General features: G+C 47.3%; 169 protein-coding genes and 2 riboswitches (1 of these 171 running past the window's edge). Of the genes, 66 read left to right on the forward strand and 103 right to left on the reverse strand.

The genetic code is table 11. The features are described from left to right. On the forward strand, positions 1-435 hold the end of the coding sequence (locus tag BLW49_RS18980; protein ID WP_090726207.1) for an acyltransferase. It extends 765 nt beyond the left edge of the window; 435 of the gene's 1,200 nt are visible here — the last part of the coding sequence; its start codon lies beyond the left edge, outside the window; it ends in the stop codon at positions 433-435. 113 nt (positions 436-548) lie between these two features. Here BLW49_RS18980 and BLW49_RS18985 read toward each other — a convergent pair whose 3' ends face one another. From BLW49_RS18985 to BLW49_RS18995, 3 genes are all read right to left on the reverse strand, one after another. Then, a complete protein-coding gene (locus BLW49_RS18985) occupies positions 549-1,241 on the reverse strand; it encodes a hypothetical protein (protein WP_090726208.1) in 693 nt (230 codons plus the stop codon). 104 nt (positions 1,242-1,345) lie between these two features. After that, complete coding sequence (locus BLW49_RS18990) at positions 1,346-3,235, reverse strand: sensor histidine kinase (protein ID WP_090726210.1); 1,890 nt, start codon at positions 3,233-3,235, stop codon at positions 1,346-1,348. Between the two features lie 25 nt (positions 3,236-3,260). Then, positions 3,261-3,614 carry a hypothetical protein gene (locus tag BLW49_RS18995; protein WP_256209828.1) on the reverse strand — a complete coding sequence of 118 codons (354 nt, stop codon included), beginning with the start codon at positions 3,612-3,614 and terminating at the stop codon, positions 3,261-3,263. A 163-nt stretch (positions 3,615-3,777) separates the two neighbouring features. Here BLW49_RS18995 and BLW49_RS28875 point away from each other — a divergent pair, with 163 nt between their 5' ends. The 5 genes from BLW49_RS28875 to BLW49_RS19015 all read left to right on the forward strand — a co-directional run bounded on the left by BLW49_RS28875 (position 3,778) and on the right by BLW49_RS19015 (position 6,896). Continuing rightward, the gene (locus BLW49_RS28875; RefSeq protein ID WP_177178795.1) at positions 3,778-3,939 is read left to right on the forward strand and encodes a hypothetical protein; all 162 of its coding nucleotides are present in this window, start codon (positions 3,778-3,780) and stop codon (positions 3,937-3,939) included. Between the two features lie 80 nt (positions 3,940-4,019). Beyond that, positions 4,020-4,430, forward strand: coding sequence for a hypothetical protein (locus tag BLW49_RS19000; protein WP_076312092.1), 411 nt, complete (start codon positions 4,020-4,022; stop codon positions 4,428-4,430). Between the two features lie 184 nt (positions 4,431-4,614). Continuing rightward, a complete protein-coding gene (locus tag BLW49_RS19005; RefSeq protein WP_076312093.1) occupies positions 4,615-5,271 on the forward strand; it encodes a peptidylprolyl isomerase in 657 nt (218 codons plus the stop codon). A gap of 389 nt (positions 5,272-5,660) precedes the next feature. Next, positions 5,661-5,936, forward strand: coding sequence for a YqkE family protein (locus BLW49_RS19010; protein WP_076312094.1), 276 nt, complete (start codon positions 5,661-5,663; stop codon positions 5,934-5,936). Between the two features lie 168 nt (positions 5,937-6,104). Next, a complete protein-coding gene (locus BLW49_RS19015) occupies positions 6,105-6,896 on the forward strand; it encodes an SDR family oxidoreductase (RefSeq protein ID WP_090726212.1) in 792 nt (263 codons plus the stop codon). Between the two features lie 109 nt (positions 6,897-7,005). Here the strand turns inward: BLW49_RS19015 and BLW49_RS19020 are convergent, their stop codons facing one another. Beyond that, a complete protein-coding gene (locus tag BLW49_RS19020) occupies positions 7,006-7,608 on the reverse strand; it encodes a YwaF family protein (protein WP_371264593.1) in 603 nt (200 codons plus the stop codon). A 3-nt stretch (positions 7,609-7,611) separates the two neighbouring features. Beyond that, complete coding sequence (locus BLW49_RS29275) at positions 7,612-7,776, reverse strand: hypothetical protein (RefSeq protein ID WP_256209829.1); 165 nt, start codon at positions 7,774-7,776, stop codon at positions 7,612-7,614. Positions 7,777-7,971: 195 nt separating this feature from the next. Here BLW49_RS29275 and BLW49_RS19025 point away from each other — a divergent pair, with 195 nt between their 5' ends. From BLW49_RS19025 to BLW49_RS28555, 5 genes are all read left to right on the forward strand, one after another. Then, entirely contained in the window at positions 7,972-8,418 is a 447-nt protein-coding gene (locus BLW49_RS19025) for a MarR family winged helix-turn-helix transcriptional regulator (protein WP_076312109.1), read from the forward strand. A gap of 62 nt (positions 8,419-8,480) precedes the next feature. Next, positions 8,481-9,467, forward strand: coding sequence for a ring-cleaving dioxygenase (locus BLW49_RS19030; RefSeq protein WP_076312110.1), 987 nt, complete (start codon positions 8,481-8,483; stop codon positions 9,465-9,467). Between the two features lie 278 nt (positions 9,468-9,745). Continuing rightward, positions 9,746-11,173: an aspartate ammonia-lyase gene (locus BLW49_RS19035; RefSeq protein ID WP_371264594.1), complete on the forward strand. Its 1,428-nt coding sequence runs from the start codon at positions 9,746-9,748 to the stop codon at positions 11,171-11,173. 118 nt (positions 11,174-11,291) lie between these two features. Then, positions 11,292-12,215: a proline dehydrogenase family protein gene (locus tag BLW49_RS19040; protein WP_371264587.1), complete on the forward strand. Its 924-nt coding sequence runs from the start codon at positions 11,292-11,294 to the stop codon at positions 12,213-12,215. 114 nt (positions 12,216-12,329) lie between these two features. After that, entirely contained in the window at positions 12,330-12,617 is a 288-nt protein-coding gene (locus BLW49_RS28555; RefSeq protein ID WP_143042137.1) for a hypothetical protein, read from the forward strand. 175 nt (positions 12,618-12,792) lie between these two features. Here BLW49_RS28555 and BLW49_RS19045 read toward each other — a convergent pair whose 3' ends face one another. Next, the gene (locus BLW49_RS19045) at positions 12,793-13,299 is read right to left on the reverse strand and encodes a hypothetical protein (protein ID WP_090726213.1); all 507 of its coding nucleotides are present in this window, start codon (positions 13,297-13,299) and stop codon (positions 12,793-12,795) included. Between the two features lie 335 nt (positions 13,300-13,634). Here BLW49_RS19045 and BLW49_RS19050 point away from each other — a divergent pair, with 335 nt between their 5' ends. Then, positions 13,635-14,759: an AbrB family transcriptional regulator gene (locus tag BLW49_RS19050; protein ID WP_090726214.1), complete on the forward strand. Its 1,125-nt coding sequence runs from the start codon at positions 13,635-13,637 to the stop codon at positions 14,757-14,759. Here BLW49_RS19050 and BLW49_RS19055 read toward each other — a convergent pair. Genes BLW49_RS19055 through BLW49_RS19065 form a run of 3 tightly spaced genes read right to left on the reverse strand, consistent with a single transcriptional unit; the run spans position 14,736 to position 17,368 of the window. After that, complete coding sequence (locus BLW49_RS19055; RefSeq protein WP_090726217.1) at positions 14,736-15,764, reverse strand: 5-oxoprolinase subunit C family protein; 1,029 nt, start codon at positions 15,762-15,764, stop codon at positions 14,736-14,738. The two genes, BLW49_RS19050 and BLW49_RS19055, sit on opposite strands and share 24 nt — an antisense overlap. Next, positions 15,761-16,576: a 5-oxoprolinase subunit PxpB gene (gene pxpB / locus BLW49_RS19060; RefSeq protein WP_076312115.1), complete on the reverse strand. Its 816-nt coding sequence runs from the start codon at positions 16,574-16,576 to the stop codon at positions 15,761-15,763. Before pxpB ends, BLW49_RS19055 begins: the two co-directional genes overlap by 4 nt. Beyond that, on the reverse strand, positions 16,577-17,368 hold the full coding sequence (locus BLW49_RS19065; protein WP_305728145.1) for a LamB/YcsF family protein: 792 nt from the start codon (positions 17,366-17,368) through the stop codon (positions 16,577-16,579). A gap of 174 nt (positions 17,369-17,542) precedes the next feature. Here BLW49_RS19065 and BLW49_RS19070 point away from each other — a divergent pair, with 174 nt between their 5' ends. Continuing rightward, positions 17,543-18,772 carry an aminopeptidase gene (locus tag BLW49_RS19070; RefSeq protein ID WP_090726219.1) on the forward strand — a complete coding sequence of 410 codons (1,230 nt, stop codon included), beginning with the start codon at positions 17,543-17,545 and terminating at the stop codon, positions 18,770-18,772. 220 nt (positions 18,773-18,992) lie between these two features. Here BLW49_RS19070 and BLW49_RS19075 read toward each other — a convergent pair whose 3' ends face one another. Further along, on the reverse strand, positions 18,993-19,997 hold the full coding sequence (locus BLW49_RS19075; RefSeq protein ID WP_090726220.1) for a DUF1835 domain-containing protein: 1,005 nt from the start codon (positions 19,995-19,997) through the stop codon (positions 18,993-18,995). A 47-nt stretch (positions 19,998-20,044) separates the two neighbouring features. Next, positions 20,045-21,664, reverse strand: coding sequence for a PucR family transcriptional regulator (locus tag BLW49_RS19080; RefSeq protein ID WP_256209833.1), 1,620 nt, complete (start codon positions 21,662-21,664; stop codon positions 20,045-20,047). A gap of 258 nt (positions 21,665-21,922) precedes the next feature. Here BLW49_RS19080 and ald point away from each other — a divergent pair, with 258 nt between their 5' ends. Next, complete coding sequence (gene ald, locus BLW49_RS19085) at positions 21,923-23,050, forward strand: alanine dehydrogenase (protein ID WP_090726222.1); 1,128 nt, start codon at positions 21,923-21,925, stop codon at positions 23,048-23,050. Positions 23,051-23,170: 120 nt separating this feature from the next. Here ald and BLW49_RS19090 read toward each other — a convergent pair whose 3' ends face one another. After that, positions 23,171-24,379, reverse strand: a complete 1,209-nt coding sequence (locus BLW49_RS19090; protein ID WP_090726224.1) for an MFS transporter — start codon at positions 24,377-24,379, stop codon at positions 23,171-23,173. Between the two features lie 182 nt (positions 24,380-24,561). Here BLW49_RS19090 and BLW49_RS19095 point away from each other — a divergent pair, with 182 nt between their 5' ends. After that, on the forward strand, positions 24,562-25,452 hold the full coding sequence (locus BLW49_RS19095; protein ID WP_076312120.1) for a helix-turn-helix domain-containing protein: 891 nt from the start codon (positions 24,562-24,564) through the stop codon (positions 25,450-25,452). A gap of 58 nt (positions 25,453-25,510) precedes the next feature. On the opposite strand, the gene BLW49_RS19100 is transcribed toward BLW49_RS19095, so the two are convergent. Then, complete coding sequence (locus BLW49_RS19100; protein WP_090726226.1) at positions 25,511-26,737, reverse strand: AGE family epimerase/isomerase; 1,227 nt, start codon at positions 26,735-26,737, stop codon at positions 25,511-25,513. Between the two features lie 218 nt (positions 26,738-26,955). Beyond that, positions 26,956-27,879: a PD-(D/E)XK nuclease family protein gene (locus BLW49_RS19105; RefSeq protein WP_256209834.1), complete on the reverse strand. Its 924-nt coding sequence runs from the start codon at positions 27,877-27,879 to the stop codon at positions 26,956-26,958. A gap of 184 nt (positions 27,880-28,063) precedes the next feature. Between BLW49_RS19105 and BLW49_RS19110 the strand changes: the two genes are divergently transcribed. Then, positions 28,064-28,771 carry a serine/threonine-protein kinase gene (locus BLW49_RS19110; protein ID WP_076312122.1) on the forward strand — a complete coding sequence of 236 codons (708 nt, stop codon included), beginning with the start codon at positions 28,064-28,066 and terminating at the stop codon, positions 28,769-28,771. 170 nt (positions 28,772-28,941) lie between these two features. Here BLW49_RS19110 and BLW49_RS19115 read toward each other — a convergent pair whose 3' ends face one another. Continuing rightward, on the reverse strand, positions 28,942-29,394 hold the full coding sequence (locus BLW49_RS19115) for an SRPBCC family protein (RefSeq protein WP_090726228.1): 453 nt from the start codon (positions 29,392-29,394) through the stop codon (positions 28,942-28,944). A 173-nt stretch (positions 29,395-29,567) separates the two neighbouring features. On the opposite strand from BLW49_RS19115, the gene BLW49_RS19120 reads away from it, so the two are divergent. Next, positions 29,568-30,383, forward strand: coding sequence for a helix-turn-helix domain-containing protein (locus BLW49_RS19120; protein WP_076312123.1), 816 nt, complete (start codon positions 29,568-29,570; stop codon positions 30,381-30,383). 148 nt (positions 30,384-30,531) lie between these two features. On the opposite strand, the gene BLW49_RS19125 is transcribed toward BLW49_RS19120, so the two are convergent. The 3 genes from BLW49_RS19125 to BLW49_RS19135 all read right to left on the reverse strand — a co-directional run bounded on the left by BLW49_RS19125 (position 30,532) and on the right by BLW49_RS19135 (position 34,949). Further along, positions 30,532-32,253, reverse strand: a complete 1,722-nt coding sequence (locus BLW49_RS19125; RefSeq protein WP_076312124.1) for a cellulase family glycosylhydrolase — start codon at positions 32,251-32,253, stop codon at positions 30,532-30,534. Between the two features lie 244 nt (positions 32,254-32,497). After that, a complete protein-coding gene (locus BLW49_RS19130) occupies positions 32,498-33,796 on the reverse strand; it encodes an NCS2 family permease (RefSeq protein WP_090726231.1) in 1,299 nt (432 codons plus the stop codon). Positions 33,797-34,067: 271 nt separating this feature from the next. Then, positions 34,068-34,949 (reverse strand): AraC family transcriptional regulator, encoded by an 882-nt coding sequence (locus BLW49_RS19135; protein ID WP_076312126.1) that lies wholly within the window; start codon positions 34,947-34,949, stop codon positions 34,068-34,070. Positions 34,950-35,175: 226 nt separating this feature from the next. On the opposite strand from BLW49_RS19135, the gene BLW49_RS19140 reads away from it, so the two are divergent. The 3 genes from BLW49_RS19140 to BLW49_RS19150 are packed head-to-tail and all read left to right on the forward strand — an operon-like array spanning position 35,176 to position 38,023. Beyond that, positions 35,176-36,234 carry a Gfo/Idh/MocA family protein gene (locus BLW49_RS19140; protein ID WP_090726403.1) on the forward strand — a complete coding sequence of 353 codons (1,059 nt, stop codon included), beginning with the start codon at positions 35,176-35,178 and terminating at the stop codon, positions 36,232-36,234. Continuing rightward, positions 36,231-37,088 (forward strand): sugar phosphate isomerase/epimerase family protein, encoded by an 858-nt coding sequence (locus BLW49_RS19145; protein ID WP_090726234.1) that lies wholly within the window; start codon positions 36,231-36,233, stop codon positions 37,086-37,088. The genes BLW49_RS19140 and BLW49_RS19145 overlap by 4 nt, the downstream gene beginning before the upstream one ends. Positions 37,089-37,141: 53 nt before the next feature. Beyond that, positions 37,142-38,023 (forward strand): sugar phosphate isomerase/epimerase family protein, encoded by an 882-nt coding sequence (locus tag BLW49_RS19150; protein WP_076312128.1) that lies wholly within the window; start codon positions 37,142-37,144, stop codon positions 38,021-38,023. Positions 38,024-38,288: 265 nt separating this feature from the next. On the opposite strand, the gene BLW49_RS19155 is transcribed toward BLW49_RS19150, so the two are convergent. Both BLW49_RS19155 and BLW49_RS19160 read right to left on the reverse strand, forming a co-directional pair. After that, a complete protein-coding gene (locus tag BLW49_RS19155; RefSeq protein ID WP_076312129.1) occupies positions 38,289-39,308 on the reverse strand; it encodes an SDR family oxidoreductase in 1,020 nt (339 codons plus the stop codon). Positions 39,309-39,485: 177 nt separating this feature from the next. After that, the gene (locus tag BLW49_RS19160) at positions 39,486-40,001 is read right to left on the reverse strand and encodes a mismatch-specific DNA-glycosylase (protein ID WP_090726236.1); all 516 of its coding nucleotides are present in this window, start codon (positions 39,999-40,001) and stop codon (positions 39,486-39,488) included. 282 nt (positions 40,002-40,283) lie between these two features. On the opposite strand from BLW49_RS19160, the gene BLW49_RS29520 reads away from it, so the two are divergent. From BLW49_RS29520 to BLW49_RS19190, 8 genes are all read left to right on the forward strand, one after another. Next, positions 40,284-40,748 (forward strand): nucleotidyltransferase domain-containing protein, encoded by a 465-nt coding sequence (locus BLW49_RS29520; RefSeq protein WP_371264588.1) that lies wholly within the window; start codon positions 40,284-40,286, stop codon positions 40,746-40,748. 41 nt (positions 40,749-40,789) lie between these two features. Then, a complete protein-coding gene (locus BLW49_RS29525; RefSeq protein WP_305954034.1) occupies positions 40,790-41,110 on the forward strand; it encodes a hypothetical protein in 321 nt (106 codons plus the stop codon). 132 nt (positions 41,111-41,242) lie between these two features. Then, a complete protein-coding gene (locus tag BLW49_RS19170; protein WP_076312131.1) occupies positions 41,243-42,166 on the forward strand; it encodes an AEC family transporter in 924 nt (307 codons plus the stop codon). 478 nt (positions 42,167-42,644) lie between these two features. Then, positions 42,645-42,806, forward strand: a complete 162-nt coding sequence (locus BLW49_RS28880; protein ID WP_177178796.1) for a hypothetical protein — start codon at positions 42,645-42,647, stop codon at positions 42,804-42,806. An 11-nt stretch (positions 42,807-42,817) separates the two neighbouring features. After that, the gene (locus tag BLW49_RS19175) at positions 42,818-43,501 is read left to right on the forward strand and encodes an ATP-binding cassette domain-containing protein (protein WP_090726239.1); all 684 of its coding nucleotides are present in this window, start codon (positions 42,818-42,820) and stop codon (positions 43,499-43,501) included. Further along, complete coding sequence (locus BLW49_RS19180) at positions 43,485-44,480, forward strand: hypothetical protein (protein WP_090726241.1); 996 nt, start codon at positions 43,485-43,487, stop codon at positions 44,478-44,480. Before BLW49_RS19175 ends, BLW49_RS19180 begins: the two co-directional genes overlap by 17 nt. A gap of 1 nt (position 44,481) precedes the next feature. Further along, positions 44,482-44,853, forward strand: coding sequence for a DUF2178 domain-containing protein (locus tag BLW49_RS19185; RefSeq protein ID WP_076312134.1), 372 nt, complete (start codon positions 44,482-44,484; stop codon positions 44,851-44,853). A 13-nt stretch (positions 44,854-44,866) separates the two neighbouring features. Beyond that, positions 44,867-45,070 (forward strand): helix-turn-helix transcriptional regulator, encoded by a 204-nt coding sequence (locus BLW49_RS19190; RefSeq protein ID WP_076312135.1) that lies wholly within the window; start codon positions 44,867-44,869, stop codon positions 45,068-45,070. 146 nt (positions 45,071-45,216) lie between these two features. Here BLW49_RS19190 and BLW49_RS28560 read toward each other — a convergent pair whose 3' ends face one another. Then, positions 45,217-45,450 carry a DinB family protein gene (locus BLW49_RS28560; RefSeq protein ID WP_143042139.1) on the reverse strand — a complete coding sequence of 78 codons (234 nt, stop codon included), beginning with the start codon at positions 45,448-45,450 and terminating at the stop codon, positions 45,217-45,219. Positions 45,451-45,483: 33 nt separating this feature from the next. Here BLW49_RS28560 and BLW49_RS19195 point away from each other — a divergent pair, with 33 nt between their 5' ends. After that, positions 45,484-46,272 carry a hypothetical protein gene (locus tag BLW49_RS19195; RefSeq protein ID WP_090726244.1) on the forward strand — a complete coding sequence of 263 codons (789 nt, stop codon included), beginning with the start codon at positions 45,484-45,486 and terminating at the stop codon, positions 46,270-46,272. Positions 46,273-46,350: 78 nt separating this feature from the next. Here the strand turns inward: BLW49_RS19195 and BLW49_RS19200 are convergent, their stop codons facing one another. Continuing rightward, on the reverse strand, positions 46,351-47,784 hold the full coding sequence (locus tag BLW49_RS19200) for a PstS family phosphate ABC transporter substrate-binding protein (RefSeq protein ID WP_090726246.1): 1,434 nt from the start codon (positions 47,782-47,784) through the stop codon (positions 46,351-46,353). Between the two features lie 337 nt (positions 47,785-48,121). Between BLW49_RS19200 and BLW49_RS19205 the strand changes: the two genes are divergently transcribed. From BLW49_RS19205 to BLW49_RS19215, 3 genes are read left to right on the forward strand one after another with little or no spacing between them, the layout of a single operon-like run. After that, positions 48,122-49,369 carry an ABC transporter substrate-binding protein gene (locus BLW49_RS19205; protein ID WP_076312138.1) on the forward strand — a complete coding sequence of 416 codons (1,248 nt, stop codon included), beginning with the start codon at positions 48,122-48,124 and terminating at the stop codon, positions 49,367-49,369. Positions 49,370-49,371: 2 nt separating this feature from the next. Then, the gene (locus tag BLW49_RS19210) at positions 49,372-50,241 is read left to right on the forward strand and encodes a carbohydrate ABC transporter permease (RefSeq protein ID WP_076312139.1); all 870 of its coding nucleotides are present in this window, start codon (positions 49,372-49,374) and stop codon (positions 50,239-50,241) included. Between the two features lie 25 nt (positions 50,242-50,266). Then, positions 50,267-51,091 carry a carbohydrate ABC transporter permease gene (locus BLW49_RS19215; protein ID WP_305954035.1) on the forward strand — a complete coding sequence of 275 codons (825 nt, stop codon included), beginning with the start codon at positions 50,267-50,269 and terminating at the stop codon, positions 51,089-51,091. Positions 51,092-51,120: 29 nt separating this feature from the next. Here the strand turns inward: BLW49_RS19215 and BLW49_RS19220 are convergent, their stop codons facing one another. After that, positions 51,121-51,993 carry an AraC family transcriptional regulator gene (locus BLW49_RS19220; RefSeq protein WP_076312141.1) on the reverse strand — a complete coding sequence of 291 codons (873 nt, stop codon included), beginning with the start codon at positions 51,991-51,993 and terminating at the stop codon, positions 51,121-51,123. Between the two features lie 184 nt (positions 51,994-52,177). On the opposite strand from BLW49_RS19220, the gene BLW49_RS19225 reads away from it, so the two are divergent. Both BLW49_RS19225 and BLW49_RS19230 read left to right on the forward strand, forming a co-directional pair. Continuing rightward, entirely contained in the window at positions 52,178-53,317 is a 1,140-nt protein-coding gene (locus tag BLW49_RS19225; protein ID WP_076312142.1) for an LLM class flavin-dependent oxidoreductase, read from the forward strand. A gap of 234 nt (positions 53,318-53,551) precedes the next feature. After that, complete coding sequence (locus BLW49_RS19230; protein ID WP_076312143.1) at positions 53,552-55,579, forward strand: S9 family peptidase; 2,028 nt, start codon at positions 53,552-53,554, stop codon at positions 55,577-55,579. Between the two features lie 133 nt (positions 55,580-55,712). Here the strand turns inward: BLW49_RS19230 and BLW49_RS19235 are convergent, their stop codons facing one another. From BLW49_RS19235 to BLW49_RS19250, 4 genes are all read right to left on the reverse strand, one after another. Continuing rightward, the gene (locus tag BLW49_RS19235; RefSeq protein ID WP_076312144.1) at positions 55,713-56,579 is read right to left on the reverse strand and encodes a kinetochore Spc7 family protein; all 867 of its coding nucleotides are present in this window, start codon (positions 56,577-56,579) and stop codon (positions 55,713-55,715) included. A 191-nt stretch (positions 56,580-56,770) separates the two neighbouring features. Next, positions 56,771-58,801, reverse strand: coding sequence for a DUF6449 domain-containing protein (locus BLW49_RS19240; protein WP_076312145.1), 2,031 nt, complete (start codon positions 58,799-58,801; stop codon positions 56,771-56,773). Continuing rightward, positions 58,776-59,678 (reverse strand): ABC transporter ATP-binding protein, encoded by a 903-nt coding sequence (locus BLW49_RS19245; protein ID WP_076312146.1) that lies wholly within the window; start codon positions 59,676-59,678, stop codon positions 58,776-58,778. The genes BLW49_RS19240 and BLW49_RS19245 overlap by 26 nt, the downstream gene beginning before the upstream one ends. Then, positions 59,671-60,072: a GntR family transcriptional regulator gene (locus BLW49_RS19250; RefSeq protein WP_076312147.1), complete on the reverse strand. Its 402-nt coding sequence runs from the start codon at positions 60,070-60,072 to the stop codon at positions 59,671-59,673. The genes BLW49_RS19245 and BLW49_RS19250 overlap by 8 nt, the downstream gene beginning before the upstream one ends. A gap of 212 nt (positions 60,073-60,284) precedes the next feature. On the opposite strand from BLW49_RS19250, the gene BLW49_RS19255 reads away from it, so the two are divergent. Together BLW49_RS19255 and BLW49_RS19260 are read left to right on the forward strand one after the other, a co-directional pair. Further along, positions 60,285-60,932, forward strand: coding sequence for a futalosine hydrolase (locus tag BLW49_RS19255; RefSeq protein ID WP_090726249.1), 648 nt, complete (start codon positions 60,285-60,287; stop codon positions 60,930-60,932). A gap of 1 nt (position 60,933) precedes the next feature. Further along, the gene (locus BLW49_RS19260) at positions 60,934-61,767 is read left to right on the forward strand and encodes a 1,4-dihydroxy-6-naphtoate synthase (protein WP_090726252.1); all 834 of its coding nucleotides are present in this window, start codon (positions 60,934-60,936) and stop codon (positions 61,765-61,767) included. Positions 61,768-61,921: 154 nt separating this feature from the next. On the opposite strand, the gene BLW49_RS19265 is transcribed toward BLW49_RS19260, so the two are convergent. Together BLW49_RS19265 and BLW49_RS19270 are read right to left on the reverse strand one after the other, a co-directional pair. Beyond that, on the reverse strand, positions 61,922-63,502 hold the full coding sequence (locus BLW49_RS19265; protein ID WP_256209836.1) for a sensor histidine kinase: 1,581 nt from the start codon (positions 63,500-63,502) through the stop codon (positions 61,922-61,924). A gap of 132 nt (positions 63,503-63,634) precedes the next feature. After that, on the reverse strand, positions 63,635-63,871 hold the full coding sequence (locus tag BLW49_RS19270) for a MerR family transcriptional regulator (protein WP_076312616.1): 237 nt from the start codon (positions 63,869-63,871) through the stop codon (positions 63,635-63,637). Positions 63,872-64,185: 314 nt separating this feature from the next. On the opposite strand from BLW49_RS19270, the gene BLW49_RS19275 reads away from it, so the two are divergent. The 4 genes from BLW49_RS19275 to BLW49_RS19290 all read left to right on the forward strand — a co-directional run bounded on the left by BLW49_RS19275 (position 64,186) and on the right by BLW49_RS19290 (position 68,169). Then, the gene (locus BLW49_RS19275; protein WP_090726254.1) at positions 64,186-65,784 is read left to right on the forward strand and encodes a flavin monoamine oxidase family protein; all 1,599 of its coding nucleotides are present in this window, start codon (positions 64,186-64,188) and stop codon (positions 65,782-65,784) included. An 80-nt stretch (positions 65,785-65,864) separates the two neighbouring features. Further along, positions 65,865-66,446 carry a RidA family protein gene (locus tag BLW49_RS19280; RefSeq protein WP_305954036.1) on the forward strand — a complete coding sequence of 194 codons (582 nt, stop codon included), beginning with the start codon at positions 65,865-65,867 and terminating at the stop codon, positions 66,444-66,446. A 27-nt stretch (positions 66,447-66,473) separates the two neighbouring features. Next, positions 66,474-66,662, forward strand: a complete 189-nt coding sequence (locus tag BLW49_RS19285) for a twin-arginine translocase TatA/TatE family subunit (protein ID WP_047913450.1) — start codon at positions 66,474-66,476, stop codon at positions 66,660-66,662. Positions 66,663-66,822: 160 nt separating this feature from the next. Then, positions 66,823-68,169 carry an LLM class flavin-dependent oxidoreductase gene (locus BLW49_RS19290; protein WP_256209837.1) on the forward strand — a complete coding sequence of 449 codons (1,347 nt, stop codon included), beginning with the start codon at positions 66,823-66,825 and terminating at the stop codon, positions 68,167-68,169. A 152-nt stretch (positions 68,170-68,321) separates the two neighbouring features. Here the strand turns inward: BLW49_RS19290 and BLW49_RS19295 are convergent, their stop codons facing one another. The 4 genes from BLW49_RS19295 to BLW49_RS19310 all read right to left on the reverse strand — a co-directional run bounded on the left by BLW49_RS19295 (position 68,322) and on the right by BLW49_RS19310 (position 73,483). Continuing rightward, the gene (locus tag BLW49_RS19295; protein ID WP_081872695.1) at positions 68,322-69,071 is read right to left on the reverse strand and encodes an amino acid ABC transporter ATP-binding protein; all 750 of its coding nucleotides are present in this window, start codon (positions 69,069-69,071) and stop codon (positions 68,322-68,324) included. A 19-nt stretch (positions 69,072-69,090) separates the two neighbouring features. After that, positions 69,091-69,750: an amino acid ABC transporter permease gene (locus BLW49_RS19300; RefSeq protein ID WP_047913447.1), complete on the reverse strand. Its 660-nt coding sequence runs from the start codon at positions 69,748-69,750 to the stop codon at positions 69,091-69,093. Positions 69,751-69,866: 116 nt separating this feature from the next. Continuing rightward, the gene (locus tag BLW49_RS19305; RefSeq protein WP_090726409.1) at positions 69,867-70,610 is read right to left on the reverse strand and encodes an amino acid ABC transporter substrate-binding protein; all 744 of its coding nucleotides are present in this window, start codon (positions 70,608-70,610) and stop codon (positions 69,867-69,869) included. Between the two features lie 305 nt (positions 70,611-70,915). Next, positions 70,916-73,483, reverse strand: coding sequence for a rhamnogalacturonan lyase (locus tag BLW49_RS19310; RefSeq protein WP_090726256.1), 2,568 nt, complete (start codon positions 73,481-73,483; stop codon positions 70,916-70,918). A 206-nt stretch (positions 73,484-73,689) separates the two neighbouring features. Here BLW49_RS19310 and lpxC point away from each other — a divergent pair, with 206 nt between their 5' ends. From lpxC to lpxA, 3 genes are read left to right on the forward strand one after another with little or no spacing between them, the layout of a single operon-like run. Then, positions 73,690-74,523, forward strand: a complete 834-nt coding sequence (gene lpxC / locus BLW49_RS19315) for a UDP-3-O-acyl-N-acetylglucosamine deacetylase (RefSeq protein WP_090726258.1) — start codon at positions 73,690-73,692, stop codon at positions 74,521-74,523. Positions 74,524-74,539: 16 nt separating this feature from the next. After that, a complete protein-coding gene (gene lpxD / locus BLW49_RS19320) occupies positions 74,540-75,571 on the forward strand; it encodes a UDP-3-O-(3-hydroxymyristoyl)glucosamine N-acyltransferase (protein ID WP_090726262.1) in 1,032 nt (343 codons plus the stop codon). 3 nt (positions 75,572-75,574) lie between these two features. Then, on the forward strand, positions 75,575-76,378 hold the full coding sequence (gene lpxA, locus BLW49_RS19325; protein ID WP_076312157.1) for an acyl-ACP--UDP-N-acetylglucosamine O-acyltransferase: 804 nt from the start codon (positions 75,575-75,577) through the stop codon (positions 76,376-76,378). 72 nt (positions 76,379-76,450) lie between these two features. On the opposite strand, the gene BLW49_RS19330 is transcribed toward lpxA, so the two are convergent. The 8 genes from BLW49_RS19330 to BLW49_RS19365 all read right to left on the reverse strand — a co-directional run bounded on the left by BLW49_RS19330 (position 76,451) and on the right by BLW49_RS19365 (position 85,659). Next, complete coding sequence (locus tag BLW49_RS19330; protein ID WP_090726265.1) at positions 76,451-78,832, reverse strand: glycoside hydrolase family 95 protein; 2,382 nt, start codon at positions 78,830-78,832, stop codon at positions 76,451-76,453. A 423-nt stretch (positions 78,833-79,255) separates the two neighbouring features. Further along, positions 79,256-80,236 carry an ABC transporter ATP-binding protein gene (locus BLW49_RS19335; RefSeq protein WP_090726267.1) on the reverse strand — a complete coding sequence of 327 codons (981 nt, stop codon included), beginning with the start codon at positions 80,234-80,236 and terminating at the stop codon, positions 79,256-79,258. 17 nt (positions 80,237-80,253) lie between these two features. Continuing rightward, positions 80,254-81,063: an ABC transporter permease gene (locus BLW49_RS19340; RefSeq protein ID WP_177178797.1), complete on the reverse strand. Its 810-nt coding sequence runs from the start codon at positions 81,061-81,063 to the stop codon at positions 80,254-80,256. Further along, positions 81,060-81,836, reverse strand: a complete 777-nt coding sequence (locus tag BLW49_RS19345; protein WP_076312160.1) for an ABC transporter permease — start codon at positions 81,834-81,836, stop codon at positions 81,060-81,062. The genes BLW49_RS19340 and BLW49_RS19345 overlap by 4 nt, the downstream gene beginning before the upstream one ends. Before the next feature lie 263 nt (positions 81,837-82,099). After that, positions 82,100-82,984, reverse strand: coding sequence for an ABC transporter permease subunit (locus BLW49_RS19350; protein ID WP_076312161.1), 885 nt, complete (start codon positions 82,982-82,984; stop codon positions 82,100-82,102). Beyond that, positions 82,981-83,952, reverse strand: a complete 972-nt coding sequence (locus tag BLW49_RS19355; RefSeq protein ID WP_076312162.1) for an ABC transporter ATP-binding protein — start codon at positions 83,950-83,952, stop codon at positions 82,981-82,983. The genes BLW49_RS19350 and BLW49_RS19355 overlap by 4 nt, the downstream gene beginning before the upstream one ends. Next, on the reverse strand, positions 83,949-85,097 hold the full coding sequence (locus BLW49_RS19360; protein WP_090726269.1) for a hypothetical protein: 1,149 nt from the start codon (positions 85,095-85,097) through the stop codon (positions 83,949-83,951). The genes BLW49_RS19355 and BLW49_RS19360 overlap by 4 nt, the downstream gene beginning before the upstream one ends. Before the next feature lie 40 nt (positions 85,098-85,137). Then, the gene (locus BLW49_RS19365; protein WP_090726272.1) at positions 85,138-85,659 is read right to left on the reverse strand and encodes a sigma-70 family RNA polymerase sigma factor; all 522 of its coding nucleotides are present in this window, start codon (positions 85,657-85,659) and stop codon (positions 85,138-85,140) included. Between the two features lie 259 nt (positions 85,660-85,918). Further along, positions 85,919-85,998, forward strand: a riboswitch (ZMP/ZTP riboswitch). A gap of 52 nt (positions 85,999-86,050) precedes the next feature. On the opposite strand from BLW49_RS19365, the gene BLW49_RS19370 reads away from it, so the two are divergent. Continuing rightward, positions 86,051-86,908, forward strand: coding sequence for a bifunctional 5,10-methylenetetrahydrofolate dehydrogenase/5,10-methenyltetrahydrofolate cyclohydrolase (locus tag BLW49_RS19370; protein WP_090726274.1), 858 nt, complete (start codon positions 86,051-86,053; stop codon positions 86,906-86,908). 176 nt (positions 86,909-87,084) lie between these two features. Here the strand turns inward: BLW49_RS19370 and BLW49_RS19375 are convergent, their stop codons facing one another. The 12 genes from BLW49_RS19375 to BLW49_RS19430 form a co-directional block, all read right to left on the reverse strand. Then, positions 87,085-89,163, reverse strand: coding sequence for an alpha-glucuronidase family glycosyl hydrolase (locus BLW49_RS19375; RefSeq protein WP_090726277.1), 2,079 nt, complete (start codon positions 89,161-89,163; stop codon positions 87,085-87,087). A gap of 58 nt (positions 89,164-89,221) precedes the next feature. Next, positions 89,222-89,896, reverse strand: coding sequence for a GntR family transcriptional regulator (locus tag BLW49_RS19380; protein ID WP_090726280.1), 675 nt, complete (start codon positions 89,894-89,896; stop codon positions 89,222-89,224). 42 nt (positions 89,897-89,938) lie between these two features. After that, positions 89,939-90,748 (reverse strand): Nif3-like dinuclear metal center hexameric protein, encoded by an 810-nt coding sequence (locus tag BLW49_RS19385; protein WP_371264590.1) that lies wholly within the window; start codon positions 90,746-90,748, stop codon positions 89,939-89,941. Positions 90,749-90,864: 116 nt separating this feature from the next. Further along, on the reverse strand, positions 90,865-92,484 hold the full coding sequence (locus BLW49_RS19390) for an ABC transporter substrate-binding protein (RefSeq protein ID WP_076312168.1): 1,620 nt from the start codon (positions 92,482-92,484) through the stop codon (positions 90,865-90,867). Positions 92,485-92,559: 75 nt separating this feature from the next. After that, positions 92,560-93,432 (reverse strand): carbohydrate ABC transporter permease, encoded by an 873-nt coding sequence (locus BLW49_RS19395; protein WP_047913429.1) that lies wholly within the window; start codon positions 93,430-93,432, stop codon positions 92,560-92,562. Between the two features lie 12 nt (positions 93,433-93,444). Next, positions 93,445-94,407, reverse strand: coding sequence for an ABC transporter permease (locus BLW49_RS19400; RefSeq protein ID WP_076312169.1), 963 nt, complete (start codon positions 94,405-94,407; stop codon positions 93,445-93,447). A gap of 470 nt (positions 94,408-94,877) precedes the next feature. After that, positions 94,878-95,570 (reverse strand): DNA alkylation repair protein, encoded by a 693-nt coding sequence (locus BLW49_RS19405; RefSeq protein ID WP_076312620.1) that lies wholly within the window; start codon positions 95,568-95,570, stop codon positions 94,878-94,880. 68 nt (positions 95,571-95,638) lie between these two features. Beyond that, positions 95,639-97,483 (reverse strand): ABC transporter ATP-binding protein, encoded by a 1,845-nt coding sequence (locus BLW49_RS19410; protein WP_076312170.1) that lies wholly within the window; start codon positions 97,481-97,483, stop codon positions 95,639-95,641. Next, positions 97,476-99,239 carry an ABC transporter ATP-binding protein gene (locus BLW49_RS19415; RefSeq protein WP_090726284.1) on the reverse strand — a complete coding sequence of 588 codons (1,764 nt, stop codon included), beginning with the start codon at positions 99,237-99,239 and terminating at the stop codon, positions 97,476-97,478. Before BLW49_RS19415 ends, BLW49_RS19410 begins: the two co-directional genes overlap by 8 nt. Positions 99,240-99,400: 161 nt before the next feature. Continuing rightward, on the reverse strand, positions 99,401-100,282 hold the full coding sequence (locus tag BLW49_RS19420) for an AraC family transcriptional regulator (protein WP_090726411.1): 882 nt from the start codon (positions 100,280-100,282) through the stop codon (positions 99,401-99,403). Positions 100,283-100,507: 225 nt separating this feature from the next. Continuing rightward, a complete protein-coding gene (locus BLW49_RS19425) occupies positions 100,508-102,058 on the reverse strand; it encodes an acetate--CoA ligase (RefSeq protein WP_256209844.1) in 1,551 nt (516 codons plus the stop codon). A 375-nt stretch (positions 102,059-102,433) separates the two neighbouring features. Continuing rightward, positions 102,434-102,904 (reverse strand): GNAT family N-acetyltransferase, encoded by a 471-nt coding sequence (locus BLW49_RS19430; RefSeq protein ID WP_076312175.1) that lies wholly within the window; start codon positions 102,902-102,904, stop codon positions 102,434-102,436. A 219-nt stretch (positions 102,905-103,123) separates the two neighbouring features. On the opposite strand from BLW49_RS19430, the gene BLW49_RS28885 reads away from it, so the two are divergent. Next, complete coding sequence (locus tag BLW49_RS28885; RefSeq protein ID WP_177178798.1) at positions 103,124-103,285, forward strand: hypothetical protein; 162 nt, start codon at positions 103,124-103,126, stop codon at positions 103,283-103,285. A gap of 18 nt (positions 103,286-103,303) precedes the next feature. On the opposite strand, the gene BLW49_RS19435 is transcribed toward BLW49_RS28885, so the two are convergent. The 3 genes from BLW49_RS19435 to BLW49_RS28890 form a co-directional block, all read right to left on the reverse strand. After that, complete coding sequence (locus BLW49_RS19435) at positions 103,304-103,633, reverse strand: hypothetical protein (protein WP_090726289.1); 330 nt, start codon at positions 103,631-103,633, stop codon at positions 103,304-103,306. Positions 103,634-103,725: 92 nt separating this feature from the next. Further along, on the reverse strand, positions 103,726-103,911 hold the full coding sequence (locus tag BLW49_RS19440) for a hypothetical protein (protein WP_090726291.1): 186 nt from the start codon (positions 103,909-103,911) through the stop codon (positions 103,726-103,728). A gap of 126 nt (positions 103,912-104,037) precedes the next feature. Continuing rightward, positions 104,038-104,175 carry a hypothetical protein gene (locus BLW49_RS28890; RefSeq protein WP_177178782.1) on the reverse strand — a complete coding sequence of 46 codons (138 nt, stop codon included), beginning with the start codon at positions 104,173-104,175 and terminating at the stop codon, positions 104,038-104,040. Positions 104,176-104,368: 193 nt separating this feature from the next. Between BLW49_RS28890 and BLW49_RS19445 the strand changes: the two genes are divergently transcribed. From BLW49_RS19445 to BLW49_RS19490, 10 genes are all read left to right on the forward strand, one after another. Continuing rightward, entirely contained in the window at positions 104,369-104,686 is a 318-nt protein-coding gene (locus tag BLW49_RS19445) for an antibiotic biosynthesis monooxygenase family protein (protein ID WP_076312178.1), read from the forward strand. Positions 104,687-105,014: 328 nt separating this feature from the next. Next, entirely contained in the window at positions 105,015-107,144 is a 2,130-nt protein-coding gene (locus BLW49_RS19450) for a BglG family transcription antiterminator (RefSeq protein ID WP_090726293.1), read from the forward strand. After that, positions 107,141-109,123: a PTS mannitol transporter subunit IICBA gene (locus BLW49_RS19455; protein ID WP_090726294.1), complete on the forward strand. Its 1,983-nt coding sequence runs from the start codon at positions 107,141-107,143 to the stop codon at positions 109,121-109,123. The genes BLW49_RS19450 and BLW49_RS19455 overlap by 4 nt, the downstream gene beginning before the upstream one ends. Positions 109,124-109,173: 50 nt before the next feature. Next, positions 109,174-110,319, forward strand: coding sequence for a mannitol-1-phosphate 5-dehydrogenase (locus tag BLW49_RS19460; protein WP_090726295.1), 1,146 nt, complete (start codon positions 109,174-109,176; stop codon positions 110,317-110,319). Between the two features lie 162 nt (positions 110,320-110,481). Beyond that, the gene (locus tag BLW49_RS19465) at positions 110,482-111,288 is read left to right on the forward strand and encodes a polysaccharide deacetylase family protein (protein ID WP_076312182.1); all 807 of its coding nucleotides are present in this window, start codon (positions 110,482-110,484) and stop codon (positions 111,286-111,288) included. 284 nt (positions 111,289-111,572) lie between these two features. Beyond that, positions 111,573-113,639, forward strand: a complete 2,067-nt coding sequence (locus BLW49_RS19470) for an MMPL family transporter (protein ID WP_371264595.1) — start codon at positions 111,573-111,575, stop codon at positions 113,637-113,639. 26 nt (positions 113,640-113,665) lie between these two features. Continuing rightward, entirely contained in the window at positions 113,666-114,337 is a 672-nt protein-coding gene (locus BLW49_RS19475) for a response regulator transcription factor (protein WP_047913416.1), read from the forward strand. Continuing rightward, complete coding sequence (locus BLW49_RS19480; protein ID WP_090726299.1) at positions 114,334-115,719, forward strand: sensor histidine kinase; 1,386 nt, start codon at positions 114,334-114,336, stop codon at positions 115,717-115,719. Before BLW49_RS19475 ends, BLW49_RS19480 begins: the two co-directional genes overlap by 4 nt. Positions 115,720-115,726: 7 nt before the next feature. Next, positions 115,727-116,116: a hypothetical protein gene (locus tag BLW49_RS19485; RefSeq protein WP_076312186.1), complete on the forward strand. Its 390-nt coding sequence runs from the start codon at positions 115,727-115,729 to the stop codon at positions 116,114-116,116. A gap of 408 nt (positions 116,117-116,524) precedes the next feature. After that, positions 116,525-116,722 carry a hypothetical protein gene (locus BLW49_RS19490; RefSeq protein WP_047913413.1) on the forward strand — a complete coding sequence of 66 codons (198 nt, stop codon included), beginning with the start codon at positions 116,525-116,527 and terminating at the stop codon, positions 116,720-116,722. Positions 116,723-116,867: 145 nt separating this feature from the next. Here the strand turns inward: BLW49_RS19490 and BLW49_RS19495 are convergent, their stop codons facing one another. From BLW49_RS19495 to BLW49_RS19530, 8 genes are all read right to left on the reverse strand, one after another. After that, positions 116,868-117,080 carry a hypothetical protein gene (locus BLW49_RS19495; protein ID WP_090726301.1) on the reverse strand — a complete coding sequence of 71 codons (213 nt, stop codon included), beginning with the start codon at positions 117,078-117,080 and terminating at the stop codon, positions 116,868-116,870. 72 nt (positions 117,081-117,152) lie between these two features. Next, on the reverse strand, positions 117,153-117,524 hold the full coding sequence (locus BLW49_RS19500; protein ID WP_090726414.1) for a nucleoside triphosphate pyrophosphohydrolase: 372 nt from the start codon (positions 117,522-117,524) through the stop codon (positions 117,153-117,155). Between the two features lie 313 nt (positions 117,525-117,837). Then, positions 117,838-118,869 carry a glycoside hydrolase family 18 protein gene (locus BLW49_RS19505; protein WP_076312188.1) on the reverse strand — a complete coding sequence of 344 codons (1,032 nt, stop codon included), beginning with the start codon at positions 118,867-118,869 and terminating at the stop codon, positions 117,838-117,840. 6 nt (positions 118,870-118,875) lie between these two features. Continuing rightward, positions 118,876-121,527 carry a transglutaminase domain-containing protein gene (locus BLW49_RS19510; RefSeq protein WP_076312189.1) on the reverse strand — a complete coding sequence of 884 codons (2,652 nt, stop codon included), beginning with the start codon at positions 121,525-121,527 and terminating at the stop codon, positions 118,876-118,878. Then, the gene (locus tag BLW49_RS19515; protein WP_090726303.1) at positions 121,524-122,561 is read right to left on the reverse strand and encodes a carbohydrate-binding family 9-like protein; all 1,038 of its coding nucleotides are present in this window, start codon (positions 122,559-122,561) and stop codon (positions 121,524-121,526) included. Before BLW49_RS19515 ends, BLW49_RS19510 begins: the two co-directional genes overlap by 4 nt. Beyond that, positions 122,558-123,895 (reverse strand): glycoside hydrolase family 125 protein, encoded by a 1,338-nt coding sequence (locus BLW49_RS19520; protein ID WP_076312191.1) that lies wholly within the window; start codon positions 123,893-123,895, stop codon positions 122,558-122,560. Before BLW49_RS19520 ends, BLW49_RS19515 begins: the two co-directional genes overlap by 4 nt. Positions 123,896-123,968: 73 nt before the next feature. Beyond that, positions 123,969-125,255, reverse strand: a complete 1,287-nt coding sequence (locus BLW49_RS19525) for an alpha-L-fucosidase (protein ID WP_090726305.1) — start codon at positions 125,253-125,255, stop codon at positions 123,969-123,971. A 21-nt stretch (positions 125,256-125,276) separates the two neighbouring features. Then, positions 125,277-126,665: an alpha-L-fucosidase gene (locus tag BLW49_RS19530; protein ID WP_090726309.1), complete on the reverse strand. Its 1,389-nt coding sequence runs from the start codon at positions 126,663-126,665 to the stop codon at positions 125,277-125,279. 112 nt (positions 126,666-126,777) lie between these two features. On the opposite strand from BLW49_RS19530, the gene BLW49_RS19535 reads away from it, so the two are divergent. Next, complete coding sequence (locus BLW49_RS19535) at positions 126,778-129,060, forward strand: helix-turn-helix domain-containing protein (RefSeq protein WP_256209845.1); 2,283 nt, start codon at positions 126,778-126,780, stop codon at positions 129,058-129,060. A 94-nt stretch (positions 129,061-129,154) separates the two neighbouring features. Here the strand turns inward: BLW49_RS19535 and BLW49_RS19540 are convergent, their stop codons facing one another. The 26 genes from BLW49_RS19540 to BLW49_RS19665 all read right to left on the reverse strand — a co-directional run bounded on the left by BLW49_RS19540 (position 129,155) and on the right by BLW49_RS19665 (position 163,691). Further along, positions 129,155-130,777, reverse strand: coding sequence for an extracellular solute-binding protein (locus BLW49_RS19540; RefSeq protein ID WP_076312195.1), 1,623 nt, complete (start codon positions 130,775-130,777; stop codon positions 129,155-129,157). A 39-nt stretch (positions 130,778-130,816) separates the two neighbouring features. Continuing rightward, a complete protein-coding gene (locus BLW49_RS19545; RefSeq protein ID WP_076312196.1) occupies positions 130,817-131,725 on the reverse strand; it encodes a carbohydrate ABC transporter permease in 909 nt (302 codons plus the stop codon). A 16-nt stretch (positions 131,726-131,741) separates the two neighbouring features. After that, on the reverse strand, positions 131,742-132,665 hold the full coding sequence (locus tag BLW49_RS19550) for an ABC transporter permease (RefSeq protein WP_090726417.1): 924 nt from the start codon (positions 132,663-132,665) through the stop codon (positions 131,742-131,744). A 470-nt stretch (positions 132,666-133,135) separates the two neighbouring features. After that, on the reverse strand, positions 133,136-136,348 hold the full coding sequence (locus BLW49_RS19555) for an alpha-mannosidase (protein ID WP_090726314.1): 3,213 nt from the start codon (positions 136,346-136,348) through the stop codon (positions 133,136-133,138). Between the two features lie 5 nt (positions 136,349-136,353). Further along, the gene (locus BLW49_RS19560) at positions 136,354-138,651 is read right to left on the reverse strand and encodes a glycoside hydrolase family 3 N-terminal domain-containing protein (RefSeq protein ID WP_177178799.1); all 2,298 of its coding nucleotides are present in this window, start codon (positions 138,649-138,651) and stop codon (positions 136,354-136,356) included. Between the two features lie 311 nt (positions 138,652-138,962). Then, positions 138,963-139,781 carry a carbohydrate ABC transporter permease gene (locus tag BLW49_RS19565; RefSeq protein ID WP_047913487.1) on the reverse strand — a complete coding sequence of 273 codons (819 nt, stop codon included), beginning with the start codon at positions 139,779-139,781 and terminating at the stop codon, positions 138,963-138,965. A gap of 108 nt (positions 139,782-139,889) precedes the next feature. Next, complete coding sequence (locus tag BLW49_RS19570; protein ID WP_076312198.1) at positions 139,890-140,768, reverse strand: carbohydrate ABC transporter permease; 879 nt, start codon at positions 140,766-140,768, stop codon at positions 139,890-139,892. A gap of 1 nt (position 140,769) precedes the next feature. Next, positions 140,770-141,873: an ABC transporter ATP-binding protein gene (locus BLW49_RS19575; RefSeq protein WP_076312199.1), complete on the reverse strand. Its 1,104-nt coding sequence runs from the start codon at positions 141,871-141,873 to the stop codon at positions 140,770-140,772. A gap of 18 nt (positions 141,874-141,891) precedes the next feature. Then, complete coding sequence (locus BLW49_RS19580; protein ID WP_076312200.1) at positions 141,892-143,220, reverse strand: ABC transporter substrate-binding protein; 1,329 nt, start codon at positions 143,218-143,220, stop codon at positions 141,892-141,894. Positions 143,221-143,440: 220 nt separating this feature from the next. Continuing rightward, positions 143,441-144,109 carry a glycerol-3-phosphate responsive antiterminator gene (locus BLW49_RS19585; RefSeq protein WP_090726317.1) on the reverse strand — a complete coding sequence of 223 codons (669 nt, stop codon included), beginning with the start codon at positions 144,107-144,109 and terminating at the stop codon, positions 143,441-143,443. Beyond that, positions 144,102-144,983: a metallophosphoesterase family protein gene (locus BLW49_RS19590; protein WP_076312201.1), complete on the reverse strand. Its 882-nt coding sequence runs from the start codon at positions 144,981-144,983 to the stop codon at positions 144,102-144,104. Before BLW49_RS19590 ends, BLW49_RS19585 begins: the two co-directional genes overlap by 8 nt. A 162-nt stretch (positions 144,984-145,145) precedes the next feature. Beyond that, entirely contained in the window at positions 145,146-145,580 is a 435-nt protein-coding gene (locus tag BLW49_RS19595; protein WP_076312202.1) for a helix-turn-helix domain-containing protein, read from the reverse strand. A 497-nt stretch (positions 145,581-146,077) separates the two neighbouring features. Further along, the gene (locus BLW49_RS19600; protein WP_076312203.1) at positions 146,078-147,583 is read right to left on the reverse strand and encodes an alpha-glucosidase/alpha-galactosidase; all 1,506 of its coding nucleotides are present in this window, start codon (positions 147,581-147,583) and stop codon (positions 146,078-146,080) included. 167 nt (positions 147,584-147,750) lie between these two features. Further along, positions 147,751-148,638 carry an AraC family transcriptional regulator gene (locus tag BLW49_RS19605; protein ID WP_076312204.1) on the reverse strand — a complete coding sequence of 296 codons (888 nt, stop codon included), beginning with the start codon at positions 148,636-148,638 and terminating at the stop codon, positions 147,751-147,753. A 12-nt stretch (positions 148,639-148,650) separates the two neighbouring features. After that, entirely contained in the window at positions 148,651-150,558 is a 1,908-nt protein-coding gene (locus BLW49_RS19610) for a PAS domain S-box protein (RefSeq protein ID WP_090726319.1), read from the reverse strand. A 203-nt stretch (positions 150,559-150,761) separates the two neighbouring features. Continuing rightward, entirely contained in the window at positions 150,762-153,041 is a 2,280-nt protein-coding gene (locus BLW49_RS19615) for a choice-of-anchor I family protein (protein WP_090726322.1), read from the reverse strand. Between the two features lie 196 nt (positions 153,042-153,237). After that, positions 153,238-154,095 (reverse strand): MetQ/NlpA family ABC transporter substrate-binding protein, encoded by an 858-nt coding sequence (locus BLW49_RS19620; RefSeq protein WP_256209846.1) that lies wholly within the window; start codon positions 154,093-154,095, stop codon positions 153,238-153,240. 31 nt (positions 154,096-154,126) lie between these two features. Beyond that, entirely contained in the window at positions 154,127-154,756 is a 630-nt protein-coding gene (locus tag BLW49_RS19625) for a methionine ABC transporter permease (protein ID WP_076312627.1), read from the reverse strand. A gap of 74 nt (positions 154,757-154,830) precedes the next feature. Next, a complete protein-coding gene (locus tag BLW49_RS19630; RefSeq protein ID WP_076312207.1) occupies positions 154,831-155,580 on the reverse strand; it encodes a methionine ABC transporter ATP-binding protein in 750 nt (249 codons plus the stop codon). 175 nt (positions 155,581-155,755) lie between these two features. Beyond that, positions 155,756-156,445: a pectate lyase gene (locus BLW49_RS19635; protein WP_371264591.1), complete on the reverse strand. Its 690-nt coding sequence runs from the start codon at positions 156,443-156,445 to the stop codon at positions 155,756-155,758. Between the two features lie 252 nt (positions 156,446-156,697). Continuing rightward, entirely contained in the window at positions 156,698-157,297 is a 600-nt protein-coding gene (locus BLW49_RS19640; RefSeq protein WP_076312208.1) for a response regulator transcription factor, read from the reverse strand. A gap of 17 nt (positions 157,298-157,314) precedes the next feature. Further along, positions 157,315-158,436, reverse strand: coding sequence for a sensor histidine kinase (locus tag BLW49_RS19645; protein ID WP_076312629.1), 1,122 nt, complete (start codon positions 158,434-158,436; stop codon positions 157,315-157,317). Positions 158,437-158,566: 130 nt separating this feature from the next. Then, positions 158,567-159,616 carry a Delta(5) desaturase DesA gene (locus BLW49_RS19650; RefSeq protein WP_076312209.1) on the reverse strand — a complete coding sequence of 350 codons (1,050 nt, stop codon included), beginning with the start codon at positions 159,614-159,616 and terminating at the stop codon, positions 158,567-158,569. 176 nt (positions 159,617-159,792) lie between these two features. Further along, entirely contained in the window at positions 159,793-162,501 is a 2,709-nt protein-coding gene (locus BLW49_RS19655; protein ID WP_177178800.1) for an energy-coupling factor transporter ATPase, read from the reverse strand. Beyond that, the gene (locus BLW49_RS19660) at positions 162,501-163,079 is read right to left on the reverse strand and encodes an ECF transporter S component (protein ID WP_090726326.1); all 579 of its coding nucleotides are present in this window, start codon (positions 163,077-163,079) and stop codon (positions 162,501-162,503) included. Before BLW49_RS19660 ends, BLW49_RS19655 begins: the two co-directional genes overlap by 1 nt. 3 nt (positions 163,080-163,082) lie before the next feature. After that, positions 163,083-163,691 (reverse strand): YkoF family thiamine/hydroxymethylpyrimidine-binding protein, encoded by a 609-nt coding sequence (locus tag BLW49_RS19665; protein WP_090726328.1) that lies wholly within the window; start codon positions 163,689-163,691, stop codon positions 163,083-163,085. Between the two features lie 154 nt (positions 163,692-163,845). Then, positions 163,846-163,968: riboswitch (TPP riboswitch) on the reverse strand. Between the two features lie 121 nt (positions 163,969-164,089). Here BLW49_RS19665 and BLW49_RS19670 point away from each other — a divergent pair. Then, a complete protein-coding gene (locus BLW49_RS19670; RefSeq protein WP_090726330.1) occupies positions 164,090-164,740 on the forward strand; it encodes a LysE family translocator in 651 nt (216 codons plus the stop codon). Between the two features lie 97 nt (positions 164,741-164,837). Then, positions 164,838-165,074, forward strand: coding sequence for a DUF896 domain-containing protein (locus tag BLW49_RS19675; protein ID WP_076312214.1), 237 nt, complete (start codon positions 164,838-164,840; stop codon positions 165,072-165,074). A gap of 84 nt (positions 165,075-165,158) precedes the next feature. On the opposite strand, the gene BLW49_RS19680 is transcribed toward BLW49_RS19675, so the two are convergent. After that, positions 165,159-168,455, reverse strand: a complete 3,297-nt coding sequence (locus BLW49_RS19680; RefSeq protein WP_090726332.1) for a DEAD/DEAH box helicase — start codon at positions 168,453-168,455, stop codon at positions 165,159-165,161. Positions 168,456-168,703: 248 nt separating this feature from the next. Then, positions 168,704-169,291, reverse strand: a complete 588-nt coding sequence (locus tag BLW49_RS19685) for a TetR/AcrR family transcriptional regulator (RefSeq protein ID WP_143042140.1) — start codon at positions 169,289-169,291, stop codon at positions 168,704-168,706. A 151-nt stretch (positions 169,292-169,442) separates the two neighbouring features. Here BLW49_RS19685 and BLW49_RS19690 point away from each other — a divergent pair, with 151 nt between their 5' ends. Beyond that, positions 169,443-170,645, forward strand: a complete 1,203-nt coding sequence (locus BLW49_RS19690) for an MFS transporter (RefSeq protein ID WP_256209848.1) — start codon at positions 169,443-169,445, stop codon at positions 170,643-170,645. A gap of 180 nt (positions 170,646-170,825) precedes the next feature. Beyond that, positions 170,826-171,602, forward strand: coding sequence for a DUF817 domain-containing protein (locus BLW49_RS19695; protein WP_076312218.1), 777 nt, complete (start codon positions 170,826-170,828; stop codon positions 171,600-171,602). 15 nt (positions 171,603-171,617) lie between these two features. Here the strand turns inward: BLW49_RS19695 and BLW49_RS19700 are convergent, their stop codons facing one another. Continuing rightward, on the reverse strand, positions 171,618-172,238 hold the full coding sequence (locus BLW49_RS19700) for a histidine phosphatase family protein (protein WP_090726336.1): 621 nt from the start codon (positions 172,236-172,238) through the stop codon (positions 171,618-171,620). Between the two features lie 133 nt (positions 172,239-172,371). After that, positions 172,372-172,746: a DUF2750 domain-containing protein gene (locus tag BLW49_RS19705; protein WP_090726338.1), complete on the reverse strand. Its 375-nt coding sequence runs from the start codon at positions 172,744-172,746 to the stop codon at positions 172,372-172,374. A 79-nt stretch (positions 172,747-172,825) separates the two neighbouring features. Between BLW49_RS19705 and BLW49_RS19710 the strand changes: the two genes are divergently transcribed. Further along, on the forward strand, positions 172,826-173,032 hold the full coding sequence (locus tag BLW49_RS19710) for a hypothetical protein (RefSeq protein WP_090726339.1): 207 nt from the start codon (positions 172,826-172,828) through the stop codon (positions 173,030-173,032). A 221-nt stretch (positions 173,033-173,253) separates the two neighbouring features. On the opposite strand, the gene BLW49_RS19715 is transcribed toward BLW49_RS19710, so the two are convergent. Further along, entirely contained in the window at positions 173,254-173,766 is a 513-nt protein-coding gene (locus tag BLW49_RS19715; protein ID WP_090726341.1) for a P-loop nucleotide/nucleoside kinase family protein, read from the reverse strand. A 301-nt stretch (positions 173,767-174,067) separates the two neighbouring features. On the opposite strand from BLW49_RS19715, the gene BLW49_RS19720 reads away from it, so the two are divergent. The 4 genes from BLW49_RS19720 to BLW49_RS19735 are packed head-to-tail and all read left to right on the forward strand — an operon-like array spanning position 174,068 to position 176,823. After that, positions 174,068-174,397: a PadR family transcriptional regulator gene (locus tag BLW49_RS19720; protein WP_090726342.1), complete on the forward strand. Its 330-nt coding sequence runs from the start codon at positions 174,068-174,070 to the stop codon at positions 174,395-174,397. 13 nt (positions 174,398-174,410) lie between these two features. Continuing rightward, complete coding sequence (locus tag BLW49_RS19725) at positions 174,411-175,274, forward strand: pentapeptide repeat-containing protein (protein ID WP_090726344.1); 864 nt, start codon at positions 174,411-174,413, stop codon at positions 175,272-175,274. 18 nt (positions 175,275-175,292) lie between these two features. Continuing rightward, positions 175,293-176,054 (forward strand): ABC transporter ATP-binding protein, encoded by a 762-nt coding sequence (locus tag BLW49_RS19730; protein WP_076312226.1) that lies wholly within the window; start codon positions 175,293-175,295, stop codon positions 176,052-176,054. A 1-nt stretch (position 176,055) separates the two neighbouring features. After that, the gene (locus tag BLW49_RS19735) at positions 176,056-176,823 is read left to right on the forward strand and encodes an ABC transporter permease (protein WP_076312227.1); all 768 of its coding nucleotides are present in this window, start codon (positions 176,056-176,058) and stop codon (positions 176,821-176,823) included. A gap of 103 nt (positions 176,824-176,926) precedes the next feature. Here the strand turns inward: BLW49_RS19735 and BLW49_RS19740 are convergent, their stop codons facing one another. The 8 genes from BLW49_RS19740 to BLW49_RS19775 form a co-directional block, all read right to left on the reverse strand. Continuing rightward, a complete protein-coding gene (locus tag BLW49_RS19740) occupies positions 176,927-177,547 on the reverse strand; it encodes a hypothetical protein (RefSeq protein WP_090726346.1) in 621 nt (206 codons plus the stop codon). A gap of 55 nt (positions 177,548-177,602) precedes the next feature. Then, positions 177,603-178,061 (reverse strand): hypothetical protein, encoded by a 459-nt coding sequence (locus BLW49_RS19745; protein ID WP_090726348.1) that lies wholly within the window; start codon positions 178,059-178,061, stop codon positions 177,603-177,605. Between the two features lie 408 nt (positions 178,062-178,469). Continuing rightward, positions 178,470-178,985, reverse strand: a complete 516-nt coding sequence (locus BLW49_RS19750; protein WP_076312231.1) for a GrpB family protein — start codon at positions 178,983-178,985, stop codon at positions 178,470-178,472. Between the two features lie 32 nt (positions 178,986-179,017). Continuing rightward, positions 179,018-179,950, reverse strand: coding sequence for a HEAT repeat domain-containing protein (locus BLW49_RS19755; protein WP_090726350.1), 933 nt, complete (start codon positions 179,948-179,950; stop codon positions 179,018-179,020). Positions 179,951-180,010: 60 nt separating this feature from the next. Beyond that, positions 180,011-180,607 carry a hypothetical protein gene (locus BLW49_RS19760; protein ID WP_177178801.1) on the reverse strand — a complete coding sequence of 199 codons (597 nt, stop codon included), beginning with the start codon at positions 180,605-180,607 and terminating at the stop codon, positions 180,011-180,013. Between the two features lie 193 nt (positions 180,608-180,800). Beyond that, on the reverse strand, positions 180,801-182,222 hold the full coding sequence (gene araA / locus BLW49_RS19765; protein ID WP_090726354.1) for an L-arabinose isomerase: 1,422 nt from the start codon (positions 182,220-182,222) through the stop codon (positions 180,801-180,803). A 57-nt stretch (positions 182,223-182,279) separates the two neighbouring features. Next, positions 182,280-182,975 carry an L-ribulose-5-phosphate 4-epimerase gene (locus tag BLW49_RS19770; RefSeq protein WP_047913373.1) on the reverse strand — a complete coding sequence of 232 codons (696 nt, stop codon included), beginning with the start codon at positions 182,973-182,975 and terminating at the stop codon, positions 182,280-182,282. 16 nt (positions 182,976-182,991) lie between these two features. Then, on the reverse strand, positions 182,992-184,596 hold the full coding sequence (locus BLW49_RS19775; RefSeq protein ID WP_090726356.1) for a xylulokinase: 1,605 nt from the start codon (positions 184,594-184,596) through the stop codon (positions 182,992-182,994). Positions 184,597-184,965: 369 nt separating this feature from the next. On the opposite strand from BLW49_RS19775, the gene BLW49_RS19780 reads away from it, so the two are divergent. After that, positions 184,966-186,048 (forward strand): GntR family transcriptional regulator, encoded by a 1,083-nt coding sequence (locus BLW49_RS19780; RefSeq protein ID WP_090726360.1) that lies wholly within the window; start codon positions 184,966-184,968, stop codon positions 186,046-186,048. The last annotated feature ends 92 nt before the right edge of the window (positions 186,049-186,140 follow it).

Below are 186,140 nucleotides of genomic sequence, written 5' to 3' on the forward strand. Positions count from 1 at the left end.
CTCGCATATGATGTGCTTCGCGGCTCTTCTGATGTGATGAACCTGAACATATCTACCTATTTGAAGCCTCAGACCTTTGCTTTGATTCTGACACAGATGTTCCTGCTATATGGATTCATGCTCGTCGTCTCGCCGCAGAGCCGTTTCCGTAAGCTGTTTACATGGGTAGGAAGATATTCATACGGCGGTTATCTCGTCCATGCTATGGTCATCTACGGCATCGCATTCTTCACTAGACCGATGGAACTGTCTGGATATCATTTGCCGGTAACGATCATCACATTCCTGCTTACCGTCATCATATCGCTGCTCATCAGCTTTGGCTTGTCCAAGCTGCCTGGATCAAGATATCTGGTAGGTCTTGCGCGCAAACCCAAGAACAAGACTGCGAGAAATAAGGACAAGACGGTTCCAGCAGAAGGTGCTGTGCTCTGACGTAAGAGATTGCACCATTTTCAGTTTATTCTCCCCTGTAATTAAATATCCCCTTCAAGCTTCGTCTGTCGATGTATGACGGTCCTGCTTGGAGGGGATTTTTTATTTAGATTTTAGCTATGATCATGCTTAAGGGCTTCTTTTCCCGGTGCCCTTTCGATCTTGATCTTTCGATGGATAAACTTCTCCAGATCAGGTGTTAACTCTTCCTTCAATTTATCCACCAGCTGCTTCTCGGATACGCCTTTTGATTTGGCAATCTCAGCCAGCGACTTCCCTTGTCGAAGCTCTTGATTGAGCTGATCCGGGGTGAGACCGAGAAACTTGGCAATTTCCTCGCGATTTAAGCGATGTCCTTTGCCATGATGTGCATGCCGCCCGCGAAGCTCACTGAGGGGCGTGTTGATCACTTTGGCAAGCCGGGCATGAATATTCGATTTCATAGAGGTGCCTTGTTCTTTTGTGAGACAGCCTTCTTTGACCGCGGCATCCACCCGCTTATCGATGGCAGGAATGAGCTTCTTCTCAAGCTGCTTATCTGTTATTCCCTTCGACTGGGCAATGCTTGCAATGGTCTTGCCTTGTTCCATTTGGGATGCCAGTTCCTTCAGATCCATATTCAGAATCTTGGCTGTCTCATCCATGAAATAGAGGTGATGTCCTTGCCCGCAATTTGCATCTACCTCAAACTCCGTAAATACCGGATCCGGGGTTTTCGTTTCCTGAGCTCCGGCCTGTCCTGCGAACCCCGTCATGATCGAAATCAGAAGAGCGGCAGAAGCGATGCGCGAAATATATTTGTTCATGTGTCTGTCCACCTTTCTAGCTGCAATAAATTGTCTGCACTTCGTTAGTGTGGACGAATACACCCTTTTTTATCCATTACACATGAACTACACGAGCTGCAAGCTCAAGTACCGGAAGGAAAACGAATAACAGCCTCCGTTCCAATCCCTTTCTCGCTGCTATATTCTATACTTCCATCCATTGCTTCAATGATTCGGAATGTCACCATCATGCCAAGCCCGGTACCCTTCGTTTTATTGGAGAAATAAGGTTCACCGAGTCTCATGAGCTCCTGCTCATCCATGCCTATTCCGGTATCCTGTACATGAATAAAAATTTCCTTCCCTCTCGAATATGCCTTGACTCTAACCTCGCCGCTGCCCTGAATCGCCTCTATGCTGTTCTTGAGAATATTAATAAATGCTTGTTTAAACTTGGAGGTGTTTCCTCGAACCCACAGGTTCTCGGGTACATCCATCGTGATGACACAGCCCTCCAGATTTGCCATCGGGATCAGCACACCTTCGATGTGATTGAATTCTTCCGCTAGATTAATGAGCCTGATCTGATCAAATTCCGGCTTGGCAAAGGTCAGAAAATCATTAATAATCTCGGATGCCCGATCGAGCTCCTCAATCGCAATACTGACATATCTTCGATTCCTCAAATTCTCCTGCTTGCTCATCAGCTGGAGAAATCCGCGGGTTACCTGAAGGGGATTCCGGACCTCATGTGCAACAGAAGCCGCTAATTCACTTATAATCTTGATCTTTTCCGAGCGCTGCAGCTCATTATTGAATACTTCAAGCTCCTTCGTATACAGCTCTACTTGTTCATGCTTGCCCCATAAGGGATTTGTCTTGATGATCACGAGAGACACCGTAAATGCAGCCATCCCCCACTTCATCATCCAGAAATCATACCAATTCAAGGTGTAATATAGAATCCATTCGACAACGGCTGTGACTGTAAGTATTCCAGAACCGAATGATAGCAAATAGGCTTTACGGTTCCCCTTGCGTGCCTCCAGGATGGCAAAATAGGTCAGCAAGATAAGCTCTACAATAAACACAACCCCAAACACAGGCCGGGTCAGGAATTCATAAAACGGATAAATGAAATCACCCGTTAATGCATTGACCACTCTAACCAGCATGCACAATGCGATGTATACCAGCATAGATTTCCACAGCTTATTGATTAATCCGCCTGGTCCAGGTCCGATCATCTGTTCAAAACAATAGGCTAAGAGCGGCAGCAGCAGAATTAAAGCCGTTTCGAAGCCTGTAACCAGAATCCAGCTGTAATCAGGGTACAGCGTATACAAAGTCGGTGAATACAACAAGATAGCGAGACCGAAGCAGATAATGACCCCCATCATTGAGGACCACTGTCTTGTATTCACCCGGGTCATAAATAAACAGGTTACCGCTATGAGGACGGCAATCAGCAGCAGGATACCTCCCATTAGGACAGACGATAAACCATCTCTAAGATACATGCCGCTTAAGTCTTTATAAGAACCTGTCCATGCGTTCTCGCTCAATCCGACAGTTCTATCACTGCTGTGTGTCCAGATGTACACGGTCTTGCCTGAATCCTCTTGATCCAGAGACAACAGAATATGATTGCGATCAAACGGATAATTGTTGAATTCTCCTAATATACGCTCTCCATCTATATAGATATCAATCTGCTGTCCATAAATATATTCAAACAAAAGACCCGACCTCTCATCCAGATCGGCTGGCAGCTTGATTCTAGTCCATGCGGCACGAGCGATAGATGGATCCATGTCCTCAGCAGAATATCTGTCATCAATCGCTGTCCACTTATAATTTCCCTCCATCAGCTCCTCATAGCTGACGTTCACACTATCATTAAACCAGAGCATGTCCCGCGACAATTTCTGTATATCCTTATCCTGTGCATGCAAGACAGCTTGCGGCAGGATGAAGAGTACCCCTAGTAAACACAAGATGATAGCCGCCGATACTCTGGGCCCGATCTTCATTAGAACACCTCAAGACTCGATAAAATTAATACACATCCTTATTTTTCCACACTTTATTGATATCTACAATACTATTATCGCGCTCATCCCGAAGTCTCTCGCGCTCTGCCTCATACTGATTCTTGATCATTTCTAGTTCCTTCTGCTCTGCTTCCTCCCGATATTCAAACCAGACCAGACTCTCCTCATCCTCGTAGATGGTCCATATATCTGAGAATAGGTAGTCCTTGATCTCAACAATCCTGCCGTTCCATAAGCCGGAAGACCAATAGAGGCCGTCAGGTTTACGAATGACCGTCCGTGAGTAACCAGGTGTAGATGCTTTTTGACCGATCTTAATAGATCCGATCATATTCGAGAATGTACACCATTCCATCACCTGTCTTCCTCCAATCCTAATGACTCTCTATATTTTATAGCTAACATGGATTTTTAGAAACTATATTCATTCTATCCAATTGATTCGGGAGCGAAAGCTCGGTTTAAGAAATAGTCAAGTACATTTGGTTAGACCTCTCAAATTCATGAAGGAGGATAAAAAAATGAATAACACACATCGAAATGTGGAAGTCGAGCACAAGGATGTTCAGAAGAAATCTGATTCCAGTTTAGTCGCATCTACATTTATCAAATACGCAGCTTACATCATCCTATTTTTCGGATTCCTATACTTTCTCGTTAAATTTGTATTCCCTATGTTCTAGATGGACACGCTATCCGTAACTATGAACTGCTATGCATTCCCATGAACTTGAAGAAATAAGACTTTAAGGAGAGATATCAAATGGAGAATAAACCACATACGAACGAAGCCGATTTTGCCTATGAACGTTATAAATCCATGCAGGAGCCGGATCCGCTGAATACCCTGCCTGAAGATGATTTGGATTATGTAAATACGTATACAGAACAGACCGTAAGTCTGGATGAAGACACAACACCACTTGATGCCGAAACGGCTCAAAAGGAACCGATGCAGGATGTACGCAGTACCTCCTCCATTGAATTTGCACCGGACGAGGATTTCATGGATCGGCAGGATGTGCTGATCCGATCCAGTGAGCCCGATCTAGCAGCCGTACCCGATGCAGATGAGATCGCTGCAAACAGCCCGGTCGATCCGGCTGCTCCAGACCCGGATGCCATGCATGGTACAGATCTGATTAATGGCGCTGGCGGAAGTCCAGAGAAATGAATTTAAAATAGGATATTGTGCAAGCTGCTGCGGTGTCTTCATTGCAGCGGCTTGTTTTTTGTTCAATCACGCTCCTCTCTTCTACAGCTATGACATTTTCGTGTCTATTCCGATGAACGTTTCTAAATGGAGAGAAAAAAGGTATGATGAGAACATATTTAAACTATATCAAGGAGGAAACAGCATGTTGTTCAGATCCAAAGGCTTCAAATTCCTCTTTCTCCTGACTGCACTTGTCGTTATTCTGGCAGGCTGTGGAAAGGATAATGCAGAGAATGACGAGCTTGAATTTGGAGGGATTGGTGTTCCTGACCCTGCGAAGTCTCATCCTGTTGCTACCATTGAGCTGTCTAATGGCAAGCAGATCGTAATGGAACTCTACCCCGAAATTGCTCCGAATACCGTGAACAATTTCATTTCCCTCGCTAACAGCGGCTTTTACGATGGAACGATCTTTCACCGGGTTATCCCGAACTTTATGATACAGGGCGGCGATCCTGAAGGAACAGGGACTGGCGGTCCTGGTTACAGCATCAAGGGCGAGTTTACAAGCAACGGAGTGAAGAATCATCTGCTGCATGTTCGCGGTGTCGTATCCATGGCGCGGTCCAATGACCTGGATTCCGCAGGCTCCCAGTTTTTTATTGTACAAGCGGATTCAGAGCATCTGGATAATCTTTATGCCGCATTCGGTAAAGTGACCGAAGGTCTGGACGTTGTCGATGAAATAGCGAATCTCGAGAGAGACCAGAATGACCGGCCAGTTGACCCGCCAGTAATGACTAAAGTCACTGTAGACACGCTGGGTGTCGACTATCCGGAACCAGAGAAAATTGAATAGAAAAAACAGCAAAAGACCGGACTCCTTCGAATGTCCGGTCTTTATTACGTATGCCATTTATGCCAAATCATCGCCATATTAAGCTAATCCATCCCATAATCGAAATCCAGAGCGGAACACTGAGCAGGATGCCCCACATTAACCCTTTTAATAGCTGCGTGTTTAGTTCCAATAGCAACGACCCCTTCACTGTTTAATTAGTCGTAGTATCGGTGTTCAAAATGAGCTATATACTCTAGTTCGCTTATTTCTTCCTCTACTTTATATTACACCAATTTTTAGAAAGCGCTATCATTAATTTATTCCTATTCAACATTCCTGCTACTTATACTTCCAATTCACCCTGTGTACCTGTTATAATTTTGCTACGATGAAACGGAGGGATCATCATGGTCAAAAAAAGAAACACGCCGTCCCGGCAGTCGACTAACCGTACTTCGAGCCGTGAAGAATCCGGAGCAGCGACGCTGAAGGACATGCTGAGCGATGAAGTGCTCGGCAAGCTCAAGGCGCAGGCCAAGGAAATTAAGGCAGCCGATCTGCAGCGACAGGAAGAAGCTCGCCGTCTGGCAGAAGAGAAGAAGAAGGCAGAGCAAAAAAAATTAGATAACAACTTTGAATATCTTCTTGACAACAGCAACCTCGATTGGCACAAATATAAATAAAATGACGAAGTCCCCAAGTATTGACCTGTGAAGACAGGTCCTGTACTTGGGGATTTTGCAAAATGTTGCACTCCCCCTCTTCCCTATGATTCAACCTACCTCCGACAGGGGTATTTCTACGTTAGAAAGCTTCACGAATTATAGACTATGGATTAGGGAGGAATCGTTATGCCGAATCTTCGTTTTGAGAATAAGATTGCCATTGTGACCGGGGGAGGTTCCGGCATAGGGCAAGCCGCTGCCCTTCGTTTAGCGGAGGAAGGTGCTCACGTATTCATGCTTGATCGAACCGTCGAAAGAGCAGAAGAAACCAAAAGTAGGATTGAGCAAAACGGCGGAACGGCGGAAGTCATTGAATGCGACATTGCTAAGCCCGAGATGGTGGAGAATGCGATTAACACCGTTGCAGAACGGGCAGGTCGAATTGATGTTGTCTTTGCCAACGCCGGTGTAAACGGAAAAATGGCGCCCATTGAAACGATGGAAATCGAAGATTGGGATCAAACGATGTGCATTAATATGAGAGGTACGTTCGCCACGGTAAAATACGCGATACCTCACATGAAGGAGAATGGCGGAAGTATCATTATTAACAGCTCCATTAATGGTAACCGCGTATTCTCGAATATCGGCTTCTCTGCTTATGCATCGACAAAGGCCGGTCAAGCGGCATTTATGAAAATGGCGGCTCTGGAGCTCGCGAGATATAAAATCCGGGTCAACTCCGTTCATCCAGGGGCCATTGACACGAATATTGATTCCAAGACCGAGCGCTCTGAGGATCTGGATCAGGTTCAAATTCCGGTGGAATTCCCTGAGGGAGATCAGCCGCTGGCCGGCAAGTCGGGCAAGCCTGACCAAGTCGCTTCCCTGGTCTTGTTCCTGGCTTCAGATGAAGCCTCCCACATATCCGGCACCGAAGTCTATATTGATGGAGCCGAATCCCTGCTTCGCGGATAATAAGGCAAGACGCATGAAAGAACCTCCAGACTTACTGCTATTAGCAGCGAGTCTGGAGGTTTTTATTTGCTGTAAGACTTGCAAGCTAAGCATCTTCATTTGCAAATTTTTAGAGCGATACATGATCCTTGCTTACCGCCTTGCTTGCGGCTCGTGATGGAAGATAGAAGAAGACGATATACATCATGGTGAATAACACGAATGCGACCCATTCTTCGACAAGAATATAGTAGGGATAGGGTCCGAGCATATCTAATATAGAAGGTGACTCCGGCTTGTGGGACAGGAACATATAATTTGCCCCGAATACTTGATTGAAGCACCACACGATGCCAGCAATGAGATTAAGCAGCAGCATGGAGAGCGGAACCGAGGTTATTGTCAGCCTGACCTGCTCAATCCAGGTCATATATAACGCGGCAGCGATAATAGAACCATGCGCGATGAAGAATTGTATAAATCGAAAATGAGGAAATGTATATACCAAATCAGGCGTTATCAGTGCAGCCAGCGCACCGCAGATTCCAGCATAGAACACAATTATGTACAGAACGCGATTTCGGGTCACAAGCATAACACATGATAGAAGAAGCGTAATACTGCATAGCTCCAGCGGCAGCGTGTAAGCCGGATCCCATAGATCATAGATCTGATACCACGCTTCAAGCATGAGCTGCGATAGAAGCAGCAATGCCAGTAATATGTAGCGCAGTGTTTATCTAGCCGATTCGGAGCTCCTCAGCTTCTGTCGATACATAAACATCGCGAGCAGAAGAACAATAAGGACAGCCACTGCTCCTGCATGAGCAAGAGACATAAATTCAAACCTCGGTGCATTATAAGGATTGAAGATGGATAGGTCAGCAAAAATGGTATGCACGGATCTCTCCTCTTCCTTTCGAGAATAAAGTTTATTCGATCATAATGGATCTCTATGAGGATGAACAGCCATCATATAGAAGAAACTCATCAAATTTAACATAAAAAAGACAGTTGACAGATCATCAGTTTAACTATAAACTGATGATAATAAGTTTAGTGCTAAACTCAATATTTATTGAAAGAGGGACTCCGAATGAATGAAGCAAACTTCACTCCTCCCCACTTGTCTAAACCGGAAGAACGGCTCGGTCTGCTGCTATGGTTCAGGCTGTCCCGCATCTATAACCATAACATCCGGGAAAATAATCAGCATTTAAAGGCCTGGAATTTATCAACAGCTCAATTCGACGTCCTCGTTCAGGTGGGCACCGAAGAGCGGATGTCACAGCAGGAGCTGGCGAACAAGCTGCTTGTTACCAAGGGTAATATTACTCAGCTATTGAGTAAAATGGAGGATCTAGGACTGATCCAGCGGGAAACAGACTGGAAGACCAAATATGTATCCCTTACCGATCAAGGCAGAGCATTATATGACGAGGTTGTACCTGCACAAGAGCAATTCCAAGCATCCCAATTCAGCAAACTAAGCAAAGACGAGCGCAAGGAGCTGCTTAAGCTGCTCAAGAAGCTGCAAGACTAACTGCCAATCCAGGCGGATTTTTTATAAAACTACGATATAAATTATAGGGAGGTTGACTTATTATGACGGAACTCGCTGCAATCAAAGGAATCCATCACGTATCTGCACTTACAGCCAAAGCACCAGAAAACTTCGAATTTTACACCAAGACCCTGGGCCTTCGTCTCATCAAAAAAACGGTAAATCAAGACGACAACTCAATGTACCATCTCTTCTATGGTGATGAAAAAGGAAATCCCGGTACCGAGCTGACCTTCTTCGAAATGCCAAATGCAGGACAGACCCGGACAGGGACAAATAGTATTTCGGCAACCTCGCTCCGTGTACCCAGCGATGCCTCCCTTACGTATTGGAAGCAGCGCTTTGAGGAGCTCGAGGTCGATCATGATGAGATCGTGGAACGTGCAGGACGCAAGACGCTGGCATTTCGTGATTTTGAACAACAGCGCCTCATTCTTGTCTCCGATGAGCATAATGAAGGGGTCGCCGGCGGAGTACCTTGGGAGAAGAGTATCATTCCTCAGGAGCACGCCATTGTAGGACTCGGACCGGTACAGCTGACAGTGGAACAAGGCGAGCATACTGCAGCTGTGCTGATCGAGGTGCTGGGTTTCCGTCACAAAGGCAGCTATCCTTCTTCTGTTCCTAGTCAGCCGGATATTGAAGTGTACGAGGTTGGTGAAGGCGGCAGCGGCACGGAAATTCATGTTGAAGAAAGAACCGATCTGCCGGTTGAACGCCCCGGACGCGGAAGTGTACACCATGTAGCACTGCGTGTAGAGAATGAAGAGCAATTGAAGGCGTGGATCCCTCGCATCAACAGCTATGGCTTTCCAAATTCCGGATTTGTGGATCGATTCTATTTCAGATCCCTGTACTTCCGTGAAGGCAACCGCATCCTCTTCGAGCTGGCTACGGACGGCCCGGGCTTTGATACGGATGAGGACCTTCTTCATCTGGGAGAATCTCTGGCCCTTCCGCCTTTCCTTGAAGAAAGACGCAGTGTGATTGAGAAAATGCTGAAACCGCTGGATACTAAACAATCTTAAAGCCAATAAACCACGGCACAGTAACCATAGATACATATGGTTACTGTGCCTTTTTATGTATCATACTGTCTCTCCTCTGTAGACATCTTATTTTCATCGAGTAAACACCTATTCCTGTCCAATTCACTGTTCACTGCATATACTAATTTGGAACAAAGTGGACCCTATCTGCTTTTTCGTGAAAATCTTGGATACTTTGAGGTATACTAGTAGTGCTTGTTCGCAATCCAGCTATGTGCACCCGGCAAGCACATCATAACCGTTTCCTATTGGAGGGAATAAAAGTGTCAGGATTAATTAGAACTGAAAAAGATTTTATCGGCGAAAAAGCCATCCCCGAAAATGCATACTATGGTATCCAAACGATGCGCGCCGTCGAGAATTTCCCGATCACAGGAGTTCCTATTGAAAAGGAATTGATCACTGCATTAGCTGCCGTCAAAAAAGCCGCCGCTGCTGCCAACATGGATTTAAAAATGCTTCCTCAGCCGATCGGCAGTGCCATCATTACCGCTGCTGAAGAAGTCATGCAAGGCCAGCACCTTGATCATTTCATCGTCGACTCCATTCAAGGCGGTGCCGGCACCTCGATCAATATGAATATGAATGAAGTTCTCGCAAATCGCGGCCTCGAGCTGCTTAATCAGAATAAAGGCGACTACTTCCATTGCAATCCTAACAATCATGTAAATATGTCGCAATCGACCAATGATGCCATTCCAACCGCTCTCCGTATTGCAGCTTATCGCCTAAGTGAGCATCTGCTGGGTACGATGAAGGAGCTCGCAGAGGGTTTTAAACGCAAGGAGAAGGAATTTGATGACGTCGTTAAAGTCGGTCGTACCCATCTTCAGGATGCCGTTCCAATTAAGCTCGGACAAGAATTTGGCGCTTATGCGAGAGTACTCGCTCGTGATATCGAACGGCTGGATCATGCAACCAAACGTCTTCTCTCTATCAATCTTGGAGCGACTGCTGTTGGTACAGGACTAAACGCCAAAGTTGAATATATCGAAAAGGTCACCAGTCATCTGGCACAAATCACCGGACTCCCCCTTTATACGGCAGAGGATTTGGTGGATGCTACCCAAAATACAGACAGTTATCTTGAACTCTCGGCAGCACTCAAGGTCTGTGCCGTGAACATGTCCAAGATCTGCAATGATATTCGTATGATGGCTTCAGGACCAAGAGCGGGATTCTCCGAGCTGCTCCTGCCGCCAAGACAACCAGGTTCCTCTATTATGCCAGGCAAGGTGAACCCGGTCATGGCCGAAGTGATGAACCAGATCTCGTTCCAAATCATCGGTAACGATCATACCATTGCGCTGGCCTGTGAAGCAGGTCAATTCGAGCTGAATGTCATGGGACCGGTCATCGCCTTTAATCTGCTTCAATCTCTGAAAATCATGAATAATGGCATGAGTGCCTTCCATGACTTCCTGGTGAAGGATTTAGAGGCAAATCGTAAACGGATCAAAGAAGTGCTCGATCAAAGCTTCAGCATGATTACTGCACTCAATCCACATCTCGGATATGATGTAGCGGCCGGTGTCATTAAGGAAGCTCTGCGTACAGGCTCCACCATTACCGCGATTATTCTGGAACGCGGACTGCTGACCCTGGAGGAGCTGGATGAAATTCTTCATCCTGAACAAATGACGACACCCGGTATTGCCGGAGAACGTTTCCTGCATAACAATTAATTCAAGTCGAACAAGCCGTGTTCTCACCTTGCGAGAATACGGCTTTTTCCGTGTAGAATTGTTATTTAACCCCTCTTCTCCCCATACATATGATTAGGAGAGAAGGGAGATATTGCCCATGATAACCACGAACGAGCTGTATCGAAAAACGTTACTTACGATTGCCGGCAATCCACGTATTGAACGGCTTACGATAAAATACGGAAAATCGCTCGCGAGACGATTTATTGCCAGTGAACACTTGGATGGTGCTCTTACGGAAGTGCGGAAACTAAATGAAATTGGAATCATGGCTACGCTGGATCATCTTGGCGAGGGCATTCAGGAGCTGGAACAGGCAACAGGCTACCGGGATGAGTACATTCGTCTCATCGAAGGGATATCGAAGAGCAAGGTTCAATCCAACGTTTCTTTGAAACCAACCCAGATGGGGCTCGCGCTGGATCCGGAAGCATGCTATCAGAATATTCGGGCTGTCGCTCGCGAGGCTAAGTATCATCGTAATTTTGTCAGGATTGATATGGAGGATTCGCCTTACACTGAAGCGACTCTTCAAATCGTTGAGAGACTTCATCGCGAGGGGCTCACCAATGTCGGTACTGTAATCCAGGCCTATCTGTTTCGGACGGAAGCGGATGTACAGCATTGTATTGAGCACCATATTCCACTTCGCCTGGTTAAGGGCGCCTACAAAGAACCTGCCGCTATTGCTTATCAAAATGCAAAGGATGTGCGCAGCCAGTTTGAGCGCATCATTCAGCTGCATCTGGATCAGGACGTTTATACGGCAATTGCTTCGCATGATGATCGGATCATTCAATTTACGAAGAGATACGCAGCGGAGCATAGCATTTCCAAGGAACGATTTGAATTTCAGATGCTCTACGGGCTGAGAATACAGGAACAAGAACGGCTGGCGGCCGAAGGTTATCGGGTAAGATGCTATGTACCCTATGGGACGATGTGGTACCCGTATTATACGAGGCGGCTTGCGGAGAAGCCGGGCAATCTAATGCTGGTGTTGAAGAATATGGTCAGATGAAGTAGTTGAAAAAATAGTGTGGCTTGCGCTGGCCTTGGGGCTCTATACCTGCGGGCTGGCCTTGGAGGGCTCTATAAGCGAATGTTCGTCCGATCGTTCTTGGATTGGTAAGCTTTGAATTATTCTCAGCGGTATTCTTTCCAATCCAAATACGAACGCTGTCGCTTCTACCGAATCATTTCGCTTACTGAGCCTGGGGGCCAGCTGGCTGGGCAGTACCCTTCCCCTATTCTTCACTTGGGGAAGGGCTCGTTAGGTGTCCGATGTTCTTATTTCATCGGACTCTTTGGCTTGGAGAGCTCGCTGGGGCTTAATCTGGAAGTGGAAAGATGGCTGTGGCTGGCCTTGGAGGGCTCTATAAGCGAATGTTCGTCCGATCGTTCTTGGATTGGAAAGCTTTGAATTATTTCTCAGCGGTATTCTTTCCAATCCAAATACGAACGCTGTCGCTTCTACCGAATCATTTCGCTTACTGAGCCTGGGGGCCAGCTGGCTGGTTGTGCCCTTCCCCTATTCTTCTCTTGGGGGATGGGCTTGTTAGGTGTCCGATGTTCTTATTCCATCGGACTCTTTACTTTTAATTCGTATAGTGTCCTTTATATAACCATTGTCCATCAATTAATTCAAAATGCATATATATAGCCACGTGCCCTTCATGGTAAACATTAGCGAGAAATACTTCGACTTCATTTTCATTCGTTTGATTATACCCTCGGTATTCTAAATTGCCTATTTCAATAGAGGACAACATCGAAACGTCCTGCTTGTGGTCCTCGTCTTTTAGTGTATAAGTCTCTGCCTGCTCATCGAACTCCATTGTAGGAACAGAAAGGGATTTTAACGTCACATAGTCTTTGTTATTGATCGCACCAATAATCTTAAAAGACGCATTCAGTGTCCCTCTAATCACATTCATATGTTTCTCAGAAGGAGCCATTTTAGTAGCATCAAGTTCTTCAATAAGTTGTTGATTCTCGGCCTGTAAATCTTGAATTTGTGCTTCATGCGTCACTGGTGATACTTCACTATTACTACAAGCAGATAAGATAAATACAATAAATAACATAAAATATATGTTTTTCATGTTTTACCTCCTTTTCAAAAACAATAACATACACTAAACAAAAAGGATGAAGAATTTGTAAGTTCTTCATCCTTTTTGTTTTTTTATAAGAACATGATCTAAACTCAATGAACTCATTGTTTTGACGCTAGCATCATTGTCAGCTTGTATCTGAACGCCAGAATAAAATGGTATTGAGTCTTAGTTAATTATGATCTGCAGCTAACATAAATCTCCGATTGAATTTATTAATCACTTTCATAATGTAGGCAAGGAGTAGTATGCTTAACAGGATCATGACATACAAGAACGATTTACGCTCCATGAATCCAATATAGAATAGGATGATCTTCGCTATGCAAGGCATATTACGTAAGCATAAAGCGGCACGCCTTAGCCTAACACTGCTCACTGCCCTACTCGGCGGTTGGATATTTGATCTGCTTCACATTCCACTCTCCTGGCTGCTGGGTCCTATGGTATTTGTGCTGATCGGCTCCAGTAAATGGGGAACCCATTTTGAGTGGAACGCCTCCCTGCGAAATACAGGAATGATCATCGTTGCCTATACGATGGGCTTGTCCTTCACTCTCTCCGCGCTTAAGGAAATTACCCGGCATCTGCCCACGATGCTGCTTATGACGGTGCTGTTACTCCTGTTGTGTGCTGGCATGGCCGTTATTTTGTCCCGACTGACGCGAACCGATTTCTTGACGATGCTGATGGGCAGCATCCCCGGCGGCTTAAGCCAGGTCGTCACGCTTGCGGAGGAAACCAAGGGAGTTAATGTCACGATCGTCACCGTTATGCAGGTCATTCGTTTATTTACCATTATCATATCCGTTCCCGCCCTGCTCTTCAGCCCCATCATTGGACAGACTCATGAACGTTCAGCTGGTGCTGGTCTCAATGAAGGCACTGCTGCGATAATCGGCAGCGGTCAAAGTATCATTTTGAACTATGGACTGTACGCTGTGGTCTGTATGGTGTGCGCCTGGGCAGCCAAGCAATTCAAATTTCCAACTGCGCCGCTGCTCGGCCCCATGATTGGAACTGCATTGCTGCAAATGACGGGGCTAATCGGCCCTATCCTGCCTACTTCCGTCATTAATGGGGCTCAGGTGCTTATTGGTGCCTATCTTGGTTTGCTGCTCAAGCCCGGACAGTTTACGCAGAGATTTAAAATCTTATCTCTTTCCATCACTTCAAGTCTCTTGCTCGTCACAGGCGCAGCAATACTTAGCTTCTTATTGTCTGTGTTTAGTTCTGTCAGCCTTCCAACTGCGCTGCTGAGCCTGGCTCCTGGAGGAATGGATCAAATGAGTATTATGGCACATGAGATTGGAGCAGATCTGTCCATTGTTGCTGTCTATCAGTTGTTCCGCCTGCTGTTTATTTTTTTTGCAGTTCCTCCAGTACTCAGAATGGTCATAAACTATGTACATAGAAGAAACCGTCTAGTGACCGAGGAGCAGCTTTAATTGGATGGCACTTCTGAGCTGATTCATTAGGATCTCCTTCATGATCAGAAGGGTCTCCGCTTCCTGTACACGGATGAGGCGAAAGGACAGATGAACGCCTGGAGGGAGCTGGGCAATAAGTGCGAGATCTACACTTGCGACCTGCGCTATTCGAGGATATCCTCCGGTGGTCTGCCGGTCAGCCAGCAGCACAATAGGTTCTCCAACTGGCGGCAGCTGAATGGTCCCTTCGCTTACCCCCTCCGAGAGAAGTTCAATTTCACCTTGAAGTTCTAAGGGACCGTCCATTCCACGGAGCCGGTATCCCATCCGATCTGAGCTTGGCTCAATTACATATTTCTGTTGTTCAAATCTTATCTGACTATGCGATGACATCCATGTAAAATGATTGCCTTCCACGACCCTGATGACATTTTCTCGGGAATAAATAAGAGACGGATTGATGAACCAAGACGTTGTAACATACCCGCTGCGCTTCTCTCCTTTATCAGCTATCAGCTGCTCAAGCAAACGACTACGTACTTCAGGCTTAAGAATGGGGAGCGAGTCTCCCGACTGCAGCATCCTACCCGAATAACCCCCTAACCCACCTCTTACATAAGTACTCCGACTTCCCATAAGAACAGGAATATCCATCCCTCCTGCAGCGGCAATATAGGCTCTGCACCCTCTCTTGCTAGAGTAATCGGGGCCTCTGAATTTGATCCTGCTTCCTTCATTAATGAAAAGCGGCCTCCACATCGGCAAGGCCTCACCGTCCATGACCGGTTTAAGGTCCCCTCCGCAAATGGCGATCAGGCCCGAGTGCTCCATTCTGAATTCAGCTCCGGATAAAGTCACCTCCAGCACTGCGTCTGTCTCTTCATTACCGACAAGCATATTTGCGATTCTGGCTGCGTCCTTATCCATAGCACCGGACACAGGAACACCATATTTTTGAAATCCCCATCTGCCCAGATCCTGAACTGTCGTCAGCATTCCAGGCTTCATCACACGGATACTCACCCTTCACCGCCTCCTTGAAAAAATGAGCAATTGCCGTTCATTGTTTCTCTGAACTCCTTCTCCGTTACAGCCTGAAATCGCACCCGATCTCCGGCTTGAAGCAAGGAAGGCTCCTTCTCCATCGGATTAAACAAGGACAGCGGCGTTCTGCCGATAATCTGCCATCCGCCAGGCGTAGACTGTGAGTACACACCTGTCTGCCCTCCCCCAATTCCGACGCTTCCTGCCGGAACCTGCAAGCGAGGTGTGACTCTTCTTGGTACAGCAATACTCGATTTCATCCCGCCCAGATAAGGAAAGCCTGGCGAGAAGCCGATCATATATACCGTATACTCGGGAGCTGTATGCTCTCGAATCACTTCTTCAGCAGATAGTCCAGAATGACGAGAGACTTCCTCCAAGTCTGGCCCTGCTTCTCCTCCATACCATACGGGAATCGTAATCGATCTTGGCTCTTCACGATAAAGTGGAGTAGGCTTCCCTATCAGAGCCGCAACATAGCTCCTAACCCGCTGTGATGGAGAAACATACTTCCCACTTGGGCCCGGTCCCTCGTCGTATGAAGGTTCATGCTTAAATGCACCGCTTGTGTCACGCATCACGACGATAGGGTCGTAATGAACGGTAATACTTGCAAATGCAGGTACACATTCAAGCATCCCCGGAAAAGTCTGCGCTTCCAGCTGAATCAAGCATGTACGCACTTGCTCGTGAATATCGAGATCAATTCTCTGATCAAATTCAATAAGGATAGCCGAGTCACCCATAGAGACGATGCTTGGCTCTATAGCCTTCACTTGATCTGGGTTCATTTACCGCTCCCCCATTCTTCGGACCTTGATTCCCTGAATCTCAAAAGCCTCCCTTAATTGCAGAGCATGCTCAATAGCCTCCGGTGTGTCGCCATGAATACATAATGTGTCAGCCTTGATCTTAATGGGGGTTCCTTCCCGTGAAATGACTTCCCCGGATTGTATCATCCTTAGTGCCTGCCGCACACAAGCGGAAGAATCGTGAATGACTGCTCCCTTGATATGTCTCGGGGTCAACGTCCCCCCGGCTTCATAGGTACGGTCTGCAAATACCTCGCTAGCTGTTCTGATGCCGACCTCTTCTGCGGTATGAATGGAATGGCTTCCTGCCAGCCCGAACAGAATCAGCCTTGAATCCACACGATACACAGCTTCTGCGATGGCTCTAGCGATCGGTTCGCGCTCAGCGGCCATATTGTACAGTGCTCCATGAGGCTTCACATGAGACAATTCGGCTCCTTCTGCCTTAGCAATCGCAGTCAGCGCACCGATCTGGTACAAGGTCAGCTCGTATACCTCCTGAGGCGTCACTGCCATTTCTCTTCTGCCAAAGCCAATGAGATCCGGCAAACCTGGGTGCGCCCCAATCGCAACGCCATGAGCTAACGCCAATTGAACAGCCTCTCTCATCTTCCCCGGGTCCCCCGCATGATAGCCGCAGGCAATGTTTGCGCTCGTTATGTATTTCATGATCTGGGCATCGGAGGATGAAGGATAAGCTCCATATCCCTCCCCCAGATCGCAATTTAGATCAATTCGATATTCATGTGCTGGTTGGTTACTCATACTCATACACAAATACAGCCTCCTGACACGAGATCAATTTCCATTCCACTACTTTGCTTCATCATATCAAATTAGGGCGTACATGGCTCTACAAGCATCTTTATTTTGATTTTGAGAGGATTAGCAGTACACTAGAAGAGAACCATTTTTACCAGGCAGGAATAAGGAGGAGATTTCGATATGGACTTTCAAACCAAACTCAATAACTATGCCGAGCTGCTCGTTAAGGTCGGTGTCAATGTACAAAAAGGACAAACCGTTGTGCTTAATATTTCGATTGATTTTCCTGAGCTTGCTCGTGCCATTGTCAAGAAATCGTATGAAGCCGGTGCATACAAAGTCAAAGTCAACTGGTCAGATGATGCCGTATCCCGCATTCAATATGACATGGGATCTGAGGAGTCTTTCCTGGATGTTCCAACGCATGCCGCAGCAGAGCGGATCGAGCAGGCCGAGAATGGAGCTGCCTTCATTACGATCAAATCGGATGATCCAGACCTATTAGCAGGTGTGTCATCACAAAAAATCATTAATGCTAACAAAACAGCAAGTAATGCTCTTAGCCGTTTCCGCCAGCTGACGCAATCCTTCAAGGTAAGCTGGACACTCGGAGCGGCTCCTTCTGCAGGATGGGCAACCAAGGTGTTCCCTGATGTGCCGGAGGAAGAGGCTGTGGCGAAGCTGTGGGATGCCATCTTCCAAATGGTTCGTGCAGATCAGCCGGATCCGGTTGCCGCCTGGGAGAAGCATGTTGCTACTCTAAAAGAAAAATCCAGCTATCTGAACGACAAGCAGTACAAGCAGCTTCATTTCGTTGGTCCAGGAACCGATCTTAAGCTCGATCTGCCTGAGAACCATGTATGGCTTGGCGGCAACAAAGAGAATGCAAAAGGCGTATGGTTTGTACCGAACCTGCCAACCGAAGAGGTATATTCCGCTCCTTTCCGTACAGGCGTGAACGGCACGGTATCCAGCACGAAGCCGCTCAGCTACAGCGGAAATATTATTGATAACTTCACATTCACGTTTGAGAACGGACGCGTAACCAAGGTTACAGCTGAGAAAGGTGAAGAAACCTTGAAAGGTCTTGTCGGAATGGACGAAGGCTCCCACTATCTTGGCGAAGTGGCATTGGTTCCGCATCATTCACCCATTTCGGACTCCAACATTTTGTTCTACAAGACACTGTTTGATGAGAATGCCAGCTGTCACTTGGCGATCGGCAGTGCTTACTCTGCCTGTGTTGAAGGCGGTACGGAGCTCTCCCCAGAGGAGCTGCGTGAACGCGGGCTGAACACAAGTGTGGCCCATACCGACTTCATGATCGGCTCCGGTGAGCTCGACATCATTGGAATTACGAAGGATGGCAAGGAAGAGGCGGTATTCAAGCAGGGCAACTGGGCATTCTAATGATGCTGTAGCGCCACTGTTTTGAAGTCTGTAAACGACAGTAGTAAGACCCGATTCACAGCTGGCTTGTGAATCGGGTCTTGCTATTTCAGAGCGAGATTGTTGATCAGAGCAAGATTTCTATTAGGACGAGATTTGAATCCGATCCGGACAGATATCGTTCAGTAACACTTCATTTGAATATGTAGTCAGCTCGGCATCAATCTGCATAATTCAAGTTTTATTTTAGCTTCACAAGTGACTCCGTTACTCGATCGAAGCCCCATTTGACCTCCCCATGCAGAGGAATCCCTCCATACCATACCTCTTCAGTTAAGTCCGGCATATAATGAACGCTCCCGCCCAGCACCTTCTCGCCTTGCTCTGTTATTGTGAGTACAGCCTCCTTAAAACCTGCAGGGATAAACTGATAATCCGGGAAGCGATCACTTCCTGCCAATTGCAGAACAGGAGCGGAACCAGCAGCCATTCGTCTCATAATCGACCAAAATTCAAGATCGCCCATGCCAAGAAGATACAGTCGATCTCCGACCTCCCTGAACAGCGAATGCGGTCCTCTCCCGCCGTTCTTTAAGGTATTGAGTACTTCTTGCTCAACACAGCCAAGACCATTTTGAAACGAAGGAAGTCTATATAAATGAGCAGTAAAGGCTTTTTTGGCAAATGGAAGAATCGAAGTCTCTTCTTCGGTCTTCTCCAGCAACTGCGCTAGCTCACTCGGGTTAGACGAGATATACGCCCGCCACCACGCGCTTCCCAGCTCAAGCTCATCACGGCTCAGCAGGTGCCACGTCCCGGATAATGCTTGGAGCTCAGGTAGAGATAATTGTCCCAGTCCTCGAAACAATTGAATTCCAGGATAAGATCCGATGCTGAGCAGATTCAGCTTAACACGGGCTGTCTCATTCTGTTGAAACCAGTGGAGCAGATACGCCAGTATGGTCTGATCGAACAAATCATGCTCGAACCACAGCACGACCTCATCAAATGCACCAAGTCTCTTCAGCACAAGCTCCTGACTTCGACACTGGGCCATATACTCTCCTGCTGGAATACCAAGCTGACGTTCCAAGGCCTCTGCCCGCACAGAGGAATTCACCTCATCCTCCATATGCTCAAACAAGGGTCCGCACGAGTAGATTTCGCGCCACACGAGAATTTCGCCTTGTATTCCAGACTGTTTCAATTTATTTGCGACAATATCACCGTTCACAATATGCAGCATGTTAGTTCCTCCATCATATAAGCTCTGAAATTATACGCTCTGCTTCCCTAGCGGCTGTGCTGAAGCATATCGTGGGCCAGCAGAGCCATTTCAATTGACGTTCGTCGGTGCGGCTGCAGCCAGTCCTCTCCCAGAATCTCCTCCAGCTTATCCAGCCTGTTATACAAGGTTTGTCTATGAATATATAGAGATTTGGCGGTTTCCAGCTTGGACCCGAAGGCATTCATATAAGCCTGGAGCGTCGACAGAAGCTGAAGCTCGTGCTTCTCATCATATTGAATCAGTGTTCCTAGATGGTCCTGTACAAAGGATTTCAAGAACTCGTTCGGCGCAGCCTTTAACAATTGATAGACTCCAAGCCTGTCATAAAATAAACACGGGTTCATCTGAGGCACACTTCTACTGACCTCAATGACTTGATAAGCCTCCTCAAAGCTGCGCGAGGATTCAATCATCTTGCTTCTCGCTTTGCCAAAACCGGCATGAATCATCACACCCTCAAGCTGCTGGGTAGCAAAACGGCTGATATCCGCTGTGATCGTCTGGAGTGTAAGCATTAGATTACGCCCCGTATCCTTCGTAATGGACTCTTTGGCACAGAGCACATGAATTTGGTTCATTTTCATCATCACTAGATGAGGCACATTATTTTTCTTCAGCAGTGAACGGAGCAGCACCATAATATCTTGATGCCCCGCTTCCTTCCGCTCCTCCGCCACGTTCTTCGAGCGATGCTCAATTTCCATCACACCGCCTATGAACAGATATTGACCTTTCACCAAGAGGCGCAGCCCCATGCTCGTCTGTGCCTGTTCTTCATTATGAATTCGATTGCTGAGCAGATCCTGCAGAATGCCGTTCTGATTACGGAGCATTTTCTCCTCCAGAAACTGAGTCCGCAGCAGTAGCGTGGCTACGGCTTTTACCGTGTAATCCAGAAGAAGGGATACGGCTTCCGTCGGCTGTTCTCTGGTCACAATGCCCACCCCCGAGAACACCTGTCCAAAAATGACCACAGGCTGGAACAATATCGTTGTGTCCTCATCGAGCGCAGCATGAATGTTTGATTCCCGACCCCCCAGGCTTCGATGCTCTACTTCACGGGCGTACAGCTCTGTTATTGCGGCTGCATCTTCCGGTTCTACACTGGGATAGAACTGGTTATGTTCAAGCGTAGAGATATATGCAACCTGCTGGGATGAATATTCATGGAGGAGACGGAGAATGCTGGATATATCCGTGCTTTGAAGTGTCAGCTGCTGAATTTTGCGGGAATAATTCTCCAGATCCTTTAGGAGCTGATGCTGACGGTTAATAAGATAAGAGTGAATATCCTGCGTAATTTCTACAAACCGGACAGGCTTGTCAAATACGATAATGGGAAATCCATGCTCATCGGCTAGCTCAAGAATATCCGCAGGGATATGATCAATGCTTGTTCCGAATTCAACACACAGCCCTGCAGCCTCACTCTGGATGAGCTGAAGAAGATACTCCTTCCGCTCCTGCTCAAATTTGAGCCAGAGTCCAGTGGATAAGATGAGATCACCTCTGCTCAAGTAAGGTGAAATCTTCGTTATTTCCAGCACATGAACCCAGCCTACCTGACGGTGAAGACCTTTTTCGCCTGCAGCAATATGGGCTCTTTTGAAGATCGGTCTGTTCATGACCTCTTTTATGGTAAGAGATTGTGATTTTTTCAGAAAATTCACCACCATGTAAAATATACTTACATTAACATTCATAACCACTACCATGACACTCGACTATTATGACATATTGTTATGCAAAATACATGATTTATAGACAAAAAGTAAGATGCATTTTGGTATTATCCAACATAGAATTGTAGTATAGCTGACATTGAATAATATACAAACTCGGTGTTGACATTATCAACCTACTCTAATTACGAGGTGATTCGCATGATCATCGGTGTACCAAAGGAAATCAAAAACAATGAAAACCGGGTAGCTCTTACACCCGCAGGAGCGGCAGAATTTGTTCGCAAGGGACATCAGGTTTACGTGGAGTCCGGTGCCGGAAACGGCAGCAATTTTACCGATGCTGAATATGCTGCAGCTGGCGCTGAGCTGACGGATGCTGCCTCTGTATGGAATAAAGCAGATATGGTGATGAAGGTCAAAGAGCCTCTGTCCAGTGAATACAAATATTTCCGAGATGGCCTCATTCTGTTTACGTATCTTCACCTTGCAGCCGAGCCTGAGCTTACCAAAGCTCTCGTGGACAGCGGAGTGATTGCGATTGCTTACGAGACAATCACGGTGAACGGAGCCCTGCCTTTGCTGACGCCTATGAGTGAAGTCGCTGGCCGAATGGCTGCTCAGATCGGTGCTCAGCTGCTGGAGAAGAACAAAGGCGGTAAAGGGATTCTGCTATCCGGAGTTCCGGGTGTAAGCCGCGGTAAGGTTACGATCATCGGTGGAGGAATTGTGGGTACGAATGCAGCCAAAATCACAGTAGGTCTTGGTGCAGATGTGACGATCATCGACCTTAGCGTGAATCGTCTCCGCGAGCTGGACGACATCTTCGGCAGCAGCATTCATACCCTGGTATCCACACCTGCAAATATTGCAGAAGCGGTCGCTTCTTCTGATCTGTTGATCTGCGCCGTGCTGATTCCGGGCGCTAAGGCTCCTCGTCTCGTAACCGAAGACATGGTGAAGAATATGAGCCCCGGCTCGGTTATCGTCGATGTTGCCATTGACCAGGGCGGAATTGTAGAGACGATCGATCATATTACAACCCATGACGATCCAACTTATGTGAAGCACGGCGTTGTCCATTATGCAGTAGCCAATATGCCGGGTGCGGTACCGCGCACTTCTACGCTAGCACTTACAAATGCCACCTTGCCATACGCCTTGAAGCTGGCTGATCTTGGCGCCCTTCAAGCCATTAAGCTGGATAAGGCGATCCTAACAGGTCTGAATGTATTCAAAGGACAGGTTACCTATGAGGCAGTAGCGAAAGATCTCGGATACCTATTCGTATCTGCAGAAGAAGCATTAAGAACCGCAGTTACCAACTAACTCGTCTGTAATCCTGATGCTGCAAGAGATATAGCAAGCGACTACTCATATAAAATAAAGCAGAGCCTGCATACTTAATTTCATGCGTATGCAGGCTCTGCTTTTGCTTTTGTTCAAATGTCAGCTATGAATCGGTGCAAGCTCATCCTGCACTTCTACCTTATGCTTCCGGTCCAGCTGATAAGAGAATGCTGTAATAACAAAGGCGACCACCGTGAATGCAAGCGCCAGCCACGGAAGAGCGGCAAGTCCACTGCTTTTCACCACCAGTCCCCCGATAAAAGACCCTACTGCGATTCCTGTATTATTCGCAACCGGCATCAGAGAAGTCGCAAAATCTTTTGCCCGCGGCACATATCGGCGAGCAAGATCAATAAGGTACAGCTGTGTAGATGCGTTCAGCACATAAGAGACGAGTGCAATCATAATCAGGCTCAGCAGCCCGGCAACAGTCACAGAAGCAAGCAAACCAAACAGAACAAAGAGTGCTGCCTGAGCCATGAAGACAATCCTCAGCTTACCCATGTAATCCCCCGTCGCGACTCGTCCCCCAATATAATTACTGACGATGGTAACCAGTCCATACATGAACAGAATAACACTGAACCACGCCTTTGGAAGACCCATGACCTCCCCCATAATCGGTTCAATATACGTATACACTACAAATACGGCTGCTGTTCCGCAGGCAGGAATCAAAAAAGCAAGAATGATTCGCGGATTCCCGAGCAGGACAAACTGCTCTTTGGCGGACACCTTCACAACGGGAATACCTCTTGGAATATACACCGCGTTTAATAAGAGTGCAGCTACGCCCAAAATGCTGACGAGAATAAATGTAGCGGGCCAATCAAAAAACTGTCCTACGAAGGTGCCGATCGGAACCCCAAATACATTAGCAATGGTAAAACCGCCTAAAATATAAGAGATTGCACGGCCGCGGCGCTCAGGGGCCACATAATCACTTGCTACCGATATGGCCAGAGATAAGGACAAGCCGCACAGAATCGCTGTGACAATTCTTGTTCCCATCAGGAATGCAAATGAACCGGATAATGCGCTAAGTATGTTCAACAGTATGATGAGTGTAATCCCGGTTAATATCAGCATCCGCTTGGGGAACCGACCGAAGATGCTCAGTACAATGGGTGTACCCACAGCATAGGCCATGGCAAATCCAGATACTAAAATTCCCGCTGCCGTAAGCGTAACGCCAAAATCATGGGCAATGTCTGACAGCAGACCGACAATAACATATTCCGTCGTACCTAGGATAAATGCCATCAGTGTAAAAGAAAAAACGAGTCCTTTTTCCTTGGAGTAAGACATGTTTCTCTCCCTCTATCTATATATAATTTCAATGTGCGACGGATTTCTTAGAATCCGCCTTTAACAGCATACGGATATTAGAGGATGTCTACAATTAAACATGTTGCTGGGTTTTATTTCCTTGTTATATATCTTGCTCTTATATTTGACAGAACGTTTAACTTGGCTTTACGATGTGAACCATGATTCAATGGACACAGAAGGAAGGGATCTGGGTGAACAAGAACGCTGCACCGCCTGCTGAACAGCTGCTATATGCCGGGAGCATAAGCAATAATCCAGACTGGCAGTTCCCAAGCCACAAGCATGATGATCTGTTTGAAATTCTCGTTATCAAGGAAGGTGAAGGGGATTTTACCATAGGGGAAACGAGTTATCATGCGGTCAAAGGGGACGTACTGATCTATAACAAAGGCATTCTGCACGCAGAGAAATCCTCCAAGGAGCATCCCGTGTTTATCTGCTACTGCGGCTTCTCTTCAGCTCGTGAATATATTGTTCCGCTCGACGCCCATCCTGTAATTCGTGCTAACAAATACTCGAGTGAGATGATCACGCTCATGGAGCTGCTATTTGAAGAATCCTCCATGCAGGAGGAAGGATATGAACAAATCGCAGGGCATCTGCTGAGTTCCATTCTGGTGCTTGTACACCGTATGCTTAAACTGCAAAATCACGCTCAAAGCCTGACAAAAAATACGCTGGCAACCGAGATCAAGGAATATATCGACGGGAATTATACACAGTCTATGAGTCTCAAACAAATCGCTGACGAGTTTAATATCAGTTCCTACTATCTTGCTCATATCTTCAAGAACACCTATGGCACTTCTCCGATTAATTACATGATTCAGAGACGTATGGGCGAAGCAACCCGGCTGCTCGTTCAGTCCGAGATGAAAGTATGGGAGATTGCCAAGATTACTGGATATGAGAATCCCAACTACTTTTCCATACTATTTACGAGAGTCGTCGGCATGTCACCTAAGCAGTATCGAGAGCATCATAACCAAAACCTTTCCTATGCTGAGGGCATGTTTATCAAACAGGATGATAAAAAAACAGATCATTAGCTTCCGCCAAGATCTGTTCTCATCTATTTGTTATGCTTGTTTGTTATGCAGAAAAACACTAAACTACTGCATGTAATTTAAGAATGGATTCCAAACGCTCTATCGTTTCCAGACAAGCCCGGCTGTTGTGATACGGACATTTCCATGCACCGACCTTCTGCTGACTGAGGTTAGGTTCACCACTACGGAATACCTGCCAGTGCCATTCCCCGCCTGTACGATCAACAATATAATCCCGAATAAAGCTCCAGCTGCGATGAGCGGCATGCAAGTACTGGACCTCCCCACTAATCTGGTAGGCATTAAGATATCCGACCATCGCTTCTGCCTGCGGCCACCAGTCCTTGCTGTCATCCAGTCTGCCGTCTGCATGAAGCTCATTATAGATGGCACCCTCTGTATCCGTACCTTCCGCCAGCGTCGCCACAGCCATCTGGATCGCAGCAGCTCGAACCTTGTCCAGAAGCTCACGATCCCCGAGTACCTCTGCCGCTTCCCATAGCAGCCAGCTCCCCTCAATATCATGTCCATAGGAGACATCAGCAGACTGCGAATTCCATTCATCATCAAAGAACAGCTTGAAGTGACCTGACTCCGCATCCAGTATTAGATTCAAATGAACTTCGATCAGCTCTTTGAGCTTCAGGCGCAGCCCCTCCGGCTTCCATATCCGGTACAGATTCGTATAAGCCTCAAGCACATGCAGATGCGTGTTCATGGATTTACGTTCGTTCAGATCCTTGCCGCTGAGGCTGAGATCATCTGTCTCGCTCCACTCTCGTGATAAAGCTTCCACATAGCCTGTATGTACCGGATCATAAGCATAGCGTTCGAGCAGACGGTAAATATCTTCTGCCAGCTGCAGCGGTTCACGATTGTCCGTAGCCCGAATATATTCAGCGAGTGCGTATATGACAAACGCCTGACCATATACCTGCTTCTTATCCTCTGATGGTGTCCCTTCCGGATGAATCATCCAGTAGAAGCCGCCATATTCTTTATCCGCAAAACCGGACTTCAGCTGTTCAAGCGCACGCTCGGCCATATGAAGATCATCGTCCTGCCCATATTTTCGGTAAGCGGCAGCAAATGTCCACAGGATGCGTGCATTAAGCACAAGGGATTTATCCGCTCCATGATCAATCTCACCGTCCGCATTCATCGCCCCGATAAATCCGCCATGGGTATCGTCGATCGTCCGTGCTTTCCAGAAGCCCAAAATATTGTTCTTAAGCTCGGATTCTACCTCCTCCAGCCAGACATGCAAGTTCAAGCTCTTCTCCATACACCCTTCCTCCTCGATCTTTCTCACTCGCAGATCATCTGACCAATCCATACTAACAACACCATAACAAAACAATCCATTGATCATATGAACCAAGAAATATTCTATAATAACAAACCTTTTAATATAATAACATAATGCACTTTATTAATATCTATGTAATTTTATTTAGCGTTAAAAATAATAACACGACAAGAATTAGATCTCATCGTGTTATTTTAAACCGCTCTATAACTGCATATCTCTCTGAAATTGCATTCTCCGCACACTCTTTCCGAAGGCATTGGCGTAAAATATCCAACGTCCTTCGGCCGGTTGTAGTAATCATCGGCAAGACAGGATTTCATCTCCTCAATCTCTCTTCCCACCTTGGCGATGACTTCATTAATTTCAGTCTGAGATGCTTGATAGCTCTCACTATTTCCGGTCAGCAGATACTCCACTCTCAGCTCAATATGCTCATATGGAATATTATAATGCTCGTGAACATAGGCCGCATATAAGTAGAGCTGATCTGTAAAATCGTCTTCCTTCCCTGTTTTCCAATCCACAATCACGGTATGGCCTTTCTCATTGCGATACAGCACGTCCATCTTCACATATACTTTCGTATCGTGCAGAATCATGTGGTCCCATTTCTCAACCTCCATTATATGAGCAATGCCAGACTGAATCTCCTTCCATGTTCTGCTCTCGTACAGCTTCCCTGCCACGGTCTCCATCCGTGCTTTAATCGAGGTGATCCGGTTCTGAAGCTTGGCATCTTCGTCATAGTACATTTCAGACAGCATGGTGTGGTACTTGGGGTTCAGATGCCATCCATTCATATCTTTGGATTCCACATAGGCCTTATTCAACAGGTCTCGCATTCGTTGCTGTAAAAAGGGCACCTCCGGCGCTGTTCTGTTACGTTCCCAGCTTCGTATGACCGATTCACACATTTGATGTGCAAGGTTCCCGAATATCAAATACAGACTGCTGAGCTGCTTCAGCCGGTAGGTTTGAACCTGGTCCGGATCTGCCGACTCCGGCTTCCAACCGTTATGCGAACCGTAATAATGGTAATAATATTTACGAAGGCATTCATTAAACATACCTGCTCGTGAACCTGAATAGGACCACGGGGGATACATTGTTATCATGATCCATCAGACGCCTTTCTTTGCAATCTATCATCGCTTTATTGTATTGTATTCTATCATAACCCGCAGAATCTAACGAAACATTTCATATTATGGAGCGTACTAAGAACAAAGCAATGAGAAGCCACTCCTGCATATAATGGAAGACAAGGCAGGGTTGTTCACGTTAAAGGGGCAAACAGACATGAGTACTGAATTTGAGCAGGAAGAAGTAAGGAAGGATTGGCTGCAGGCCGACTCCCTACTTGCGCAGGTTGAGATTATAGGTAATGCGGAGAATGATCTGGTCAGCATTGAAGGTAATACAGATGGATTAGAATGCATCGGTGTCGGTACAGATGCCGCCGTATTTATTATGCCGGAATTACCTCAATATGCCTTCAAGATCTATTCACAGCAGGCCTTAGACAAGAAGAATACAGAAAAAGAAGTTTATGCGAAGCTGAAGGGTTCTCCATATTTTGCAGCTTGTTACGGAGACGGAGTGAATTACCTGGTGCTCAGCTTTGAAGATGGCCCGACGCTTCAGGACTGCCTAACCCTCGGAATTCCGGTACCGGAACAGGTTATCCTTGATGTGGAAGAGGCTCGCACGTATGTAAGAAGCGTAGGCCTAAACCCTCGGGACATCCATCTGAAGAACGTGGTGAACCAGAATGGACGCGGCAAAGTGCTCGACGTCTCTGAATATGTGAAGGAGGGCGACGACCAGCGCTGGGATCACTTAGTATGGGCCTACTATAATGTTTATCCCCGATTTAACGAAATCAAGGTTCCACTCTGGGTCATTGATGCTGTGAAAAAGTGGTATCATCGCCGGAATAAATCGGTCTTGAATCTGGAGGAGTTCTCTTCCAAGGTGATCCGATTGTTTGATAAGCTAATGAAATAATAAGCTGTCCACAAAAAAAAGCGGCATGTGCATCTCTAAGCCATCCAGAGAGATGCTGCATGCCGCTATTCTTGTTCAGAACCTGAGAACAGCGCCTTGCCGCTATTTCTGCTCAGAACTTAGAAACAGCGCCTTGCCGCTATTTCTGCTCATAACCTGAAAATAGCTCCTCAAAAACCAAAGTCCAGCGCCTTACCTGTCTCAGCTATACTTTTCACATTACTTAGAACCATGGGCCAGGTCGATTTCGTTCGTTCATAGGATGGATGCCCTTCGCTCCACTCATCATTTACAAATGTCAGCTTCGTGCAGCCCCCTACAATCTCAAGAGTATAGGTCATTCGGGTCGTGAGCTCCGCATGATTCTCCGCATAGCTTGGCCCCGGATGCTCTGTGCAGCTGAACAACTTGCCAGGTTCACAGGCCAGCACCTCACCATATACATGTACCGTTTCATCTCCTTCATTCCCAGGGCCGACATATCGATACCCCTCGCCTACTTTGAAGGAAGAGTCAAAGATCGAGCCAAAGAAGATCTGCCTAGTTCCTTCCGGTTTGAATAGCGTGTCCCATATTTTCTCGGGTGATGCTCCAATATACAGCTCATAGCGAAGTGCTTCCATTTAAGTCCCTCTCTTTCTTGTGAACAGCGAAGTATTTGACAATATCCCTCTTCACTTTGTCCAAAATTTGTTAAAATAAGACAGGAGCAAGATTTGATCTACTGATAACTTGATATTACAGCTTGGGCATGAAGGCGTATTGTAAAAAAGCGACAGACAGGAGCGGAGCTGAAATGAGCTTTTTGTTCTCACAGAAACCTAGTATGGGTATTATGAACCTGGAGAAAGGCGAGCAGCATTTTCGCTTGGAACGCTTTTTGCCCAGTATAGAGCTTCAGCAATTCATCAAGCACTACTGGATTGTGGAATGGGAGCTGGCTGAAGACAAGACGCATATTCAGGAGGTCATCCCGAATCCATGTGTCAATCTGGTCATCGAGTCAGGACGCACTTTCTTCTACGGGCCCGCAACCCGTAAATACAGCTATCAGCTGAATTCCAAAGGACGTGTCTTCGGGATCAAATTTAAACCAGGCGGATTCTTCCCTTGGTATCGGCAGTCCATATCCAAGCTGATTGATCATCCACTTCCGGCAGAAGAGATATTCAGCGTACCCCGCGAAGAGCTGGAATCGACGTTTCTCAACACAGCGGCTGAACACATGGAGCTTATATCACGTATGAACGAAGCTCTATTGGCCCTATTGCCCCCGGAAGACAAGCTTACCGATCTCGCAGAGCAAATGACAGAATATATTCGGCTTCATCACGAAATTACGAGAGTAGATCACGTGTGTGAACAGTTTAATATGAATAAACGAACGCTGCAGCGAATGTTTAAACAGTATGTAGGCATCAGTCCGAAGAATGTAATCAAGCTGTACCGGCTTCAAAATGCAGCGGAAGCGCTCGATCATGGACAAGCGGTAAATACACTTGAGCTTAGCCTTGCGCTTGGCTACCACGACCAGTCCCATTTTATTAAAGACTTTAAAACCATCGTCGGCCAAACGCCGGAAGCCTATACACGCAGCGTCGCCCGCCGATGATCAACGGCACCCGTCCAGTTAGACGCAGATTGTATAATGTTCATCTTCAATATGCAAGATTAGGATTACGGATATGTCTCATCTCATTTATATACAAAAGTAAGGCCCCGGCAAACGAATGCCAGGGCCTTATTTTCAATTCATGATCTTAGGAAGCCGATCCTGTTACACTTGTGCCGTTCTTCGTAATCTTGTAAGTGATCACTTCTCCGCTCCAGAAATGGAAGGTAAGAACCACTTCAGCATCCTTCGTTTCATTGAAGAAGTTAGGCTTCAATACGACTTCACCCTTATCATAGGAAGGAGAGAAGGTATACTCGAATTCCTTGAAGGAAGTCCAGTTCTGCGGTCCAGCTACGGTGCCATCGGTATATTTCGCTTCCATTGTTGCCAGCAGATCACCGTTGAAGGATACCGGAATAGCGAAGGACTCTGTCGTTCCTTCTGCATCCTGCAGCACCGGTGTGCTGTTCGTGATGACTCTGAATTTCCAGTCTGCGCCTTTGTTGAATTCAGCCGTAATGACGCTGTTTACACCATACTCACCTGAAGCGGTCAGCTCTTCAAGCTTGCTTGCTTTGATCGTAAGAACATGATCACTTACCACATAGTCTTTAAACTTCTTCAAATTCTTGCCGTCTACGCTGAGCTTCGTCAGCTTGTTGCCGTTCAGCTCCAGCTGAATGTTAGCGTCCTTCACATCTGCACCTTTTTCGACAAAGATCAGGTCTGTCTCAGCCGTTGCCGAGCGTCCCTTCCAGCCTTCCTTCATGATATTGAAGAAGTCCAGATCAGACCATTCGTAGGTTGTTCTGTTCATGTGCTGACCGTTATCCCACAGCATATGAGTTACATCTTTTTCATTCAGATAATGCGTCAGGAACTCGAAGAATTTCAGCTTCTCACCCTGCTCGATTACAGCCGTGCTTTGGTCAAAGCCAAGAAGTCCATACTCACCAAGAATGACCGGAATTCCTTTGGCAACAAATGTATTGTGGACATTATCAAAGGTTTGGATAATATCGTTCTTCGTATCCTTCTCAAAATGGGTATAACCCGCAATGTTCACACTAAACGGCCAAAATCCATAATAATGAACGGTTGCGATAATATTCGGATCATTCAGCTCAGTAATTGTTGCATACAGCTCATCCATTCTTTCTTGTGTAGGTGAAGCCTCTAGAGTAGAAAGAACAAGCGGTCTTTCTGTATTCTTGCCGCCGGATTCACGCAGAATGCTGTGGAAGGACAAATTCAGTTCTTTCAGCATATCGAACATCTTCTCTTCATCCGTCGTTCCACCATCCGAGAAGCGCGGCTCGTTAACGCTTTCAAACATCAATTTGTTGGAATGATCTTTGAAGTGGTCTGCCACTTGGGTCCATATTGCATTATAACGAGCAAGCACTTCGTCGTGCTTGGTTTCCATGTGGCTGATCCATAACCAGGAATCATGATGGACGTTAACCATGACATACAGATCTTCATCCAATGCCCAATCTACAACTTGTTCAACCCGGTCCAGATAAGCAGGCTCAATGGTGTAGTTCGGAGCCTCACCGATATGGCTGTCCCAGGTTACTGGGATACGAATACTCTTATATCCTTGGTCTGCAATTTCCTCAATCAGCTCTTTCGTAATTTTCGGATTGCCCCAGGCTGTTTCATCCGCTCCGACCGCATCAAGAGAGTTCCCCAGATTCCATCCGGGCTGCATGTCATCTACATAAGCCTGCAGTTTATTTTTGGCCACCGGCTCTGCTTCCTGCTGCTTGTCCGCAGAGGCAGCGGATGTGAATAAAGAAATGACAAGTGCTGGAACCATTGCAAGTGCAAGTAAGCTCTTCGGACGCTTTTTGTGCAATACCATTTGCATCTCTCCTTATGTAATTTTAGGTCATAATCCAAGCGCAACAGCATATGTGCCAATCGTCTGAAAGCGCTTTCGGTAATAACTTATCATAATTTACCATCCAATAATACCCTGTAAATTCTTTCTATACTCATATAAAAATTAGATATTATAGGCGTTTACCTCATTCGATCTTACTGCATAAAAAAAGAGAGCAGCCTCATTACAGGAGCTCTCCTCGTTAGTTAAATTTCTATGTTGATTAATGATCCAGGAACACAAGCTGGATGAAGAACAGAACCGCAAAGATGTAGAATATTGGATGAACATCCTTGCCTTTTCCGCGCAGCAGCTTAAGTACCGGATAGAAGATGAATCCTACCCCTATCCCTGTTGCAATACTATGTGTCAGCGGAGTAAGAATGATAATGAGAAATGCCGGGAAGGCCTCTTCAAGATCGTTCCATTTGATCTTACTAATAATGTTGATCATAAAGTAACCGACGATAATCAGTGCCGGCGAAGTAATGGCCGGAATGCCGGAGATCACACTAATAATAGGTGAGAAGAACAAGGTTAATGCAAGCAGAACGGATACGACTACAGCCGTGAGTCCTGTTCTTCCTCCGGCAGCAACCCCTGTGCTTGACTCAATATAAGCCGATGTCGGGCTTGTTCCAAACAATGCTCCTGAGGTCGTTCCGACTGCATCAGCCAATAGTGCGCCGCGGGACCGCGGGAATTTCCCGTCCTTCATCAGCCCTGCCTGTTCAGCGACACCGAGCATCGTACCCGTTGTATCAAACAGAGTAATCAGCAGGAATGTAAATATCACGGTATATAAACCGTTTGAGAATACACCAGCTATGTCCAATTGGAATGCCGTGGTCGAGAAGCCCTGCGGCAGGGACACGATGGATTCCGGCATTTGGAATAGTCCCATCATCCAGGCAATAATCGCGGTAATCACCATACCGATGAATAGATAACCCTTAACGTTGTAAGCCATCAGCACAACAGTAATGAGCAGACCGATAATCGTCAGATACGCCATCGGCTCAGACAGATTACCGATTGTAATCAGCGTAGATTCGGAAGCTGCGATGATGCCTGCATTTTGCAGTCCAACCGTTGTAATAAACAAACCAATTCCTGCTGTAATTGCATGCTTCAGACTTTCAGGAATGGCATTAAGCAGCATATAGCGGAATGAAGTTAGTGATAGGATAATGAATAGAACCCCTGCAATAAATACTGCACCGAGTGCAATTTGCCACGAAACGCCGCTGCCTGCGACTACACTATATGCAAAAAACGCATTTAACCCCATGGCAGGCGCCATAACAATCGGATAGTTAGCCCATAATCCCATAATCAGTGTGGCCACAATACTTGCAAGCACGGTCGCAATAAACACACCGTTAAAATCCATCCCTGTGCTGCTCAGAATACCCGGATTGACAACAACGATATAGACCATCGTAAAGAATGTCGTAATTCCGGCTATAATTTCGGTTGAGACACTAGTGCCTCTTTCTTTTAATTTGAACCATCTTTCCATGGAATAGCCTGCCTCCAGCTTTCATAGTTGTGCATACGGCTTAAAAACAAAAAATCCTAATCTACTCTTATAGGATTGTTAAAATGTCGCTCCTATATTCGTCATTAGGATCTAACAGCTCTATTTTATAAGCTTTAAACCAAAATATTAGGATAGATATCTATGTTTTTAACCTGATGCGCATTTCGTATTTTAAAGAAATCAACATGCGATGTCAATAAAACCATGATTTGTTCACACTTATTCACGAACTATAAGAGGTTTAATAGTACTATTCATTCGTTTTTACAGATCCTCGTATGCTGGAGGGCGGTACGTGCTTATACTTCTTGAACGTTCTGCTGAAATACGAAATATCATTATACCCTGCCGCCAGAGCGACCTCCGAGATCGTCATTTCCGTGTTACGGAGCAGATACTCTGATTTGTTGATTCGAAATTGATTAATATAATCGGTTACTGTCTTGTTCGTGAGCTCACTAAACAATCGGCTGAAATGAAACCGCGACAAATTGGTCATCCGGGCCAGCTGCTCTACCGACAGCTCCTCCAGATAATGCTCCTCTATATATTTGAAGACAGGAGCAAACCGCGTCAGATTTTTGGTACGGCTGTTAAACACCGACAGCGGCATATATTCAGCAACATATTTACGAAACAAGATCGTCAGCATACGGTACATGCTGGATTTAATCGCAAGCTCATATCCCAGCTCTCTATTGCAGAACTCGTGTTTAATCAGCTCAAACGCACCTCGCAGCTCCTCATCATCTGTAATATGATTCTTGAATATCACATTATTCTGTGTCATCGGCGTGATGAATTTGGTCTCCACCGCATCCGGCGATGGACTCTGCAGCAACGAAAAATCAGCAATGAGGGCATTATACAGCAGGTCACCGGACAAGTTGATCCCATAATGCAGATCGTTGCTGTTCAGAATGATTAAGTCTCCAGCCTTAGCATGAGTGACCTGGGAATTGCATTCGATTTCCGCTTCGCCGTGTACAAAATACAAAATCTCCATATGCTCGTGAAAATGTGGAGGGAACAGCGTCTGCCCCTTCTCTCTGTACTCACAATGATGAAGCTTGATTGGAAAGTGTGGATCCGGCATGTCCATAGGTTCCCGCAACGCAGCGTTTCTAAGCATGTCACCCCTCCATTGACCGCACAATTGTTCAAATATTCAGCATCCGTCTGCATGGCTTTCTTATGGGTCCCAAAATACAATAGTTGTGAATCGGGAATAGAATGAGCCATGAAGCTGACAGCGCATACTTCTTAGCATTTCAGCGTTTAGAATGGATGCAGCGAAGATCGGTTCTTTCTATCCAGTATATCCTATTACAGAGCTTGAAGGGAGCACGAAATTACATATGAGTACACTTAAAGTTGGCGTCATTGGTGCAGGCAGCATCTCTCAATATCACTTAACTCCTTATAAAAATAATCCGAATGTAACACTTCTCGCGGTCTGTGATATGAATCTGGACAGAGCACAAAAAACAGCTGAAGAATACGGAGCTCCACATGCCTACAGCGATTATAACGAGCTGCTGGCCAATGAGGAGATCGATGCTGTCAGCATCTGTACCTGGAATGATACCCATGCCGAGATCAGCATCGCCGCTCTCAAGGCTGGCAAGCATGTCCTCGTGGAGAAGCCCCTCTGCCGGACGGTGGACGAAGCTCTTAAGATCGAGCAGGCGGTTAAAGAATCCGGCAAAATACTTCAAGTCGGATTTGTCCGCAGATACGATCCGAATGCACAGATGCTCAGAGCTTTTGCAGACAACGGAGAATTCGGTGAGATTTATTATGCCAAGGCTTCCTATATCCGCAGACTCGGGAATCCAGGCGGCTGGTTCGCGGATTCAAGACGCTCCGGCGGAGGTCCGCTGATTGATATCGGCGTCCATGTCATTGATCTATGCTGGTATATGATGGGCAGACCCAAAGTAAAATCCGTCAGCGGCAACACTTACCGCAAATTAGGCAACCGTTCCAATATTAAAAATCTATCTTCTTATAAAGCAGCAGACTACAGTGCAGAAAGTAATGATGTCGAGGATTTGGCCAATGCACTAATCCGGTTCGAGAATGGGGCAACGCTGCTCGTTGATGTGAGCTTCACGCTGCATGCCAAGGAAAATGAAGGTGTTGTTAAGCTATACGGTGACAAGGGTGGATTCGAAATCGATCCGGAAGTGGTCATTGTCACTGAGAAACACGATACGATTATTAACATCAAGCCTCAGACCGACAGCAAGGGCTTCCAGTTTGAGAAAGCATTCCAGAGCGAGATCGACCATTTTGTGGAGTGTGTACAGACGGGCAAGCAGCCGATCAGTCCTGTTGAGGACGGCGTAGAGATAATGAAGATCCTTCGCGGCATTTACGAATCTGCCAGCACAGGGAAGGAAGTGTATCTATGAAGCTCGGACTCAGCACCTACAGCCTGTATCAGGCACTGCGCAGCGGTAAAATGACGATCGAGGATGTCATTGACTTCACTGCCGATCATGGCGGAGAACATGTGGAGATCGTCCCGCTCGGCTTCAATCTCACGGAGCAGCCTGAGCTGATCGATACCATCGTATCCAAAGCTGCTGACCGGGGACTCGAAATTTCTAACTATGCGATCGGTGCTAATTTTCTGCTGAATGATGCGGACGCTTATGAACAGGAAATCGCCAGAGTGAAGCGAGAGGTAGATATTGCAAATCAGCTTGGCGTCAAATTAATGCGTCATGATGTGGCCTCATCCCCGGATGTATCCATCGCTAATTTCAATGCTCATTTGGAGCAGCTGGCGAATGCTTGCCGCCGCATTGCAGAATATGCAGCTCCATATGGAATTACGACGAGTGTGGAGAATCATGGGTTCTTCATCCAGCAGAGCGATCGGGTACAGGCACTGATCCATGCTGTAGGGCTGCCTAATTTTAAAACAACACTGGACATCGGAAACTTCCTGTGTGCCGACGAGCAGCCCATCGCTGCTGTGAAGAACAACCTCCCTTATGCCTCCATTGTGCATATCAAGGACTTCTATGTTCGTCCGGCAGGGCAGCATCCAGGCGAGGGCTTCTTCACATCCACAGCAGGCCATTATTTGCGTGGTGCCGTCGCCGGGCAAGGAGATCTTCCAATGCGTGATATTATCAAGCTTATCAAATCCTCCGGTTATGACGGCTATCTGAGCCTCGAATTCGAAGGATTGGAAGACTGCGAATTGGGTTCGAGAGCAGGACTCGCCAACGTAAGAAGAATATGGGACGAAGTCTAGCAGACGAAATCCTCAGCTTTAATTAAGAACGAATGTAGATAAGGAGGTACTATATGTCTTTTTCAAATAAGATCGGGGTCATATCGGACAGTTTCCAGGCAGGACTCAAGGGCGGGCTCGTGAAAGCCAAGGAGGTTGGCGCAGAGGGCGTGCAAATCTATGCGGTATCCGGAGAAATGGCTCCTGAGAACTTAACAAGCTCAGACCGCAAGCAGCTGCGCAGCTATATTGCCGACTTAGGACTTGAAATCTCAGCACTGTGCGGCGATTTAGGCGGACATGGCTTTCAAGATGCGGCTGCAAACCGTGAGAAGATCGAACGCTCGAAGCGCATTCTAGACCTCGCTGTGGAGCTGGGCACCGATGTGGTTACCACACATATTGGCATCGTCCCGGATGATGTTAATGGCTCTATTTACAGCACGATGCAGGAAGCCTGTGAAGAGCTCGGTGTCTATGCGAAGAGCATGAATGCCTATTTTGCGATCGAGACCGGCCCTGAACGCGCTGCCCATCTGAAGAGCTTCCTTGATTCTCTCAGTACAAACGGAGTATCGGTCAACTTTGATCCTGCCAATATGGTCATGGTGACTGGTGATGATCCCGTCGAAGGTGTAAAGCTGCTTAAGGATTACATCGTTCATACGCATGTGAAGGACGGCCGGCAGATCAGACCGATTGATCCTAAGGAGGTATACGGTTATCTCGGCTATGAAGGGATGACGCATGAGAAGATTGCCGAGATGGCCTCCTCGGGAGCGGCCTTTTTGGAAGTGCCTCTTGGTGAAGGTCAGGTCGATTTTGACGCTTACTTTGCCGCTTTACAGGAGATCGGCTACAAAGGCTATCTGACCATTGAGCGTGAGGTGGGCAGTACACCGGAGGAAGATATTAAGAAGGCGGTACAGTTTATTAAGAAGTTTAGGGGATATTGAGCTGATCGTATGGAGTTGGCGAAAAGCAGGATGTTGGCGGCTGTGCCGCTTCGATAGCGAAAGGTACGTTCGATCGTTCTTGGTTACGAACGCTGGCGCTTCTCTCTGTACCCCTTCGCTCTCTTCGCTTATCAGCCTACCTCCGTTAAGAGCATCCCCCACACTTCTTATTAACTGATGTGGGGGGATTATGAAAAAGGTCCGATGCTGCAGAAGCAGATGTCGGACCCTTTTTTATGAAATTCGTGTTGGCTGGCTGCGCCGCTTATTTTTCAGCGAGTATATTTGCAGCCGCTTCAAGCGCCTGAATGACTTTGTCGCACCAAATATCAAATTCCTTATCCTCTTTTTGCAGCTCTGGATGCGCAAGTATATATTGGACCGTTTCCTTAATTCCTTGATCCAGCCGAGTCGTAGCCACATAATCAGGGACCAGCCGCTTCAGCTTGGAATTATCAAACACGACGGAGTTGGCTTTATCGCCAAGCAGACTTCCTCTAAAGTCTTGGGTGCTGCACGCATCCAGAAACTCTGACGCCACATGAACGGCATTCAGCTTCACACCAAGGCTGTCGGCTATAATCTCATAGATTTGATTCCAGGTGACCGTCTCATCCGAGGTAATATGGACAGCTTCACCAATGGCATGGATATTCCCCATCAGACCAATAAAGCCTTTGGCAAAATCACGGTTATGGGTCATCGTCCATAGTGCTGTACCGTCTCCATGAATAATAACCGGCTTATGCTCAAGCATGCGCTTTGCAACCTGCCATGAGCCGCCGCTGCCGTGAACACCAAGCGGAATTGATCTTTCATCATACGTGTGGCTTGGTCGAACGATGGTGATCGGAAATCCATGCTCCCGATACTGCTGTGTTAGATACTCTTCACATGCGATCTTGTTTCTGGAATACTCCCAGTACGGATTGGACAATGGAGTTCCCTCTGTAATACGGTAGTCCGACAACGGTGTCTGATATGCTGAAGCTGAGCTGATAAACATATACTGTTTGGTTTTATCCTTAAACAAGCGGTAGTCCCGCTCAACATGGGCTGGATGAAATGCAATAAAATCCGCCACGACATCAAACTGCAGATCCTGAATCAGGCTGGCAACCTGCTCCTCATCGTTTATATCGGCCTGCAGAACCGCAGCTCCTGCTGCAAAGCTTTCATTCCGATTCCCTCGATTGAGCAGATACAGCTCACATCCTTGTTCGAGCAGCTGGCGAGTGATCGCAGAACTGATGGTACCCGTGCCTCCAATAAAAAGCGCTTTCATGTTTATCCACCTCCGCTAGAATATAACCGGGCGTTACTCCGTTTTCTTACGCTTTACTGAGATCGTTTTTTTTCTGTCCATCATGTCCGTATTTCGACATCAGTCCTCATATTCCTTTCATCCCATCTAAAAAAGCACCCTGCAATAGACTCCTTCTGCAAGATGCCCTCATTCTGTTCAGCTTCTCTCCCGATGAATATAATCGCCAAGCTGCTTATAGATCTCAATAATCTCCGTCATTGGCATTCGCACCAGCCCGCTGGAGGAAGGGGCTACAAATTCGTGCATACCTGAGAGATAAGGCTCTGGCTGGAAGCCCCAATACGCCTTTGATTTTTTGGAATACTGGGCATATACACCCTTGCCGACGAAGCAGGCGACTTCCGGTCTGTACTTCTCCAGCTTATTTTTCAGAAGGATTCTGCCTTCCGCATACTCCTCCTTCGTAATATCTTCAATGCCTTTCGTCGGTCTTGCCACAATATTGGTAAACCCGTAACCCAGCTTCAGCAAATCCTGGTCTTCCTCCGCTTGATACAGACGAGGTGTTAGACCCGCCTGATATAGAATCCGGTAAAAATTGTTCCGTGGGTTGGCATAATGATGTCCGGTTTCTCCTGAACGTATGCTTGGGTTAAAGCCGATAAATACGATCTGTAGGCCCGGCTCCAAATGATCTAGAATTGCCTCCATATTTAACAAGCTCCTTAGCTAAAATTTCTACAATCATCTACTAGTAGATCTCTTCTTGTATTTTTTGGTAAAGTATAGTGAAATAAAGTTTCTGGATTCCATAATACACAATACCCGAACGATGATAAAAGAACCCAAGCTGCTACCAACTTCATTCGCAACCAAGTGACTGTGAGGAGGAGAATGTAATCTCCACAGCTTATTATTATCACAATGATCTCTCTCATTTAACCCTATGCTAATACATTCCATATAAAACAATTGAACTGGAGGCTGATTAAAATGAATATCACTCCGTTACTGAATAAGATAACAGCCCTTCTATCCCCTGTTCCCGGCATCGTCGGTGTCGTTCTCGGCGGCTCTCGTGCGAGAGGAACCCACCAAGCGGACTCGGATATAGATATCGGCGTATATTACGATTTGAAGTCAGGATTTAGCATTGATGAGATCAATAAGGCTGTGAAGGATCTAAATGATGAGCCTGTTGACCATCCCATTACACCGATAGGGGGCTGGGGTCCATGGGTCAATGCCGGAGGCTGGTTTGTTATTGATGGCTGTCATGTCGATTTGATCCTGCGGGATATGGAGCGTGTGGAGCAAGTCATTCACGATTGTCTTGGCGGAAAAATCAATGCGAATTATCAGCCAGGACATCCTCATGCCTATATGAACGGGATGTACTGGGGGAACTTGCGATTGCTCAAGTTTTGGTTGATTCTGACCACCATCTTGCCTCACTGAAACAACAAATTACCCCTTATCCTGGGGCTTATAAACAGAGTATGATCGATTTCTTTTCGTTTGAAGCTTCCTTCTCCTTAATGCTTGCTCAGAAATATGTCACCAAAGACGACAGCTATTATGTGATGGGTCATGTGTTCAGAAGCCTGTCCTGCATGAACCAGATCTTGTTCGCCAAGAATGAACAGCACTGCATCAACGAAAAACGGGCGGTTCAGCTGATTGAAGGTTTTGACTTGAAGCCTGCTCACTATAAGCAGCGCATTGATGAGATTATAGAGCTGCTCTCCCCTGATCCACATCAGCTGACGCTTGCGGCGGCGAAGCTTCAAGACTTAATCGAAGAGACCAATAAATTATAATGTAAACGATATTAAAACGAAAAAGTAACAAACTTCCGTCTCCACAGCTTCTCTAAAGTGCTATAATGTAACGAGTGTTTTGAAAACATTCAGAAATGTTACATAACTTGATAGAAAGAAGCTGAAAACTTCATGATTGCAGACATCTTGCTGGAAGTGGTTCTGCCTGTATTTGTACTTATTGCAGTGGGGTCACTGATGCAGCGCGCGTTCAATCTCGATCTCTACACACTTTCGAAGATAAACTTTTATTTTATTACACCTGCTGCCGTGTTCATGAGCATGTATCTATCCGAAATGTCCGGAAAGCTGCTCGGGACCATCGTTTTATTCTACTTTTTCTATGCACTCATTTTATATATTATCGGGTCCATCGTCTCCAAATCCTTTAAATTCAGCAAAGGCATGAAGGCGGCCTTCAACAACAGTATTATGCTGGATAATGCCGGAAACTACGGAATGCCCATCAGTGCACTTGTGTTTAAGGGAGATCCAATGGCTGCATCGGTTCAGGCCTTCATTATGTCGATGCAAAGCCTGCTGACTTTTACGTACGGGGTCCTGTCTATTCAAGGGGCCAAGCTGAAAGGGAATTACCGAAGTGTCATCATCGGCTTCTTAAAAATGCCGGTTCCTTATGCGCTGCTGCTCGGAATATTGTGGAATGTTCTTGATGCGCCGCTGCCGACCTTCCTCTCCATGCCGCTCGATTATGCCAGAGATTCTATGGTAGCTGTTGCTCTCCTGACGCTTGGAGCCCAGATTATGAAATATCCACTCCGGTTTGGCAGACTCAGCGTATACATCAGTATGATTATCCGTCTGCTTGTGGGTCCCGCCATCGGTATCACACTGGTGTTTGCACTTGGACTTGAAGGCATTACGGCTCAGGCCCTGATTATTGCGTCTGGGATGCCGACAGGCGTGAACTCCTCCATTCTGGCGGAAGAGTATCAGAACGAACCGGATTTTGCAGCACAGACCGTGCTTATCTCTACATTGTTTAACATCATCACCCTAATCGGACTTATCGCATTAGCAAAATCATTTGCATAAACAGAAGCAAAGCCTGGTATCGACACTTGATGGTCGATCCAGGCTTTTTGTAATTTAAAAGTAGGTAAGAATTGTGTAATTCCTTTTACTATAATAGGCGTCCCTCTCACTAAATATAGACATCGGTTTAAAGTCACTGTGAAGTTCAAGCTCACACGTATCAATATAGATTGTCTTTCTAACCGCATCCGGAAAGCGACGATCAAAGTCTTCTATAATTTCATCTAAAGACAGGTCAGGCGTTTCGCAAGACTGAATAATATAACGGCATCCTGTGTCATCCTATTCAAACGACCAATTTTTCATGAGTCCCCTCCATATCACAGCTATCATGCAGCTATATTATCGTAATACTTAATAATCACATGATTGGTCGCAAGTTTCGTATATAAAAAATCTTCTCTTGTATTTGGAATAAAAATGTGATGTAATTGTAACATTAAGTGATTTATTTGTCACGAAATCAGGGAGGTTTATTATGAGACTTAAGGTTATTCGCATCTTGGGCGGCGTGATTTTGGTTATTTCAGGTGTGGTTGTTCTCGTTCGCGGTAACCTTGAATGGTGGAACGGCGTATTGTCTATCCTCGTCGGTGTGTTATTTCTATACTCAGCATTCAAGGTCAACAAAAAACAATAGGTGGTAGTACTATGGGAGAATTACTAAACATCAACGACTTAAGTATCTGGTATCGCAAAGGCAGCCCAGTCATTAAAGACTTATCGCTCAGACTGGAACGAAATAAAGTCGTTGGACTTATCGGTTTGAACGGAGCGGGGAAATCCACGCTTATCAATACATTATCAGGTGTTCATAAAGAGTATAAAGGCGGTGTAGACTTCACAAATCTCACTTTCAAATCGAGCCGCTACACTGTTTTCTCTGAGGACGCTTCGTTTCAATATTACACTTTCAACGAGTACCTCTCTCACGCTTTTACAGCATATGGAAAGACAGTCGATAAAGCTGTAGTGGATGAGTTGACGGGCGGCTTCGGTTTTAATGAATACCGTCGTGTGCTGATTCGTGATCTGTCCACCGGAAATAGGCGCAAGGTATTTCTTATTACTGGCTTTGCGCTACGCCTACCCCTGCTTATGCTTGACGAACCTGTGAACGGTCTGGACTTCCAAAGCACGGAATACCTGTACTCGCTGATAAACGCCTATCGGCAACACGGCACAATAATGTTCTCCTCCCACGTTTTGGAGAGCATTTGCCTGACCGCCGACCACGTTCTAGTGCTTGAAAATGGTGCAATAAGCCGTGAGTTTTTCCAAGGACAGATTGACGCGGAGAAAATCAGGGAGGCACTCAATGACACGGATTCTTAACGCCAATCTGAAAAAGTTTATGGGCTCGAAGTATGAGCGTGTCCCGAAAACACTGGTGGTTTGGGCTATTGTGCTGTTTTCCTTGCGTTCATCAGGGTTAGTGCTCGAAATCACACCGATTGTGTTGTGGTTGGCTACCATTGTAGCAACGGTTGGCGGGTTTGTGCAGGTGCTGTCATCGGAGGATACCGTGAACAGCTTGCGCGGACAGCTTATGCTACCGGAAAGCCCCACTCAGTTTCACGCGGCATTTTATATGGCGGTTGCGCTTTATACACTACTCACCAAGACGGGGTTGTTACTGATTGGGTATTTGGCGGTTAGCGATCTTCGCTTATCGGCTTTGGTCGGGTTCTTCGTGTGTTTTATTGTCAGCGGGTTGGTGACATATCCACTCGTTTTCCGCATTGAAAAGAGGGTGTCAGCATATCGCTACATCAACTACAGACGGCATAACTTCACCGTCTATCTACTTCGGTATCTGCTGAACAACAAGACCTACCTCGGTAACACGGTCGTATTGTGGGCTTTCGGTTGCGTATTCGCCGCAATCGCGGGCAAGAGTGAGTTTCCAAACGTCCTGCCACTTGGCTTCGCACTGATGTGCCTAAATACTCCACTCGGCATCTTGTTGTCCAGCGATAGAGACTTATACAGGCAAATTAAGCATTTGCCCCGGCAATCTGGGGGCGTTTTGCTCCCATACGCACTGTTCATTACGACAGTGAACGTTGTCGCTTGTGGGATATATTTGATGGCTTGGTGGTTCGCGGTAGGCAGCTTTGCTCCAATAATGATACCGGTCGCTCTGCTGTTTGCGGTCATCAGCGCCGGTCTTTCCGTCTGGCTGGAAATGAAGTATCCGCTCCTCGACTGGAAGGTTCAGAGCGACTTGTGGCATCACCCGCGCAAATACGTTGTGCCGGGCTTTATGCTGTTGTTGGCGTTACTGATAGCGATTTTGACAGGAGGGTTTTGATATGTTCAAAAGCAGAAGACCGCCGAGGAAATATCAATCTTTTATATGGTTGTTGGGCTTCGGAGGGTTCTTAGGATTCCGATACTTCTTAACCAACGAAACGCCCGATTTGTTCTATTTCAGTTTCTTTAGCTTTTTTAGTTTCTACTTTACGGCACGGATCGCCGCCGAGATGCCAGACGAGCGTTACGAGGAGAACCGACTAAAAGCGAAAGCGACGACGATGTTCATTCCCGCTATCGGGTTGTTTGCGATAGGCCTCGGCATTTGTATGAACATTCCAGAGGGAATTATCGTGCTGATAGCCGCACTCGGCTGGGCAGGGACATTTATCACCTACGCTGTGGCGTTTTGGTATTATGAAAAGCACTAACGGAGGAATATGTATGGAACAGTACATCAGCCATTTAAAGAAGTACCGTCAGCTTGCTGAACTCACTCAGGAGGAACTCGCAAACAAGGTCGGTGTCCGGCGCGAAACTATTATCCGGCTTGAATCGGCAAAGTACAACCCATCGCTGAAACTGGCGATTGACATCTCGCGTGCTGTTGGTGTGCAGATTGAGGAGATTTTCGAGTTTCCAAAGTAGTAATTCCCACGAGAGCATGAATACTCACCACCCGACGCTGCTATCTATTCAAAGAATGGTATTTATGATGGTGAACCAAGTCATAGTTTTTATAGAGAGCTGCAAAAGCGATGAAATTCTCACATACACTTTTGTCCTCTTTAAGCCTATTGTCGATAGCCTAGTCGATACAAGCCCCTGTGATAGGCTCCGTGATTAACTAATTGAATCAGCACTTCCGATATGCGGGTTTGAGGTACTTTGGTAAATGGATTGTTTAGCCGTATCTTCTGTTTTACATCCGTTTGGGCTGAGAGCCATTCTACGTAGACAAATTCTTTACTTCGCAGCTTCACCCCCACCCAAGAGTGTCCGGCTGCCTCACACGCCGGACTTCTCACAAGCCGTCCCTTCCAATCGAAGATGAGGAAGGAATGGCTCTCTTCGCTGGCTCCCCTGCGGAGGGAGCGAAAAGTTATCGGGAGAAGCGTAGCCGCTTGGACGTAACTTTCGCGAACGCAGCACCCTTGAGCCAGCACACAAGTTCTTTACTTCGCAGCTTCACCCCCAACCCAAGAGTGTCCGGCTGCCACACACGCCGGACTTCTCACAAGCCGCCCCTTCCAATCGAAGATGAGGAAGGAATGGCTCTCTTCGCTGGCTCCCCTGCGGAGGGAGCGAAAAGTTATCGGGAGAAGCGTAGCCGCTTGGACGAAACTTTCGCGAACGCAGCACCCTTGAGCCAGCACACAAGTTCTTTACTTCGCAGCTTCACCCCCAACCCAAGAGTGTCCGGCTGCCACACACGCCGGACTTCTCACAAGCCGTCCCTTCCAATCGAAGATGAGGAAGGAATGGCTCTCTTCGCTGGCTCCCCTGCGGAGGGAGCGAAAAGTTATCGGGAGAAGCGTAGCCGCTTGGACGAAACTTTCGCGAACGCAGCACCCTTGAGCCAGCACACAAGTTCTTTACTTCGCAGCTTCACCCCCAACCCAAGAGTGTCCGGCTGCCTCACACGCCGGACTTCTCACAAGCCGCCCCTTCCAATCGAAGATGAGGAAGGAATGGCTCTCTTCGCTGGCTCCCCTGCGGAGGGAGCGAAAAGTTATCGGGAGAAGCGTAGCGCTCGTATTTGGGAGGGAATGGCTTCCTTCTTATCTAATCCTATGCCATTCCCGGACAAGAACGATCGGACGAAACTTTCGCGAACGCAGCACCCTTGAGCCAGCACTATCTTTTAATCTTTTAATCTTTTAATCTTTTAATCTTTTAATCTTTTACTCTTTTTATCTTTTATTCTTTTACTCATCTTCACCAACTGCAATGAAGCCCCCCTCCTCCACAAGCTGCTGGCCTTCCTCTCCTTGAAGCCACTCCACTATCTCCCGTGCTGCATGATCCTCCGGCAGATCCGATCGGGTTACAGCATAGAGCTCAGCAGTGTACGGATATGTACCAGAACGGATGGTGTCCCTGCTCGGCATCACGTCATCGATTGCCAAAAATTTGACGTTTTCTTTCTGATACATTTCACTCGCATAATAATGAAACGAGTACCCGATGGCATTCTCTTCATTGTTGTATGCGGCCACTCGGTCAATCAAGCCGCCCATCAGGCTGACCTTCTGTTCCTTCGGCACCTCGGTGAGTACCGCATCGGCCATGACTCCTTTTTCCATAAAGGTCTGACTGCCGGAATTGGCCTCGCGCTGCAGAGCTAGAATCGGCTCATTTTTCCCTCCGACCTCACTCCAGTTCGTAATAAACCCGCCGTATATATCCTGAATCTGCTCTGTTGACAGACCGCTGATCGGATTATGATCGTTCACCAAAAATATAAATGCATCCTTCCCTACAGGATGAAGCTCCAGCTCCACCCCATTTTTGGTTGCTGTGGAGACCTCATCTTCAGAAGGGCCTGCAACAAAGATCAGATCCGCCCGTCCCTCAATTAGGTTAAGATAGGCCTCATGGGTCGTGTTAAACCGGGTATCGTCCGCTGCTCTCAGCTGATTAACACCGGTTAGTTCAGCCTTCAGCTTCTCAGCAAAAGGAATAGCCGCCGTCGCGCCATCAATCTGTGGATATTGATCCACCGTATAGCTCCCCTTTGGAACCGCCATGGAAATCAGCAGTGCGAGAACGCCCAGTACAGGAAACGCCCCCCATACGAGCATTCGGGTGCGATGCTTCACGGCTACCTTAGCTCTCCCTTGCATCACAATACCAAGCATGAAACATATACTCGGGACAAGTGCCGCAACTAACGTAACAGCGACCATTCCCGCACCATATGCGGATAATACTTTCAATACCGGATTTGCCCAGTATAGATTCAGTGAATACCACATCCAGGACGAGCTCCACAGCTCCCTCGCATCTCCGTCTGACAGCTGCATTCCCAGCCCCCAATAATAAAGAGCGAATGCTAGCAGAGGTATAATCGACAGTAGAAGAATTCGCGAATACGCCCCTATCTCTCTGGATACATACGCACCAAAACTCACAAACACGGTAACCATTAAATAGAAGTAAACCGCCGCGATCAGAAACACACCAAGATCAGGTACTTGATGATGTAACAGCAGCTTTCCCGCCGGAACACCTATAATTCCCCCAAAAAAGAAAGACAAGACAACATACATTAAGCAGAATACGATGCTTTTTCTAAACCACAACCCCCATTTGGAGGATTTAACTTCCCCCTTCTTTGGTGCTTCATTTTTATCAGTCATTACTAATGCCCCCTATTTCTCTACGACAAAGTGTCTAACAAACCAGTTCTACCTTACCTAATATAAACGTAACTTTCCATAAAAAGTTGTACCGAAGAATTTATATTATAAGTGATAAATATCATTGCAAACCACAAAATTACAAAATTCAAACAACACGAATTTACATTGCTGAATGATACCGGGAAGTGGTATGATGCTAATGCACACTATTCCAACTAATTTAGTAGGTTATTTATTTATGCTCTTTTGAAGTTTGAATTCTACGACAATGGATACTAAGGATCTATCCTTCTGTCGTTTTTTTGTTTATGTAGACTACGGAGGAGGCTTATTCATGAAAAAGAAAAAACGTTCCACGATGGCTATAATTACCCTGGCTTTGTCTCTGGTTGTCAGCGCATGCGGAAGCGACAACAGCAGCTCGGAAGGCGGTAAAGTAAAAATCAGCTTTATTCATTGGAACAGCGAAGCTGCTGTATGGAACGAGCTTATCAGTGAATTCGAAACCGAGAATCCTAATATTGATGTCACCATGCAGACCTTCCCGTCCGAGCAGTATCAAACGACGGCGCAAGCCAAGCTCATGGATGGTTCGGTCGGTGATGTGTTCGCATCCTTCCCGGGAGCCCAGTTCGAATCCATTCTGAAGGCCGGTTTATATACGGATCTGACAGGTGAGGCCTTCGTCGATAACTACAAGCCTGATCTGATTGAATCCGGTGCAAAGGACGGCAAACAGTATGCATTGCCCTACAATCTGATCTACAATGTGCCAGTATATAATGCCGGACTCTTTGAACAATATGGTCTTACGCCGCCGACCGATTGGGAAGGCTTCCTCGCCCTCTGCGAGAAGCTGAAGAGCGAGGGTATTATCCCCATTGCCTTCCCCGGCGCAGATATCGGTCCCGGTCAATTCATGAACCCGATGATGATGAATAATGCACCGGACGAAGAAATCTTTGCCAAGCTGGAGTCTGGAGAAGCGAAGCTGACAGATGAATGGTGGGTTAAGACGCTTGCTCAGTTTAAGGAGTTAAATGACAAGGGTTACTTCCAGGAAGGTGCGCTGGGTACGAACACGGATGGTGCGATCGCCCTAATGGCTCAGGAAAAAGCAGCCATGATTGCAACAGGCTCCTATTCCATGTCTGCCATTCTCGCGGGTAACCCCGAATTAGATCTGAACCTGCTTGCACCGATCACAGTGCCTGCTGACGAAGCGACATACGAAGGCATTCATACAACAACGTTCATGCTGGGCATAAACAGTAAATCGAAGCATCCAGATGAAGCGAAGAAATTCCTTGAATTCTTAAGTACAGCAGAAGCTGCGGGCAAGGTAGCTAACGAAACCGAGCAGGATGTCCCTGTCAAGGATATTGAATATACATCGCCAGCACTGACAGCCATTAGTGACTGGAGTACAAAGAACACTCGTTTCCAGCCTCGTTACCTCATTACCAATATTGAGATTCAAAAAGCGGTAACCAGCTCGATTCAGGAAGTGATGTCAGGAATTACACCGGAGAAGGCTGCTGAGAATGCCCAAGCCATTGTTGACCAGCAGTTGAACCTGTAATTATGGGTGTACGCAAATCAATCTACTGGTTTTTCGTACCCGGCCTGCTCTTGTATCTCGTGTTTTTTATTTATCCCACCTTACAGGGGCTCTACTACTCCTTCACAGATTGGGACGGCATGTCGGATACGATGAACTTTGTTGGGCTCAGCAACTATGTCAATGTCGCGGAAAACACGATCTTTCACAAAGCCATCGGCAACAATCTGAAGTTCATGTTCAGTGTAGTTATTGTGCAGACGCTTGTATCACTGGTCCTATCGCTTCTGCTCGTCCGTAATTCCAAAGCCAACATCGGCCTGCGGGCGCTGTATTTCTTCCCGACGATTCTGTCGTCAGCGGCAGTAGGGTTTATCGGAACTTACATTTATGATCCAAATCTGGGACTGCTCAATGAGGTGCTGAATCGCATTGGCTTGTCCTTCCTTACTAACAACTGGCTGGGTGATCCGTCCATCGCGATTTATTCCGTTGCTGGCATCCAGGCATGGGCGCATATTGGTCAGATGGTTATTCTGTTCGTGGCCGGTCTGCATGGAATTCCGGAAGAAATTAATGAAGCGGCCAGACTAGATGGCGGCAACCGCTGGCAAATATTCCGATTCGTCACCTGGCCTCTGCTGGCACCGGCAGCTACACTGGTCATCGCCTACACAACGATTCAATCATTTAAGGCGTTTGATCTGATATATGTCATGACCCGCGGGGGTCCGGCTTACTCTACCGAGATCTTATCGACGTATATTTATTCTTCGGCTTATCAAAATTACAACTTCGGGCATGCTTCGGCAGCATCGATTTATTTCCTAGCTATTATTGCACTGGTCACCTTCTTGCAGTTCAAAGCGATTCGCTCAGACCGTGCTGTATAACAAAGCCTAGCATGTGAAAGGAGGAGTGTATCCCTTGTTTGCTCGAACGCTCGGCAAGCTGCTGCTCACGCTATACGCCATTATTATTTTGCTTCCGCTGCTTGTTGTCGTCATGGCAACGATGAAGGACCAGCAGCAATTCTATATGAATCCGATCGGAGTGCCTTCCTCCTTCTCGCTGGATAATTATATTCATTTATTTCAGAGCCAGCCGATGCTGATGTATTTCAGCAACAGTGTCATCGTCTCGTTCTCGACAGTCGCTGTACTGCTTGTTCTTGCAAGCATGATCTCGTTCGGACTGTACCGTCTTAAGAATAAAATATCACAAACAATATTGCTCCTGTTCGTCATTGGTCTCATGGTCCCTTCACAGGTCAACATGATTCCGATACACTCCTTCCTGCGGGATCTGGGGCTGACGAACAGCCGAATCGGTCTCATCCTCGTCTCCGTATCGGTTCTTATGCCGCTCTCTGTGTTCATGATCAACGGCTTCATGAAATCCTTGCCTAGAGAGGTGTTTGAATCCGCCAGTATCGATGGAGCTGGAGAGTCACGCATGTATCTCCAGATTGCGATGCCGCTCTCGGTCCCTTATCTAGCAGCGACGGCTACTTTCTTGTTCGTCTCGGTATGGAACGAGTTGCTGTTCCCGCTCCTGCTGATTACGGATCAATCGAAGATGACCCTCCCGCTGGCGCTGCTGCAGTTCCAGGGTGAGTATTCTACGAATTATCCAGGACTCTTGTCAGGCGTAGTCATCATATCTCTGCCTATGCTGGTCATGTTCTTGTTCCTACAGCGGTTCTTCATCTCAGGGGTGACGGCCGGCTCTCTCAAAGGTTAAATAAAACACACAAAAGGACAAGTCAAGGGTTATCCCCTCAGAGCTTGTCCTTTTGTGTGTTTTTCACGGTATTTGGCTGGTGAGATGCCCTCATAGCTCTTGAACGCTTTGGAGAAGGAGAACAGATCAGGATATCCCACAGATTGGGCAATTTCACCGAGCTTATAGTTTGTACCTGTGAGAAGCAGCTTCGCCTCATTCATCCGCAGCTCCTGCATATATTTCATCGGAGAAATACCATACGTTTTGTGGAATGTTTTAGTAAAATGTGTGCGCTCAACGCCAACATAATCAGCTACACTCTTGATGGTAATGCCTCCAGCGTAATGAATTTCCAGATACTCTTTACCCTGCTGGACCCAAGAAGGCTCTTCCGACGTCTCAGCCAGACTCGATTCATTCACAGCAAGTGCATCAAATACCTTCTGGAGATAGGTCAGCCGCGATAAATCGGTCAGCTCCATTCGGCAGTGATCGAACCACGACTTCATGATCTCAACGGCTTCATCATTCAGTCCTCCCTGCAAATGGGGTCTTGACGGCCCAAGACCTGCTCTTGCAAGCAAGGACAGCGCGTGCTTTCCGTCAAAGGCAAAAAAGATTTTCCGTAACGTCTTGTCCTCTGCGGTGTAATATTCGTGTGTAACTTGAGGAAAGAGACAGAACAAGTCCCCCGGGCGAAGCGAGTAGGTCTTTCCGCTCTGAATGAACGTCCCCTCGCCTTCAAGCACCATCAGCAGGTAGTAGTATGGCGTTACCCTTGGTCCAATACGATAGGCTGGTTTGGCAGCATTAGCCCCTAAACGGATGGGCCATGCAGCACTCCCCTTCTCATAAGCAGAGGGATTAAAAAAATGAATCTCCAGAAATTCGTGAACGTCTTCCTTCATATTTGTAAACATCTAACCCCTCCGATACCCACAAAATGATAAATCTTATTCCCTTCTATTGATATGGTTCAATTCGTTCAAGGTTGTTAAACTAATTACTGTACTATTCCTACCGTATTAGTTGTAATTATTTTTATACCAAATATATAGAGTGATTGACAATATTGCAAGCATACCTTGAAAGGAGTGCATGATAATGAGCACAACAGCACAATCCGTAGAGTTTGGTTGGTTTATTCCCACGAATGGGGATGGAAGATATATTGGTACCCTACTCGAGCGCAAGCCTTCCCAGGAATATTTCATACAGGTGGCACAAGCCGCAGAAAAGGCAGGGTACGAGTTCACACTCATTCCTGCCGGAGGAGATTGCTGGGATGGATGGATCGTCGGCTCTTGGGTCGCGGCTCATACCACCAAGCTGAAGCCGCTTATTGCCATGCGTCCAGGGCTTATCTCACCTGTGCTTGCAGCCCGTATGGCCTCCACTCTGGATCAAATGTCCGGCGGCCGTGCGCTCATCAATGTTGTTACTGGCCACTATCCTCAGGATCTCAAGGCAACCGGCGACCCGCTTCATGGAAGCCACGACGAACGTTATGAGCGGACGAAGGAATTTTTGGATGTCGTTAAAGGTGTCTGGGGCGAAGATGGCAGCGGAGCAGGATTTGATTATGAAGGCAAGCATTACTCGGTTGAAGGCGGTGTAAGCAAGCCCGCTCCTGTGCAGAATCCGCACCCGCCCCTATACTTTGGAGGAAGCTCCGTTTCAGGCAAGAAGGTTGCAGCGGAGAGCGCGGATGTCTACTTGATGTGGGCCGAGCCGCTGGAATGGATTCAAGGACAAATCGCCGAGATGGAGCAGCATCTTGCGGAACTGAAAGACAACACAGGTGTCGAACGCACGCTTCGATACGGAATTAGAGCTCAGCTTGTCGTGCGTGAGACAGAGGAAGAAGCTTGGGCAGCCGCCTGGAATATTCTGAGCAAGGTCGAACCCGATCAACTGAAGAATCAGGAGAAGCTTCATGCCAAGACAGATGCGACGAACCAGAAACGCCAGATGGATCTGTATGAGCAATCGAAGGAGCAGGACTATATTATCGGACCTAACCTATGGTCAGGCTTATCTGCCGTCCGCGGCGGCGGCGCCGTAGCCTTCGTCGGAACACCAGAGCAGGTGTCAGACAGACTGCTGGAATTTGTGGATGCGGGTGTCAGCTCCTTCATTCTCTCCGGATATCCACATTTGGAAGAAGCCGAAATTTCAGGTCGTCTATTGATGCCTTTAGTTAAGAAAAAGCTGGCTGACCGTTCCATTACAGTCAGTGTATAAATGTGTGTGGAGCCTAATCTCGATAAGGGATTAGGCTCTTTTGCTGCTGCACCGGCAGAATTTAATTAGCACATCGGTTCTCCAGGCACATTAATTCTCCAAGCCCATCGATATTTCCCCTCCTTCCTTCTTATCTATCATTTAAAGTTACATTGTGATCACTCAATTTATTGAGATATGATAGTAAAGAACGACAATACTTTCCAACGACTTCGATTTAGGAGGATTATAGGTATGAGTGATAAACGAGGCATTACAGCAGAAGATCTGTATCGATTCGTCTGGACAAGCGATCCTTCTGTTTCTCCCAATGGAGAACGTGTGGCTTATGTATCCAAGACCGTTAACAAGGATCGTGACGGATATAGCTCTCATATCCGGATGGTAGAGCTGGGCAGTCATGAGGATATCGCATTTACAAGCGGTGAACAGGATCGTCAGCCGATATGGTCCCCCGATGGAGGGAAGCTTGCTTTTATACGTAACCATCAAGACAAGCCACAGGTCTGGGTTATCCCTGCTAATGGCGGTGAGGCGCAGATCGTTACCCATGCTGAGCATGGCGTAAGCGGGTTTGCGTGGTCACCGGACAGCAGCCAGCTGTTGTTCCGTACGCAAGTTGAACCACAGTCAGACGCTGAGACAGATTCGAATGAATCAAAAGAATCGAAAGAAACAAAGAAAGACACAGCAGATTCCAAGAAGCCGCTGGAAGAAGAAATCATTGATCGAATTCGTTATAAAGCCGACGGGACAGGACGCTGGAACGGACGCAGATCTCATCTATACATACAACAATTAGAGTCCAATGCCGCCGCAGCTCCGTTAACAGGTGGAGACTATGACATCGGAGATTTCTGCTGGTCACCGGATGGAGAGAATATCGCTTTCGTTGCGAAAATATCAGAGGATGACACAGACCCGGATCTCAGTTTGATTACCGACGTCTACGTCATCAATGCAAGTGGAGAGAATCGCCGGAAGCTCACCTCTTCCGAATGGTCAGTATATGCTGTCAGTTACTCCCCGGATGGGAAGAAGCTTGCCATCTTCGGAAGTGATCGTTCTCATCATAACGCGACCCAAGTGAATCTGTTCATTCGTCCTGTTCAGGACGGTGAATGGCTGTCCGTAACGAAAGCACATGATATCCAGCTCAGCAACTCCATGGTAACCGACATGCGATCCGGCACTCGTTCTAACGGACCTGTGTTCAGTCAGGATGGTCAATCGGTATACAGTCTGGTCTCGCGTGAGGGCGGTGTACACCTGGCAAAGATTGCAGCAGATGGTTCTGGCTGCGAATGGATCTCGCAAGGCAATCGAGATATTTATCAATTTGAGAAGTTTACTGACGAGAAATTCATCCTTGCTGCTGCAGATCCGGCTCAGCCGGGAGATCTGTTCCTCCTCGATACCGAATCACAGCTTGAGAGCAGACTTACACAGCACAATGAGGCCTTCCTCCAAGAAATTGAACTCATTCAGCCGGAAGAATTCTACTATAAGGCATCGGACGGGCAACCTATTCAAGGCTGGGTGATGAAGCCCGCAGGAATACCAAACGGAACAAAAATCCCGACCGTGCTCGAAATTCATGGCGGTCCGCATGCCATGTATGGATTTACGTTCATGCTGGAATTTCAGCTGCTGGCATCTAGAGGCTATGCGGTCATTTATACGAATCCACGCGGCGGCCACGGATACAGCCAGGAATTCGTTAATGCCGTGCGTGGAGATTATGGCGGCAGAGATTACGCAGATCTCATGGAAGCTGTAGACTATGCATTGACTGAATACGATTTTGTGGATGAATCTCAGCTCTTCGTAACAGGTGGCAGCTATGGCGGATTTATGACCAACTGGATTGTAGGGCATACGAACCGGTTCAAGGCAGCAGTTACGCAGCGCTCCATCTCCAACTGGATCTCCTTCTACGGCGTCAGCGACATCGGATTCTTCTTCACGGAGGATCAAATTGGCGGTGACGTATGGAAGAATACCGAGCTATTGTGGAAGCACTCTCCCCTGGCTTATGTCGAACAAGTGGAGACTCCACTTCTAATTCTTCATGGAGAAGAGGATCATCGGTGTCCGATCGAGCAGGCAGAGCAGCTCTTCATTGCACTGAAACGGCTTGGCAAGAAGACTCAGTTCATTCGATTCCCGAAATCCAGCCATGAGCTGTCACGCGGCGGACATCCAGGTCTGCGTGTCAAACGCTTGAATCATATTGTCCGCTGGTTTGACGAGCATAAATAAGCTCGTGATCGAACTTCAAACCTCTAAAGAATAATCATGAGGCAAGGCTGCACATCGTCACCACTTCTACATGAATGGTGATGAATGACGTGCAGCCTTGCTTCAGCTTCAATATAGAATCGATACGAGAGTATTAGAGCAGCTTGCCCGCTCCTGTGACTACCTGCTTCACCTTCGACTCCAGTTTATACTGTTCTTCCTTTTGTCTTACAATGTCCTCTGCAATGGTGCATAATGCTGTAATCGATGACAGAACCGCTGTACCCTCCTTCTTCTTCACCACCAGATTAAAATTTTTCATTTCCTCTGTAAATCGTTTCTTCGCTGCAGATATATTGCTCTTGGCCGCTCTAATCTGTACCTGGACCGGATTTTTCTGGGCGAGTGCTGTCCTGACCTTCTTGACTTCGGCGTCTCTCGCCTTTTTTGCCCCGGTCAGCTTGTCCTGTTTACGTTTGATCTCTTCCTTTGCGAGCGTAACCGCAACTTTGGTCGAATCTACCTGCGACTCCACTGCAGCAGTCAGATTCTTGTTCTTCAGCTTTCTTACAAGGGTCAGCTCCTTGTTCAGGGATGAATAGAGTGCAAACAGTGGTTCATACCGTTTCTTCGTGTTCGCCACGTCCTGTGTTAATATTTCAATCTGTGCAGCTTCATGCTGTCTGAGTCGTTCAAGCAGTCTGGTTTCTAATTCCTTATTCGCATAGTAAATCGCCCGGATCTGCTGATCAAGGGATTGATCCTGCTGTTGGAGGGTCTTCAGCCTGCTCTCCTGCTTACGGAGCTCGGATGACATGGTCGTGCCCGACGACGATACGGTTTGATCCAGCATCTTCTTGCCCGTAATGGACAATTCGAACCCTGCCGCAAGAGCTGAAGGTACAGTTAGCGTTATCGCTAGGCCGATGGAGGCGAGCAGCAGCCCGCCTTTTTTCCACCATGTACTTAGCACGCCCACCTTCCTAATCCCTGATGCTTGAATCTCACTAGACTTATTCACGTTCGTTCATTCTCCCTTCTCACTTCGATTGTTTTCTCTGATCCACTTAAATAAAAACGCATAAACACAAAAAAACCCGCAAGAATAGGCATCCTGCCTGTTCTTACGGGTTCTTCCTCATAAGCCGTTCATATTCAAATCGGATCTATTCATATATACTTTATTTTCCATCTAGCGTCAAGCAGCACGCTCTACATACCCTCTGGATAATGCTCCATGCCTTCAATTAATACTTGACCTGAATTCAGCTTCATCTTTACGAGATAGGGGGTATCCAGATCGTCATCAGAATGTACAGTAAAGAAAGTTTTGTTCTTCAGAACATCCCATAGACTTTCTTCCTTGGTCACTTTCGCTTCTCCAGATAGCTGGGCCATATGTTCGTAGTATTTATTCTCCAATTCCAGATCATCGGAATTTCCAGTGAACCCAGTGTTCGCAATGTTTCTCGTAATCGTCATCTCACGGATATCGGAAGGAGTTATCCTCGCTTGATCGGCAAGACCCTTCTCTTCCATCCAGGCTTCCAGCTCCTCATAGGATTTGCTCCAATCTATGCTCCGATAGTTGCCATAAGGTAGATTAGGACTCGAGAGGTCAATGGAAGCCCAGCTGTTCCCCATCTCAAGCTGTTCCTCATAGCTCATGTTCATAATTTCTTTAAGTAAGATCTGCTTGAATTCCTGAAGGTCTTCCGGATCCGTAATGACAACTCTTTTATCAGCACCGTAACTTGAAATGGTTGCTCTGAACGTATCTTCATCGGTCAGACCTTTCAGAACATACTGCTTCTTGTACTCTTCATGCTCCATGACCCTTCTAAGACTGTCCTCCAGTTGACCTTCTTGCAGAACATACTCACGGACCCATTTGTTCCCACTCTCTAGCTCGTAAGCAATGATTAAATTTCTGGAATGGTCTGAAGCCTGTACAGGAGTAATCTCACCTGCCTCATATTGGGCAACAAGATCTTGATGCAGCTGAAGGACCGCTTCAATATAGGCAGGATTATGACTGAAGCTCTCGCTGGTCAGCTTTGCGGGGACCTGCATTTGATTTACCATATCCATATCAATAAGGTTATTGAATTGATTAGATACAGCAACACCTTTGATGTCCGTCGCCTTAGGGACACGAGCTTCAAAGCCATCTATATTGGATACAGGCAGATATAGCAGCAGCAGTAGCAATAGACCATAACCTAAGGAGCTTGCGAGTATGCGTTTGCTCCATATGAGCCAAGTCTTGCGGACGACCATCTCGGCAATAAGACATCCTAGCATACCGCCGATTATATACCCGAAGATTGAAACTCCATTGCTATGTCTATTGTCCTCAAACAGATAGGCGCCAAACACCATAGAAATAAACAGCATAACGAGCAAGCGGAACAGCAGTGTCATGAAAGGAAAGACAATAGCTCGTCCGGAGGCGGCCGTATCTCTTTTTCGATATAAAAAATAACTGATTATAATAAATACGACACCTAGCAGCAAGTAAATAAGAAGCTCCCGCAAACCGAAGGGTTGACTCGACAGACCCGTCAGCCTGAGGAAGGGCGAAATGGTACCTAGTTCAAATCCAGTGCTATATCCCCTTTCATAATATTCTCTAGAGAAGCCGAACAGATATCGGTCCAGATGAACCACACCCAGCACAAGCAGCCACGCCGGGGTCAGGAGCAGACCATAGGTTACAATCAGCTGAAGGATCGTTTGTCCAAGACTTACTGCAAGCAGGAGCGTGAGTCCACACAAAAACAATGTAATTGCAGTAGACATCAACGCCCACTCCCACACAATGGACAGTTCATATATATAGTGATAGCTTGCAAGCGGACGTATTAATGCGGTTATAACAGCTACCACCCACACAGGTATTAGTAATAGAATCAGTGCACTGAACAGATGAGAAGTAAGCAGCTGGTTTCGTGTAATCGGCAAGCTGTGGTATAAATCAGACGGAGCCTTACGATGCAAGTATCGAAAAATAAAGGTCACAGTAAAGATGGGAAAAATCAGCAGCAGATTAAGCGTCAGGCCACCTGAAACATCAAACAAAGAATCAATCTCTCTGCTTTGTTCATCGGTCATAGACTGCAGCATCATAACAATTGGCAGCAAAAAGGACAAAGCAAGCAAATACAATATCCCAATCCATCCATGCTGCCTCAAGTCTTGGAGAATTACTCCACGGTTAAAGAATAATCGGATGGATGTCATAGCCCACGTCCTCCATTTCATAGATAAAGATCTCTTCCAGCGTCAGCGGTAGCATATCAAGCACATAAGGATTAAATGCCTTGAATGCTTCCTTCACTTCCTGCTCATTGCCTTTCACGATATAAATTTCCACACTTCCCCGCTTCTCTCCATGAAGTATGCGAACATGGCTGGACAGGGTCTCCTCATGACGGTCATCTCGGAAGGCTACCTGAATCTTGTGGGTATCGGCCTTCAGATCATCCAGATCCTTCTCAACCATGAGCACTCCGTTATGCATGATCCCGATATGGTCGCACATATCCTCGATTTCTCTTAGATTATGAGAAGAAATAACGACTGTCAGTTCTCGTTCAGCTGCCTCCTGAAATAATAAATTCTTGATCATCTTACGCATGACCGGGTCAAGCCCATCGATAGGTTCATCCAGCAGCAATACATCCGGCATACAGCTGAGAGCCAGCATAAAAGCAGCCTGGCGCTGCATCCCCTTAGACATTCTGTACAGCTTCCGCGTAAGGTCCAGCTTGAACACCAATTCCAGCTGACGAAACCGTTCTTCATTCCACCCGGGATACATTCTCTTGTAAAAGGCAGCCATTTGGCGAATCGAAGTATGAGGGAAGAAGTAAGGAATATCGGACATAAAAATAATCCGCCTTTTTAATTGCGTGTTCTCATAAACGGGTGCGCCGTCAATGGTCACACTTCCCTTGTCAGGCTTATAGATTCCTGCCATTGTTTTTAACAGCGTCGTCTTGCCTGCTCCGTTCGATCCCAAGAGGCCGAATATCGAGCCCTTCCGAACAGTAAGGGACAGATGATTCACCGCTGCCTCTGTCTCAAATACTTTCGTTACACCCGATACTTCAATCATGTTCTTCCCCCTCTACCCGATCCAAATGACGATCCTGCTGTGCCTTCTGATAAATCTCCCTGATTTCACCTTCCGTCACTCCCAAATAGACCGCTTCCGTAAGCAGCTTATGTATCTCCAGCTTCAGTTCCTGTTTTCGCTGATCAAGAGGTCTATGCTCTACCTTAGCAACAAAACTTCCCTTGCCCTGCAAAGAATAAATATATCCGTCCCGCTCCAGCTCACGGTAAGCCTTCTGAATCGTATTCGGATTCACGGTAAGCTCAGCTGACAAATGTCTTACAGAGGGCAGCTGCTCATCTGGCTTCAGCATTTCCATCATGATCAACTCCTTAATTCGTTCAATTAACTGCTCATATATCGGTTTACGGCTGCGCACATCCAGTTCAAACATCGGATACCTCCTTCATAAGTGATCAATGCCAATGTTACGATGAAGAGTACATTAGAAAATGCACAGCACTGAATTAACTGTACTATTACTTATAATACAGTTATTCATGATACTGTCAATAAACACTTTGATATGTCACTTTCTTAAAAATGGTATAATTAAATCGCATTACACACCTGACTCTACGTCACCAGAAGGAGCTGAGCTGCATCATGTCATCTCGAATCTTGATCGTCACGGCCGTTGAGGCAGAGCGGAAGGCTATAGAGGACGGCCTGAAAGTCCCCGAGCATTATCACGTCATTGCAGGAGGAGCCGGACCTGCGTCCGCCGCGGCAGCAACCGCAGCAGCACTGGCTTCTAATTCGTACAAGCTGGTCATTAATGCAGGAATTGGCGGCGGCTTCCCGGGGCGTGCCGAACTCGGAGACATCGTTATTTCTACAGAAATAATACAAGCCGATCTAGGCTCCGAGACAGCAGAAGGATTCCGCAGTGTGGACGAGCTCGGGTTCGGCACATCACGAGTAACCGCCAATCCCGATGCAATTCAATCCATTCTATCCGCCCTGCAGACATCAACAGATATACCTGTCCACTGCGGCCCCATCATTACGGTATCGACTACAACCGGAACGGCTCAAACCGCCGAGGAATTGTTAAGACGTATTCCTGAGGCCTGCGCAGAATCCATGGAGGGGTATGGCGTCGCTGCTGCAGCAAGCTATATGAATGTACCTGTACTCGAGATCAGAGCGATCTCTAACACCGTGGGTCCGCGTAACCGGGATGCGTGGCGCATTCCAGAAGCACTGCAAGCTCTAACCACAGCCAGTCAGAACTTATCGGAGGTCTTGTAATATGAACATTATTTACTCACCGTGTCCGAATGACACATTTGTCTTTCACGCTCTAGTCCATGGGCAGATTCCGAACACTCCAGATTTCACGGTTACATACGCAGATATTGATGTGACGAATACGCTTGTTACGAAGCCGAGCGACTATGATATCCTCAAAATTTCTTACGCCGCCCTGCCATGGCTCTCTGATGAATATCGCCTCATTCCATGCGGCGGTGCCCTTGGCAGAGGCAACGGTCCACTGGTATTAACAGCCGATCAGAATACTAAGCCGGAGGATCTCACTGGCAAGAGAGTTGCTGTACCAAGTGAGCGCTCAACCGCCTATCTCCTGTTCCGACTATGGGCTGCACAGAATGTACCTGACGGCATCGGTGAAATTGTTGTGATGCCTTTTGACCAGATTATGCCGGCCGTTCGCGATGGCAAGATCGATGCCGGCCTCGTCATTCATGAAGCCAGATTCACGTACCCGTCATACGGTCTCACATTAATGGCCGATATGGGTACATGGTGGGAAGCGGATACGGGTCTTCCGATTCCGCTCGGTGCCATCGTTGCCCGCCGTAATCTTGATCCTGCTGAGATTACTTCCTGGATTCAAGCTTCCGTTGATTATGGCTGGAAGCATCCCGAGCAGTCCAGACCCTATATTCTCTCTCATGCACAAGAAATGGATCCTGAAGTTGCACAGCAGCATATCAATCTCTATGTCAATGAATTCACCAGAGATCTGGGTGAAGAAGGCTTCGGTGCGATTGAAGCTCTCTTGGGCCGTGCTGCTGCAGAAGGTCTCGTACCTGGAATAGACTTTGAGAAATTAAGAAGCTAAATACAGTGAACTCCTGATCGGTTGTTCTACACCTGATGCTCAGCATATAACTTATAGCTGCATCCAAATCGAGCACAGCAAGAAGAAGCCTGTACGGTTATTCCCGTCAGGCTTCTTTCTTATTTGCAACAGATGATCAGGAGCAGCCGCCTGATTAATCCGTTAACAATATAGGCAATATCAATCGAAACGTCGAACCCTCTCCCAGCACACTATGAACCGTAATGGAGCCTTTGTGATCCTGAGCAATCTTCTGGCAGAGAGACAGACCAAGTCCAGTTCCATCCTCCTTCGTCGTATAGAAGGGATTGAAGATCTGCTGAAACTGGTCAGGAGCGATTCCTATTCCGGTGTCTTGAATCTGAATGACGGCTTTATTATCAGCCCGGCTCACCCTAATCTTCACTTCACCTGGAGTCTCCATCGCCTCAAGCGCGTTGCGCACAAGATTAAGCAGCACTTGAACAATCTTGTCTCGGTCCATATAGATGTACATCGACTCGTCCTCAATGTCCAAAGTCAGCTGATGTCCTCGTGATATCGCGTCTGACTCAGACAAGGAAACAACCCTTTCAGTACACACCGTAAGCGACTCTGACCTCATATTGCTGGCATGCGGCTTGGAGAACTGAAGAAATTCGGCGGTCAGCTCCGTCACTCTCGTAATTTCACTCATAATTACCTCATACCAGGGCTTAATATTATAGGACTGAATCTTGGACAGCTGCACAAATCCACGAATCGCAGTAAGCGGATTGCGAACCTCGTGAGCCATTCCTGCCGCCAGTTCACCGACAACCTTCATCTTCTCCGATCTGAACAAGTCCTCCTCCCGCTGAAGCCACTGCTCCCGCCTCATCTGAAACAGCTTGTCCTCTGCTTTCATAATGAGCTGATTATGATCTTCACTCTCCTCAGGATGGGAAACGATACTGTACGACACCTGATAACCGAGTGAATCCATTTCCAGCAAAGCACCGATATGATCCGGTATATAATATTCAGTGGGCAGCAGCAAGGCATAGCGGTCTCCTGCATATCTGGAAACACCATACGCATTAGGGAAAGTGGAGGTAAGAGCCTTGCCCAGGTTAACGAGCGCCTCATTCCCGCTCTCCAATCCATCATGATTGTAAGATTTGAAATTTTGTAAATCCAGCAGTATTAAATAAAAAGGAACTTTTTTGGATATCAAAGCTTGTATTTGGTTCATATAACCAAGGTAATTGAGAAGGCCGGTTAGTGGATCGTGGGTAGTAAGAAAGTCATTCTTGTCGCGAAGGACCTGCTTCTCTGTTTCGGCACGAATGACATAATGAAAGAGAAAAACGATAAATATCAAAGTCAAGAAGTCAAAAGTTGTAACAAGAATATTATACGCACTGATAGGAACATAACTTAAACGAATAATCGTATACTGCAGAATCAGCAGTACAGAGACAGGCAAAGTTTTCTTGTAAGATTGCTTCTTATCGAAGATTGTCATGATCATAATATAGTACAGAAGTACACACCAGTTCAGCTGAGTGGTATATTGAAAAATACCGAGCAGAATCAGCTGAATCCAGAGAAAACGCGGATACTTATGATCTAATGTAACGGATAATAATAGCAGAATGCCCACGACAATCATGGCACACAAACGGTGCGTGCTCTGACCCAAAATAGAAGATGCGATAATGATAAGCAAGCAGCTAATCGGAAAGAAAATCAACTTGAGTCGATGGATTAACAATCGTTTTTGCACTCCCCTATGACTGTTTTCAGATATAGCAGTATAGATAAGTGCATTATATACTATGAATGTGAAGATTGTTGTCGAATAGTGGAAAAAATCGGCTGTAAAATCTATAATCTTGCCGGGATGTTAAATCACGTTGCTCTGCCGCCTGCTCTTGATCTTAAGCTCGTAGGTATTATATCCCTCCTTTAGCTTGCGATGAATTTCTTGTATTTTCTTTACATCCTCAAAAGAATATCTTCGACTTCCCCCTTTCGTTCGTGCTGGAAAGACAAGCTGCTTCTCCTCATAGTAACGAATTTGTCTCTCCGACAACCCTGTCAATTCTTTCACCATACCAATACTCATAATTTGATCACTCATCACAAACACCCCTAATGTTAGATTACTTACCATAATACTGGAGTATCTCCTCCTGAAACTATGTTTGATGAACAGATTTAGCAGGGCATTCAGCTGTCGATGATAGTAACTATCGTTATGGCAATAATTTTAAGGATTTTCCGAACAAAATTCAATAGATCGAAGCAAATTGATAAGAATTTGATCGATTATATTTCCTTGAAATAAAAAAGTGTGTTAGATTTCCTTACAAAAATTGAGACAACAAAGCTCATTGTCTGCTAATATCTTCTCCACAAAGGTTCTTAATACGCACAAAGGAGATGAAGTATAGAATGAGTAATGCTGAACAGCCTCAAGACATGACGAGAAGACAATTCCTATCGACAGTTGGTAAAGTCGGGGGTTCTCTTGCCGTCTTCAGTCTAATGGGCAACTTGGGTCTTCTCTCTCCAGAAACGATGAAAGCTCAGGATTATACGCCTCCCGGGAAGAACGATCTGGCGCTAAGCAATCGAAACGGCAAGAAGATTATTATCCTGGGTGCCGGCATAGCGGGATTAACCGCGGCCTATGAGCTTGGCAAAGCCGGGTATCAGTGTACGGTGCTGGAAGCCAAACCTTTTGCGGGCGGCCGGAATTGGAGCATTCGCAAAGGAACCACGAATCAGGAAATCGGCGGAGCGCGTCAATACTCCCAATTCGGCAGCGACCTGTATTTCAATGCAGGTCCAATGCGGATTCCCCAGTTTCATTCCACTCTCGAATATTGCAGAGAGTTTAATATCCCGATTGAGCCCTTCAACAATGTGAACGACAGCGGCTATTATTACAATGAGAATGTGGGGGCACTTTCTGGACAAAAAATTACCAAGCGAGCAGCCAAAGCCGATGTGCGCGGTTATGTCTCCGAAATGCTCGCCAAGGCTGTCAATCAATCTGCTCTTGATCTCCCTATAACCCCGGAGGAAAAGGAAAAGCTGGTTGAATATCTCCGGCGGGAAGGTGATTTGAATGCAGACCTATTCTACCGCGGCTCCTCCCGCGGCGGATATAAGGAAGAGCCGGGCAGCCGCATGGATGCAGGCGTTGTCAGAGATCCGTTTGATCTCAAAGCCATCCTTCAATCCGGATTCGGTAATTATTTCAGCAATGAATATGGTTATGACCAGCAAATGATGATGTTCCATCCTGTCGGCGGTATGGATATGATCGTGAAGGGATTTGAGAAGCATCTTGGCAACCGTGTCAAGCTGAATGCTCCTGTTACCGAGATTCGTCAATCCGCTGATGGCGTGCGGGTTCGCTTCACCCAGAACAAAAAGGAACAGGAAATTACCGGAGACTATTGTATCTGTACGATCCCCCTCTCCGTTCTTCGAAATATTCCAGCTGATTTCTCTTCCTCCATGAAGAGTGCAATACAGAATGCAAGATATGCATCTGCGGGTAAGATCGGCCTGCAATTCAAACGCAGGTTCTGGGAAGAGGATGAGCTGCTCTTCGGCGGTAACAGCCTGACTAATATGGACATCACCCAAATCTACTATCCTCCTACAGACTACTTTGGCAAGAAGGGCATCCTGCTCGGCTATTATGCAACCGGGGCAAATGCGGACAAGCTGGGCAATATGAGCTACATAGAACGGGAGCGTCACGCACTGAATCAAGGTGCCAAGATCCATCCTCAATACAAGACAGAATTCGAGAATTCCTTCTCCATTGACTGGAAAAAAATTAAATATCAAGAAGGTGCCTGGGTATCCTATAACGCCGAGGAGCGTGCAGGAATGTATAAGACCCTCTGCCAGGCGGACAACCGAATCTATCTTGCAGGAGATCATATCAGCCATATCGTCGCTTGGCAGGCTGGGGCCATTGATTCCGCAAGAGCCGTCGTCAAAGATATTCATCAACGTGTCATGAAGGCATAATTCATACGGGATAGCCCCCAGTTATCATCAATAGTGCATTTTGTTCCAGGTATATGAATGTCCAGAGGAGGCAGAAGTTTATGATGAACAAAAAAATAAAAAGTCTAACGCTCGCAGCTATACTCATGGCAAGCTTAAGTGCAACCGCTTATGCAGCAGATAAAGCCCCTATCGAAGTTCAGGGAACCGTATCGGTGCCTGAGCCCGCTCCAGCACAGGTCTCAGTACCAGGCAGTAGTCCTGTCTTCTACGGTAATCCCAGCTCGAGTATCTCGGGCGGTGTCGTAGTGCCGGAAGGGTCTGCCTATCTGTACACGAGCGGCACGGTGCCTCCCGTACTGAATAAGGAAGGCAAGACCATCTATGAACGATACGGAGATACCAAGACTCAGGCGGCCGGTGTTCTGGCATCCATTGAGAAGCAACTTAAGGATCAGGGTCTCTCTATGAAGGATGTTGTCTATCTCCGCGCCTACTTGACGGCGGACGCCGCGAAGGAAGGCATATTCGATTATGCAGGCTGGAATGAAGCTTATGGCGAATTTTTTAACAACGAAAAAAATCCAGTCAAGCCCGCTCGCTCCACTGTTGGTGTGGCCAGTCTCGTAAGCTCTGATTGGCTGATCGAAATTGAGGCTGTCGCTGTATTTCCCAAAAAATAATCAATTACTACATGAGGAGGACATCTTATGTTCCAGAATATAGGAATAACCGGAATCATTATGATTCTGGTATTGGTCCTGATCTTATTCGGACCTTCCAGATTGCCTGAGCTTGGACGCGCCGTAGGTCGGACCTTGTTCGAGTTCAAATCTTCGGCTCGTGATCTCGTCGGTGATAGTAAGGATGAGGATGAATCGTCACCGAACAAAAAATAGTTGCTAAATTTTGGATTCCTATGTTATTATGCTTTTAATAAATTTATAACTATTCCAGTCGGAATATACTACATTCAACCGGACAGCCGGAGATCATTCTTTTCTATTTAGGAAAGAGTCTGATCTTCGGTTTTTTTTGGTTGTCAGGAGGAGGCAAAGTATGTCCAAGAGAGAAATGAAGCTAGGCGCCTTTCTGATGGTTCCAGGTCATCATGTGGCTGCATGGCGCCATCCCGATGCAGATGTGAATGGTGTGTTGAACTTATCGTTCTACAAGGAGCTTGCTCAAACCGCTGAGCGGGGTAAATTCGATATGGTGTTTCTGGCAGACAGTCTTGCCGCAAAAGGAAATAAATCAATAGAAGGCCGGGCGGTGAATGCAACATTTGAGCCGCTGACCTTACTATCTGCTCTCTCTGCAGTTACAGATCGTATTGGACTGGCAGCCACCGTCTCCACCACCTACAACGAGCCTTACCATGTTGCCCGCAAGTTTGCCTCCCTGGATCATCTCAGCAATGGCCGGGCAGGCTGGAATGTGGTGACCTCCGGCAGTGAAATTGAAGCGCTGAACTTTGGGAAAGAGAATCATCTGCTCCATGAGCTGAGATATGATCGTGCCAAAGAATTTTTAGATGTCGTATCCGGATTGTGGGATACCTGGGATGACGATGCGGTTGTTAAGGATAAAGAATCGGGCGTGTTCTCCGCTCCTGATAAGATCCGCGCCCTCGATCACAAGGGAGAATGGTTTCAGGTGCAGGGACCGCTGAATATCTCCCGCCCTCCGCAGGGCAACCCTGTCATCATTCAAGCCGGAGCTTCGGAATCTGGCCGGGATTTTGCCGCACAGTACGCGGAGGCGATCTTTACCGCCTGGCAGACATTTGATGAAGCGAAGCAGTTTTACACAGATGTAAAAGGCCGGCTGCAGCACTATGGCAGAACGGCCGAGGATGTAAAAATCATGCCGGGCGTGTTCCCTATCATCGGAAGAACCGAAGAAGAGGCTGATGAACTCGAAGCCAAGCTGAAAGAGCTGATTCATCCTACGGTCGGTGTAGCACTGTTATCAGGTCTGATCAGCTACGACCTCTCCCCTTATCCTGTAGATGGTCCCTTGCCTGAACTACCTGATCTCTCGCAAATCAATGGTCAGAAGAGCCGCTTCCTACTTCTCAAAGACATCGCTGACCGCGAAGGCTACACGATCCGCCAGTTGTACCAGCACATCGCAGGTGCACGCGGACATTGGAGCATCAAGGGAACGCCCGTTCAGATTGCAGATCAGCTGGAAGCTTGGTTCAAAGGGGGGGCCGCTGACGGATTTAACGTCATGGCCCCGTATCTGCCTGGAGGCTTAACCGACTTTGTCGATCTCGTCATACCGGAGCTGCAGCGTAGAGATTTATTTCGGAAAGAGTATACAGGAAGCACACTACGGGAGCATTTAGGTCTGAGAAGACCCGTTTCAAGAAGTACAAAACAGCCTCTTCAGCATTCTTAATAGGATGCGTTAACCTCTTCACGTTCCCCTAGTATCCCTCCCACACAAAAATAACCTTTGCTCGCCAGAGCAAAGGTTATTTACTGTTTTAGATCCACATATTGAACTGAATTATGCAATATCCTGGTTCATATCACACGGCTTACAGCAAGCTACTCACTACGCATAAGAAATGCCTTCGTCCGTTCAAGCTGTGGATTCCCGAAGATCTGCTCGGGTGTACCCGCCTCGGCAATCTCACCTTGATCCATGAATATAACACGGTCCGCAACATCTCTCGCAAAATTCATCTCATGCGTAACGATGATCATGGTCATGTTCTCATCGGCCAGCTTGCGGATAACCCGCAGTACTTCTCCCGTGAGCTCAGGATCAAGCGCCGATGTCGGCTCATCGAACAGGAGAATCTCGGGATTCATCATGAGTGCCCGAGCGATGGCAACACGCTGCTTCTGACCACCGGACAGGCTAGCCGGATACACATTCGCTTTATCCGATAAACCGACCTTAGCGAGCAGGTCTGCCACCCGCGGTTTAATGGCCGCTGCATTCTCCTTCTTGACCATTTTGGGAGCAAGCTCCAGATTTCCTTGAACCGTGAGATGCGGAAACAGATTGAAGTGCTGAAATACCATTCCCATTCGGGAGGTAATTCTTTTGATTTCAGGTGCACTCACATATTTGCCTTCGCTCACGAGTGACTCTCCCCCGATGCGTATCGTTCCGCCATTCACCGATTCGAGGTTAACCAGGCTGCGAAGCATTGTACTCTTGCCTGAGCCTGACGGCCCGATCACTGCGATAACTTCGCCTGGCTTTACATCAAAATCCACTTTTTTTAATACCTGCAAATCTCCAAACGATTTTTGCAGATTCACGACTTCTATCATATTGGTCATCACGCGACATTCCTTTTAAAGTTTATTCAAACCGAAACCGCTTCTCCAGCGCTTTAAAGAAGAGAGTAAGTACAAGCGTCATTAACAGGTAAACAACAGCTGCCACGGCAAAAGGCATAATGGTTGCATCCCGATTGACTGCTGTCTGTGCAAAGTGCAATACCTCGGGAACAGCAACGGCATAGAGAAGCGCGGTGTCCTTGACCAGGGTTATAGATTCATTCGCTGTGGAGGGAAGCACCACTCGAATCATCTGGGGCAGAATAACTCTGATCATTGTCTGCCATTTGCTTAAGCCAAGCACCTGTGAAGCTTCATACTGACCTTTATCAATCGACAGCAGCCCGCCTCTGAAGATCTCTGCAAAATAAGCAGCGTAATTCAGTACAAAGGCAATTCCGGCCGCAACGCCGCGATCCAGTACCAGATACTCTCCGACCACCGGAAGCATCGGCAGGCCGTAACAGAAGAACAGCAGCTGAAGCAGCAACGGCGTGCCGCGCATGACGTAAATATAGCTGTGCGCAATTGCGGACACCGGCTTAAATCGGCTGTTTGCCATTAAAGTAATGCCAAAGCCGAGCGGTATAGATAATATAATGGCTGTAAAAAATAACAGCACGGTCGTTCTTGCCCCTTCCAGCATGGGCAGCGTAATACTCCACAAATATTCTAAACTCATCGTTATCTTCGACTCCTACAATCCGGATTATGGATTCATGATTCCATTCATTGAAGTAAAAGAAACCGGGATAAAACCATCACCCGGTTTCCAGCATATTATCTTTTTATTATTGCCTAGTTTAATACTTTGTCCTCTCCAAACCATTTCTCGGAGATGCTGGCCGCTGTTCCATCTTCACTCAGCTCGTCAAGAGCACTTTGCAGCTCATTCAGAAGCGCTTCGTTTCCTTTTTTCACACCGATTCCGTATTCTTCAGGAGCCAGTGATTCATCCAGCAGCTTGTAAGTCCCTTCTTCTAGAGACATGTAATACTTTGCAACGACCTCGTCTATAATAACAGCATCCAATCTGCCGCTCTTCAGATCACTTAGAGCAAGTACATTATCCGGGAACTCGGATACCGTACCAACCTTCTCGTTAATCGGGTGTGCACTCAGCGCATCCGATGCAGAAGAGAGCTTCTGCAATCCGATATTCTTACCTTCAAGCTCTTCCAATGAAGCCAGTGGTGAATCCGCAAGCACAACAGCGACCTGACTGTTTGACATATAAGGCTTCGTGAACAGCACCTTCTCTTTGCGCTCATCAGTAATGGTATAACCATTCCAGATCAGATCAATGCGTCCGCTGCTTAGCTCCGATTCCTTGGAAGACCAATCAATCGGCTGGAACTCTACTTCCTTGCCCATCTTCTCGGCCGCTGCTGCTGCATAATCAATATCAAATCCGACAATGTTATTACTCTCATCACGGAATCCCATCGGTGCAAACTTATCATCAATCCCGATGACGAGTGTATTCTCATCCTGTCCGCTTGTTGAGCAGGCGCTCAGTACAAGAACGAACATACTTATCATTATTAGCCATGCTGAATTTTTCACGAGTTTCCCTCCACTAGATGTATATTAAGATAGAATAAATTGCATCCATTCCCAAACGCTTTAGTCCGCTACCATATTAGCAGAATGAAAACATCATAACATAGGATGAGAGATTACGCCACTGCATTGATGAAATTTGTTGAAATCTGTTGAAATGGGGCTGAGATTGTGGATAGACAGATCATTGATCCAGGGATTACTTCCACATAAAAAATAACCCCATGTATTGCGGATGGACGCTGTTGTCCATCCCGACCATGGGGTACCTTATATTCACTACCTTATTTCTGCTTCCATTCATCCAACAACAGCTCGGCATGATGAGTCAGGTTCAGCCTTGCCCGCTCGCTAATCTTGTCCTTGCCGCCTCGCTTGTCCAGCTGTGCCATATATTTTTCCAGGAAGGAAGATGCTTGCCTATAAGCTCCTTTATTATAATGATGCACTGCTTGTTTTAGCGTATTGGCCAGCTGCTTCACCACATTTCCTGACAAATCTCCTTCTTCTACGTATTGATTATGCAATTGCTCAAGCACAGGCAGCAGCCCGGCAATGGATAGATTCGGAAGCTTCACCTGAGCAAAATCCATATCGGACGCAAAATAGTAACTTGTATACACCGGCTGATTATAGCCCGTATTCTGCGTAGCTACACCTGCACGATATTGCGGATCATGCAGCAGGGTGTGCAGCTTGTGACTTGTCACTTCCGTATTGGAATAAATACGGATTGCGCTGCTATCTGCCGTACGGACTAACATCTCTTCCCGCCAATCGCCAAACACATCCGCCACAAGGGACGGCGTGCCCTTCGTATGATTATTTGTACGGGTTCCTTCTGCAGTAAGCACCGTTCCTTTTTTCCAATCATCAATGGTCGGCGTATTCTCTAATGAGCCGTTTATGAGCTGGGTCGTCATATCCTTGGACCATTTGATGCTCATGTTGGTACCCGGGGCCGTGTCACTAATCTTCTGACCCGCTGCTGTATACAATCCGACAGCCCATGTTTCAAGTCCCGGATGATCCGGATCTACATCTCCAATCATGCCGCGTCCGGTATCACGTCCGGTATAAGCGCCGTAGATAACCTCACCTGTCCTCGCATCTCTAAGCGCATATCCATAGGGAGCATAGGCCCCGCCTTCATGCACCATATACACTTCAAGACCTTCGCGAGCTGGATCAATATTAGCAACATGCAGTGCATCTCCATGTCCCAAGCCTGCTACAGCTCCAGGATTAGCGCTTTGCGGCGGCATCACAGCCGACGAATTCGACAAGACAGAACCATCATGATCAATGGTAGCCGAGCCATATACAATCTCCTGCTTGCCGTCACCATCTACATCCGCTACACTGAGTGAATGAGCTCCTTGCGTTGTAATCTGCCCGTACTCAGGATCTGTACCTGCTCTACCATGCGGACCATCTCTGAACGGATTCGTCATCGGTGTCCATCCACTATCTACGTACCAATGTTCATTCAGATTGTTCCCGTCCCAGCTGTATGAGACCAGGGTTGTCCGGGTATAGTAGCCTCTCGCAAATACCGCATAGGGCTGTTCTCCGTCCAAATAAGCTACACCCGAGAGAAAGCGATCCACCCGGTTACCCGGCTCGATTCGGTTCATCGCGTAATCTCCCCAGCGCAGTCCATCATCATACCGACCCGGCTTGTAACGAATGGTCTGAAGTTCTGCTCCGCTCTCTCCTTCAAATACGCTCAAATACTCGGGAGCCGATAATATAAAACCTTCAAATTGACGCAATTTATTCCGATTGGCGTCCTTGGAAGGAGCAAACACATCCATAAAGTGATCAGCTAGATGTCCCGCATCCTCACGGGATAAAGGATAGTCATATGCTGGATCGATTCCGAAGGCTTCCTCGAGCGTTTGCGGCCAGCTTCCATCCTTAACCTCCTCATATTCATGCCAGTTCATAAACATATCAACGATATGTTCATAGTAGCCCTCCGCGCTAAGTCTATAATCATCTTCATTAGAGTAGCCAGCGGCAAGGTCTTCCTTCAGCATCGTAATATACTGCTCAGATATGACATCACCTTGGGCATTATAACGAAGAGTCTTGGTACCCGGAGCAGTCTTGAACATAAGCTCGGCTTTACCATCCCCATCGAAGTCATATACGAGGAATTGAGTATAATGCGCTCCCGAGCGGATATTGACACCCAGATCTATGCGATACAGCAGTTTGCCTTCATAAGTATAAGCGTCAATATAAGTGTTGCCTGTATAGCCGACTTGGGAGACGTCCTTCGCATTACTCGGCTCCCATTTCACAAAATACTCGAGCCTGCCGTCCCCATCCACGTCCCCAACACTCATGTCGTTAGCTGAATAAGTGTAAGCTTCACCCGCTGGTGTAACACCGTCCTTCGGCTTCTGGAGTGGAAGATCATAATAAGAATTCCCCCACGGAATAACGGCCTCACTCTGATCGACTTCTTTGCCTTTCACAACGGCAGATACGTAATAGCTGGAATCTGTCTCTCCCGCTGGATCAAGATAATTCGTACTGTCACTCACTTGGGCAATCCTTTTGCCATCCCTGTATATATTGAAGTCCGTACCCGTGAGTCCCGTTTCATTACTGCCCGTTACCTCGTTAGCGAGCAGTCTCCAGCTCAGAAATACGCCGTTATTCGCAGGCACTGCAATAAGCCCGCGATCCAGATATTCCATTTGTATGGGCCGTTCCATGCTCGGTTTCCCCTTCCTGCTTACATCTTCAGCTGCGGATGCAATTCCTCCTGTAGTGATCAAGATCATACTCATTCCTGTCACAGCGATCTTTTTGAACAGTCCCATATTGAAATATGCCATCTTAACACCTCTTCATCCTATAGTGATCAGCCACCCCCAAATTATAGACATGCCCTTCCCGGACCACCATTCAAATAACAGAGTTTATTGTTCAAAAATCAGTGTTTCTCTTATTTTCATATCTCTCAAATGTTGCAAAAAAGACATATAATATTTACCAATATTCGATAATTAATCTATAATATTCTAATAGAAAGGAGGATGTAATGGAGTATCAGCGCACTCTCGCCCAGCCTATTGAAATGAACAGCATTACCCTGCACAGCGGAATCCCGGCATCCATGACCATACATCCTGCTCCAGCTGACAGTGGAATTCTCTTCAGAAGAGCTGATCTATCACCTGTAGAGATCATCAGCGCCGTGCCGCATCATGTATCATCGACGGATCGTTGTACACAGCTCACTAATGGACATCACTATTCCATTTCAATGGTCGAGCATGTTATGTCAGCCCTTCGCGGCATGGGAGTTGATAATGCCATCATTGAAGCAGATGGTGAAGAGATCCCCGTCCTCGACGGCAGCTCTGTAATGATCAGCGACAGAATCGCCGAGACCGGACTCGTAGAGCAGCATGCCCTCAAGAAATACAGGCGCTTAACCCAAGCCATCCGGGTACAGATCGGCCGTTCGTATCTGGAAGCCATTCCTTCCGAAGAGATAAGCTATGAAATCCAGTTTACGAATGATCACGAGCTCCCCTTTTTGACGAATCAGATTGCTTACTTCAACCCTGCCATCCACGATTACCGAAGTGAAATTTCTCCGGCACGCACCTTCGGCTTTGAACAAGAAGTAAACCTTCTAAGAAGCAAAGGCCTAATCCAAGGCGCATCCATGGACAACGCAGTACTCATCGGAAACAGCCGAATTTTGTCGGACTTGCGCTACCCGGATGAATTTGCCCGCCACAAGCTGCTCGATGTGATGGGTGATCTGGCACTGGCGCCTCCAGTTCTAGCCCAAGTTAGAGGCGTGCGAACTTCCCACCGTCTGAATACTCTTTTGGCACGGGAGATCATGAATAATCTACATTAATAAGGAGATAGCAAAGATGGAGTACAAGCTTAAAGCCATTGCACAGGAACTGAATGGAGAGTTAATCGGTGACGGAGAAGTGACCATACATAGCATCGCTTCCTTATCCAGTGCAGAGAGTGGACAAATCACTTATGTAACGGAGAAAAATATAAGCAAATTAACAGACTGCCGTGCCTCAGCCATCGTGGTTCCCGAGAAGCTTACCGATGCGCACCTGCCTGGTATTCGGGTAAAAAACCCCCGGCTGGCCTTTGTTCATGTTATGAACCTATTTCATCAGGCTACCAGAGCAAACGGTCTGATCTCTTCTGCGATGGTCGATTGTTCACTTCAAGCCGGGGAAAGTACACAGATTGATGAAGGTACCGTTGTCAAAGAGAACGTATCGATTGGTGAGGGAACCCTGATCTCCTCGAACTGTTTTATTGGCGAAAATGTTACGATTGGAGATCATTGCTTCATTCATCCTCATGTCACGATTCTGAGAGATACCTGTATCGGGAGCAACGTCATTATTCATTCCGGTGCCGTTATTGGCTCTGATGGATTCGGCTATGAGTGGGATGGTCAGCAGCATGTAAAAATTCCTCATGCCGGCAATGTTGTCATTCATGATGATGTCGAGATCGGTGCCAATACAACGATAGACCGTGGAACAATCGACCCCACTATTATCGAAAGGGGCACGAAGATCGACAATCTGGTCCAGATTGCTCACAACGTACACATCGGCAAACACTGTATTATCGCAGGTACAACTGCAATTGCAGGTTCAGCTTCCATCGGGGATCATGTCGTGCTGGCCGGTGGATCTGCAGTCGTTGGTCACCTCACCATCGGGGCTCACTCCACGATTTTGGGCAAGTCAAACATTACAAAGGACTTACCTGCACATTCGATCATTTCGGGCTACTATGCCCGTCCCCACCATGAACAACTGAGAAAGCAAGCCGCTATTGAACGTCTTCCCCATACATTGAAGAAATTCAGCACTCGAATAGACTCCTTAGAGAAGAGCATAAAGAAGCTGACAAAGGAGGAATAAACCATGGCTCTCCCTACTACAACGGTTCATCCTACTGCGATCATTCATCCGACCGCTGTTATTGGAGATCAAGTCGAGATCGGCCCTTACTGCATCATCGAGGAACACGTAAGGATAGGAAATGGATGTACCATTGAAAGCCATGTGCGAATCGGTTCAAATACCACACTGGGTGAATACAATCATGTATACCAGGGCGCCATTATCGGCTCCCCTCCCCAGGATCTTAAATATAACGGTGAGGAAACGCAGCTGATCATCGGGGATTATAATACGATTCGAGAGTATGCAACGATTGCCAAAGGAACAGATTCCGGCGGCGGAGTCACACGGGTAGGGAATCATAATTTTATAATGAACTATGTTCATGTTGCACATGATGTAGCCTTGGGGAATCATATCGTCATTTCCAACAGTGTTCAGATTGCAGGTCATGTGGAGATCGAGGACGAGGTCACGCTTGGCGGCTTGGTTGGTGTTCATCAACATTGCAAGATTGGCGCATATTCCATGATTGGCGTCGGGAGCTGTGTCACTCAGGATATCGTCCCCTATTCACTCGCGAGCGGCGATCATGCCAGGATCTACGGCCTCAACCTCATCGGCTTAAGACGCAAAGGCATGTCCGGGGACGACATTCGAATGATCAAGCAAATTCATTCCCTCCTGTTCCGCAAGAATCTGACGCTGGCCCTTGCACAGGATGCCATAGAGCATTTGCCTCAAAGCGTGTTTAAAGAACACACCATTGCGTTCTTGAAGAAATCCAACAGAGGCATCGCAAGAATAGGAACGCGTCCTATGTAAAATGATTATAGAGGTGTAACAGAAAAAACGCCGATGTTGTCGGCGTTTTTTCTGTATAGCCCGTTCTTACTTCTATCCCTGAATGCTGAGGATATAAGCTCCTCCAGCTTGTACAGGGAAGACCAGAACTCCGTTCTCCTTGACCTCTGCCTGTACTTCTTCGCCGGCTTTATTGGTTATCCTAATGACGGCAGCTCTCGTCCGAACCCCACACACTCCATCATGATCGGAACGAATCTCAGCTGCAGACAGCTGTCCGCCTTCCCATGCAAGATCAACCTCATAGCCGCCCCTAGCACGAAGTCCACGGATGGAACCTTTCTCCCAAGCCTGCGGCAGAGCAGGAAGAAGTTCTACATAGCCTTGATGTGATTGAAGCAGCAGCTCAATAATACCTGAGGTTGCTGCAAAGTTGCCGTCAATTTGGAACGGTGGATGTGCGTCGAACAAGTTCGGGTACACCCCGCCGCTCTCGTATCTTTCGGAGCCGTCACGAACGAGCTGAAGCAGATTGGACACAAGTCGGTGCGCCCGATCTCCATCCTTGAAGCGTGCCCACAGACCAACCTTCCAGCCAAGGCTCCAGCCTGTCCCACCGTCACCGCGTCTCTCCAGTGATACCCGTGCAGCTTGAAGAAGCTCCGGTGCAAGGGCCTCGGTAATTTGGCGTCCAGGATATACCCCAAATAGATGGGATACATGTCTATGGTGAACATCTTCATCCTCATAATCATGGAGCCACTCCTGCAGTTGACCATATTTGCCAATTCTCAGCGGCGGCAGCTGATCTCTTGCGGCAAGCACTTCATGCGCAAATGCAGCATCTACTCCCAAGACCTCGGTCACTTCAGCAATATTGGTGAACAAATCATGCATAAGAGCAAGATCCATGGTTGCTGCGGTTGTCACCCCATACAGCTCACCGTCGATTCTGTATCGATGCTCAGGCGAGGTAGAAGGTGCGGTCACGAGCATCCCGTTCTCATCTGGAATGAGCCAATCCAGGCAGAAGAGCGCGGCGTCCTTCATGATCGGATACGCTGTATTTCTAAGGAAATCTTCATCCTTGGTAAACACATAATGTTCATATAAGTGCTGACAGAGCCATACGCCGCCCATTTGCCACAATGCCCACACCGGATCGCCATGTCCAAAGTTCCCTACAGGAGCGGTATGTCCCCACAGATCGGTATTGTGAGAAGCCGTCCAGCCTCTGGTTCCATAATGAATCTCGGCCGTCTTCTTGCCGTTGACGGACAGACGCTTGATCAGATCCATCAACGGTTCATGACATTCAGACAGATTGGCTGTCTCGGCCGGCCAGTAATTCATTTCCGCATTGATATTCAGTGTATAATTGCTGCTCCACGGCGCTCTTGTTTCGTGGTTCCAAATGCCTTGAAGGTTTGCAGGCTGAGTTCCTGGTCTGGAGCTGGATATCATCAAGTAACGGCCATATTGGAAGAGAAGATTCACCAGGTAAGGATCCCTGCCCCCATATTCTACGATCCGTTCATCTGTCGGAAGATCAGCTGGTGCAAGCCCTGGTCCGAGATCCAGATCCACCCGTTGATACAGTCTTTGGTAATCTTCTACATGGCGTGCGCGGAGCTCTGTATAATTGTACTTCAGTGCGTTATCCAGATGCTCCTTCGCACAGGCCGATTCATCCTTGCCGTCTTTACCCGGTGAACGATCATAACCATTAAAGCTGGTTGCCATACTCAAGTATATAGTAGCGCTGTCTGCATCCACTATACGAATACCTGATGCATCCACCTTGGATGTCCCGCCTTCATGGATTACTGCAATTCTTCCTTCAAAACGCATGGCATCCGTTTCTCCAGATTTACCATATCGGATCGGATTATCCGCAGGATAATAGCTGGGGTGCACTACTTCTGGTGCATATCCAGATAGAACGGCGTGATCTCCATCGGAAGACTGCTCATGTCGAAGTAAGCTGCTAAAGCTTGCCTTAAACCCTAATCTTCCTGGGATGCTGGACTCCATCCGCATGGCAATAATTTGATCTGGATAGGAGGCGAATACTTCGCGGGTATACACCGTCTCCCCGATTTGGAACTGAGTCGTAGCCACGCCTTCATTCAGCTCCAATGTGCGTTTGTAATTCCAGCCGATATCTCCGTGATCAAAGCTGATGTTCAGATCACCGAAGGGGAGATACGACTGAGTATAAGCACCCATCATTTTCTTGCTTAGCTTGTCCGCTTCTGCATACTTGCCTTCCTTGAGCAACCGGCGTACCTCAGGCAATACTTCAAGAGACTCCGGATTATTCGTTTCCTTCGGTGGACCAGACCATAACGTGTCTTCATTCAGCTGCAGTCTCTCCAGCTCCATCCGCCCAAATACCATGGCGCCCATTCGGCCATTACCGATGGGAAGAGCTTCCGTCCATTCCTTGGCCGGACGATTGTACGTTAAGAACATGTGCTTTCCTCCAAGCTTGTATTTTTTTATACCGAAATAGGTGTGCAGGGGGTGCCATCATCCTACTTCCTTATAATTGACCTAAAACGTTTTAGGAATCTTGCTATCCTGCTTCACTAATGCTTGATTCTACTCTTCAATTCGCAGATGAAAGCGGATTCCACTCTCCTCTGTTATCGTCCTAAAAAAGTGACAAAAAAGCAAGCCCTAAATGTTGAACAATCCTGTTGAAAGAGTCGAAAGGAAGCCATTGACGCTTGGAACAAAATTAAACGTCTGCCCGGCAGCAACAAGTATGAGCGTGAATCATCATTATAGAACTCTTTGATCGTATAAGTGGTCTATGTAATGTAAAAAGAGGATCCCCTGCCTTACTGCTGTGGGAGATCCTCTTTTTTAAATGAAATTTCGTGTTATGACACTTCAATATACTTTATGAATCACATCTTCAAAATCCGGTTCCTGCATCTCCACGTCTTCAATCTCACCCCATTCACCCAGCTCCTTCAATATCTCCATGGTGGTGATCTTGTTTCGATTGGCTTCAACGGTAATCGTATTCTCCGTGATCTGTGACAACTTCATCATAGGATGGTTATGCACGTCTGCAGATGGAGGGATAGAGCACGCTCCCCGATACGATACTTTAATAATCGTAGGAAGTCCGATATTATCGCGCAAAGCTTGAACCGTTCCATCATAAGTAAGCTGTCCATGGTTAATCACCATCACCCGGCTGCACAGCTGCTCAATGTCGTCCATATCATGGGTTGTTAGCAGGATCGTTTTGCCGAGCTCCTCATTAAGCAGCTTCAGGAAGGATCGAATATTTCGCTTGGCATTGACATCAAGACCGATCGTCGGCTCATCCAGAAACAGAATGTCCGGTTCATGCAGCATGGCTGCTCCGAGGTCTGCCCTCATCCGCTGTCCAAGCGACAGCTTGCGCACCGGTGTATCCCAGAATTCCTTCAGATCCAGAAGCTCGGAGAATTGATCGATACGCCTCTTCTTATCGGTATCCTCCACCCGGTACATCTTGGCAAGAATATCATAGCTGTCCCGGACGGGCAGATCCCACCACAGCTGACTGCGCTGTCCGAATACGACACCCAGTCTTCTGACGACCTGTCTGCGCTGTTCATGCGGGTTCATCCCGCTCACCGTTACCTTACCTGCGCTCGGATGAAGAATGCCGGTCAGCATCTTGATGGTTGTCGATTTCCCGGCACCGTTCGGACCAATATAACCGACAAATTCACCCGGTTGAATTGTGAAGCTGATGTTGGTCACTGCTTTTTTTACATGATATTGCCTGGAGAAAAAGGTACGCAGGCCAGAGAACCTGCCTTCCTGTACAATTGGTATTTTAAATTCTTTGTGCAGCTGCTGAACTTCAATCATTGTGAGTGATTCCTCCTTTAGCTTCCTGTGCTCTGATATTTCGTTATGCCAAAACTCCAGAACCTGAGGCTTACCATCAAGCACACTAATGCCGCACCCAGAACGAGTCCAAGCACCCAAGGTCCGACCTCACCGCGTAAAATGTAAAGTGCCGGTACATAATTGACCAGTCCCACAGGAAGGACTACCAGGAGCAGCGAAGCAAGCCAGTTGGGGTACAGTGATATGGGATACCTTGCCGCCGTTCCGGCTGCGTCCTCAGTAAACGTCTGCAGCTCGCTGATCCGTGTCGTCCAAAATCCGAGCGTAGCCGTAGCAAGACCGATGGAGAACAAGATGACCGATCCGGTAAGAATGACAAACAGTGACTGCGGGATGGCAACCCAGCTGATCTGTCCCGAGTTCATCATGCCGTATATTGACCAGCCGAATACAAAACCTCCCTGCAGCCATTCACCAAGCATAATCCGGAAGCGCTGAGGCAATAACGTGAACAACACGGGCAGCGGCCTGGTGAGCAGCTGATCCATGTCCCCGCTGACCAGATATCTCTCCAGATGGTGCACTTCATTGGCAAGTGAGCGGTACACCGTTTTGGATAAGGTCATCATGGCAAACAAATACCCGACTTCATAGATGGACCAGCCTTGAATGGCTCCGAATCGGTTCAGAACGATGGCAATCATGAGAAATTCCGCAATTTGAATGAGCGCGGCAAGCAAGGAGCCTAGAAAGAAATTAAATTTGTACTGCATGGAGCTTTTGACGCTGGTACGGATGAGAAGAGAATAGAGTTCAAAGTATGCTGTCAGCTTGTTCTGCTTCATCCGCCCTGCACCTCCACTTTTCGTCTCAGAAAATAGGTCGCGAGGAATCCAAGCAAGGTGAGCAGCACACCCCATACCACGGTACCGGCAAGCAGATGAGCATCCGGGTATCCAAGATAAATTCGGGTTGGTACATACAGAAGATAAGGATAAGGTGAGAGCCAGGCGACGGTTTGCAGCCATTCCGGCAGCCATTCAATGGGAATGAAGAAGCCGGCAAGCAAATTGACGAGTGCATGATGAGTCCACTGCAGCCAAGCCGACTCCGTCGTCCACATGGCTGTAGCACCAATGATGTAATTGATGCATATTCCCATGTAGGCAGCTCCAAGCAGACTCATTGCTGTCCATATGTAAGTCATGCCATCTGTAGGAAGCTGCAGGTTGAATGCAATGAGATAAACGAGGTAGATCGGAATGGATTTGAATATAAACTGGTACAGCACCTGTCCCCATTCCCGGCTCATCAGATGCATGAACAAGTGGACAGGCCGCATTAAATCCATGGCAATATGCCCTGTCCGTACGGTTTCAGGGATACCGAGTCCACTCGTTAAGAATGTCGTAACCCACAAAGACGCTTGCGTGAACGCAATGTAACTGACCATCCCGTAGGTTCCGTATTCACCGAGCGCATTGTCACGACCGATGCCGATCCAGATACAGGCATACAAGTAGCCGAACATAACGCTGGCAATGTTGTGCACCATATGTGCACCGCGATATTGCAGGTTTCTTGCATAGGCCTTTCGAGCCAGGGTGAAATAGAGCAATTTGATACACCTCCGATAAGCTTGATGAGACGCTGATCCATACGTCCACTTCAGACAAGGTGAAATGCGAGAGAAGGACACTATCATACCAAAACGATCCATTTTAGGCAATTACTTTTTAATCGACAAAAAGACCCTCGGGAAGAATCCGAATCAATAACGATCTTCCCTGCAACGGGAAGGATTACCACTTCGTCGTACTTCGCGATGGTCTTTTTGCAACGATCTAATTACGAACCACTTATTGAACTGAACGGATCAATTTACAGATCCTTACGCTGGAAGCGCAGAATGCCCCAGACGAATACGATGGCCGTGTAGATAAGAGCATACACAACAAATGTGCCAGAAGGCGGATCACCAACAAAAAACTCGGCTACCATGCCGCTGATATCGACAAGCCCGCCTAGCTCATCCATTCCAATTAAACCGTGCAGCATTTTTCGTTGAAGCGCATCGACAGGCATCAGCATCGACATCAGGCCGGAGATATTGGACAGCTTGACAGCTACCTCCGCATCCATGATATCAATGATCCCTATGCTTCGAATCTTCTCAAGCATACCGCCAAGCCAGCCCGCGCCAAACAGCATCGTCATAAACACGCCATTTCCAAGCGAAGAGAACCTTGTGGAGCCAAGCATGGTCAACGAGATCAGCAGTACAATGACCAGCGCATACAATGAGAAAGCCTGAATATGAACCATTGGATCCTGCGGAATTGCTGCATGAATATCTGTAATAATCATAATGGCTGTGTAGAGCACGAGTGTATAACACAATAGCAAGGATACATAACCAAGCCATCTGCCGATATAAAATTTCCATCTTGGGATAGGTCTTGGCAGAAGAGCTTGCATAACACCCTGCTCGGCCTCACCTGCTATGGAGGAGAAGGAACTGAAGATAGACAGTAGTGCCACAACAAATCCAGCGAAGAAAAAACCGATCATCATCATCAATACACCGCTGGCATAGTCTGTGATTAAGTTACTTCCTGACATAAAGCCACTGGACCGATTGCTGTCAGCAATCGCTGCTCCAATAAACCAATAAGCAACCAGAAACAGAATGGAAAGAATGCCTGCAAGGATCATGACACGCTTGCGCAGCATTTCTTTCCAGGTCATATTCATAATCAGTATCATTCGTGTTCCCCCCGATGGCTAAGTCCCGATACGGCGGTAAGGAACCAATCCTCCAGCTTGCCGGTTACTCTGTTCACTTCATAGAGTGTCATCCCCTGCTCCATAATGAGGGAGTTGATCCAGCCTGCCTGCTCCTCGTTATCGAGCTCAGCGACAAGCCAGGTGGAGTGCTGTTCTTGAGAAGCGGGCAACGAACCTGCCGTCTTACTGTCCACCTGTATCTCAATCCCGGTCTCTTCCTGCAGCCAGGTCAGGATCACTGGCGTATAGCCACCCACTTTAAACCGATAAGTGATCCTCTGTTGCAGGACAGAGCCCACATCGCCGGTACGTAAAATCTCCCCGTTGTTTAACAGCGCAATCTGATCACACACGGCTTCGACATCTTCAAGCATGTGGGAATTCAGAAATATCGTCTTTCCCTGAGCCTTCAGTCGTTGCAATATGGAGCGAACCTCCTTGCGTCCGACCGGATCAAGTGCGGAGGAAGGCTCGTCCAGGAAGATCAGCTTCGGATCGCTTACGAGCGCTGCTGCGAGTCCGAGGCGCTGCTGCATTCCTTTGGAATAATCCTTTACCTTGCCTTTGCCCCGGCTGCCAAGTCCAACCTCATCCAGCAGCTCAGGAATGCGCCGCTTTGCATCGGAAGAGCTAACGCCGCACAGCTTGGCATGAAGCTTCATGACCTCTTCGCCGGTCAGCCACTCCTGATATCGGAACAGCTCAGGCAAATAGCCAATTTGTCCTTTTGCTTCAACGGAGTGAATCGGATGTCCAAAGATCGATGCACTGCCGCCCGTTGGATAGGTAAGCCCTACCAGCATCTTAACGAAAGTACTCTTGCCTGCTCCATTCGGTCCGAGGAAGCCAAAGGCTTCCCCTTCCTGGACCGTAATGGATACGTCACGGCAGCCGCGTCCGTTGCTAAATTGTTTGGTTAAACCTTCGGTGTGAATGGCGGCCGTCATTCCGTAATCATCTCCTCCACCTGTGCGAGCAGTTTGTCTTTGGAATCAAACAACGAGTCGCCGGACAAATTGAACAATACGCCGTCTTGCGTCCATGTAGCTGTATAAACAGGCTTCCCAGTTGAAGATACATAATCTTGTTCAATAATAACGACCGGCACTTCCTTCACTTCTACCTTCTCGGTATCTCCATCCGTAAACACTGGCATTGGAAGCTTGCCAGACAAGATACTGTCTGATTTAATCGCTGTCTTCAGATTATCTGGCAGCATCGGGAAGTCCAGCACTGCCTTGACTGCTTCCTCTACTGAGACAGAAGGATCAACCTCTACTGATGGAAGCTTCTGTTGAGATAACGAAGCGTACAGCTCCTCTCCATCTGTATCTGCATGGTAATATTGATGCAGCGTCGCTGGGATATGGAACGTAATTGGCTTCCCATCGAGAGATTCAGGCATTAATTCCTTGGCACCAAGCCGCGCCATTGTCGTGTTAACTTCATTAATGTTCAGTTTCATCGTAATCGTCTGTGAGGTAAATGCATAATAACTTTCTACATTGAAAATATCATTCTCATATGCTGTGAGCCCGGTTAGCTCTTCAATCTCTTGTAAGCTTAATTTTTCATTGTTGAGTTCAGGTCCATATGCATTCGTAAACGAACCATGCTTGTTGATAAAGTCCGATGAATTGCTTCCTCCAGATACTGAGTTGAAGAAGTCCATAACATCTCCTTCATTAACTACCGTTACCTCATCCATACGGAATTGGTTTAGTATCGCGGCAAGCGCCTTATCTCCGAGCGGAGTCGCGATCATGACTCCTGCCACAGCCGCCGCCGTTGCTATGCTGAGCCACTTCTTAACCGGCTTTTTCATATGATGCTTTTTCTTCACAACAGCGGTCTGCTTCTCCTGATTCTGATGATCCGTCATATCGTATCTCTCTCCCCTGATTTCATTTTTTAATACACCTTTTAATACATCTTCCTTTAATGGATGTGCTGCCTTAGGCCCGTTTCCACGCTCCATGGACCATGCTGACCACTTGGGGCTCATTTCTTCTTCTTCAAGCCTTGACGCCAGCTTGTTCCAAGCATCTTCAAGCTGCTTGTTCTCGTCTTTTCCGTTCGGCTTTGATGTCATGTGCACGTTCAACTCCTTACTATGCTAATTGGTATGATCCTCAGGACTGTGGCGCGGACTTTCCCTGAACCTTTCTCCTCAGCTTGCTTGTAGCTCTGCTTAACATCGAGCCGACAAGGGGAGGCCTTACATTCAGTTCTTCCGCTATCTCTGCATAACTGTAGCCTGAATACTTCAGCATCAGCAGTTGTCTGTCGCGCTCCGGCAGATCATCCATCCATTCACGTACTTCTTCCTGATCCATACGCTTCAGTACAATCTCTTCTCCAGAGGACAGGAGCTGCTCTCTGCTGTCATAGTACTGCTCCTGCTTCTCCTTGAGCTTCCGTTCTCGTATTTGTTTACTCATATAATCATATCCGATGCGAGTCAGTACACGGTGAAGCCATGCACCTATCGCACCCGGATCATCTGGCGGATTCCGATACAGCCGAATAAATACCTCTTGCGCAAGATCTTCCGCGGCGGCTTCATCCTGGATCAGAGCCATCAGTTTTCGTCGTACAATAGGGTAATGCTCTTCAAACACTGTACGGAAAACGTCGATTTCCTGTCCTTCCATATGTTTAACGTCTCCTTTCAGCTGCAGCTATACATAAGACGGACGACGGTTTATTTTTATAGCACGTTTTATAAAAAATGTTTAATTGAGTCCTTTTTCAAATTCTATATTAATTATACCGAAGCCGGATATAGCTCATCATTCCAAATCTTGTGTATCCCTATTGAACAATTCGACAAAATGCAGTACCATCATGGGGTGAGCTTCGTTTTTTAACTGTTCTTTCATAATGAGGTCTCACTTATACATTACAATTAAGAACGTCACATGTAACTGGCGTACACGGTGAACCGTGAGGGAGCATGTGATTAGATATAGCCGTACGCCTGGGCAGAGGTAAGGAAACTTAGGTTTCCTTGCCTCTTTTTTACTTGGAAAGGGCGATGTGAGGATGAGCGACAACACACTGATTCTGAATGGTCAAACGGTAGCAGATTACATGAGAGAAGAAACGGGAGCAAAGGTGAAAGAACTGAAGGAGCGGGGAATCCAGCCGTGTCTGGCTACCATCCTGGTTGGAGATGACCCTTCTTCGGCAACTTACGTACGTATGAAAGGGAATGCTTGTGCACGAATCGGGGTGGAGTCGATCAAGGTGGTGCTTCCTGCCGAGACAACGACAGAGGAACTGATTCAAGAAATCAACAAGCTGAATCAAGACCCTTCCGTTCACGGCATTCTGCTGCAGCATCCGGTCCCGCATCATATTGATGAAAGAGCATGCTTTGACACGATCAGCATTGAAAAAGATGTAGACGGAGTAACGACGCTTGGCTATGCACTGAACGCGTTTGGCGAAGCGGATTATCCATCCTGCACACCGCAGGCCATTATCCGCATTCTTGACTTCTATAACATTCCAATGGAGGGCAAGCACGCCGTAGTCATCGGCCGCAGTCCGATCCTTGGCAAACCGGTATCGGCGATGCTGCTGAATCGCAATGCAACGGTGACGACCTGCCACTCCAGAACGGTAAATATTGAAGCGATTGTGAAACAGGCAGACATTGTGGTCGCTGCCGTAGGTAAACCGAACTTCGTACAAGGAGATTGGATCAAGCCGGGAGCCGTTGTCGTTGATGCAGGCTACAACAAAGGGAACATCGGTGATGTCGACTATGATGCCTGCTTGCCGCACTCCTCTGCCATCACGCCTGTACCTGGCGGTGTCGGCCCCGTTACCATCGCGACCTTGATTGAGCATACGGTAAAATCGGCGTACAAGTCATTACTGAAGCAAGAGCAGTAATTTCATGATGCAGCATTTTTAAGCGATTAGCTTGCAAAGATTATAAAAGGGCCCTTCCTGATGGAAGGGCCTGATGGCTATCATAGCATATTTTTCCAAATTTATATTATACATAAATCCTTATCATATCAAATGAGGGGAGCACCATTCTGAATCAGATAAGCTCCTCTGTAAATCTAATAAATGGTACGATCAAGCTCATCTGAAATTCCTGATTTACGATAGAAATAAGTATTGATAATGTCTCTCCATTCCTTCGAATGAGCAAGCTGTCCCTCCAACCGTTCCATTACACCCTGATAGCGCTCGGAATCAATCTGTCCCTCAAGCTTGCTCCAGCGCCCAATCAGCGTTTCGACACCTTCCACACCTTCAAAGTGATTATCATAAATATGCTGGATGACCGTCTTGCCGGACTTCAGGACATGCGTATACGGTACATGATGGAAGAAGAGCAGCAATTCATCCGGACAGGTCTCCAGTGATTCGTACTTATGAGCATTTTCCGGGAAATATTGCGCTGTATAACCGGTACCATTCTTGACCGTCCGATTGACGCCGATGCCATTACAGTCTGCAAAATGATACGTTCCCCACCTGGAATATTCATAGCCGTCCACATTAGGTCCATAGTGATGGTCCGGATTAACCATCCAGCCTACGCCAAGCGGTGAAGTGTAGCTCTCATAGATGGGCCACGAATCCTGAAGCATCGTACTTACAGCCTCAAGCACCTCAGGGTTTGATCCAAAGGTTTGCTTGATCCATTCGGAGGTAATCTGCTCCTCGGCTAAATCCGGATTCCATGTCAGACGGCCATAGCCGTACAAATTCGCCTGCGCAAGCGTGTGACCCGTCCAGTTATGATCATCGCCCACATTAATGACCGCCGTAATTCCACTGTATTTATACGAATACAATTCACCTGAAGCTACCTTCTTGATCTCTGATCCGGCTCCCTTGGCGTAAGTATCAAAATCAAGGATTTCCTTCCACTGTGGAATCAGGTAGCATAGATGTCTTTGCTGGCCGGTATATTCCTGAGTAATCTGGAACTCCAGAACCTGATTCGTATGCGGCATTGCTCCGAGAAGCGGGGACACCCCTTCTCGAACCTGAAAGTCCATCGGCCCATTCTTGATTTGAAGAATCACATTATCCTTGAACTGTCCGTCAAGCGGCTTGAAATGATCGTATGCGGCGCGGGCCCGATCCGTCTTGCGGTCTCTCCAGTCCTGAAGACAGTTGTAGACAAAGCATCTCCAGATCACAATGCCTCCGAAGGGCTCCAGTGCATCAGCGAGCATATTGGAACCGTCAGCATGTGTCCGGTTATAGGTAAACGGCCCAGGGCGACCCTCAGAATCCGCCTTGACGACAAAGCCCCCAAAATCAGGTATGTAGCTGTATATTTCCTGTGCCTTATCCTTCCACCAAGCCGCAACCTTCTCATCGAGCGGGTCAGCCGTAGCTATCCCTGCAAGCTGAATCGGGCTGGCATAATTGACACTAAGAAACGTCTTAATCCCATACGCTCTAAAAATCCCCGCCACCTTCGCCACATCCGGCAAAAACTCCGGTGTGATCAGCCGCGTTTCCACCTCATGCACGTTCACGTTGTTAATCGCAATACCATTGATTCCAATCGAGGCCATCAAGCGGGCATAATCACGAATTCGTGCATCATCTTGAACAAACTGATGATCCTTGAAGAAGATGGATCTGCCCGCATAACCCCGCTCGATGGAACCGTCCATATTGTCCCAATGGTTCATCATTCTCAGCTGGTTCTTGGGATTCTCTATAATGTGAAGATCTCTTAATTCCTCTCCCATTTGAAGCAGACGAAGCAAATGAAATGCTCCATACAGCAGCCCCTTATCGGTCTTTCCCACAACATAAAGAGAATGAATTGCCGTACTGTTATCAGAAAAAGACTTAAGGACATATCCTTCCTCATTCAGCTCTTGTGCCCATGAAGCTGCATCAAGCTCTGGCGGCAATTCCTCTTGGACGACAGCTAGACGAATACAGTCTGTTGTTAATTTATCGCTGGAGTCCAGCACTTCAGGCAGTACACCGAACATTTCCGAGATTCCATATTGCAGCTCCCGAAGGGCTGACTCTGTAATGTGGGAACGTTCCATACATCCAATTTTGGAAATTTCAAAAGAACCCTGCCAGGATGCCATACTCTCGTATCTAAGCCAGCCGCGGTCTGCAGCAGAATGTGGAAGCTGTGTGATCTGTGCCATGACGTAAAAACTCCTCTCCCTTACCTTGCTTTAAATTATACCTAGCCTAAAAAGTCCCTCACACAAAATAATGCGGGTATTTCTCACGCAATATATCTTGATCTACAACGACAAGCCGCAGATGATTTTCCATCATCTTTCCGGCCAGCTCCGTCTCTTTGTTCACAATCAATTGATAAATCTGCTTGTGCTGCGAAATGATGTTCTCCCAGTTGGAATCCGTCAACAGCCGGAGCAGTCTTAGACGATTGAAATGAATGTTAAGCTGCTGCAGCATTTTCCAGGTCCGCTGCTTACCAGTGCCATGAAAAAGAATCTGGTGAAATTCCTCATCGAGCTCAAACAGCTTTTGGTAGTTCTTCTTATCTGCACATACGTCCTGCATCGCAATGTTCGTCTCCAGCTTGAACTTGAATTCCTCTGGAAAGTGCTCACAGCACAGCTCTACGATTTCCTTCTCCAGCTTCTCCCTAATGAATCTGCCCTCCTCTACATGAGCAAGATGAATACGGGAGACAAGGGTTCCGCTCTGCGGAATTATATCGAGCAGCTCCTCTTCAGCCAGCTTCATAAACGCTTCGCGGACTGGAGTTCTGCTTACATTCAGTTCATCCGCAATTTCTTTCTCTGAGATCTTCGTCCCTGGCGGAAGCTCCAGGCGTAGAATACGATCCTTCAATAAATCATAGGAGTAGGCTCTGGTTGAGCCTTTGATCTTCTGCTCAGTCGACATACCGTTACCTCTTTCTTCGAAGCTATTTGGTTCCGCTTGCTGTTATACTACCTGAAAGATGGGGGCAACTGGAATAAAGTGAACCGGCACATTCGGGAATTGCTGACGAATCCTGTCTGCGGCTCGCCTCATCCCCGGCTCTTCGCTGGCCGCATGGCCTGTGAGGATCAGTGACTTGCTGCCTCCAAGGGCTGACGCATCCCGTATGTATTCAGGGGTCTCCCATTCCGGTCCCTCACCTGCAATAATGAGCTGCAGCTGTTCATTCTCATACATAGGAATCAGGTGCGGACCTCCACCCCTGTATCCCACAGTGATACCTATACGGTCACATATCATATCCATATTTCCAATAACTCTAACATGAGAGAGCTGAAGCTTCGCCTTGAGATGCTCCGTAATTTGCCTTACCGTTTGACCTGATGGCAGATGAATAATGGATGCTGAAGACAAGTGCCGAATTGCATATCTGTCATATCCAATCGCTTCAATCAGCCCAAGTGTAATTTCATCAGGAGTATATCGGTGTGGATAATCATGAAATCGATAAACCGTTAGATGCCTCGCCTCAATAAGCGCCTGCTTCGCTTGGTATACCGGATCTGACTTCAGCATTTCATGTGCTCCCTCATGATGACTGTAGAACAATCCCTCATGGGTAATAAACAGGTTGGCTCCAAGCTCTGCCGCTCTATTTAGTGCTTCATAAGTTGCGGAGAATGATACTGCAATGCCCTGGACGAGCTCATGCGAACGGCCGCATATGATCTTGTCTACTGTCGACTCAAGCACACCGGCCGGCTCCTCCAAGCTGCGGATCACATCCTGTACGGTGACATCCAATATTCTCACTCTCCAGTGTCTTGATTTTTGAAGGTTCAGTCGTCATCAATAAAAGAGGAGGCAGCCTTTTCGTAGGCGAAACGGCTGCCTCCTGCGATAACCTTAACTTTTACTCGCCTGAACGTTTACTCACCAGCTTGTGCCTTATACTCCTTGTACGTTTCATTCGCAATTTCTAGATATTGAGACACACCTTGGCTCTCCAGTTCCGATACAAATGTATCGAATTCGGACAGATCACGCTCGCCAAGAATGAATTTGAACGTATTCTGATCGGTATAATCCTTCAGCGGTGTGCTGAGGAGAGTGACTCTTTCGCGTTCTTCAACAGAATAAGGGATTGGTGGTTCAGCAGGAATCACTTCCTTGACTTCCTTCATATCATTTTGGAATTTAAGCTCTTCTTCACTAAACATGGAATGAAGCAGCTCTGTCGCACCACCATAAGCAAATACACCGCCGGAGAAACCATGATCGATACGCAAATCTTGTGTACCCTCTGGGTTCAAGCCATTATAGTTAATATCGTCTACAAGCTTCCGTACTCCATTTTCCTTAGTGAACGTCTCGCCCTCTATGCCCCACTTCGCAAATTCCTGACCTTCATCACTGTAATACAACCAGTCAATGAATTGCATAATGGCTTTAAAGTTCTCGCTCTCCAATGCTTTGGAAGAGATCATCACACCATTCTCCAGTCTGGAACCGGACATTAACTGCCCTGCTGGGCCGCCAGGCACTGTAATCTTGGAAATGGAATAGTTGTCTTTGCCTAGCGTCTTATCCATATCGCTGCGATGCATGACCACCGTTTGAGAGTTGCCGTTGATGACAAAGGATTTGCCGGAAACGAATTTTTGAACCGCCTGATCATCATCCTGAGTGAAGCTCTCTTTGTCCAAAAGCCCTTCCTCTACCAGCTTGTTAAAGTACTCCAGCATTTCTTTATACTCTGGTGTCGTTGCTGTATATACGAATTGATCCTGATCTTCCTTGAAAGTGAGTCCATTGCCAAAACCCCAGCCGGCTTTGGTTCCAAAGCCCATTGCAGCAATGCTCAACGTACTATTGAATTTGAAGCGATCAGAGAATGGAATGGAGTCCGGATACTCCTCCTTCAATTGTTTAAGTGCGGTATACAGCTCATCCCAAGTCGTTGGAATCGCAATGTTGTGCTTCTCGAAAATGTCCGTTCTCACGATGAGAGTGTAGTCTGGCCATACAGCTTCATGAAGACCAGGAAGTACATAGTATTTGCCATCTTCCTGCTTGAGTCCCTCAAGCTCGTCTTCAAGCCCCCATTTCTCCACTTTATCCTTGTAGTTCGGCATCAGATCTACGTAATCGCTTACAGGAAGTGCTGCCCCCGAAGCAACAAAGGGAGCTTCTTCTCCTGGGTAAGTCTTCGGAATAATGAGCGGAGCATCTCCAGAACTAATGAGCAGTGAACGTTTCTGGCTGTAATCACTCATCGGCACAATCGTAGGCTGCAATGTAACGCCTGTGATCTCCGTGATTTTCTTGAAGAGCGTCCAGTCTTGCTTGATCGGGTAAGCCGGATTGTCGTTATACATAATAGACAGATTAAAAGGTTCCGTCGCCTTGAACGTATCGCCTATATCGTAGGACTCCATCGCGCCCTTGTTCTGAATTTCCGCTTCCTGAGTGCCAAGGCCATTGCTGCATGCTGCCAGAGACAAGCTCAGTAATCCTGTGAGCAATACTTTACCCCATTTTTTCTTCATCTCAACATCCCCCTACGATTTGTAATCTCGCAATTTGTGGTTCTCTAAGCCATTGTGACCGAGAGATAGGAATCCTTACCCTTTGACAGATCCGAGCATGACACCAGAAACAAAGTACTTTTGAACGAAAGGATAAATCGTTAGTATAGGTAAAATGGTAAGAACCATGGTCACCGATTTGATGTTTGCTGATATCTGAGTCAAATTATCCGCGGAAGTCGCACCAACTGCTGCACCGCCTGTTGCCGCAGCGATCATGTTCCGCAGATAGATGGTGACAGGGAACAGCTCCTTCTTATCCAGATAGATGAAGGCTGGGAACCAGGAGTTCCAGTGTGCTACCGCATAGAAGAGAATCATGGTAGCCAGCACGGCTTTACTTAACGGAAGCACAATGCGAAGCAATATCCCGTATGTGTTCAGTCCGTCAATCGCAGCGGCTTCCTCCAGCTCCTCCGGCATATTCTCAAAGAAGGATTTCATAATAAGCATGTTGTAGATGCTGATCGCACCGGGAAGAACAATTGCCCACATGGAGTTTGCCATTCCAAGGGTGTTGATCAGGACATAGTTCGGGATTAAACCCCCGTTAAAGAACATGGTGAACACAGCGAACACCGTCAGGAATTTGCGTCCCATCAGCCGTTTTCTGGATAAGGCGTACGCAAAGATTGTAGTCAAGAACATCGATATCAGAGTTCCGACGACAGCGTATATGATGGTGTTCTTATAGTTAGTCCAGAACATGGAATCGCTTGCAACTTTCTTGTAGGTCTCAATATTGAAGCCTCTCGGAATCAGATTGACCTGACCGGAATTGATATAGGCTTCACTGCTGAAAGATTGAGCAACAACGTTGAGAAAAGGATATAGCGTAATGAACACGATGAATATAAGAGCTGATGCGTTAAATACCTTAAAGACCTTATACGATACAGATTCCTTCATGTGGCTGCCTCCTTACCATAAGCTTCTTTCCGTTACCTTGCGTGAGATCGCATTGACGGATAATACAAGGATAAGTCCGATGATAGATTCAAATAATCCGATCGCTGTCGCGTAGCTGAAGTTACTGGATCCAAGACCTACGCGATACAGATAAGTCGAGATCACGTCGGATGTCTCATAAATCAGCGGATTGTACAGGAGTAGAATCTTCTCAAAGCCGACAGCCAGGAAGCTGCCCATATTCAGAATCAGTACGGTAACAATCGTAGGCAATATCCCCGGAATCGTTACATGCAGCGTCTGTTTCCATCTGTTTGCGCCGTCAATTCTAGCTGCTTCATAGAGGGAATCATCGATCGTTGTCAGTGCAGCAAGATACAAAATTGCTCCCCAGCCCATTCCCTGCCATATTTCAGATGTGACATAAATGGTGCGGAACCAGTCAGCCTGCTGCATAAAGTTGATCGGGTCTCCACCGAAAAATTGGATCAGTGAATTGATCGAGCCATTCAAAGCCGTCAGCTGCAAGATCATCCCTGCGACAATGACAATGGATAAAAAGTGAGGCAGGTACGAAGCCGTCTGAACAAACTTCTTGAACTTCTTGTTCTTGACCTCATTTAGCAGCAGTGCGAATACAATCGGCATCGGGAAGGTTAACAGCATCGTAAGTCCGCCCAGAATGAGCGTATTACTGAATACTCTCCAGAAGGTTGGATCCTCGATAAACATGCGGAAGTAATGAAGTCCGACCCACTGCTCTCCAAAGATACTGCCCCCGGGCACAAATCTTCTAAAAGCGATAACATTACCAATCATTGGCCCATACTTGAATATGAGCAGGTACAGAATCGGCAGAATCAATAGAGAGTAGAGCTGCCAGTCTTTACGCAGAAGATAAAGGATCGTTCTCCGTTTGCTCTTACTCACCACCTTCATCTCCGGCATGGGTGGATTTACAGTCTTCGGTTCCATAGCTTATTTCACTCCTATCCGTATAAACAAGTTGATAAAACCGCTTACAATTCTGAAATGAGCTATTTTTACCCATTTCGTTCTAATCCGGATTTAAACCCCCTTCTGTTGTTGAAGCGCTTACAAATTTGCATTAAAATGAAAAAACGTGAATGGGTGCAACAAGTGGAATTGCGATCTGTGCTGAAATTGAAGCTGGATATGCAGCTTAGATATGAAGCTGTGAAAGTGAAGCTATTGCATACTAGTCATACTAGTATGGTAGTTGGTTGCTCTTATTGTAATGAAGGAGTTTGATGAATTCAATACATTTTTCTTAAAATTTGTTATATATGCTTTAAAACGCATAAAATGGGTAAATCTGAGCTAATTAAAGGCATGATTATGAAATGACAAAAAATAACGGCCTCGCGATCGGATCTGCGGAAGCCGTTATTCATGAACCCTTATAATGATGTGAATCTGCTGTATTAACAGATACAGGTTTTGCGTTTCTTGAACAGCCTGCCCTTCTCTTCCACTCTGCGGATATACTCCTCTGCCAGCGGTATTTTGCAAGCCGTATTCCCTACATCTACATGGACTTTGCCGATCTCTTGTGCTACATTCATTGCCTGCTCATGGAGTGGCTGGACATAGCTCCCCACGCTGATGACAAAGCCATTCATTACAGACCTCACCCAATTCTGTTCCTCATGTATCGTCGATCTTACACGTTCCAGCAAACCAGCCAGTTCTGCCAGATCAAGCTCATCGTCCGGTGTGATGGATACATAATTCGAATAGGTACTCCAGCCGGCCGTTGCAACCATCTCTTCGTCCGATTGAATCCACTTCATTGCCAGTTCTCTGGCGAATGGACTCTCTGCGGTCAACCACGCCACCGGATACTCGGCAATCATGTACCAGTAAGCCTGCTGTACCCAAGCTTCCAGCAGCTCCTTGGAGACCAGCTTTGGATTCACGGTAAGACCTGCCAAATACATGGCATCACTATTACCTGTGCTAAATAGCGACTGCGCAACCTCCTGATCCTTCTTCACTTCCTTTACGAGCCTCTTCTTCATGTCACCGACTCTGACGCCGAAGAATGGCTCTCGAGCCCCGTGCCGCAGGAATGTCTTCTTGGTCTGCTCTGTCCCCAGCTCCTCCAGAGTGCTCATCACTTGATCTAGTGTTAATGCTCCCACACCGCTTCACCTTCTTTCCTGTCATTTTTTATCCAATCGATCTATGTCATGGCCTCTTTCTTGATCTGACTGTGAAACAAATCACTGTAAAATCCTTCTGCAGCAAGAAGCTCATCATGCGAGCCCTGCTCAATCAAGCGTCCATCCTTCAGCACCAATATCTTGTCCGCCTGCCGAATTGTATTTAAGCGATGGGCAATAACAAAGCTGGTTCGCCCTTTCATGAGCCTTGCAAGACCTTCCTGAATTTTGATCTCCGTCACCGTATCAATACTGCTCGTCGCTTCATCGAGTACAATAATTGCCGGATTCGCAAGCATGGCACGGGCGATGGCAAGCAGCTGCTTCTGTCCTTGGCTGATGCCGCTGCCGTCTGCGCTCAGCACTTGATCGTAGCCCTTTTTAAGCCGAGTAATAAAGGAATGCGCATTCGCCAGCTTGGCAGCTTCCTCCACCTCTTCATCGGTCGCACTCAGCCGGCCATAACGAATATTTTCCCTTATCGTTCCTTCAAACAAGAAGGATTCCTGGAGCACAAAGGACATATGAGAACGAAGGCTCTCACGCGATATCTTGGTTACATCCTGTCCATCAACAGAGATCTGCCCTTGATCGGGATTGTAGAATCTCGAGATCAGCTGGATCAGTGTGGTTTTGCCAGCACCGGTTGGCCCCACAAGCGCAACCATCTCTCCCGGCTTGGCAGAGAAGGATATGTCCTGTAGTGTTGCCCCTTTTTCCTCATAACCAAAGGACACTTGCTCAAATCTGACCGCCCCTTCGACATGATTCAGCTTCTCTGCACCGATCTCATCCTTCATCTCCTCATCCTCATCCATGACCTCAAATACACGCTCGGCCCCTGCAATGGCAGACAGAACGGTATTCCACTGATTCGCGAGATCATTAAGCGGTCGGGTAAACTGGCGTGCATACTCTGCAAAGATAATGATTACACCGATGGTTATCATATCGTTAATGACCATGATGCCGCCGATTCCGGCAATGATCGCAAAGCTCAGATTGTTCAGGCTGTTCATCAGCTTCGGAATAAACCCTGATATCGTCTGCGCCCAGAAGCCTGAGAGTCTGATCTTATCATTTTTCTCCTGGAAGGAGTTAATCACTCGTTCTTCTTGAGAGAAAGCTTTGATAATTCTCTGGCCCGATAACGTCTCCTCTATGTAACCGTTCAGATCACCCAGATTCTTCTGACGTTCCTTGAATAAAGGTCCCGTACGACGGGTAATCCAGCGCATGCCGAGCACCATCAGCGGAATCACGATAAATGTAAGCAAAGTAAGCAGCGGGCTGAGTGTCAGCATCACGGTCACTACTCCCACCAGCGTAAGGATACTTGAAGTCACCTGAATAATGGACCCATTCAGCGTAGCGCTGACATTCTCAATATCGTTCGTGAGCCGGCTCATAATCTCCCCTTGCTGCCGTTTGCCGAAGAACGGAATTGGCAGCCGGTGCAAATGGGTGAATAGATCAAACCGCATACGATAGACCGTTTCCTGTGCGACCTCAATCATCCATATGCTTTGTAGAAAGGCAAAGATCGGATGCAGCAGATACACTGCCCCTAGCGCACAGAGGAAGTAAATCCAATCTTGACCCGACTCTCCGACAAGATAAGTATCGATGGCAACACCAATCAGATAGGGGCCCAGCAGGGCAAGAGCTGAAGTAAGAACGACCATAAATAGAACCAGAGTAAGCTTAAGCCGTCTCTTCGCAAGATAGGACCATATTCGTTTTAGCGTCCAGGACCAATCCTTGGCCTTGGCGGTCTTCTTAGCCGCTCCCTTTCCGAGCCCTGCTTTGTTCCTGAGCACCTCGGAAGGCGGCTGTCGAAAAGGTTCAACCAGTTGTTTAAGCATGCTTAGCCTCCTGTCCAAATTGGGATTCGTATATCCGTCTATACAATTCCGAATCCTGCAGAAGCTCCTGATGTGTCCCTTGTGCGATCAATCTTCCTTCATCCAGCAGCAGAATCAGATCCGACGACAAGGTTGATGAAATCTTCTGCGTAATTAGAAATGTCGTGCATGACAGCTCCGACAGCTCGTTAAGTAGTGCTGCCTCTGTCTTGACATCGAGTGCACTTGTACTGTCATCCAGTATTAAAATTTGTGGATTCCGGACAAGAGCTCTTGCAATGGACAAGCGCTGCTTCTGCCCACCCGACAAGTTGACTCCACGCTGGCCAAGCATCGTATCATAGCCGTTCGTGAGCGACTCAATCGTGTGATGGATCTGGGCTTTGCGCGCAGCCTCCTTCACTTCTTCATCACTGGCCTGCGGATTTCCCCAAGCAATATTTTCCTTGACACTACCTGTAAAGAGTACGGCTTCCTGGGGAACATAACCGATAAAGCCGCGCAGATCGTCCACCGGATATTGCTGTACATTCTTCCCGTCAATGCGGATTATTCCTTCATCCGGATCATATAAACGAAGGAGCAGCTGTACAAGAGAAGTCTTGCCTGAGCCGGTTGCTCCCATAATCGCAATACGCTCTCCAGCCTTCGCTTCGAAGGACACGTTCTCCAGCACATGAAGGTCGCTTCCCGGATAACTGAAGCTTACCTGCTCGTATTGCACACTCTGTTTAACGGCAGAGTTCTTGCCTTCTGTTGTTATTTTAGCAGCACTGCTTCCTTCCGCTGCCTGAACAGAATCGAACCCAGCCTGATCCGTATCAAGCACTTCACTAACCCGGTGTCGCGATGCACTTGCCCGTGATAATGTTGCGACGATCCATGAGAGCATGGATAAGGAGCCCATCGTTCTTACCGCATAATTGACGACCGCTACAACCTCTCCCATTGTCGCATCACCCGTGATGTTAATATCATTTCTCCCGAACCATAGAATGGTCAGAATGCTTGCATTCATAACAAGCATAATGAATGGCATCGTCGTTTCTGCGAAACGCTGGGCCGCCATCGTTGAATTCATCAAATGGCGAATCGAGCGTCCGAATCGTTCAATCTCATGGCCCATGCGGACGAACACCCGGATTAAACGAATGCCGATCAAATTTTCCTGTGCGACGCCATTGACTTCATCCAATCTCTTCTGAACGGTACGGAACATGAGGGATACTTTCTTCATAATGTAAAAAATGAACAGCAGCAGCACAGGCACCGTAACCGCCAGAAATAATCCCAGCTTCACGTTGACAACCAGTGCCATGATAACGCTTCCGATCACGACAAGCGGAACACGGGTCGCAAACCGCAGCCCCATAAACACCGTGTCCTGAAGCTGGGTGATATCCCCTGTCAGCCGGATAATCAGCGAAGAGGTAGCGAACCGGTTGAATACAGCGTAAGAGAACGACTGAACCTTCTTGTACAGCGATTCCCTAAGATCGGCTCCAAAGCCTTGGCTTGCATGGGCAGCATAAAACGAGCTTGAGATCCCAGCAGCAAATGCAATGAAGGCACTGATCAGCAGCACACCTCCCCACGTCCACACCACAGAGAGATTCTCCTGCTGAATACCGTCATCGATAATCTTCTGGATCAGATAGGGCTGAATCAGCTCAACCATAAGCTCAAGCAGCAGCATGAATAGTGCTGCAATTGCCGCTACCTTGTACTTCCGCAAATAACTGAATATTAGAGCCATGTACATTCCTCCGATGATTCACTGATTACTCCCAAAAATACACTCATATGTATATTATAACGTAGATTGATTGTTCTCTACCTCTCTATCAGTAAAAAAATAACCGCACCCCTACGTAGGGTGCGGTTATTCCTGTGCACGAATTCATCCATTCGGTTGATTTACGGTTTTTTTACAACAGGAATCCAGATCTCACTCCGATAATTCGGCAAGGAGGTATCCTTGCTCTCATTCCACAGCATCTCGGGTCCTGGCGCTGCTTCATAATTAGAAGAAGGGAACCAGTCTGCATAGATTCGGCCCCAAACCTCCTGCAGCTTATCCGGGAAATTACCCACCGCTTCAAACACAGCCCACGTCAGGGCAGGTACTTCAAGCACATGATAGTGCGAAGGCGGTGCGAGTGTTGTGGCTGCTCCAATATAATGATCCAGCTCTCCCTGCTCCTCCATTCTTCCCTCGGAGAATCTCGTGGAGGCACTAATTAAACCTGCAGGCTCTATGCTCGATAATGCCTTAAGCTCTGTTATTCGCTGTTCATTAAGCTGGCTCCACATGGAAGCAATCTCTGGATTCACTCCGTGAAAGACGATAGGAACCCGCTTATACAGCCCGACAATGCGAAAAGCCTCTTTCTCTACAATTCGATAATTCATTTCTTCTCCTCCTCTAATTGACAAGTAGAAGCTCAGCTTGGGATAGGCTTTGAGATTTTTTCCGGTATGGAGGACTTCCGACGGCAGTATGCCATGCATGCTGTGAAAAGCACGAGTGAATGAATCTGGCGAGTTATATCCGTATTTGAGCGCTACATCAATAATTCTGAGCCCCGGCTTTGCCTCCATTAATTCCTGCCCTGCCAGCGTCAGTCTTCTGCGCCGAATATATTCAGAGATCGGAAGTCCGGCGAGAAAGGAAAACATCCGCTTAAAATGATATTCAGAGCAGCCCGCTGCCCTTGCTGCCTGTTTATAATCCAGCTCATCCAATAAATGTTCTTCCATATATTCCATTGCACAGTTCATGCCTGCAAGAAAATCCATACCCACACTGGCTTCCTCCTTCGCATTTAGATTAACAGGAACATAGAGAGACTCTCTCGACTTATGCTGCACGCATTGTGCAGGGTCTGCTTCAACCTTATCTTAGCAAAAAAGCTGTCCAAGCGAATCATCGTTTGGACAGCTCCTATTGAACCCTGAGGGATCGCCTATTGCTGGAAAATCAGCACTAGGGTACTAAGTATGCTACAGATTCAGCAGCAGCCATTACTTCTGCGCTCTTTGCTTCTCCAGTTCTCTCAGCTCGATCCGGCGAATCTTACCTGAGCTTGTCTTGGGAAGATCTGAGATAAACTCAATCCGGCGCGGATATTTGTATGGAGCGGTAATGCTCTTCACATGCTGCTGCAGCTCCTTAACAAGCGCATCTGAGCCTTCCACACCATCCTTCAATACGACAAAGGCTTTGACAATATTCCCGCGGGTTTCATCTGGACTCGCTACCGCCGCGCACTCCTTCACGGCTGTGTGCTTCATCAAGGCTTCCTCTACCTCGAATGGACCAATCGTATAGCCTGAGCTGATAATAATGTCATCACCGCGGCCTTCAAACCAGAAATAACCGTCCTCATCAAGGCTAGCCCGGTCGCCGGTGATGAAGTACTCTCCGAGAGTATTGGCCGGCTTGCGTTCCGGATCCAGATAGTAGCTGCGGAACAAGGCAGGCATTTCAATATGAACCGCGATATTTCCAACCGTGCCTCGTGCCACCGGCTGACCTTCATCGTCCACCACTTGCACGAGCCCCGGCGAGATCGATTGCCCCATCGCACCCTTGCGGAATGGCATCCCCTTCAGATTCCCGATGAGCAGCGTGCTCTCTGTCTGTCCGTAACCGTCGCGAATCGTTATGTTGAAGTATCGTTCAAAGGTGCTGATGACTTCCAGATTCAGCGGTTCACCCGCCGATACCGCACTGCGGAGAGCAGACAAGTCATATTGCTCCAAACCATCGGATTTGGCCATCAATCGGTACTCCGTTGGTGTACAACAGAGGACATTAATCCGGTATTCCTGCAGCAGTCTGAGATAATGGGAAGAATCAAAGGAGCCGCTGAATACAAAGCCGGTTGCTCCATGACCGAGTACAGATAGGAATGGACTCCAGATCCACTTCTGCCATCCCGGTGCCGCGGTTGCCCACACCGTGTCTTCTGGCTGAATATCCAGCCAAGGGGACGTGATACGCAGATGGGCATAACCCCAGCCGTGTGTATGCACAACCCCTTTGGGGTTGCCCGTCGTACCGGAGGTATAAGTCAGAATTGCAATGTCATCCCGGTGTGTTTCCACGGCTGGACGCATTTCAGGCTGATTCTCCATCAGCTGGCTCAGCATGGACCAGCCCTCTTGCTGCTCTCCTCCCTCAGCCGAGACAGCAATGCGGAAATCAAGCCCAGGCAGCGGCTCTTCGATCCGATTCACTTCATCTGTTACCGTAGACCATGCAATAACAGCCCGAGCCTTGGAGTGCTCCAGACGGTAAGACAGGTCCTTCGCTCGCAGCATTTCCGACGAAGGGATGATAACGAGACCCAGCTTGAGACAAGCAATATAAATCGCATAGGCGATGACTCTTCGAGGTACCATGACCAGAACGCGATCCCCCTTCGTCAGACCCAGTTTCTCAAGTCCTCCGGCAATCTGATTCGCCTTCTTGATCAGCGCGCCATATGTAATCTCTTCATATTGTCCATGCTCATCTAAGCATTTGAGTGCAATCTTATCCTCACGATGCTGTTCCATTTCCGAAGTCATATTATATAGTTCAGGGGCAACCCAATGTTCATAATTCACGTTCATCTTCTCCTTCGTGACCATGTGTTTGGATTATTATAACATGTCCTAGTACCAGGTGCTAATCCTTTTACCCCTTGCCGAGGATTGAGATGGGAATTATTGTATGATACCTTCTATTGGTTCACTCTGGACTACCGTATTTTGCAGTTGTCCCTCTTCCTTAATCTGGATACTAAGACCAAGGAGCAGGAAGAGGCGGTATTCGCTAATTTCTGGTCTTAGGACCAGGCTTTCGTCAAAATAAAAACACCCTGCTCCCAACCCCGGAGTACCGAGCTTGAGCACAAGGTGTATGAACTTAGATCATATGTATGTACACAGGAGCATCCACTGCTAGGATAGCATTCCCTTATATACACCGGGTACTGAGCCTTCAATAACAGTGGCTCCCGTAGTTTTGGCATAGAAATCGACGGGTCCTGCTCCTCCGATCACCGCATAGCCATATCCATCCTGCTTCATGTAGTCAAGAGCATAGAGCAGCAGCATTTTGCCGATTCCGCGCCCACGTTCATGCTCATCAACTCCAGTTGGTCCAAAGAAACCCTTAACCGTTGCATCGTAACACGCAAATCCAAGCAGCTTGCCGTTCTCGACAGCAATAAGACATGTGATCGGTGATCTGGCAAATGCAACCTCGCATTCACTTACCCAGCCTTTTCCAAAATGGGCTCCGACCCATTCACTTACAACATGCTTCTCCGGTGCAATTGCCCGGCGGATGGTGACTCCTGTTCGCCCCTCATAGCTGGCTCTCCCTTCCACCTCAGGCAAATCATACAGCTTAACGAGCATATCCGGCATAGTATCCTCCCTAATCGTCTGTTCCTATGGAACAGAATTATGTGCTACCTAGAGTATAAAGGAGATCCGCCTGCAAATGCTTGAGCTAATTCGCTCAATATTTTCAAAATCTTGCTGTTTCGAATCCATTTCATCACTTATTAAAAAGGTCCATATGCATAATGTGTGGTCGTTTCACAAACCATGATACAACAAACACCGAAGAAGGAAGGGAAGATAATGAAGAACAAAGACAGCTACAAATTTGCTGAGCTGAATGATCAATCGGAGGCTGTTGAACTGATTCAACGCACTGAGCAGCTGCTTACAGAACAGCACGGGGCGCCGATTACCCTTATTGCTTATGAGTCAGCGAAGGATAAGGATACAGCTGAAGACTAACTTTCTTAGATGAATTCTCTAGAAAGCAATTGTCAGCATAATCATCATCCAGCGAACAAACACGGAGGGATCGAATTCAGACAGATTAATGCTGAATCCAAAATCACCTGTAAATTTAGGAAGCTCGGGAGCAGGAGGATCAACCTCATACGTTTCTTTTAATCTCTGCTGAATTTCCTTCGACATTTCACTTTCTTCAAGACCTAACGGGCCTTTGGTCGATTGATCAGCTGATACAGAAACTGCCTGGGTCTGATCCGCTCCATATGCATCTGCATGAACACCCGATGCAAGGGAAGCGGATAATAGAAGTGTCATAAATACTGCGGTGCATTTTCTTTTTAACATCAAATGAGTTCATCCATTCTGTCTTCATACTTATGTAGTCGAATCTATTCTAGCAGAAACCCGTGTGTAACTAAAACAAAGAACACAGAGCACTATAAGATGAAGAACAGCAAGGTGAACATATGCTTGATATACTGTGCCCACGCAGTCAAATTCAGATCCACCATTGAGAGGCTTGCTCCTAGATCCCCTATAAAGGATACTATCGAATCGTTAGTCGGGACTGGCTTTTCCAGTCCATATATCTCTCTCAGTCGCTCTTGTTCTTCTTCAGACACGGCAGCAGCCTCTTTTCATTTTGGAATTATATCCAAATTATACCATATTAAATGACAAAAAAGGCTCTCATAACCCTATGAGTGCCTCCGTGCCTTCTTCTTCATTATTATTGACCTACCTTCTAATTAACCTACCTTCTGTCTCCGCGCTTTTCCTACGATTCCTTTCATCCGGCTGCCGCATTTACAAGAGATGCTGTGCTTCAATATTTTTAATTCTCCGCCGCAGACAGGGCAGATTGATCGAACAGAACTCATATCCAAATGTAAATCCTCCTCCATTAAAGATGTAATGCCATTATTTTTATCATTTGTTACGCGGTCTTGCCTATGTCAAAAAGAACAGCTTGCTCCTATCGCTGAATAGAATAGAATGTTGTATGCTATTGATTGTTACATAGAAATGCTTTATAGGAATGTGATATAAAAATTTTACATAAAAAGGAGCATTGAAATCATGAACACACCGTTTCAACCGCCTTACTATGCCGTCATTTTCTCCTCCAAGCGTACAGAAGGGGATAACGGGTACGGCATTATGGCTGACAAGATGGTAGAGCTTGCTTCACGTCAACCCGGCTTTCTTGGTGTTGAATCGGCCCGTGATGAAGAGCTGGGAATCACCGTATCCTATTGGAAGGATCTCGAATCCATTCGTACCTGGAAAGAGCATTCGGCGCATCAGATCGCACAGGAACGCGGCAAAAAGGAATGGTATCGCTCCTTCTCGCTCCGTGTGGCCTTAGTGGAAAGGGATCGTTTTTTTGAAATGTAGCACGCTGATTCCATACATAGAATAACATCTTCTGATTCAAAAACTCCTCATCTTCGTAATATCTTAATATACTCTTCCCTAAACTCTCATACTAAGCTTCTGAATGAATGTTTTATGTGAATCAAAGAATACTATTTAAAGATGGCCCTTGTGACTAGAGGACAAAACAGGCCATCTTTTCTTTGATATTAAGATAATCTTTCCTTAAAATTTGAGTTAGCAGCTTAGCTAGCTCTGCATTTATATTTCCAGTCAGTTAATGATACCGTTTACAAAATAGGGTAATCGTCTGCATCAGCTGCAGTAAACAGAAAAGGAGCGTGAAGATATGAAGAAGCCCAGTAAGCGAACCGTGCTCATCGTAAGGTTTCTTCTAGCTTCACCCGGCCGTTATACCACTGTCCGTGAACTGTCGGATGCACTTGATGTCAGTGAACGAACGATTAAACGCGAGCTGCCCCTTACTGAAGAGTGGCTGGATAAGCAAGGAGTAACCCTGACACGTAAACCGGGCTACGGGCTTATGATCGAGGGAGACAGCAATACTTTAGCTGCACTTGAGACGGAGATGGATTCGATATCGGTAAGTCCTTCCTTCTCAAGAGAGGAACGCCGCTATTTTATTATATCGGAGCTGCTCCTTGCTTCTGAGCCTATTAAGCTGTATGCCTTTGCTTCCAGGTTCAAAGTAACGGAAGGCACACTGAGCAATGATCTGGATCGGATTGAGGAATGGCTCAGCAGCTTCCGTATGGAGCTCATACGTAAACCGGGATACGGCGTATACGTTCAGGGCAATGAAAAAGACGTCCGTACTGCCTTAATCCACCTGCTGCATGAGCATTTGGACGAATATGAATTAATTCATCTCATCAGGGATCGGGATAAAGAAAGTGAAGACAATCTGAGTAAAGTGCAGTCTCATATTCGAAATCGTCTCCTAAACCTGGTTGAGGAGAGCACGATTGTGCAGCTTGAGAGATATTTGACCGAGCTGGAGCAGCATATGCAATTGAAGCTGACCGACAGCGCCTTTATCGGCCTAGCCGTCCATCTGGCACTTGCGATTGAACGAATGAGATCAGGTCAACGGATTACCATTCCGTCTCAGGTGCTTCATGAATTGAAGCGTCATCCTTCATTCAAGGCTGCTCAAATGCTGGTGAATCGGCTTGAGGATGCTTTTTCCCTCTCGATTCCCGAGGATGAGACCGGCTATATTACGATGCATTTAAAGGGTGCGGAGATTAAGCTCGATGCCGAAAAGGAAGCGGATTATGAAAATGTCAGCTTTGAGCTGGTACGGCTGGCACGAGATATCCTGAAAAAGGCCGAGGCTCTCACAGGTCTTGAGCTGAAGAGCAACAGCCGCCTCTTCTTTGGCTTCATTAATCATCTCGGTCCCGCTGTTGAACGGCTAAAGCTGGGTCTGGATATACGTAACCCCCTGCTTAGACAGATTAAAGAGCAATACGCAAGTGTATACGATATTGCACGTAATTGCTCCAAGGTACTTGAAGAATATGTCGGGCTGCCCATACCAGATGCCGAAATTGGCTATATTGCGCTCCATCTTGGAGCCATGCTGGAATATGCGGAAGCCAAATACATGAAAAATTCTGTTCAGGTATTGGTTGTCTGTGCAAGCGGGATTGGGACTTCCAGTCTGCTCCAAACCCGAATCCGCAAGGAATTTCCGACGCTTCACATTGCTGCTGTGGTATCTGCTGCTGAAACGGAAAGCTATGAAGATCAGGTTGACCTCATCATCTCAACAGTGGATCTCGTCAGCCGGCTGCCCGTCGTGCGCGTGTCCCCCTTGCTTGGTGAAAGAGACATCGAGAAAGTCAGAGCCATGCTTGAGGATACATCTCCACATACGGACCGGGTACCGCTGAGTAAGGAAACCTCGGGTTCACTTGCTGAATCACTGCAGAAGCAAAAAAGGCTGATTGAAGGCATTCAGGACCTTCTGAATAACCTTGTGATCCAGGATGGAGCTCACTTTGGTTCGATTGATGAGCTAATTGAGAGAATCGCCGGGAATTATGCCAAGGATGAAGCCGGAACGTCCCAGTTAATTCAAGAGCTGCAAGAGAGAGAGAAGCTCGGCGAGACGATTCTGTCCCAGGAAGGCATCTTCCTTCTTCATTGCCGCTCCACTGTCATTTCGAAGCTGGCGCTGAGCGTTCTCCGATTCACGGAGCCGATCACGTACGGTGCGGATAAGGAGGCTCGGTTGTCTGCAGCCATCGTACTGCTCGCTCCGCGCGGCAGTGACCGAACCTACCTTGAGGCAGCCAGTGAAGTCAGCAAGTCACTGATTGACCGTCCCGGCTTTGCCGCCCGCCTGACAGACGGCACATCGGCAGCATTAAGCCTGGATATCCAGGGCATTATGAAAGACCTGTATTTACGAAAAATAGAACAATATACAATGGAGGTAGAACAATTATGAGTACGCTCGAACAAAGCGCTCCGGCTCCGAAGAAGACCGGAGGAGTCAAGCAGGCCACACAGAAGTTCGGCCGGTTCCTCAGCGCCATGGTCATGCCGAATATCGGTGCATTTATTGCCTGGGGCTTCCTGACGGCACTCTTCATTGAAGCCGGATATCTGCCTAATGAAGATCTGGCTTCTCTCGTAGATCCCATGATTAAATACCTGCTTCCTCTGCTAATTGCCTACAGCGGCGGTAAAGCAATCCATGATCATCGCGGCGGTGTGCTTGGTGCCATTGCAGCGATGGGGGTTATTGTCGGTGCAGACATCCCGATGTTCATCGGTGCCATGATTATGGGCCCGCTCGCCGGTTATGTTATTAAGCAATTTGACAAGTATATTGGCAGCAAGACTCCTTCCGGATTCGAAATGCTCGTCAATAACTTCTCCGCAGGAATTATCGGTATGCTGCTGGCCATTGCCGGATTCTACGGCGTTGGTCCTGTGGTATCCGCCTTTACTGATCTGCTGGCATCCGGAGTGGATGCTATTCTGGGCTGGGGATTGCTCCCGCTCGCATCGATCTTTATCGAGCCGGCCAAAATCCTGTTCTTGAACAACGCGATTAACCATGGCATACTCAGCCCGATTGGAATTCAGCAGGCGGGTGAGTTCGGCAAATCGATCATGTTCCTGCTCGAAGCGAATCCAGGCCCTGGTCTTGGTCTTCTACTGGCCTACTCGATCTTTGGCAAGGGCTCCATCAAAGGCTCTGCACCAGGTGCAGCCATCATTCATTTCTTTGGCGGTATCCATGAAGTGTACTTCCCGTATGTCCTGATGAAGCCCATTATGTTTGTATCTGTCATCGTATCCGGTATGGCAGGGGTATTTACCTTCAGCCTGCTTGATGCAGGTCTGATTGCTGCAGCTTCACCCGGCAGTATCATTGCTCTTATGCTCATGTCTCCAAAAGGCGGCTACATTCCGGTTATCGCCGGTGTGCTTGTAGCTGCTGTCGTATCCTTCCTGCTCTCTTCCCTCTTCCTTCGCAGATCTGCTGCGACAGATGAGGATCTCGACAAGGCAAAGGAAGCGGTATCGGATCTGAAGAACAGCAGCAAAGGCATCAGCACGAATCACACAACGGATACAGCTGATTTGAATAATAAAGCACAAATCAACAAAATCATTTTTGCATGTGATGCAGGTATGGGATCAAGCGCAATGGGCGCTACTTCGTTCCGTAAGAAGGTGAAGAATGCAGGTCTTCCCATTGAGGTTACCAACACGGCTATCGAAAATATTCCGCAAGATGCAGACCTTGTCGTCACGCAGCAAAATTTAACACCGAGAGCGAAGGCTAAGGCTCCAAATGCAGTACACGTATCGATTGATAATTTTGTTAACAATCCGATTTACGATAAGCTGATTGAAGAATTGAAAGCAAAGGCAGAACGGCCTGAAACTTCCCCTGTTCCGGAATACGCACAGGAGGATGTAACAGAAAGTCTGGATAAGACTTTCCCTGAGAATGCCGTGAACACAGAGAATAACGGCGAAACCGATGGCAGCGGAGTGCTTCGCAAAGAGAATATCGTTCTTCAGCTTCCATCTGTGAGCAAAGAGGATGCAATCCGCCGTGCGGGTGAATCCCTTGTATCCGCCGGATATGTACAGCCGCATTACGTGGATGCCATGATTGAACGGGAAGGTGTAGCAACGACCTATATTGGCAATGGTGTAGCTATCCCTCACGGTGTAGGTGAGGCGAAGAAGGAAATCAAGACGAGCGGAATCGTCATCCATCAGTATCCAGAAGGTGTCGAATTCGAAGGCGGCACGGCATATCTCGTCATCGGTATTGCTGGAGCAGGCCGTGAGCATCTGCAGATTCTCACCAAAATTGCGGAGGCTATCGAGGATGAATCTACCGTGACAAGACTGGCCAAAGTTACAGATCCAGACGAACTGTATAACACTTTCGGGGTATAAGGGTATAAGACTTACAGAAACGCAATCTTCATATAAAGGCGGGAATAACAATGAAAAAAGCAATACAATTTGGGGCAGGTAATATCGGGCGCGGCTTTATCGGCGCCCTTCTCTCCCAGGCAGATTATCATGTCGTTTTTGCCGATATTAACGAAGAAATGATCAATGAACTGAACAACAAGAAGAGCTATCAGATCCACATCCTAGATCTGGAGCAAAGACAAGAGACGATTACCAATGTATCCGGCGTATTGTCCAATGGACCAGACATCGTAAACACAATAGAAGAAGCCGACATCATTACGACTGCGGTAGGTCCTAATGTGCTGAAGATGATTGCCTCAACCTTGGCTGCTGGTATTGAAGCGCGCCGTGCTTCTGGACAAGGCACACTCAATATTATTGCCTGTGAAAATATGGTGGGTGCAACGAGTCATCTGAAGGAACAGGTGTATACGCATCTATCGGCTGAAGCAAGAGCTTATGCGGATGAGCATGTCGGCTTTGCCAACTGCTCCGTAGACCGGATCGTCCCTCCTTATGAGGGAGAGAACATACTGGATGTCGGCGTGGAATCCTTCTATGAATGGATCGTTGAAGAGCCTTCCCTCAAGGGGGAAACACCTCACATTCCAGGAATGAAGCTGACAGACAATCTGCTGGCTTATGTGCAGCGCAAGCTGTTCACCTTGAACACGGGGCATGCCATCACCGCTTATCTCGGTTTCCTGGCAGGTACAGACACGATTGAGGAGAGCATTAATCACGAAGCAATCCGTCCGGTCGTTCGCCAGGCGATGGAAGAAAGCGGCGAAGCTCTGATCAAGAAGCATGGGTTTGATAAGGATGAGCATTACAAATACATCGACAAAATCGAGAACCGCTTCAAAAACCCATATATTCGGGATGAAGTCATCCGCGTAGGACGCGAACCGCTGCGCAAGTTAGGTGCTAATGACCGTCTCGTAGGTCCAGCCAACATGGCGATTGAATATGGGCTTCCGCACGAGGGGTTGCTGACCGGCATTGCTGCGGCCTTTCATTATGACAATCCGCAGGACCCGCAATCGCTTGAACTGCAAAGTCTGATCAAGTCCAAAGGAATTGAAGCTGCCATCACAGAAGTGACGGGAATTGCTTCTGGCAGTGAGGATCATCAGGCCATCCATAAGAAATATTTAGAACAAACCAACTAAGTTGTTATTAGGAACGCCCTTCTGAACTGCGGTTCAGGAGGGTTATTTTTATGATTACGCAGCTGGATCTCCACTGATTTTTGCATATCTCGCTTCTTTTGAACTATGGTAAACTGTTGAAAGAGGCGGTATTACAATTATTGGAAGGGGTTTATTTCATTCATGCCTAAGATTCTCAGCTGTTATCCAGAAGGTAAATTGAAAGCGCTAACGATGAGTTATGATGACGGTGTCCTCTCGGATCGGCGATTAGCCGCTATTTTTAATGAGAATGGGATCAGAGGTACCTTTCATATTAATTCGGGAATGTTTGGTGATTCTAGATATCGTGCCCGTCTGACAGAGAACGAATCATTGGAAGTCTATCAAGGTCATGAAGTCTCCGTACATACCGTGACTCATCCATCTATTGCGCGCTGTCCCAGAGAGCAGGTGCTCTATGAGATCATGGAGGACCGCAAAAACCTCGAGGCGCTGTTTGGTTATCCTGTCCGAGGCATGTCCTATCCTAACGGCTCCTATAGTCAGGAAATTATCGAGATGCTCCCCGTGTTCGGCATTGAATATGCACGTGTCGTACAGACATCGGGAGGCTATCAGCTGCCGGAGAATTTTCTCGAATGGAAGGCGACCTGTCACCATAACCAGAACCTGATGCAGCATGCAGAGACGTTCGTTTCGCTACCGCGGAAGAACATCCACCTGATGTACGTCTGGGGCCACAGCTATGAGTTCGATGATCAGGATAACTGGTATGTTATTGAAGAATTCAGCAAGTTTATTGGTGGACGCGAGGACATCTGGTATGCCACGAATATCGAAATTGTGGATTATGTGAAAGCATATAAGAGCTTAAGATTCTCGGCCGATCAGCATCTGGTGTATAATCCTTCTGCTTCTAGCGTATGGGTGCTGCTGGACGAACAGCCTGTTGAGATCAAGGGCGGCAGTATCACAACTCTATTCTAGTATTTGAGCCAATGACCTCTTCTCCATGCGCATCAAAGCTATACCTCGTTCTGAACCTCCTCCCCTCAAATAAAGGAATAATGACATGCCGATGACAATATCGGCCCCTCCCTCTTCTCTTCCTTCCATGACTTACCAAGCACCGACCACAAGCTTCTATGTACGGCAGTTTATATTAAGTTTATTTACTTGTGCTAGAGTGAGAGCGATCAATATAGGAGGGGGAATTACAGTTGAGAAGAATACTAAGTCCCATCACCGACTGGGTCTCGACCAAACGAGGGATGTGGATTACCATTGTGGTCTGGCTGGTAGCCATGATTGGCTTAAGCGCAGGCCCTATGCTGAGTGAATACAAGGTGACCAACTTCCAGTCGCTCCCGGATGAAGCCCAATCCATCATAGCGGAGCAAAAATTAGCGGAAACGTTTCCTAATGAACAAGGAGCCCCAGGTATCCTCGTTTTTCATAACGAATCAGGGGGAATCGACGTTGATGAAGTTAGGCAGATTCTGAGTGGAATCATCTCGGCTAATATTGAAGGCGTCGATTCCATTGTCGATATCAGCGCATTGCCGGATCAGGCGCTGTCAGGCTTCACCTCGGAAGACGGATCCACCATGATTGTTCCCATGAGCCTGGAGGCTGGACTTGGCAACAGCCAATACTCAGAGATTAATGATGAAGCCTATGAAATCGGCAGTGAAATTGCAAAAGATCTTGACACCAAGTTTTATATCACCGGCCCCGCCGGAATTGCCGGCGATACCGTCAAGCTGTTTGAGCAGGCTGACCTCGTCCTGCTGCTTGCCACAATTTTTATCATTCTTATTTTACTGATTGTCATTTACCGTTCTCCGCTTCTGGCCATCATTCCGCTGCTTGCTACGGTCATTGTATATCAAGTAGCGAATCAATCGATCGCTCTGATGGGTGCAGCCGGGCTGGAAATTAACAACTCGACGACCTCGATCGTGAGCATCCTGCTGTTTGCGGCCGTAATCGACTACTCGCTATTCGTATTCTCGCGCTATCGTGAGGAATTGAACAAATATGAAAGTAAATATACGGCGATGCAGCACGCCATGCGGGCCACGGGTGAACCCGTGTTTTTTGCAGGTGGCACTGTACTCGCAGCTATGCTCATTCTATTTTTCACGGATTTCCGCGATTATCAAAACTTTGCGCCTGTATTTGGGCTGGCCATGTTTATCATTATGCTGGCTTCCGTGACCCTGGTACCTGCCTTGTTTACGCTGTTCGGGCGTAAAGCTTTCTGGCCTAGAGCTCCTAAAATCGGGCAGGAGCAAGAAATTAAGCACGGCATTTGGGGCCCGATCGCCAAGTTTGTCGTCAACAAGCCGCTGTTAATTGGCGGAATCGTCGCTGTCTTTATGGTAATTACGGCGCTGAATGTGTTTAACCTGAGATATGAATTTGACACGGTCAAGAAATTTCCCGAGGATTTGCCTTCACGCGTAGGCTATGAAATCGTCGAATCGAAATTCAACAAGGGCGAGCTTGCCCCTTCCACAGTTCTGTTGGAATCCGAGGCTGCTCTGTCTGAGGATCAGATCAATCAATTTCTAGGGAAGTTGGAGAACTACGAAGAGATTAGCTCGGTTCGTACTTCTGGCATCACGGAGGATACAACGGCAGCCAAGTTCAGTGTTGCTCTGACGATGAACCCCTACTCTACAGAGGCCATAGACTTTGTTGAAGAACTTCGCAGCCAATCCGAAGCAATCCTTAACGAATTATCCTTGCAGGGGGACGTTTACTTCGGCGGTGTCACAGCCAAACTAGTCGATGAACGGACTACAAACAATAGTGATATCGTTAGGGTCGTCATTCTGGAAACCATTCTGATTCTGGTACTTCTCATCGTATTAACTCGTTCATTAAAAATGTCGATTTACATGATAGCGACCATTCTAATTTCTTATGTGTCTGCTCTGGGGCTTGGTCTATTCCTGGTGGATGTGCTGTTTGGATATGATGCAATCAGTACCCGGGTTCCCGTTTATGCGTTTATTTTCCTGGTGGCGCTCGGCATTGACTATAACATTATTTTGATTTCACGCTTTCTCGAAGAGAGAAAAACACGGAAAGTTAAAGATGCTCTTGAAGTAGCCATTCGCAATACCGGAGGTGTTATTTCCTCGGCAGGTGTCATATTGGCTGCAACGTTTGCCGCCCTGACGACGATGCCGATTGCCGATCTCTTTGTGTTCGGGTTTATAGTTGCGATTGGAATATTAATTGATACGTTTCTGGTAAGAGGTATGCTGCTGCCATCCTTAATCTTGTTCTTTGAAAAAGATAAGGATATGCAGCAACGCTCATCCTAAGCGCAGAAGGTATGGAGGGGATTCTCGTGAAAATTTTAGTCGTGGATGATGATTATGATATCCTGCAGCTCGTGACGATTCATCTAACCCGTGAAGGCTACGAGGTTATACAAGCCCAGAACGGACAGATTGCCCTTAAGCTGCTAGAGGAGACGGAGGTTAACCTGGCTATTGTGGATGTCATGATGCCCGGGATGGACGGCTTCTCCTTAACTAAAATTTTAACAAAAGAGCTGGAAATCCCCGTCATTCTTCTAACTGCAAAAGGACAGCTGGCCGATAAGGAGCAAGGGTTCAAATCGGGTACTGAGGATTATCTGGTGAAGCCGTTCGAGCCGAAGGAATTGCTGTTTCGGGTAGCTGTAGTTTTGCGGCGCTATGGCAGGGCCCTGGAAAGTATCCTGAAGGTCGGGAATGTCAAAATCAACCGAAACGATTTTGAAGTCGTCATTAATGAAGAAACGATTCTGTTCCCACTAAAAGAGTTTGAGCTGCTGACGATGCTCGCGACCCGAGTTAACAAGGTTACACCCCGAACTCTTCTGCTCGATCAGGCGTGGGGCGAGGATTATGAGGGCAATGAGCAGACATTAAATACACATATGAACCGGATCCGCGAGCGGCTGAAGCGATATGGTGCTGCAATTGAAATTCAGACGATCCGCGGGGTCGGTTATAAGCTAGAGGCGACCGAATGAGAACCTTATACCGAGAGTTTATTTCAGCGATCCTGCTTATTCTAGGAATCAGTGTATTCATCGGGTTTGTTCTGGCTAACATTGTTTACCTTGTATTCACCAAGGGCGAAATGACCGAGCAAAATTTAGAGGTTGCCGAGCAAATTGTTTACGTTCTTGAAGAAATGCATGTGGAGTCCCCTTCCATCCAGCCCTATCTGCAGTCTGTTGGACAACTAGGCTACCAGATTTATCTTGTTGACCGAGCTGGAAATGCCATTACCTTTGGCCAGCCCTTTGAAAAGAGCAGCCTGCCCGATCAGACGCTGGAGCGGGTACTGCAGGGGGAGAACTATATGGGCAAGGAAGGCTTTTGGAATCAGCTCTGGATGATGGGCCATTTCTCGAATGATATCAGGAACACGGTTGGCCTCCCCTTACAGATTGATGACCAGTCTTACGCATTGTTTATAAAGCCGAACAGCAAGATCTTGTTCTCTGATATTCATATGATGCTGGCCGGATTCATTGTTGCCATTGCCTTTGTAAGCGTAGTGGGTGTGATTATCATGACCAAGCGGCTTATTCACCCCATATCCGAATTATCGGAGGCGACCAAAGCGATTGCCAATGAAGATTTTACGTATACGCTGAAAATCAACCGGCAGGATGAGATTGGCCAGCTGGCCGATAACTTCCTGCGAATGCAGCAGCAGCTCATGCATAATGATGTTGCAAGAAAATCCTTCATCAATAATGTGTCTCACGACTTTCAGTCGCCTTTGATGAATATTCAGGGATATGCGGAGCTGCTCCTCAATCCGAAAATAGATGAAAAGGAGCGGCTTCAATATGCAGGCATCGTCAATGATGAGGCCAGAAGATTATCCAATCTGACGAAGCAGCTTCTGCTGATTACGTCCCTGGATCAATCCGGCTACCCCATAAAGAAGAGCTGTATCCGGCTGGACTTGCAGATTAAGGAATCCATTAAGAAGCATCAATGGAGCCTGCAGGACAGGAACCTGACCATTTCATACAAGCTGGACGAAGTCATGTTCTTCTCGGACCCGGAGCTGCTTGCGACCGTATGGGACAATCTGCTTACGAATGCGATCAAATATAATCAGCCAAATGGACATATCTTTATTTCATGCAGTAGAGATCAAGATCAGATTATACTCACTTTTCAGGACAGCGGTGTGGGCCTGTCGGAAGAGTCAGCGGGTCAGGTGTTCGAGCGTTTCTTCCGCGTGGATACGACTCGCAAAAGAGACGGGACGGGCCTTGGTCTGTCTATTGTAAAGGAGATTATTACGCTATTAAACGGAAGTATCACGCTTGAGAGCAAGCTGTCGAAGGGCACCACCTTTACCGTGATTTTTAGAGACGAAAGGAATTGATCAATACATGGAGAAAATCTGGAGCATTCGATTAATACGCTTTGCAGCGCTGTTCGGCATACTTGGGACCTTTATCGGGTCCCAAATGTCCGGAAGTATGGATTATTCCATGCGACCCATTCATGCGCACATCTTGCTGGTGGGATGGCTGTCCGTATTTGCCTTTGGAATCTTTTATAAAGTATACAAAGTAAGATCTAAAATGCTGGTTGCAGTTCAAGGCTGGCTGGCTATGCTTGGCGCCTTCGGCTTGACCTTTGGAATGTGGATGTACAGTATGAATCCGTTCCAATGGGACGAGACCTTGGTAATGATTCTCTTCATCGTAGGTGGTTCGCTGCTGCTCTTGGCGTTTTTGTTGTTTGCCATCATTACTTTTCTAATAGAAAAAGAATAGCATAATAATGCTTGTCCCGACGCTCTTATTGAGATCGCTGTTTCTCTTTTGTAATAGGGCAAGAACATACTTAGCCTGTTTTTATGAGAAAAATCTTATCCCCTGCAATTTTGCAGGGGATTTGTGTTTTCTGCAGAATGAATAATATATTCAATTCCCCTATGCATACGAATCTCATTCCACTGCACTGCCTGCATACGAATCTAGTACACTCCACTGCTTACTCAACAAATTACAGAATCTCCTAATACACATGTATATATTATAGGCCTTAAGTCATACTGTTTCATATGAGCGAAAATGATTTAATATAAAGTAAGCGATTTCAAAAATAAGTCTTCATTTTTCTCTCCCTTCTACCGACATAGTTATTATGAACTAAAAGTATGCGCGAATGGAGGAATCCATATGATTCAAGAACTACGAAAGGCCGAACGAAAAAGATACAATGTACACTTATCTCTAACGGACGGATCTACTTATTCCGGTATCGTAAGTTTGAATATGGGTCAAATGAAGCTTAGGCTAAAGTATCGTGGAGGCATTGTTACCGTTCCCTTCCATGAGATCAAGCACTGCTCGACACTCATCCCCATGTCTGTATAATCGTTACACATGATCTAAGCTCTTATAATGAAGAAACAGCTCATTCCTAATGAGCTGTTTCTGCCAGTTGACTATACTACCGACCATTTAATATTCCATATTCCATCCTCATGAAATGGTCCAACTTGAACTGCAGTTATTCTGCCTAACTTCCGATAAAAAATAGTGCGACCGCCCCCACGGCGAGCAGTAGGAACGACACAACTGCGGTCCATCTTCTATACTCTATGTATCGAATTACATACACCAGCGCCATCACAACAAAGAACCAGCCCATTGAGAATCCCGCATTCATGAAACCAATAACCAGCATGATAAATGCAAGCACAGTCAGCCCTGCCTCCAGCTTTGCCAGCATCGGATTACGCTCCTTCTTGTCCTTCGGATTAAAAATTCAAATCACCTCCTCAGCGAATTTCATGATGTCATTTTATTGAACCGTCGTATCTATTAAATACACTCGACCCTCAAATCCGCCACGTAGTTTTTGCTTTTCCACCCTTTTGTTCTCCAATTCTTCAGGCGTAGAGCCGTGTACCTTTGACAATGCCCTAATAACTTCAAGCACATCTGCCAGTTCACCAAGAGCTTCTTCATCATGATCTGTGGCATAGTATTCCTCTATTTCTTCCATTAGCTTGATCCTCAGCTCAGCTCTATATTGTTCGTGATCAAGCACTGTAATTCTGCAAGAATCCCCCTTCGAAGCTATAATCGTGGGAATTTGATCGCGTACGAGCTTATTATACGTTTTTTTCTCTCCGGCAAAAGAAGCTTCTGATTGTCCTCCAGTCCCTACGATCACGATTTCATTGCCTTCCTCTTCGCTAGATACCGATGCAGATTGAAACCCATGGAATTCCTTAAATCGTGTTCCATTTTTGTATAAATCAATTTTATAGGCCATGCTCTAGTCTCCCCTTATGCTGAAGAATGGTGATCACCCATGATTAAATCCAATTATACCATTTCTACATAAGGCTTTTTACCTGCTTCAAGTCGTCTTCACCTTTAACAAAAAAACAACCGTTCCAAACAAGCAGTATAGCATGAAAAAACCTGCTATATGCCCGAAGAACGGTTGTTTGTAAGCATCATGCTTTTGACACGAATGCCTAACGTCTCAGTACTTTACTCATCGCCTCAAGGAGGGTATGGGAAGCATCACATTTATACTCCCAGAACATGATGCCCGCAAGCCCCTGTTCAATGACATACTCGCATTTTGCTGTAATAGATTCCGGATCATCGTAAGAGATGAACGTGCTGCCGTTAAACAAATACGGCGCCTTCGCCTCCTCATCCCAGTACCTCGTGTATCCATCATTATTGATATAATCTGCTGACAACTCCGTATAATCCGGTCCAAATCCTCCGGTTGTCGCTGCCATCTGGTGCAGACCGTTATTCCTCGCCGGCACGCCTGCCCACTTGCGGGAATAGAACGCGGCTCCAATGACGATCTTATCCATCGGAACACCTGCCTTGTGGAACATGTTCACCGAAGCATCTGTGCTGATTCGGTACAAGTCCCCTGTCGCCGTATAGAGACTCGTGTGATGCCCGGTCAACACTTGGAAGCCTCCGCGCATGTCATAAGTCATTAGCTGCACGTAATCAACATAGGGCACGATGTGCTCCATCTCCGTACCGTCAATATAATATTGATCCGCACCGGCAGCAATGCTTAGCATGTAATGCCTGTTCTCCTGTTCACCCACCTGATCCAGCTCTTCCCTGATCGTACTCAGCAGCCGCGTGAAGTTCTGCTTGTCCATGGGAGAGGCAGCAATGCCTGCCTGACCATAACATGGGTATTCCCAGTCCAAATCTATGCCGTCCAGCGAATAGGTCTTCACGGCGCGGGCTGCTGATGCTGCAAGCCTCAGCCTGCCGTCCTCGGTTGCTGCTGCTTCAGAGAAGCCGCCGCTGCTCCACCCGCCTACAGACAGAATGATCTTCAGATCGGGATACTTCTCCTTCATGACCGGGATCTGCTCCATATTGTGCAGATGGCTGGTTTGAATTACGCCGTTCTGAATGATGCCAAAAGCAATATTGATGTGTGTCATCCGGCCTAGATCCGTTACTGTGACTTCATCCAGACTATGATGACTGACATATCCAATGATCCATTTACTGCTCATTTCCGCTTATCCTCCCGTCTGCTTCACTTCGCGAAGCTGCCGGTTCAGCTGTGAATGGACCTGAATGGCTTCCCTTACAGCTCCGATGCGGTAGCCGGACGAAGCATAACGAATCTGACTGGCTTCATCCAGCACGACTAGATGAGGGTACCCGGATTCTATGGCAGAAGGACTCCGGAACAACTCGGGCAATGAAGTTGAATCACCTTCTGCTAGATGAACCTGACTTGGAAGCTTCTCCAGTTGGTCATTTCTCAAGTTCGTTGGGTTCCCCGTAGAGCCTGCAATTAATACGACTGGAATATTTCGTTCCGCCAGCTCCACCTTAAGATCGATAAGCTCTTTAATTAAGTGCATCGTCGGTTCTCTCTCAGGCTCGATCCAGGCAGCAAGGATGCCTCGAGCAGTATCAGGTCGCAGATTATTAGACATACTGGCTGCTGTGCCATCCTGCAAGCCCAGTGGAACATTGCTGTCTACCGTCCCCAGAACAGGGATCTCTTCCTCGCTGCTGCGGAAGGTGATATTAACTTGGGTTTCTTTACCTTCCTCCACTTCAAAGTAAGAACATCTTGCCCTCACGGTACCATCTTTGAGACGAACTCCGGTAACCATACGGTAGAAGCCTGCTTCGACTTCCAATGGTTCCGCAAACCAGTCCTTCTCGCCAAACGGAAAATGCAGAGTCACATATTTCCCATGGACAAGCCGAGCGATAGAAACATTCTCATAATAAGCAGCAGCTCCCGTCGTACCTTCTGGTGTCTCTCCAAGGTCTAGACGCAAGGTTCCGATTCGCTTGTTCACCTCATCGTTACTGCCAAGATCCGCATAGATCCAGCTCCCCTTCTGCCAATACTGCGGTTTTCGCTCGTTCGGATGCAGACGAGAGGGAATTCCGAAGCTGCGGCACATGGCAACAAACAGGATAGCGAGGGAATCCTCATCACCAGCCATCAAACGGTAAGTCCCAGCGACTGTACCTTTTCCTTTCAGATTCGGCAGATCTTCGGAGCTCATGTACTGTTCTTTCAGCTGTTCGGCCAGAAGCTCAGGTTGTTCAATAAAGGAGTCCTGCTCTTCCCGGCTATAGGCAGTCTGGAACTGCTCTCTGTATAGACCAAGCATCTCATAAGATACACGCGGACAGAGCACATAAGGAATGAACAAGCTGTCAGGCAGCATATTTCGAAGCGAGAGAGTCCTTCTCAGATGCTCGTGAAGCACAGGACGGAACGTATCAATTAAATCCTTGCTATTGAGCGATTCCAGCAAAATAAGGGGCCACTCTCCGTTCTCGGGAGAGCTTTCATTGAGAAATTCCGCAATTTCGTGACTGTTGCCGCGAGCCTTCTGCATGACTTCCCACACTCTTGACTCTGGTAAACCCAGCTGTTCAGCAAGAATTCTGCTCTCGGCCGGGGAGACAAAGCTGCCTTCAAATGCTGCACGAATAGCAGCACCTTCCTTCATTCGTTCCTGATGCATGGATTCCGCCTGCTCCGTCAGCTCCGGGAGCACCTCGCCTTCCAGCTCAGGAGGAGGAACCAGATCCAGATCCATAACGCCGCTCTCTTGTACCGGTGGAGTGGAAAGACTCAGTACCAGCTCTACCTTGTCCGTTTCGGCAACACTCACCTTGCGCTCCAGCCAGTGATCCTGATATACAGCACGAACCAGCAGATCACCATAGCCTGTCTTGAAGAAGACTTCCCCTCTCTCATCTGTTGTAAGCGCTGCAATCGGATAAAATTCCGCCATGTTATATAATTCAAACCGTACCTCCGCACCCTGCACGGCCGTTCCATCCTGATCCTTGACTGTAACCGCGAGCTCCTTCGCAGGAGCATAGTTCTTAAGAAGATTCAGCTCCGTAAACCACGGCTTGGCTATCGTAATATCTTCTGATCCATGGTAGCTGCCCAGCACCCTTGTGTTCATCAGCATTGAGCGTCGTGCCGGCGGTGTAAACCATCCTTGATTAAGGCGTGCTTCCGGTTCGCATGCACCAATATAATACCAAGTACCATCCGCCCAAGCTTCTACCCAGGCATGATTATCATCACAATGGGCCCACCTCGGCGTATATACCTGACGAGCAGGGATGCCGATGCTGCGCAGGGCAGTAACGGCAAGCGTAGATTCTTCACCACACCTCCCCCGCGCACTTCGAATCATGGTCAGGGGAGAAGCAGTTCTCAGATCGCTGCCGATATAAGTTGCCTTCTCGTAGCACCAGTAATTGGTTTCTAGAATAGCGTCTTTCATGGATAATGAACGGGTTCGATCCGCAAGCTCTGCATAAAATAGGGCCCGGCAATCCTCGATATTTTCGGTATTCACCCGCGCCGGCAACACAAAATGCAGAAATATTTCATCAGGGACCTGCATCCCCCACGGAACCTCTTGCCGGATTCGTAATACAGACCGTACATGACTCAGAAACACCGAGCCTGGAACATCTGCAAGATCCTGCAGCGGGCTGTATGCATACACATACTTCAGCGCCCATTCCTCTTCTATAGACATCGGCTCCTGAAAAACAGCAAATATCTCATCCGCTCTGGTTCTGACAAGCTGCTGCTTCATACGAAGCTGTTTCTCCATATCCTGCATTCTCTCAGGTGTAAGTGAAAATACCGAGGTATGTGTATTCATATCCGATGACTCTCCTTCCACAGTTTACCGTCCTCACGAATAATCCACGTGCCGCTTCCGTCTGCTGCCGCAGCCGTAATTTGGAACAAATGCTTCGCTGCATAAACCTCTGGATTGATATCCAGCTCCGAGGACCAGCCAAGCCGTGTTAAATCCTCCGTATAGCTCCCCGTCTGTTCTGCAAAATTACGCTCCAGGTAGTACAGCTTTCTCAGCTCCCACTTTATCCGTTCATCCTGAGAGATACAGAACACATCTGGACCCCCATCATCTGCAAATACGACATATCCCCACAGCTCAGGATAATGCATATTGATCAGTCCCATAGGGGACCAGACCCAGTTATCCTCCGGGTAAGGCTTGCCCGTATCCGGATGAATCACTTTGCGGTAAGCTCCATCAACAACCTCTGTCTTCCACTCCACCCTGGAGAAATTTACTCTCCAGAACTCACCTGGCAGCGGAGCGCGGTGTTCCTTCGCACATTCCTTCAGACTGGTCCAAGGTATAGCCACTTCAACAGACCATTTGCGGTTTACTGCCTCCGGATTATTGAGCTGGCCGTCAATATGCACCGCAGTTTTCAGCCCTTTCATGTCCCAGCTGTCCAGTGGAGGGCCACCGTCTCGATAAGGCTTGATAAGGAGCAAATCCCACACCGTGTTCAGCGCATTGATCTCAAACTCATAGTACCCGTGACTGTCTCCATCCGGATCAATAAAAATCTCGAAGTCATTGTCATAGAAGATCACCGAGTCACGTTCTGTCAGCGTAGCCCAGATACTGTCCTCCCAGAGCTCAGCCCCTACATAAAAATAGTCATCGTCCCATAGCATCTTCACTCGTGTATCTTGCCTTGGCTGGGGACGGATATCGCCTTCAATATCGACAAACTTATCCGTCCACGCTGCTCTGTCCCAGAATGGCTTGTCGAGTCTTCCGTCAAGTGTCGCCTCCCCCTTCGCACGCTGGCAAATATAATGCTTCGGTTCATACGCTCCGATCTGAGGGACAGGTACCCCGCTTAGTCTCATGATGTCCCCTCCTCTTCCAGAATTCCATCCTGCCAGGCCTGATAAATAAATTGGGAGAACAGACTATTCGACCAGGCGAACCAGGATCTCGTATAATTGTGCGGATCATCGGCATGAAAGCCTTCGTGCATATATCCTGTATCCGCATCTGTTGCTTCCAGCATTTGTATAAGTTCCAGCTTCTCTTCAGCAGACCCCGCAGTGATTCCCTGCATAGACAGTGCCATATGCCAAATAAATCGGTCTGGCGTATGCGGGCTTCCTATCCCCCGTGCATGACTCCCTTCATAATAGAACGGGTTCTCCTTGGAGAGAGCGAATCGGCGTGTATTCTGATAAATCGGATCATCTGAAGTGCAGTATCCAAGATAAGGGATAGATAAGAGCCCCGGTGTTCCTGCATCATCCATCAGACAGTAGTTCCCGAAACCGTCTGTCTCATAGGCATAGATTGGGCCAAACTCCGGGTGTCGATAAATACCATACAACATAATGCCACGGTTAATTTCTGCCTCCAGCTGCTTTAGCTCCGACACAAACTTTGAATCACGGTAGATCCGGTCTGCGAACTCCTGCATATAGCGCAGCACCACAACCGCAAACATATTTCCGGGAATGTTATAGTGAAAATCACAGGCATCATCACTGGAGCGGAAGCCGGACCAGACCATCCCCGTATAGTTGACCGGCATACCGAGTCCCTCATTTGCGAGCGTATCTTCCGGTATTCCATTATGACGCATGAATCGATAGGGAGACCGCGCCTCATGATGCTGCTCCGTACGGAAGAGATCATATATAATCCGCATTGCCGACTTAAACTCAGCATTATAGACCGCCGTATCTCCTGTCTCTTGCCAATAACGATAGGCAAGACGCATCGGGAAGCAGAGGGAATCAATCTCGAATTTGCGTTCCCACACCCATGGGGACATGTCGGTGACGTCCGCTGTGTTCCAATGCCAATCGCTGGCTGATTCATTAAATGCATTCGCATAGGGGTCCAGATGAATGTACTCGACATGCTTCTTAATGAGACCGCTTATTATTCTTCGAAGATCGGCATCCTCCTTCGCGAAGGGTACATAATGAATGACCTGTTCGACTGAATCCCGAAGCCATGATGCCGGTATGTCTCCTGTTATAACAAATGTCGTCCCGTCATCCAACAGCTTGACTGTCGTCTCCAATGTATTCGGGAAACAATTTCGAAACAGCCTGGAGAGCTTGGGCCTGTGGGAGAGCGCCTGCTCCGCCTCACCCAGCACCTGCTGGATAACTTCAGGCAGCGGAATTTTTGGAATGTGTATGCTTGGTAGTTGAAAAGAATCCATGAAAGAATAAAGCTCCTTTCTCGACCGTATCGTGAGGTATCTTAACCATGCAGCCCTAGTACCGCTCACCCATTTAGTTATGAGTGACCACCGCACCAGAACCGCCGTACATTTCAACTTCTTCATCGAACTCCAGCTTGACGACGGTAGTCAGCTCATGCGTATCCTCATGTGTCAGATGAATCCAGGTTGTACCCGGAATTTGAAACCACGGAACTCCGCCATGAATTTCGTACGTCAGCTCCTTGCCCGAATGGAGCACCGATGCCTTCTTGATTTGGTTACACAGCCCTTTGAGACAAATACTGTCCTTCGGATCTCCATGCACAAATAAATAAAGCGTCTTACGATCTGCGGAGAGCGTACTCCCTTCACCGTAGTATCGGCTCATAATTCCTTCCCTTGTCCCGTATACAGCTTCCTCATGAGCTCTGATCCATTTCCCAAGTCCGAGCAAAACAGCCTCCTGTCTGTCGTCAATGGTACCGTCTTCTCTTGGTCCAATACCCAGCAGCATATTGCCGCCCATCGAGATACAGTCACAGAACATACGGACAATCTGATGCAGTGATTTGTAATGCTGATCCGTCGGTACATAACCCCAGGAGGTATTGATCGTCGTACAGAATTCCCACGGTCCTTCCGGACGCGTAATCGGCAGCCCTTGCTCCGGAGTCTTATAATCTCCGTGTCCCGCAAGGCGTGAATTGATAATGACATCTGGCTGAAGGGATTGCAGGTAATGCTTGAATGCAGGCAGATTCCACTGCTCCGCACTCCGTTCCCAATCCCCATCAAACCACAGCAGGTCTACCTGGCCATATCCGGTAAGCAGCTCTTCCAGCTGATGATTGTTGAACTTGAGAAATCGGCTCCACTTCGCCTCGTCCTGAATTCCATTTACCGGATAAGAATACTTATTCACAGAAGCCGTGTCCTCTGGAACCTTGCCTCCTTCGTATACGCTTGGATAATCTGGATGAGACCAGTCGATCAGCGAATAGTAGAGCCCCAGTCTCAGTCCCTTAGCCGCGATTGCATCCGCATATTCCCTTACAATGTCAAGGCGCGCAGGCGTTCTCTTCACTGTATTAAGGTCACTATACTGCGTGTCCCACAGGGCTACACCATCATGATGCTTGGTAGTGAGCACCGCATACTTCGCTCCCGACTGTTCGATGAGATCAGCCCAAGCCTCGGCATCAAACTGGGAGGCTGTAAAGCCGTCCAGCTGCTTCATATAGTCGTCGTAAGTCATTCGTCCGTTATAAAAGGACCACGATTCCGCAACGCCGTCTACTGCATAAATTCCATAGTGAATAAAGATTCCCAGCTTCGCATCCTCAAACCACTTCTGCATATGGATTCCGCACCTCTCGATTTATGAGATTCTGAATACATGAGCGATCGGGGCGGCACCGGTCAGCTCGCCTTCCGGCAATTCAACTTCAATCCCTTCCCCTGTCTTCGTGAACGGGAGACCCTCAGCTCCAGCCACCAGATCAACCCGGGCAATATCCTGATTATTCAGTGGCAGCAGCACCGTGCGCTTAACCTCCTGCTTCTCATCCCCATAGAGATAAAAAGCATAGGTCTGCACATTTTTTTGCGTAAAGTGAACATTACCGATCGAATAGGGCTCACAGACCCTTGTTCCATATATGGATTCTCCATAAGCCTTCAGCCATGCCCCCATTCCCTCAATCCGGGCTATGGCTGTTCTGGACAATCGGCCGTCTGGCTGAGGTCCGACATTCAGCGCCAGATTTCCTCCCTTTGCAACAATCTCAATCAGCATATGAATCAGCTGCCGAACGGTTTTGTAGTCATCGTCGTATCTGAAAGAGAATGAGGTACCCATCGTAATACAGCTCTCCCACGGTACATGGAGTGCTCGTTCCGGCATCGTCTGCTCTGGTGTGATCAGGTTCTCGTATGGTCCTCCCACCGTGCGATCCGCAGACAGGAGCCAAGGCTGTAATTGACGGGCCTTCTCCACCACTTCGCCGATGCGGATATTTTGAACCCTGTAATCGTTAACCCATCCGGCATCCAGCCATAGAACATCGATTCGTCCGTAGTCTGTCATCAGCTCCATAATCTGCTCATGCGTAAACTGTACAAATTCCTCCCATAGCCAAGGGTACTCCTTAGGGTTATAGCTCGGACCCCGTGATGTCTTGTTTCCTCGCTCCATCCCTTCCGTCCAATAATAGGGAGAGTGCCAGTCTGCCTTGGAGAAATAAGCCGAGATGCCAAGCCCCCGCGCACGGAAAGCGTCAAATAGATGCTTTGTAATATCCGCATACTTATGCCTTGAGAAGGGACAATCTCTCCCAGTAATCCGATATTCGGTAGTGCGGGTATTCCACATACAGAACCCATCATGATGCTTCGTTGTAAAGTTCAAATATTTAAATCCATTATCTGCGGCAAGCTCCGCCCATTTCTTTGGTTCAAAACGAATCGGGTTGAAAGTTTTGTTCAGTTCGAAATACTCCCGCTTCATCTCATCACCGTCAATATCCCACTCAATATCGGCACGGGACCAATCCGCATCTTCATCACTAAGAGCCCAGGACTCCACGATGCCAATCTGAGAGTAAGGACCCCAGTGCATCATCAGTCCGAGCTTCTGATCCTTGAACCATTCCAAACGTTCCAGCAATAACGGATCTTCGGGCTTAACCCACTTATCCTCGCTGCTGTAATTATGAACTCCCTGCTCTACGGCAGGTGAAGCTTCTGTCTGCGTCTGATCTTGACTCATCATGTACTCCTCCTATTTAGCGAGATTTGTATGTCCAAATCTTTTTTTTATTGCTATCATGTATAAGAAATGACCATTTCATAGGAAAAGGAGGCGGCATTTCACCTTGAGAATGGACTATTTCAAATCCAAGCTGTTTCTGAAGTACATCCTGTCCTATCTGTTCATTCTGCTAATCCCTCTCGTAATCATGACCGTGTTTATTTATGAAAATGCTGTAGAAACCCTCCGTACTGAAATTGAAAGCTCGCGTCTAGCCCAACTCTCTCAAACGAAAGTAACCATTGATGGCCGAATGAAAGAGCTCAGTGACATTGCTTCACGGATCTCTTATGATGATCGGCTCTCGTCTTATCGTGTGAACAACACACGGACCAGCCCGGAAGCGATTCGCGCTCTGGATCAGTACAAGGCGACCAGTTCCATGATTGATGAAATTCATTTATACTTCCACAACGACAAACGCATATACTCCAGCAAAGGTCTGACTGACTTTGAAGTATTTGCAGACAATTTCAGCTTTGCAAGCTGGGACAAGCCGTCCTTGTATCGTGATCTGAATGAAGTGAAGCATCCGACGGTAAGACCTGCTGATCTGGTAACCAGGACCGGAGGTGTGCAGGACCGCAAGCTGGCCTTCCTCATTCCAATCACACCCAACAGCCTTAATCCTCATGCCACCGTCATGTACTTCATTAAGGAGGCAGAGATAACCAATCTGATCGACTCGATTCTTGGCAACTATCAAGGTCTCACCTTCGTATTGGACGCAGAAGGCCAAGTACTGGCTGCGAATCGTCAAGGTGATACCCTGAGTGAGGAAGCTTCCCAAACCCTGTTTAAAGAAACGGCTCCAGGCATCCATGAACAAACACTAGATGGAAAAGAGCATTCCATTGTATCGGTTCAATCCGAATCCAATGGATGGACTTATATGACGGTCATGCCGAGCTCCCAGTTCTTCAGCAGTGTGATCGATGTCCGAAGCGTCATGATTATGATCAGTGCGCTCGTACTGCTTATCGGAGCTGTCATCGCGCTCGTTCTGGCACGAATGCAGTATCGTCCGATCTCGTCGCTGGTCGAATTCGCATCCTCACGCTATCCTGAGACTCAGAATAATGGAAAGCACAGTTACCGAAACGAGCTGGAGCGAATTCGCTCTGCTCTGCAGGATTACAGCTCCCGCATGGATATACAGGAGCCTTTTGCCCGGAATCACTATCTGTCCACACTGATAAAGGTTGGAAATACCGAGCATCTGTCTCCAGAACTCACACAGCTGTTTGATCTTAATCTAAATAAACAAAGTCTGTTCGTGATGGTTATCGGCTGGAATGAAGCTAAGCCCTCTAATATGGATCATCGCAGCCGTATTATTCATCACCTGGCTCGCTTTGAACTGCCCGAGCTGCAGGCAACGGGTTATGGAGTAGAACTGACACAGCTGGATCAATTCGCTATCATTATTAATTTTGATACCGTCGAAGCACTGGATGAACTGGCGCAAGTGAAGCAGATTACTGAGCAAATACGGAGCATGCTGATAAATACATTTGCCATTACACCCATGATTGGTACAGGCAGCTGTTATCAACATCTTCACGAGCTGAATCAATCTTATATCGAAGCCTGCTCTGCCTTTGATCTGCTCGTACCAGGGGAATTCGGGTCTGTAGCGCTGTTTGCAGACTTATCGAAGACACCAAGCCATTCCTTCTGGATACCGAATCATGTTCAGCTCAAGCTCACACAGAGTCTCAAGCAGGGCAACTATGAGATTGCCTCCCAGATGATCCGCTCGTCCGTGGACAGTCTTACGACTTCCAAGCTGCCGGCCCTTCTCGTTCGATGCATCAGCTTTGATCTATTGAACACGATCTTAAAGACCGCTACCGAGCTGGGAGAGCATCATATGCTGCAAAGAATCGCTCCAGGCATGGTATTCAGCAGTTCTCTTAAAGAGCTGGAATCCGTTCTGCTCTCTCTTGCTTCCCAGGTCTGCACCGAGGTGGAGCAGGATTCCAAACAGGAAGAACAATCCTTAATTGACCGGATTATTGAATATATTGATACTCACTTTACAGATCACAACTTGAGCCTGGATACGATTTCCTGTGAATTTGAAATCTCACCGTCCCATGTCAGCCGTTCGTTCAAGGACAAGACAGGCATCAATTTCGTTCAGTACATCTGGCAGAAACGACTTGATCGAATGATCCACCAGCTGAAGACAACCGATACACCGCTGAAGGATCTCATTCAGGAGGTCGGTTATCTGGATACACCGAACTTTATCCGCAAATTCAAGAAGGAAACCGGGCTTACGCCAGGACAATATCGCAAGCAGCACCGCAGCACCAATAATGATGAGGAAAGCGGCTCCGCCAGCTAGTGTGCGAAAAAAGCCAACATCCGTAAACTACGGTCTTTCGTAGAGGATGCTGGCTTTCTTCTTTTTTCACATTAGAGCAGAGCAAGAATCTGTCTTATTGTCCTGCGGCATTCCATGTATCGTAAACTTCCTGATAAATCTCCTGAATGCGGTCCCCGCCCATCTTCTTCACCTGCTCCACGTAGCTGTCCCAATTGGACATAGGCTCTTCCCCGGTTACAAACTTTGCTTCCATCTGTGTTACATACGTGTTGAGGTCGGAGAGCAGCGCTGAGGCTTCATCCTGCTGTTCATTATTCAAGTAAGCATTCGGAAAAGGCGCTTTACCAATCGGTACGAGCTTCTCCTCATTCTCCTTGTTAATCCAATCATCAAACTCTGTTCTAAGCCCATTGGTCAGCTCAGGTGTGTTATATCCCGGGGTCAGCATGCCGAAGTTCGGTGTGATCGTGCCTCTGTACTCTTCGCGATCTCCACCGCCTGGAACAGGAAGCCATTCTTTTTCATACGTATCCTTATTGGTGTACTTCCACAGTGTTCCTTCAGGGCCTTGGTTAAACAAGGTTTGCCCTTCGATCGTATACAGATAATCAATCCAGCGCATAGTTGCTTCCGGATGCTCATTCACACTGGTAATCGCAAAGGTGCCGTTAGCGGACAGTCCTGGATGCATTCCATAGACTGGAGAACCCTCGATCTCGCTCGCAACCGGAGTCATCAGCGGATTATTCATCGCGTCATTCGGATCTCCACCCAAGGTAAAGTAGGAGTAGTAATCGTTAAAGACCGCAATCTGATTATTCTCGCCTTTAGCTTTTTTCTGCTCAGGCGTCTGGGAGAAGGTCTCATGATCCAACAGTTCCTCTTCCCATAGACGGTTCATGAATTCCAAATAACCCTTGTAGCCTTCCTGCATCGGACTGTAAAAAACTTGATCCTGTTTATCTACATAAACGACCGGATCGTAAATGCCCCAGAAGCCTAGGAAATACATCCGCAGATCATCCAGCTTAACCGACGTCAGCGGAATTTCGTCAGCCTGTCCGTTGCCGTTCGGATCTTCTGTCTTCACTCTCTTCAGAAACTCATACAGCTCCTCCGTTGTACCCGGAAGCTTGTCTACACCCAGGGCTTCCAGCATTTTGCCGTTATACCACATTGGACTGCGGTACCAGACAGCAGCACTGTCGATGAATGGGAGGGCGTATATATGTCCATCAGGTGTTGTAAAGGATTTGCGAATGTCGGGATTCTCATCGAACAATTTCTTAATATTTGGTGCGTAACCTCCATCAATGTAAGGCTCAAGCGGGATAAGAGAACCCTGAGTCCCGTAAGTCACCTGCTCTGCCGGTGTGAGATCCGCTGCATACAGGACGTCTGGCAGATCACCACTTGCAAAGACAAGGTTCTTCTTTGTTGCGAAGCTGTCAATCGGTGTGAGCTGATATTCGAACTTAATGTTCGTGAGCTTCTCTGCTTCCTGCAGGACCGGCATATTACTCCAGTCCGCTACACCAGCATCCTGGGACATCATGGTCATCGTGATCGGCTCGTCCACAATTGGAAAGCCCTCTTTCTTAACGCCAGTCTCCTCCGGGGTACCGGGCTCCGCCGTCTCGCCTGATTCAGAAGGTGAGGTTCCGCATGCGGCAAGCATGCTTGCGGAAAGGATCAAACTGAGAAGAACCGCTGACTTCTTACGAACTCTCTTCATGACAACAACTCCCTTTTCTGATGGTTTATATGGTAACGATCAGCCCTTTACGGAGCCGATCATAACACCCTGTACAAAATAGCGCTGCAAGAATGGATAGATAATGATGACCGGAAGCGTAGAGACGATGATAACGGCATATCGGACGAGCGCTGCTACCTCCGCTTTGTTATTGAGGGCCGTAGCGGATGTGCTGTCCATCATGCCAGAGCCTTGGGCCGACATTTCCTGCAGAACGAGAATCTGTCTGAGCACGAGCTGCAGTGGATATTTATCCGAATCATTGAAATAGATCATAGCGGAGAAGTAGCTGTTCCAGTGTCCTACTCCGTAGAAGAGCGCCATGACGGCAATGATTGGCATCGAGAGCGGTAATATAATTTTGAGAAACAGCTTCAAATTCGAGCATCCATCGATTTGCGCTGCTTCATGAAGCTCACCCGGGATTGTCCCCTGGAAGAAGGTGCGGGAGACGATAATGTTCCATACCGACGCGGCGGATGGAAGAATCAGCGCCCACATGCTGTTGATCATACCCAGCTCCTTGATCAGCAGATAGGTTGGCACAAGGCCTCCTCCGAAGAACATCGTGACCATAAACATCCCCATAAAAAAGTTTCTTCCTACAAAATCTCTTCGGCTGAGTGCATAAGCTGCAGGTATGGTGACCATCAGGTTCACCGCGGTACCAACTACGGTATATAAAATGGTGTTTGCGTAACCTGACCAGATCCGTGTATCCTGAAACACGCGCTGATACCCCTCAAAGGTAATATCTTTGGGAAAGAGCCACATCGCTCCGGAAGCAACGGCTTTTGGATCACTGATCGAAGCACTGATCATATAGACCAGCGGATAAGCGACAACAAGAAATGCAATCGTGACATAGAGATAATTCAGTGCCAGAAAAATTTTGTCTTGTCTCGTTTCTTTAATACCGGTTAGCATTGTCCAGCCCCCTCCTCTACCACAGACTATTCTCACTTGTCCTGCGTGCGATCTGATTGACTACAATGAGCAATATGGCATTGATGACAGAATTGAACAGCCCGACAGCCGTTGAGAAACTGTACTGCGCATTCTCAAGCCCTGAACGGTATACAAAGGTCGAAATGACATCCGAAGATTCCATATTCAGCGGATTCTGCATGAGGAGAATCTTCTCGAAGCCGACGCCGAGCAGACTTCCCATGTTCAGAATGAGCAGAATGGTCATCGTTGGCACCAATACAGGAATGTTAATGTTCCATATCCGCTGCAGCCGGTTCGCCCCATCAATGATGGCTGCCTCATGAAGGCCAGGGTCTGCTGCTGACAACGCAGCCAGATAGATGATCGTTCCCCACCCGGCACTCTGCCATACGCCGGACAGCACATATACCGTCTTAAACCAGGCTGGACTTGTCAGAAAGGCTGGGGCATCAAAACCAAGCCATTCAATAAAATGGATTAGAATCCCCGTTGAAGGTGATAGGAATGAAATGATCATCCCGACCATAACGACCATGGAGATAAAATGAGGTGCGTAAGTGACGGTCTGGGCAAGCTTCTTGAAGCGCTTGTGCTTCAGTTCATTGAATGCCAGCGCCAGAATAATCGGAATCGGAAAACCAACAGCCAGCTCATATAAGCTGATCGTCAGCGTATTCCACATCAAATCCCAGAAATAATAAGAGTCAAAGAATCGAATAAAGTGATCGAAGCCAATCCAAGGGCTGCCGAATATCCCGCGAACCGGATTGTAATTCTTGAACGCAATCTGGATGCCATACATGGGTCCGTAATGGAATATAAGAAAATACAAAAATGCCGGTGCAATAAACAAATACAGCTCCCAGTTTCTCCAGATCTTCTGCCATTGCTTTCTGCTGCTTTTTGGCCTCGACATCGTCTGTTGTCTTCTGACCGTCTTGATCTCCTGCACACAGGTTCGCCTCCTTCTGTCATCACTCATCTTGGTCTTGCGCCAGGGGCAAGCCTCCAAATACAAATCCTGCTATGTCAGTTTTGTTGGCGCAGCTTTAGGATAACGATAGTGGATAAGGCATCATTTCGTAAACATGTCATTTTGGCACACGGCAAAAGCGTTGATATATCAAGGTTTTTTCAGGTTTTGACCAATAATTTACAATTCAAAAATGTGTTATTTTCGCACAAAAGAAAGCGATTACATATGTAAAAACGGAAAAATACCAATAGAAAATGACCGTTTATTTTGATCTAACTTTACATATATTTGACTTCATTTATTTGTAAGCGATTTTACGGTGTAAAAGTAAGTGACATACATACTTAAAAAACAAAAAAAATATCTTCGGCCCGTAATTAACTTAACATGACCGAAGATACTGTCCAAGACTATTTTATTTTTATCGTCTTAATTTCGTAGGGCCGGAAGCTGAGATCAATGACTCGCTCCTGATGATTCAGCACACTCCGTTCTTTCTCCAGTGCATCGGATTCAAACACCTCGCTCAGCTTGGCAGGCCAGGTAAGGCGTGCCTGTCCACTTCCTCCAGAAGCTTCATACATTCTGACAATCCACCCCGTGCCGTCTTCTGCCGGTTTGAGTGTATCCAGAATGACATGCTGACTTTGAAATGGAAGCAATGAATATCTTTCAGGCAAAGTACCGGAAGAAGCATTGGGGCGTGCCTTACTCACCTGAATATCCGTATTCAGCTCCGCTGCCTTGCGAAGCGTCCCTGCCTCCTGCCAGCTTCCTAGATGCGGATATAGAGAGTAGGTAAAGCTATGCTCTCCCAAATCCGCTGTGAGATCCGGCCACTTCGGAGCCCGCAAGAGAGACAATCGAATCGTGCTCTCCTGAATGTCATATCCGTATTTACAGTCATTCAGCAGACTGACACCATATCCATGCTCTGACAGATCAACGAAGCGATGTCCGCATACCTCGAACTGAGCTTGTTCCCAGCTCGTATTCCGATGAACAGAACGCTCAATGGTGCCAAAAGGAATTTCGTAGACCGCCTTGTTCGTCACGACCTGCACAGGGAACGCAACCTTGAGCAGCTTATGCGCTTCATTCCATTCCACATGGGTCTCAAAGTCAATACGCTTGTCATGATGATAAAAAATAACGTCCTGCCGAATCGTCGACTGGCTCAGCTTCCAAGTGAACCGGAATATGTCCTTTACCTTGCCATGACTGAGCAGCTGCCGATGGACAAGTCTCGGATCATCCGCCTTCTGCTCTTCAAACCGAGGGTCGATATCCCAAGCATCCCAGTAGGTCGGCCGGTCATGGAACAGCTCCAATCGGTTGAGCTGCTCTCCAGGCCTTACAATTTCACGTGCAGCTTCCTTATCCCATAGACTCGTTATTTCTCCATTTGCTCCAAATGTGACGGAATAATAGTCCGTTTCCCACTGATCAGGGAATTCTGCGAGTGGAGACGACGCTACCTGTTCCTGAGCAAGGCCGCTCCCGGTTACAATTTCCTTCTCTTTTAACCAAATGGTTCGATAACCAAAGGCTGGAATATCCTTCACAAGCACATGTAGACGCGAAGCTGGTTGTCCCTGCTCCTTCTGCTGATTATCCTGCTCGTGCTCGCTATCCGGCTGATCATCCTGCTCCTCGTGCTCATTATTCGGCTGCTCATTCCATTCATATTGCAGAGCCTGACCTGTCTCATCATAAGGAATCATATTTGCACCATGCACATCAAGGTCCACGATCGCATTTCTGGCCCATCCAAGACTGTTACATACGATATAGGGAATTCCAGCTCCATCAAGTGAAACGTGCTCTGCGATTTGCCGCAAACGTTCAGCTAACACTTCCGAGCCGATGTTAAAAATCTGTTTATACTCCTCAGAAGAGGTATCGTAAGTTTCCGTAATGGCAGAGCCAGGGATGATATCATGGAATTGATTCAGCAGAATCAGCTTCCACCCTTGCTCCAAATTCACGGATTCGATATGACCATTGTTATGCTCTCCCCCTGCCAGCTTACTCAGGCTGTGCCATACTTCAGCCTCTCTATACAGAACTTCTGCCTTTCGGTTAGCCCGTTTATTCCTGGCATGAGTCGTATAGGTACCTCTGTGCAGCTCCAGATATAAATCCCCATGCCATTTGGGAAGCCGGTGCCGGGCCTCTTCCGTCGTCTGGAAGAATGCTGCAGCAGTACTGTACCGAACCTCCGGCTGTCCAACGAGCAGCTCACTGCGGTCAATGTATTCCAGCATCTCCCGGGTTACGCCGCCTCCTCCGTCTCCATGTCCATAGAGAAGCATCTGCTGTGGATGAACAGCCCGCTGCCGATAAGATTGCCAGTGCTCTTCGATATCCTTCGGCGATGTATCCTCATTCAATCCATGATTGAGATAAGAGAGCATCGGTGTACCATCAATACCGACCCATTGAAACAGGTCAAACGGAAATACATTAGTGTCATTCCAGTTCAGCTTGGTCGTCATGAAATAGCGAATACCGCCATGCTGCAGAATCTGGGGCAAGGAGGCACAATAACCAAACGTATCAGGGAGCCACTCGATCTCCGAAGTACGTCCGAATTCTTGTTCATAGAATCGCTGTCCATAGAGCATCTGCCGCATCAGTGACTCACCACTCGGAATATTCAGATCCGGTTCCACCCACATCCCCCCGACCAGCTCCCAGCGGCCTTCTTGAATGCGGCGTTTAACACGTTCATACAGTTCAGGGTCATGCTCCTTCAGGAATTGATACAGGATCGGCTGACTCTGTGCAAATTGGTACTCAGGGTACTCATCCATCAATCGATCTACGGTGGAGAAGGTTCGGCTCGTCTTGCGTACCGTTTCCCTGACCGGCCACAGCCAGGCAATATCAATGTGTGACTGACCGACCATATGCTCTATCCCTTCCGCACTTCCACCGATCTGCTTCACTAGAGCAATGAGCTGCTCCTCCAGCTCCCTTATCCGGCTTCCTTCACGAATGTCGGCTTCACTCATTCCGAGATAGCCATCCAGCGTCCGGTACATCGCTTCACGCAGTCTGACTCTCCGCATATCACTCTCCGCCAGCTGCTGTGCCGTCCCCAGTAGTGTTCGAAGGGTATACATTAAGCTCTGAACTGGACGATTCACCTTTACAAGCAGGCTGGTTATGCTGGAGATCGGTGCAGGTCTGTTCGCTTGATGGTTTAGCGGGTCAATCGGCTCTGGAATCGGATCATAGAGCTCAATCGTTAATTCCAGCTTTGAATTCTTCCCGGCATATGCCGGGTCAAGTGTCACATAGGTATGGTTCCGGTCCAAGCCTTGATAGGAAGCCCCATTGACTCTGAGGAGTCCTTCCCCGCTCCCGGCGCTAAACACAAGGCCAATGCCTTCCTTCCCCCAAGCCTCCGGCCAATTCAGTTCTTTTCTGAACAAATAGGTGATTCCATGCTGACCGGGAAACTTCGTTAGCGTAGTCCCCTCTGGAAGGGTTACTTCCTCATCATATTCACCAGGCTTGTGATACGTTGTGCTCGTCATTCCCCAATCGTTAATCTCTGTACTCTCCAGCCACTGTCTCTCGGATAGTTCCCGAATCATTCTTTGAATTCGCTGCATTTCGCTTAACCCTCCAGTACAGTAAGTTCTGTGGTCAGTGTGTCATCTACATGTCTGCCAATCCTGATGTGAAAAAGTCCGGGCTCAACAACCCGCTTATAATCTGCTCCAACATACTCCAGTTCTCCGCGTCCGATAGGAAACGTGATGCGTCTCTCCTCACCGGGTTCAAGCTCTACCTTGCGGAATCCTTTCAGCTCAAGCTTCGGTCTTGTATACAGACTTGCTGCATCCGAAATATACAGCTGAACGACTTCTGCCCCTCGGCAATCTCCTGTATTCTTTACGATGACTTCGGCTTCGACCGTATCATCTATATACATCTCGGAGGCAGACAAACGGAGATCGCTATATGTAAACGAGGTGTAGCTGAGTCCATATCCGAAGGGATACATCGGCTTACTATCCTCTTCCAAATATCTTCTACCGCGTGAGCGCTTGCCCCGGTAATGTACAGGCAGCTGACCGACATGCTTCGGTATCGAAACGGTCAGCCGGCCTGACGGATTAACATCACCGAACAATACATCGGCTGCAGCATGTCCTCCCTCCTGTCCAGGGTACCAGGCTTCGAGAATAGCATCCGCATGTGCATCGAGCCAAGGCTCTGTTATCGGGCGGCCATTAATATATATCACGATCAGCTTCTTGCCAAGCTTATGAATCTCCTGCGCCAGCTGCAGCTGTACACCGGATAAAGTCAAGGTCATCCGGTCAATTCCTTCTCCACAGTCCATGTCATTCCATGTATCAGTAACGACAGAAGCACCGGTCCGAAGATCAATGGTCCCTTCTCCAAAATCCCTTGCACTCGACCCGCCAAGCACAAGCAAGACCGTATCTGCCTGGGCCGCACAGGCAAGTGCCGCCTCAAAGCCTTCACGGCTGTCCCCTTGAATTCGGCAGCCAGGCGCATATAATACCCGCTCGGGATGATCAGCGAGCTTAGCCTTGATTCCGTCCAGCACTGTCGTTACAGCCCCATCCGGCTGAGGAGATGTATAATCACCCAATTGATTATAGGCTTGATCCGCATTGGGCCCGATGACGGCGATTACACCATGCGTCCTTGACAGCGGCAGAGCCTGGCCTTCATTTTTGAGCATTATGATTCCTTCGGCTGCCACCTGTCTTGCCAGCCGCTTATGCGCTGCGCTGCCGATGACTTCCCCGGCCTTCTTGGGGTCGCAATATGGATGATCGAACAGACCCAGCCTGAATTTCAGCGTCAGTACCCGCCGCACCGCCTGATCCAGTACTTCTATGTCTACCCTTCCTGTCTCCACGGCTTCTCCCAAATACTTCGCAAACATCTCCCCGGACATCTCCATATCAATACCGGCTGTGATCGCTTGGGCTGCGGCAGACAGACCATCCTCCGCGGTATCATGACCCCAGGCCAGCATATTGATTGCACCACAGTCGGTGATGACCATACCGTCGAAGCCCCACTCTGTGCGAAGAATGTCCTCTAGCAGTTCTTTATTCGACGTGCACGGTGTACCATCAATTTCATTGTAAGCCGGCATGATAGAAGCGGCTCCTGCCTCGACTGCACGGCGAAATGGATACAAATCAACTTCTCGCAGCTCACGCATCCCCATATGAACAGGGCCGGCATTTCTTCCGCCTTCCGAGCTGCCATATCCGGCAAAATGCTTCAGTGTAGCCGCAACAGAGGTCTGTTGATCGAGTGAATCACCTTGCAGTCCTTTAACTGAGGCCACTGCAAACTCACCAATCAGATAGGGGTCCTCACCGAAGCATTCTTCGGTTCTTCCCCATCTCGGATCACGCACCACATCAAGCACCGGCGAATACGTCACTGCTCCGCCCTGACTTCTCGTCTCCAGTGCAACAGCACGGCACATCTTGCTGTATAGCTCGGTATTCCACGTACTGCCGATTAACAGAGGGACGGGAAATACAGTTGCACCAATGGCCATATGACCATGAGAGCATTCCTCTCCGAACAAGATCGGAATTCCGAGCCGCGAGTGCTGGATCGCATAACGCTGAATTTCATTGACCGCTTCTGCCCCCAGCTCAGGTGATAGTCCGTTCTCTATCGTTACCTCTGTCCATGGATCTGCCCTGAGAACACCATAGAGTGAGCCAATGCCGCCCTTATGCACCTTTCTGCGAAATTCCTCTGTTAAATTAATCTGACCTTCTGCGTTCTCGTACACTTTCCAGCCGAACGGCTGCACCAATTGTCCGATCTTCTCTTCCATTGTCATTTGCTTCAGCAGGTCTTCCGTACGTTCTGTCACCGATTTTGCTGCATCTTTATAGATCATCATGCCAGCTCATCTCCTCTTTGTCTGTCGCATCAGCATTCACATCAAATCTATTCTTATAAGAGAGACCTTGAGGTCTATCCTTGCGAACACCATATCAGCTTTGATCTGACTGTAGAAGATAAGAGCAAAAATAACATATGGGCCGAAAATAACACACTTGCACGATTGTTGTGGATCCATTCCAGTCAGCTGCTCAAGTACAACTAAATTACGTAACATCCTGGAACGTAAAAAAAGTCCGGCTGTCAGCCGGACTTCAATTTAGATATAGTCGTTTCATGTATACAATTATCTATCAAAAGTTAGCTAAACTATTTCACACCGTTGTACACAAACGCCTTGATGATCGAACGCTGGGCGAAGAAAAAGACGACGAGAATCGGCAGAACCAGAATAAGATTGGCTGCCATAAGAATATTCCAAGTCGCGACTCCCTCCGTCTGTCGGATCTTCGCAATCCCGAGCGGCAGCGTTCTTGCTGTTTCATTCGTCGTCATGACAAGCGGCCAGAAGTAGTCATTCCAGTGACTGATGAAGCTGAACAGAGCAATGGTGATCAGTGCTGGACGTGCCATCGGAATCATCAGCTTCCACATAATCTTCCACTCCTTGGCCTTGTCGAGTCTGGCTGCTTCAATCAGCTCCTCGGGAACCTGTTTAAAGGACTGACGGAGCAGGAAGATGCCAAAAGCACTGGAGGCAAAGGGCAGAATCAGACCCAGATGGGTATTCAGCATGTTCCAGGAGCTGAGCTGCAAATAGACGGGAAGAAAGATCAGCTGGGATGGAATCATCAAGGTAACCATTACAAGTCCGAACAAAATACCCGAGCCCTTGAACTGAAATCTGGCAAAGGCATAGGCTGCAGGGATAATCGTCAGCATTTGCAGAATCAAGATCCCGACAGCGATGAGTACACTGTTCATAAAATAATGGAGAAACGGACCCGAGTTCCAGGCCTGGATAAAATTCTGCCATTGCGGATTATTTGGTATCCAATCCGGAGGAAAGATCATCGTCTCCGGCAGTGTTTTTAGAGATGTGGAGATCATCCACGCAAAGGGCAGTGCGAAGATCAGGACCAGGATCAGCAAGCCGATAACGTTGACGACCTTCAGGACGCTGTTCATTGCGCTCAGCCCACTCCAGCTCTGCTGTCTGCCTGTGTTCCCCGCGGTCTCCCTCGTTCTAGCTGTAGGATCTATTGCATTCACTTCATTTCCTCTCCTTCCTCATGCTTACCGGTAATGGACGCGTCTTGATAACATACGGAAATAAATGATGGTAAGCAAGCCGACAATGATAAGCAGTATGACACCCGCTGCAGAAGCGTAACCGATCTTGAAGAAGCGGAAGCCGTATTCATAAATGTAATAGACGAGTGTATTGGTCGAATTCACCGGACCGCCCTGCGTCATAATGGCAATGGTTTCAAACACCTGGAACGAACCGATCATGCTCATAATCGCCAGGAAGAACAGCGTTGGTGACAGCATGGGCAGCGTCAGCTTCCAGAAGGTCCGCAGCGGCTTGGATCGATCGAGTGCAGCGGCTTCATAGATACTTGGCGGTATGCTCTGAAGTCCTGCGATAAAGACAAGTGTATTAAAGCCGATCCCTTTCCACACGGCCACCAGAATGAGTGACATGAGCGACGTATCCGGATGCGACAGCCAATCCAGCGGCGCCATTCCAAACAGCCCGATAACCCAGTTGAGCAGCCCGTATTCCGGATCCATCAGCCAGCTCCACAGCAGGGAGATGGATACCAACGAGATAATATGCGGACTGAAGATCGCGCCCTGAACAAACCCATAGAACAGCCCCGAGCGGTTAAGCCATAGTGCGATCAACAGTGAGAAGCTGAGTGTCAGTGCCACGGTGGCAAAGGTGTAAATTGTCGTATTCAGAAGAACCTGCATAAACTCTGAATCCGACAAAAGATCTGAAAAATTTTGCAAGCCTACATAATTCTTCGTCGGACTGACAAAATTCCAATCAAAAAAACTAAGATAGATCATATAAAAGATCGGATAAATAAAGAACACACCAAAGATCAATAGCGATGGAGATATCATTCCATAAGGTCTAAGCTTCTCCCAGAAACGAGATGTCATGCTACAGCCCTCCACCGATCGAGATCAATTCCGGAGCATTCGGCTTGGCCCCTTCATGCTCTTGCCTGATTTCATACTGCTTCAGTCTTTGACCTTCGGTATTAAAATAGTACAGACGCTCATACGGAACCGTAATGTTGACTCTGTTATCCGGTACAAGCGGCTCTAGAAAGGTCTTGATTGAGAACACGCCGAATGGAGACCCAATCTGATAGATATTCTCTGCACCCAGACTTTCCCGTGTCATGATCTCTCCATCCAGGCGAAGACCTTCCGAGGAATCCTGTGGATTCAAGAGGGCATGCTCTGGCCGGAAGCCGAAGCTTGCTATGTCCTGTGATTTTCCTTGTGCCGAATGAAGCTTGAATCCCTTGTATGGAAGCACATTCATGGCCGGAGTACCAATAAACTGGGCTGCAAATACGTTAGCCGGATCGTTGTACAGCGTCATCGGCGATGCTGCCTGCTGAATGACGCCTTTGTTCATAATAACGATCTCATCCCCCATAGACATGGCTTCCACTTGATCATGAGTGACATATACAAAGGTCGTGCCGAGCCGTTTATGCAGCTGAATCAGCTCCGTCCGCATCTGGTGACGCAGCTTCGCATCGAGGTTAGAGAGCGGCTCATCCAGGATGAACACCTGCGGCTTCTTGACCATGGCACGTGCCAGCGCTACCCGCTGTCTCTGCCCGCCGGACAGCATCTCCGGCTTCTTCTTCATGTAATCGCTGAGACCCACGATCTCAGCGATATCCTTGATGAGCTTCTCCCGTTCCTTCTTCGGCACCTTCCGATTGACGAGTCCAAACTCGATATTGTCATACACGTTCATTGTCGGGTACAAGGCATAATTCTGAAATACCATGGCCACATCGCGGTTGCCTGGAGCCACTCCGTTGACGCATATGTCATCAATCCAGATCTCACCCTTTGTCTGCTCATCCAGACCTGCAATCATTCGTAGTGTCGTCGATTTACCACAGCCCGAGGGTCCGACGAGGACGGTGAAGGAACCGTCCCGAATCGTCAGATCCAAATCCTTGATAACCTCTTCTTCCTTGAAGAATTTGCTGATTCCCTTCAGCTCAATTCTGCCCATAGTAGAGCCACCTCCCGTTTATTTGCTGAGCAGCGCGTTTGCTTTCTCAGCCGCTTCATCCAGCGCCTGCTGAGGCGTCACATTAGCATCGAGAATTGTTTTTTCAATTGCGCTCTTCATGATTTGTGCAACTTCCGGATAAGCCGTCTCCATTGGACGAGGTCTTGCATATTCAAGCTGATCCACAGCTACTTTATATTGCGGATATTCTTTGTACAGGGACTGCATTTCTTCTGTTTCCAGTGCGGACAGACGAGTTGGCAGGTATCCTACATGCTCACTTTGATAGATGGTGCTCTCCGTCGTTGTCATGAACTTGATGAACTCCCATGCTGCTGCCTGCTCCTCCTCTGTAAGCTTGGACGTCATCACGAGCTGACAACCGCCTGTTGGTACACCATAGGATTTGTTTGCCGGCATGAAGGCAGTGTCGAACTCAAAATTATTTCCTTCTGAAATATCAATTGCTCCTGCTACGCCTGCTGTAGAACCGAATTTGAATGCCGACGTTTGGTTAGCCCAGTCCTTGTCAGCCGTTGCCCCTGCCTCGTCCCCTACCGGGATTTTGATCAAGCCTTCGTTTGCAAGCTTCTTCCAGAATTCCACCGGTTCAACACCTTCTGGGGAATTGAACAGTACCGATTTACCGTCTTCAGCCAAAATTTGTCCTCCGGATTGGGCAACAAGTCCTTCGTAGAACCAAATATCGACCGGCATGGTCATCAGTGAGATTCCTTTTTCCTTAAGTTTACGTCCATATTCCTCGAATTCTTGCCAGTTCTTTGGTCCGGCAGGATCAAGGCCTGCTTCTTCAAGCACAGTTACGTTCATATACATGATCGGTGTGCTGCGCATGAAGGGAAGTCCGTACAGCTTATCGTCTACATAGGCATTTCCCATAAGGCCCGGGTTAAAATCATCCATTTGTACTTCCTCAGCATCCTGCTCTGCTAATGGACCAAGCTCTTGAATCATTCCGTATCTGGCAAATGTTGCAGTTGATGCGATTTCCAGGTCGGAAACGGCAGGTGCATCCCCTGCGGCAAATGCAGCCTGAACCTTGGCATGCAGGTCGTCATAATTTCCTTGGTATTCAGCGATGACTTCAATCTCATCCTGGGATTCATTGAAGCGTTTAACCAGCTCCTGCTTCGCCTCTTCGATCTTGTCTCCGAAGGCATACCAGTATTTGATCTGAATCTTCTCTCCTGTGCCTTCACTTGCACTTGCCGAGCCTGCCCCCGCATTCGTCGCCGAGCTTTCTCCGGATTCACCGCCGCAGGCGGATAGCATAACCGCCATTCCCAGCATGAGTGATAAGAACCCCCGTCTTTTATTTCTTTTCATTTTCTATTTCCTCCTAATCGTTTTAAAGCCGCTCTTGGACATGACAAAAGAAACCTGAACGAAACCATTCAAGGCTCTATACAAGGCCTCTCTGGTCTGTTCAGGTTTCTCCATCACTCCAACCCACTGGCTATTTACTTGTCTATATATAAGTGGATGCTTGTCTCTTCATCCTGCACTTATCTTATCTCTTCATTGTTAACGGTATTAATTGCAATTGTTAAACATGAGTTAAGTTAAAGGCTTCCTTCCACATGGAGGTGCTCGACGAGGAAACAGCTGTTGCCCCATACTTGAGACATTCCTTGGCATGTCTGCGCTCGGTAAGCAGTCCTCCTGAGATAATGGGCAGCTCTGTCATCGTCCTCACTTTACCCAGCACTTCAGGAATACGGGCCGGCATGATCTCAATGACGTCAGGCTGTGCCTGATCCAGCGATTGGGCAATGTTATCAAGCCCTTCCGAATCAATGAGGAAAAAGCGCTGAATCGTCAAAAGTCCAAGCTTCTGTGCCTTTTTGACCACCTGAATCTTCGTCGTAATGATCCCATCCGGTTTAATTGCATTCGCGAGGTAATCCAGCCCCGGCTGATCATAGGATAAGCCCCCGATCTTCTCAACATGCACGAATACCGGAATTTCGTGCTTGCGAAACAGATCTACATAGCCCTTGATGACCCCGATGCTTCCTGTCAGCAGGAATACACAGCTTAAACGGTCTTTATGCTCAAGTGCCGTCTCCAGCTGTCTGACATCACGAATGGAAGCTACATTTCTATAAGTTTCAAGCCGCTCAAGCAGTGTACTGATCGAAGCCCTTGTCCTGGTGCTTGTCAGGCTCTTCTTTACATAAGGCTGCTTAACGGCACTCGTCTGCTCTTTAGACATGACCTTGACCAGGTGCTGCTGTATCTGCAGATACGAATGAAGCCTGTTGACTCGTCAGCATCACACGGCAGCCTCTCTCAAGCTCTGTTCCTCTTGCATGGACGGACGGGGAGAAATGCTTCATGTGAAGATGAATTTCCGGGAGCTGCTTAGGAAGCTCAGCATCTTCAATGTCGACTGCCGTGATGTCGATATAATCGTCTCCAAGCTCCACCATCCGGAATGCATGCTCGTCCAGGCAGGCGGACAGCTGAACAAATGTCCAATTATTCTGCTTGGTAATGGAATCCACATGTGTATGTCCGTTAAAATAGACAGCCGTTCCCTGCTTCTTGCTTAAGATCCGCCACATATCGATGGATGGGTCGATTGAACCCTTATCCCGATCTGACCCCGTTGTCGTCAAATGAACCGGATGGTGAGCAAATACGAGCATCGGCTTCGTGCCTGAGCTGACAATGACATTCTCAAACCAGCTCAGCTGCTCCTCATCCATCCAGCCTCCCCAGTTGGTCAGATCCATCTCTCTAGTCGTATCCAGAAACACAAGAATCGCTTTGTCCATCGTAAGTGCCTGGTAGCGGGCTTGTCCGGTCAAAGTGAGCAGATCCCTCTTGGTCTGGGAATAGGTATCATGATTACCGAGCACATGGAAGAAGCTTCCGTCATATTGTTCGATAATGTCATACACTTCATTGATTTCTCTCTCTGTACCGAAATTCGTAAGATCACCCAGCGATATATGCATATCGGCTTCAGCGCTCATGAAATGGTGCAGCATTTTTTTATAAAACGCATCTCTTGCCGTAACCCACGCCTCAGTACTCTCGTCCGCTTCGTGGTAATGCAAATCTCCCAGGATCGCCAGCTTCATATTCTAACACTCTCCTTATGCGTTTGCTTAGGTCAAGTATAGGAAGAGAATGTTATCTGGAAATCACATCCAATAGCTGTTTATGTAAAAATTTTGGTTCAGGTGACGAAAAAAAAAGCGAATCTTCCACTTTAATGGAGATTCGCCGTTTAGCTTAATAACCTATGCTTGCATTACACTCGTTTCAATCTTGATCGTTGTTCTTAGTCCCAGGACATTCATGACGGACTGAATCTTCTCTGTTGTAGCCCCGCTGTACTCATTGCGTTCATCCCTTGATACCTGTGCCTCGGACACACCTAATCTCCTGGCAAGCTCAGCCTGCGATATATTCATAAAGATCCGGTATGCAATCAGATTCTTTCCGAGATCCGTTATGCTCTCCAGCGGACCAAATGATCCCTTCTTGATCATTTCATAGTCATAAATCTCTTCGGCCAGCTCCTCTTTAAAAGACAACAGTGGACGAAGGGCCAGGTCTGTCTGTTCTTTACTCATACCGTTGCTCTGATAACGCAGCTTCTCATTCGCAATATAAGCCTTATGATCCTTCATTTTTTCCAAAGCTCTTCGGTAAGCGGTTTCAGTCTTGATCATTTACACTCATTCCTTTACTCCTCATACTTGTAATGCTTTTGTCAGCAGATCATATAAATATGTATGGCTTGATATGCCCAGAATATACGTAAATCGAGCAATTTTTTATTAACATTTTTGTTAATAATTATATGGCAGAATAAACAGACGGTCAATAATGAAAGGAATGAAAAAAGCCTGCCCCCGCTTTAGGGACAAGCTCTCAGATTATGTATGGTGATTGCTGTTTACGATCTTCGTCTTACCGAATAAGGTATTTCTTTGAGCAGTACTCCTAGCAGGAGAAAACATAAATAACTAAACATTACGACCATATCCATACTTTTTACCATTATTTTCTCCTCCAATATGCTTTTATCCTAAATTTAACAGCTGGTTTTCCTTTTGTATACTATATATCGAATAATGACCGTTACTTTTTAACGCCTTACTGCACTAAATAAAAAAAAAAGGCAACGCCAGCTTCGCTGTGTTGCCCTATACCTTATGGATTAGATTTAACTTCCAATCTTCTCGCGATCCTTGCCTTTGTCGGATTCACCTGCATTCTTATTTGCCGCTTCACGATCCTGCTGCATTTCCTCAATGGTCTTCACTTTAAGCCTTGCAGCCCCTTGATAGTCCCGGGTTGGAATCAGGTTGCCTGCAGCAAGCCGTTCCTTGGCAGAAGCAATCGCTTCGGTATATTGCGGAAGCCACTTCTCGCCAGCGACCAGCATCTCATCAACCATTTGCCATATTTCCTTCGGATTGCAGACCGCTCCTACGAGGGGGTCCATCATAAAGGCTTGACGGAGCAGCTGATCATCTCCATGAATAGCCGCTTCGACTGCAAGACGCTGTACAGAGATGCTCACATTGCATACAGCTGCCGGTCCAAGCGGGAGATCCCCGACATGCGGCATCGAGATCCCGTTCCGATCGACATAGCCTGGTGCCTCGATAATGGCGTCATTCGGAAGGTTGGAAATAACTCCGTTATTCACTCGGTTGAAATGTCCCCGGTACACTCTGCCTGTCTCCAGACTCTCAATGATATAGGAGCCATGCTCCTGTCCACGTTTCTCCGGCACAAATTGGTTCGGCTCCTCCTTCATCCAGTTAGGAAAGTCCGTCTCGAACCAGTTTCTTCCCTCTGTACACACCCGAAGATATCCGCCGGTTTCCCCATTAATCCAGCTCCCCAGATCAATCCATTCCTGGATTTCATCCGGACGCTTGCGATACCACGGTACATATTCACTAAGATGGCCATTCGATTCCGTACTGTAATAACCGAAGCGGCGCAGCATATCGATTCTCACTTTTTCTGTACGGCTGAACTCTGGATGCTTCTCGAAAGCCTCTAGCAGTCCTGCAGTCAGATCCTTGCCTTCATGGCTTGCTTTGATATACCAGGTCTGGTGGTTGATTCCGGCGCAGACGATATCGACATCCTTCATCTCAAGCCCATACACCTGTGCGATTTGATGATGTCCATGCTGTACGCCATGGCATAAGCCTACTGTATTTACACCACCGTATTTGTTGCAGGCCCAGGTCAGCATCGCCATCGGATTAGAGTAGTTCAGCAGCAGTACATCCTCCGAGCATACCTCACGGATATCCTTGCAAATATTCATCATTTCAGCGATTCCGCGCTGTCCGTACATGATGCCGCCCGCACACAGCGTATCTCCTACGCATTGATCGACACCATATTTTAGTGGAATATCGACATCCGTCGCAAAAGCTTCCAGTCCACCGACACGAATTGTACATATGACATATTTCGCATCCTTCAGCGCTTCACGTCGATTCGTGGTCGCCTTAATCTCGATGGATAGTCCATTCTCCCGAATGTCACGTTGACATAACTCAGTTACCATATCCAGATTATGTTGACTAATATCTGTAAATGAAATTTCGATATCGCTAAATTCAGGTACGGTCAGCAGGTCACGCAATAATCCCCGAGTAAATCCAATACTTCCTGCTCCAATAAATGCTACCTTAAAAGACATCAGCTTCTCATCCACCTTTCCATATTAAGACCCTTGATATTCTCTTCGTCATTGTAGCAATATCTATTCAGGAAGCGTTACCAATATCGTGACTTCTTCATCTGCCGTATGTACAAAATCCTCACCTGTGAACACCAAAAAGAAGAGATCGCAAGACCTCTTCCTCTCTAGTCCCAGGATTTTCTCTCACCCAGTTCCCGATATTTAACAGGCGTTAAGCCTGTATGCTTCTTAAACAAAGTGTGAAAATATTGACGACTGCTGATCCCCACATAATCCGGAATATCCTGAACTGGAATTTCCGTCTGGGACAGCAGCATCTTCGCCTTATCCATCCGAACCCTGGTCAAATACTCTGTCAGTGTTTGGTCGGTATGTTTCTTGAATATTCGGTGCAGATAGCCTGGATGCAGGTTAACATATGCCGCCACATCCTTAACCTGAAGCGGCTGATCAATATGCTGACGCATATATTGGATACTCCTTGTAACGTATCCGTCCGCAAGCGGTTCACTGCCTTCTGCTGTACTCCTCAGCCTGGCGATCCGCACGAGCAGCTGGCTGAACAGAAGCTCAATCATGAAGCTGGTATCTGCGGAAGGCTGCCGATCCAGCTCCAGCACCAGACTCTTCAGCACATAATAGACTTCTTCCGGATCAGATAACACAAGATGCCTGAACGGACGCGCCAGAAACACAGCGACCTCCTGCTCCTCCCTTGCTATATGTCCAAGAGAGAAGGGGCCCGAATACGGCTGGAAGCCGAATTCTACATTCAGCATTCGGCAGGGACCCGCCTGCTCCACGATTAACCGATGAGGAACCCCCTCATCGAGAATAATAAACTCACCTTTACGCAGCACAATACGCTCGGTACTGCCGTCATCCCCCATAACATCAATGGCACCTGTTCCTTGGATCATATACATGATCTCGGTCCAGCGATGCTCATGATATTCCATCTTATAATTCTGCCACTGTTTATAATAATAGGCATAAAAGCCAGGGCCAGCCTCGGAAGGAGAGAGCTCATGATGAAAAAAACTGCCTCTCATCACCGTTCCTCCTTACGCCTCTCGCTGTGCGATATACTTTTGAATAACAGCTGAAACGGCAGTCATGCTGAGCGGCTTGCTCACATAGTCATCCATGCCAAGCTCCAAATATTTATTGCGATCCCCATGAATGGCATGTGCCGTGACGGCGACAATGTAAGGACCTTCAGTGCCAGGCATCTCTTGGCGAATCATCCTTGTTGCCATCAGACCATCCACGACAGGCATCTGGACATCCATAAACACCATATCGTAATCCTGTTCTTTACAAGCCTGTACTGCCTGTTCCCCGTTTGGCACTACCGTTACCCGATACCCCAGCCTGTCCATCATCTTAATGAACACCAGCTGATTCACCTCATTATCCTCAGCCACTAGAATCTTCAGTGGTTCAACAGAAGCTCCATGATCCTGTTCTGTCTGATCACTCCTTGGACCTGCGGAAGGAGGCTGAAGTCTAAAGTTAGCCGTAAAGATGAATCTGGATCCCGGACCATCCGGTCTCGGCTCATACCAAATCTCTCCTTCCATCAGCTCAACCAGCCTCTTGCATATCGCAAGTCCAAGACCCGTACCTTCAATCTTTCGAGTCATATAATTATCGACCTGATAGAAGGGCTCAAATAACCGGAGCATCTTATCTGCAGACACACCAATGCCTGTATCCTCAACCTCAACTTTGAGCCTCACATGCCTGGATGTCTGTTCGACTTGTTCAACACTTACCGATACACTGCCGCTTGGCGTAAATTTAACTGCATTGCTCAATAAATTCATCAATATTTGTCTTACCTTGGTCCCATCACCAAATAGATACTCAGGTACATTCGGCGCGATCGATGTCGTAACTTCGATCCCTTTCTCAATGGCTCTTGGCTGATTAATATAGTAAGCCTCGGACAAGGTTGTTCTCATGCTAAACAATTCATGAACCAGATCAATCTTACCGGATTCAATCTTGGAAAAATCCAAAATATCGTTAATAATGTTCAGCAAGGTACTGCCGCTCTGCTTAATAATTTCAACATACTGGCGTTGTTCCGATTCAAGCTCGGTTTCCAGCAGCAAGTCCGTCATTCCAATGACACCATTCATCGGGGTACGGATCTCATGACTCATCATCGCCAGAAACTCGCTTTTTGCCTTATTCGTTTTCTCAGCCGTTTCTTTCTCGATCAGAAGCCGCCTCTGCTCGGTAATATCCTTCAGAATTAGATAGAAGCCAACACGGTTATTGTGAATAATAATTGGAGCAAGAGAAGCAAGGACCTCGACAAGATGACCGTCCTTGTGCTTAATATGATCGATCCCCTCTTCAATGAGCGCATGATCAAGCTCGTCTGATTTCAGATTTGCCAGCACTTGCTCGTCAATCAGCCTGGCAATTCTCGTCCCGATTAATTCGGCAATGGTGTAACCCGTTAGTGTTTCTGTCATTTGGTTGCCATTGATGATGTTGCCATCCAGGCCAAATGAGATGATGGCATCATGATTGTATTTTTTTAGTGAAGTGTATCTTTCCACACTTTCATTCAGCTTTAATTCTGCTACTTTATTTGCAGTGATATCTATAAGATGTGCAATGAAATAGATAGGTTCCTCTGATATTTCATCAAGTACCAAAGACACGTGGACACTGGCCCATACCTTGTTTCCGTTTCTATGTGTATATTCCTTTTCAAATTTAATTGAAGAAGAAGCCCGCTCCAGCAGCGCAGATGGATGAACCGCTTCGGAGAAAATGTAATCCATCGCCGGAAGGGTCATGAGCTCCTCCAGCTTATAACCTAAGATGTGACAGGCGGAAGCATTCGCATGAATCCAATTGCCCTGGGTCGATACTAGAGCAATGCCTACCGGTGCTTGATTATAAATATGCTTTGCTATCACTTGCTGATCAAATTGCAGGAAATCACTCATTTATCGCCCCTCCTCGTTCAAATATTATACATGAGGTGTCAACATAGGAGGAGATCGTTTTTAGAAAATAGACAAAATTTATAGATTCTAATTTCTGAAATGTAAAAAAGCGGCTTCGCTGTACAAGCGAAACCACCCTTATGCGTCACACGAAGTCACACTGCACTCCCTCGCTGCCCATCTTCACTAACCTCAAGTCTTACTTATTCTATAGTCCCTGCCTTGCTTAACAATCTGTACAGCACTTCGGCTGCCTCTGAACGGCTTGTGTGTGCACTTGGATTAAGACGACCCGCTTGATCGCCTTTGATCATCCCGCTGTGAACCAGGTTTGCGAAGCTCTCCTTCGCCCACTCCTGCACGTCTGCGAAGTCTTTATACTTGCTTAGTATAGAGATCGCTCCTTCCTCTGAGGCATCCACAAGACGGGCTGCTCGATTAACCATTACGACCATCTCTGCCCGTGTAACAGGAGCACTTGGGTCAAACGAGCTGCTGGTTCTGCCGAAGATCAGATTATTCTCGACAGCAGCCTGCACATCGTCTGCATACCAGGCATTTGAAGCGACATCTGTGAAGCTGCTTGCTTCACCCGAGACTGGAGTCAGATCCAGTGCGCTGACGAGCATGGAAGCGAATTGAGCCCGGGTCACGGACTTATTGGGAGCAAACTGCTCACTGGTTATCCCATGAATGATTCCGCTTGCGGCTAGTTCAGTAATGCCGTGAGCCGCCCAGTGACCATCCAGGTCTGTGAATGAAGGAGCTTCACCTGGTGTATTGTCTTCCGGAAGCTCGCCAGGATTCGTTTCAACCTCTGTATTCATTTCCAGAATGGTAACTGTACCACCAACCTCATTGGCTACCAGAAGCAGCGGGCTGCCTGTCGGACTGTCGGCAGCAGGGATGAACTCCAGCCCTTCCGGTCCCGTATCTGTTGCCAGGATGTCCTCCTGAGCGTATTTGCGGGTATTCACATAGCTTGTAAACACAGGCTTCTCCGGGTTCGTCACATCGTACACCATGACTCCTCCGGTTCTCTCGAGACCCGTAAAGGCATAGAGCTTGTCTCCTACCTCACCTACGGTTACATATTCCGGCTCAGGGCCCTTCTTCGGACTGCGGTCATCCATCTCTTCATCATCATTGCTTACATTGAAGAATTCCGGGTTCACTTCTCCTGTAATGCGCTCTAAATCGCTTCCGCTGTCATATACCTGCTCCATTGTATCTGCATTCCAGATAGAGAAGGACCGTCCTCCGTATAAGTACAATTCTTCGTATACGTCATTTTTCAGGCCCATTTCGGAAATGACACGAACATCATCGTAGTCTTCCGTTTGACCCAGCCACTCGGATAAGGATGAAGACAGCTTGTCGTCTTCTTTTATATCCGATATCTTGAGCTCATTCTCAAGACCTTCCCATCCTGTAGCATCTCCTTCATTCGCTGTGAAGAGATACGTTTGGCCATTTATGGTATACGAAGCAATGCCATCCGGCATATACAGGCTTTTGAGCGGAGCATTCTCAAGCTTCACCTGACCATCTGAGATCAGATCGGCCTCGTTTCCAGGCTTGCTCAGATCCTTGGCTCCAAGTCCTTGCACAGACACTACCTTTGCCTCTGCCAGATCAATTGCAGCAATGGCATTGTTCTCCTGCAGAGCTACATATGCCGTCTTATTATCGTCAGACAGAGCAATATATTCCGGCTCAAAATCCGTTTCTGCCTTCGCCTTCGTACCAATTGAAGCGATGATTCCATCCTCATTCACATCACCGCGAATATGTACGTCATCTCCGATCACGGACGGATCATTGAACAAGACCTGCTTCACTTCATTTGTGCGTGTATCAATGATCGTAACACTACCTTTCGGATCTGCCCCGATGCCATCACGAGGCTCTCCCTCATCCGCAGTCAAAATATAACGTCCATCCGGGCTGATCTTGATCATATCCGGCTGTACACCTACCGTATATTCCCTGAGCAGCTTGCCATCGTAATCCAACACCAGCACTTTGCCTGCTTTCATGGAGGCTTTCTCTTGTACTGCTACAGCAACATATGTACCTGCTGTGTTCACATCCACACTTGTCAAGTCGCCGACTTCAAAATCACCTGCTGCCGCAAGCGCCTCAATATTAATGCTGTTCACTTTGCGGGTCTTGCCGTCTTCCTCAAGCTTTACAATATCCAGACTTGGCGGCTGCGTAGCTCCGTTGACCAAGTAGAAGCTGCCATTGTCCTTGTTGTATCGGACGATCTCAGCAATACCGCCATCGGCATTGGTTACGCCTACTTCATAGCTCCCGATCTTGCTGATCTGAAGCGCATTCAAGCCATTAGCTGCGTTTGCCACAGCAGGTGCTGCCGAATTGCTGGCTGCATCTACATCTGCCGGTCCTGCCGGCACCATCCCCAGCGTCAGCCCTGCGGCCAGTAACATCGTTATGTATCTCCGTGCCTTAATTCTCATATTCTCTCTCCTCAATGAATCAATGATTTAAGCTGCATTTTGCCATTGTATAAACGAACTGTTAAGGGAGCAGCAGCATTGTGTATGACAGGTGTAAAACGGACGGCGAGAGAAATAAAAAGTTTGAGTAAATAAAATGAAAAGCATACCTATCCTAAAAAGAAGGAGGCCCCATTAGATGGGACCTCCTGTTTCATTAGAACGCCGGAATCATTGTATCCGGGTGCTTCTCTTCAATATATTTTCTTGCCTCATCGCTGGTAAGCACTTCGGCCAGCTTTTGAATGGCTTCTGAATCCTTGTTATCCTCGCGCGCAACGAGTGAAATCGCATATTTCTCATCCATTTCCTCTGTTACAATCGCATCCTTCGGTGTCAGGCCAAGAGGAGACGCATAGGCAGGATACATCGTTACGAGATCCACATCCTCATATGCACGAGCAAGCATCAGCAGATCCACTTCCTGGAACTTATAGTTCTTCGGGTTCTCCACAATATCGGATTGAAGTCCGTCAGTGCCGACGCCTTCTTTAAGCTTGATCATCCCATTCTGGTCAAACATGGCAAGCGAGCGTCCGATGTTTGCCGGATCATTCGGAATGGCAATTGTTGCACCATCCGGAAGCGCATCAATACTGTCATAATTCTTGGAGTAACCGCCGTAAATAATATGGTAAATCGGAGTGACTACCGTAAGATTCGCATCGGCATTATCGTTGTACTGCTGCATGAATACTTGATGCTGGAAGAAATTCGCATCCACTTCTTTATTCTTGAGTGCATCATTAGGCTGAATGTTATCTGACACGTTCACAACCTCGAGCTCGATTCCTTCTTCCTTCAAGGTTGGCTTCAAGGCTTCCATCATATCAACCATGGCCGGAAGACTGCTTGCCACTCGCAGAGTCTGGGATTCACCCGCCCCTGATGCGCCTTCGTTATTGTCAGCTGTATCGCCGCTATTCGAGCCGCAGCCCGCCGCGACCAGCATTATTGTCACTATTAATAGGAGCCCTGTCCACTTCATAACTCGTTTGCTGCTTAATGTTCTCATCAATTACAAATTCCCTTCCAAGTTTGATTAGTTAGCGTTTGTCCAAGCTTCTCGATAACAGATTACCCAAATACTGAACCAACTGTACAAGCACAATCATGATCAAAATCGTAAACACCATCAGCTCAGTCTCATATCTTTGATATCCATAGCGAATGGCGAAATCTCCAATTCCACCGCCTCCCACAACGCCGACCACGGTCGAGTACGAGATGAAGCTGATGGTTGAAGTGGTAAGACCCCGAACCAAGCCGGAACGTGCCTCAACAAATAAGAATTTGAATATAAACTGCGGGAGTGTCGCTCCCATAGACGAGGAAGCCTCGACAACCCCTCTTGGCACTTCAAGCAGTGATTGTTCTGCCAGACGCGAATAAGTGGCAATCGCCACTACGGCAAGCGGTACGGAAGCAGCGACGGTTCCAAGCGCGGTCCCCACAATCATCCGGGTAAAAGGAATCATGAAGACGACCAGCAGCAGGAATGGAAAGGACCGGACAATGTTAACGATAGAGTCGAGGATGCCAAATAGTGTCCGATTCTCATATTTCTGTCCTTTGCGCGTCAAATACAGCAGTGTTCCGAGCGGAAGACCGAGCAATATGGCTGCTGCCAGTGAGATCCCGACCATTAGAAAAGTCTGTCCAATCGACTTCCACATCTCAGAAGAATAGGTCTCTACATAATTGGGGTAGAAATGAACGACATAATCATAGAGTCCTGTAAAAAAATCACTCAACGCTCGTCACCTGCTTCCTGTTCCTCGTACCAGGCCAGCATATCTGGAGGCAGCGCACCCTCAGCCAGCTTTACGGTCCGAAGGATCTGGCCCGAGTCCATGAAGGAAACGGATTGGCACAGCCGCTCCACAACAGATACCTCATGCGTGACAATCACGATGGTAATACCCATTTCCCTGTTGACATGCTCCAGCAGCTCCAGCACACCGCCTGTTGTCTTCGGATCAAGTGCAGATGTCGGTTCATCACAGAGCAGTACCTGGGGCTTATTCGCAAGCGCTCTGGCAATGGCTACCCGCTGCTTCTGCCCTCCGCTGAGCTGAGCCGGATATTGCGCGGCCTTGTCTGAGAGTCCAACAAACTGTAAGTATTCCTGAACGCGCTGATTCCGTTCCTCTCGTGAAACGCCAGCAAGCTCAAGCGGAACAGCGACATTCCCATGCACGGTTCGATTAGACAGCAGATTGAAATGCTGAAAGATCATTCCGATCTTTCTTCTCGCTTCCCGCAGTTCGCCTTCCTTCATCCGGGTCAGCTCCCGATCCCCCATATAGACTTGTCCCTGATCCGGCCTTTCCAATACATTCATCATACGAAGAAGAGTAGACTTTCCCGCGCCGCTTGCTCCGATAATGCCGTGAATGGACCCTTGCTCAATATGAAGAGACACATCATCAACGACGGTCAAGCCACTGCCATGATGCCCTGCCCCGAATGTCTTGCTGACATGGCTTAGCGAAATCACGTAAAATTCAGTCCTCCTTAATCATAAAAGAGCCCGCACCGGTTCGATATACATGACCCGGGCGAGCGTGTGTAACACTTTTTCAAAAAATACAACCTTATAAATCATAGCATATATGAGTTTGAAATTCATACATTTTCAACATTTCAGGTCAAAATGTTGAAAGTCTTAAGCCTTAGTATTGGGTATTCCCTGACTGTGACGTGTTTCCAGAAGCAAAGCCCTTGAATAAGGTAGGTACATCATGATATCGGGTATTCGTAATCTTGCCAGTGGATGTGCTGCTGTCTGTTCGCAGAATGGAATCCTTAACGTTCGAAATATCCGAGCTGTCCACATTCATCACTACTTTATAGGAGCTTCCACCGTTCTGACGAACGAGCTTGCCAATATCGTCGGCTCTGAAGTTCTTGATATTGAATGTACCTGCTGCATTGGCTTGGAATACTTTATCATAGGCTTTGTAGGCTGCTCCGCCTGTAATGTTCACCGTTCCGGAGGATTTCAAGGTTAATGCGTCCTCACCCACATCCTGCCATGTTACATTCGTAATATTACAGTTTCCATAACAGTGTACGCCATCCGCTGCAGGTGCGCCGAGAATAACGTTCTTTAATGTAGCTCCGGCTTCCAGTCGGAATACCGGCTTCTGTCCTTCACCTTGTCCACCATCCCCGAGCGTATTCGGGTTAGCTACGAAGGTCTGCCCCTGACCGTCATATGTTTGTCCCGCAGGTACAATAATGGTTTCATTTACGGTTGTAGCCGCATTCATACTTCCTGGCAGTATACCAAATGCAGCCGCGACCAGAGTCGTAGACAACAAAGCTCCCGTTAAACGCTTCTTCAACACTGTCTTCATCATTCATCCCGTCCTTATCCTTAGAATTTGAATACTGGTCCTCACGATACAGCGCGAATGTGCACCTTCACTTGCATCGTGTGTCCCAGCATATCAAAGGACTTATAAGTACCGGAATAATCATTAGACAAGTTAGCTCATTTAATGAGTATCTAAGAGTCATGTGTCTTCTATATAACTGTTTTATCAGATAGTTCACAAGCGAGGTTATATACTGCATATCACCGTAACACCAATAATCATTAGAAGTGTTTTTTACTTAAACCATCCTTTTTCCTTAAAGTGCTTGATGGCCTCAATCCGGTTGCTGACTCCGAGCTTGTCCAGAATGACCGACACATAATTGCGCACCGTTCCTGTCGTAATGTACAGCTCATCCGAAATTTCCTTCGTATTCTTTCCATCTGCAATCAGCTCAAGCACGGCCTTCTCCCGATCGGTCAGCGGGTTCTTCTCGCCATATCCTTCGTCAACCAGCTCAGCCGCATAAATTCTTCTTCCTGACATGACACTTCGAATCGTCTGAGCCAGCTCCTCAATGGGACTGTCCTTGAGCAAGTATCCGCTGACACCTGCCTTTAGAGCGCGCTCAAAATAACCTGTACGGGCAAATGTTGTCAGTATAATGACTTTGCAGTCCCTGCCCTTGATTTCCTCTGCGGCGTCCAGCCCACTCTTGACCGGCATCTCAATATCCATGATGCAAATGTCCGGCTCATACTGATGGACGAGCTTGATTGCGTCCTCTCCATTATTTGCCCTGCCGATCACTTCCATATCCTCTTCAAGATCCAAGAGGGATGCGAGAGCTCCTAACAGCATACGCTGATCTTCTGCAATTACGATTCGTATCAAGATAACTCACCCCTATTTCACTCTGCCGCGAGTACTGCATGTGGCACAGCAATACGCAGCTCGGTTCCTTCATGTGTCGCAATATGGAGACTTCCGTTCACAAATTCAAGACGTTCCCTCATCCCCCGCAGCCCATTGCCACGAGACTTCTTAGCCGCGTCTCCAATCCCTCGCCCATTATCCTTCACGATGACTGCCAGCTCGGTTCGCTCAGGTTGAATCGTTATAACACACCTGGTTGCCTCGCTATGCTTCACCACATTGGTTACGGCTTCCTTCAACGACATCCCGAGCACATTCTCGTTCATTAAAGAGAGGTCACTTAGATGCTCTTCCCCTTCAATATGAAGCTCAATGTCAGCCGCCTTCAAAATCTGACGGATTCGAAACAGCTCGTCCTCCAGCCGCGCCCCTCTCATCTGGGTGACCATCTCGCGCACTTCCTTCAGTGCGGTGCGTGCCGTTTGCCGTACATCATCCATCTCACTCTGTGCACGCTTCGGGTCACGGACAACTAGCTTGCCCGCCAGTTCGCTCTTCAGGCCAATGAGCGACAGTTTTTGCCCCAGCGTATCATGCAGATCACGAGATATCCTCTGCCGCTCTTCGAGCTTGACGAGCTCAGAGATTCGTTTGTTGGCATTTTCCAGCTGGCCTTCGAGCCGATCTTGTTTATTTTTGTTATAGGTGCTGACAGGCAGCAGAATAACAGCTATCATACTAATCAACACGAAGGGGAGCTGCTTAATGACCACTTCATTCGCAGAAGCGAGTGAGTAATTAATCGTAATAAAGGTGCTTACGAGGTGTACGGTATAGAGGGTAATAAACCCGGCCTTATTTTGAATCGTCCCGATAAAGAACGCCAGAAACAGCGAAAAATAAACAAAGCCAAAGATGATCGCCATCGTCACCGAAATCGCAATTTGCACACCATACCAGATATATACTGGCCATCCCCTCATCACAAGGCCAAGCAGATTTGAAGCAAAGAAGATGATGATCAGCAGAACACCAAATACTACATATCCCTTAGAAGAAGATCCGATAATAAAATAAAACGGCAATATAAAACAGACCAGCCATACATACGGGTTCAGACCCGTATTCTTGCGGAACATATCCTGCCAGCGATGCATGCTGTTCATTTAAGCTCACCTGCTCATTTCCGAGAGTTCATCATCCGCTGCAATCCCAATAATAAAAAGACTACAGATATGATTATCTATAGTCATCTTACCATAAGCATTGAAGTCTTATGCTTTCTATTTAAATAGCTGCTGCCTTTTTCTCTGCGAGCTCGCGCTGAGCACGCTCCTTAAGACGCTGCCCTTTCTTGTACTGCCTGAACGTAACAAATCTCTTCATATCCTCGTTCCACAATCGGAATCTCATGGCCTTGAAGCTCTCCAGGACGGTAATCGTCGTTGCTTGCTGCAAAGGCGGAGTGGCATTGTGTGCTTCTTCCAAATGGTAGTTTGGCACCCTCGGGCTCAGATGGTGGACATGATGGAATCCGATATTACCCGTAATCCACTGCAGCGGCTTCGGAAGCTTGTAATAGGAGCTGCCTTCTACAGCAGCTTGAATATAAGACCATTCATCCTCATTCTCGAAATAGGAATCCTCAAAGGTATGCTGAACATAGAACAGCCAAATGCCAAGCATGCTTGCAAAATAGAATATCGGCACTTGTACAAGCAGGAATGCCTTCCAGCCGATGGCCAGAATAAGCAGCGCGTATACAATTACAATCAGCAGATTCGTCAAATACGTATTTAAGCGTTCCTTGCGCTTAGCGCCGCGCCGATTAAATCGATATTGCAGCAAGAACACCGCGATCGGGCCGATCCCGAACAGAATGATTGGATTACGATAGACACGATAATAGAACTTGGTATACCACGGTGATTCATTATATTCGGTGACAGTCATCATCCAAATATCGCCGATTCCCCGTTTATCCAGATTACCGCTGGAGGCATGGTGCACCGAATGACTGTATTTCCATTGCATATAAGGGGTAAGTGAGATCACACCGGTCAGCGTACCCACAATGTTGTTTGCTTTTTTATTTTTGAAGAAAGAACCATGACAGCAGTCATGAAATATGATGAATGTCCGAATGACAAAACCGGCAGCAATCAAACTTATAGGCAAGCTGAGCCAGTAGGATACCGACAAACTTGCATATGCCAAATACCAAAGCACAAATAAAGGAATAAGCGTATTTACCATTTGGATGATGCTTGATTTGAGCTCCGTTTTTTCGTAAGGAGCCACTTCCTTTTTCAATTGGGATTTAAATGATGCAGACATGACATCGTCTCCTTCACAGCAGGACAGGTACAGGAATTGATGCTTAACGATCCTCTGGACTCGTGTCCTTATTCTCCTTCCATTGTAAAAGAAGAATGTCAGCCCTTGAAGTCATAAATGTCAACTCATGAGTATGACAAATGTCATGTATTCTCCTATTTCGCATGTTGATCCACTTACAGCTGTCCTCCATACCACTCCAAATAACCAAGCTGATCAGCGAGAATAAAACATATAGAGATTGCAGCGAGCAATACGCATAGAAAAGTCCAATCCTGCCACCTAACCTGAAGCTTCAAATAAAAATCACGATGGCGTTTCCCCGTGAATCCTCTGGATACCATGGCAACGGCTACTCGCTCGGATTTGCGGATACTGCTGGCCAGCAGCGGAATCGAGTACCTCTTGAACGCGTGAAGAATAAAGCGAATACCCTTCTCCCGCTGAATCCCTCGCATACGGTGAGCCTGCTGCATGGTCGCCAGCTCTTCCCGGAACAGCGGCAAGAAGCGATATCCCGCCATAATCCCGTAAGCCAGCTTCGGAGACAGCCTGCACTGCTGCATCAGGCTAAACATCAGCTTCACCGGATCTGTCGTAAGAATGAACAGGAGTGAAAGCGCAGAGAAGGTGAGCGTACGAAGCCCGAGAGACAGAGCGGTAAGCACCGTTTCTCGTCCCGCCTCAAATCCGCCGATCCTGATCCATACTTCATCATTCATAACGATGCTCTCTCTGGGAAAGACAATCGCTGTCCATACATAGCCGAGGGCCATGATCAAGAATGGTGCAAACAGCAGCACCCATCTGCGCCAGGATACCTGACCAAAGCATGCCGTAAGCAGTATCGTTACCATTAAGGCGCTTAGCTGCGTGACGGGATCAAAGGCGAAGGACAACAGAACGACGCCAAGGGTGACGGCTAGAGCCTTGATACTTGGATTCATATGATGGAGATTCCAGCCGCCGCGCTGAGCAGGATCGGAAGCACTCCCGGCTGATTTCACTGCACTTCCAGCTTCGAGTGTGCTTGCGTTTGCTTCGTTTGTCCTTGTAAGTGGTTCGTCTGAACTTGTAAGTGCTTCGTTCACACTTGAATGATGGACAGGGGCTTCAGCTGTATTCGGGAACTTCTCCGTTCGGATGCTAGTGTCCGTGTCTAACGCTCTTGCCAGCTGTACCTCAAGCGGCAGCACCAGCTTCGCCTCGGCAAGTCGCTCCTCAGGCCAGTGCCACAGTGCTGAAGGTCTGTCATTCAGCTCTATCTTTCCATCCATCACTACAATCACACGGGTAGCGTAAGCGCGGACCCATTCCATATCATGTGTAATCATAATGACCGTAAGCCCTTGCCGGACTCTGGCCTTCAATGCTTCAAGCAGCCTTAGAGATGCATAGGCATCCTGTCCATAAGTGGGCTCATCACATATAAGCACCTGCTGTTCTTCCACAAGCATCGCTGCTACGCTGAGCCTTCGTTTCTGGCCTTGACTCAGTGCATAGGGACTGTAATTTGCAAGGTGGGACAGCCGGAACTCGGCTAGAAGCTCTGCTGTCCTCAGCTGAACCTCTTCTGCGGACTTGCCCTGCAGGCGCAGTCCAAATGCGAGTTCCTCGCTCACTTTATCCGTAACGAACTGATGCTCGGGATGCTGAAAGACGAGGCCGACGCGCTTGCGGATGACAGACTCCGGCAGCAGAGTCATATCCTCTCCGCCAGCAAGCACCCGTCCCTCCTTAGGTGTGAGCAATCCGGACAGAAGCCCGGCAAGCGTAGATTTCCCTGCTCCGTTCGGTCCGGTTATGGCGATGAATTCACCTGCTCTTACCCGCAGAGTGACATTCTGAATGACAGGCCGATCGTGTCGATAGAATGTCAATCCATGTGCCTCCAGCACAGGAACACGTCTCTCCTCTCCTCTAGAATACAGAGGTTGCTCAGCCCTCTCCCGCAAGTATTGACTAACCTGCCCTTGCTCAGGCGCAGGACGTGATATCCAGTAATTGATGAGCTCTTCAGCGGTGAGTGGAAGAAATTCAGTCGATCCCGGTACACATTCACTTAGCTGCCGCTGCAGGGTCACTGGACCAGGCACCCATATCCCCATTCGCTCCAGTTCAGCGTGATGCATGGAAAAAAACATGCCTGGTTCATCCATTCGGCATATCCGCCCTTCGTGATCCATTAGCGCAATACGATCGATGTCTGCCATCCAGGCATCCAGCTGATGCTCGATTAGGAGCACTGTTATTCCATGCTTCTTGCGAAGTGATGAGATGAGCTGAGCCAGATTACGAGTAGCCACCGGGTCAAGATTGGCCGTCGGCTCATCCAGCACAAGGATGCCGGGGCGAAGCGCGAGTGCACAGGCAATCGCCAGACGCTGCTTCATGCCGCCGGAGAGTGTGTGAATCTGAGCCGTTCTGTACGGCAGCAGGTCAACCATCTCAAGCGCTTCATCCATTCGGCTGCGGATCCTCTCATGTGGACATTCCACATTTTCCAAGCAGAAGGCAACCTCTTCTTCCACTGTCAGCATACAGAACTGGCTGTCGACATCTTGAAAGACAATCCCTACAGCTTGCGCATGCAATGCTGCACTCTGCTCTACCATCGGCCTGCCCCATATCCTGACGCTTCCCGTAACCAGACACTCGATCTCTTGCGGATAAATTCCGTTCAGACACAGCGCGAGCGAGCTCTTGCCGCTCCCGCTAGGTCCCAGGAGCAGCAGCATCTCACCTGGAATCAAGTCGAATGTGATCCCATTTAATACAAGCGGAGCTTCTTCCTCATATTGAAGAGTCAAATCTCTCACTTCAATGGCAGCAGAAGATCTAAGTGTCTCATCAGCCGGCCGATCTTTATGTGTTTGGAGTACCATTATGCTTTGTGTGACCGGGCTGCTGCTCTGGCAACCGGGAAGCTCCGCAGCACACCCGTACGAACCAGCGCATCTGCAATCCATTTTCCGAGCAGACCGGCCAGAATTGCTCCGCTGATGATCCGAACCACCAGCATTGCGATTACAAATTCGGGTGATAATGCAGCAAAGCCGGATCGGAAGTAGCCCCAGGCGAAGCTGAACACTGCTGCCCCTACTCCTGATAGCATCAAGACGGGCAGCGAATACTTACGATAACGAACCGCTGCAAAGACCACTTCTGCTCCAAGACCTTGAATCATCGCCGATACGATAAGAATGGGACCCGTCGTGTTTCCAATCAGTACTTCAATAATGCCTGCAATGGTTTCGGACAGAAAGGCCGCCCCTGGCTTGCGAATAATGTACGCAGCAATAATCGAGACAATGAACCAGATTCCGAAGATCACCTCATAACCCATCGGTCCCATGACACCGGTGAGCAGGTTTCCAATCTGTAAGAACACGAGATAAATGACGGCAAAAACAACGGACAATGAGCTTAATACGATAATGTCACGCAGCTTCCAGGCTCCCATACGTTATTCCGCCTCCCCTTGCTTCTTATTAGAAGGACTGTTGCAGGACAGCGTTACGGTCATTACGACATGGGACACCGATTCCTGCGTCACTTCAAAGGACTGCTCCAGTGTCTTAAAAATGGTATGTACATCCCCTTCTAAGCGTGTAGCGTAATGAATACCTCCGCCGTAGCTGCCATCCTTCTTCGCAATATCAACGACGTTCGCAATCTTCTTCATGTATTCCGGCTCTCCGAGAGCATATAAGGCATATTCCGCTGCTCCTTCGATACGGATGGAGGAGATCATATCTTCATTCATCCGAACGGCATCTTCTGACATGTACACATCACCCGCCGAATCACCCGGACAGCCAATAGAGAAGGTGCCGCTGAACACTACGTGCTCGCCTGTCTTGGCTGCATGCAGATAAATCGCCTTCATAACGTCAAAAACATGCTCAAGCCTGCCGCGTACGCAGGTACTTACATCACCGGTCTCTGTCCATACCTTGGAGGTATCCGCCTCTTGGATTGCACCCAGAATAATATCAACAAATCGATCACTCATCGGATACAGTGAAAAACGACAGCCCACAATCCGACTTGTTCCACATACTTCTGTACTCATTTCTCCATCTCCTCAAGTTTGAATTGTTGAAACAACACAAAAAAGAGCTGCACCCCTAAGTGAGTGCAGCTCAATAAAATGTGATGCCCAGAATATGGTTTCGTCTGAACTGAAGCTTATGTCCAGATCAGATGCCGGTTCCGGGCCTATATCATTTCATATCCCCGCACTTCCCCACGCTAGTATGATCTAGATCGGGTGTAAAGGGTTAACCGCCATCGTCCATATCATCGACGTATTGGTCTCTCAGCCAGTAAAGGCACCCCTAGTGCTGTATTTCGATTATGCTGTTCCAATCGTAACCCATTATACTGCTTTCTCCTGTTTTGTAAAGACTCGATTGTCTACACAAATTGTTAAACATGAATTATGATATTTACAACAAAGGAGGGCTCCACATGCTGGGTATTATTAACTTCGAAGTATTTCTGATCTCGTCCATCCTGCTCAATATTACGCCAGGGCCTGATACGATGTATGTTCTTGGCAGAAGTGTGGCTCAGGGGAAGCGGGCGGGCATTGTTTCGGCGCTTGGCATTACCGCGGGGGGCGTTGTGCATACACTGCTTGCTGCGTTCGGTTTATCCGTGATCTTGATGAGCTCTGCTGTTCTGTTCAATGTCATCAAGGTTATAGGTGCAATTTATCTAGCGTATCTCGGCATTCGAATGCTGATCGACAAGGCATCGCCTAAGGCTAAGTCTCATGGTGGACCTGCAGATATGCCTTCCGAGTTATCGAATTCCAAAATATTTACGCAAGGCCTCTTCACGAATGTAACCAATCCTAAAGTCGCCATGTTTTTTCTCGCATTTATGCCGCAATTTATTGCCCCGGGCAGCGATGCTTCGCCACTGCCTTTTGTAGTGCTTGGTCTTACATATTGCTTGACCGGAGGAATCTGGAGCATCCTGATCGCCGCCTTCTCGTCCACAGCAACGGGTAAACTGAGAAATAACGTCAAGATGAAGACGATCCTTAACAAAGCTACAGGGTTCATATTTATTGCAATGAGTATTACGCTGCTCAGAACCAAAGCTGTAGAGTAGCAGATAACAGCCTATCTTCTACCCTTCGGGTTGCAATAAGCCGTATCATACAGTAAACTGTCAGGATACAATGTAGCTTGAAAGGAAGGCTGATACCATGGAGATCCCTTCATTAAATAGAATCAATGAGCTGAGTCGTAAACAGAAGAAGGAAGGCCTTACACCGGAGGAAATCACCGAACAGAAGGCACTTCGTGAGGAATATTTGAAGGCCATCCGCGGACAGGTATTGTCCACCATATCCGGACTGACCATTGTAGATCCGAATGGAGACGACGTTACACCAGAGAAGCTCAAGCTCGAGCAGCAACAGGATAAATCCAAGCTGAACTAAAGTAAAAAAGGATAGAATCGAGTACCCGTTCAACAGCGGGTATGTGCCGATTCTATCCTTTTCTTTTATGCAGGATTATCCATGCTAGATCGCTAGTATTTCGCGGATTTCTTCCTCACTTAAGGCGGATGAGGATTCCTGTCCAGGCTGAATCACTTCTTCAATGAGATTTTTCTTGCGCTGCTGAAGCTCGTACATTTTGTCCTCTACGGTTCCGCGGCTCACCAGCCGGATAACCTGAACCACATTCTTTTGTCCCATCCGGTGTGCCCGGCTCGCTGCCTGTTCCTCTACCGCAGGATTCCACCACAGATCATACAAAATGACAGTATCAGCCCCCGTCAAGTTAAGTCCCGTACCGCCGGCCTTGAGCGATATAAGGAAGAAATCCTTCTCCCCTTCGTTAAAGCGCTGGCACATTTCAACACGCTCTTGGCCTGGTGTCTGTCCATCCAGATAAAAGAACGGAATACCCTGAGCTCCGAGCTCCCTGCCGATGATGCCCAGCATTTCAGTAAATTGAGAGAAGAGCAGCACCCTTTTGCCTGCACTCCGGCTTTCTTCGATGAGCTCCATCAGCTGCTCAAATTTCGCTGAGCTGCCCTGATAGCCCTCCACGAACAGCCCTGGATGGCAGCACAGCTGTCTTAGCCGGGTCAAGCCGGCCAGAATCTTGATTCGATTCTTGTCGAACTGCTTCTCGCTCAGATGCTTCACGGTCTCAGCACGCAGCTTGGCCAAAAAGGCAACATAGAGCTTCTTCTGCTCGGTCAGCAGCTCGGAAGTGTGCAAGGACTCGATCTTCTCCGGCAGCTCCGCAAGAACATCGGCCTTGACTCTGCGCAGCAGGAATGGACGAATTCTACGGGCAATAGCTTCTCTTGATAACTCGTTGAAGGCTTTTCGCCCCTGGAACAGCTCCGGAAATACAACGTCAAAGATGGACCACAGTTCTTCAAGGCTGTTCTCGATTGGTGTCCCGGTAAGTGCAAACCGGTGTCTCGCATTTATCGCTTTTACCGCATGTGCGGTCTGTGTTGCATAATTCTTGAACGCCTGCGCTTCATCCATAATAAAAGCATGGAAATGCCGTTCTCCATACATTTCCGCATCCATACGCAGAAGCGGATAAGATGTGATAAGTACATCCGTTGCCGTGTGCTCGCGGATGAGCTTCAGCCGCTCCGTCTTGCTTCCGTCTACGATGACGGTCGTGAGCTCTGGCGCAAATTTCTCAAGCTCATTCTTCCAATTGTAAATAAGAGAGGCAGGCGCTGCGATCATCACAGGCTGCTTATGCTCTCGAATGGATTGAAGCTCAGACACGATGTAGGTGATGCTCTGCAGCGTTTTGCCGAGTCCCATATCGTCTGCCAGAATACCGCCAAACCGGTAGGAGGCTAACGTCTTCATCCATTGATATCCCTGCTTCTGATAGTCTCGCAGAATAGGAGCCAGCCGGGCAGGAACAGGGAAATCCATATGTTCAGGATGGGCGAGATTCTCCATGAATTCCTTCAATCTGCTGCCAAACTGTACTTGGTCTCCCAGATCCCGGTCCATCACACGGAGTCCTGCAGCGACTGGAAGCTTCATGATTCCGTTCTCGATCTCTCCCTTGCGAAAGCCCATATCGTTCATGAGTCTCACTATCTCTTGAAAGGCAGGTGCTGACAAGGGCATGAGCGCCCCATTCGACAGCTTATGGTATCTTCTTTTGGCTTCCACGCTCTCGATCACATGCTTGATTTCATTCACGGGTATCCCGTTAATATCGAATTTAAATTCCATCCAGTCGGTACGCTCATCCATATCCATATGAATCTTTGGAGCAATCGGCTCGGACATTACCCTTACCTTCACCGCTGAAGTGGCATACACATCCAGCAGCTGCTCAAGCTGAGGCATCGTGTAATACAGAAAATCAAATTCCGCATCCTCATTCTCCAGGTAATATCCGGATTCCGTCTGGGTAAAATCACTCGTTTGCATGAGCCGGATAATTTGTTCCTCTTGCGGCTTATCCCGAATAATGATCTTGTTCTCTGGGAGCCTTGCCTTCTCCTCCAGCGGATTGATCACGACATCTCCGTACTGGAACTCGAGACTCGCCAGCAGCTTGTCCCGAACGCGATCCAGATACAGCCTTGCTTTCAGCGGCACCTGAATCATATGGCTGGACACTTCCTCTGCCAGGTGCACTCGCCCAAGCCGCATCAGACCCGGAACGACCTTCTCCATGTAAGGGCTCATCTGTTTGGCAGGTATCGTAAGCTTGGGAATATGAACACGTGAGAGCTTCTCCTGTAATCCCGCGATCTGGCTGACGGATTCCTCCGACATTTTGTAGAAAATACCGTTCTTTAACGCCATCCGATATTCCGGCAGGATCAGTACATCGCGAATCCCCATAGCCGTCAGCTCATAGCCTGCGCCTGTGTCCGTCTTCGTAAATTCAAAATCCAGGGGCAGCAGGCTGTCTGTACAGGATACGCCGCTGAAGATCTGCTCCTCCTGCTGCGTATATGCCTCTGGTACTTTCTGAAGGAGGGGCGCGATTCGCTCCCATGCCAGCGGAGGTATCAGCAGCAGCCTGTCCTGATTTCTGCCACGTCCGGGATAAGAGTTAATCGATTCGTGATACATCTCCTCCTGACGCTCCAATTGGATGAGCTCTTTCAACACCGCTTCGTCATGAGGTCTGAAATAATGAGCTTCGGGGTTATAAGTAAAATTTTTCGAGAAGACATACGATCCCCCATGCTGCATCCGGCTAAGAAACTGCTTCATCTGCTGAACGATATACAAGCGCTTCGCTCCAAGCTTCATCTCCAGCCCGATCATCTGCTTATTCAAACCGTAAGGAACAGGCCTGATCAAGTACTCTATGCGAAGAGGCTCCCTTGTCTCCATAATATATTTGGCTGCCGGACTCACTCGGCTCGTGCTGCTGAAGAGGGCAAGCACATCCTCTATAAGCTGCTCCTCACTCGCTTCTCTGTGGAAGCGCGGGGTTAAACGTCCCTCTGGAACGACGGTCTCGGGATGAAGCAACGAAGGGTATGACTTCACTTCAATCCGCCCCTCCTGCTGCATCTCGCTGATCTGAAGAAGGACAGCCGCAATATGCTTGCAATAATAATTGTAATTGGTGTAGGCAGGGCAAGTGCACTGCGCTTCCACATCGCCTCCGGCATTCATATGGATCGAGACATCATATTTATTTTTGCCGCCGCCTTTAACTACCGCCTGAAAATTGCCAGCCGATGCGTCCGATAGCGTAACACCAACCATGCCCGCATTATAGTATTCCTCACCACGTTCATAGAACTTCTTGCCGCACAGCAGTTTAATTTTCTTCCGATTCAGCATTGTCGTCATGTCGCTTTGTTACCTTCCTTCTGGCCTTCACGTTTCAATTCTTGTAACTGCAATGATACCATTAATGCGCGACAGTTTCACTTCATAAGTCTCTTCCTAAATTTGATGTACAGCAAAAAAAGCACCGGACAATGACAAGCCATAGTCTAGTGCTTTCGAGGATAGAGTGATTGCTCCCATAACTTTGTTCATAAAGTACTTTAACAGCTTCTGCCCGGCAACATCCTGTATATTGAATTGAATTAAATTTATGCCCTGCCAACTAAATATTTCATACCCTCGAACGCTGCTAACAAAATGGGTCTTACCTTGTCCTCAGCTAACGGCTCTCCTGTAACTAACAGACGGTAAAATATCGGACCGTAAAGCAGATCAATACTAGAATCTACATCCAGCTCTGCACTCAGCTCACCGCGTTCGATCCCCTTCCTCAATATTCCTGCGGCTTCCGCGCGTCGAGGCTTAACATAGTATTGCCTAAATACTTCGCTCAGTGTTGAATTCCCCTGTCCATGCCCAATCAGCTCAGAGATCACTTTTCCTTCCTTGCCCGCCATATATAATAATAGGTTCATCGCATGAATTAATATATCTTCCTTAACCGATCCTGTATCCGGTACAGGCAGTCTGCTAGCCGCTCCCTTAAAAAAACTATCCGCAGCAACAGCAGCTTTATTAGGCCACCATTTGTATATGGTGACTTTACTCACTCCTGCTTTCTGAGCGATTTTTTCAATCGTTACCTCTTCAAATCCACTTTCAAGCAGCAGATCATAAGCCGCAGTCAATATGGAATGCTCAATCGTCACATCTCTTGGGCGTCCCTTCTTCGCCAATCCAATCCCCCCGTTCAATCCTTTGTTCTTTGTTCCAGTATAAATGAAAAATTGGGTATTTACAAAACGCTGCGTTCAGTATATATTTTGTTCAACGATTAAGTGAACGATTCGTTTACTTAATCTAAGCATGTTAAAGGAGAGAATGATGATGAATGAGGACGTTATTACCAAACAAAGCAAGCTTTCTACTGCGATGATGATTCTTTTCGCAGCCGCATGCGGTCTGATTGTCGCTAATCTATACTATTCTCAAACTCTTGTAGGTCCCATCAGTACAGAACTGGGCCTATCCACTGAAGCTGCTGGACTCATCGTAACTTTAACCCAAATAGGCTATGTGGCCGGGCTGTTATTCATTGTTCCTCTAAGCGACAAGCTTGAGAACCGCCGTCTTATGATCTCTGTTCTCTCTATTGTAGTCGTTGCACTCATCGTAGCAGCCTTTTCTAAGCAATCCCCTTTGTTTTTGACAGCAACCTTTTTCATCGGAACGGGTTCCGTCGTTGCACAAATTCTTGTCCCTCTTGCAGCACACTTGTCCAGTGAACAAGAACGCGGCCGTGTGGTAGGCAACGTCATGAGTGGGCTTTTACTCGGGATCATGCTGGCCCGGCCTGTCGCAAGCTTCATTACAGACATCTGGGGATGGCGGATGATTTATGTTCTGTCTGCTGTGCTCATGACTCTATTGACCATTTGGCTCTCGCGTTCTTTACCCCGCAGAAAACCAGAAAATAAATTAACCTATCTCAGCCTTGTCGCCTCGTTAATTCAATTATTCAGAAAGAATCCGATATTAAGACGGCGCGCATTCTATCAAGCCTGCTTATTTGGAGCTTTCAGTCTCTTCTGGACCGTCGTCCCTCTCAGACTCGCAAATGACTTCGGATTTACACAAGGCGGTATTGCTTTATTTGCCTTGGTCGGTGTTGCAGGAGCAATAGCCGCTCCTCTTGCTGGAAGATTAGCCGATAAAGGGCTAACTAAGAACCTGACTCTCACAGCACTCTTAACCGCAACGGGTTCCTTTCTACTCATTGCCTTGCTCCATGATCATTCTTACGTCGCACTCGTGCTGCTATTCATCTCAGCCATCACACTGGATATGGCTGTGTCCGGCAACCTGGTTGTCAGCCAAAGGATAATATACTCTCTCGGAAATGAAGCAAGTGGGAGATTGAACGGAATATTCATGGCTATCTTCTTCATTGGCGGGGCAGCCGGTTCATTCCTTGGCGGTCTAACCTATGCATTCGGCGGCTGGATATGGAGTGCGTGGCTTGGTGTTCTGTTACCGTTGTTTGCATTCCTTTATTTCCTGACAGAATATAAACAGCAACATAAGCGTTGATTCCATCATCGATTCACGAATCTGCATTTAAAAACAAGAAACTCTAATTAACCAAGTTTCTATTTTTCCAAGCATATAACACCTGTATGATGAATTAAAGATAAGAGAAAGCCCCGATGACTACATTCATCTGAATGCATCCTACTCATCTGATTATGGAAGGAAAGGAGGCAACATTACTTGAAATCGATTGTACAGCTGCTCCATTTTGGATATCATCAGGCGATGAGCTGTATCTTCCCTGTCGCGATCTTTGCAACGCTGGCCATAACCAGTGTTATTGAGATTCCTTTCCTCTACCGGTACGACGCCATTCTATTGATATTGCTCGCTGTGCAATTTTTCATGTACCGCAGCGGACTGGAAACGATGGACGAGATCAAGGTCATCTGTGTATTTCACGTCATTGGCTTAGTACTGGAGCTGTATAAGGTATGGATGGGATCGTGGTCCTATCCCGAGCCTGGATATACGAAGATCTTTGGTGTTCCTCTCTACAGTGGATTCATGTATGCAAGTGTAGCCAGCTTTATGTGTCAAATATGGCGGAGACTGCGAATGGACATGACAGGATGGCCGGGAACGCTGTCGTCGATGCTGCTAGGGGGAGCCATATATCTTAATTTCTTCACACATCATTTCATCCCCGACTTTCGCTGGTGGCTGACTCTGCTTGTGTTCATTGTGTTCTGGAAGACATGGATCATCTATCGGGTACGGGCTAAAACCTACCGAATGCCTTTGACGGTTGCCTTCCTTATTGTGGGCTTCTTCATCTGGACAGCGGAAAATATTGCAACGTTCTTCAATGGATGGAAGTACCCTGATCAGCATGACACCTGGCAGCTTGTGAGCTTCAGCAAGATCAGCTCCTGGTTTCTCCTTGTGATTATCAGCGTCATCATTGTGGCTCAGCTGAAATATGTAAAAGCAAATCGGAACATAAGAAAATCATAAAAAACGGAGCAGGGTCTAATCCCGCTCCGTTAAGTGCTCCGTATCATTTTCAATTGTTGTTTGCCATTGGCCATTGATATTCTCCAATTTATGAATGCCTGTATAGGAAGCCGGGAACTTATTATTCTTATTCGTCCATTCTAAGTCTTTCAAAATATGATATACGATATTAATAACCCCGCCATGAGTTACCACAAGAATGTTCTCCGTATGCTGCTTGGATTGTTCTTCGCATAAGGAATTGAAGGTCTCTTGAATTCGCATGTGAAATTCCATTGGGCTCTCACCGCCAGGATACCTCTCATCCATTTTTAAGCTTGAAAAATACAGCCCTGGGAATCGTTCGTTGACAATTTCATGAGGCATTCCGGCAATAACTCCGTTATTCATTTCTCTCCAATCCATGCTGCTTTCGACGGACAAATTCAGATCCTTAGCCAGTTCATTTGCCGTATCCAGTGCTCTCTGCAAGTCACTGCTAACGATCCGATGGATTGGATGAGTGCTCTTGTTATCTTTTAAATACCTGCCCAGTTTCTCTGATTGCCTATAGCCTTCAATATTCAGACCTCTTTGACTCCAGCCCCCACGATATCCTTCATCATCGGCACCATGCCTTACAAAATAGATTGCCATTGTTCTTCCCCCTAATTTCAACGTGGTTAGGTTAGTTATTCTTTCAAGCAAGCTAAAATTGAACACCAACTATACTAACACATATGGAAGAAATTAACTTATATTTATGCAATAACCTTAGTTCCTCTCTTTGTTAGTAATTTTCCAATTCTGTTTCTATATCTTGAATTAAAGGATCGATGTCCAATACTGCAGAATCTTCATTATTAAAGAAAATTGAAGGTTTAATGCTATCCTCTTTGATTCGGGGCAGAAACTCATCAATGAACTCCGTTAGGTCCATTGCCTTGCTCTTATAATTTTTCCAATCCTCAATGGCACATGCCTCTGCAAATTCTCTTCTAGGCCAAAAGGGAAGTAACAAATTCCCGTTTAAGTCCGTTGTTACAGCCCATCCATTATCGTACAGCCCCCATACTTCTTCATAATCAGCGATTTTCTTAATAAAATATTCGTATCGCTTTTTTGCAGGTAATTTGAATACCGCTTCAAACTCTTTATTGTTCATATGGCCTCCAAACTTTTTACATATAGGAATTTTAACTTTTCCTCATTTCATACGTTTTGTATAGAAAGGAGTGATCAACTTGTTTTTCTTTATATGGTTTTTCCTCATTGGTATTCTGGCACTTGTCATGGGGATTCGAGCCTTAAGAAAACCTAATTCTTGGCCATTCAATAGATTTGTCGATGAACATGGCGAAACTGATCTGGTTAATGTGAAATTTAGGGGGATTTTTCTTCTTGCTTATGGCGTAGTTTTTACTATCTTATCTTTTCAGCAGCTTATTTAATAGCATGATATTTCGGTGCACGGATTGCAAGGTAACTTCCTTCATAATCCCGTATATTGAAGCATGGTCCTGAATTTGAGATGACCTACGATCGCGGCAACCGCTTATATGAGATTGAGGTGTGGATTCCTGTCGTGAAGAAGCCCGGCGCTTAGTAAAAGAGAGCAGCACCAGTGACTGTCACGGTGTGCTGCTCTCTATTTTTGTCCCCAACACAACCATCAACTAATTTGCCTGCGAACTCCTTCTAATTGCTGACACAACTGCTCAAAGCTATCTGCTGCCGTTTGATGAGCTGTGTCGATAACGATGCGGTCTCTGTCCCAAGCGTCATACTCCCGATGTATGACCTGCTCCCACGCTGGAAGAACGAGGCCCGGAATATCTACTACACGCGTTTCGACTCGCTGCCTATGTTCATTTTCGTCAGAGCAGACTACTTCAACTTCTACAAAAGGAGCTTTAACCGACTCAGCTGCATTGCGCCAAGCTTCGCGTGTGATTGGGATCGGATTCACCGTATCTGCAATGACGTCGAGACCAAGCCTGAGATTCTGGGAGGCCAAGGCATAACACACAATGTAGCCTTCCGGTCCATCCACCTTCGCTCCAGCATCCCGCATAGCCTGCTCTACAACATCCACCCGGAGATACACTGCACGTAACTCACGAGCCAGCATGGAAGACAACGTCGACTTCCCGGTAGCTGGCAAACCGCTAAATATATATAGCAACAAACCCACCTCCTAATAAATGAATCCTTTCTGACAATGAAATGAATGGATATCTCTTATTCAATCATTAAAACATAATTTACCTCTCTCGTCTTTTCTCTCCATGCTCTAATGCAGATGTTTTTCTTTTGCTGCAGCAGACATATGATTCATCCATCGACTACCCCAGCTTCAACAACCGCAGTTCTGCATAAAACCCATGACAGAAGTACATTTATTACGAATTAAGTATTTTATTTAAAATACTACCTTGACTGTCAAAGTACTTTGATGTACTATACAGTTAACGGAGGAGATAAATATGAGTAAGAACAAGATTACCTCAGATTTACTTCGCGGACACACGGATACCATGATATTACGACTACTATCTGAAGCTGACCGTTATGGATATGAGATCGTCAAGATGATTGCCGAGCGCTCGGGAGGCGAGTACGAATTAAAGGAAGCGACAATGTATTCAAGCGTCCGGCGACTAGAGAATGATGGAGAGATCGAATGGTACTGGGGTGACGAATCTCAGGGTGGAAGACGTAAATATTTCAGAATTACCGAGAAAGGCAAGGCGATCTATGTCCGCAACAAAGACAACTGGGAATACGCCAAGCGAGTACTTGAAAATTTATTATAAGGAGATGGTTGTTATGAACGAGAAGCTGACGAGTTACTTGAACAGTGTGTTTGCACCCTATGATGGAGTGAAGAGCGTTACCGAATTAAAGAGCGATCTGCTCTTCGATCTGGAGGAGCGTTACCGTGAACTAAAGGCTGAGGGCAAGGATGATGAAACTGCCTTTGCGCTGACCATTGACAGCATCGGAGATATTGAACAAACCGTGATCGAGGTGGCTAACCTCTCCCGCTCGCTGGAGCGGCAGGTAGTGACCAACTTAAAGGCGAGCAACCTGCCTCAGAGCGATTTTGCCGGCGTCACCGCCCACAAAGGAAATTTCTCATCAAGCGTTTTGCAAGGATCTGACTTCACGAATGCAGATTTGGCCGGCAGCTCGTTTCATTCTAGCAATGTACGCGATGCGATATTTGACGGAGCAAACCTTACAGACTGTAACTTTTCCACACTTGATCTTGCGAATGGCCGCTTCCATAAATCGATCCTTGTACGTACCAACTTCAGCAAGTCGTGGCTGGCCGGTGCCAAATTCTTAAATACAAGACTGATGGACGTCAATCTGAGTATGGCCTACCTTAGAGAAACTACTTTCCAAAATTGTATCTTCGACGGAGCGGACTTCAGTAAATCGGATCTGGGAGGCATGTGCTTTGACGGGCAAACGTTTATCGGCGTTAAATTTGACAAAGCGGGGCTGCACGAGGTCTCGTTCAAGGGCGCTACACTGAGGAATGTGTCATTCCAAGGGTTCCCGCTGTCCAAGAAGTATTACCGAGCCATCAAAACGATCAATTTTGAAGGTGCAGTCATGGATAAACTGACTTACGCATCGCTTAAAGGCCTAGAAGCCGATTTGTCCAAAGTGACAGTTCGATAAATAAGGAGGAGAAAACGTATGAGCAGCATATCTATTAAGGTTACAGGTCTTCAAAAATCCTACAAGCAGCATCAAGTCCTAAAGGGGGTAGATTTTGAGGTTGAAAAGGGCAGCATCTTTGCCCTGCTCGGCTCCAACGGGGCTGGTAAAACAACAACGGTCAGAATTCTCACAACACTGCTTAATCAAGACAGCGGAACCGCGAAGGTGAACGGATTCGATGTAGCTGCTAATCCTGATAAGGTACGCCAGTCAATCAGTCTAACCGGACAATTTGCCGCCGTGGATGAAATTTTGACCGGACGAGAAAATCTGATTATGATCGCCAAGCTGCGATATCTCAAAAATCCACGCCAGGCAGCTGCTGAGCTGCTGACACGTTTTGGCCTGACCGATGCAGCCGACCGCAGAGTGTCTACGTATTCCGGTGGAATGCGGCGCAGACTGGACATCGCCCTGAGCCTTGTGGGAAATCCGGAGGTTATCTTCCTGGATGAACCAACCACCGGACTTGATCCGGAGGCGCGCATCGAAGTGTGGAAGACGGTAAAAGAATTGGCTGACGGAGGCAAGACGGTGCTGCTCACCACGCAATATCTGGAGGAGGCAGAACAGCTTGCCGACCGAATTGCCATATTGCACGAGGGCCGGATCATCGCGAGCGGTACGCTTGCCGAGCTTAAACAGCTGTTCCCATCTGCAAAGGTGGAGTATGTCGAGAAACAGCCTTCACTCGAGGAAATCTTCCTCGCCATCGTCGGAACTAAGGGGGAAAAGTAAAATGGAAATGACAAAAAAGCACTTTTTCAGCGATATGGGTGTTATGCTTGGCCGTTCCATGCGGCATATTTTCCGAAGTATGGACACCATCATCACCGTCTGCATTACACCTATTGCCATGATGCTGCTGTTCGTTTATGTATTTGGCGGTGCAATCCAAACCGATACCGATAACTATGTTAACTATCTGCTGCCCGGCATCCTGCTGATTGCGATCGCCAGCGGTATATCTTATACGGCTTACCGTCTGTTCCTGGATAAGCAGCGAGGCATTATTGAGCGGTTTAACACGATGCCCATTTCCCGTTCCGCCTTACTCTGGGGGCATGTTCTAACCTCGGTCGTATCCAATGTTCTATCTGTTATCGTCATCATTCTTGTAGCGCTTATTATGGGTTTTCGCTCGCAGGCGGGTATACTCCCTTGGCTTGCAGTTGCCGGAATACTCATCTTGTTTACACTGGCTCTAACCTGGGTCGCGGTGATTGCCGGACTGTCCGCAAATTCAGTCGAAGGTGCAAGTGCCTTCTCCTATCCACTGATCTTCCTGCCATTCATTAGCTCGGCGTTTGTTCCCACCGATACGATGCCGACGGTTGTTCGCGCCTTCGCTGAGAATCAACCGGTGACTTCGATCGTCGAAACCATCCGTGCGTTATTGTCCGGTACACCCGTAGGCAACGATATCTGGGTTGCTCTTGCATGGTGTGTCGGGATTACCATCGTCTCCTACTTCTTTGCCATACGAGTTTACAAGAAACGAGTATAATTAGGATGCTTGAATAGTAAATGGAGCACTTGCCAATCCGGCAAGTGCTCCTTTTTATTATATGAATATGACAGTCATCGAACCATGTGTAACCTATATTATGTCAGTCATCATAACGTAAAGTAAAGACTAGCGCCCACTCTGTCTCGCCTAAGGATTCCTGTGTCAGATCCATCATATATATTTCATTGGTGCTTGTCGCTTGCATTGCGAATACATAGATTGGCTGATCGAAAGTATACGATTGTGGTTCTGTATGATCCACCAGCCCCTTTGTGGCCAATTCGGTATCCAACTCAATATTGAAGGTGGATAGACTCGATCCCGAGTTGCTAGCGTTGTTCACTTTAATAATAGCCGTTTCTTTATCTTTCTCTATTCGCAACGATTCAATTGAAATTATGATCTCTGTTTCTTTAATACTCTGTCCATCCAGACTGGAAAACAAATGCCCCACTGATCCTATCGTCTCCACCTTCTGGCCCTTCTCCCAGATGTCTATATCCAGGCGAGCATTCGGCTTCTCCCCCTCATACTCTAATTTAAAAGCGCCAGACATCATGCCAAGGAAAGGTCTTAACTTTCTCACTTCTCCTTGGGACAGATCAACCGGAGTCAGATGTATGCTCGTAGTGTTCGGAATCTCGGGTAAAGGCTCATTTTTCTCACTTATACACCCTGTCAGAACGACTATGCAGATCAGAATCCACCATCGAAGCCGCAAATACTCACCTTCTTCTTTTTTTATTCATCGCTCCTATATGTATGTTCTAATTCCATTATAAAGGGTCCATTGCCCATAAGATTCCAATTTTATCATTATCTAAAGCGATAACACCTGTATCTATCGTATTCCATTTAGATTTGCTTATGGTTGCCCAAGAGTAGAGCTTAAAAAGCTCACCGTTCGAGTCAAAATGTCCATTTGTATAAAACATCACTTCTGGCTGAAATTGATCTACAAAATAGGCACTTAACTTCTCAGCCCATGGCTTACTCGGTAAATCAATATTGTGAGTCATATTTGTAGAAATGGCGTAAGTAAGAATTTTTGCTGCATAAGCCTTCCCGATGTGTCTGAAATTCCATACATTCTCGCCATTATGTCCCATCTGCTCTATGAACGATTCCAGTATACGATCTTTCTCCAGTTTACTTCTTAGTTCATAACCGTATGTGACTTTGCCTCCATCTCTTTTTGCTAATAGACGACGGAATTCCTCTTCACTTTGTATCATTTTGGGCTGGCCCTCTCAATCTGTACAATGTCATTAACATAACTTATTGCTCAGCTAGCTTAGTATCTAATGAAAGAAGATCCACACGAACGATTCCCACACTTTTATAGCCTAATGCCCTACTCTATGCCTTTCTATCTCAATGATTTGATAGGCTTCGTTCACTATAAAAAATAGAGACATGATGACAATGGAGATACCTACCCAGCGAAGAAGCACTGATTTTCGTCCTCTTTGTTTGATCTTACAATAAGAAATACTCCAACTGCTAACAGTAGTGCAGCGACAACAAATATCAAGCAACCTCCCCCTCCTGGTGCGACACTGCTCATTGGCGTATGCTAGCCGTAAGCGCACAATTTCATCATTGCACCGTCAAACATGATTTCCAAAGTCACCGTTATGTGCTTAATGCTGCGATTCTCTATACCAAGCAAGCGCAAGCTGCTCCATTTCTGTTACATAAGCTTTTTTAGCCGGGCTGTACTCACTTGTATGCTCATAGCGCTGAACCAGTTCCTCTTTAAATCTGCCGTATCTTTCTGCTTCCTCAGGATGACTTCTCAAATAGTCTCTAAATATAAGATGCCTATCTATATGCGAATTGCCTGATTCGTAAAAGTGAATATGATGGGTTCTATGCTCTCCGCCCTTGCGAAACAGTCTTCTCCCCGGAATTCCCCATTCCCCGGCAACATCATATCCTAGCGAGAGCATGGTATCATTGAAGCGGTCAACTCGATCAATCTGATTTACGATACAGATCATATCAATTACAGGCTTGGCCATTAAACCGGGAACTGCGGTGCTTCCAAAATGCTCAATGTTTATAATCTCACCCTTGAATATTGTCATTAGAAAGTCGGCCTCTTCTTGAAACAGCCTGCTCCATGCCTCGTCGTAATCACTCAGTCTCACTTTCATACCATCACTCCTCAAGATAATCAGAGTACTTATCAGCTGAAAGATAACACTCGCTGCTTCTCTTCATCAAAGAGATAATCGTACTTTTTAGTCTTAATCCATAAAATTAAGTTCTGAATTTGATGATGATCATCTTTATAACGACTCAAAAAATCCAAAGCAAGAATCAAATCATCACTTGCCCACTTTCGTTTTCTGTTCACCATCTTCTTAACCCGATTACAAACCGCATCAATAGCTCTCTCGTCACCATGATGATGAATAGCAGTCACAGCATAGGATTTTACAGCAGGTGAAGGATCCTTTAAGGCTTCAACAAAGATCGGAAGATGCGAAGAATCTCCCAGCGCATCCAGTGCGCGAATTACTGAACTTCTTACCTCACCCTGATCGTGCTCCAATCGAGTGAGAAGATGAGGAATCGATCTGGCAGAGCCTGCCTCACACAAGGAGGCCATTGCATAGCAGAGATCGTTCACATCGCTCGAGTTCATTATTACTCCCAGAAGAGCTGTCTCGCTGGCTTCACAATTGCATTTTTTCAAAGCCATAATTGCTGAGTGTCGAACTAGCCAACGACTATCTTGAATCCATTTTATAATAGGTGTACATTCCGGAACCTTATCCTGCTCAGCGATTTGATCAAGTATTGAGCTCAAAGTATACTTGTTTGTTTCGGTATCAAGCCGTTCTATTAGAACATCAACAACACGGCTATCACCCGTATTTGATCCGATTTTACCAAGCATAAAATATATATTACGTTTAAAACTCTCTTCTTTGCTGTTCTCTTCTAACAAACGATGGAGAAATGGGATCACAGCTGCATCCGTTAAGCCTTCAGCAATTCGGGCTGCATTCCAAGCGGGGGTTCCCTCATTAGTCCAACTTCTTTCGTCTTCCCTATACATTAATTCATGGCCTGACATTTGATACAACAGCTCAAGCAATTGTTGATTGTTCATGGTGCAAGCTCCTGATTCTGTTCGATATATGATGTTTCAATTATACCAGGTCCTCCTTGTTTACCTATGTTTGCCCCCTCTTCTTTTCTTCAAAAAGATCATCGCTGCTACCGCCAATATAACAACCAGTATGCCGCCGATAAACATCTCCATGTCATAGTCTTTGTTCGATATTTGACTCATCTCATCTGCAAGATTGACTTCATTTCCTGCCTTTCTCCCCTGGCCCAAAAATTCCAAATCCTGCTCAGCTTGCGATATTTCTGCTGTACGGCTGCATAGGCTTGTGTAGAGATCGCTATTCTCAACTCTGTAGCTGTACACAAGATAGGTGCTTCCTGCCTCAAAATTGATGCCGCACGAATTCTCCTCACCCTCATCGTATACAATGATTTGTGATTCATTAACACCCTTCCATGTCTCTTCAATATCCATCAGATTCGCATCCCTGTATTCTATCGTCCCTCTGACGCCTTCCTGAATACGTTCCTGCTTGATCTCAAGCACTTTACCTGTATATACTGCTTCAGCATGTTCATAAGCTTCATTTGGTTCAAAGCTTACACAGTTACAGGCAAAAGCCTTGTCTGCATGGAAAACTCCATAAAAATTTATCAATAGCGCAGCTGCGATGATAGCAATTACACACTTCTTCACTCTATCAGCTCCATTAATTTCTAAATATTCCATCTTCGTTATATAGACGATTATCAGATATGAAAGGTTTCGTTCCATTCCTGTTATAATCCGCTCTTTTGCATTAAAAAAAGAGGAACCGGCATACTGCCAATTCCTCAATTCTATTTGGGTATTTTTGCATCATTAGTTCTAGCTAATCTATACAAGCTCCCTATTTAATAACAACATAGTCCAAATTCACAAGCTTCGCATAGGTTATGATCTGATCGGTGGTGAGGTTCAAGGATACAACGGTATGGTGACCGCCGCCGTTCTCAATCCACGCTTTGACGCCATCCTGGAAGTTCGGCTTCACATTCCACAACACACGGGCAACAGGAAGCTTAGGCGCAGGCGTTGTTGGCTCAAACAAAGATACTTCGTTAATGAGCAGCTTGTAATGTGTGCCGAAGTCAGCCATCGATACGACAACACCTTCTCCTGCCTTGCCATCGAACACAAGACGTGCTGGATCTTCGCGATCGCCGATACCCAGTGGAGAAACGACAACTTTAGGCTTGTTAACCGCCAGTGTTGGATCTACCTCAAGCATGTGAGATTGAAGTATGGATTCCTGACCTGCCGCGAGCTCATAAGTGTAGTCTTCCATAAAGCCGGTAGACTCGTTATGGCTCATGACTTTGAGCAGACGATCCAAGGCTGCTGTCTTCCAGTCGCCTTCACCCGCAAAGCCGTAGCCTTGGGCCATCAGGCGCTGTACCGCAAGACCCGGAAGCTGCTTCATGCCATGCAGATCCTCGAAGTTCGAAGTAAAGGCATTGTAGCCTCCTTGATCGAGGAAACGCTTAAGGGCAATCTCATAGCTCGCTTGGACTTTGACACTGGCTTCCCAATCTTCCTTGCTGTAAGTGCCATAATCAAATTCGTACAGCTCCGCATATTCACTAAACAAATCATTGATTTCTTCTTCAGTTACCTCATTGACCACTTGCACAAGGTCGCCGATGCCAAAGTAGTCCACTGTCCATCCAAATTGGATTTGAGCCTCTACCTTATCCCCTTCTGTAACGCCAACGTTACGCATGTTATCGCCAAAGCGGGCTACTCTGATGTTGAAGCTCTCGTTATAAGCAACAGCGACGTCCATCCAATCTGCAATTTGCTGCTGCACTTCCGGACGTTCCCAGTAGCCAACTACAATTTTATTTTGTTTGTTCAGCCGTGCATTGATAAATCCATACTCGCGGTCACCATGTGCTGCCTGGTTTAAGTTCATGAAGTCCATGTCAATAGTTGCCCAAGGGATGCTCTCGTTATATTGTGTAGCCAGGTGAAGCAAAGGCTTTTGCAGCAGCTTCGTTCCACGAATCCACATTTTTGCAGGTGAGAACGTATGCATCCAGGTAATTACGCCGGCAACCTCGTCACGATAGTTGACTTCCTTCATAATGCTTGTAATTTTGTCTGCACTGACTGCGAGATCCTGCAGTACAAGCGGATAAGGCAATACGCCGCTGTTATTCAGCGCATCTGTCATTTCCTGTGCGTGTGCCTTCACTTCGGATAGAGCTTCTTCTCCATACAAGTGCTGTGAACCTACGACAAACCAAAATTGTTTTGCTGCTGCTGACATATGTTCATCCTCTTTTCTATAAGTTGTATTTTATAATTTCGGGCTCTGCCCCCTGCTTTACTTCTGTCCGTAATAAGCGTCTTTACCGTGCTTGCGCAAATAATGCTTGTCAAGAATACGCTGTGGCAGCTCTGGAGCGAAACGGTTTAATTCTCTGGCAAACAGATTCATCTTGGATACTTCCTCCAGCACGACACTGTTCATCACCGCGGACTTGGCATCCTTGCCCCAAGTAAAAGGTCCATGTCCCTGGAGCAATACACCAGGGATCGACATGATATCAATACCACGCTGCTCGAAGGTTTCGATAATGACGCGACCTGTCTCTGCCTCGTAACCACGATCCACTTCCTCCTGGGTCAAGAAACGCGCACATGGAATCGATCCATAAAAAGTATCCGCATGAGTTGTTCCCATCACAGGTACATCAAGTCCAGCCTGAGCCCAGACCGTTGCCCACATGGAATGCGTGTGTACGATGCCGCCGATCTCTGCATAGTGCTTATATAGCACGGCATGTGTCGGTGTATCAGAAGAAGGTCTCAGTTCTCCCTCAACCACATTGCCATCCAGATCCACAACGACCATATCGCTGGCCTTCATCGTTTCATAGCTGACACCGCTCGGTTTGATGACGAATAATCCGCTCTCCCGATCAATTGCACTAACATTACCCCATGTATATTTTATTAGACCTTGTTTCGGCAAATCGAGGTTCGCCTGGAACACTTCTTCTTTCAGTTGTTCTAACACCTTGGTCCCTCCTATTTCACACTAAATTGTCTACAGCAGCCTGCTCAATGACAAGCCCCTTCTTGTATCGCTCGATAAAGACCTCAAAGCCCTTCACATCCGCTGCATCCGGACGAATCTCTTCTTCTTCCACATCGCTGAATACTTTCTCATCCAGGAAATTCTCCAGACTCTCTTCACCGTTCTTGTTCAGGAGGTATGAAGCGAGAACCGCCATCCCCCAAGCTCCACCTTCTCCGGCCGTCGATGTAACCGATACGGGCACGTTAAGTGCGGCTGCCATCATTTTCTGGCCGACAACCGGCGTCTTGAACAATCCGCCATGAGCCAGGATGCTGTCGATCGCAACATTCTCTTCCTTCGTCAAGATGTCCATCCCGATTTTTAGAGCGCCAAATGCAGTGAACAGATGGACTCTCATGAAGTTGGCGAGATTAAATTTGCTCTCCGGGGAACGTACGAACAGCGGGCGTCCCTCTTCAAGACCTGTAATATTTTCACCGGAATAATAGCCGTAGCTCAGCAAGCCTCCACCGTCAGGATCAGCCTCCAGCGCTTTGTTCAGCAGCACGCTGTACAGCTTCTCTGTATCCATCTTTTGCCCGGCTGCTTCAGAGAACTCACGGAACAATCCGAGCCATGCGTTGAGGTCACTTGAACAATTGTTCGCATGAACCATACCCACTGGACTGCCGTTTGGCGTCGTAACCATATCGATCTCCGGGTAAACCTTGGACAGCTCCTTCTCCAGGACGATCATGGCAAAAACAGATGTGCCTACCGAGACATTACCCGTACGCTTTCTTACACTGTTCGTCGCCACCATCCCTGTACCCGCGTCCCCTTCCGGTGGACACAAAGGAATGCCTGGCTGTAAATCTAGTGTTGGGTCCAAAATCTTGGCCCCCGCTTCGGACAGCGCGCCTGCTGCTTCGCCTGCAGAATATACCTTAGGCAGCAGGTCACTTACCTTCCACGGATATCCTTTATCTGCAACCAGCTCATTAAACTGCTGGATCATGGATTCGTTATAATTTTGCGTAGATTCATCGATGGGGAACATGCCTGACGCATCCCCGATGCCAAGTGCTTTCTTTCCTGTCAGCAGCCAGTGTATATAGCCGGCCAAAGTTGTCACGAATCGAATCTGAGGCACATGCTCTTCCTCATTTAATATCGCTTGATAGAGGTGAGCAATGCTCCAGCGTTCAGGAATATTGAACTTGAATTGTTCCGTCAATGCTCTCGCCGCTGCCCCTGTTGTTGCATTGCGCCAGGTCCGAAACGGAACGAGCAGTTTATCTGAATCGTCAAAAGCCATATATCCGTGCATCATTGCAGAGAAGCCGATCGAACCGACCGTTTGGAGGGTCATTCCGTAATTCCGTTCAACCTCCTGCTTCATCTCCCGGTAAGCCTCTTGCAGACCTGTAATAATATCGTCCAGGCTGTACGTCCAAAAACCATCCTTCAGCTGATTCTCCCACTCGTAGCTTCCAGATGCGATCGTTTGAAACCGTCCATCAATAAGAACAGCCTTGATCCGTGTGGATCCAAACTCAATACCAAGCGACGTTTCTCCCTTAGCAATCGCTTGTTCGATGCTTACTTGACTCGACATTACCTTGGTCACCTCTCTGGCAGCGCTTCATTATTAGATCATTGTAAGAAGGCGCTTTCTAAATTGACAGGTATAGTATATTTTTTGTACGTACATTTGTCAATATTATTAGTTATATATACATACAAATATGGACATAATATATTTTTGTGCTTTCTTCTAAATCGGTCATATAAAAAGCTTTATCGAAGCGTTCTGGCATGAGTTTACAAATATAGTGATACCTTGCTAGTTCTACCTAAATACAGCGCACGGTAATTTAAAATAGGGCCTTCTCTTTATTTATTTCACATTCATGCTATAATTTGTACATACAAATTTGACAAAAGAACGATTAACATAGCGAACAAGTGTGGAAGAAGGAGTTACATGAAACCAAAGTATCAAGTCATCATTGATGATATAAAGAGTAAAATACTATCCGGAGATTATAGCGTAGGAGAACAAATTCCTACGGAGTCTGCTCTGCAATCGATGTATGAGGTCAGCAGACAAACGGTTCGGAAGGCGATCCTGGAGCTATCTAACGAGGGTTTTTTGCGGAGTGAAAAGGGGTCCGGCACCTATGTCAGCAACCAATATCGGCTGAGAACAGGCGGGGGCTCTAGTAAAAAGACGATCGGTGTCATCACAACCTACATCTCTGACTACATCTTCCCCTCTATCATTCGCGGGATTGAGAGCAGACTGAATGAGGACAATTATTCACTCCTGCTGGCCAGCACTAACAATGATGTGGCACAGGAGAAAAAGGCGCTGGAGATGATGCTCTCCTACGGTGTGGACGGACTGATCATTGAGCCTACCAAGAGCAATCTGTACAACCCAAATATTGCATATTACCTGTCATTTAAGGAACAGGACATCCCCTTTATTATGATTAATGCCTATTACGAGGAGATTGATGTTCCTTTTATGTGCCTCGATGACGTGCAGTCCAGCTATCTGGCGACAAAAGAAATGATATCGAACGGACACACTCAGATCGGACTCATCTCCAAAATGGATGATTTGCAAGGAAAGTATCGGATGAAAGGCTATATCAAAGCACTTGGAGAAGCCAAATTACGCTTTCACCCAGAGCTCGTTTTTTCCTTTGATACGGAGACGAAGCAGGCGCTATCGAGCAATCTAAAGGATTTTCTGGATGTGAATAGAGAAGTACTGACCGCTATCGTCTGCTATAACGACGAGGTTGGTCTTGAAGTGGTTCATGCGTGCAGACAATTGGGAATCTCAATTCCGGAGGAGTTATCCATCATCGGTCAGGACAACTCCTATATCGCCAAGAATGCGAACATCCAGTTAACGACGCTGACTCACCCTCAGGAAACGATGGGACGCGATGCCGCCGACTGGATCATTAGGAAATTACAAGGCAAAAGAGACTTGCCGGACAGCACGTACTATCAGCCCGAGCTGGTTTACGGTGAGACCGTTCAGAAGAGATAAACCCGAATTTCGAAAGCCTATAATAACGGGGCATTGTTGCTAGAAGGTCAGCATCAGCCATGCAAAAATGTGGATAATTTCCCGTCCGTCCG

Source organism: Paenibacillus sp. PDC88, from assembly GCF_900106725.1.
In the GTDB taxonomy this organism is placed as follows: Bacteria; Bacillota; Bacilli; order Paenibacillales; family Paenibacillaceae; genus Paenibacillus; species Paenibacillus shunpengii.

What these genes read in the sequence shown, in the direction of transcription:
- BLW49_RS18985 (WP_090726208.1), bottom strand. Translation starts at nt 1,241, where the DNA reads ATGAACAAATATATTTCGCGCATCGCTTCTGCCGCTCTTCTGATTTCG.
- BLW49_RS18990 (WP_090726210.1), bottom strand. Translation starts at nt 3,235, where the DNA reads ATGAAGATCGGGCCCAGAGTATCGGCGGCTATCATCTTGTGTTTACTA.
- BLW49_RS28875 (WP_177178795.1), top strand. Translation starts at nt 3,778, where the DNA reads ATGAATAACACACATCGAAATGTGGAAGTCGAGCACAAGGATGTTCAG.
- BLW49_RS19000 (WP_076312092.1), top strand. Translation starts at nt 4,020, where the DNA reads ATGGAGAATAAACCACATACGAACGAAGCCGATTTTGCCTATGAACGT.
- BLW49_RS19005 (WP_076312093.1), top strand. Translation starts at nt 4,615, where the DNA reads ATGTTGTTCAGATCCAAAGGCTTCAAATTCCTCTTTCTCCTGACTGCA.
- BLW49_RS19010 (WP_076312094.1), top strand. Translation starts at nt 5,661, where the DNA reads ATGGTCAAAAAAAGAAACACGCCGTCCCGGCAGTCGACTAACCGTACT.
- BLW49_RS19015 (WP_090726212.1), top strand. Translation starts at nt 6,105, where the DNA reads ATGCCGAATCTTCGTTTTGAGAATAAGATTGCCATTGTGACCGGGGGA.
- BLW49_RS19025 (WP_076312109.1), top strand. Translation starts at nt 7,972, where the DNA reads ATGAATGAAGCAAACTTCACTCCTCCCCACTTGTCTAAACCGGAAGAA.
- BLW49_RS19030 (WP_076312110.1), top strand. Translation starts at nt 8,481, where the DNA reads ATGACGGAACTCGCTGCAATCAAAGGAATCCATCACGTATCTGCACTT.
- BLW49_RS19040 (WP_371264587.1), top strand. Translation starts at nt 11,292, where the DNA reads ATGATAACCACGAACGAGCTGTATCGAAAAACGTTACTTACGATTGCC.
- BLW49_RS19045 (WP_090726213.1), bottom strand. Translation starts at nt 13,299, where the DNA reads ATGAAAAACATATATTTTATGTTATTTATTGTATTTATCTTATCTGCT.
- BLW49_RS19050 (WP_090726214.1), top strand. Translation starts at nt 13,635, where the DNA reads ATGCAAGGCATATTACGTAAGCATAAAGCGGCACGCCTTAGCCTAACA.
- pxpB (WP_076312115.1), bottom strand. Translation starts at nt 16,576, where the DNA reads ATGAACCCAGATCAAGTGAAGGCTATAGAGCCAAGCATCGTCTCTATG.
- BLW49_RS19065 (WP_305728145.1), bottom strand. Translation starts at nt 17,368, where the DNA reads ATGAGTATGAGTAACCAACCAGCACATGAATATCGAATTGATCTAAAT.
- BLW49_RS19070 (WP_090726219.1), top strand. Translation starts at nt 17,543, where the DNA reads ATGGACTTTCAAACCAAACTCAATAACTATGCCGAGCTGCTCGTTAAG.
- BLW49_RS19075 (WP_090726220.1), bottom strand. Translation starts at nt 19,997, where the DNA reads ATGCTGCATATTGTGAACGGTGATATTGTCGCAAATAAATTGAAACAG.
- BLW49_RS19080 (WP_256209833.1), bottom strand. Translation starts at nt 21,664, where the DNA reads ATGAACAGACCGATCTTCAAAAGAGCCCATATTGCTGCAGGCGAAAAA.
- ald (WP_090726222.1), top strand. Translation starts at nt 21,923, where the DNA reads ATGATCATCGGTGTACCAAAGGAAATCAAAAACAATGAAAACCGGGTA.
- BLW49_RS19090 (WP_090726224.1), bottom strand. Translation starts at nt 24,379, where the DNA reads ATGTCTTACTCCAAGGAAAAAGGACTCGTTTTTTCTTTTACACTGATG.
- BLW49_RS19095 (WP_076312120.1), top strand. Translation starts at nt 24,562, where the DNA reads ATGATTCAATGGACACAGAAGGAAGGGATCTGGGTGAACAAGAACGCT.
- BLW49_RS19100 (WP_090726226.1), bottom strand. Translation starts at nt 26,737, where the DNA reads ATGGAGAAGAGCTTGAACTTGCATGTCTGGCTGGAGGAGGTAGAATCC.
- BLW49_RS19105 (WP_256209834.1), bottom strand. Translation starts at nt 27,879, where the DNA reads ATGATAACAATGTATCCCCCGTGGTCCTATTCAGGTTCACGAGCAGGT.
- BLW49_RS19110 (WP_076312122.1), top strand. Translation starts at nt 28,064, where the DNA reads ATGAGTACTGAATTTGAGCAGGAAGAAGTAAGGAAGGATTGGCTGCAG.
- BLW49_RS19115 (WP_090726228.1), bottom strand. Translation starts at nt 29,394, where the DNA reads ATGGAAGCACTTCGCTATGAGCTGTATATTGGAGCATCACCCGAGAAA.
- BLW49_RS19120 (WP_076312123.1), top strand. Translation starts at nt 29,568, where the DNA reads ATGAGCTTTTTGTTCTCACAGAAACCTAGTATGGGTATTATGAACCTG.
- BLW49_RS19125 (WP_076312124.1), bottom strand. Translation starts at nt 32,253, where the DNA reads ATGGTATTGCACAAAAAGCGTCCGAAGAGCTTACTTGCACTTGCAATG.
- BLW49_RS19130 (WP_090726231.1), bottom strand. Translation starts at nt 33,796, where the DNA reads ATGGAAAGATGGTTCAAATTAAAAGAAAGAGGCACTAGTGTCTCAACC.
- BLW49_RS19135 (WP_076312126.1), bottom strand. Translation starts at nt 34,949, where the DNA reads ATGCTTAGAAACGCTGCGTTGCGGGAACCTATGGACATGCCGGATCCA.
- BLW49_RS19140 (WP_090726403.1), top strand. Translation starts at nt 35,176, where the DNA reads ATGAGTACACTTAAAGTTGGCGTCATTGGTGCAGGCAGCATCTCTCAA.
- BLW49_RS19145 (WP_090726234.1), top strand. Translation starts at nt 36,231, where the DNA reads ATGAAGCTCGGACTCAGCACCTACAGCCTGTATCAGGCACTGCGCAGC.
- BLW49_RS19150 (WP_076312128.1), top strand. Translation starts at nt 37,142, where the DNA reads ATGTCTTTTTCAAATAAGATCGGGGTCATATCGGACAGTTTCCAGGCA.
- BLW49_RS19155 (WP_076312129.1), bottom strand. Translation starts at nt 39,308, where the DNA reads ATGAAAGCGCTTTTTATTGGAGGCACGGGTACCATCAGTTCTGCGATC.
- BLW49_RS19160 (WP_090726236.1), bottom strand. Translation starts at nt 40,001, where the DNA reads ATGGAGGCAATTCTAGATCATTTGGAGCCGGGCCTACAGATCGTATTT.
- BLW49_RS29520 (WP_371264588.1), top strand. Translation starts at nt 40,284, where the DNA reads ATGAATATCACTCCGTTACTGAATAAGATAACAGCCCTTCTATCCCCT.
- BLW49_RS29525 (WP_305954034.1), top strand. Translation starts at nt 40,790, where the DNA reads ATGATCGATTTCTTTTCGTTTGAAGCTTCCTTCTCCTTAATGCTTGCT.
- BLW49_RS19170 (WP_076312131.1), top strand. Translation starts at nt 41,243, where the DNA reads ATGATTGCAGACATCTTGCTGGAAGTGGTTCTGCCTGTATTTGTACTT.
- BLW49_RS28880 (WP_177178796.1), top strand. Translation starts at nt 42,645, where the DNA reads ATGAGACTTAAGGTTATTCGCATCTTGGGCGGCGTGATTTTGGTTATT.
- BLW49_RS19175 (WP_090726239.1), top strand. Translation starts at nt 42,818, where the DNA reads ATGGGAGAATTACTAAACATCAACGACTTAAGTATCTGGTATCGCAAA.
- BLW49_RS19180 (WP_090726241.1), top strand. Translation starts at nt 43,485, where the DNA reads ATGACACGGATTCTTAACGCCAATCTGAAAAAGTTTATGGGCTCGAAG.
- BLW49_RS19185 (WP_076312134.1), top strand. Translation starts at nt 44,482, where the DNA reads ATGTTCAAAAGCAGAAGACCGCCGAGGAAATATCAATCTTTTATATGG.
- BLW49_RS19190 (WP_076312135.1), top strand. Translation starts at nt 44,867, where the DNA reads ATGGAACAGTACATCAGCCATTTAAAGAAGTACCGTCAGCTTGCTGAA.
- BLW49_RS19195 (WP_090726244.1), top strand. Translation starts at nt 45,484, where the DNA reads ATGGCTCTCTTCGCTGGCTCCCCTGCGGAGGGAGCGAAAAGTTATCGG.
- BLW49_RS19200 (WP_090726246.1), bottom strand. Translation starts at nt 47,784, where the DNA reads ATGACTGATAAAAATGAAGCACCAAAGAAGGGGGAAGTTAAATCCTCC.
- BLW49_RS19205 (WP_076312138.1), top strand. Translation starts at nt 48,122, where the DNA reads ATGAAAAAGAAAAAACGTTCCACGATGGCTATAATTACCCTGGCTTTG.
- BLW49_RS19210 (WP_076312139.1), top strand. Translation starts at nt 49,372, where the DNA reads ATGGGTGTACGCAAATCAATCTACTGGTTTTTCGTACCCGGCCTGCTC.
- BLW49_RS19220 (WP_076312141.1), bottom strand. Translation starts at nt 51,993, where the DNA reads ATGTTTACAAATATGAAGGAAGACGTTCACGAATTTCTGGAGATTCAT.
- BLW49_RS19225 (WP_076312142.1), top strand. Translation starts at nt 52,178, where the DNA reads ATGAGCACAACAGCACAATCCGTAGAGTTTGGTTGGTTTATTCCCACG.
- BLW49_RS19230 (WP_076312143.1), top strand. Translation starts at nt 53,552, where the DNA reads ATGAGTGATAAACGAGGCATTACAGCAGAAGATCTGTATCGATTCGTC.
- BLW49_RS19240 (WP_076312145.1), bottom strand. Translation starts at nt 58,801, where the DNA reads ATGACATCCATCCGATTATTCTTTAACCGTGGAGTAATTCTCCAAGAC.
- BLW49_RS19245 (WP_076312146.1), bottom strand. Translation starts at nt 59,678, where the DNA reads ATGATTGAAGTATCGGGTGTAACGAAAGTATTTGAGACAGAGGCAGCG.
- BLW49_RS19250 (WP_076312147.1), bottom strand. Translation starts at nt 60,072, where the DNA reads ATGTTTGAACTGGATGTGCGCAGCCGTAAACCGATATATGAGCAGTTA.
- BLW49_RS19255 (WP_090726249.1), top strand. Translation starts at nt 60,285, where the DNA reads ATGTCATCTCGAATCTTGATCGTCACGGCCGTTGAGGCAGAGCGGAAG.
- BLW49_RS19260 (WP_090726252.1), top strand. Translation starts at nt 60,934, where the DNA reads ATGAACATTATTTACTCACCGTGTCCGAATGACACATTTGTCTTTCAC.
- BLW49_RS19270 (WP_076312616.1), bottom strand. Translation starts at nt 63,871, where the DNA reads ATGAGTGATCAAATTATGAGTATTGGTATGGTGAAAGAATTGACAGGG.
- BLW49_RS19275 (WP_090726254.1), top strand. Translation starts at nt 64,186, where the DNA reads ATGAGTAATGCTGAACAGCCTCAAGACATGACGAGAAGACAATTCCTA.
- BLW49_RS19280 (WP_305954036.1), top strand. Translation starts at nt 65,865, where the DNA reads ATGATGAACAAAAAAATAAAAAGTCTAACGCTCGCAGCTATACTCATG.
- BLW49_RS19285 (WP_047913450.1), top strand. Translation starts at nt 66,474, where the DNA reads ATGTTCCAGAATATAGGAATAACCGGAATCATTATGATTCTGGTATTG.
- BLW49_RS19290 (WP_256209837.1), top strand. Translation starts at nt 66,823, where the DNA reads ATGTCCAAGAGAGAAATGAAGCTAGGCGCCTTTCTGATGGTTCCAGGT.
- BLW49_RS19300 (WP_047913447.1), bottom strand. Translation starts at nt 69,750, where the DNA reads ATGAGTTTAGAATATTTGTGGAGTATTACGCTGCCCATGCTGGAAGGG.
- BLW49_RS19305 (WP_090726409.1), bottom strand. Translation starts at nt 70,610, where the DNA reads ATGATAAGTATGTTCGTTCTTGTACTGAGCGCCTGCTCAACAAGCGGA.
- BLW49_RS19310 (WP_090726256.1), bottom strand. Translation starts at nt 73,483, where the DNA reads ATGGCATATTTCAATATGGGACTGTTCAAAAAGATCGCTGTGACAGGA.
- lpxC (WP_090726258.1), top strand. Translation starts at nt 73,690, where the DNA reads ATGGAGTATCAGCGCACTCTCGCCCAGCCTATTGAAATGAACAGCATT.
- lpxD (WP_090726262.1), top strand. Translation starts at nt 74,540, where the DNA reads ATGGAGTACAAGCTTAAAGCCATTGCACAGGAACTGAATGGAGAGTTA.
- lpxA (WP_076312157.1), top strand. Translation starts at nt 75,575, where the DNA reads ATGGCTCTCCCTACTACAACGGTTCATCCTACTGCGATCATTCATCCG.
- BLW49_RS19330 (WP_090726265.1), bottom strand. Translation starts at nt 78,832, where the DNA reads ATGTTCTTAACGTACAATCGTCCGGCCAAGGAATGGACGGAAGCTCTT.
- BLW49_RS19335 (WP_090726267.1), bottom strand. Translation starts at nt 80,236, where the DNA reads ATGATTGAAGTTCAGCAGCTGCACAAAGAATTTAAAATACCAATTGTA.
- BLW49_RS19340 (WP_177178797.1), bottom strand. Translation starts at nt 81,063, where the DNA reads ATGAAGCAGAACAAGCTGACAGCATACTTTGAACTCTATTCTCTTCTC.
- BLW49_RS19350 (WP_076312161.1), bottom strand. Translation starts at nt 82,984, where the DNA reads ATGATACTGATTATGAATATGACCTGGAAAGAAATGCTGCGCAAGCGT.
- BLW49_RS19355 (WP_076312162.1), bottom strand. Translation starts at nt 83,952, where the DNA reads ATGACGGCCGCCATTCACACCGAAGGTTTAACCAAACAATTTAGCAAC.
- BLW49_RS19360 (WP_090726269.1), bottom strand. Translation starts at nt 85,097, where the DNA reads ATGACATCAAAGCCGAACGGAAAAGACGAGAACAAGCAGCTTGAAGAT.
- BLW49_RS19365 (WP_090726272.1), bottom strand. Translation starts at nt 85,659, where the DNA reads ATGGAAGGACAGGAAATCGACGTTTTCCGTACAGTGTTTGAAGAGCAT.
- BLW49_RS19370 (WP_090726274.1), top strand. Translation starts at nt 86,051, where the DNA reads ATGAGCGACAACACACTGATTCTGAATGGTCAAACGGTAGCAGATTAC.
- BLW49_RS19375 (WP_090726277.1), bottom strand. Translation starts at nt 89,163, where the DNA reads ATGGCACAGATCACACAGCTTCCACATTCTGCTGCAGACCGCGGCTGG.
- BLW49_RS19380 (WP_090726280.1), bottom strand. Translation starts at nt 89,896, where the DNA reads ATGTCGACTGAGCAGAAGATCAAAGGCTCAACCAGAGCCTACTCCTAT.
- BLW49_RS19390 (WP_076312168.1), bottom strand. Translation starts at nt 92,484, where the DNA reads ATGAAGAAAAAATGGGGTAAAGTATTGCTCACAGGATTACTGAGCTTG.
- BLW49_RS19395 (WP_047913429.1), bottom strand. Translation starts at nt 93,432, where the DNA reads ATGAAGGAATCTGTATCGTATAAGGTCTTTAAGGTATTTAACGCATCA.
- BLW49_RS19400 (WP_076312169.1), bottom strand. Translation starts at nt 94,407, where the DNA reads ATGGAACCGAAGACTGTAAATCCACCCATGCCGGAGATGAAGGTGGTG.
- BLW49_RS19405 (WP_076312620.1), bottom strand. Translation starts at nt 95,570, where the DNA reads ATGAGCACTCTGGAGGAGCTGGGGACAGAGCAGACCAAGAAGACATTC.
- BLW49_RS19410 (WP_076312170.1), bottom strand. Translation starts at nt 97,483, where the DNA reads ATGCTTAAACAACTGGTTGAACCTTTTCGACAGCCGCCTTCCGAGGTG.
- BLW49_RS19415 (WP_090726284.1), bottom strand. Translation starts at nt 99,239, where the DNA reads ATGGCTCTAATATTCAGTTATTTGCGGAAGTACAAGGTAGCGGCAATT.
- BLW49_RS19420 (WP_090726411.1), bottom strand. Translation starts at nt 100,282, where the DNA reads ATGGATTTTCTTGCAGGCATGAACTGTGCAATGGAATATATGGAAGAA.
- BLW49_RS19425 (WP_256209844.1), bottom strand. Translation starts at nt 102,058, where the DNA reads ATGACTTCGGAAATGGAACAGCATCGTGAGGATAAGATTGCACTCAAA.
- BLW49_RS19430 (WP_076312175.1), bottom strand. Translation starts at nt 102,904, where the DNA reads ATGCCGGATATGCTCGTTAAGCTGTATGATTTGCCTGAGGTGGAAGGG.
- BLW49_RS28885 (WP_177178798.1), top strand. Translation starts at nt 103,124, where the DNA reads ATGAAGAACAAAGACAGCTACAAATTTGCTGAGCTGAATGATCAATCG.
- BLW49_RS19435 (WP_090726289.1), bottom strand. Translation starts at nt 103,633, where the DNA reads ATGTTAAAAAGAAAATGCACCGCAGTATTTATGACACTTCTATTATCC.
- BLW49_RS19445 (WP_076312178.1), top strand. Translation starts at nt 104,369, where the DNA reads ATGAACACACCGTTTCAACCGCCTTACTATGCCGTCATTTTCTCCTCC.
- BLW49_RS19450 (WP_090726293.1), top strand. Translation starts at nt 105,015, where the DNA reads ATGAAGAAGCCCAGTAAGCGAACCGTGCTCATCGTAAGGTTTCTTCTA.
- BLW49_RS19455 (WP_090726294.1), top strand. Translation starts at nt 107,141, where the DNA reads ATGAGTACGCTCGAACAAAGCGCTCCGGCTCCGAAGAAGACCGGAGGA.
- BLW49_RS19460 (WP_090726295.1), top strand. Translation starts at nt 109,174, where the DNA reads ATGAAAAAAGCAATACAATTTGGGGCAGGTAATATCGGGCGCGGCTTT.
- BLW49_RS19465 (WP_076312182.1), top strand. Translation starts at nt 110,482, where the DNA reads ATGCCTAAGATTCTCAGCTGTTATCCAGAAGGTAAATTGAAAGCGCTA.
- BLW49_RS19470 (WP_371264595.1), top strand. Translation starts at nt 111,573, where the DNA reads ATGTGGATTACCATTGTGGTCTGGCTGGTAGCCATGATTGGCTTAAGC.
- BLW49_RS19480 (WP_090726299.1), top strand. Translation starts at nt 114,334, where the DNA reads ATGAGAACCTTATACCGAGAGTTTATTTCAGCGATCCTGCTTATTCTA.
- BLW49_RS19485 (WP_076312186.1), top strand. Translation starts at nt 115,727, where the DNA reads ATGGAGAAAATCTGGAGCATTCGATTAATACGCTTTGCAGCGCTGTTC.
- BLW49_RS19490 (WP_047913413.1), top strand. Translation starts at nt 116,525, where the DNA reads ATGATTCAAGAACTACGAAAGGCCGAACGAAAAAGATACAATGTACAC.
- BLW49_RS19495 (WP_090726301.1), bottom strand. Translation starts at nt 117,080, where the DNA reads ATGCTGGCAAAGCTGGAGGCAGGGCTGACTGTGCTTGCATTTATCATG.
- BLW49_RS19505 (WP_076312188.1), bottom strand. Translation starts at nt 118,869, where the DNA reads ATGAGCAGTAAATGGATCATTGGATATGTCAGTCATCATAGTCTGGAT.
- BLW49_RS19510 (WP_076312189.1), bottom strand. Translation starts at nt 121,527, where the DNA reads ATGAATACACATACCTCGGTATTTTCACTTACACCTGAGAGAATGCAG.
- BLW49_RS19515 (WP_090726303.1), bottom strand. Translation starts at nt 122,561, where the DNA reads ATGAGACTAAGCGGGGTACCTGTCCCTCAGATCGGAGCGTATGAACCG.
- BLW49_RS19520 (WP_076312191.1), bottom strand. Translation starts at nt 123,895, where the DNA reads ATGGATTCTTTTCAACTACCAAGCATACACATTCCAAAAATTCCGCTG.
- BLW49_RS19525 (WP_090726305.1), bottom strand. Translation starts at nt 125,255, where the DNA reads ATGCAGAAGTGGTTTGAGGATGCGAAGCTGGGAATCTTTATTCACTAT.
- BLW49_RS19530 (WP_090726309.1), bottom strand. Translation starts at nt 126,665, where the DNA reads ATGAGTCAAGATCAGACGCAGACAGAAGCTTCACCTGCCGTAGAGCAG.
- BLW49_RS19535 (WP_256209845.1), top strand. Translation starts at nt 126,778, where the DNA reads ATGGACTATTTCAAATCCAAGCTGTTTCTGAAGTACATCCTGTCCTAT.
- BLW49_RS19540 (WP_076312195.1), bottom strand. Translation starts at nt 130,777, where the DNA reads ATGAAGAGAGTTCGTAAGAAGTCAGCGGTTCTTCTCAGTTTGATCCTT.
- BLW49_RS19545 (WP_076312196.1), bottom strand. Translation starts at nt 131,725, where the DNA reads ATGCTAACCGGTATTAAAGAAACGAGACAAGACAAAATTTTTCTGGCA.
- BLW49_RS19550 (WP_090726417.1), bottom strand. Translation starts at nt 132,665, where the DNA reads ATGTCGAGGCCAAAAAGCAGCAGAAAGCAATGGCAGAAGATCTGGAGA.
- BLW49_RS19555 (WP_090726314.1), bottom strand. Translation starts at nt 136,348, where the DNA reads ATGCAGCGAATTCAAAGAATGATTCGGGAACTATCCGAGAGACAGTGG.
- BLW49_RS19560 (WP_177178799.1), bottom strand. Translation starts at nt 138,651, where the DNA reads ATGATGATCTATAAAGATGCAGCAAAATCGGTGACAGAACGTACGGAA.
- BLW49_RS19565 (WP_047913487.1), bottom strand. Translation starts at nt 139,781, where the DNA reads ATGAACAGCGTCCTGAAGGTCGTCAACGTTATCGGCTTGCTGATCCTG.
- BLW49_RS19570 (WP_076312198.1), bottom strand. Translation starts at nt 140,768, where the DNA reads ATGACATCTCGTTTCTGGGAGAAGCTTAGACCTTATGGAATGATATCT.
- BLW49_RS19575 (WP_076312199.1), bottom strand. Translation starts at nt 141,873, where the DNA reads ATGGGCAGAATTGAGCTGAAGGGAATCAGCAAATTCTTCAAGGAAGAA.
- BLW49_RS19580 (WP_076312200.1), bottom strand. Translation starts at nt 143,220, where the DNA reads ATGAAAAGAAATAAAAGACGGGGGTTCTTATCACTCATGCTGGGAATG.
- BLW49_RS19585 (WP_090726317.1), bottom strand. Translation starts at nt 144,109, where the DNA reads ATGTCTAAAGAGCAGACGAGTGCCGTTAAGCAGCCTTATGTAAAGAAG.
- BLW49_RS19590 (WP_076312201.1), bottom strand. Translation starts at nt 144,983, where the DNA reads ATGAAGCTGGCGATCCTGGGAGATTTGCATTACCACGAAGCGGACGAG.
- BLW49_RS19595 (WP_076312202.1), bottom strand. Translation starts at nt 145,580, where the DNA reads ATGATCAAGACTGAAACCGCTTACCGAAGAGCTTTGGAAAAAATGAAG.
- BLW49_RS19600 (WP_076312203.1), bottom strand. Translation starts at nt 147,583, where the DNA reads ATGTCTTTTAAGGTAGCATTTATTGGAGCAGGAAGTATTGGATTTACT.
- BLW49_RS19605 (WP_076312204.1), bottom strand. Translation starts at nt 148,638, where the DNA reads ATGAGAGGCAGTTTTTTTCATCATGAGCTCTCTCCTTCCGAGGCTGGC.
- BLW49_RS19610 (WP_090726319.1), bottom strand. Translation starts at nt 150,558, where the DNA reads ATGAGTGATTTCCTGCAATTTGATCAGCAAGTGATAGCAAAGCATATT.
- BLW49_RS19615 (WP_090726322.1), bottom strand. Translation starts at nt 153,041, where the DNA reads ATGAGAATTAAGGCACGGAGATACATAACGATGTTACTGGCCGCAGGG.
- BLW49_RS19620 (WP_256209846.1), bottom strand. Translation starts at nt 154,095, where the DNA reads ATGAGAACATTAAGCAGCAAACGAGTTATGAAGTGGACAGGGCTCCTA.
- BLW49_RS19625 (WP_076312627.1), bottom strand. Translation starts at nt 154,756, where the DNA reads ATGTGGAAGTCGATTGGACAGACTTTTCTAATGGTCGGGATCTCACTG.
- BLW49_RS19635 (WP_371264591.1), bottom strand. Translation starts at nt 156,445, where the DNA reads ATGATGAAGACAGTGTTGAAGAAGCGTTTAACGGGAGCTTTGTTGTCT.
- BLW49_RS19645 (WP_076312629.1), bottom strand. Translation starts at nt 158,436, where the DNA reads ATGCATCGCTGGCAGGATATGTTCCGCAAGAATACGGGTCTGAACCCG.
- BLW49_RS19650 (WP_076312209.1), bottom strand. Translation starts at nt 159,616, where the DNA reads ATGTCTGCATCATTTAAATCCCAATTGAAAAAGGAAGTGGCTCCTTAC.
- BLW49_RS19655 (WP_177178800.1), bottom strand. Translation starts at nt 162,501, where the DNA reads ATGGTACTCCAAACACATAAAGATCGGCCGGCTGATGAGACACTTAGA.
- BLW49_RS19660 (WP_090726326.1), bottom strand. Translation starts at nt 163,079, where the DNA reads ATGGGAGCCTGGAAGCTGCGTGACATTATCGTATTAAGCTCATTGTCC.
- BLW49_RS19665 (WP_090726328.1), bottom strand. Translation starts at nt 163,691, where the DNA reads ATGAGTACAGAAGTATGTGGAACAAGTCGGATTGTGGGCTGTCGTTTT.
- BLW49_RS19670 (WP_090726330.1), top strand. Translation starts at nt 164,090, where the DNA reads ATGCTGGGTATTATTAACTTCGAAGTATTTCTGATCTCGTCCATCCTG.
- BLW49_RS19675 (WP_076312214.1), top strand. Translation starts at nt 164,838, where the DNA reads ATGGAGATCCCTTCATTAAATAGAATCAATGAGCTGAGTCGTAAACAG.
- BLW49_RS19680 (WP_090726332.1), bottom strand. Translation starts at nt 168,455, where the DNA reads ATGACGACAATGCTGAATCGGAAGAAAATTAAACTGCTGTGCGGCAAG.
- BLW49_RS19690 (WP_256209848.1), top strand. Translation starts at nt 169,443, where the DNA reads ATGAATGAGGACGTTATTACCAAACAAAGCAAGCTTTCTACTGCGATG.
- BLW49_RS19700 (WP_090726336.1), bottom strand. Translation starts at nt 172,238, where the DNA reads ATGGCAATCTATTTTGTAAGGCATGGTGCCGATGATGAAGGATATCGT.
- BLW49_RS19705 (WP_090726338.1), bottom strand. Translation starts at nt 172,746, where the DNA reads ATGAACAATAAAGAGTTTGAAGCGGTATTCAAATTACCTGCAAAAAAG.
- BLW49_RS19720 (WP_090726342.1), top strand. Translation starts at nt 174,068, where the DNA reads ATGAGTAAGAACAAGATTACCTCAGATTTACTTCGCGGACACACGGAT.
- BLW49_RS19725 (WP_090726344.1), top strand. Translation starts at nt 174,411, where the DNA reads ATGAACGAGAAGCTGACGAGTTACTTGAACAGTGTGTTTGCACCCTAT.
- BLW49_RS19730 (WP_076312226.1), top strand. Translation starts at nt 175,293, where the DNA reads ATGAGCAGCATATCTATTAAGGTTACAGGTCTTCAAAAATCCTACAAG.
- BLW49_RS19735 (WP_076312227.1), top strand. Translation starts at nt 176,056, where the DNA reads ATGGAAATGACAAAAAAGCACTTTTTCAGCGATATGGGTGTTATGCTT.
- BLW49_RS19745 (WP_090726348.1), bottom strand. Translation starts at nt 178,061, where the DNA reads ATGATACAAAGTGAAGAGGAATTCCGTCGTCTATTAGCAAAAAGAGAT.
- BLW49_RS19750 (WP_076312231.1), bottom strand. Translation starts at nt 178,985, where the DNA reads ATGAAAGTGAGACTGAGTGATTACGACGAGGCATGGAGCAGGCTGTTT.
- BLW49_RS19755 (WP_090726350.1), bottom strand. Translation starts at nt 179,950, where the DNA reads ATGAACAATCAACAATTGCTTGAGCTGTTGTATCAAATGTCAGGCCAT.
- araA (WP_090726354.1), bottom strand. Translation starts at nt 182,222, where the DNA reads ATGTCAGCAGCAGCAAAACAATTTTGGTTTGTCGTAGGTTCACAGCAC.
- BLW49_RS19775 (WP_090726356.1), bottom strand. Translation starts at nt 184,596, where the DNA reads ATGTCGAGTCAAGTAAGCATCGAACAAGCGATTGCTAAGGGAGAAACG.
- BLW49_RS19780 (WP_090726360.1), top strand. Translation starts at nt 184,966, where the DNA reads ATGAAACCAAAGTATCAAGTCATCATTGATGATATAAAGAGTAAAATA.